At 69.7% G+C, this 228,631-nt stretch carries 211 protein-coding genes, 3 pseudogenes and 1 riboswitch (2 of these 215 only partly in view); of the genes and pseudogenes, 88 read left to right on the top strand and 126 right to left on the bottom strand.

Going from position 1 to position 228,631, the window contains the following annotated elements; translation table 11 throughout:
- Positions 1-81: the 5' end (the start) of a VanZ family protein gene (locus ACPCHZ_RS12065; protein WP_423484970.1), read on the bottom strand. Its footprint begins 396 nt before the window's first position; 81 of the gene's 477 nt are visible here — the first part of the coding sequence; its start codon is at positions 79-81; its stop codon lies beyond the left edge, outside the window.
- 113 nt (positions 82-194) lie between these two features.
- The gene (locus tag ACPCHZ_RS12070) at positions 195-1,019 is read right to left on the bottom strand and encodes an alpha/beta fold hydrolase (RefSeq protein WP_364971990.1); all 825 of its coding nucleotides are present in this window, start codon (positions 1,017-1,019) and stop codon (positions 195-197) included.
- Positions 1,020-1,061: 42 nt separating this feature from the next.
- Here ACPCHZ_RS12070 and ACPCHZ_RS12075 point away from each other — a divergent pair, with 42 nt between their 5' ends.
- Positions 1,062-1,379, top strand: a complete 318-nt coding sequence (locus ACPCHZ_RS12075; protein WP_364971992.1) for a hypothetical protein — start codon at positions 1,062-1,064, stop codon at positions 1,377-1,379.
- On the opposite strand, the gene ACPCHZ_RS12080 is transcribed toward ACPCHZ_RS12075, so the two are convergent.
- Entirely contained in the window at positions 1,380-1,916 is a 537-nt protein-coding gene (locus tag ACPCHZ_RS12080) for a nucleotidyltransferase family protein (RefSeq protein WP_423484971.1), read from the bottom strand.
- A 42-nt stretch (positions 1,917-1,958) separates the two neighbouring features.
- Between ACPCHZ_RS12080 and uraD the strand changes: the two genes are divergently transcribed.
- The 4 genes from uraD (at position 1,959) to ACPCHZ_RS12100 (ending at position 4,470) form a co-directional block, all read left to right on the top strand.
- Positions 1,959-2,456: a 2-oxo-4-hydroxy-4-carboxy-5-ureidoimidazoline decarboxylase gene (gene uraD, locus ACPCHZ_RS12085; protein WP_423485366.1), complete on the top strand. Its 498-nt coding sequence runs from the start codon at positions 1,959-1,961 to the stop codon at positions 2,454-2,456.
- A 90-nt stretch (positions 2,457-2,546) separates the two neighbouring features.
- Positions 2,547-2,867 carry a hydroxyisourate hydrolase gene (gene uraH / locus ACPCHZ_RS12090; RefSeq protein WP_423484972.1) on the top strand — a complete coding sequence of 107 codons (321 nt, stop codon included), beginning with the start codon at positions 2,547-2,549 and terminating at the stop codon, positions 2,865-2,867.
- A 3-nt stretch (positions 2,868-2,870) separates the two neighbouring features.
- Positions 2,871-3,791, top strand: a complete 921-nt coding sequence (gene pucL, locus ACPCHZ_RS12095) for a factor-independent urate hydroxylase (protein WP_423484973.1) — start codon at positions 2,871-2,873, stop codon at positions 3,789-3,791.
- 220 nt (positions 3,792-4,011) lie between these two features.
- A complete protein-coding gene (locus tag ACPCHZ_RS12100; protein WP_423484974.1) occupies positions 4,012-4,470 on the top strand; it encodes an STAS domain-containing protein in 459 nt (152 codons plus the stop codon).
- On the opposite strand, the gene ACPCHZ_RS12105 is transcribed toward ACPCHZ_RS12100, so the two are convergent.
- Positions 4,441-5,166 (bottom strand): RNA polymerase sigma factor SigF, encoded by a 726-nt coding sequence (locus ACPCHZ_RS12105; protein WP_423484975.1) that lies wholly within the window; start codon positions 5,164-5,166, stop codon positions 4,441-4,443. The two genes, ACPCHZ_RS12100 and ACPCHZ_RS12105, sit on opposite strands and share 30 nt — an antisense overlap.
- A gap of 62 nt (positions 5,167-5,228) precedes the next feature.
- On the bottom strand, positions 5,229-5,666 hold the full coding sequence (locus tag ACPCHZ_RS12110; protein ID WP_423485367.1) for an ATP-binding protein: 438 nt from the start codon (positions 5,664-5,666) through the stop codon (positions 5,229-5,231).
- A 239-nt stretch (positions 5,667-5,905) separates the two neighbouring features.
- Between ACPCHZ_RS12110 and ACPCHZ_RS12115 the strand changes: the two genes are divergently transcribed.
- Positions 5,906-6,925 (top strand): DNA topoisomerase IB, encoded by a 1,020-nt coding sequence (locus ACPCHZ_RS12115; RefSeq protein ID WP_423484976.1) that lies wholly within the window; start codon positions 5,906-5,908, stop codon positions 6,923-6,925.
- Here the strand turns inward: ACPCHZ_RS12115 and ACPCHZ_RS12120 are convergent.
- The 11 genes from ACPCHZ_RS12120 to ACPCHZ_RS12170 form a co-directional block, all read right to left on the bottom strand.
- Positions 6,919-8,217 (bottom strand): UDP-glucose dehydrogenase family protein, encoded by a 1,299-nt coding sequence (locus ACPCHZ_RS12120; RefSeq protein ID WP_423484977.1) that lies wholly within the window; start codon positions 8,215-8,217, stop codon positions 6,919-6,921. The two genes, ACPCHZ_RS12115 and ACPCHZ_RS12120, sit on opposite strands and share 7 nt — an antisense overlap.
- Positions 8,214-9,167, bottom strand: a complete 954-nt coding sequence (locus tag ACPCHZ_RS12125; protein ID WP_423484978.1) for a glycosyltransferase family 9 protein — start codon at positions 9,165-9,167, stop codon at positions 8,214-8,216. The genes ACPCHZ_RS12120 and ACPCHZ_RS12125 overlap by 4 nt, the downstream gene beginning before the upstream one ends.
- Positions 9,158-9,847, bottom strand: coding sequence for an SDR family oxidoreductase (locus ACPCHZ_RS12130; RefSeq protein WP_364972003.1), 690 nt, complete (start codon positions 9,845-9,847; stop codon positions 9,158-9,160). Before ACPCHZ_RS12130 ends, ACPCHZ_RS12125 begins: the two co-directional genes overlap by 10 nt.
- Positions 9,848-9,861: 14 nt before the next feature.
- Positions 9,862-11,250 (bottom strand): D-glycero-beta-D-manno-heptose 1-phosphate adenylyltransferase, encoded by a 1,389-nt coding sequence (gene rfaE2, locus ACPCHZ_RS12135; protein WP_423484979.1) that lies wholly within the window; start codon positions 11,248-11,250, stop codon positions 9,862-9,864.
- Positions 11,243-11,812: a D-sedoheptulose-7-phosphate isomerase gene (locus ACPCHZ_RS12140; protein WP_423484980.1), complete on the bottom strand. Its 570-nt coding sequence runs from the start codon at positions 11,810-11,812 to the stop codon at positions 11,243-11,245. Before ACPCHZ_RS12140 ends, rfaE2 begins: the two co-directional genes overlap by 8 nt.
- Positions 11,809-12,825, bottom strand: coding sequence for a glycosyltransferase family 9 protein (locus tag ACPCHZ_RS12145; RefSeq protein ID WP_423484981.1), 1,017 nt, complete (start codon positions 12,823-12,825; stop codon positions 11,809-11,811). Before ACPCHZ_RS12145 ends, ACPCHZ_RS12140 begins: the two co-directional genes overlap by 4 nt.
- Entirely contained in the window at positions 12,822-14,318 is a 1,497-nt protein-coding gene (locus ACPCHZ_RS12150; RefSeq protein WP_423484982.1) for an HAD-IIIA family hydrolase, read from the bottom strand. The genes ACPCHZ_RS12145 and ACPCHZ_RS12150 overlap by 4 nt, the downstream gene beginning before the upstream one ends.
- Positions 14,315-15,970 (bottom strand): carbamoyltransferase, encoded by a 1,656-nt coding sequence (locus tag ACPCHZ_RS12155; RefSeq protein WP_423484983.1) that lies wholly within the window; start codon positions 15,968-15,970, stop codon positions 14,315-14,317. Before ACPCHZ_RS12155 ends, ACPCHZ_RS12150 begins: the two co-directional genes overlap by 4 nt.
- Positions 15,971-15,978: 8 nt before the next feature.
- The gene (locus ACPCHZ_RS12160; RefSeq protein ID WP_423485368.1) at positions 15,979-16,971 is read right to left on the bottom strand and encodes an NAD-dependent epimerase/dehydratase family protein; all 993 of its coding nucleotides are present in this window, start codon (positions 16,969-16,971) and stop codon (positions 15,979-15,981) included.
- A 102-nt stretch (positions 16,972-17,073) separates the two neighbouring features.
- Positions 17,074-18,306, bottom strand: coding sequence for a glycosyltransferase (locus tag ACPCHZ_RS12165; protein ID WP_423484984.1), 1,233 nt, complete (start codon positions 18,304-18,306; stop codon positions 17,074-17,076).
- Between the two features lie 19 nt (positions 18,307-18,325).
- A complete protein-coding gene (locus tag ACPCHZ_RS12170; RefSeq protein ID WP_423484985.1) occupies positions 18,326-19,291 on the bottom strand; it encodes a glycosyltransferase in 966 nt (321 codons plus the stop codon).
- Positions 19,292-19,430: 139 nt separating this feature from the next.
- Between ACPCHZ_RS12170 and ACPCHZ_RS12175 the strand changes: the two genes are divergently transcribed.
- The gene (locus ACPCHZ_RS12175) at positions 19,431-20,309 is read left to right on the top strand and encodes an SDR family oxidoreductase (RefSeq protein WP_423484986.1); all 879 of its coding nucleotides are present in this window, start codon (positions 19,431-19,433) and stop codon (positions 20,307-20,309) included.
- A gap of 128 nt (positions 20,310-20,437) precedes the next feature.
- Positions 20,438-20,674: a CsbD family protein gene (locus ACPCHZ_RS12180; protein WP_269893937.1), complete on the top strand. Its 237-nt coding sequence runs from the start codon at positions 20,438-20,440 to the stop codon at positions 20,672-20,674.
- Positions 20,675-20,735: 61 nt separating this feature from the next.
- Here ACPCHZ_RS12180 and usfY read toward each other — a convergent pair whose 3' ends face one another.
- Genes usfY through ACPCHZ_RS12195 form a run of 3 tightly spaced genes read right to left on the bottom strand, consistent with a single transcriptional unit; the run spans position 20,736 to position 22,172 of the window.
- A complete protein-coding gene (gene usfY / locus ACPCHZ_RS12185; RefSeq protein ID WP_364972020.1) occupies positions 20,736-21,044 on the bottom strand; it encodes a protein UsfY in 309 nt (102 codons plus the stop codon).
- A 54-nt stretch (positions 21,045-21,098) separates the two neighbouring features.
- Positions 21,099-21,464, bottom strand: coding sequence for a hypothetical protein (locus ACPCHZ_RS12190; RefSeq protein ID WP_364972023.1), 366 nt, complete (start codon positions 21,462-21,464; stop codon positions 21,099-21,101).
- Positions 21,465-21,500: 36 nt separating this feature from the next.
- Positions 21,501-22,172 carry a PAS and ANTAR domain-containing protein gene (locus ACPCHZ_RS12195; RefSeq protein ID WP_364972026.1) on the bottom strand — a complete coding sequence of 224 codons (672 nt, stop codon included), beginning with the start codon at positions 22,170-22,172 and terminating at the stop codon, positions 21,501-21,503.
- A 130-nt stretch (positions 22,173-22,302) separates the two neighbouring features.
- Between ACPCHZ_RS12195 and ACPCHZ_RS12200 the strand changes: the two genes are divergently transcribed.
- Together ACPCHZ_RS12200 and ACPCHZ_RS12205 are read left to right on the top strand one after the other, a co-directional pair.
- Positions 22,303-23,136, top strand: a complete 834-nt coding sequence (locus tag ACPCHZ_RS12200) for an FAD binding domain-containing protein (protein WP_423484987.1) — start codon at positions 22,303-22,305, stop codon at positions 23,134-23,136.
- A complete protein-coding gene (locus tag ACPCHZ_RS12205) occupies positions 23,133-25,844 on the top strand; it encodes a molybdopterin-dependent oxidoreductase (RefSeq protein WP_423484988.1) in 2,712 nt (903 codons plus the stop codon). The genes ACPCHZ_RS12200 and ACPCHZ_RS12205 overlap by 4 nt, the downstream gene beginning before the upstream one ends.
- A 17-nt stretch (positions 25,845-25,861) precedes the next feature.
- Here the strand turns inward: ACPCHZ_RS12205 and ACPCHZ_RS12210 are convergent, their stop codons facing one another.
- Positions 25,862-26,143: a hypothetical protein gene (locus tag ACPCHZ_RS12210; protein ID WP_423484989.1), complete on the bottom strand. Its 282-nt coding sequence runs from the start codon at positions 26,141-26,143 to the stop codon at positions 25,862-25,864.
- Positions 26,144-26,307: 164 nt separating this feature from the next.
- Between ACPCHZ_RS12210 and ACPCHZ_RS12215 the strand changes: the two genes are divergently transcribed.
- A complete protein-coding gene (locus ACPCHZ_RS12215; RefSeq protein ID WP_423484990.1) occupies positions 26,308-26,850 on the top strand; it encodes a restriction endonuclease in 543 nt (180 codons plus the stop codon).
- Here the strand turns inward: ACPCHZ_RS12215 and lat are convergent.
- Positions 26,828-28,168, bottom strand: coding sequence for an L-lysine 6-transaminase (gene lat, locus ACPCHZ_RS12220; protein WP_423484991.1), 1,341 nt, complete (start codon positions 28,166-28,168; stop codon positions 26,828-26,830). The genes ACPCHZ_RS12215 and lat overlap by 23 nt on opposite strands.
- 104 nt (positions 28,169-28,272) lie before the next feature.
- On the opposite strand from lat, the gene ACPCHZ_RS12225 reads away from it, so the two are divergent.
- Together ACPCHZ_RS12225 and ACPCHZ_RS12230 are read left to right on the top strand one after the other, a co-directional pair.
- Positions 28,273-32,598, top strand: coding sequence for a cation-translocating P-type ATPase (locus ACPCHZ_RS12225; protein ID WP_423484992.1), 4,326 nt, complete (start codon positions 28,273-28,275; stop codon positions 32,596-32,598).
- 88 nt (positions 32,599-32,686) lie between these two features.
- Complete coding sequence (locus ACPCHZ_RS12230; RefSeq protein WP_423484993.1) at positions 32,687-32,935, top strand: hypothetical protein; 249 nt, start codon at positions 32,687-32,689, stop codon at positions 32,933-32,935.
- 9 nt (positions 32,936-32,944) lie between these two features.
- Here ACPCHZ_RS12230 and ACPCHZ_RS12235 read toward each other — a convergent pair whose 3' ends face one another.
- A complete protein-coding gene (locus ACPCHZ_RS12235; protein ID WP_364972041.1) occupies positions 32,945-33,424 on the bottom strand; it encodes an Lrp/AsnC family transcriptional regulator in 480 nt (159 codons plus the stop codon).
- Positions 33,425-33,466: 42 nt separating this feature from the next.
- On the opposite strand from ACPCHZ_RS12235, the gene ACPCHZ_RS12240 reads away from it, so the two are divergent.
- Positions 33,467-35,023, top strand: coding sequence for an aldehyde dehydrogenase family protein (locus tag ACPCHZ_RS12240; protein WP_423484994.1), 1,557 nt, complete (start codon positions 33,467-33,469; stop codon positions 35,021-35,023).
- Between the two features lie 22 nt (positions 35,024-35,045).
- On the opposite strand, the pseudogene ACPCHZ_RS12245 reads toward ACPCHZ_RS12240, so the two are convergent.
- Together ACPCHZ_RS12245 and ACPCHZ_RS12250 are read right to left on the bottom strand one after the other, a co-directional pair.
- A pseudogene (locus ACPCHZ_RS12245) lies at positions 35,046-35,135 on the bottom strand (hypothetical protein); the annotation flags it as partial.
- A 30-nt stretch (positions 35,136-35,165) separates the two neighbouring features.
- Positions 35,166-35,588 (bottom strand): annotated as a pseudogene (locus tag ACPCHZ_RS12250) (hypothetical protein); the annotation flags it as partial.
- 74 nt (positions 35,589-35,662) lie between these two features.
- On the opposite strand from ACPCHZ_RS12250, the gene ACPCHZ_RS12255 reads away from it, so the two are divergent.
- Positions 35,663-36,463, top strand: coding sequence for an SDR family oxidoreductase (locus ACPCHZ_RS12255; RefSeq protein ID WP_423484995.1), 801 nt, complete (start codon positions 35,663-35,665; stop codon positions 36,461-36,463).
- Here ACPCHZ_RS12255 and ACPCHZ_RS12260 read toward each other — a convergent pair.
- Positions 36,460-37,827: a cytochrome P450 gene (locus tag ACPCHZ_RS12260; RefSeq protein ID WP_423484996.1), complete on the bottom strand. Its 1,368-nt coding sequence runs from the start codon at positions 37,825-37,827 to the stop codon at positions 36,460-36,462. The genes ACPCHZ_RS12255 and ACPCHZ_RS12260 overlap by 4 nt on opposite strands.
- 295 nt (positions 37,828-38,122) lie before the next feature.
- Here ACPCHZ_RS12260 and ACPCHZ_RS12265 point away from each other — a divergent pair, with 295 nt between their 5' ends.
- The 4 genes from ACPCHZ_RS12265 (at position 38,123) to ACPCHZ_RS12280 (ending at position 46,463) form a co-directional block, all read left to right on the top strand.
- Entirely contained in the window at positions 38,123-39,364 is a 1,242-nt protein-coding gene (locus ACPCHZ_RS12265; protein WP_423484997.1) for a sensor domain-containing phosphodiesterase, read from the top strand.
- A 146-nt stretch (positions 39,365-39,510) separates the two neighbouring features.
- Complete coding sequence (locus ACPCHZ_RS12270; protein WP_423484998.1) at positions 39,511-40,599, top strand: diguanylate cyclase; 1,089 nt, start codon at positions 39,511-39,513, stop codon at positions 40,597-40,599.
- Between the two features lie 77 nt (positions 40,600-40,676).
- On the top strand, positions 40,677-41,840 hold the full coding sequence (locus ACPCHZ_RS12275; RefSeq protein ID WP_423484999.1) for an NAD(P)/FAD-dependent oxidoreductase: 1,164 nt from the start codon (positions 40,677-40,679) through the stop codon (positions 41,838-41,840).
- Positions 41,841-41,885: 45 nt separating this feature from the next.
- Positions 41,886-46,463, top strand: coding sequence for an ATP-dependent helicase (locus ACPCHZ_RS12280; RefSeq protein ID WP_423485000.1), 4,578 nt, complete (start codon positions 41,886-41,888; stop codon positions 46,461-46,463).
- A gap of 5 nt (positions 46,464-46,468) precedes the next feature.
- On the opposite strand, the gene ACPCHZ_RS12285 is transcribed toward ACPCHZ_RS12280, so the two are convergent.
- Entirely contained in the window at positions 46,469-47,869 is a 1,401-nt protein-coding gene (locus ACPCHZ_RS12285; protein WP_423485001.1) for a PE-PPE domain-containing protein, read from the bottom strand.
- A 275-nt stretch (positions 47,870-48,144) separates the two neighbouring features.
- Here ACPCHZ_RS12285 and nei2 point away from each other — a divergent pair, with 275 nt between their 5' ends.
- On the top strand, positions 48,145-48,918 hold the full coding sequence (gene nei2, locus ACPCHZ_RS12290) for an endonuclease VIII Nei2 (RefSeq protein WP_423485002.1): 774 nt from the start codon (positions 48,145-48,147) through the stop codon (positions 48,916-48,918).
- Positions 48,919-48,988: 70 nt separating this feature from the next.
- On the opposite strand, the gene ACPCHZ_RS12295 is transcribed toward nei2, so the two are convergent.
- Together ACPCHZ_RS12295 and ACPCHZ_RS12300 are read right to left on the bottom strand one after the other, a co-directional pair.
- The gene (locus ACPCHZ_RS12295; RefSeq protein WP_423485003.1) at positions 48,989-50,134 is read right to left on the bottom strand and encodes a fatty acid desaturase family protein; all 1,146 of its coding nucleotides are present in this window, start codon (positions 50,132-50,134) and stop codon (positions 48,989-48,991) included.
- A gap of 15 nt (positions 50,135-50,149) precedes the next feature.
- Entirely contained in the window at positions 50,150-51,217 is a 1,068-nt protein-coding gene (locus ACPCHZ_RS12300; protein ID WP_423485004.1) for a ferredoxin reductase, read from the bottom strand.
- 70 nt (positions 51,218-51,287) lie between these two features.
- Here ACPCHZ_RS12300 and ACPCHZ_RS12305 point away from each other — a divergent pair, with 70 nt between their 5' ends.
- Positions 51,288-51,968, top strand: a complete 681-nt coding sequence (locus tag ACPCHZ_RS12305; RefSeq protein ID WP_364972071.1) for a TetR family transcriptional regulator — start codon at positions 51,288-51,290, stop codon at positions 51,966-51,968.
- A 34-nt stretch (positions 51,969-52,002) separates the two neighbouring features.
- Positions 52,003-52,788 (top strand): enoyl-CoA hydratase/isomerase family protein, encoded by a 786-nt coding sequence (locus ACPCHZ_RS12310; protein WP_423485005.1) that lies wholly within the window; start codon positions 52,003-52,005, stop codon positions 52,786-52,788.
- A 4-nt stretch (positions 52,789-52,792) separates the two neighbouring features.
- Here the strand turns inward: ACPCHZ_RS12310 and ACPCHZ_RS12315 are convergent, their stop codons facing one another.
- The 3 genes from ACPCHZ_RS12315 to ACPCHZ_RS12325 are packed head-to-tail and all read right to left on the bottom strand — an operon-like array spanning position 52,793 to position 54,575.
- Positions 52,793-53,383: a hypothetical protein gene (locus tag ACPCHZ_RS12315; protein WP_423485006.1), complete on the bottom strand. Its 591-nt coding sequence runs from the start codon at positions 53,381-53,383 to the stop codon at positions 52,793-52,795.
- A gap of 5 nt (positions 53,384-53,388) precedes the next feature.
- The gene (locus tag ACPCHZ_RS12320) at positions 53,389-54,159 is read right to left on the bottom strand and encodes an SDR family NAD(P)-dependent oxidoreductase (RefSeq protein ID WP_423485007.1); all 771 of its coding nucleotides are present in this window, start codon (positions 54,157-54,159) and stop codon (positions 53,389-53,391) included.
- A gap of 44 nt (positions 54,160-54,203) precedes the next feature.
- Positions 54,204-54,575, bottom strand: coding sequence for an RNA-binding protein (locus ACPCHZ_RS12325; RefSeq protein WP_423485008.1), 372 nt, complete (start codon positions 54,573-54,575; stop codon positions 54,204-54,206).
- A gap of 744 nt (positions 54,576-55,319) precedes the next feature.
- On the opposite strand from ACPCHZ_RS12325, the gene ACPCHZ_RS12330 reads away from it, so the two are divergent.
- Complete coding sequence (locus tag ACPCHZ_RS12330) at positions 55,320-59,318, top strand: Ig-like domain-containing protein (protein WP_423485009.1); 3,999 nt, start codon at positions 55,320-55,322, stop codon at positions 59,316-59,318.
- A gap of 61 nt (positions 59,319-59,379) precedes the next feature.
- Here ACPCHZ_RS12330 and ACPCHZ_RS12335 read toward each other — a convergent pair whose 3' ends face one another.
- Genes ACPCHZ_RS12335 through ACPCHZ_RS12350 form a run of 4 tightly spaced genes read right to left on the bottom strand, consistent with a single transcriptional unit; the run spans position 59,380 to position 64,228 of the window.
- Positions 59,380-60,153, bottom strand: a complete 774-nt coding sequence (locus ACPCHZ_RS12335) for an MOSC domain-containing protein (protein ID WP_423485010.1) — start codon at positions 60,151-60,153, stop codon at positions 59,380-59,382.
- Complete coding sequence (locus tag ACPCHZ_RS12340) at positions 60,150-61,016, bottom strand: pseudouridine synthase (RefSeq protein WP_423485011.1); 867 nt, start codon at positions 61,014-61,016, stop codon at positions 60,150-60,152. The genes ACPCHZ_RS12335 and ACPCHZ_RS12340 overlap by 4 nt, the downstream gene beginning before the upstream one ends.
- The gene (locus ACPCHZ_RS12345; RefSeq protein WP_364972092.1) at positions 61,013-62,752 is read right to left on the bottom strand and encodes a glycerol-3-phosphate dehydrogenase/oxidase; all 1,740 of its coding nucleotides are present in this window, start codon (positions 62,750-62,752) and stop codon (positions 61,013-61,015) included. Before ACPCHZ_RS12345 ends, ACPCHZ_RS12340 begins: the two co-directional genes overlap by 4 nt.
- Positions 62,753-62,812: 60 nt before the next feature.
- Positions 62,813-64,228 (bottom strand): NAD(P)H-quinone dehydrogenase, encoded by a 1,416-nt coding sequence (locus tag ACPCHZ_RS12350; RefSeq protein ID WP_423485012.1) that lies wholly within the window; start codon positions 64,226-64,228, stop codon positions 62,813-62,815.
- Between the two features lie 131 nt (positions 64,229-64,359).
- Here ACPCHZ_RS12350 and ACPCHZ_RS12355 point away from each other — a divergent pair, with 131 nt between their 5' ends.
- A complete protein-coding gene (locus tag ACPCHZ_RS12355) occupies positions 64,360-64,842 on the top strand; it encodes a gamma-glutamylcyclotransferase (RefSeq protein ID WP_364972097.1) in 483 nt (160 codons plus the stop codon).
- Here the strand turns inward: ACPCHZ_RS12355 and ACPCHZ_RS12360 are convergent.
- The 3 genes from ACPCHZ_RS12360 to ACPCHZ_RS12370 are packed head-to-tail and all read right to left on the bottom strand — an operon-like array spanning position 64,839 to position 68,184.
- Positions 64,839-65,777: a hypothetical protein gene (locus ACPCHZ_RS12360; protein ID WP_423485013.1), complete on the bottom strand. Its 939-nt coding sequence runs from the start codon at positions 65,775-65,777 to the stop codon at positions 64,839-64,841. The genes ACPCHZ_RS12355 and ACPCHZ_RS12360 overlap by 4 nt on opposite strands.
- Before the next feature lie 59 nt (positions 65,778-65,836).
- Complete coding sequence (locus tag ACPCHZ_RS12365) at positions 65,837-67,006, bottom strand: amidohydrolase (protein WP_423485014.1); 1,170 nt, start codon at positions 67,004-67,006, stop codon at positions 65,837-65,839.
- Complete coding sequence (locus ACPCHZ_RS12370; protein ID WP_423485015.1) at positions 67,003-68,184, bottom strand: M20 family metallopeptidase; 1,182 nt, start codon at positions 68,182-68,184, stop codon at positions 67,003-67,005. The genes ACPCHZ_RS12365 and ACPCHZ_RS12370 overlap by 4 nt, the downstream gene beginning before the upstream one ends.
- 79 nt (positions 68,185-68,263) lie before the next feature.
- Between ACPCHZ_RS12370 and ACPCHZ_RS12375 the strand changes: the two genes are divergently transcribed.
- Entirely contained in the window at positions 68,264-69,058 is a 795-nt protein-coding gene (locus ACPCHZ_RS12375; RefSeq protein ID WP_423485016.1) for a purine-nucleoside phosphorylase, read from the top strand.
- On the opposite strand, the gene ACPCHZ_RS12380 is transcribed toward ACPCHZ_RS12375, so the two are convergent.
- Entirely contained in the window at positions 69,004-70,131 is a 1,128-nt protein-coding gene (locus ACPCHZ_RS12380) for an AbrB family transcriptional regulator (protein ID WP_423485017.1), read from the bottom strand. The genes ACPCHZ_RS12375 and ACPCHZ_RS12380 overlap by 55 nt on opposite strands.
- Positions 70,132-70,245: 114 nt before the next feature.
- Between ACPCHZ_RS12380 and ACPCHZ_RS12385 the strand changes: the two genes are divergently transcribed.
- Positions 70,246-70,707, top strand: a complete 462-nt coding sequence (locus ACPCHZ_RS12385; protein ID WP_423485018.1) for a MarR family winged helix-turn-helix transcriptional regulator — start codon at positions 70,246-70,248, stop codon at positions 70,705-70,707.
- Positions 70,704-72,347 (top strand): phospho-sugar mutase, encoded by a 1,644-nt coding sequence (locus tag ACPCHZ_RS12390; protein ID WP_423485019.1) that lies wholly within the window; start codon positions 70,704-70,706, stop codon positions 72,345-72,347. Before ACPCHZ_RS12385 ends, ACPCHZ_RS12390 begins: the two co-directional genes overlap by 4 nt.
- 4 nt (positions 72,348-72,351) lie before the next feature.
- Here ACPCHZ_RS12390 and upp read toward each other — a convergent pair whose 3' ends face one another.
- Complete coding sequence (gene upp / locus ACPCHZ_RS12395) at positions 72,352-72,975, bottom strand: uracil phosphoribosyltransferase (RefSeq protein WP_264016313.1); 624 nt, start codon at positions 72,973-72,975, stop codon at positions 72,352-72,354.
- A gap of 52 nt (positions 72,976-73,027) precedes the next feature.
- Between upp and ACPCHZ_RS12400 the strand changes: the two genes are divergently transcribed.
- Both ACPCHZ_RS12400 and ACPCHZ_RS12405 read left to right on the top strand, forming a co-directional pair.
- Entirely contained in the window at positions 73,028-73,354 is a 327-nt protein-coding gene (locus ACPCHZ_RS12400) for a hypothetical protein (protein ID WP_423485020.1), read from the top strand.
- A 2-nt stretch (positions 73,355-73,356) separates the two neighbouring features.
- A complete protein-coding gene (locus tag ACPCHZ_RS12405; RefSeq protein WP_423485021.1) occupies positions 73,357-74,442 on the top strand; it encodes a C40 family peptidase in 1,086 nt (361 codons plus the stop codon).
- A gap of 38 nt (positions 74,443-74,480) precedes the next feature.
- On the opposite strand, the gene ACPCHZ_RS12410 is transcribed toward ACPCHZ_RS12405, so the two are convergent.
- The 3 genes from ACPCHZ_RS12410 to ACPCHZ_RS12420 form a co-directional block, all read right to left on the bottom strand.
- Positions 74,481-76,061, bottom strand: a complete 1,581-nt coding sequence (locus tag ACPCHZ_RS12410) for a GTPase (RefSeq protein ID WP_423485022.1) — start codon at positions 76,059-76,061, stop codon at positions 74,481-74,483.
- Positions 76,058-77,725 (bottom strand): ABC transporter, encoded by a 1,668-nt coding sequence (locus tag ACPCHZ_RS12415; RefSeq protein WP_423485023.1) that lies wholly within the window; start codon positions 77,723-77,725, stop codon positions 76,058-76,060. The genes ACPCHZ_RS12410 and ACPCHZ_RS12415 overlap by 4 nt, the downstream gene beginning before the upstream one ends.
- Positions 77,726-77,792: 67 nt before the next feature.
- Complete coding sequence (locus tag ACPCHZ_RS12420; RefSeq protein ID WP_423485024.1) at positions 77,793-78,242, bottom strand: SRPBCC family protein; 450 nt, start codon at positions 78,240-78,242, stop codon at positions 77,793-77,795.
- A gap of 76 nt (positions 78,243-78,318) precedes the next feature.
- On the opposite strand from ACPCHZ_RS12420, the gene ACPCHZ_RS12425 reads away from it, so the two are divergent.
- The 3 genes from ACPCHZ_RS12425 to ACPCHZ_RS12435 are packed head-to-tail and all read left to right on the top strand — an operon-like array spanning position 78,319 to position 80,650.
- The gene (locus ACPCHZ_RS12425; protein WP_423485025.1) at positions 78,319-78,462 is read left to right on the top strand and encodes a hypothetical protein; all 144 of its coding nucleotides are present in this window, start codon (positions 78,319-78,321) and stop codon (positions 78,460-78,462) included.
- A 50-nt stretch (positions 78,463-78,512) separates the two neighbouring features.
- Complete coding sequence (locus ACPCHZ_RS12430; protein WP_423485026.1) at positions 78,513-79,781, top strand: primosomal protein; 1,269 nt, start codon at positions 78,513-78,515, stop codon at positions 79,779-79,781.
- Between the two features lie 44 nt (positions 79,782-79,825).
- Entirely contained in the window at positions 79,826-80,650 is an 825-nt protein-coding gene (locus ACPCHZ_RS12435) for an alpha/beta fold hydrolase (protein WP_423485027.1), read from the top strand.
- A gap of 55 nt (positions 80,651-80,705) precedes the next feature.
- Here ACPCHZ_RS12435 and ACPCHZ_RS12440 read toward each other — a convergent pair whose 3' ends face one another.
- From ACPCHZ_RS12440 to ACPCHZ_RS12450, 3 genes are read right to left on the bottom strand one after another with little or no spacing between them, the layout of a single operon-like run.
- Positions 80,706-81,806 (bottom strand): adenosine deaminase, encoded by a 1,101-nt coding sequence (locus tag ACPCHZ_RS12440; protein ID WP_423485028.1) that lies wholly within the window; start codon positions 81,804-81,806, stop codon positions 80,706-80,708.
- A 19-nt stretch (positions 81,807-81,825) separates the two neighbouring features.
- Positions 81,826-83,124, bottom strand: a complete 1,299-nt coding sequence (locus ACPCHZ_RS12445; protein ID WP_423485029.1) for a thymidine phosphorylase — start codon at positions 83,122-83,124, stop codon at positions 81,826-81,828.
- Positions 83,121-83,528, bottom strand: coding sequence for a cytidine deaminase (locus ACPCHZ_RS12450; RefSeq protein WP_423485030.1), 408 nt, complete (start codon positions 83,526-83,528; stop codon positions 83,121-83,123). Before ACPCHZ_RS12450 ends, ACPCHZ_RS12445 begins: the two co-directional genes overlap by 4 nt.
- A 217-nt stretch (positions 83,529-83,745) precedes the next feature.
- Between ACPCHZ_RS12450 and sdhC the strand changes: the two genes are divergently transcribed.
- From sdhC to ACPCHZ_RS12470, 4 genes are read left to right on the top strand one after another with little or no spacing between them, the layout of a single operon-like run.
- Positions 83,746-84,174, top strand: coding sequence for a succinate dehydrogenase, cytochrome b556 subunit (gene sdhC / locus ACPCHZ_RS12455; protein ID WP_364972145.1), 429 nt, complete (start codon positions 83,746-83,748; stop codon positions 84,172-84,174).
- Positions 84,175-84,227: 53 nt separating this feature from the next.
- The gene (locus ACPCHZ_RS12460) at positions 84,228-84,647 is read left to right on the top strand and encodes a succinate dehydrogenase hydrophobic membrane anchor subunit (protein WP_423485369.1); all 420 of its coding nucleotides are present in this window, start codon (positions 84,228-84,230) and stop codon (positions 84,645-84,647) included.
- Positions 84,648-84,661: 14 nt separating this feature from the next.
- A complete protein-coding gene (gene sdhA, locus ACPCHZ_RS12465; protein ID WP_423485031.1) occupies positions 84,662-86,416 on the top strand; it encodes a succinate dehydrogenase flavoprotein subunit in 1,755 nt (584 codons plus the stop codon).
- Positions 86,416-87,192: a succinate dehydrogenase iron-sulfur subunit gene (locus ACPCHZ_RS12470; RefSeq protein WP_364972151.1), complete on the top strand. Its 777-nt coding sequence runs from the start codon at positions 86,416-86,418 to the stop codon at positions 87,190-87,192. The genes sdhA and ACPCHZ_RS12470 overlap by 1 nt, the downstream gene beginning before the upstream one ends.
- A 78-nt stretch (positions 87,193-87,270) precedes the next feature.
- Here ACPCHZ_RS12470 and ACPCHZ_RS12475 read toward each other — a convergent pair whose 3' ends face one another.
- Positions 87,271-88,407 carry an AI-2E family transporter gene (locus ACPCHZ_RS12475; RefSeq protein ID WP_423485032.1) on the bottom strand — a complete coding sequence of 379 codons (1,137 nt, stop codon included), beginning with the start codon at positions 88,405-88,407 and terminating at the stop codon, positions 87,271-87,273.
- Positions 88,408-88,495: 88 nt separating this feature from the next.
- On the opposite strand from ACPCHZ_RS12475, the gene ACPCHZ_RS12480 reads away from it, so the two are divergent.
- Positions 88,496-89,104, top strand: a complete 609-nt coding sequence (locus ACPCHZ_RS12480; protein ID WP_423485033.1) for a carboxymuconolactone decarboxylase family protein — start codon at positions 88,496-88,498, stop codon at positions 89,102-89,104.
- Here ACPCHZ_RS12480 and ACPCHZ_RS12485 read toward each other — a convergent pair whose 3' ends face one another.
- Together ACPCHZ_RS12485 and ACPCHZ_RS12490 are read right to left on the bottom strand one after the other, a co-directional pair.
- Positions 89,105-90,016, bottom strand: coding sequence for a sigma-70 family RNA polymerase sigma factor (locus tag ACPCHZ_RS12485; RefSeq protein ID WP_423485034.1), 912 nt, complete (start codon positions 90,014-90,016; stop codon positions 89,105-89,107).
- Positions 90,017-90,290: 274 nt separating this feature from the next.
- Positions 90,291-90,776 (bottom strand): ArsI/CadI family heavy metal resistance metalloenzyme, encoded by a 486-nt coding sequence (locus ACPCHZ_RS12490; protein WP_423485035.1) that lies wholly within the window; start codon positions 90,774-90,776, stop codon positions 90,291-90,293.
- Positions 90,777-90,876: 100 nt separating this feature from the next.
- Here ACPCHZ_RS12490 and ACPCHZ_RS12495 point away from each other — a divergent pair, with 100 nt between their 5' ends.
- The 3 genes from ACPCHZ_RS12495 to ACPCHZ_RS12505 all read left to right on the top strand — a co-directional run bounded on the left by ACPCHZ_RS12495 (position 90,877) and on the right by ACPCHZ_RS12505 (position 93,809).
- Positions 90,877-91,236, top strand: a complete 360-nt coding sequence (locus tag ACPCHZ_RS12495) for an Rv2640c family ArsR-like transcriptional regulator (RefSeq protein ID WP_423485036.1) — start codon at positions 90,877-90,879, stop codon at positions 91,234-91,236.
- A 148-nt stretch (positions 91,237-91,384) separates the two neighbouring features.
- On the top strand, positions 91,385-92,923 hold the full coding sequence (locus ACPCHZ_RS12500; protein WP_423485037.1) for an APC family permease: 1,539 nt from the start codon (positions 91,385-91,387) through the stop codon (positions 92,921-92,923).
- A gap of 28 nt (positions 92,924-92,951) precedes the next feature.
- The gene (locus tag ACPCHZ_RS12505) at positions 92,952-93,809 is read left to right on the top strand and encodes a universal stress protein (protein ID WP_423485038.1); all 858 of its coding nucleotides are present in this window, start codon (positions 92,952-92,954) and stop codon (positions 93,807-93,809) included.
- A gap of 6 nt (positions 93,810-93,815) precedes the next feature.
- Here the strand turns inward: ACPCHZ_RS12505 and ACPCHZ_RS12510 are convergent, their stop codons facing one another.
- On the bottom strand, positions 93,816-95,303 hold the full coding sequence (locus ACPCHZ_RS12510; RefSeq protein ID WP_423485039.1) for a gamma-aminobutyraldehyde dehydrogenase: 1,488 nt from the start codon (positions 95,301-95,303) through the stop codon (positions 93,816-93,818).
- Positions 95,304-95,425: 122 nt separating this feature from the next.
- Between ACPCHZ_RS12510 and ACPCHZ_RS12515 the strand changes: the two genes are divergently transcribed.
- The 4 genes from ACPCHZ_RS12515 (at position 95,426) to ACPCHZ_RS12530 (ending at position 99,731) form a co-directional block, all read left to right on the top strand.
- Positions 95,426-95,944 (top strand): Lrp/AsnC family transcriptional regulator, encoded by a 519-nt coding sequence (locus ACPCHZ_RS12515; RefSeq protein ID WP_364972172.1) that lies wholly within the window; start codon positions 95,426-95,428, stop codon positions 95,942-95,944.
- The gene (locus ACPCHZ_RS12520) at positions 95,941-97,326 is read left to right on the top strand and encodes an aspartate aminotransferase family protein (RefSeq protein WP_423485040.1); all 1,386 of its coding nucleotides are present in this window, start codon (positions 95,941-95,943) and stop codon (positions 97,324-97,326) included. The genes ACPCHZ_RS12515 and ACPCHZ_RS12520 overlap by 4 nt, the downstream gene beginning before the upstream one ends.
- Before the next feature lie 11 nt (positions 97,327-97,337).
- On the top strand, positions 97,338-98,345 hold the full coding sequence (locus ACPCHZ_RS12525; RefSeq protein WP_423485041.1) for an SMP-30/gluconolactonase/LRE family protein: 1,008 nt from the start codon (positions 97,338-97,340) through the stop codon (positions 98,343-98,345).
- Positions 98,346-98,492: 147 nt separating this feature from the next.
- A complete protein-coding gene (locus ACPCHZ_RS12530; RefSeq protein WP_423485042.1) occupies positions 98,493-99,731 on the top strand; it encodes a D-alanyl-D-alanine carboxypeptidase family protein in 1,239 nt (412 codons plus the stop codon).
- Positions 99,732-99,734: 3 nt separating this feature from the next.
- On the opposite strand, the gene ACPCHZ_RS12535 is transcribed toward ACPCHZ_RS12530, so the two are convergent.
- Together ACPCHZ_RS12535 and ACPCHZ_RS12540 are read right to left on the bottom strand one after the other, a co-directional pair.
- The gene (locus ACPCHZ_RS12535; protein ID WP_364972182.1) at positions 99,735-100,976 is read right to left on the bottom strand and encodes an agmatinase family protein; all 1,242 of its coding nucleotides are present in this window, start codon (positions 100,974-100,976) and stop codon (positions 99,735-99,737) included.
- Between the two features lie 179 nt (positions 100,977-101,155).
- Positions 101,156-102,688, bottom strand: coding sequence for an amino acid permease (locus tag ACPCHZ_RS12540; RefSeq protein ID WP_423485043.1), 1,533 nt, complete (start codon positions 102,686-102,688; stop codon positions 101,156-101,158).
- A gap of 125 nt (positions 102,689-102,813) precedes the next feature.
- Between ACPCHZ_RS12540 and ACPCHZ_RS12545 the strand changes: the two genes are divergently transcribed.
- The 3 genes from ACPCHZ_RS12545 to ACPCHZ_RS12555 are packed head-to-tail and all read left to right on the top strand — an operon-like array spanning position 102,814 to position 105,423.
- A complete protein-coding gene (locus ACPCHZ_RS12545) occupies positions 102,814-103,854 on the top strand; it encodes a putative nucleotidyltransferase substrate binding domain-containing protein (protein ID WP_423485044.1) in 1,041 nt (346 codons plus the stop codon).
- A 16-nt stretch (positions 103,855-103,870) separates the two neighbouring features.
- Positions 103,871-104,674, top strand: coding sequence for a Fic family protein (locus ACPCHZ_RS12550; RefSeq protein WP_423485045.1), 804 nt, complete (start codon positions 103,871-103,873; stop codon positions 104,672-104,674).
- Between the two features lie 53 nt (positions 104,675-104,727).
- Complete coding sequence (locus ACPCHZ_RS12555) at positions 104,728-105,423, top strand: TetR/AcrR family transcriptional regulator (protein ID WP_423485046.1); 696 nt, start codon at positions 104,728-104,730, stop codon at positions 105,421-105,423.
- 13 nt (positions 105,424-105,436) lie between these two features.
- Here the strand turns inward: ACPCHZ_RS12555 and ACPCHZ_RS12560 are convergent, their stop codons facing one another.
- The 4 genes from ACPCHZ_RS12560 to ACPCHZ_RS12575 form a co-directional block, all read right to left on the bottom strand.
- Positions 105,437-106,309, bottom strand: a complete 873-nt coding sequence (locus tag ACPCHZ_RS12560; RefSeq protein WP_423485370.1) for an NAD(P)H-dependent flavin oxidoreductase — start codon at positions 106,307-106,309, stop codon at positions 105,437-105,439.
- A 28-nt stretch (positions 106,310-106,337) separates the two neighbouring features.
- Positions 106,338-107,360, bottom strand: a complete 1,023-nt coding sequence (gene yhjD, locus ACPCHZ_RS12565) for an inner membrane protein YhjD (protein WP_423485047.1) — start codon at positions 107,358-107,360, stop codon at positions 106,338-106,340.
- Between the two features lie 20 nt (positions 107,361-107,380).
- A complete protein-coding gene (gene trpS, locus ACPCHZ_RS12570; RefSeq protein WP_423485371.1) occupies positions 107,381-108,397 on the bottom strand; it encodes a tryptophan--tRNA ligase in 1,017 nt (338 codons plus the stop codon).
- A 64-nt stretch (positions 108,398-108,461) separates the two neighbouring features.
- Positions 108,462-109,259, bottom strand: coding sequence for an exodeoxyribonuclease III (locus tag ACPCHZ_RS12575; protein WP_423485372.1), 798 nt, complete (start codon positions 109,257-109,259; stop codon positions 108,462-108,464).
- Positions 109,260-109,329: 70 nt separating this feature from the next.
- Between ACPCHZ_RS12575 and ACPCHZ_RS12580 the strand changes: the two genes are divergently transcribed.
- The 4 genes from ACPCHZ_RS12580 (at position 109,330) to ACPCHZ_RS12595 (ending at position 113,583) form a co-directional block, all read left to right on the top strand.
- On the top strand, positions 109,330-110,157 hold the full coding sequence (locus tag ACPCHZ_RS12580; RefSeq protein ID WP_423485048.1) for an alpha/beta fold hydrolase: 828 nt from the start codon (positions 109,330-109,332) through the stop codon (positions 110,155-110,157).
- Between the two features lie 83 nt (positions 110,158-110,240).
- Positions 110,241-110,376, top strand: a riboswitch (SAM riboswitch).
- 44 nt (positions 110,377-110,420) lie between these two features.
- The gene (locus ACPCHZ_RS12585; RefSeq protein WP_423485049.1) at positions 110,421-111,737 is read left to right on the top strand and encodes a bifunctional o-acetylhomoserine/o-acetylserine sulfhydrylase; all 1,317 of its coding nucleotides are present in this window, start codon (positions 110,421-110,423) and stop codon (positions 111,735-111,737) included.
- A complete protein-coding gene (gene metX / locus ACPCHZ_RS12590; protein ID WP_423485050.1) occupies positions 111,734-112,855 on the top strand; it encodes a homoserine O-acetyltransferase MetX in 1,122 nt (373 codons plus the stop codon). Before ACPCHZ_RS12585 ends, metX begins: the two co-directional genes overlap by 4 nt.
- Positions 112,852-113,583: a class I SAM-dependent methyltransferase gene (locus tag ACPCHZ_RS12595; RefSeq protein WP_423485051.1), complete on the top strand. Its 732-nt coding sequence runs from the start codon at positions 112,852-112,854 to the stop codon at positions 113,581-113,583. Before metX ends, ACPCHZ_RS12595 begins: the two co-directional genes overlap by 4 nt.
- A gap of 14 nt (positions 113,584-113,597) precedes the next feature.
- On the opposite strand, the gene ACPCHZ_RS12600 is transcribed toward ACPCHZ_RS12595, so the two are convergent.
- From ACPCHZ_RS12600 to ACPCHZ_RS12615, 4 genes are read right to left on the bottom strand one after another with little or no spacing between them, the layout of a single operon-like run.
- A complete protein-coding gene (locus ACPCHZ_RS12600) occupies positions 113,598-115,118 on the bottom strand; it encodes an FAD-dependent monooxygenase (protein WP_423485052.1) in 1,521 nt (506 codons plus the stop codon).
- Positions 115,115-115,747 (bottom strand): TetR family transcriptional regulator, encoded by a 633-nt coding sequence (locus ACPCHZ_RS12605; RefSeq protein ID WP_423485053.1) that lies wholly within the window; start codon positions 115,745-115,747, stop codon positions 115,115-115,117. Before ACPCHZ_RS12605 ends, ACPCHZ_RS12600 begins: the two co-directional genes overlap by 4 nt.
- A gap of 54 nt (positions 115,748-115,801) precedes the next feature.
- Complete coding sequence (locus tag ACPCHZ_RS12610) at positions 115,802-116,095, bottom strand: DUF3017 domain-containing protein (RefSeq protein WP_423485054.1); 294 nt, start codon at positions 116,093-116,095, stop codon at positions 115,802-115,804.
- Positions 116,092-116,943: a bifunctional methylenetetrahydrofolate dehydrogenase/methenyltetrahydrofolate cyclohydrolase gene (locus ACPCHZ_RS12615; RefSeq protein WP_423485055.1), complete on the bottom strand. Its 852-nt coding sequence runs from the start codon at positions 116,941-116,943 to the stop codon at positions 116,092-116,094. Before ACPCHZ_RS12615 ends, ACPCHZ_RS12610 begins: the two co-directional genes overlap by 4 nt.
- Positions 116,944-116,982: 39 nt before the next feature.
- On the opposite strand from ACPCHZ_RS12615, the gene ACPCHZ_RS12620 reads away from it, so the two are divergent.
- Positions 116,983-118,170, top strand: coding sequence for an NADH:flavin oxidoreductase (locus ACPCHZ_RS12620; RefSeq protein ID WP_423485056.1), 1,188 nt, complete (start codon positions 116,983-116,985; stop codon positions 118,168-118,170).
- 3 nt (positions 118,171-118,173) lie between these two features.
- Here ACPCHZ_RS12620 and ACPCHZ_RS12625 read toward each other — a convergent pair whose 3' ends face one another.
- Positions 118,174-118,737, bottom strand: a complete 564-nt coding sequence (locus ACPCHZ_RS12625) for a TetR/AcrR family transcriptional regulator (RefSeq protein ID WP_423485057.1) — start codon at positions 118,735-118,737, stop codon at positions 118,174-118,176.
- 50 nt (positions 118,738-118,787) lie between these two features.
- Here ACPCHZ_RS12625 and ACPCHZ_RS12630 point away from each other — a divergent pair, with 50 nt between their 5' ends.
- From ACPCHZ_RS12630 to ACPCHZ_RS12645, 4 genes are all read left to right on the top strand, one after another.
- Positions 118,788-119,186 (top strand): nuclear transport factor 2 family protein, encoded by a 399-nt coding sequence (locus ACPCHZ_RS12630; protein WP_423485058.1) that lies wholly within the window; start codon positions 118,788-118,790, stop codon positions 119,184-119,186.
- 140 nt (positions 119,187-119,326) lie between these two features.
- Positions 119,327-121,933 (top strand): ATP-binding cassette domain-containing protein, encoded by a 2,607-nt coding sequence (locus ACPCHZ_RS12635; protein ID WP_423485059.1) that lies wholly within the window; start codon positions 119,327-119,329, stop codon positions 121,931-121,933.
- Positions 121,906-122,484, top strand: a complete 579-nt coding sequence (locus ACPCHZ_RS12640) for a rhomboid-like protein (protein ID WP_423485060.1) — start codon at positions 121,906-121,908, stop codon at positions 122,482-122,484. Before ACPCHZ_RS12635 ends, ACPCHZ_RS12640 begins: the two co-directional genes overlap by 28 nt.
- 83 nt (positions 122,485-122,567) lie before the next feature.
- Entirely contained in the window at positions 122,568-124,142 is a 1,575-nt protein-coding gene (locus ACPCHZ_RS12645) for a DUF222 domain-containing protein (RefSeq protein ID WP_423485061.1), read from the top strand.
- A 67-nt stretch (positions 124,143-124,209) separates the two neighbouring features.
- Here ACPCHZ_RS12645 and ACPCHZ_RS12650 read toward each other — a convergent pair whose 3' ends face one another.
- The 6 genes from ACPCHZ_RS12650 to ACPCHZ_RS12675 are packed head-to-tail and all read right to left on the bottom strand — an operon-like array spanning position 124,210 to position 129,414.
- A complete protein-coding gene (locus ACPCHZ_RS12650) occupies positions 124,210-124,560 on the bottom strand; it encodes a nuclear transport factor 2 family protein (RefSeq protein ID WP_423485062.1) in 351 nt (116 codons plus the stop codon).
- A gap of 9 nt (positions 124,561-124,569) precedes the next feature.
- Entirely contained in the window at positions 124,570-125,130 is a 561-nt protein-coding gene (locus ACPCHZ_RS12655; protein ID WP_364972231.1) for a pentapeptide repeat-containing protein, read from the bottom strand.
- A 3-nt stretch (positions 125,131-125,133) separates the two neighbouring features.
- Positions 125,134-125,745: an ATP/GTP-binding protein gene (locus tag ACPCHZ_RS12660; RefSeq protein WP_308214654.1), complete on the bottom strand. Its 612-nt coding sequence runs from the start codon at positions 125,743-125,745 to the stop codon at positions 125,134-125,136.
- Positions 125,726-126,136: a DUF742 domain-containing protein gene (locus ACPCHZ_RS12665; protein ID WP_364972233.1), complete on the bottom strand. Its 411-nt coding sequence runs from the start codon at positions 126,134-126,136 to the stop codon at positions 125,726-125,728. The genes ACPCHZ_RS12660 and ACPCHZ_RS12665 overlap by 20 nt, the downstream gene beginning before the upstream one ends.
- Before the next feature lie 6 nt (positions 126,137-126,142).
- Complete coding sequence (locus ACPCHZ_RS12670) at positions 126,143-126,595, bottom strand: roadblock/LC7 domain-containing protein (RefSeq protein ID WP_423485063.1); 453 nt, start codon at positions 126,593-126,595, stop codon at positions 126,143-126,145.
- Positions 126,592-129,414: an ATP-binding protein gene (locus ACPCHZ_RS12675; protein ID WP_423485064.1), complete on the bottom strand. Its 2,823-nt coding sequence runs from the start codon at positions 129,412-129,414 to the stop codon at positions 126,592-126,594. Before ACPCHZ_RS12675 ends, ACPCHZ_RS12670 begins: the two co-directional genes overlap by 4 nt.
- A 204-nt stretch (positions 129,415-129,618) precedes the next feature.
- On the opposite strand from ACPCHZ_RS12675, the gene ACPCHZ_RS12680 reads away from it, so the two are divergent.
- A complete protein-coding gene (locus ACPCHZ_RS12680) occupies positions 129,619-130,083 on the top strand; it encodes a tRNA (cytidine(34)-2'-O)-methyltransferase (protein ID WP_423485065.1) in 465 nt (154 codons plus the stop codon).
- A 6-nt stretch (positions 130,084-130,089) separates the two neighbouring features.
- Here the strand turns inward: ACPCHZ_RS12680 and ACPCHZ_RS12685 are convergent, their stop codons facing one another.
- Positions 130,090-130,731, bottom strand: coding sequence for a nitroreductase family protein (locus tag ACPCHZ_RS12685; RefSeq protein WP_423485066.1), 642 nt, complete (start codon positions 130,729-130,731; stop codon positions 130,090-130,092).
- Positions 130,732-130,755: 24 nt separating this feature from the next.
- On the opposite strand from ACPCHZ_RS12685, the gene ACPCHZ_RS12690 reads away from it, so the two are divergent.
- Positions 130,756-131,169, top strand: coding sequence for a TIGR03667 family PPOX class F420-dependent oxidoreductase (locus ACPCHZ_RS12690; RefSeq protein ID WP_364972246.1), 414 nt, complete (start codon positions 130,756-130,758; stop codon positions 131,167-131,169).
- Complete coding sequence (locus tag ACPCHZ_RS12695; protein WP_423485067.1) at positions 131,145-131,780, top strand: class I SAM-dependent methyltransferase; 636 nt, start codon at positions 131,145-131,147, stop codon at positions 131,778-131,780. Before ACPCHZ_RS12690 ends, ACPCHZ_RS12695 begins: the two co-directional genes overlap by 25 nt.
- Here ACPCHZ_RS12695 and ACPCHZ_RS12700 read toward each other — a convergent pair.
- The 6 genes from ACPCHZ_RS12700 to ACPCHZ_RS12725 are packed head-to-tail and all read right to left on the bottom strand — an operon-like array spanning position 131,770 to position 137,611.
- Complete coding sequence (locus ACPCHZ_RS12700; RefSeq protein WP_423485068.1) at positions 131,770-132,549, bottom strand: TauD/TfdA dioxygenase family protein; 780 nt, start codon at positions 132,547-132,549, stop codon at positions 131,770-131,772. The two genes, ACPCHZ_RS12695 and ACPCHZ_RS12700, sit on opposite strands and share 11 nt — an antisense overlap.
- Positions 132,537-133,574, bottom strand: a complete 1,038-nt coding sequence (locus ACPCHZ_RS12705; RefSeq protein WP_423485069.1) for a D-alanine--D-alanine ligase family protein — start codon at positions 133,572-133,574, stop codon at positions 132,537-132,539. The genes ACPCHZ_RS12700 and ACPCHZ_RS12705 overlap by 13 nt, the downstream gene beginning before the upstream one ends.
- Complete coding sequence (locus tag ACPCHZ_RS12710) at positions 133,574-134,878, bottom strand: ATP-grasp domain-containing protein (protein ID WP_423485070.1); 1,305 nt, start codon at positions 134,876-134,878, stop codon at positions 133,574-133,576. The genes ACPCHZ_RS12705 and ACPCHZ_RS12710 overlap by 1 nt, the downstream gene beginning before the upstream one ends.
- On the bottom strand, positions 134,875-135,720 hold the full coding sequence (locus tag ACPCHZ_RS12715) for an O-methyltransferase (protein WP_423485071.1): 846 nt from the start codon (positions 135,718-135,720) through the stop codon (positions 134,875-134,877). The genes ACPCHZ_RS12710 and ACPCHZ_RS12715 overlap by 4 nt, the downstream gene beginning before the upstream one ends.
- A complete protein-coding gene (locus ACPCHZ_RS12720) occupies positions 135,717-136,934 on the bottom strand; it encodes a sedoheptulose 7-phosphate cyclase (RefSeq protein WP_423485072.1) in 1,218 nt (405 codons plus the stop codon). The genes ACPCHZ_RS12715 and ACPCHZ_RS12720 overlap by 4 nt, the downstream gene beginning before the upstream one ends.
- On the bottom strand, positions 136,931-137,611 hold the full coding sequence (locus ACPCHZ_RS12725) for an HAD-IA family hydrolase (RefSeq protein ID WP_423485073.1): 681 nt from the start codon (positions 137,609-137,611) through the stop codon (positions 136,931-136,933). The genes ACPCHZ_RS12720 and ACPCHZ_RS12725 overlap by 4 nt, the downstream gene beginning before the upstream one ends.
- Positions 137,612-137,772: 161 nt before the next feature.
- On the opposite strand from ACPCHZ_RS12725, the gene ACPCHZ_RS12730 reads away from it, so the two are divergent.
- On the top strand, positions 137,773-138,387 hold the full coding sequence (locus ACPCHZ_RS12730) for a TetR/AcrR family transcriptional regulator (protein WP_423485074.1): 615 nt from the start codon (positions 137,773-137,775) through the stop codon (positions 138,385-138,387).
- Positions 138,388-138,399: 12 nt separating this feature from the next.
- Here ACPCHZ_RS12730 and ACPCHZ_RS12735 read toward each other — a convergent pair whose 3' ends face one another.
- A complete protein-coding gene (locus tag ACPCHZ_RS12735) occupies positions 138,400-141,693 on the bottom strand; it encodes an error-prone DNA polymerase (RefSeq protein ID WP_423485075.1) in 3,294 nt (1,097 codons plus the stop codon).
- A 117-nt stretch (positions 141,694-141,810) separates the two neighbouring features.
- Between ACPCHZ_RS12735 and ACPCHZ_RS12740 the strand changes: the two genes are divergently transcribed.
- Complete coding sequence (locus ACPCHZ_RS12740; RefSeq protein WP_364972271.1) at positions 141,811-142,587, top strand: DUF4239 domain-containing protein; 777 nt, start codon at positions 141,811-141,813, stop codon at positions 142,585-142,587.
- Between the two features lie 23 nt (positions 142,588-142,610).
- Here ACPCHZ_RS12740 and ACPCHZ_RS12745 read toward each other — a convergent pair whose 3' ends face one another.
- The 3 genes from ACPCHZ_RS12745 to ACPCHZ_RS12755 all read right to left on the bottom strand — a co-directional run bounded on the left by ACPCHZ_RS12745 (position 142,611) and on the right by ACPCHZ_RS12755 (position 146,009).
- Positions 142,611-144,149, bottom strand: a complete 1,539-nt coding sequence (locus ACPCHZ_RS12745; protein ID WP_423485076.1) for an APC family permease — start codon at positions 144,147-144,149, stop codon at positions 142,611-142,613.
- The gene (locus tag ACPCHZ_RS12750) at positions 144,146-145,033 is read right to left on the bottom strand and encodes a universal stress protein (protein ID WP_423485077.1); all 888 of its coding nucleotides are present in this window, start codon (positions 145,031-145,033) and stop codon (positions 144,146-144,148) included. The genes ACPCHZ_RS12745 and ACPCHZ_RS12750 overlap by 4 nt, the downstream gene beginning before the upstream one ends.
- Positions 145,034-145,139: 106 nt before the next feature.
- Positions 145,140-146,009 (bottom strand): MaoC/PaaZ C-terminal domain-containing protein, encoded by an 870-nt coding sequence (locus tag ACPCHZ_RS12755; RefSeq protein WP_423485078.1) that lies wholly within the window; start codon positions 146,007-146,009, stop codon positions 145,140-145,142.
- A gap of 82 nt (positions 146,010-146,091) precedes the next feature.
- Here ACPCHZ_RS12755 and ACPCHZ_RS12760 point away from each other — a divergent pair, with 82 nt between their 5' ends.
- Genes ACPCHZ_RS12760 through ACPCHZ_RS12770 form a run of 3 tightly spaced genes read left to right on the top strand, consistent with a single transcriptional unit; the run spans position 146,092 to position 149,644 of the window.
- The gene (locus ACPCHZ_RS12760; protein ID WP_423485079.1) at positions 146,092-146,517 is read left to right on the top strand and encodes a MarR family winged helix-turn-helix transcriptional regulator; all 426 of its coding nucleotides are present in this window, start codon (positions 146,092-146,094) and stop codon (positions 146,515-146,517) included.
- A gap of 32 nt (positions 146,518-146,549) precedes the next feature.
- Positions 146,550-148,547 carry an SDR family oxidoreductase gene (locus ACPCHZ_RS12765; RefSeq protein WP_423485080.1) on the top strand — a complete coding sequence of 666 codons (1,998 nt, stop codon included), beginning with the start codon at positions 146,550-146,552 and terminating at the stop codon, positions 148,545-148,547.
- A gap of 20 nt (positions 148,548-148,567) precedes the next feature.
- Positions 148,568-149,644, top strand: a complete 1,077-nt coding sequence (locus tag ACPCHZ_RS12770; RefSeq protein ID WP_423485081.1) for a nucleoside hydrolase — start codon at positions 148,568-148,570, stop codon at positions 149,642-149,644.
- Between the two features lie 18 nt (positions 149,645-149,662).
- On the opposite strand, the gene ACPCHZ_RS12775 is transcribed toward ACPCHZ_RS12770, so the two are convergent.
- Positions 149,663-151,198, bottom strand: coding sequence for a DNA polymerase Y family protein (locus ACPCHZ_RS12775; RefSeq protein ID WP_423485373.1), 1,536 nt, complete (start codon positions 151,196-151,198; stop codon positions 149,663-149,665).
- 36 nt (positions 151,199-151,234) lie between these two features.
- The gene (locus ACPCHZ_RS12780; protein WP_423485082.1) at positions 151,235-151,933 is read right to left on the bottom strand and encodes a hypothetical protein; all 699 of its coding nucleotides are present in this window, start codon (positions 151,931-151,933) and stop codon (positions 151,235-151,237) included.
- Between the two features lie 159 nt (positions 151,934-152,092).
- Here ACPCHZ_RS12780 and ACPCHZ_RS12785 point away from each other — a divergent pair, with 159 nt between their 5' ends.
- On the top strand, positions 152,093-152,731 hold the full coding sequence (locus tag ACPCHZ_RS12785; protein ID WP_423485083.1) for an SOUL family heme-binding protein: 639 nt from the start codon (positions 152,093-152,095) through the stop codon (positions 152,729-152,731).
- Positions 152,732-152,734: 3 nt separating this feature from the next.
- On the opposite strand, the gene guaA is transcribed toward ACPCHZ_RS12785, so the two are convergent.
- Both guaA and ACPCHZ_RS12795 read right to left on the bottom strand, forming a co-directional pair.
- A complete protein-coding gene (guaA, locus tag ACPCHZ_RS12790; RefSeq protein ID WP_423485084.1) occupies positions 152,735-154,306 on the bottom strand; it encodes a glutamine-hydrolyzing GMP synthase in 1,572 nt (523 codons plus the stop codon).
- Between the two features lie 62 nt (positions 154,307-154,368).
- A complete protein-coding gene (locus ACPCHZ_RS12795; RefSeq protein ID WP_423485085.1) occupies positions 154,369-154,728 on the bottom strand; it encodes a DUF732 domain-containing protein in 360 nt (119 codons plus the stop codon).
- Positions 154,729-154,875: 147 nt separating this feature from the next.
- On the opposite strand from ACPCHZ_RS12795, the gene ACPCHZ_RS12800 reads away from it, so the two are divergent.
- Genes ACPCHZ_RS12800 through ACPCHZ_RS12810 form a run of 3 tightly spaced genes read left to right on the top strand, consistent with a single transcriptional unit; the run spans position 154,876 to position 158,868 of the window.
- On the top strand, positions 154,876-155,667 hold the full coding sequence (locus ACPCHZ_RS12800) for a beta-phosphoglucomutase family hydrolase (protein WP_423485086.1): 792 nt from the start codon (positions 154,876-154,878) through the stop codon (positions 155,665-155,667).
- On the top strand, positions 155,664-158,027 hold the full coding sequence (locus ACPCHZ_RS12805; RefSeq protein ID WP_423485087.1) for a glycoside hydrolase family 65 protein: 2,364 nt from the start codon (positions 155,664-155,666) through the stop codon (positions 158,025-158,027). Before ACPCHZ_RS12800 ends, ACPCHZ_RS12805 begins: the two co-directional genes overlap by 4 nt.
- A 52-nt stretch (positions 158,028-158,079) precedes the next feature.
- The gene (locus tag ACPCHZ_RS12810) at positions 158,080-158,868 is read left to right on the top strand and encodes a class I SAM-dependent methyltransferase (protein ID WP_423485088.1); all 789 of its coding nucleotides are present in this window, start codon (positions 158,080-158,082) and stop codon (positions 158,866-158,868) included.
- 12 nt (positions 158,869-158,880) lie between these two features.
- Here ACPCHZ_RS12810 and ACPCHZ_RS12815 read toward each other — a convergent pair whose 3' ends face one another.
- The 3 genes from ACPCHZ_RS12815 to guaB all read right to left on the bottom strand — a co-directional run bounded on the left by ACPCHZ_RS12815 (position 158,881) and on the right by guaB (position 163,433).
- Positions 158,881-160,647: a GMC oxidoreductase gene (locus ACPCHZ_RS12815; RefSeq protein ID WP_423485089.1), complete on the bottom strand. Its 1,767-nt coding sequence runs from the start codon at positions 160,645-160,647 to the stop codon at positions 158,881-158,883.
- 84 nt (positions 160,648-160,731) lie between these two features.
- On the bottom strand, positions 160,732-161,859 hold the full coding sequence (locus tag ACPCHZ_RS12820; protein WP_364973697.1) for a GuaB3 family IMP dehydrogenase-related protein: 1,128 nt from the start codon (positions 161,857-161,859) through the stop codon (positions 160,732-160,734).
- Between the two features lie 14 nt (positions 161,860-161,873).
- Positions 161,874-163,433 carry an IMP dehydrogenase gene (gene guaB, locus ACPCHZ_RS12825; RefSeq protein ID WP_423485090.1) on the bottom strand — a complete coding sequence of 520 codons (1,560 nt, stop codon included), beginning with the start codon at positions 163,431-163,433 and terminating at the stop codon, positions 161,874-161,876.
- Between the two features lie 136 nt (positions 163,434-163,569).
- Between guaB and ACPCHZ_RS12830 the strand changes: the two genes are divergently transcribed.
- Positions 163,570-163,974 (top strand): DUF5319 domain-containing protein, encoded by a 405-nt coding sequence (locus ACPCHZ_RS12830; RefSeq protein WP_085192450.1) that lies wholly within the window; start codon positions 163,570-163,572, stop codon positions 163,972-163,974.
- Between the two features lie 9 nt (positions 163,975-163,983).
- On the opposite strand, the gene ACPCHZ_RS12835 is transcribed toward ACPCHZ_RS12830, so the two are convergent.
- The 3 genes from ACPCHZ_RS12835 to ACPCHZ_RS12845 all read right to left on the bottom strand — a co-directional run bounded on the left by ACPCHZ_RS12835 (position 163,984) and on the right by ACPCHZ_RS12845 (position 166,627).
- Positions 163,984-165,174 carry an anti-sigma-D factor RsdA gene (locus ACPCHZ_RS12835; RefSeq protein WP_423485374.1) on the bottom strand — a complete coding sequence of 397 codons (1,191 nt, stop codon included), beginning with the start codon at positions 165,172-165,174 and terminating at the stop codon, positions 163,984-163,986.
- A complete protein-coding gene (locus ACPCHZ_RS12840) occupies positions 165,167-165,745 on the bottom strand; it encodes a sigma-70 family RNA polymerase sigma factor (protein ID WP_364973699.1) in 579 nt (192 codons plus the stop codon). The genes ACPCHZ_RS12835 and ACPCHZ_RS12840 overlap by 8 nt, the downstream gene beginning before the upstream one ends.
- A 90-nt stretch (positions 165,746-165,835) precedes the next feature.
- Positions 165,836-166,627, bottom strand: coding sequence for a hypothetical protein (locus tag ACPCHZ_RS12845; RefSeq protein WP_423485091.1), 792 nt, complete (start codon positions 166,625-166,627; stop codon positions 165,836-165,838).
- A gap of 420 nt (positions 166,628-167,047) precedes the next feature.
- On the opposite strand from ACPCHZ_RS12845, the gene ACPCHZ_RS12850 reads away from it, so the two are divergent.
- The 6 genes from ACPCHZ_RS12850 to ACPCHZ_RS12875 all read left to right on the top strand — a co-directional run bounded on the left by ACPCHZ_RS12850 (position 167,048) and on the right by ACPCHZ_RS12875 (position 172,242).
- Positions 167,048-167,338: a WhiB family transcriptional regulator gene (locus ACPCHZ_RS12850; RefSeq protein WP_269893819.1), complete on the top strand. Its 291-nt coding sequence runs from the start codon at positions 167,048-167,050 to the stop codon at positions 167,336-167,338.
- A 190-nt stretch (positions 167,339-167,528) separates the two neighbouring features.
- Positions 167,529-168,368 (top strand): SH3-like domain-containing protein, encoded by an 840-nt coding sequence (locus ACPCHZ_RS12855; RefSeq protein WP_423485092.1) that lies wholly within the window; start codon positions 167,529-167,531, stop codon positions 168,366-168,368.
- 28 nt (positions 168,369-168,396) lie between these two features.
- Positions 168,397-169,107: a thiocyanate hydrolase subunit gamma gene (gene scnC, locus ACPCHZ_RS12860; RefSeq protein WP_264011199.1), complete on the top strand. Its 711-nt coding sequence runs from the start codon at positions 168,397-168,399 to the stop codon at positions 169,105-169,107.
- Positions 169,108-169,206: 99 nt separating this feature from the next.
- The gene (locus ACPCHZ_RS12865) at positions 169,207-169,488 is read left to right on the top strand and encodes a thiocyanate hydrolase (RefSeq protein WP_423485375.1); all 282 of its coding nucleotides are present in this window, start codon (positions 169,207-169,209) and stop codon (positions 169,486-169,488) included.
- A 38-nt stretch (positions 169,489-169,526) separates the two neighbouring features.
- Entirely contained in the window at positions 169,527-171,308 is a 1,782-nt protein-coding gene (locus ACPCHZ_RS12870; RefSeq protein ID WP_423485093.1) for a penicillin-binding transpeptidase domain-containing protein, read from the top strand.
- Between the two features lie 205 nt (positions 171,309-171,513).
- Positions 171,514-172,242: a PAS and ANTAR domain-containing protein gene (locus tag ACPCHZ_RS12875; RefSeq protein WP_423485094.1), complete on the top strand. Its 729-nt coding sequence runs from the start codon at positions 171,514-171,516 to the stop codon at positions 172,240-172,242.
- A gap of 31 nt (positions 172,243-172,273) precedes the next feature.
- Here the strand turns inward: ACPCHZ_RS12875 and ACPCHZ_RS12880 are convergent, their stop codons facing one another.
- The 3 genes from ACPCHZ_RS12880 to ACPCHZ_RS12890 form a co-directional block, all read right to left on the bottom strand.
- Entirely contained in the window at positions 172,274-173,113 is an 840-nt protein-coding gene (locus ACPCHZ_RS12880) for a DUF4349 domain-containing protein (protein WP_423485095.1), read from the bottom strand.
- 71 nt (positions 173,114-173,184) lie between these two features.
- Positions 173,185-173,868: an HD domain-containing protein gene (locus ACPCHZ_RS12885; RefSeq protein ID WP_423485096.1), complete on the bottom strand. Its 684-nt coding sequence runs from the start codon at positions 173,866-173,868 to the stop codon at positions 173,185-173,187.
- An 84-nt stretch (positions 173,869-173,952) separates the two neighbouring features.
- Complete coding sequence (locus ACPCHZ_RS12890) at positions 173,953-174,588, bottom strand: pyridoxamine 5'-phosphate oxidase family protein (protein ID WP_423485097.1); 636 nt, start codon at positions 174,586-174,588, stop codon at positions 173,953-173,955.
- 666 nt (positions 174,589-175,254) lie between these two features.
- Between ACPCHZ_RS12890 and ACPCHZ_RS12895 the strand changes: the two genes are divergently transcribed.
- The gene (locus ACPCHZ_RS12895; protein ID WP_423485098.1) at positions 175,255-175,764 is read left to right on the top strand and encodes a nuclear transport factor 2 family protein; all 510 of its coding nucleotides are present in this window, start codon (positions 175,255-175,257) and stop codon (positions 175,762-175,764) included.
- On the opposite strand, the pseudogene pknB reads toward ACPCHZ_RS12895, so the two are convergent.
- The 16 genes and pseudogenes from pknB to ACPCHZ_RS12975 form a co-directional block, all read right to left on the bottom strand.
- Positions 175,748-177,275, bottom strand: a pseudogene (gene pknB / locus ACPCHZ_RS12900) (Stk1 family PASTA domain-containing Ser/Thr kinase); the annotation flags it as partial. The gene ACPCHZ_RS12895 and the pseudogene pknB overlap by 17 nt on opposite strands.
- 156 nt (positions 177,276-177,431) lie before the next feature.
- Positions 177,432-178,049, bottom strand: a complete 618-nt coding sequence (locus ACPCHZ_RS12905) for a GNAT family N-acetyltransferase (protein WP_423485099.1) — start codon at positions 178,047-178,049, stop codon at positions 177,432-177,434.
- A 182-nt stretch (positions 178,050-178,231) separates the two neighbouring features.
- Positions 178,232-179,485, bottom strand: a complete 1,254-nt coding sequence (locus tag ACPCHZ_RS12910; protein WP_423485100.1) for a hypothetical protein — start codon at positions 179,483-179,485, stop codon at positions 178,232-178,234.
- 171 nt (positions 179,486-179,656) lie between these two features.
- Positions 179,657-180,538, bottom strand: a complete 882-nt coding sequence (locus ACPCHZ_RS12915; RefSeq protein ID WP_423485101.1) for an SDR family oxidoreductase — start codon at positions 180,536-180,538, stop codon at positions 179,657-179,659.
- Positions 180,539-180,717: 179 nt separating this feature from the next.
- On the bottom strand, positions 180,718-182,337 hold the full coding sequence (groL, locus tag ACPCHZ_RS12920; RefSeq protein ID WP_364972349.1) for a chaperonin GroEL: 1,620 nt from the start codon (positions 182,335-182,337) through the stop codon (positions 180,718-180,720).
- Between the two features lie 120 nt (positions 182,338-182,457).
- Entirely contained in the window at positions 182,458-182,760 is a 303-nt protein-coding gene (gene groES, locus ACPCHZ_RS12925; protein WP_045384501.1) for a co-chaperone GroES, read from the bottom strand.
- Between the two features lie 179 nt (positions 182,761-182,939).
- Positions 182,940-183,932, bottom strand: a complete 993-nt coding sequence (locus ACPCHZ_RS12930) for an alpha/beta fold hydrolase (protein ID WP_423485102.1) — start codon at positions 183,930-183,932, stop codon at positions 182,940-182,942.
- A gap of 80 nt (positions 183,933-184,012) precedes the next feature.
- Positions 184,013-185,038, bottom strand: coding sequence for a tRNA (adenosine(37)-N6)-threonylcarbamoyltransferase complex transferase subunit TsaD (gene tsaD, locus ACPCHZ_RS12935; RefSeq protein ID WP_423485103.1), 1,026 nt, complete (start codon positions 185,036-185,038; stop codon positions 184,013-184,015).
- The gene (gene rimI / locus ACPCHZ_RS12940; RefSeq protein WP_364972358.1) at positions 185,035-185,487 is read right to left on the bottom strand and encodes a ribosomal protein S18-alanine N-acetyltransferase; all 453 of its coding nucleotides are present in this window, start codon (positions 185,485-185,487) and stop codon (positions 185,035-185,037) included. The genes tsaD and rimI overlap by 4 nt, the downstream gene beginning before the upstream one ends.
- A complete protein-coding gene (tsaB, locus tag ACPCHZ_RS12945) occupies positions 185,484-186,119 on the bottom strand; it encodes a tRNA (adenosine(37)-N6)-threonylcarbamoyltransferase complex dimerization subunit type 1 TsaB (protein ID WP_423485104.1) in 636 nt (211 codons plus the stop codon). The genes rimI and tsaB overlap by 4 nt, the downstream gene beginning before the upstream one ends.
- The gene (gene tsaE, locus ACPCHZ_RS12950) at positions 186,116-186,583 is read right to left on the bottom strand and encodes a tRNA (adenosine(37)-N6)-threonylcarbamoyltransferase complex ATPase subunit type 1 TsaE (protein WP_423485105.1); all 468 of its coding nucleotides are present in this window, start codon (positions 186,581-186,583) and stop codon (positions 186,116-186,118) included. Before tsaE ends, tsaB begins: the two co-directional genes overlap by 4 nt.
- Positions 186,576-187,694, bottom strand: coding sequence for an alpha/beta fold hydrolase (locus tag ACPCHZ_RS12955; RefSeq protein WP_364972367.1), 1,119 nt, complete (start codon positions 187,692-187,694; stop codon positions 186,576-186,578). Before ACPCHZ_RS12955 ends, tsaE begins: the two co-directional genes overlap by 8 nt.
- On the bottom strand, positions 187,691-188,857 hold the full coding sequence (gene alr / locus ACPCHZ_RS12960; protein WP_423485106.1) for an alanine racemase: 1,167 nt from the start codon (positions 188,855-188,857) through the stop codon (positions 187,691-187,693). Before alr ends, ACPCHZ_RS12955 begins: the two co-directional genes overlap by 4 nt.
- 55 nt (positions 188,858-188,912) lie before the next feature.
- The gene (locus ACPCHZ_RS12965; protein ID WP_423485107.1) at positions 188,913-190,295 is read right to left on the bottom strand and encodes a glutamate decarboxylase; all 1,383 of its coding nucleotides are present in this window, start codon (positions 190,293-190,295) and stop codon (positions 188,913-188,915) included.
- 16 nt (positions 190,296-190,311) lie between these two features.
- Positions 190,312-191,733: an NAD(P)H-hydrate dehydratase gene (locus ACPCHZ_RS12970; protein ID WP_423485108.1), complete on the bottom strand. Its 1,422-nt coding sequence runs from the start codon at positions 191,731-191,733 to the stop codon at positions 190,312-190,314.
- Between the two features lie 10 nt (positions 191,734-191,743).
- A complete protein-coding gene (locus tag ACPCHZ_RS12975; RefSeq protein ID WP_423485109.1) occupies positions 191,744-192,181 on the bottom strand; it encodes a VOC family protein in 438 nt (145 codons plus the stop codon).
- A gap of 108 nt (positions 192,182-192,289) precedes the next feature.
- On the opposite strand from ACPCHZ_RS12975, the gene ACPCHZ_RS12980 reads away from it, so the two are divergent.
- Complete coding sequence (locus tag ACPCHZ_RS12980) at positions 192,290-192,751, top strand: MarR family transcriptional regulator (RefSeq protein WP_423485110.1); 462 nt, start codon at positions 192,290-192,292, stop codon at positions 192,749-192,751.
- A 16-nt stretch (positions 192,752-192,767) separates the two neighbouring features.
- Here ACPCHZ_RS12980 and ACPCHZ_RS12985 read toward each other — a convergent pair whose 3' ends face one another.
- Together ACPCHZ_RS12985 and glmS are read right to left on the bottom strand one after the other, a co-directional pair.
- Positions 192,768-193,652, bottom strand: coding sequence for an alpha/beta fold hydrolase (locus tag ACPCHZ_RS12985; RefSeq protein ID WP_423485111.1), 885 nt, complete (start codon positions 193,650-193,652; stop codon positions 192,768-192,770).
- 5 nt (positions 193,653-193,657) lie between these two features.
- On the bottom strand, positions 193,658-195,523 hold the full coding sequence (gene glmS / locus ACPCHZ_RS12990) for a glutamine--fructose-6-phosphate transaminase (isomerizing) (protein ID WP_423485112.1): 1,866 nt from the start codon (positions 195,521-195,523) through the stop codon (positions 193,658-193,660).
- 282 nt (positions 195,524-195,805) lie between these two features.
- Here glmS and ACPCHZ_RS12995 point away from each other — a divergent pair, with 282 nt between their 5' ends.
- From ACPCHZ_RS12995 to ACPCHZ_RS13010, 4 genes are all read left to right on the top strand, one after another.
- Entirely contained in the window at positions 195,806-196,804 is a 999-nt protein-coding gene (locus ACPCHZ_RS12995; RefSeq protein WP_423485113.1) for an alpha/beta hydrolase, read from the top strand.
- Between the two features lie 39 nt (positions 196,805-196,843).
- On the top strand, positions 196,844-197,689 hold the full coding sequence (locus ACPCHZ_RS13000) for a dienelactone hydrolase family protein (RefSeq protein ID WP_423485114.1): 846 nt from the start codon (positions 196,844-196,846) through the stop codon (positions 197,687-197,689).
- A gap of 44 nt (positions 197,690-197,733) precedes the next feature.
- Positions 197,734-198,774 (top strand): LLM class F420-dependent oxidoreductase, encoded by a 1,041-nt coding sequence (locus ACPCHZ_RS13005; protein WP_423485115.1) that lies wholly within the window; start codon positions 197,734-197,736, stop codon positions 198,772-198,774.
- Between the two features lie 214 nt (positions 198,775-198,988).
- Positions 198,989-200,416 (top strand): DEAD/DEAH box helicase, encoded by a 1,428-nt coding sequence (locus tag ACPCHZ_RS13010; protein ID WP_423485116.1) that lies wholly within the window; start codon positions 198,989-198,991, stop codon positions 200,414-200,416.
- Positions 200,417-200,500: 84 nt separating this feature from the next.
- On the opposite strand, the gene ACPCHZ_RS13015 is transcribed toward ACPCHZ_RS13010, so the two are convergent.
- The 12 genes from ACPCHZ_RS13015 to eccCa all read right to left on the bottom strand — a co-directional run bounded on the left by ACPCHZ_RS13015 (position 200,501) and on the right by eccCa (position 213,371).
- Positions 200,501-201,445, bottom strand: coding sequence for a hypothetical protein (locus ACPCHZ_RS13015; protein WP_423485117.1), 945 nt, complete (start codon positions 201,443-201,445; stop codon positions 200,501-200,503).
- 60 nt (positions 201,446-201,505) lie between these two features.
- Positions 201,506-202,984, bottom strand: a complete 1,479-nt coding sequence (locus ACPCHZ_RS13020; protein WP_423485118.1) for a hypothetical protein — start codon at positions 202,982-202,984, stop codon at positions 201,506-201,508.
- A gap of 3 nt (positions 202,985-202,987) precedes the next feature.
- Positions 202,988-203,293, bottom strand: a complete 306-nt coding sequence (locus tag ACPCHZ_RS13025; RefSeq protein WP_423485119.1) for a type VII secretion target — start codon at positions 203,291-203,293, stop codon at positions 202,988-202,990.
- A 39-nt stretch (positions 203,294-203,332) separates the two neighbouring features.
- Positions 203,333-204,673, bottom strand: coding sequence for a phosphoglucosamine mutase (gene glmM / locus ACPCHZ_RS13030; protein WP_423485120.1), 1,341 nt, complete (start codon positions 204,671-204,673; stop codon positions 203,333-203,335).
- A 146-nt stretch (positions 204,674-204,819) separates the two neighbouring features.
- Complete coding sequence (locus ACPCHZ_RS13035) at positions 204,820-205,194, bottom strand: hypothetical protein (protein WP_423485121.1); 375 nt, start codon at positions 205,192-205,194, stop codon at positions 204,820-204,822.
- 381 nt (positions 205,195-205,575) lie between these two features.
- Entirely contained in the window at positions 205,576-205,995 is a 420-nt protein-coding gene (locus ACPCHZ_RS13040) for a hypothetical protein (RefSeq protein ID WP_423485122.1), read from the bottom strand.
- 308 nt (positions 205,996-206,303) lie between these two features.
- Entirely contained in the window at positions 206,304-206,750 is a 447-nt protein-coding gene (gene rpsI, locus ACPCHZ_RS13045) for a 30S ribosomal protein S9 (protein WP_423485376.1), read from the bottom strand.
- A gap of 53 nt (positions 206,751-206,803) precedes the next feature.
- The gene (rplM, locus tag ACPCHZ_RS13050; protein ID WP_364972415.1) at positions 206,804-207,247 is read right to left on the bottom strand and encodes a 50S ribosomal protein L13; all 444 of its coding nucleotides are present in this window, start codon (positions 207,245-207,247) and stop codon (positions 206,804-206,806) included.
- 434 nt (positions 207,248-207,681) lie between these two features.
- On the bottom strand, positions 207,682-207,978 hold the full coding sequence (locus tag ACPCHZ_RS13055) for a WXG100 family type VII secretion target (protein ID WP_423485123.1): 297 nt from the start codon (positions 207,976-207,978) through the stop codon (positions 207,682-207,684).
- Between the two features lie 16 nt (positions 207,979-207,994).
- Entirely contained in the window at positions 207,995-208,318 is a 324-nt protein-coding gene (locus tag ACPCHZ_RS13060) for a WXG100 family type VII secretion target (protein ID WP_423485124.1), read from the bottom strand.
- Between the two features lie 74 nt (positions 208,319-208,392).
- Positions 208,393-209,565, bottom strand: coding sequence for a type VII secretion-associated protein (locus ACPCHZ_RS13065; protein WP_423485125.1), 1,173 nt, complete (start codon positions 209,563-209,565; stop codon positions 208,393-208,395).
- A complete protein-coding gene (eccCa, locus tag ACPCHZ_RS13070) occupies positions 209,562-213,371 on the bottom strand; it encodes a type VII secretion protein EccCa (protein WP_423485126.1) in 3,810 nt (1,269 codons plus the stop codon). The genes ACPCHZ_RS13065 and eccCa overlap by 4 nt, the downstream gene beginning before the upstream one ends.
- Positions 213,372-213,501: 130 nt before the next feature.
- Here eccCa and eccD point away from each other — a divergent pair, with 130 nt between their 5' ends.
- Both eccD and mycP read left to right on the top strand, forming a co-directional pair.
- On the top strand, positions 213,502-214,827 hold the full coding sequence (gene eccD / locus ACPCHZ_RS13075; protein WP_423485377.1) for a type VII secretion integral membrane protein EccD: 1,326 nt from the start codon (positions 213,502-213,504) through the stop codon (positions 214,825-214,827).
- Positions 214,812-216,176 carry a type VII secretion-associated serine protease mycosin gene (gene mycP / locus ACPCHZ_RS13080; protein ID WP_423485127.1) on the top strand — a complete coding sequence of 455 codons (1,365 nt, stop codon included), beginning with the start codon at positions 214,812-214,814 and terminating at the stop codon, positions 216,174-216,176. Before eccD ends, mycP begins: the two co-directional genes overlap by 16 nt.
- Here mycP and eccB read toward each other — a convergent pair.
- The 3 genes from eccB to ACPCHZ_RS13095 form a co-directional block, all read right to left on the bottom strand.
- Positions 216,135-217,541: a type VII secretion protein EccB gene (eccB, locus tag ACPCHZ_RS13085; RefSeq protein ID WP_423485128.1), complete on the bottom strand. Its 1,407-nt coding sequence runs from the start codon at positions 217,539-217,541 to the stop codon at positions 216,135-216,137. The genes mycP and eccB overlap by 42 nt on opposite strands.
- Positions 217,542-217,608: 67 nt before the next feature.
- A complete protein-coding gene (locus ACPCHZ_RS13090; RefSeq protein ID WP_423485129.1) occupies positions 217,609-218,661 on the bottom strand; it encodes a polyprenyl synthetase family protein in 1,053 nt (350 codons plus the stop codon).
- Positions 218,658-219,362 carry a hypothetical protein gene (locus ACPCHZ_RS13095; RefSeq protein ID WP_423485130.1) on the bottom strand — a complete coding sequence of 235 codons (705 nt, stop codon included), beginning with the start codon at positions 219,360-219,362 and terminating at the stop codon, positions 218,658-218,660. The genes ACPCHZ_RS13090 and ACPCHZ_RS13095 overlap by 4 nt, the downstream gene beginning before the upstream one ends.
- 83 nt (positions 219,363-219,445) lie before the next feature.
- On the opposite strand from ACPCHZ_RS13095, the gene ACPCHZ_RS13100 reads away from it, so the two are divergent.
- The 4 genes from ACPCHZ_RS13100 to ACPCHZ_RS13115 are packed head-to-tail and all read left to right on the top strand — an operon-like array spanning position 219,446 to position 226,666.
- Positions 219,446-220,936, top strand: coding sequence for a hypothetical protein (locus ACPCHZ_RS13100; RefSeq protein ID WP_423485131.1), 1,491 nt, complete (start codon positions 219,446-219,448; stop codon positions 220,934-220,936).
- Positions 220,933-221,436: a hypothetical protein gene (locus ACPCHZ_RS13105; RefSeq protein ID WP_423485132.1), complete on the top strand. Its 504-nt coding sequence runs from the start codon at positions 220,933-220,935 to the stop codon at positions 221,434-221,436. The genes ACPCHZ_RS13100 and ACPCHZ_RS13105 overlap by 4 nt, the downstream gene beginning before the upstream one ends.
- Positions 221,433-224,618: an ATP-binding protein gene (locus tag ACPCHZ_RS13110; RefSeq protein WP_423485133.1), complete on the top strand. Its 3,186-nt coding sequence runs from the start codon at positions 221,433-221,435 to the stop codon at positions 224,616-224,618. The genes ACPCHZ_RS13105 and ACPCHZ_RS13110 overlap by 4 nt, the downstream gene beginning before the upstream one ends.
- 38 nt (positions 224,619-224,656) lie before the next feature.
- Positions 224,657-226,666, top strand: a complete 2,010-nt coding sequence (locus ACPCHZ_RS13115; protein ID WP_423485134.1) for an FAD-dependent oxidoreductase — start codon at positions 224,657-224,659, stop codon at positions 226,664-226,666.
- Between the two features lie 16 nt (positions 226,667-226,682).
- Here ACPCHZ_RS13115 and ACPCHZ_RS13120 read toward each other — a convergent pair whose 3' ends face one another.
- Positions 226,683-227,933: a saccharopine dehydrogenase family protein gene (locus ACPCHZ_RS13120; RefSeq protein ID WP_423485135.1), complete on the bottom strand. Its 1,251-nt coding sequence runs from the start codon at positions 227,931-227,933 to the stop codon at positions 226,683-226,685.
- 20 nt (positions 227,934-227,953) lie between these two features.
- Positions 227,954-228,508 (bottom strand): CGNR zinc finger domain-containing protein, encoded by a 555-nt coding sequence (locus ACPCHZ_RS13125; protein ID WP_423485378.1) that lies wholly within the window; start codon positions 228,506-228,508, stop codon positions 227,954-227,956.
- 77 nt (positions 228,509-228,585) lie between these two features.
- Here ACPCHZ_RS13125 and ACPCHZ_RS13130 point away from each other — a divergent pair, with 77 nt between their 5' ends.
- On the top strand, positions 228,586-228,631 hold the 5' end (the start) of the coding sequence (locus ACPCHZ_RS13130) for an EamA family transporter (protein ID WP_423485136.1). The gene runs 1,001 nt beyond the window's last position; only the first 46 of its 1,047 coding nucleotides appear in the window; it begins with the start codon at positions 228,586-228,588; its stop codon lies off the right edge, out of view.

The raw sequence follows: 228,631 nt of genomic DNA on the forward strand, positions 1-228,631 counted from the left end.
ACCCACGTAGGCCGCCGTCCACAACGTCAGAACACGACGGCGGCGCGCCCTGCTCGCGGCGCGTGTCTGGGTGTCGGGCATGCGTCCTCACGGTTTGTCGTTCGACGGGCGCCGCTGCCTCGCAAGACCGTCTCAACGGTACAGAAGTGGTGCGCCCCGCACCGTCCTCGCCGAAGAGGGACGCCGAGTGGCCGTCAGGACCGGATGAACTCCAACAGGTCGGCGTTGATGGTGTCGGCCTGCGTGGTGGGCATGCCGTGCGGGAAGCCCTCGTAGGTCTTCAGCGTCGCGTTCGCGAGCAGTTCGGCTGAGCGCGGCCCGGAGTTCTCGTACGGCACGATCTGGTCGTCGTCGCCGTGCATGACCAGCACGGGCAGCTGGATCTTCTTCAGATCTTCGGTGAAGTCGGTCTGCGAGAACGCGACGATCCCGTCGTAGTGGGCCTTCGCGCCGCCCATCATGCCCTGGCGCCACCAGTTGGCGATGATCGCCTCGCTCGGCTCGACCCCGTCCCGGTTGAACCCGTAGAACGGGCCGGACGGCAGCGCGCGGTAGAACTCGGATCGGTTGGCCGCGAGCTGCGCCTGCAGGTCGTCGAAGACGTCCTTGGGCAGGCCGCCGGGGTTGGCATCGGTCTTCACCATGAGCGGTGGCACGGCGCTGATCAGGACGGCCTTGGCCGCGCGGTCCTCGCCGTGGCGGGCCAGATAGTGCACCACCTCTCCCCCGCCTGTCGAATGACCGACGTGCACGGCGTCGCGCAGGTCGAGGTGATCGACAACGGCCTTCAGGTCGTCGGCGTAGTGGTCCATGTCGTGGCCGTCGCCGGTCTGCGTCGAGCGGCCGTGGCCGCGACGATCGTGCGCCACGACGCGGTAGCCCTGCGCCAGGAAGAACAGCAGCTGGGTGTCCCAGTCGTCCGACGACAGCGGCCACCCGTGACTGAACACGATGGGCTGGCCCGACCCCCAGTCCTTGAAGTGAATGTCGACACCGTCATTGCTCGTGATGAAGGGCATCGGCTCATGCTACGCAGCGGACGCGAACGTTACAGTGCGCGGATGGAACCGATCGAGATCAACGCCGGCAGTTGGTATCTGCGCGCACTGCGCGCCGACGATCGCATCGACGACCGGCCGTCCCTGGCGGACCTGGGCGAGACGGATCGGGACTACGTCGCACGCGCCGCGGCCGGCTGGGCGTCCGACGTCCGCTACACCTGGGCGGTGGCCGAGCCCACCACCGGCGAACTGCTCGCGGAGGTCGCGCTGACGCCGGGCACCGGATCGGTGTCGCTGCGCGCCCGGCCCGGACATGCCGAGGCGGCAGAGCGCGCGGCCGAGGCGGTGCGGCGCTTCGCCGACTCGCTCGACGGCTGATCAGCTCTCGTCGATGTCGCGGCCGGTGGCCAGGTCGGCGCAGTCCACCGTCACCACGTCGGGACGGGAACGCAGGAACGGCCCGGCCCCGCGGTCGCCACTGAGGCTCTGCAGCAGCTGCGGCCAGTGCCGCCGGTGCACCACCACAGGGTGACCGGGACGGCTGCCGTACACCGCACGCGCCAGCCCGGCCGGCGACTCCTGTGCCGCCGCCAGCACCCGCCGCACCACGTCGGCCCCGATGTCGGGGGTGTCGACGGTGTGCAGCACCGCCAGGTCGGCCGACCCGATCGCCTCGATACCGGCCCGCACCGACGCGCTCATGCCGTCCGCCCAGTCGGAAGCGATCACGGCCCGCGCGGGCGGGGGCACCTCGACCAGCGCCGCACCGAGCACCACCACCACGTCGGCGCATCCGCCTTCGGCCAGCGCCGCCACCGCCGTCTCGAGCCATTGCCCCTGCGCGGCAGCGGCTTTCGGCATCCCATAGCGGGTACCCGCGCCGGCGGCCAGCAGCACTCCCGCGGCATTCGACATGCGAACAGTGTGGACCTGGCCGATCCTGGAGCGGTGGCACCCCTGCCGAGCGCCGGGCTGGCCGACTTCAACCGTCTGCCCGGACCACAACGCGTGCGACTGCTGACCGGCGTCTGCGCCTCACCGCTGTGGGCGCAGCGGGTGGCCGCCGGTGCGCCGTACGCCGACGTCGACACGCTGCTCGACGTCGCCGACCGGGTGCTCGCCGAGTTGAGCGAGGCCGAGATCGACGCGGCGCTGGCCGGCCATCCCCGCATCGGCGGACAGGTCGACAACGCCGCATCGGCGCGCGAACAGGCCGGCGTGATGACCGCGGGCGACGACGTCCGTGCGGAGCTCACCGCGAAGAACCGGGCCTACGAGCGCCGGTTCGGGCACGTGTACCTGGTGTGCGCCAGCGGCCGGTCGGCCGAGGACCTGCTCGCCACGCTCACCGGCCGGTTGGCCAACGATGCGGGCACCGAGCGGCGGGTGCTGCGCGAGGAGCTCGCGAAGATCAACCGGCTGAGGTTGCGGCAACTGGTCGGCGATCCGTCGTGACCGCTCGAGAGCCCGCGAGTGTGCGCCTTTGCGCGGTTATCGTCGGCGTGTCGCGCGCAGACACGCACGCTCGGCAGAAGGGTTGAGCGCATGAGCCTGTCCACCCACGTCCTCGACGCGTCCACCGGCAGGCCCGCGGCGGGTGTGCCGGTCACCCTCACCGACGCCGGCGGCACGCTGCTGGCGTCGGAGAACACCGACGACGACGGCCGCATCGCCGGCCTGGCCGACCGCCTCGAACCGGGCGTCTACCGGTTGCGCTTCGACACCGCAACGTATTTCACCGCCGCAGAGGTCACCGGCTTCTACCCCGAGATCGTGGTGGCCTTCGAGGTCACCGACGCCGCGGCCAAGTATCACGTGCCGGTGCTGCTGTCGCCGTACGCCTATTCGACCTACCGAGGGAGTTGAGCCGTGTCCGGCATCATCCTGGGCAAGAACCAGTACGGCAAAGCCGAGAACCGGGTCGTGCGCATCTACCGCGACTCCCCGCGTCACGAGATCCACGACGTCAACGTCTCGACCTGCCTGCGGGGCGACTTCAGCGCCGCCCATCTGGCCGGCGATCAGTCCGACGTGCTGCCCACCGACACCCAGAAGCAGACCGTGTACGCCTTCGCCAAGGAGAAGGGCCTCACCTCGATCGAGGACTACGGGCTGGACCTCGCGCGCCACTTCGTCGGCGACATCGCGCCCGTGCAGGGCGCCCGTATCGAGATCGAGCAGTACTCGTGGCGGCGCGTGGTGGTCGACGGCCGCGAACACGACCACACCTGGGTGCGCGCCGGCGAGGAGGTGCGCACGGCCGCGGTCACGGTCGCCGCCGATGGCGACGGGGCCGGGGGCGGCGAGTGGGTGGTCGGGGGCTTCAAGGACCTCGTCCTGCTCAAGTCGACGGGCTCGGAGTTCGCGGGATTCCTCACCGACCCGTACACGGTGCTCGAGCCGACCCACGACCGCGTGATGGCCACCTCGCTGGTGGCTCAGTGGCGGTTCGCCACGGTGACCGGAATCGACTGGGACGGCGTCTATGCCGGCGTCAAGGCCGACATGGTGACCCAGTTCGCCAACGTCCGGTCGCTGGCGCTGCAGCAGACGCTCTACGAGATGGGCCGCGCCGTCCTCGAGCACCACCCCGAGATCGTCGAGGTGCGGATGTCCGCCCCCAACAAGCACCATTTCGCCTACGACCTGGCGCCCTTCGGCCTGTCCAACGACAACGAGGTGTTCCACGCCGACGACCGGCCCTACGGCCTGATCCAAGCCACCGTCACCCGGGACGACGCACCGCCCGCCGGGCCGGCCTGGGACCCGCAGCGCGGCTGGTTGAGCTGAGACATCGGGACCGCTGAGACATCGCTGAGCATTCGGTGAATCGATTGTCGAATGCGCGAGTACCGGCGTAGGGTCATCTCAGGTTGAGTTCACAGCCAGCTGGATACGTCATCGGCGCGGCCGAACCTCGACCGTGACGCCGAAGGCTTTGAGGACGCAGGGCCTGAACGATTGACGTGACTCAGCGCGAACCGCGCACACCCCACCAAAGGGAGTCACGATGTCATCTTCACTTTCTCCATCATCACCGCCGACCTCGCCGTCAGACGCAGACCGGGCCGACGAACACACCCGCAGCGGCGGAGCCACGTTCAGCACCGGGTGGCCGGAGCCGTCGTGCGTGTTGATCACCGCACGAGGTGACCTCGACGCGGCCAACGCGAACGACTTCGTCGACTGGGCGATGCAGCACGCCGCTCACGCAAAGCGCATGGTGCTCGACCTGTCGGGAATCGAATTCTTCGGCACCGCAGCGTTTTCGGCGCTACACACGTTCAACGTGCGGTGTGCAGGCGCCCGCGCCGAGTGGGTGCTGGTGCCCGGCTCGGCCGTGCTGCGGCTGCTGCGGATCTGCGACCCTGACGCGATGTTCCCGCTGTGCGACGACGTCGACACGGCGATGGCCGCACTGCGGGGCGAGTCGCAGCGGTTACTGAAGCTGGTCGCGGAGCCGCGCTAGCGACTTCGCGAGCAGCCGCGACACATGCATCTGTGAGATGCCGACCCGCTCGGCGATCTGGGTCTGGGTGAGCGACTCGAAGAACCGCAGCAGCAGCACGGTGCGTTCGCGCTCCGGCAATGCGGCCAGCAGCGGCCGCAGCGCCTCGCGGTTCTCGATCTGATCGAGTCCCAGATCCACGTCGCCGAGCGTGTCGGCGATCGCAGGCGCGTCCTCGTTACCGCTGTTGCCACCGCTGTCGATGGACAGGGTGTTGTAGGAGCTGCCCGCGACCAGACCCTCGACCACCTCGTCGCGGTCCATCCCGAGTTCCTCGGCCAGTTCGGACGCGGTCGGGGCACGGCCCAGCCGCTGGGACAGCTCGGCGGTCGCGGCGCCCAGCCGCAGGTGCAGCTCCTTGAGTCGCCGCGGCACCTTCACCGACCAGCTGTTGTCCCGGAAGTGCCGGCGCACCTCGCCCATGATGGTCGGCACGGCGAACGACACGAAGTCCGAGCCGGCGTCGACGTCGAACCGGATGACCGCGTTCACCAGACCGACCCGGGCCACCTGGACGAGGTCGTCGCGCGGCTCGCCGCGGCCGTCGAAGCGGCGGGCGATGTGGTCGGCCAGCGGCAGGCACCGCTCGACGATGCGGTCGCGGTGGCGCTGGAACTGCGCGGAACCCTCCGGCAGGCCCTGGAGTTCGCGGAACATCGCTGCCACATCCGCGTATTCAGAGTTCGAGCGAGACGACGAACCCTTCGACGAGGATCGAGTCACCGCAGTGAGCTCGCTCTCCTCGTGGTCATCGAGATCCCGAAGATCTGTCCGTCCGCCGCTTCATTGCCGTTCCGCTGGAAGGTCTGCACATCGTCGGTCAGCGAGCTCAGGACGTGCCAGCTGAAACTGCCCTGGGCGAGCACGTCGGTGGTCTGGCACGTGGTCGAGGCGTCGACGACGACCTCGGTGTCGCGCGGGTGGACGGCGACCACCAGCGTCGAGTCGGGCACCGCGGAGCGGATCAGCCGGGTACAGGCCTCGTCGACCGCCAGCCGCAGGTCGGCGACGGCGTCGAAGTCGAGGTCCTCGAACGTGCCGACGGCGGCGACCAGGGTGCGCAGCACGGCCAAGTTCTCCAGCTTGGCGACCACCCGCAGTTCGACCGACCGGTCGGCGCTGAGGTGCCCGTCGTCTGGATTGTCCGAATCCACCATCTGACCTCCCGGCAACATCGAAGCGAGATTACCCCAGGACGAATCCCAGCTAACCACCGGCGGCCCGGGATCCCACGAAAACACACGTGTGACCGGTGATTCGACCGGGTAACTGCAACGCATGCAAGCCGCCGTCCGGGACCTGAGATGACACCGACACACTGTGCGCCGACCCTGTCCTCACCATGGTCCACGACCAGTACCCCGACGTCGGCCCGCGCCAAACACAGGATCCCCCCATGCGTCTTCGCCGCAGCGTAGTCACCGGGCCCGGACTGCACCGGGTGCGCCGGGGCAAGGGCTTCTCCTACACCGACTCCGAGGGCAGGCCCGTCACCGACAAGAAGACGCTGGAACGCATCAACGACCTCGTCATCCCGCCGGCGTGGAAGAAGGTGTGGATCTCACCGCACGCGAACGGTCACATCCAGGCGCTCGGGGTCGATGTGGCGGGGCGCAAGCAGTACCTCTACCACCAGCAGTGGCAGGAGGAGCGCAACGAGGAGAAGTTCGACCGGGTCCTGGAGATGTCCAAGGGGCTGCCGGACATGCGCAGGCAGATCGCGGCCGACCTGCGCGGCCGCGGCCTGGAGCGCGACCGGGTGCTGGCGCTGGCCCTGCATCTGCTCGATCTCGGGTACTTCCGCGCCGGTGGTGAGCAGTACGCCCTGGAGAACAACTCGTTCGGCATCGCCACGCTGCTGTGCGAGCACGTCACCGTGCAGCGCGACGCGGTCGCGTTCGACTTCCCGGCCAAGAGCGGGGTGCGCCGGACGCGGGTGATCGACGACCCCGAGGTGGTGCGGTCGGTGCGCGCGCTGATGCGCAGGCCCGAGCGCACTGACCGGCTGCTGGTGTGCCGGAATACCTCGGGCTGGCGCGACATCCACGCCGACGACCTCAACGCCCGGTTCAAGGAACTCGTGGGCCCCGAGTTCAGCGTGAAGGACATGCGCACCTGGCACGGCACCGTGCTGGCGGCGGCGGCGTTCGTCGACGCCGACCCACCGGTCGATCCGAAGGTGATCAAGCGGGTGGAATCGGCGGTGATGAAAGAGGTCTCGGAGGAGCTCGGCAACACCCCGGCCGTGGCGCGGACGTCCTACGTCGACCCGCGGGTGGTGAAGGCCTACGAGGGCGGCACCACCATCGCGCCTGCCGTGCGGCGCGCCGACCGCACCCGCCGTGCCGACGAGAAACAGGCCATCATCGAGCGCGCGACCGCGCTGATGATCCGCAAGGTCGCCAAAAGTCAGTAGCCCGAGGGCGTTCCGTTGCCGAGGTAGATCAGACCGGCCGCGATGGGGCCCGCGGGGTCGAGTAGGTTGCGGGTGTCGACGACGACCGCCCCCGGCGCCTGCTCGGCTATCTGCGCCCAGTCCAGCTCGCAGAACTCCGGCCACTCGGTGAGCACCACGATCGCGTCGGCATCCTTGGCCGCCAGGTACGGGTCGTCCACGGCCACCACCGACGCCCGGCGCAGCGCGGTCTGGTCCAGGTTCGCCAGCCGCGGGTCGTAACCGCAGACCTGGGCGCCCCTTTGGCTCAGCTGCTCGCAGATGGTCAGCGCCGGCGAGTCGCGGATGTCGCTGGTGCCCGCCTTGAAAGTCAGCCCCAGCGCCGTCACCCTGGCCGCCGGCAGCGGCACGCCCATCGCACGGGTCAGCGCGGCGGCGAGGTGATCGGCGTGCGCGGCGTTGGTCTCGCGCGCCGAAGCCACCTCGCGCAGTTCGACATTGCGCAGGCGTCCGGTGTGCAACAGCGCCGCAGTGTCCTTCGGCAGGCAGGAACCACCCCAACCGGGGCCGGGGCGCAGGAAGTGCTGACCGATCCGCACGTCGGCGCCCATGCAGCGGGTGACGTCGCCGATGTCGGCACCCACTTCGGGGCACAACCGGGCCAGGGAGTTGATGTAGGAGATCTTCACGGCCAGAAAAGCATTGCTGGCGTACTTGGCCAGCTCCGCGCTCTCGGGAGTCATCCGCAGGATCGGCCCCGGGCCACGGCTGTACACCTGCTCCATCAGGTCCGCCGCGTCCGCGTCGTCGGCGCCGACGACGATCCGGTCCGGATTGCGAAAGTCGTAGACGGCGTGGCTCTCCCGCAGGAACTCAGGGTTGGACACCGCGCGGATGCCGGTGCCGGCGAGCCGTTGCGCCGCCCGCCGCGTGGTGCCCACGGGCACCGTCGACTTCATCGCCAGCACCGCGCCCGGTCGCAGCACCTCGGCGAGCGCATCGACCGCCGCGTCGACCGCACCGAGGTCCGCCGAGCCGTCCGGCCTGCTCGGTGTGGGCACGCAGACGAACACCACGTCGCGGTCGGCCAGGTCGGTGAAGTCGGCGCTGAAGTGCAACCGGCCCGCGGCGAGTCCCTGCTCGAGCAGTTCCGGCAGGCCGGGTTCGTCGAGCAGGGCCACCCCCCGCGACAGCTCCCGCACCCGCACCGCGTCCACGTCGACGCACACCGTGTCGAGTCGTTCGGCCAGGCAGACGGCAGTGGTCAGGCCGACGTAACCGGCGCCGACGACGCCCGTGCGCAGCGCCGTCATGCGCGTACCCGCAGCAGCGAGTCGACCGCGTCGAGCACCTGCGTCTCGGTCAGCCGCAACAGTCCGGAATGGGGTTCGTCGGCGTGCGGGTCACCGGTCTCCCCGGCCCACAGCGCGACGTGCGGTCCGCCGTCGCGCGGACCCCAGCGGTCCGGCGGCGTCGGCCCGAACAGCAGCACCGACGGCGCACCGGTGGCCGTCGCGATGTGCCCCACGCCGGTGTCGTTGCACACCAGCAGCCGACAGTCGTTGACGAGCGCCACCATGCCGAGCAGGCCGAGTGTTCCTGCCAGCACCGACGTGTCGGGCAGGCCGGCCTGCCGCGCCACCGAGCGGGCGAGGTCCAGCTCGTTGCAGTCGCCGGTGATCACCACCTCGTGCGCGGCGTCGTGCAACGCCGCCGCGACCGCGGCGAACCGCTCAGCCGGCCAGCGCCGTGCCGCCGCCGCCGCACCCGGATGGATCACCACCACGCCGGAGCGGTCCGGGTAGCCGTGCGGCCGGGCGATACGCAGATCCTCGGCGTCGCACGGTATTCCGGCCCACTCCAGCAGCCCGCACCAGCGGTCGACCTCGTGCACGTCGGCACGCCACGCCGGACCCTGCAGACCGTCGTAGGCGTCGTGCCGGTGCGTCAGCAGGGTTCGGGGCCGCATCGCGAGCAGGTCTTCGATGCTCTGCGGTCCGCTGCCGTGCAGGTTGACCGCGAGTGCAGGCGGGGTGCGCCACGGATGCAACCGGCCGAGACCCGGCGTCGGCTCCACCGCGTTGACCGCACCCGAGAGCTTGGCCAGGCCGCAGAACCGTTCCGGGGTGGCGAGCACGATGTGGGCGTCGGGGTAAGCCCGCCGCAGTCCGCGCAGCGCCGGTATCCCGGTGAGCAGGTCGCCCAGTCCCAGCGCACGAAGGACCAGGATGGTGTCCTGCGTCGCCGGGGCCGTCACGGCCATGAGGATTCCGTCGACGCGGCGACCACCAACTCCCGGATCTCGCAGCCCTGCGGTTGCGAGAGCGCGAAGACCACCGTCTCGGCCACGTGTTCGGGACGGTTGAGCTTGGCATCCGCCGGCGGCTTGTACTGCTCGTCGCGGTCGTCGAAGAAGGCGGTGTGCATACCACCGGGGATCAACGTGGTGACGCCCACCTCGCCGGCGAGTTCGGCGGCCAACGCCCTGCTGAACCCGATCACACCGAACTTCGACGCGCAGTACGCGGTGGCGTCGCTGACGGCCTTGATGCCCAGCGTCGAGGCGCAGGTGACGATCCGGCCGCCGGTGGCGCGCAGGTAGGGCAGCGCGGATCGGATGACGGCAGCGGTGCCGAGCAGGTTCACGTGCACGACGCGTTCCCAGTCCTTGGCCGAGACGTCGCCGAGCTTGCCGCACTTGTCGGTTCCGCCGGCGGTGAACACGCCGTCGATCCGGCCGTCGACCGAGTCGGCCAGGCTGCGCACGGCGGCGTCCACCGCCTCGGTGTCGGCGAGGTCGGCGTGGGCGAAGGCGACGTCGCCTGCGGGAGTGTTGATGTCGATCACCAGCGGTGTGCCGCCGTGCCGGACGACGGCCTCCACGGTGGCCGCGCCGAGGCCCGATGCGCCACCGGTGATGATGATGTTGCCGAGTTCGCTCATGGGTGTTCCCTTGCTCAGGATCGCGCCGCGGCGATCAGGTTGGACGAGGAGTAGCCGGCGACGGTCGGCAGCAGCACCACCTCACCGCCGTGTCTGCGCACGACGCCGGCCTCCGGCAGGTCGTTCTCGGTGTAGTCGCCGCCCTTGACCCACACGTCGGGCCGCAGCCGCTCGAGGGCCCGCTCCGGTGAGTGCTCGTCGAAGATCACCACGGCGTCGACACAGGCCAGCGCCGACAGCACCCGGGCCCGGTCCTGCTCGGCCATCACCGGGCGGCGCTGCCCCTTCAGCTCCCGGACCGACGAGTCCGAGTTGAGCAGCACCACCAGCGCATCGCCGAGTTGGCGGGCCTGGTGCAGCAGCCGGACGTGGCCGGTGTGCAGCAGGTCGAAGCATCCGCCGGTGGCCACCAGCGTGCCGCCACGGCGGCGCAGCCTGTCGCGCACCTCGTCGAGGTCGCCGGTCAGGGCGTTCGAATGGCCGGTGCCGGTGTGGTTCCCGCCGACGGGCGCCGCGCTCGACACTCCGACCGCGCCGCCGGTGGCCACGAACCGGCTTGCCGCCTCGACCGCGGTCGCAACGGCTGTGGGCACGACGTCACCGGCGCCGAGTGCGACGGTGGCCGCGATGGCGAACCGGTCGCCGGCACCGCAGGTGTCGCGGCGGCCGGTGGTCGCACCGGATGCGGCGGGCACCGGCACGTGCGTGCTGCCCGACTCGGTGGCCAGCACGGCGCCACCGGCGCCGAGGGTCACGCAGACCGCACCGGCCCGCCACCGCTGCCGCAGCCGCTCGGCGGAGTGCGCATCGCTGTCACCGCGTTCGGAGAAACGTTCCGCCTCGGCCTGATTGGGGGTGACCAGCCAGCAGCCCTGGGTCGGTGCGGCGCCGCGCGGGTGCGGATCCCAGACCACCGGAGTGCGTTCGGCGACGCGCGTCAGCAGTTCCCGCATGCCGGGGTGGGCGGTCACCCCGCGCCCGTAGTCGGCGACGCAGATCGACCGGGCGCGGTCGAGCACCTCGGCCACCTCTGCGGGCAGGTCACCGCCTGCGGCCGCGCCGTCACCGTGGTCCAGGCGCAGCATCGACTGGCCGCCGGCCCGGATCCTGGTCTTGCACACGGTGCTACCCGTCATGGGCAGGGCGACCACCCGGACCCCGGCCGCGTCGAGCAGGCCGGTGAGTGCGCGTCCGTCGGCGTCGTCGGCGACCGGCGTCACCAACACCACGTCGCGATCCACCCGGGCCGCCAGCACGGCGGCGAGACCGGCGCCGCCGGGGCGGTGCCACACCCGCTCGGCGTCGACCACCGGTACCGGCGCCTCCGGGCTGAGCCTGGTTGCGCTGCCCTCGATGTCGACGTCGAGCATCGAGTCGCCCACGATCACCACCGGTTCAGTCATGGTTGCTCCCCAGCAGTTCGGCGTCCAGCGCGATGCACAGTCCGTGCACCAGCATCAGGTGGATCTCCTGGACGGTGGCGGTGGTGCCCGCCTCGACGCAGATCGCGTCGTCGCACATGGCGGCCAGTGGATTGGGTGCGGGACCCGCCAGCGCCCAGGTGGTGAGCCCGTTCTCGTGGGCCGCCTTGACGGCGGCGAGGACGTTGGGACTGGTGCCGCTGGTGGACAACGCCACCAGGACGTCACCTGGCCTGCCGTGCGCCCGCACGCCGCGGGCGAACATCTCGTCGATGCCGTAGTCGTTGACGATCGCGGTGAGCGCCGACGTGTCGGCATGCAACGATATGGCCGACAACGGGATTCGCTCGTCCTTGAAGCGGCCGACGATCTCGGCGGTGAGGTGCTGCGCCTCCGCGGCGCTGCCTCCGTTACCGCATGCCAGCAACCGGCCGCCGGCGGTGAGCACGCCGGCCAGGTGGCGGCCCCACGCAGTGACACGTGGCGCCTCGACCCCGATGCGGTCCACGGCATCGGCCAGCGCGGAGATGTGTGTCTCGATCACGGCGTACCTCCCAGTCTGTCGACGGCGGCCAGCAGGTCGGCATCGGCGATGCCGTCCAGACAGGGGTGCCCGGGCACGGGACACGTCCTGGCCCGGGTCAGCCGGCACGGCGCCTGCTGATCGCCGAGCCGGATCACGTTGCGGCCGTAAGGGCTCCACTGCGATGCGGGCACGACCGGCGCGAAGAGTGACACCACAGGAGCGCCGACGGCGGCGGCCAGGTGCGCAGGCCCGGTGTTGGGTGTGACCACGACCGAGGCGTGCGCATACACCGCGCCGAGGGTGGCCAGTGTGGTGCTCCCGCCGAGGTCGGTGGCGCCGGCGACGGCCACCGCAGCGGTGAGTTCACGCTCCCCGGGGTCTCCGGTGACCACGACACGATGACCGGCGGCCCGCAGCGCCGCCACCATGCCTGCGCTGCGTTTCGCCGACGGCCGGCGGGCAGGCACGGCGGCGCCGGGATGGAACACCACGAACGGCCCGTCGTCGACGACGGCGGCGAGGTCGCCGGGCAACTCCGTCTGCCGGACCATGAGGGCGCCGTCGTCCCCGGCGGGCAGTTCGCAGCCGCCCGCGCGGGCCAGCGACAGCGCCCGTTCCGGTTCCGGAATGCCCGCGGGCACATGGTGGCGCAGGTCGAGCAGGGTCCCCGGGTAGTCCTCGCAGATCGCGCCGACCCACGGCACGGCCGCCATCCGGCAGATCAGCGCCAGCGGCAGCGGCGACTGGTGAAACGACGTGAACACGAACACCCGGTCCGGGCGGATGTCGCGCAGCTGCTTCACCAGCGACTCGACGTGATCGGACGTCAGTCCCGGCGAGTCGAAGTCCACCCACGGCGCCTGCCATTCGACGATCTCGTCGAGGCCGGGCAGCAGTTCGGCGGCCGCCCGTCCGCGCGGACCGCAGAGCATCGTCACCGCGTCGTGTGCCGCGGCCACCGCGCGCACCGCGGGACCGGTGATCAGCACGTCGCCGGCGCTGTCCAGCCTGGCCACCAGCGCGGTGCTCATCGGCAGTCCCGGAGGACGAGGTCGACGGCGTCGACGAGGGTGGGCGCCACCCGGGCCCGCGAGCGGGCCTCGACGACCTCGTGGGGCAGGGTGCGCTGCGTCGGCACCAGCACTGCGTCGGCATCCGCGGACAGAGCCGCCGCCACGTCACCGCCGGTGTCGCCGATCATCACGCACCGCGCGGGATCCACGCCCAGCGCCTCGGCCGCCGCGCGCACCATGCCGGGTGCCGGCTTGCGGCAGCCGCAGCCGTCGTCGGCGTCGTGGACACAGACCTGCCACGAGTGGAACGGCCCGAGCTCGGCGTCCACCCTGGCGTTGACGGCGTCCAGCTCTTCCGTGCTGATCAGCCCCTTGGCCACCCCGGACTGATTGGTGACGACGGCGAGCAGCAGTCCCTTGTCGCGCAACCGGTCCAGCGCGGCCGCCGCACCGGGCATCGGCCGCACCCCGGCGGGATCGTTGAGGTACGGGCCGTCCTTGATGATCGTGTCATCGCGGTCCAGCAGCACCGCCAGCGGCGGATCCCGGCGCGCCCCGCGGAACGTCCACTCGCCGCGCAGCCGGTGCCCCACGGCGACCGGCGGAATCAGTATGCTGGTCAACGCCATTCGGCCGGCTTCCGGCAGAGTGCGCGGTCCGGCCGAGAAGCGGCGGATCGCGAACTCGGCGGTCAGCGCGGCCCACGCGGCACCGGCCCACCGCGCCGTGCGCCACCGGCGGCCGAGCAGCGCGCCGGTCGCACCCACCAGTGCGGCCGTCGTCGCGGCGTGCAGCGGCAGCCGTCCACGGCCCTCCCCCACGGCTACCCGCCAGGTCCGGCCGTGCTTGCGGCGCATCAAGGCGTTGTCGCGATTGCCGATCTGTGCGCGCACGCTGCTCATCAGGGTCGCCTGCGCCACCGGATGGGTGGACCGCCTGCTGCCGACGACGATGGTGTCGCCGCGCTGGGTGATGCGCAGCGCCAGGTCCGAGTCCTCGCGGTAGGCCCGCGGAAAGCGGTCGTCGAACCCACCGACGGCGACGAGCGCGGACCGCAGGTAGGCCATGTCGGCGGTGATCCAGCGGGCGTCCGCCAGTCGCTGCGTGCGCTTCTCGTCGTCGGTGGCGCGACGGCCCGGCGTCGCGGGCACCTCGATCACGGCCTGCGAGCCCGCGGCGCCCTCGCCGTCCGCGGCGGCCAGGTCCTCGGCGAGGCGCTCGAACCAGTCGGATTGGGGCAGCACGTCGTCGTCGACGAAGCAGATCCAGCGCGCCCTGGTGCCGCGCCAGCCCACGTTGCGGGCGGCAGCGGGACCGCGGCCGCCGCTGCGCAGCACCGTCACCGGCAGTGCGGCGTCGAAATGCAACGCCGGATGCGGGTCCGGCCGGTCGTCCACCACCACGATGTCGGTGGGCTTCGCACCGGTCTGCCCGTCGAGTTCGGCCAGCAGCCGGTGCACCGACGGCCGGCCGATCGTCGGGATCACGACGGCGAAGTCGTCGCTCCTCACCGCGGTCTCCGCACCAGGAAGGGCCCGATCGCCAGCACGTCGATCGGCGAGCTGCCGAAGCACTCGAGGGCGTCGCGCGGACTGTCGACCATCGGCCTGCCCGCGGTGTTGAAGCTGGTGTTGACGACCACCGGTACCCCGGTGCGCTCGGCGAACCGGCTGATGGTGGCGTGCAGCACCGGCTGATCGCGGTCCACGGTCTGGATGCGGGCGGTGCCGTCGACGTGCGTGACGGCCGGAATCCGGTCACGCCACTGCTCGGCGACGTCGTGGACGAACAGCATGTACGGGCTGGGAATCGGCCCGCCGGAGAAGATCTCGGCCGCACGCTCGGTGAGCACCATCGGTGCGACGGGACGGAACTGCTCGCGGCCCTTGACGTTGTTGAGCCGTTCCAGGTTGTCGATGCGGCGCGGGTCGGCGAGCAGCGAGCGCGATCCCAGCGCCCGCGGCCCGAACTCCGAGCGGCCCTGAAACCAGCCGATCAGCAGGTCGTCCGCCAGGGCGTCACCCACCGCCGCAGCGACATCGGCGGGCCGCTCGAACGGCACCGCCGCCTCGCGGAGCACGGCCTCGATCTCGTCATCGGACCAGCCCCGGCCCAGCGCCGCCGACGGCATCGGTGCGATCGGCTCACCCGCCTCGCCGGCCAGTGACAGCGCCGCGCCCAGCGCGGTGCCCGCGTCCCCCGCGGCCGGCTGCACCCAGACGTTGCGAAACCCGCTGCGCTGAAAGATCTTCGAGTTCGCCACGCAGTTCAGCGCAACACCGCCGGCGAGGCAGAGGCTGTCGCTGTCCGTGCGGGCCCGCAGCCAGCCGGTCAGCTCGAGCAACACCTCCTCCACGACGGTCTGCACGCTGCACGCCAGGTCGGCGTGCTCGGGCTCGGGCCGGGCCAGTGCATGGCCCTTGCCCGCGCCCGCCTGGCGTCGAGGCGTGAACGAGTCCCAGTCGACGGGTTCGGTGCGGAATCCGCCGTCTCCGGTGGCGTAGACCAGTTCTCGGAACCGGTCGGCGAAGCGCGGCGTCCCGTAGGACGCTATGGCCATCACCTTGTACTCGTCGCTGGACCGGGTGAAGCCGAGGTGCTCGGTGAGCTCCTCGTAGAACAGACCGAGCGAATGCGGCAGCGCCTGTGTGGCCAGCACATCGATCTTCTGGTCGCGGTAGCTGCCGGCCAGCATCGACGTCCGCTCGCCACGACCGTCGACCACCAGCACCGCGCAGTCCGGGTACGGCGACGCCAGTGCGCTCGAGGCGGCGTGGGCGACGTGGTGGCGTACGTAGCGCACGATCCCCGGATCCAGACCGGGCAGCGCGCTCTGCAGGAAGCGCGGCGCCCGCTCGGCGTAGAGGGTGCGAAGGTATTCCCAGTCGCGGTCCAGACCGGCGAGATCCGTTGTGCTCTCGTCCATCAGGCGGGGGTCGTAGGAGTACCCGACGGCGTCGAGGTCGGCAGGGGTGAGCCCGGCCTGCTGCAGGCACCAGCGCGCCGACTGCACCGGCAGCTCCCAGGTCGAGAACGGCACCGCCTGCTTGCCGTGCTTGCGTCGGGAGAAGCGTTCCTCCTCGGCGGCCGCGACGATCTGTCCGTCCACCACCAGGGCCGCTGCGGGATCGTGGAACACCGCGTTGATTCCAAGGATACGCACGAGCTCCTCTAGACTCTCGAACCTGACTGCAGGACAACGGATCCGTCGATGGCATCTGTTTTCTGCCGACGGAACCACTCGACGGTGCGGGCCAGGCCGTCCCGGTGGCCCACCTGCGGTCGCCAGCCCAGCCTGTCCTCGGCGGCGGTGATGTCAGGGCATCGCCGCTGCGGGTCGTCCTCGACGGCGGGCAGGAAGTGGATCTGCGATTCGTCACCGGCGAGGTCGCGGATGAGTTCGGCGATGTGCAGCACCGACAGTTCATGGGAGTTGCCGATGTTGAACGGGCCTGCGTGGTCCGAACGGGCGAGTGCGATCAGTCCGGCCACGGTGTCGTCGACGTAGCACAGCGAGCGGGTCTGACAGCCGCTGCCGGTGACCGTGATCGGTTCGCCGGCCAGTGACTGGCGGCAGAACGTCGGCACCATCCTGCCGTCGTCAGGACGCATGCGCGGTCCGTAGGTGTTGAAGATGCGTGCCACCCCGACGTCTGATCCGCGGTCACGCCGGTAGGCGAACGTCAACGCCTCGGCGAACCGCTTCGCCTCGTCGTAGACGCTGCGGGGACCGATCGGATTGACGTTCCCCCAGTAGGTTTCGGCTTGAGGATGCTCGAGGGGGTCGCCGTAGACCTCGCTGGTCGAGGCGAGCACCAGCCGCGCCCCGCACCGCCCGGCGAAGTCCAGCGCGTTCGCCGTTCCGATCGCGCCGGTGCGCAGTGTGTGCACCGGCAGCCGCAGGTAGTCGGCGGGCGACGCCGGGGAGGCGAGATGGAACACCGTGTCGACGGCCGCGGCCGGCACGGTCAGCGGCTCGTTGATGTCTGCCTGCACGAACCGGTAACCGGGCCGGTCCAGCAGCAGCTTTTCCGCATCGTGTGCGCTCGTCGACAGGTCGTCGACGCAAGTGACCTCGGTCCCCTCGGCCAGCAGGCGTTCGCAGAGATGGCCGCCGACGAAACCGGCTCCACCGAGCACCACGACCCTCTTCAGTTCACGCATCATGCGCAGGTACCCCCGGTTTGATCTTGGAAACGCCGTTTGCACCCGGCCGCCCGCCCACGTCGAAGAGTCGCTGGCGATGCTGGAAGGCGGCCGAGGCGGTCATCCGGACGACACGCTCGAGGTGGTCGGAACGGTGACCGGCATCGCAGGCGCCGGGATGAGCCGATCGTAGATGCGCAGGGTGTCGCCGGCGATGCGGTCCCAGGAGTAGCGCGCCCTGGCCCGGTCGCGTCCCGCTGCGCCGAAACTCTGCCGCAGGAAATCGTCGTGCAGAAGGTGATTCACCGCATCGGCCACCTCGCCGGGACGCTTGGGCTGCACCAGCCGGCCGGTGACGTCGTGCACGATCGTGTCGAGCATCCCGCCCACCGCCGAGGCCACCACCGGGATGCCGCAGGCCATCGCCTCGAGCGGCACGATGCCGAATGGCTCGTACCACGGGGTGCACGCCACCACGTCGGCCGACCGCAGCAGGGCAGGCATGGCCTCACGTGCCACGGCGCCGTGGAAGTGCACCCGATCGGCGACCCCGAGTTCGACGGCGAGCTGACGCAGTCGACGCGCCTCGGGATCGGCGTCGAGGCCGGCCACATCCGGGCCGCCGACGATCACCAGTTCGGTGTCCGCGATCGCAGGCAGCGCACGCACCACCACGTCGAATCCCTTGCGCGGGACGAACCTGCCGACACTGACGATGCGGTGCTTCGCGCCCTTCTCGGCGCGGGGCCCATCCGGGGTGAACAGGTCGAGGTCCACACCGCAGGGCACCACCGAGATGCGGGACCGCGCCCGGCCCAGCCGCATCAGTTCGAATACCTCGTCGGTACAGGTGGCGGCCACCCAGGTGGCGGTACGCGCCACCATCGCCTCGAGCTTGAGCCGATCCTGCGGGCTGGTGTCCTTGACACCCTGGTGTCTGCGCTTGACCACCCCGAGCGCGTGGAAGGTCTGCACGGCGGGCAGATCGAGGTGGCGGGCGGCCAGCTGGGTGGCGATGCCCGACATCCAGAAATGGGCGTGCACCACGTCGGGCCGGTCGGCCGACCACTGCTCGTCGAGGTACTGCGCGAACGGGCCCATGTGGGCCAGCAACTCGTCCTTGGGCAGCCGTTCCGGCGGACCGGCGGGCACGTGCACGACGGTGTAGCCCTGCGGCGTCTCGACCCGTTCCGGCAGATGCGGGTCGTCGCGACGGGTGTAGACGGTCACCTCGTGCCCGCGGCGGAACAGCGCCGCCGACAACGCCGCGACGTGGACGTTCTGACCGCCTGCATCCACGCCGCCGAGCGCGGCCAGCGGGCTGGCATGTTCGGAAACCATCGCGATCTTCATCGCAGGTCCTCCTTCGAGATCACGCACAGACCTCGTCGACCAGGGCATCCCAGTCGGCGAGGAAGCGATCGAGCGCGAAGTGCGCCGCCGCGAAATCACGGGCCGCCTTACCCGCCGCGGTGGCCGCGGGCAGATCGGTGACGAAGCCCTCCAACGCGTACGCCAGCGTCTTGACGTCCGCACTCACCACTCCCGCCTCGGCAGGCACCACCAGTGGCGCCATCGTCGAGGCCACCGCCACCACCGGCATGCCGAGGTACATCGCCTCCACCAGCGACAACCCCAGCGACGTCCAGCGGGCGGTGTGCACGTAGACCCGACGGCGTGCGACCTCGGGCAGGAGCGTCGCGGTGGGCACGTCGCCCATGCCGCGGACGCCGGGCCACCGCTTGTCGTCCAGCGCGCAGGTGTCGATGCCCCACACGTCGACGGGCGCGTGCGCGCCGAGTTCGGGCAGCAGGTCCGCGCCCACCGTGCGCCACCGCCGCAGCGGTTCGTTGATCATCGTCGCCGCGGCGGGGATCTCCCCGCTGTACAGCGCGCCGAGATCGGCGATGCCGTGGTCGATGACCCGCGTCGGGGCGCGGCCGCTGTCCCACATCAGCTGGTTGAAGTCGGTGACGTGGACGACGGGGATGTCGGAGCGGTCGGCCATCGGGTGCACGCTGTCGACCGCCGAGGGCCGCGGCGCGTTGTGCTCGACGTACACCGCGGGTACGTCGACGCCCGGCTGGCGGCCCAACCAGCGCGCCGCGAGGTCGACTTCCTCCGGCCGCTGCAGGACCACCAGGTCGACGTCGCGGTCACCCAGCTCGTCGAGCGGAACTTCCTGCGCACGCGGCCAATTGCGGCCGAGCAGGCCCTTGCCGTCGGCGTCCTTGGCGGGGCTGACGGGTATCAGGTAGCGGTGCGGACCGGCCACCAGCGATTGGGTCCACGATCCGTGCACGTGCCAGACGAGCAGCACACGCGCACGGTCGGTCATGCGGCGACGGTTATCCGACCCCTCAGGGCCATAAACGTCGAACGTTAGAGATTTCGCAAAGCGACCGGGCCGGGTTCGCAAAGTGGATTTCATCGGCGCGACAGGTCGTTTCGACCAGCTGGGGACGGATACCCGACGCATGGACATCGACGCCCCGACGCGAGGAGAACACGTGACTGAACCCGAAGGCGTCATCGCCTATCCCGGCCGGACGGCGGACATGGACCGGGCGCCGCGCGACGAGATGCGCGACTACGTCGGCCGCGACCTGCTCGCCGGCAAGCGGGCGCTGATCACCGGAGGCGATTCCGGCATCGGCCGCGCCGTCGCTGCAGCGTTCGCCAAGGAGGGCGCGGACGTCGCCATCGCCTATCTCGACGAGGACGACGACGCCCGCCATACGGTGTCGCTGGTGGAGGCGGCGGGCCGGCGAAGCGTGCTGCTGCCCGGCGATCTCGGTGACGCCCAGCACTGTCGGGATGTGGTGTCCCGCACCGTCGATGAGTTCGGCGGCCTCGACATCCTGGTGAACAACGTCGCGTATCAAAATCCCACCGAGGACTTCACCGATATCAGCGACGAGCAGTGGCGGCGCACCTTCTCGGTCAACATCGACAGTTATTTCCGGGTGACCAAGGCGGCGCTCGCGCATTTGCCCGACGGCGGCGCCGTCATCAACACCGGATCGATCAACGGCCTGCGCGGCAACAAGACACTGATCGACTACTCGGCGACCAAGGGCGCGATCCTCGCGCTCACCTACTCGCTCGCACAGTCGTTGGCGGATCGCAGGATTCGAGTCAACTGTGTGGCGCCCGGTCCGGTGTGGACACCGCTGATCCCGGCCACGATGGATGCCGAGAAGACCGAATCCTTCGGTGAACAGACGCCATTCGGCCGGGCGGCGCAACCCGACGAGATCGCGCCGTCGTACGTGTTCTTCGCGTCCGGCACGATGTCGTCGTACTACAGCGGCGAGGTGCTCGCCCCGATCGGTGGCGAGACGCTTCCGGGCTGACGCAGTGGTCAGCGCCCGCACAGCCGACCAGCAGGCGCGACGGGTTTACCCGCAGCGGTCCTCGGGAACACTGCGTCCGTGGGGACGTGCCCCGTCGTGAACACTCACGATCAAGTCGGAAGGTGAGTATGACCGAGAAGAACAGTGGTCCCGAAGAAGGCATCAAGGGCGTCGTCGAGGACGTGAAGGGTAAGGCCAAGGAAACGGTCGGTACCGTCACCGGACGTGACGACATGGTCCGCGAGGGCAAGGCCCAGCAGGACAAGGCGGACGCACAGCAGGACGCCGCGAAGAAGGAAGCCGAAGCAGAGTCGGCCCGCGCAGGCGCCAAGACAGCCGAAGAACGGCAGAAGTCCGAGCAGTAGAACGGACACACGAAAGAGGCCCAGCCGATCGGCTGGGCCTCTTTTGTGCGTGCGGTCAGCCCTAGCTGCTGGGGGTCTGCCGCGAGGTGTCGGGGTGCTCGGCATGCCAGCGCTCCTCGATCCCCCGCACCCGGCGGTGCTCGACGAGGAACCAGACGCCGGAGACGACGAACACGACCGCCGAGATGGAGCCCAGGATCACGCCGACGTCACCATGGCCGCTGGCGGTCGCGGCCAGCGCCCCCACGAACGCGGCCATCGCGATGCCGAGCAGGATGAGTGCCGGCAGGTTCTTGGTGTCCTTCATCGTCTCGCCGGCATGCGGACGGGTGGTCCGTGCGTGGTCGACGGGGTCCTCAGGGCTCTTCATGGTGACTCCTTCAATCGAATGCGGTGACGGCACGCGAGGTGGCGGGCCGTTTCGTCAGCCGAACACCGGTCCGGCAAGGGCCGGCGTGCTGGTGGTGAGCACGAGCAGCATCAGCGTGAGCAGGACCCACCCGGCGCCCTGCCAGGCCCACGACGCCTCGTTGCGCCGCCAGCTCTGATATGTGCGCACGAATGCTCGCAGCCCGCCGAGCAGCAGGATGGCCGGCGCGCCCATGGCGAGCATGGTGCGTTGCGGGGCTCCGCAGGCCAGGGCGTCGGCCACCGAGCCGCTGCAGGTGCTCACCCAGACGGCGGCGACGGCCAGAAACCCTGCTGCGGCCACCGCGACGACGAGCGCGAAGCGCAGGGCGTCACGAACACCGGCCTCAGCCGAACGCAGCTCGTTGGGGTTCTGCAACACGCCGGGGATATTCCCTGACCAGCGACGGGATAAACCTCAGGACCGCACGCGCAGGTGTGCCGTCAGCAACAATCGGTCGTATTCACCGCGCGCCGGCAGCGTCTCGTCGTACTGCAGCGCGAGGAAGTCCTCGGCGATCTGCTCCGACAGCGTCCGCAGCTTGACGTTGGTCTCCTGGGAACGCCACTTCAGCAGCTCGAACGCCGACTCGGCGGTGATCCGGTAGACCACCATGAGCATGCCCTTGGTCTGTTCGATCGCGCCGCGGGCCTCGGCGATCTCCGCCACCGCTTCGGTGATGCCCTCGTTGTGTGACGGGGTGACGTCGACGTAGAAGCCGTGGGTGCCGATCACCGCACCGAACTCGCCGTGCAGGTGGTCGCCCACCACCACGACGTGATGCACCTCCCCGTGCGTGTCGATGATGCGGTGCCGCGTACTGAACGCGCCCGCGGTCCGCCGGATCTCGTCGAGGGTGGCCGCAACCTCCCGGTAGTCGTCGGGGTGCTTGTGCGACAGCACGAGCGCGGTGGTCGGCTCCGCGGTGCCGGGCTCGTAACCGTGCATCCGCTCGACCTGGGGCGACCATTCCCAACGTTCGTCGTCGAAGTAGAACCGGAACCAGCCGACCCGCTGCGACTGCCCGCTCGCGAAAGCGTGCTCGAGTGGGGCCATCCTCCCGTCGCCGTCGGCCAGCTGATCGGTCATGACCTGCAGATTATCGCTCGGTGTGGACCGGGAAATTCGTTCCGACAGCCAGAATGCGCATCGTTTTGTGGATATGGATCACTTGCCCGGTCGGCATGCGGACGGTGTGGTGCGTGACTACCGTCGATGAGTGGACCTCAACACCGTCGGGGTGGTCGACTTCCCCACCGACCGCGATGGGCTGTGGCCGCTCGGCCTCGGCGATGCGGTTTTGGCCGGCGGTACCTGGTTGTTCTCCGAACCGCAGCCCCAGGTGCGCCGCCTGGTCGACGTGACGGCACTGGGCTGGCCGTCGATCACCGTGGGTGACACGGGTGTCGAGCTCGCGGCGACGTGCACGGTCGCCGAGGTGTCGGCGCTGAGCGCGCGGCTGGCGGCGGACAGGCCGGACTGGTCTGCGGCGCCGTTGCTGCACCAGTGCTGCAGCGCGCTGCTGGCGTCGTTCAAGATCTGGGGCGCGGCGACAATCGGTGGCAACATCTGCCTCGGCCTGCCCGCCGGCGCGATTATCTCGCTGGCCACCGCGCTCGACGGTGTGGCGACGGTGTGGCGCGCAGGCGGCCACGACTACCGCATCTCCGTCGGCGAACTGGTGATCGGTGCAGGCAGCACGGCGCTGGCCGTCGGCGACGTGCTCAGGTCGGTGCATCTGCCCGCCGCGGCGCTGCGTGCCCGCACTGCCTTCCGCAAACTCGCCGCCGCGCCGCTGGGCCGCTCCGGCGTGGTGGTGATCGGCCGCCGCGATGCCGGCCCCGACGGTGGGGCGTTCGTGCTGTCGGTCACCGCCGCCACCGTGCGCCCGTACGTGTTCCGGTTCGACGATGTGCCTGATCCCGACTCGCTGAGGACGGCGCACGCCGGCATTCCGGACACGGCGTGGACCCGCGACGCGCACGGCGATCCGGACTGGCGGCGCGCGATGGCGCTCCTGCTGGCCGGTCAGGTCTGCGCGGAGCTGGCATGAGGTTCGAAATCAACGGCGACGCGCTGGAGGCCGACCCCCGGCCGGGCCAGTGTCTGCGGACGCTGCTGCGGGAGCACGGCCGCGTCGAGGTCAAGAAGGGCTGCGACGCCGGGGACTGCGGAGCCTGCTCGGTGCTGCTCGACGGCGCGCCGGTGCACTCCTGCGTGGTGCCGGCGTTCCGGGCCGCGGGCAGGCGCGTGACCACGGTGGCGGGTCTCGGCACCCCCGGTGACCTGCACCCGATGCAGCGCCGCTTCGTCGAGGCGGCCGGATTCCAGTGCGGCTTCTGCACCGCGGGGATGGTCACCACCGCCGCCGCCCTCACCGAGGAGCAGATGGCGGACCTGCCGCAGCATCTGAAGGGCAACCTGTGCCGGTGCACCGGCTACCGCGCGATCACCGACGCCCTGGTGGGTCGTGTCAACACCGACAAGTCGGCAGGCCACGGTGACACCGGCCGGTCGATCGGTGCGCCTGCGGCCATCGGGGTCGTCACCGGCACCGAGCGCTACACCATGGATGTCACCCCGGCGGGACTGCTGCACATCGCGGTGCTGACGAGCCCGGTGCCGCACGCCCGCATCGAGGCGATCGACACCACCGCGGCCGCGGCGCTGCCTGGCGTGCACCTGGTGCTCACCCACCGCGACAGTCCGCCGGTCGCGTTCTCCACCGCCCGCCACGAGAACCGACTCGACGACCCCGACGACACCCGGGTGCTCGACGACACCGTCCGCTTCGTCGGCCAGCGGGTCGCCGCGGTGGTGGCCGACAGCCCCGGGATCGCCGAGCAGGCCTGCCGGCTGATCGCCGTGGAGTACCGGGAGCTGCCCGCCGTGTTCGATCCGGACGAGGCCAGGACTGCGGGCGCGCCGCTGGTGCACGGGGACAAGGGCGCCGATTCGCGTATCGCCGACCCGGCGCGCAACACCGTCGCGGAATTTCACGGCGGCGCAGGCGACGTCGAGGCCGGCGTGGCCGAGGCGCTCGCCGGTGGCGGCGCGGTGGTGCGCGGCCGGTGGACGACGCAACGCGTGCAGCACGCGCACCTGGAGACCCACGGCTGCACCGGGTGGACCGACGACCGGGGCCGGCTGGTGATCAGAACCAGTTCGCAGGTGCCGTTCCTGGTGCGCGACGAACTGTGCCGCGTCTTCGGGTTGGCCCGCGAGCAGGTGCACGTGGTCACCGGCAGGGTGGGCGGCGGATTCGGTGGCAAGCAGGAGATGCTCGTCGAGGACCTGGTGGCGCTGGCGGTGCTCCGGCTGGGCAGGCCGGTGCGCTTCGAGTTCAGCAGGACCGACGAATTCACCATGGCGCCCTGCCGGCATCCTTTCCGGATCGAGGCGACGGTCGCAGCGCGAGCCGACGGCGTGCTCACGGCCCTGGCCGTCGACGTGCTCAGCGACGCAGGCGCCTACGGCAACCACAGCATCGGCGTGCTGTTCCACGGGTGCAGCGAGTCGGTGGCCGTGTACCGCTGCGCGAACAAGAGAGTCGACGCCCAGGCCGTCTACACCAACAACCTGCCGTCGGGGGCGTTCCGCGGATACGGCCTGGGACAGCTGATCTTCGCCATCGAGTCGGCGCTCGACGAGCTGGCTCAGCGGCTCGGCGTCGACCCGTTCGACCTGCGCCGGCGCAACGTGGTGGTGCCCGGGGACCCCTTCGTCGACGCGACCTCCGCGCACGACGACCTGACGTTCGGCAGCTACGGACTCGACCAGTGCCTCGACCTCGCGCAGGCCGCGCTGGCGGCGGGCAACGGAGTGGCGCCGCCTCCGGGCGCCCAGTGGCGGGTCGGCGAGGGCATGGCGGTGGCGATGATCGCCACCATCCCACCGCGGGGCCACTTCGCCGAGGCGGCGCTGAGCGTGGACACCGACGGGATGTACACGTTGAGCGTGGGCACCGCCGAGTTCGGCAACGGCACGTCCACCGTGCACACCCAGTTGGTGGCCGACGAGATGAACACCACCGCCGACCGGGTGCGGTTGCGCCAGTCCGACACCGACAGCACCCGTTACGACACCGGCGCATTCGGTTCGGCCGGGACGGTGGTGGCCGGCCGCGCGGTGCTCGACGCGTGCCGCGAGCTGCGGGCCGCGGTGCTGGCCGATGCGGCCGACCGCACCGGCGCCGACGTGTCGGCGTGCACGCTCACCGCGTCGGGTGTGCAGTGCGGCGAGCGCTTCGTGTCCTTCGCCGGCCTCGGCGGCAACACCGCCGGCTACGGCAGGCACGACGGCACGCCACGGTCGGTGGCGTTCAACGTGCAGGCGTTCCGGGTGGCGGTCGACGTCGAGACCGGGCGGGTGCGGATCCTGCAGTCGATCCAGACGGCCGACGCCGGCGTCGTGCTCAACCCCGAGCAGTGCCGCGGGCAGGTGGAAGGCGGTGTGGCACAGGCCATCGGCTCCGCACTGTACGAGGAGATGCACGTCGGCCCGGACGGGACGGTGCTCACCAGGGAGCTGCGCAACTACCACATCCCTCAGCTGGCCGACGTGCCGGTGACCGAGGTCTACTTCGCCGACACCTACGACGTGCTCGGTCCGCGGGGCGCCAAGTCGATGAGCGAGTCACCGTACAACCCGGTGGCCCCGGCGCTGGCCAATGCGATCGCCAGGGCCTGCGGCGTACGGCCGCACCAGCTGCCGATGACCCCGGCCCGGGTGTGGCGGGCGCTCCACGAGGGCGGCGGCTAGCAGTAGTCGGCCGCGCCTCAATGTGGGCTCGGCGACGGCGCTTCGTTGGCGATCTTGACCCGGAAATAGCCGTACAGGGCAGCGATCACAGCGCCGGCGAGAACGCTTGCTCCGCCGGGGTAAACGGCGAACAGCAGCAGCCCGATGCCGAGCGGAAGTAGCAGGTCGATGACTGTCCGGAGGTAGATGGCGAGTCCGATACCGCCGAACAGGAAACCCACCAGGCAGGCGACATTCGCATCTCGCCGTTGGGCGGGGGCGGGCAGTTGTCTCATCACGTTCTCGATTGCAGTGACCATCGCAGACTCCTTCAATATGGGCCCGACATGTTTGCCGCGCCATCGATGAACACCGTGACCGTAGGGCCGTCGCGAGAACGGAGCGCGAGTAGTCGACTACCTGAATCAGCGTGGCAGCGCGCATCGCCGAGGTAGTTGTCGGCGTCCGCTTCTACGATTGCGCCGTGGCGCGCGTCAAGTGGTTCGTGCTGCTCGCCGCCGTCGCGGGCGTGGCCTCCTTTCTGTGGGGCCTCGATCCGGTGTGGTGCCTCGCCGCAGGAGTTGCCGCACCTGTGGTCGCGGTGGCCGCCGCGCACTTCCTGCGCGGCGCGATCGCCGGGGTGGGCACACCGGGGCCGCGGGAGGATCCGGCGGCGGCGATGTCGGGCACCGAGTTCGAGGACCACATCGCGCGGATCGCAAGGTCCTGTGGGATGCCGGTGATCATGACCGCGATCACCGGCGACTGGGGCGTCGACATCATCGTCGGACACCGGCCCAACCGGCTGGCCATCCAGTGCAAGCGCCAGGCGAGGCCGGTGGGCACCGCCGCCGTTCAGGAGGTGGTGGCCGGCGCACCCATGCAGGACTGCGTCCGGACGATGGTGGTCACCAACCACGACTTCACGCCTGCCGCACGGCGACTCGCCGAACGGCACGGCTGCGAACTGGTCGGCCGCGACGAGCTGCCCCGGCTGCGCTCCATCATCCGGCGCGCGACGAGCTGAGCGCGGTGCGCACCGCCGCGAGCGCGGCGTCGATCTCGTCGCGCGTCACGGTCAACGGCGGCCGGAACCGCACGGAGTCGGCTCCGCTGGCGAGCATGATCACCCGCAGCTCCCACAGCCGCGCGATCAGCGCGTCGCGCTGCGCGGCCGACGGGAGGCTGAACGCGCACATCAATCCGCGGCCGCGGACGTCGCCGACCAGCCCCGGGAAGTCGGCGGCCAACCGGTCGAGTCCGTCGCAGAGATACCTGCCGGCCTTGCCTGCGCGTGCCATCAGGTCGTCGGACTCGATCACCTCGAGGATGCGGCGGGCGCGCACCATGTCGGTGAGGTTGCCGCCCCACGTCGAGTTGATCCGCGAGCCGACCCGGAACACGTTGTCGGCGACCTCGTCGACCCGACGGCCGGCCATCACTCCGCACACCTGGGTCTTCTTGCCGAAGGCCACCACATCCGGTGCCACGCCCAGTTGCTGGTAGGCCCAAGCGGTTCCGGTCATCCCGCAACCGGTCTGCACCTCGTCGAAGATCAGCAGCGCGTCGTGCTCGTCGCACAGATCGCGCATCGCCGCGAAGAACTGCGGCCGGAAGTGCCGGTCACCGCCCTCCCCCTGAATGGGTTCGGCGAGGAAACACGCGACGTCGTGCGGATGCGCGTCGAAGGCGGCGCGGGCCTGCTGCAGCGACTCGGCCTCGAGCGCGGTCATGGCGTCGTCGTCCAGACCCGGTCGCAGACACGGTGCGTCGATTCGCGGCCAGTCGAACTTCGGGAACCGCGCCACCTTGTTCGGGTCGGTGTTCGTCAGCGACAACGTGTATCCGCTGCGACCGTGGAACGCCCCGCGCAGGTGCAGCACCCGCGTCCCGAGCGCCGGGTCGATCCCGTGCGCCTCGTTGTGCCTGCTCTTCCAGTCGAAGGCCACCTTCAAGGCGTTCTCGACGGCCAGTGCCCCGCCGTCGACGAAGAACAGGTGCGGCAGCGCCGGATCGCCGAGCACCCGGGCGAACGTGTCGACGAAGCGGGCCATCGGGACGGTGTACACGTCGGAGTTGCTCGGCTTGTTCACGGCGGCCGCCGCGAGTTCGGCGCGGAACGCGTCGTCGTCGGCCAGGGCCGGGTGGTTCATCCCCAGCGCCGACGACGCGAAGAACGTGAACATGTCGAGATACCGGTCCCCGTTGCGGGCGTCGACCAGGCACGCCCCGCGGGAACGCTCTAGGTCGAGGACGAAGTCCAGACCGTCGGTGAGCAGGCTGCGGCCGAGCACGTCACGGACGTCGTCGGCTGCGAGGCCGGGGCGCATCATCAAGTCGGTCATGCGGGCATCGTATCGTAATATTTCCGTCCCTTTGCACCGGTAACCGCAAGTCTTCCTATTGACGCGCGCGTGTGGCGCATGGAATGAGCGGGTACCGACAGTGGATGCTCAAACCTCCCGGCTACGGACTGCTGACCGCTCCGCTCCGCGCCGCCGAGACGTTGAGTCGCACCGCCGCCGCCGTGGCCCTCGAGGCCGTCGGCGGCCCGCCCGCCCGTCGCTGCCAGGGCCGCGGCGGCCGCTGCTGGGTCGAGGTGCGAGGACTCGGCGGGCCACACGGCAAGGCCGTTGCCGCAGAGGTCGTCCGGGCGGTCAAGGGCATGACCGGCGTGCGGTCGGCGTCGCTCAACACGACCGTCTCGCGCATTGTGGTGAGCATCGACGAGGACGGACCGTCGCTGCCCGCGCTGTTGCGTGCCGTCGACGCGGCCGAGCGGGCCGCGGACTCCGGCACGCGCCGCAGCCGGCCGGTGAACCTGCCCGGCGACGATGCGGTGCTGGCCGCGCGCACAGCGGGGGCCGCGGTCGCGCTGGCGAGCCTCGGCCTTTCGGTGACCGGCACCGCGCTGCGGCTGCGCGGGCTCCCCGACGTGGTGTCCGCCCTTCCGACCCTCGCCGACCACATGCCGCGGCTGCGCAAGCAGGTCGAAGGCCGACTCGGCCCCGACGGCACCGACCTGTTCTTCGCCACCGTCCACGCCGCCGCCGCGGCCCTTGCCGTCTCGCCGGTGTCGGCCGCCGCGGAGTCCGCCCAACGCACGATGCTGGCCGCCGAGGCGTGGAACGACCGGTTGGCCTGGCGCCGACACGAGCCGCGACTGGCCCGGCACGCAGGTCACGACCGCCCGCCGACGAGCCGCGTCGCACCGGGCGAAGGCCGCGCCGACCACTACGCCGACCGGTCCGCCGTCGTGGGCACCGCAGCGGGCGTGGCGCTGGGTCTGCTGTCCGGCAGCCTCGCGACCGCAGGCGAGGCCGCGGTGGTGGCCGCGCCCAAGGCCGTGCGCACGACGAGGGAGGCATTCGCCTGCGCCCTGAGCCGCGGACTCACCGCGCGCCACGGCGGACTGGTGCTTCATCCGCGGGCGCTGCGCACCCTGGATCGGATCGACACCGTGGTCGTCGATCCGCGCGCACTGCACACCGACGAGCTCATGGTCAGCCGGGTGCGGGGCGTCACCGACGCCGACCGTGGCCGCGCGTGGGACGCCGCGCGCCGGGCCCTGGCCGGCGGAAGGCTCGACGCCGGATGGCATCCTGTCGCCGACATACCGGACGCAGGCGACGACGGCGAGGTGCTCGTCAGTCATGTCCGTGATCCGCACGCGGCGGCGGTGGTGGCCGAGGCACGCCGGTCCAGGCCGCGGGTGGTGTCCATCGCCGACGACGGATTGCGCTCCCTGGCACAGGGTTTCGATCATCTGCAGCCGGTGGAGGAGTCGATCGACGATGCACTCGCCGATGCCGTGTCGGCGGCCAAGGCCGACGGCGCCACCGTCGCTCTGCTCACCATCGCCGACATGACGACACCCCACGGCGCGGACGTCACCGTCGGCGTGCTGCGCGACGGGAAGCCGCCGGTGTGGAGCGCCGACCTCCTCGTCGACGACCTCACCGGGGTGTGGCGGCTGCTGCACGCGCTGCCCGCCGCCCGCGATGCCAGCGACAAGGGCGTTCGACTGTCACTGTCGGGCTCGTCGCTGGGTGCGCTGATGCTGATCCCCGGCGTACCCGGCCGTGGCCCGGTCTCGGTCCATGCCAGCGCGATGGCCGGGCTGCTGTCGGGCTACGCCGCAGGCAACCGGGTGATGTCGGACGCGCTGCCCAACCCCGAACCGGGCCACGACTGGCATGCGCTGCCCGTCGACGAGGTGCGCGAGCTACTGCCCCAGCCCACCGACTCCGATGCCGGCGAGGGCTCAGGCATCCCGGTGCCGAAGCCACTACGTGCCGCGGCCACCGGAACATGGCGGCTGGCAGCAGATTTCGTCGGCGCGATGCGCACCAACCTGTCCGATCCGCTGACACCGATCCTGCTGACCGGCGCGATGGCGAGCGCCTTGCTCGGCTCCCCCTTCGACGCCGCCCTCGTCAGCAGCGTGCTGCTGGGCAACGCGGCGCTGTCGGCCGAACAGCAGGTGCACGCCGAGCGCGTGCTGCGCCGTCTGCTCGCCGTGCAGGACCCGCCGGCGCGCCGCCGCACCGCAGACGGCGCCGAGGAGGAGGTGCCCGCCAAGCGGCTGCAGCCCGGCGACATCATCGAGATCCGTTCCGGCGAAGTCGTTCCCGCCGATGCCAGGGTCATCGAGGCCATCAATGTCGAAGTCGACGAGTCGTCGCTGACCGGGGAGTCCCTGCCGGTGACCAAGCAGACCGGTGCGACGCCCGGGGCGCCGCTGGCCGAGCGTGCGGGCATGCTGTTCGGCGGTTCGACCGTGGTCGCGGGCACGGCCGTCGGCATCGTCACCGCGGTCGGGTCCGCGTCGGAGATGCAACGCGCCATGGCGATGGCGCCGTCGACATCGCGTGAGATCGGGCTGCAGGCCCAGCTGCGCCACATCACCGGCCGCGCGCTGCCCTGGAGCCTCGGCGGCGGCGCCCTGGTTGCGGTGTTGAGCATGCTCCGCCGCACGCCGCTGCGGGAGTCGGTGTCCAGCGCGGTCGGAGTGGTGGTCGCCGCCGTCCCCGAGGGGCTGCCGCTGGTCGCGACGCTGGCACAGCTGGCCGCCGCACGCAGGCTCTCCGGAGAGTCGGTGCTCATCCGCAACCCGCACTCGATCGAGGCGATGGCTCGGGTGAAGGTGGTGTGCTTCGACAAGACCGGCACCCTCAGTGAGAACCGGTTGCAGGTCAAGGCCCTTCGCGCCGTCGAGGGACGCACCGAGGACGACGTGCTCGCCGGCGCGGCGGCCACCATCGTCGTCAAGAACGGTCAGCGCACAGAACACGCCACCGACGACGCCATCCTGCGTGCGGCGGGTGTGGACGGCAGTGCCGTGCCCGACGCGGTGCTCCCCTTCCAGTCCGGCCGTCCGTTCGCCGCGGCGCTCACCGGCACCCGGCTGACCATCAAGGGTGCGCCCGAGCGGATCCTGTCCGGACTCGCCACCGACGACGCGGAGATGTCGCGGCTGCTCGACGAGATGACCGCCGACGGGCTGCGCGTGCTCGCCGTCGCCGAGTGCGACCTGAGCGACGACGAGGCCCGCGCGGCGGCCGCGGATCCCGACACGTTAGAGCGCGTGTGCGGCTGCAACCTGCGGCCGCTCGGTGTGGTCGGCCTGGCGGACACCCTGCGGCCCGCGGCCCGCGAACTGCTGGCGCAGCTCGACCAGCGTGACATCGGCGTGCGCCTGCTCACCGGTGACCACCCCGTCACCGCGGCGGTGGTGGCCAACGACCTCGGACTCGACGTCGACCCGGACGACGTCGTGACCGGCGACGCGTGGGAGAACATGTCGGCCGAGGAGCGCGCCGACGCGGTGGCACACCGCGTGGTGTTCGCCCGGATGTCGCCGGAACACAAGATCGACGTGGTGCAGGCGCTCGAGCGCATCGACCTGGTGACCGCGATGGTCGGCGACGGCGCGAACGACGCCGCGGCGATCCGGGCGGCCAGTGTGGGCGTCGGGGTGGCGTCCCGGGGCAGCGATCCGGCCCGCACCGCCGCGGACGTGATGCTGCTCGACGGGCACATCGAGGCGCTGCTCGACGCCATCGACGAGGGCAACCAGCTGTGGCGGCGCGTGCAGTCGGCGGTGTCGGTGTTGTTGGGCGGCAACGCCGGTGAGGTGTGCTTCGCGCTGATCAGTTCCCTTCTCACCGGCCGATCGGTGCTCAACGCCCGGCAGATGCTGCTGGTCAACATGCTCACCGATGCGCTCCCGGCCGCCGCACTGGCGGTCAGTCAACAGACCGAGAACGGGCGGGCCGACCGCGACGAGGACGCGATGTGGCGTGCCATCGCCATCCGCGGCGCGGCCACCACCGGCGGCGCCACCGCGGCGTGGCTGATGGCCAGGGTCACCGGGACCCAGCGCCGCGCCGCGACCGCCGCCCTGATCGGGCTGGTGTCCACGCAGATGTTGCAGACCCTGATCGATTCGCGCGCACCGCTGGTGGTGGCCACGAATGTCGGTACGTTCGCGGTGATGATCGGGGTGATCAGCGTGCCGGGGATCAGTCACCTGTTCGGCTGCACACCGGTCGGCCCGGTCGCGTGGGGTCAGGCTTTCACGGCCGCACTGGCGGCCACGGCGGCGTCCGCGGTGGCTCCCGGCGTGCTCGCCCGCGTCACCGGCGTCGGCTCAGTCGTCCTCGATGACGACCACGCCGGCACGCACGAGCAGGGCGTAGAGGTCGCACAGCGGAGGGGTGAGGACCCGGACCGCGCCGCCGAGGAGCGCGTCCTGTCCGAGGCCGGCAAGTAGGTTGCCCATGACTTCGCAAGGTAGAGGCCGCGATCGCCGCTCCGGTGAGGGACACGCCACACACCGGACAACGGAAGGTGACGAACAGGTGACCGAGAATCGGGATTCCCATCGGGAGACCGCCCGCCGCGTCGCAGGCGCGAACCGCTTCGCGCTCCAGCTGCCGGTGCTCGGCCGGGTGCCGTTCCCGCGCCCCGACCAGTTGGCCTTCTACGGCGCCCTGGCGGCGCTGGTGGCGGTGGAACTCGTGGAGTGGCCGGTGGCGGTGGCGATCGGCGCGGGCCATGCGCTGATCACCGGCCGACCTGCGGATAAATCAGACGATCAGGCCACGTGACAGGAATAATTACGGCACGCTTTGCCGTCCGTCGTAAAATGTCTGTAAGATGATCGTGCTTCGAGTGCGAACGTTCGCCGCGGTGCGGATCTCCTGGAGCAGGTCTTCGAGCGCCCGCGCCGAGCCGACCCGCACCAGCAGCATGTAGCTCTCGTCGCCGGCCACCGAATGGCAGGACTCGATGGCCGCTATGTGCTCGAGCCGGGTGGGCGCATCATCGGGTTGGGACGGATCGAGAGGGGTGATGGCGACGAACGCGGACAGTTGGTGGCCGACCGCCTCCGGGTTCAGCCGGGCCTGGTACCCGGTGACGACGCCACGGGACTCGAGCCTGCGCACGCGTGACTGCACGGCGGAGACCGACAGGCCCGCGCTCGCCGCGAGATGGGCCAGCGTGGCCCGCCCGTCGGCCACCAGCTCGCGGGCCAGGATCCGGTCGATCTCGTCGAGCGGCGCCGACCGGTGCGGATGTTCGTCGGCATCGACCATGGCCGCACTGTATCGCTCCACACCCCGGGAAGAAGGGACATCATGACCACCACGACCACCACGGCGCCGCTGCCGACCGCCGCCGAACTGCGCGGCCGGGTGGCGGACGCGTTGCGCGCCATCGGCTCCCGCGTCGAGCTCGGCGAAGCCGGTGGACCCGGCATGCCGGCGAGCACGCCGATCACCGGCGAGGTGCTCGGCACCGTCACCGAGACCACGGGCCCGGAGACCGACGTGGCCATCGCCGAGGCGGCGCAGGCGTTCACGGTGTGGCGCACCACGCCTGCCCCGGTGCGCGGCGCCCTGGTGGCGCGGCTCGGTGAACTCCTCGTCGAGCACAAGTCCGACCTCGCCGCCCTGGTCACCCTGGAAGCGGGCAAGATCCGCTCGGAGGCCCTGGGCGAGGTGCAGGAGATGATCGACATCTGCCAGTTCGCGGTGGGATTGTCGCGCCAGCTCTACGGCCGCACCATCGCCTCGGAGCGGCCCGGCCACCGGCTGATGGAGACGTGGCACCCGCTCGGAGTGGTCGGCGTGGTCACCGCATTCAACTTTCCCGTCGCCGTGTGGGCGTGGAACACCGCCGTGGCGCTGGTGTGCGGCGACACCGTCGTGTGGAAGCCGTCCGAGCTGACCCCGCTGACGGCCGTCGCGTGCCAGGCCCTGATCGAGCGCGCCGCCGACGACGTCGGCGCGCCCCCTGCGGTCAGCCGGCTGGTGCTGGGCGGCCGCGAGGTCGGCGAGCGGCTCATCGACGATCCTCGGGTCGCCCTGGTCTCGGCGACCGGCTCGGTGCGCATGGGCCGCGAGGTCGGACCGCGGGTCGCCCAACGGTTCGGCAAGGTGCTGCTGGAGCTCGGCGGCAACAACGCCGCGATCGTGACGCCGTCGGCCGACCTGGATCTCGCCGTCCGCGCGATCGTGTTCTCGGCGGCCGGGACGGCGGGCCAGCGGTGCACGACGATGCGCAGACTGATCGTGCACCGGTCGGTGGCCGACGAGCTCGTCGACCGCATCGTCGCCGCGTATCGCCAGTTGCCGGTGGGCGATCCGGGTGCCGACGGCACTTTGGTGGGGCCGCTGATCCACGAAACCGCGTACCGGGACATGGTCGGAGCCCTCGAGCAGGCCCGCGCCGACGGCGGCGAGGTGTTCGGCGGTGAGCGGTGCATGTTCGACGGCGACTCGGGCGACACCTCGTTCTACGTCACGCCAGCCGTGGTGCGGATGCCCGCGCAGACCGATCTGGTGCACAACGAGACCTTCGCGCCGATCCTCTACGTACTCACCTACGACGGGCTCGATGAGGCGATCGAGTTGAACAATGCTGTGCCACAGGGGCTTTCGTCGGCCATCTTCACCCTCGACGTGCGGGAGGCCGAGCGGTTCCTGGCCGCCGACGGCTCGGACTGCGGCATCGCCAACGTCAACATCGGCACCTCGGGCGCCGAGATCGGCGGGGCGTTCGGCGGCGAGAAGCAGACGGGCGGCGGCCGCGAATCCGGGTCGGACTCCTGGAAGGCCTACATGCGCCGGGCCACCAACACGGTCAACTACTCGTCGGAGCTGCCGCTCGCCCAGGGTGTGCACTTCGGCTGACCATGGGGTGGGGCTAACTGCGCTTCTTCGCGGGTGCCTTCTTGGCGGCAGTCTTCTTCGCGGGGGCCTTCTTCGCGGGGGCCTTCTTCGCGGTCGCCTTCTTCGCGGGGGCCTTCTTGGTGGCGGTCTTCTTCGCGGCAGTCTTCTTCGCGGGAGTCTTCCTGGCGGCGGTCTTCTTCGCGGCCGGTGCGGTCCTCGCCGGTGCGGCAGTCTGCTTGACCGGAGCCGGGTCGGGCACCGGCGCGAGCACACGAACCGCGGGAGCCGGCGACGGCGGCGGCGCACTCCCCCGCCGGCCAATCCGGCGTGCCACCAGCGCAGCACCACCGACGGTCACCAGCACCGGCCACTCGACCAGCCCGGCGGCGCCGACTGCGCCGAACGTCAGCAACGCTGCGGGTGTGGAGTGGGAGCCGTCTTTGAGCCCGTTGCGGATTCCGGCGGCGGTACCGGTGACGCCGCCCACGATGCCGTTGATCGCGGCGCCGCTCACCGCGCCGGCCGCGGCCGTGGCAGCATTCGCCGTCCCGGCGACGAACCGCGCCGCGCTGCGGACGATGTCCATGCTGATCACCTGCCTCATCGTTGAAGACGAGGAGTACCCGCATCGCGAGACCGGTAACCGACCAGACTGGTGGCATGCAGATCCAAGACAGCGTCGTCATCGTCACCGGGGCGGGGTCCGGCATCGGCCGGGCGCTGGTCGCCGAATTCGCCGCACACGGGGCCGCCGTCGTGGCCGGCGACATCGACGCAGCAGCCGTGCAGGCCACCGCCGCCCAGGTCGGTGGGCGCGTCGTCGCGATGCGGGCGGACGCCGCGGACACCGATGACATCGCCGCGTTGATCGCCAAGGCCGACAACGAGTTCGGCCCGGTGGACTGCTATGTCGCCAACGCCGGCATCATCGGGGCGTCCGGTCTCGGCGACGAGCAGGCCTGGGACCGGATCCTCGACATCAACCTGCGTGCCCACATCCGCGCCGCGACCGCGCTGATCCCCGAGTGGGTGCAGCGCGGTGGAGGGCACTTCGTTGCGGTGGCGTCGGCGGCGGGGTTGCTCACCCAGCTCGGCGCGGCCGGCTATGCGGTGAGCAAGCATGCCGCCGTGGGGTTCGCCGAGTGGCTCGCCATCACCCACGGCGACGACGGCGTCGGGGTCACCTGTGTCTGCCCGATGGGCGTGGACACCGCGCTGCTGCGGGCGATCCGGGCGTCGGGCGACACCGCGGTGCGCCTGAGCGCGGACTCCGTCGTCAACGCGGGCAACGTCGTCGAACCCGCCGATGTCGCGAGGCTGACGGTCCAGGCGGTGCGCGACGGCACGTTCCGGGTGCTGCCGCATCCGGAGGTCGCGGGGATGGTGGCGGGGAAGGCGGCCGACCACGACCGCTGGATCACCGGGATGCGGCGCTATCAACGCTCGCTGCTCAACGACTAGCGGCGGTGTAGTTCGAGCCGGAACCCGCGCGGCATCATGGTCAGCCGCTCGGCGACCTGCAGCTCGTAGTCGGGTTCGGGAATGAGGTCGTAGCGCCGGATCAACGCGGCCAGCATCAACACGCCCTCGTGCAGCGCGAACTGCCTTCCGATGCATGACCGCTCCCCGGTGCCGAAGGGTTTGTACAGCCCGCCGGGCCGGGCCCGGACCCGCTCGGGTGCGAACCGGTCCGGGTCGAATGCGTCCGGGTCGGGACCCCACCGGGGGTCACGGTGCAGGGTCGCGGTCAGGGCGAGCGCCCAGTCACCGGCCTCCATCGGGTGCACGCCGCCGAGCACGGTGTCGGCGCGGGCGGCGCGGTAGTAGCCGGGCACCGTCGGCTGCAGCCGCAAGGATTCGTCGAGCACGCGGCGCACGTGGCGCAACTTGGCGATCCGGTCGAAGTCCGGGCGGTCGTCCTCGCCCCACACCTCGGCCACCTCGGCGCGCGCCCTGGCCGCCACCTCCGGGTGCTGCGCGAGATAGTACAACGCGAAGGACATTGCCCCCGATGTTGTTTCGTGTCCGGCGATCAGGAAGTTGAGCAACTGGTAGCGGATGTTGGCGGCATCCAGGTCGGAGCCGAGCATCGTGTCGAGCAGGTCGTCGTGGCGGCCCAGGCCCACCGCTCGGCGTTCGGCGACGATCTCGTCGGCCAGGGCGTGCAGATAGGCCGCGTGGCGGCGAACTCGGCGCTCGGCGATGCGGGTGACGGCGTCGGGCAGGAAGGTCTCCTTTAGCACGCCCACGTAGTCCGAGCCTTTGAGCGCCGCGATCATGTGGTCGACGAACGGGTGGGTCTGCTCGGTGGCGAAGCAGCCGAAGGAGTATCCCGCCGCGCAGCGGCCGATGGTCTCGAGGGTGGCACGGGTGGTGTCCGCCGAGACGTCGACGGTCCTGCCGTCGCGCGCCCGGTCGTCCCAGCGGGCGGTCAATTCGGCGGTGACGTCGAGCATCACGGAGTGGTAGCGCCGCATGGCGGCCTGGCTGAACGCCGGCATCAGCAGGTCATGGGCCCGGCGCCAGTTCGGCTCGTCGTTGTATGCGGTGAACAGCCCGTCGCCACCGATCACCCGCAGCGCCTCGATGTCGGGCCCGATGTGCTTGCAGAATCGCGACTCGTCGTTGAGGTCGGCCACCACGTCGGCGGCGGCCGCGACCACCCAGCGCGCGCCGAGGAAGGTGAACTCGAAGATCGGCCCCAGTCGCGCCATGTCGACCGCCGACTGGCTCGGGGTGTCGGCATGGAAGCCGAACACGTCACCGAGCAGGGGGACCCGCCACGGCGGGTGCGGAAGCGCCGGGTTACGCCTGTGACTTCTCATGGTTTCGGTGTCCCACCGCAGATCGTTGACGGGCGAGCGACGCCCAGCGTCTCACGTGACGTTCGCAACCATGTGTCTCACCTTCGCCCGCGCCTCGGCGTTCGCCGTGCCTTCCACGTCCCGACCGTGAACAGACCCGCATCCAGCGTCGGTATCGGGCTCCGTCTGGCACTATCAGCAATCAAATGCATCGATCAGCCACCGAGGGCAGGAGCGGCGTGCGCAGGTACGTGGTCCGTTGCGCGAGCACCTCGTGAGGCGCGCCGAGACCGCATCGCCGCCGTCGCGCCGGGAGTTGGACGCCGCAGCGGCCGGCGAGGGGCTCGAGGCGGTGTTCCAGCCCATCGTTTCGCTGCCCGGCGGGGAACGAGTCGGGTTCGAGGCCCTGGCACGGTGGGATCATCTCGGCGCCGGTGACGCCGGCGACGTCTTCGCCCACGCCGCGCGAACCGGCCGGGCGGGTGCGCTGGAACGCAAGTGCATAGAGACGGCCGTCATCGGCGCGCTGGACGCCGGCCTGCCACCGGGCAGCGCCGTGTTCATCAACTGCGAGGCGACAACGCCCTATCTCAGCCCTGCCGACAGCCGGATACTGGCGCACGGCGCCGAGCGCTTCCAGATCGTCTTCGAAGTGACCGAACGCAGCCTGCTCACCCATCCACCCGCACTGCTGCGGAAGGTGGTGGCGATGCGCCGGGACGGGTTCGCCTTCGCGCTCGATGATGTCGGCGCGGATCTGAGCTCGCTGGCCCTGCTCGACGTGCTGGCACCTGATGTCATCAAACTCGATCTCGCGCTCGTGCAGTCTCAACCGCACTACCGACAGGCACGGACCTGGGCGGCGGTGCTGGCGCACCATGAGCACGCAGGCGCGCAGGTGCTGGCCGAAGGAATCGAGACAGCCGAGCACCTCCATCGCGCTCTGGCGCTTGGCGCGACGCTCGGGCAGGGCTTCCGGTTCGGGCATCCCAGCCCGTTGAGCCCCGGGGCCGGCACCGGTGTGCTGCCGCCGGCGATCAGGACACAGTCTCCATGCGTGGATCCGGGATCCCCGTTCGCGGCGGTGGGAGGCAATCCGGTTCTGCGTCGACAACGCAGGGACACCGTCCTCGCTCTGTCGTTGTCCCTCGAACAACAGGCGCTGGAAGCGCCCGATCCCCCGATGGTGCTCGCAGCGCTGCAAGACGCACGATTCTTCACCGGGGACACCCTTACCCGCTACCGACGTCTCGCGACACACAGTCCGCTGGTCGCCGTGTTCGGCTGCGGCCTCGCCGAAGACCTCGGCTGTGGCATCAGAGGGGTGCGGTTCGCGCCGGGGGACTCTCTCGAGCGCCAGTGGATCGTCCTCGCGTTGGGGGCGAACATCGCCGCCGCCCTGGTGTCTCTCGAAGTCACCGATCCCGAGCGCGCGAGCAACGGCACCGAGCGACGTTTCGATGTGGCGCTCACCAACGACCGGACACTCGTGACCAAGGTCGCGCGTCAGCTCCTCACCCGCATGCTGACACCTCCGGCGCCAGAGCGTTCGTGTTGACGATGGTGCGGCCCACCAGCCGCTAACATCCCCGTAAATTAGTTGCTGTGCCACCGCGTGCGGTTCGCCGCCGGGCGGCACAGCGCAGGTCGGTGGTGAGTGCCGCTCATGGGGGTTCAGGGTTGCTGGCGTCGTCGAGAACTACCGTGTTCGGCCGCCTCGTGCGCGAGTGGTGGTGTGAACCGATCGATTACACCGCACAGGTGCAGTACTTCAAACGGGCGATGTCCGGAGCCGTCCAGCTCCTGATCGGACTCGGCACCGGGTTCGACGCGGTGATCTCGGCGGTGATCCTGTTGCCGTCCGCGGACACCGTCGCGTCGCGGGTCGCCGTGGCGGTGTTCGTCGCGCTACAAGCCTTCTGGGCGTGGGTGTGGGTGTGCCGGGAGTGGCCGTCGCGGCGGATGTCGCTCGCATTCGTCGTATCCGCCGACATCGCGATCACCGTGATGGTGCTGCTCGATGCGAACTGGGTGCTCGGCTCGTTCGGGTTCAGCTTCTTCACCATGCTGTCGGTCTACTTGATCTTCTTCGACGGACCGAAAGCGCTTGCGGGACACATTCTGTGGATCCTGGCGACCGTGGCGGCCTTCGCCGTGCAGGTCGGAGCACAAGCGCAGATCGACGTCACGGGGTTCACCGTGAAGACGGTCGTCTCGGTGGCGCTGGTGGTCGGGACGCCGCTGGGGATACAGGCCGCGATCTGGGCGCTGCGCAACGACGCCAACGAGTCCGTCACCGATCCGCTGACCGGTCTCCTCAACCGGCGCGGGCTGCACCTCCAGGTCGAAGACCTCGTGCGCGACGCCGCCACGACGGGCAGCGAGGTGACCGTGATGGTCGTCGACCTGGATCGCTTCAAAGCGATCAACGACAGATTCGGTCACACGGTCGGCGATACCGTCCTGGTGCGCAGCGCGCGCCGGATCAAGTCCGCGGTTCGGGGCAGCGCGCTGGTGGCGCGCCTCGGCGGCGAGGAGTTCGTCATCGTCGACCTCGCGGACCCGAACAGCAGGACCCAGCAGGACTTCGATCGCGTCCGTGACGCGATCGCCGCACCGACCGAGCACGCGATCACGGCAAGCGTCGGCATCGCCAGCACCGCCGTCACCGACCCCGCTGCGAGGACCGTCGACGCTGTGGCGTTGCTCGACGCCATGATCGAGCGAGCCGACCGTGCGATGTTCGACGCCAAACGCAACGGCGGCAATGCCACGGTGCAGCTGCACCGGTGAGGCGTCCGCGCACCAGTCGCTCACCCTGACGCGACCCGGCCGGAGTGAACGCACACACGACGGGGTAGTCGGGCGGGATGACTTCTCCAGGACTGATCGTCATCGGCAGCGGGCCGGCCGGTGTGAGCGCCGCTGAAGCGTTCCGGCAACGAGATTCACGCTCGCCGGTCACCATCTTCACCGAGGACGCGGCGCTGCCCTATCAGCGGCCGCCGCTGAGCAAGGAATTCCTGCGCGGGGAGGCCGAAGCCGGCGAGGCGGACCTGCACCCCGACGACTGGTTCGCCGAGCACGACGTGCGCATCGTGCGGAGTTCGAAGGTGGAGGCCGTCGACGTCGCGGGCCGCACCGTGCGGGTGGACGGGACGACCCACCCCTACCGGTCGCTGGTGATCGGCAGCGGCGCCCGCCCGGTCGCGCCGTCGTTCCCCGGTGGTGACACCGCGCTGCTGCTGCGCTCGATGGCCGACGCACAGCGCCTGCGCGAGACCGCGGAGCGCTCCACGTCGGCGGTGGTGATCGGCGCAGGCTTCATCGGCTGTGAGGCGGCCGCCTCACTGGCGATGCGGGGCATCTCCGCGACCCTCGTCGCGCCCAGCGCCGCGCCGCAGGCCAAACGTCTCGGGGAACGGGCGGGCGCCCGGATCGTCGACATGCTCGCCGCGGCGGGCGCCCGCTACGTGGGCAGCGTCAAGGTCGAGGCCGTCGAGGACGGCGCCGTCCGCCTCGACGACGGCACCTCGATCTCCGCGGATCTGATCCTGGCGGCCACCGGCGTCCAGCCGCAGTCGACGCTCGCCGAATCCGCCGGACTTGCCGTCGACGACGGGCGCATCCTGGTCGACGGCGGTATGCGGACATCGGCCGACGGCGTGTTCGCCGCCGGCGACGTGGCGTGGGCACACAATTCCGCGGCGGGCCGTCGCATCGCGGTCGAGCACTGGCAGGACGCGGTCGACCAGGGCACAGTCGCGGGCGCCAACGCCGCGGGCGCCGCCGATGAGTGGTCCTCGGTCCCGGGATTCTGGACGACGATCGGCGAGGCGACGCTGAAGTACCACGCGTGGGGCGACGGCCACGACGAGGCACATTTCGTCGAACACGAGGACGGCTTCACGGTCTGGTACGAGCGCGGCGGCGCGGTCGTCGGCGTACTGACCCACAACGCCGACGACGACTACGACCGCGGCGAGGAACTGGTCGAGAAGGGCCGGCCGCTGCCCGCCGACGTGCGCGGCTGATCTCGTCGGGGAGGACTTGTCGGTGGGTGCGGGCACCATGGTGGGGTGGCTGTCCAGACCGATCCGCTCTCCCGCTTCAGTGCGCTGACGCGGGAGTGGTTCGCGGGCACCTTCCCGGCGCCCACCGACGCGCAGACCCAGGCCTGGCAGGCCATCGCCGACGGGCACAACACGCTGGTCATCGCGCCCACCGGCTCCGGCAAGACGCTCGCGGCGTTCCTGTGGGCCATCGACCGGCTGGCCGAAGCCGAGCCGCGGCCCGCCACGGCGGGCACCCGGGTGCTCTACGTATCGCCGCTCAAGGCGCTGGCCGTCGACGTCGAGCGCAACCTGCGCACCCCGCTGACCGGCATCGCCCGCATCGCCGAGCGGCACGGCATGCCCGCGCCCGACATCAGCGTGGGCGTGCGCTCCGGTGACACCACGCCCGCCCAGCGCCGCGAACTGATCACCCGCCCGCCCGACATCCTGATCACCACACCCGAGTCGCTGTTCCTGATGCTCACCTCGGCCGCCCGCGACACGCTGGCCGAGGTGCAGACGGTGATCGTCGACGAGGTGCACGCCGTCGCGGCCACCAAGCGCGGCGCCCACCTGGCGGTGTCACTGGAGCGGCTGGACCAGTTGTTGGACCGCCCCGCGCAGCGGATCGGGCTGTCGGCGACGGTGCGGCCGGCCGAGGAGGTCGCCAGGTTCCTGTCCGGCCAGGCTCCGGCCACGGTCGTCGCGCCGCCCGCGACCAAGACGTTCGATCTTGCGGTGCAGGTCCCGGTTCCCGACATGGCCGACCTCGAGAACAACACCATCTGGCCCGATGTCGAGGAGCAGATCGTCGACCTGATCGAGGCGCACCGGTCGTCGATCGTCTTCGCCAACTCGCGTCGGCTCGCCGAACGACTGACCTCGCGGCTCAACGAGATCCACGCCGAACGCGCCGGCGTCGACCTCGGCAACGAACCCAACGGCAAGGTCGGTGGCGGCGCACCCGCCCAGGTGATGGCCAGCGGGGTGTCGATGGGCGCGGATCTGCTGCTCGCCAAGGCCCACCACGGGTCGGTGAGCAAGGAGCAGCGGGCGATCGTCGAGGACGATCTCAAGAGCGGGCGGCTCAAGGCCGTGGTCGCGACCTCGAGCCTCGAACTGGGCATCGACATGGGCTCGGTCGACCTGGTGATCCAGGTGGAGTCGCCGCCGTCGGTGGCCAGCGGCCTGCAGCGCATCGGCCGCGCCGGACACCAGGTCGGCGAGATCTCCCAGGGCGTGCTGTTCCCGAAGCACCGCACCGACCTGATCGGCTGCGCGGTCACCGTGCAGCGGATGCTGGCCGGGGCGATCGAGACCATGCGGGTACCGGCGAATCCGCTGGACGTACTGGCACAGCAGACGGTGGCGGCCGCCGCGCTCGAGCCGCTCGACGCCGACCGCTGGTTCGAGGCCGTCCGGCGCAGCGCGCCGTTCGCGACGCTGCCGCGCAGCGCGTTCGAGGCCACGCTGGACCTGTTGTCGGGCAAATACCCGTCCACCGAGTTCGCCGAGCTCCGTCCGCGGCTGGTCTACGACCGCGACACCGGCACGCTGACCGCACGGCCGGGCGCGCAACGGCTGGCGGTCACCTCCGGTGGCGCCATCCCCGACCGCGGATTGTTCACCGTCTACCTCGCGACCGACTCCGAGAAGCCGTCGAGAGTAGGCGAACTCGACGAAGAGATGGTCTACGAGTCGCGGCCGGGCGACGTCATCTCACTGGGCGCCACGAGCTGGCGGATCACCGAGATCACCCACGACCGGGTGTTGGTCGTCCCGGCGCCCGGGCAGCCCGCGCGGCTGCCATTCTGGCGGGGCGACGGCGTCGGCCGGCCCGCCGAGCTCGGCGCCGCGGTCGGCGCGTTCACCGGCGAACTCTCCGGGATGCAGGCCGACGACTACGTACAGCGTTGCCATGCAATGGGTTTCAACGACTATGCCACGGACAACCTGCGGCGCTTGCTCGACGACCAGCGTGAGGCCACCGGCGTGGTGCCCACCGACACCACGTTCGTGGTGGAGCGGTTCCGCGACGAGCTCGGCGACTGGCGGGTGATCCTGCACTCCCCCTACGGCCTGCGGGTGCACGGCCCGCTGGCGCTGGCGGTCGGGCGACGGCTGCGTGAGCGCTACGGCATCGACGAGAAGCCCACGGCCTCCGACGACGGCATCATCGTGCGGCTGCCCGACACCGATGTCACCTCCGGGGAAGCGATTTCGTTCGCGGACCTTTTCGTGTTCGACGCCGACGAGATCGAGCCGATCGTCACCGCCGAGGTGGGCGGCTCGGCACTGTTCGCCTCGCGTTTCCGTGAATGCGCGGCCCGCGCCCTGCTGCTGCCGCGCCGCCATCCCGGCAAGCGGTCGCCGCTGTGGCATCAGCGCCAGCGGGCGGCACAGCTACTCGACGTGGCCCGCAAATACCCCGACTTCCCCATCGTGCTGGAGGCGGTGCGCGAGGTCCTGCAGGACGTGTACGACGTGCCCGCCCTGATCGAGCTGATGCATCGGGTGGCCCAGCGCCGGCTGCGGATCGTCGAGGTCGAGACCGCCACACCGTCACCGTTCGCGGCGTCGCTGTTGTTCGGCTACGTCGGCGCGTTCATGTACGAGGGCGACAGCCCGTTGGCCGAGCGGCGTGCCGCCGCACTGTCATTGGACAGCGTGCTGCTCGCCGAACTGCTCGGCCGGGTGGAGCTGCGCGAGCTGCTCGACGCCGACGTCATCGCCGCCACCATCCGCCAGTTGCAGCACCTCGCCGAGGACCGGCGCGCCCGCGATGCCGAAGGGGTGGCCGACCTGCTGCGGCTGTTGGGGCCACTGACCGAGGCCGAGGTCGCCGAGCGTGCGACCACCGACGACGTCGCCGGCTGGCTCGACGGACTGCTGGCGGCCAAGCGTGCGCTGCGGGTGAACTTCGCCGACCGGACCTGGTGGGTCACCGTCGAGGACATCGGTCTGCTGCGCGACGGGATCGGCGTGGCGGTGCCCGTCGGGGTGCCCGCGACGTTCCTGGCCAACGTGGCCGATCCGCTCGGCGAGCTGCTCGGCCGCTACGCCCGCACCAACGGACCGTTCACCACCGGGGAGGCCGCGGCGCGCTTCGGCCTCGGCGTCCGGGTCGCCGCCGACGTGCTGGGCCGGATGGCGGTCGACGGGAAGCTGGTGCGCGGCGAGTTCACCAATGTGGCGTCGCCCGGCGCCGTGGGCGGCGAACAGTGGTGTGACGCCGATGTTCTGAAGATCCTGCGCCGCCGCTCGCTCGCTGCGCTGCGGGCGCAGGTCGAGCCGGTCAGCACCGCCGCCTACGCGCGCTTCCTGCCGGCGTGGCAACAGGTCGGGTCCGCGCACAGCTCGGGGATCGACGGCCTGGCGACCGTGATCGATCAGCTCGCCGGGGCGCCGATACCGGCGTCGGCCATCGAGCCGCTGGTGTTCGGCCAGCGGGTGCGCGACTACCAGCCGGCCATGCTCGACGAGCTGCTGGCGTCAGGCGAGGTGACCTGGTCGGGGGTGGGTCCGATCGGCAGCGGCGACGGCTGGATCGCGTTCCACCCGGCCGACTCCGCGCCGCTGACTCTGACCGCCCCGATGGAGATCGAGTTCACCGACACGCACCGGGCGATCATGGAGACTCTGGGCGGCGGCGGCGCATACTTCTTCCGCCAGCTCACCGGCGACGACGGCGAGTCGGTGAAACAGGCTCTGTGGGAACTGATCTGGTCCGGATGGGTCACCGGTGACACGTTCGCCCCGGTGCGCGCGAAGCTGACCGGTCCCAGGCGTTCGGGCGGTCGGCGGGCAGGCGCCCCGGCACACCGGCAGCGGCAGCGGGCGCCGCGGTTGAGCCGCTACAGCGTGGCGCACGCGCAGGTGCGCACGTCGGACCCGACGGTGGCCGGGCGGTGGTCGGCACTGCCCGCGGCCGAACCGGACTCCACGATGCGCGCGCACCTGCTGGCCGACATGATGCTCAGCCGGCACGGGGTGCTGACCAAGGGTGCGGCCGCCGCGGAGGGCGTGCCCGGCGGATTCGCGATGCTCTACAAGGTGCTGACGGCCTTCGAGGATGCCGGCCGGTGCCAGCGCGGCTATTTCGTCGAGTCGCTGGGCGGCGCGCAGTTCGCGGTGGCGTCCACCGTCGACCGGCTGCGGACCTATCTCGACGGCGTGGACCGGGAGCGGCCGGAGTACCACGCGGTGGTGCTCGCCGCGGCGGACCCCGCCAACCCGTACGGCGCGGCGCTGCCGTGGCCCACCCGCAAGTCGGCCGACGGCGACGGACGGGAGGACCCCACCCACCGGCCCGGCCGCAAGGCCGGCGCGCTCGTCGCCCTGGTGGACGGGGAGCTGACGTGGTTTCTCGAGCGCGGCGGACGGTCGCTGCTCAGCTTCACCCGGGACGCCGACGCCCACCACGCGGCGGGCGCCGCGCTGGCCGAACTGGTGGCCGCCGGCCGGGTGCCGTCGCTACTCGTCGAAAAGGTGGACGGGGTGGCGGTTCTCGACCCCGGCGCCGGTGGGCAGCACGCCGCGGTGCAGCAGGCGCTGACCGATGCGGGGTTCAGCCGCACGCCGCGCGGCTTGCGATTGCGCTAGCTGTTTCAGGACGCGGGAGCAGACGAGGTATCGGTGCCGCTGCCGGAACCCGAGCGCTCTGCGCTCTCGGAGTCGGCATCGCCCTGCGAGTGCGCGCCGCGGGTACCCGGCGTCGTGCGGGTGAGAGATTCGACGGCCTTGCGCACCGAACGGAGGCCGTCGCCAGGCTTGTAGCCGCCGGACGTCGACTTAGACGTGGACGCAGACTTCGAGTCCGGCGTGACGCGGTTGACGCGCCACGACTTCTTCGGCGGCGCCGGCTCGGCGGCTGTCTTCGCGACGGGGTCGGAGTCGGCGGTCACGGTCGCGGGCACCGGCGGCGTGTTGGCGGTCGTTCGTGCGTTGTCGGTGTTCTGCGAGATCGTCGAGGGCGAGCCCAGCGAACCCAGCTTCTGGACGGTCTGAACCGCGCCCGTAGCGACCGATTGCGCGTCGCCTGCCCACTGGTCGGGGCTCGGCAGCAGCTTGAAGCGCACCGGCTGGCTCGGCGCGGTCTCGCCGTCCGGGGTGCGGTCGTAGCCGGTCTCGATGACCGCCCGCAGGAACGGGTCGAGCGCCTCGATGACGTCATCGGGCACGCCCAGGGACCGCAGCGGCTCCGTCAGCGGCAATTGTCCGACCGCGTTGGGAAGCAGGATGTCGGTGACGTTGCCGTCGGTGGAGACGACAGCGCCGGCCGGCGGGTTCTCCGGGTCGATGTCGACGTCCTGGTAGTAACCGCTGTGGAGGTAGACGTACCCGAGGATGGCGTTCGCATCGGCGACCGGGTTCAGGAAGTAGACGGGCGCGTCAGCGACACCGTCGTACTGCTTGGTGACCTGGATGATCTTCGTCTCGCCGGACGTCGTGCCCTCACCGAAGGTCGCGCCGACAAGCGGCAGCGTGAAGGCGGGGAACCGGGTGAGCAGGCCGCCGTCGTTGCGCCGCGGGTTGGCGGCGAGGATCACGACCACGTTCCTCGGGTCGTAGCCCGATTCTTCGTCGGCTTCCAAGTCCTTGATGGCCCGCACCACGGCGCTGGCGCCCTGCGAGTAGCCGACGACGTACAGGGTTTCGGCGCCCTCGTCGGCGAGGATCTCGGCCTTGAGCTTGTCGACGGCTTCCTGCTCCGACTCGTCGAACGTCGGTGCGCCCAGCCCATGGCTGAGGATGCTCACAATTCCCAAAGAGCCGGGGTAGTCGACGAACACGTTGTTCGGGTCGTTGTCGTACTGACCGGCGAAGCTCCTCGCCATCCGCTCGGAGGCCGAGCCGGGCAGCTCGTCTCTGTCGGTCAGGAACGGCGACACCGTGCCGTCGACGAAGATCGAGTGATCGGCCGCCAGTCCCACCTCGGCGATGGTCGGGTTCGTCGCGTACACAGCGGCCAGCGCCCCGGCCACCGGAAGCGCGAGCCCGGTTGTCACGACCGGCGCGAGCTTCATCCGTCGCGACAGTTTGCGATGTTTCCCCACAGCGAACCCCACCAAGCTCCCAGCCCCACCTGGCGGTCGCTCAGGTCCGCACGAAGTGTAGCCGTCTCTACAGCGACAACGCAGCCCGGCGCGGCCATCTGTCACAAACGGTCACGACCGCCGACACGTTCGGTTGAGACTTCAAGGAATCTTTGCGGAAGCCGACCGCGCGAAGCGCCCGGTAGTTTCGACATGACCGTCCACCGCGACCGAGGAGCAGTGCAGCGATGCCCGAGGGGGACACCGTCTACCGCACCGCCACCGCCCTGCGCGAGGGACTGATCGGCAAGACGGTGACCCGCTGCGACGTCCGGGTGCCGCGCTACGCCGCGGTCGACCTCACCGGCGACGTCGTCGACGAAGTGCTCACCCGGGGCAAGCACCTGTTCATCCGCATCGGCGCGGCGAGCATCCACTCACACCTGAAGATGGACGGAAGCTGGAAGGTCACCCCGGCGTCCCGGCCCAGCCGCGCCGGCCATCGCATCCGGATCATCCTCGAGGCCGGCGAGGGCGCAGACGCCGTACAGGCCGCGGGCATCGACCTGGGGGTGCTCGAGGTGCTCGAACGAGCCGGCGACACCGATGCCGTCGCGCACCTCGGGCCGGACCTGCTCGGTGACGACTGGGAGCCGCGGATCGCGGCGGCCAACCTGGCAGCCGACCCCAGCCGGCCGCTGTCGGAGGCGCTGCTCGATCAGCGGGTGATGGCGGGCGTGGGCAACGTCTACGCGAACGAGATCTGCTTCGTCTTCGGGCATCTGCCGACCACACCCGTCGGCGAGGTCAAGGATCCGCTCCGGGTGGTGCAGAGGTCGCGGGACATGTTGTGGCTCAACCGGGACCGGTGGAATCGCACCACCACCGGCGATACCCGGCCCGGCCGCGATGTCTGGGTCTACGGCAGGTGGGGAAAGCCGTGTCGCCGCTGCGGCACACCCATCAGGCGTGACGACAGCGGCGACCGGATCAGCTACTGGTGCCCGAACTGTCAGCGTTGACCGGGCACCGCGAGACTACGGTTGTTGACGGAAATCGCGGGAAACGCGTCAACAACCGTAGTCTCGGCGGTCATTTCGGCAGGGCGAGTCGGACGATCTTGCGCACCACGGTCGCGAACTGGCGCGGTAGCGGACCGCTGTTGTACGGAACGCCGTAGCGGCGGCAGATGTCCTGCACCTGTGTCGAGATCTCGGCATGGCGGAAGGCCGGGATGTCGGGGAACAGGTGGTGCTCGATCTGGAACGACAGGTTGCCGCTCAGCAGGTGGAACAGCTTGCCGCCGGTGAGGTTCGCCGAACCGAGGACCTGGCGGAAGTACCACTGGCCGCGGGTTTCGGCCTTGGTCTCCTCGATGCTGAACTCCTGGACGTCCTCAGGGAAGTGGCCGCAGAAGATGATCATGTACGACCACACATTGCGCATCAGGTTGGCGGTCAGGTTGCCGGTGAACACCCAGGGGGCGAACGGGCCGGCCAGCAGCGGGAATGCCACGTAGTCCTTGAGGGTCTGACGCTTGGTCTTCGCCCAGATACCCTTCAACACCTCACGCTTGTCGGCGATCGAGATCTCACCGGACGTGATGCGCTCGGTCTCCATCTCGTGCAGCGCGACACCGTACTGGAACAGCACCATCAGCAGGAACGCGTAGACCGGGTTGCCCAGGAAGTACGGCTTCCACCGCTGATCCTCGCTCATTCGCAGGATGCCGTAGCCGATGTCGCGGTCCATGCCGACGATGTTGGTGTAGGTGTGGTGCATGTAGTTGTGCGAGTGCCGCCACTGGTCGGCCGGGCAGGCGGTGTCCCACTCGAACTTCTTGCCCGACAACGCCGGATCGCCGGTCCAGTCGTACTGGCCGTGCATGATGTTGTGGCCGATCTCCATGTTGTCGATGATCTTCGACAGGCCGAGCATCGCGGTGCCGGCCAGCCAGAACGGCGGGAAGATGCCACCGAACAGCAGTGCCCGGCCGCCGACCTCGAGGGTGCGCTGCGCCTTGATGACGCGGCGGATGTAGGTGGTGTCGCGCTCGCCGAGGTCGGCGATCACGCGCTCACGCAGTGCGTCCAGCTCGCGGCCGAAGGCCTCGGTCTGTTCGGGCGTCAGCCGGATGGTGCGTCCGGCGACGGTCTTCTCCAGAGTTCTCTGCGCGGGATTCGCTGCGGGAGTTTCGGTTTCGGGTGTGGTGATCTCGGGAGTGGTCGTGATGGTCATGACTTTTCTCCTTTCTTAGAGCGCGAGGTCGACGTCACCGACGGGGACGGACACGCAGATCTGCACGTCCTCCTCGTCGGTGCCCGACACCGCGCCGGTGATCAGGTTCTTGACCGCGCCGCGGGTCTTGCGGCGGGTACAGCTGTGGCAGATGCCCATCCGGCATCCGCTCTCCGGGGTGAGTCCGGCCGACTCGGCCTGTTCGAGCAGCGGCCGTCCGTCGTCGGTGACCTCGACCCGACTGTCGGCGAAGGCGACTCGGCCGCCGGTCGCCCCACCCGACAGGTCGAAGACCGGCGGCACGAAGCTCTCCGCCAGCGCGTTCGGGAAGTGTCGGCGCACCGCCTCGACGAGTGCCGGCGGCCCGCACACGTAGACCGCGTCGGGTTCGGGCATCGCGGCGGCGATGTGCTCGACGCCGAACCGGCCGTTGAGGTCACTGCCGGCCGTGTCGCGGGTGAAGCCGTGCAGCACGCGCACCCCGGACATGGCCCGCAGTTCGTCGCGGTAGCAGGCCTCAGCGGCGCTGCGGGCGTAGTGGACGAAGGCGATCTTGCGGTCGGACCCCTCGGCACGCATGGTGCGCAGCAGCGACATCACCGGGGTGATGCCGCTGCCGCCGGAGACGAACAGCACGCGCCGCGGCCGCGCAGCGGGCAGCGTGAACTCGCCGCCGACCGAGTCGAGACCGACGATCATCCCGGGCCGGGCGTGGTGGAACAGGTGCGTCGACACCAGGCCGCCGTCGTGGCGGCCGATGGTCAGCTCGATGTGGCGGGCGCCCTCGGCGCTGGCCGGTGAATAGCAGCGGGTGCGGCGACGGCCGTCGATCTCCACCGACAGGTTGATGTGCTGCCCCGCCCGGAATCCATGGAAGGCCTGGTTCGGCTCCAGGGTCAGGGTCACGCTGCGCGGCGTCTGGCGCGCCACGGCGATCACCTTCGCCCTGGCGTCGCCCATGGTCCAGGTCGGTGTGACCAGTTCGGTGTAGCGGTCGACGCCGTGCGGCCCCGTGAGCAGGTCGACCAGCGGCGAGGCGAGCACCCTGTCTCGAAAGCCTCGCGTCAAAGTTTCAGTGAACATGTGTACACCGTGCAGCAGTACGGTAGGGTTCGTCAATGATATGAGCGCAGATAGTGGTGGGGTTCACACAGTGAACAGTCGTTCGCCGAAGTCACATACAGGCAGGTCAGGAAAGTCCCGCTCACGGGATGCCCTGACGCGCGAGGAGCGTAAGGAGGCCACCCGCCGGGCCATCGTCGCCGCGTCCCTGGCACTCCTGGAGAACCGCAGCTTCAGCGCGCTGAGCCTGCGGGAGGTCACCCGCGCCGCCGGCATCGCGCCGACCGCGTTCTACCGGCACTTCGAGTCCATGGACGCTCTCGGCCTCGTCCTCATCGACGAGTCGTTTCGGTCTCTTCGCGACATGCTTCGCGGCGCCCGCGCAGGCAAGCTCGACCCGAACCGGGTGATCGAGTCCTCGGTCGAGATCCTTGTCGCCGGCGTCAACGCCCGCCGAGAGCACTGGCGCTTCATCGGTCGCGAGCGGTCCAGCGGGGTGAGCGTCCTGCGCTACGCGATCCGCACCGAGATCCGCCTCATCACCTCGGAGCTGGCGATCGACCTCGCCCGCTTCCCCGGCCTGACCGGCTGGAGCAGCGAGGACCTGAACATCTTGGCGAGCCTGTTCGTCAACGCAATGATCTCGATCGCCGAAGCCATAGAAGACACGGCGGATGCCTCCGGTCCCGCACTCGACGAGATCAAGCGGACCGCGATCAAGCAGCTGCGGATGATCGTCATCGGGATCGCCGGCTGGCGCAGCGCGGACTGACCGCTCAGCGCGTCAGACGGTTAGCGTGTCGGCCATGACCACCCTGGACCTGTCCCACCCGCGGCCCGACGTCACCGTCATCACCCTGAACCGGCCCGAGAAGCTGAACGCGCTGTCCTACGAACTCGTCGAGGATCTGCACGGCGCGATCGACGGCATCGTGGCCGACAACGACTGCCGGGTGGTGGTGCTCACCGGCGCGGGCCGCGGGTTCTGCTCGGGCCTGGACCTGACGGCGCCGAATCCACCGGAAGCCGCAGGCGGAACGGAATTCCCGCGCTCGGGGATGCGCTGGCAGGAGCGGATCGCCGAACTCACCACGCGGCTGCACCGGTTGCGCCAACCGGTGATCGCCGCGGTCAACGGGCCGGCCTACGGCGGCGGATTCGCGATCGCGCTGGCCGCCGACATCCGCATCGCCGCCGAATCCGCCCGGTTCTGCACGCAGTTCATCAAACTCGGCCTCGGCGGCTGTGACATCGGGGTCAGCTACACCCTGCCTCGAATCGTCGGCGCCGGGCCCGCCTTCGACCTGATCCTGACCGCCCGCGACGTCGACGCCGCCGAGGCGTTGCGCCTCGGCATCGTCTCCCGGCTGTCACAGGACGGATCGGTGCTCGACGATGCGCTCGCGATGGCCGAAACTCTGTGCAGCTACGGCAAGTTCGGTCTCGAGTCGACCAAGCAGGTGCTGTGGGCGAACCTGGACGCCGGCTGCCTCGAGACGGCGCTGCAGGTGGAGAATCGCAGTCAGATCCTGGCATCCACCAGCGGCGAGATGGCAGCGGCCAGTGAGGCGTTCCGACACCGGCGCCGGTGACCGGTCATTCGAGGAGCCAGAGGACGAGCGCGATGAGGACGGGGACGGCGCACAGGCCGTACAACGCATACCGTGGCAGCCGCTCCCACCGCGGCGAGACGACCATCAGCAGGATCGCGCCCAGACACCCGAGGACCAGCAGCGCCGCCTTCACCAGGGACATCCCGAAGTACACCGTCGCCACCCCGATGCCGACGAGGATGCCGGGCAGCAGCACCAGCGGCACCTGACGGTTCGGGATCCCCAGCGGTAGCGGCGCCAGCGACGTCGACCCGGGCAGGTCGAGATCCGGCCGGTGGTGCCGAAGCCAGTCGCCGATCGCTCCGGCCGTCCACTGTCGGTCGAATTCGTGCGGGAAGATGACGCCGCCATTGCGGCCCAGAATCGCCCACGCGCGGGCCGTCGACCACCGCGGCGACATCGGCAACAACTCGATGCCCTCGATGCCGCGCCAGGAGACCTCGGTGACCTCTCCGCGCCGCGCCAGCAGCAGACCGCCGGGGTGCAACGTCAGGCGCTGGGTGGCTTCGCCGCGACGGATCCGGGTGCTGTCCGATCCGTCCAGCTCGACCGGCTCCTCGAAGGGTTCGTCCACGATGTCTAGCGGGGAGTTCCGCCGCCGTCCACGATGATCGCCTGGCCGGTCAGATAACTGCCCGCATCGGAGACGAGAAGCAGGGCGGCACCGACCATCTCGTCCGGTGAGGCGAGCCGCTTCTGCAGTGTCGCATTCGCCATGCCGTCGATCACCTCGGTCGGGTTGTTGCGCATCATGTCGGTGTCGACGGGGCCGGGCGCCAGTGCGTTGACCCGGATGCCGAAGGGTGCGTATGCGGCGGCCATCGACCGCGTGAACGACAGCAGCGCCGCCTTGCCCGCGGCGTACATGGACACCCCGGGCGCGAAGTTGAACGCGCCCACCGACACGGTGTTCAGCACCGCCGCCGCGGGGCTGGCCTTGAGGTGCGGCAGCGCCTGCTGCACCAGGAACACCGGTCCGCGCAGGTTCACCTCGAACGACTTGGTCCACGCCTCCGGCGTCATCTCGCCCAACGGTTGGGCGAGCGCGTTGGCCGCGTTGTTGACCACGACGTCGATGCCACCGAACTCGTCGGCGGCGCGGATGACCAGTGCCTCGAGGGAAGCGAGGTCACCCAGGTGGGTGGGCACGCCGATGGCGCGGCCACCGAGGCCGCGCAGGTGCGCCGCAGCCTGCTCGCAGGCGTCGGCTTTGCGGCTGGCCACCACGACGTCGGCGCCTGCGAGGGCGAATCCTTCGGCAAGTGCGAGCCCGATGCCGCGGCTGCCGCCGGTGACGACGACGGTGCGGCCGGTGAGGTCGAAGAGACGGTCGAACGCTGCGCGATCCACGGCGTCAGTGAATCACGCGCCGTCCGTCCGGCCACGAGAAGCGGTCAGATGCAGCCGCTCACGCTGATGCGTCGTCCGACGTTGGCGCACACGTCGACGTTCGGCCGCGGGGGCGGCGGCACCCACACCGGCGGCGGTGGCGGCGGCGGCGGAGGTGGGGGCGGCGGAGGCGGTGGCGGGGCACCAGGAGGCGGTGGCGGTGGCGGTGGGGGCGGTGGCGGTGGCGGCGGTGGCGGGGGTGGCGCCAGCGCGTCGTTGAGGTAGTACAGCGGGTCGGCGCAGGTGCTCACGTCGACGTGGCGACCGCCGACCGAACCGCACAGCGTGGCATCGGCGACGGGCGTGATCGGGGTGACGAGACCACCGACGGACAGCAGCGCGGTCACGGCAACGGCGAGGCGCCTGGAGGTGTGCACGTGAATATGGTGCGTCACCGCGCGGTTCGCCACATCCGTTCGGCCGAACCGGAGTCGAATGTAAGAGGCATGGCCTACTCGTGAGGTGCGTGTGCCTCGCCGTAAACCATCGCATCACAGCCTTCGACGGGTTTGCGACACGCGACAGTCTTCGCCCTTTCAATCAATCATTCGTTTGCTCGATACCCATGATCCGGATGGTGATCTTGAGTCGTGACATTCGTCCACTTGGCGGCCAAGCACTCGGATGCGATGGACAGCAAACCTGAGAGCAAGCTGAACGAATTTTTCTCCGTCTATATCGATCTTGAGGCCCTGTCACCGCGACGAGAGCGCGCCGGCCGAAACAAGTTCGCTTAGTTGTTCTCAGGCAGCATATTTGACCACCGATACGCACGCCGACGAGTCCACGCCGTCACCGCTATGACTTCGTTGTATTGACGTGCGCATTCTCAAATACCGAGCAACGGCAACATGGTTGCATAGTGAATCATTCCCTTTAAGACGGCGAAGTCGACAGGCGGTTCCCTTCGAAAACGGTTCGTAAACCCAATCGCGCGCGTTTCCTGAAAATGGTTCCGATCGTGTCATTGGCGAACCTATAGTTTGCTGAACCCATCGTGGGGGGCCTCGAGTCGAGGATCAGGGAGTAGGGGAACCGGGATGGCTGCTGCCCAAAATCGCCAGGTACGTCGGCGTCAGCGTCGTGATGACAAGTCAGCGCGCAGCTGTCAGCAGAACTCGTTGCTCGCAAGCACCGGACTCGAGCGGATTCCCGCCTCCGCCGCGATGCCCGGCTACGCGCGGTTCATCGGCCGCGTTGGGGCCTTGGCGGTCGCGCTCGGCGTGGGTGCGGCCGTGGCGACCGGTTACGGCGTGCCGGTTGCCCACGCGGATGACACGACGCAGTCGTCGAACGACAACAAGGGCGACGGGGATTCCGGCCAGGACAACGACAACACCAACGACAACGACAACGACAACGACAACGACAACGAGGACCAGGGCGACGACGACGGTGACGACAACGAAACTGTCGGCGACAAAGAAACTCTCGGCGACGACGAGGAAGGCGACGACAGTCAAACCACGCTGTCCGAGGACGACCTCAAGACGGACGACGGCATAGGCAACGATGAGCAGCAAGAGCAGGGCGGCGGCAACCTCCTGCTCCAGGGTGATCCGATCGGCGGAACTCCTGCGCCGGCGGAAATCCCCGTAACCCCCCCGCCCCCAGTTGACGTCACGCCCCCGGCGCCGCTGGCCGATCCGCCGCCGACCGTCCCGGTCCCGGAGGTGCCGAAGGCGCCCGTCGACGTGATCCAGCCTGCGGTGGGCGATCCCATTGCTGATGCGGACCAGCACGTTCCCGTACCCGGCGGAGGTGCACCTCTCATCGCCGACACCGGCCCGAGTGGAGCCGACCAACTACTCGAGGGTGCCACCCCGGTCGAGTTCTCGGTCGAGGAGCTCGACGGTGGCGCCAACAGACTGACCACCTTCAACGTTGAGGATTCGCAGGGTTTCTCGGCCGCCCTGATCGCGCCCGAACCGAACATCATCGAACCCGAGCAACCGGATCTCTGGGCCGGCCTGGCGACGATCCCCGGTGTGGCCGCGCGGTTGGCGTACACCGTGGCGGCGGCGTTCCTGTCGCCGTTCGTGGTGGGCGGGCCCACTGCGCCCGTACAGCCTCCGGTGTTGTGGGCGGTGCTCGCATGGGTCCGTCGGGAGTTCCAGCGCACGCTCTTCAACGAAACGCCCACCGCCATGAACGACCCGGCCGTCACCACGAGCGAAGACGTCGCCGTGACGATCTCGGCGCTGACCAACGATTTCGACACCGACGAGGACCCGCTGACTGTCACCGACTACACGCAGCCGGAGCACGGGACCGTCACATACAACGCGGCGACCAAGCAGTTCACCTACACCCCGGACGAGAATTTCCACGGCACAGACACGTTCCAGTACGCAGTCTCCGACGATGCCGGCCTGCCCCATTGGCACGGCATCCTGGGCGGACTCTTCAATGTCGGCCACCAGGACACGGCCACTGTCACCGTGACGGTCACCTCGGTGAACGACGTCCCGGTCGCGGGTGGCGGCACTCTGGCCACCAACGAAGACACCCCGCTCTCGACGACGTTGTCCGGCAGCGATGCTGATGGAGACGCGCTCACGTATGCGATCGTGACGCCGCCGACGCACGGCACGATCACGAACTTCAACTCGTCCACCGGGGCGTACACCTATAACCCCAACCAGGACCTCGACACCGGCGAAAGCCGTGTCGACACGTTCACATATACGGTGTCCGACGCCACCTCGACGTCTCAGCAGGCCACGGTGTCCATCACGGTCACAGGTGCCAATGATCTCCCCGTCGCGGTCGACGACGACTTCGAGACCGACGAGAACACAACGCTCACGTTCACCTTGGACGATTTGCTCGAGAACGACGTCGACGTCGACGTCGAGCCGCTGACCCCGTACTACAACGCCGTGCTGACGCCGCCGACCCATGGCTCCCTGACAGTCTCGGGCAACACGTTCACCTATGTTCCCAACGCCCAGAGCCTGGACGACGGTGAGGAAGTCGTCGACACCTTCACCTATCTGGTGCACGACGGCACCGGAGCCAGCAACATCGCCACCGTCTCGATCACCGTGACCGGTGTCAACGACGCTCCGGTCGCGGTGGACGATGTCGCGACCACCGACGAGAACACCCCCGTCGGTGGCAACGTGCTGACCAACGACACCGACGTCGACGATGATCCGCTGAGCGTGGCCAACCCCGGCAATCAGACCGGGACTTACGGCCACATCACCATCAATGCCGACGGCTCGTACACCTACACGCCCGGCCAGGGCGGCCAGGTCGTCGGGCCCAACGGCGGCACGGTCGTGCTGACCGATTCCGATCAGGTCACCCAGGGCAGGTACGACAGCTCCTTCTACGTCGATGGGAACAAGCCCTACGCCGCCTTCACCTTCGTCCCGAGCACCACCGGCACGTACGTGTTCGAGCAGGCAACGATTCCGAGCGGCAGCGACACGACGTTGTTCGTCTACAGCGGAACCTTCGATCCCGCCTCGGAGAACACCAATCTGATCGCGCAGGACGATGACTCCGGCCCCGGCCTCACTCCTCGGGTGACCGCCAACCTCGTGGCGGGTCAGACGTACACCATCGTCAACTCCACCTTCGGGTCGGGTGGCAACCTCGGCGCACCCCTGATCTTCTCGAGTAACGGCCCCGGCGTCTTCGGCGGCGTGCCGATCGACCCCGACACACTCGACGACGACGAAACCGCCACCGACACGTTCACGTACACCGTCACCGACGGTGACGCCAACGACACCGGGACGGTCACCGTCACGATCAACGGGGTCAACGATGCCCCGGTGGCAGTCGACGACAATGCGGGATCCGTTGCCGAGGACTCGACGACGCCACTGACGTACAACGTGGTGGCCAACGACACCGACATCGACGACGAGCCGTTGACGGTGCAATCAGCCACCGATGGCCAGTACGGCACGGTCACGTTCACGGGAGGCACGGTCACCTACACCCCGAGCGCAACCAACGCCACGGTGCAGGCCCTCGGCGCCGGCGATCCGCTCACCGACTCGTTCACCTACGTTGTCACGGATGGGGACGCCACCGACACGGCGACCGTCACCGTCACCATCATCGGTGCCAACGATGCACCGGTGGCAACCAATCTCGACGTCGACACCGTGGTACAGGGCGGTTCGACGGTGACCTCCACAGTGGCGAACAACGTGTCCGATCCCGATGGTGATGCCCTCACGGCGACCCTCGTCACCGGCCCGACGCACGGCACCGTCGAGTTCTTCGACGACGGGCACTTCATCTATCACGCGCCCACCGGTTACGACGGCTCCGCCAGCTTCACCTACAAGGTCAACGACGGCACCGCGGACAGCAATATCGCCACGGTCACCATCACCAACATCGTCAATCCGAACCTGGCACCGGATGCGGTCAACGACACCGCGGTCGTCGCCGCAGGGCAGACAACCAACGTGAACGTGCTCGTCAACGACACCGATCCTGATGCTACGGACGTGGTTTCCGTCGTCAGCGCCTCCAACGGTGCGCATGGAACAACGTCGGTCAATGCCGACGGGACGATTGCCTACACACCCGCCGCCGGTTACCTGGGGTCGGACTCCTTCACATACACAGTCAGCGATGGACGCGGGGGCACTGACACCGCCACCGTCAACCTCGAAGTGTCCGCGGTGTTCGACGAGCCTGTGGTGGTCGAACTCAATTGGGGTACCGCTCCTCGCGATCTGGATTCACACCTCACCGGACCGTCGGCGGCTGAGGATGGATCGCGCTTCCACGTCTACTACAGCGCCAAGACAACGGACGGAAACGCCGACGGAGTAGTCGACGCGAATCTCGCGTTCGACGATACAGACGGCGTGGGTCCGGAAATCACGACGATCAGCACCCTCACGCCGGGCGAGTACCACTTCTACGTCCACAACTTCACGGGGTCGCCTGCGATTGGGACCTCGCAGGCAACAGTCACCGTGCACACCGAAGCCGGAGATCAGACCTTCACCATCAATCCGGCAGCCACCGAGCGCTATTGGTCAGTGTTCAAGCTGACGATCTCCCCCGCGGGGGCCGTCACCATCACCCCGATCAACACCTACAGCAACACTCCGCCGGTGCTGCCTGCCACCAACATGTGATCCGCAAGTCGAACAGCCCAAAGGCGGGGATTCGCACAGCGATTCCCCGCCTTTGGTCATGTCAAAGTGCCCGCGCGTCCAGCGCCGCCGCGATCGCCCCGCGCCGCGGCGGCACGTGCTCGACGCGTACGGCGTCGCCGACCCGGACCACCCCCGTGCGCACGACGTCGGCGTACGCCCCGACCGACGGCGAGTCACCACGCACCGGCACGTCGCGCTGGCGGTCGCGGGTGATCGTGCGCAGGATCCGCTGATCGCGGGCCAGTCCGGGCTGGCCGCGGGTGGTGACGATGCACCGCGGCGTCGGCATCACCACATGCAGCAGCACCTCGGCGCCGATGTGCAGGTCGCAGCCGAGCCAGCCGTCCTCGGCGTCGGGTTCAGCGTCGACGAGCAGATTGGGCCGGAACCGGCGGGCATCCCAGTCACCGTCGGGATGCCGCTCGGCCAGCCAGCGCAGGGTGCCCGTCGCGGCGAGATGCACCGGTGCCAGATCAACCAGCACACCAGGGTTTTCGATCGCCAGGCGTACCTCGAAGCCGAGCAGCTCGGACACCCGTCGAGTCAGTGCGGCGTCGTCGTCCCCTATCACCGCGCCGTCACCGAACTCGACCTCGATCGGCGGCACCGGATCGTCGGTCGTCGGCTCCCGTAGATACCGGGCGTGACAATTCAGCAGCGCGCCATGCTGTTTGGCGCTGATCCGGTCACCGGACTCGACCGCGAAGAAAGCCCGCACCCGGTCACCGAGCACTCCCCCGTCGACGAACGTCAGGTGGTCGGGCTGCTCACCCCACATCGACTTGACCGGGTGGCGCCAGAGCCGTTCGATCACGCCCACAGTGTCCGTCCCGTCGTGAAGCACCGGGTCGCGCCGGTGAGTGGGTCCTCGAATTCGAGGCGCTGCGCCAGGAGCTGCAGTGGCCGGCCGAAGTCGTCGGCGGCCACGTCGAGCACCCGGGGATACAGCGGGTCGTTCGTGATCGGCACACCGAGCGAGTTCATGTGCACGCGCAGCTGATGCGTGCGGCCGGTGCGCGGCGTCAGGCGATACCTGTCGTCGCCGAGATGCTCGACCACCGTCTCGGCATTCACGTCACCCGGCTCCTCGTAGGCCTGCAAGCGACTGCGCTGCTTGATGATTCGGCTGCGCAGCACGGTCGGCAGGGCGACGGTCGGCGTTCCGGCGGCCCGCGCCAGGTAGGTCTTGCGCACCGCGCCGCGGGCGAACATGGTCTGGTAGGCCCCCCGCACGTCAGGGCGCACGGTGAACAGCAACACCCCCGCTGTCAGCCGGTCCAACCGGTGCGCCGGCGACAGGTCCGGCAGCGAAAGCGATCGGCGCAGCCGCACCAGCGCGGTCTGCGCGACATGACCACCGCGCGGCATGGTGGACAGGAAGTGCGGCTTGTCGACCACGACGATGTCATCGTCGCGGTGCAGCACCGGCATGTCGAACGGCACCTCCACCTCGTCGGGCAGGTCGCGGTACAGGTAGACGAACGAATTCGGCGGCAGCACAGTGCCCGCCGTCACCACACTGCCGTCAGCCGCCAGCACCTCACCGCCGAGCACCTTCTCGGCCGCGGCCTCACCGAACCGCGAAGCCAGTTCGACGAGCACGGCACCGCCGCGCAGCCTGACCCGGGCCGGCCCGAGGCCGTCGCGCACCGGCAGCGGCGCCGCCCGCCGCGTCACTTCAGCGGAACCGGTTCGAGGATCTCGGCACGCGCCTCGGGAGCGGCGGCCCGCAGTGCGTCCGCGGCCTCGTCGTCGTCCTGCGACTGGGACAGCACCTCGGCCTCCACCCGGGCCAGGTAGGTGTCGACCTCGCGGTCGATGTCCTCGGCGCTCCAACCGAGCACGGGCGCAACGATTTCGGCGACCTCACGGGCGCAGTCGACACCACGGTGGGGGTACTCGATCGAGATCCGCATCCTGCGGGCCATGATGTCCTCGAGGTGCAGCGCACCCTCGGCGGCCACGGCGTAGGCCGCCTCCACCTTCAGGTAGACCGGAGCCTCGGTGATCGGGGTCAGCAGCTCGGGATCCCCGTCGGCAAGGGCGAGGACGTCACCGATCAGCGAGCCGTAGCGGTCCAGCAGGTGGCGCACCCGGTAGGGATGCAGGCCGTACCGCGCGCCGACGCTCTGGGTCTGGTTGATCAGCGCGAAGTACCCGTCGGCGCCCATCAGCGGCACCTTCTCGGTGATCGACGGCGCCACCCGGGCCGGGATGAACTCGGCGGCCGCGTCGATCGCGTCCTCCCCCATCACCCGGTAGGTGGTGTACTTGCCGCCGGCGATGGCCACCAGGCCCGGGGCCGCAACGGCGACCGCGTGCTCGCGGGACAGCTTGGAGGTCTCCTCGCTCTCGCCGGCCAGCAGAGGGCGCAGTCCCGCGTAGACGCCGTCGATGTCGTCGTGGGTGAGCGGAGTGGCCAGCACCGTGTTGACCGTTTCGAGGATGTAGTCGATATCGGCCTTGGTGGCGGCCGGATGCGCCAGGTCGAGGTTCCAGTCGGTGTCGGTGGTGCCGATGATCCAGTGCGTGCCCCACGGGATGACGAACAACACCGATTTCTCGGTGCGCAGGATGATCGCGACCTCGCTGACGACACGGTCGCGGGGCACCACGACATGCACGCCTTTGGAGGCCCGGACCCGGAACCGGCCGCGCTCCTTGGACAGCGCCTGGATCTCGTCGGTCCACACGCCGGTGGCGTTGACCACGACGTGGCCGCGCACATCGGCGACCTCACCGTCCTCGGAATCACGGACACGCACCCCGATGACGCGGTCGCCCTCACGCAGCAGCGACACCACTTGAGTCGAGGTGCGCACCACCGCGCCGTAGTGCGCGGCGGTGCGGGCCACCGTCATCGTGTGGCGGGCGTCGTCGACGACGGTGTCGTAGTAGCGGATGCCGCCGATCAGCGAGCTGCGCTTGAGCCCGGGCGCCAACCGCAACGCTCCCGACTTCGTCAGGTGTTTCTGCGCGGGGACGGATTTCGCGCCGCCGAGCTGGTCGTAGAGGAAGATGCCCGCGGCCACGTAGGGCCGCTCCCACCAGCGGTTGGTCAGCGGGAACAGGAACGGCATCGGCTTCACCAGGTGCGGCGCCAGGGTGGTCAGCGACAGCTCACGCTCGTGCAGTGCCTCGCGCACCAGCCCGAACTCGAGCTGTTCGAGGTAGCGCAGACCACCGTGGAACATCTTGCTGCTGCGACTCGAGGTGCCGGAGGCGAAGTCGCGTGCCTCGACCAGCGCCACCTTGAGGCCACGGGTGGCGGCGTCCAGGGCGGCGCCCGCCCCCACCACGCCGCCGCCGATCACCACCACATCGAACTGCTCGGTGCCCAGCCGCTGCCATGCGTCAGCGCGATATACAGGGCCCAGGAAGGTCTGTCCGCTGCCTGCGATCGGGTCGCCCACTGGAGATCCTCGCCTAGTTACTCGTCGGTACGGTTTGCTCGTACCCCAGGTTACGTGCGGTCAGTCCAGATCGTCGTGTCTCATCAGGCGGCGGCCGGCCTCGGTGATCGATCCCGACAGCGATGGATACACCGAGAAGGTCTGCGCGAGGTCTTCGACGTCGTTGCCGTTCTGCACCGCCAGCGCGATCGGCACGATCAACTCCGAGGCGATGGGCGCCACCACCACGCCGCCGATCACCACGCCGGTCGCCGGTCGGCAGAAGATCTTGACGAAGCCGCGGCGCAGGCTCGACATCTTCGCCCGCGCGTTGGTGTTGAGCGGCAGCATCACGGTGCGCGCGGGCACCGAGCCGTCGTCGATCTTGGACTGCGGGACGCCGACGGCGGCGATCTCCGGCCGGGTGAACACCGCGGCGGCCACCGTGCGCAGCCGGATCGGTTCCAGGCCCTCCCCCAGCGCGTGGTACATCGCGATGCGGCCCTGCATGGCCGCCACCGAGGCGAGCAGCATCAGGCCGGTGCAGTCACCGGCGGCGTAGATGCCCGGCACCGACGTGCGGGACACCCGGTCGACGTTCAGGTAGCCGCCCCCGCCCAGCTCGATGCCGACCCGCTCGAGGCCGAGTCCGGTGGTGTTGGGCACCGAGCCGACCGTCATCAGCGCATGGCTGCCCTCCACGGTGCGTCCGTCGGTCATCGTGACCAGCACCCCGGTGTCGGTGCGGGTGACCGACTCCGCCCGGGCGTTCTTGACGAGCGTCACGCCGCGTTCGAGCAGGGCGTCCTCCAGCACCGCCGCGGCGTCGGAGTCTTCGTGCGGCAGGATCTGGTCGCGGCTCGCCACCACGGTGACCTTGACCCCGAGTTCGGTGTAGGCGTTGACGAACTCCGCGCCGGTCACCCCCGACCCCACCACGATCAGGTGTTCGGGCAGCGCGTCCAGGTCGTAGAGCTGGCGCCAGTTGAGGATGCGGTCGCCGTCGGGCTCGGCGTCCTTCAGGACGCGCGGCCTGGCGCCGGTGGCGATCAGCACGACGTCGGCCTTGAGTTCGCTCTCGGTGCCGTCGTGCGCGGTGACCTTGACGGTGTGTGCGGCCATTCCCGGCATGTCGTCGACCAGTTCGCCGTGGCCTGCGATCAGCCGGACGCCCTCGTTGCGGAGGCGTTCGGCGATGTCGGCGGACTGCGCTGCCGCCAGAGTCTTCACCCGCTCGTTGATGCGCGGCAGTGAGATCTTCGCGTTGTCGAAGTCCAGCGCGTAGCCGAGGTCGGGCGCGCGGCGGAGTTCGGTGCGCACGCCGGTGGAGGCGATGAAGGTCTTCGACGGCACGCAGTCCCACAGCACACACGCCCCACCCAGCCCGTCGGTGTCGACGATGGTGACGTCGACGTCGTCTGGACCGCGTGCGGCCGCCACGAGCGCTGCCTCATATCCGGCGGGCCCGCCGCCGATGATCACGATGCGGGTTGCCACCGCTCCAACCTATCGTCCGCCGCCTCCCGCGGCCGGGTGGATCGCATCCGCAGCGGTCCCCGCGCTGCCCGCGGTTGTGAGATTCGCCGCCGGTCCTGTTCGCGGGCGGGATCGGATTATGCTCTCCTACCGTGCCGCTCTACGCCGCTTACGGCTCCAACATGCATCCCGAGCAGATGATGGAGCGCGCACCGCATTCGCCGATGGCGGGCACCGGTTGGCTGCACGGCTGGCGACTGACCTTCGGCGGGGCGGACATCGGCTGGGAGGGTGCCCTGGCGACCGTCGTCGAGGATCCGCTGTCGAAGGTGTTCGTCGTCCTCTACGACATGACCAAGGAGGACGAGGACACCCTCGACCGCTGGGAGGGCTCCGAGCTCGGCATCCACAAGAAGATCCGCTGCCGGGTGCACCGGCTGTCCTCGGACACCGACACCGATCCGGTGCTGGCCTGGCTGTATGTCGTTGATGCGTGGGAGGGCGGCCTGCCGTCCGCGCGCTACCTGGGGGTGATGGCCGACGCCGCGGAGATCGCGGGCGCCCCGGCCGAATACGTCCACGACCTGCGGACCCGGCCGTCGAGCAACATCGGCCCCGGGTCCAGCTCGAGCTAGGCCGTCAGGAGCTCGACGCGGTCGGCCCGCAGCCGGTCCAGCCGGGCGGTCGCCTCGTCGATGCGCGCGGCCACGCGCTGCTGGATGCGGTGCACCCCGGCGATCGCCTCGGTCACCTTCTCCTTCGCCTCGATGATGCGGTCACGCACGGCCAGGTCGGTGAAGAAGTTGTCGAACCAGACGTCGAAGACCCTGGTCAACTCGTCGAGTTCGACGAGCCGGACGCCGGCCATGTGCACGTCGGACAGTTCGGCGGTGAACGCACGCAACGCGGAGTCGGCCGCCCGCAGCAGCGCCGCCACCTCGTCGAGCCGGTCGTTCTTGACCATGCTGGCGACCATGCCGCCGTCGAACCAGGTGTCGTAGGCCGACCAGAACCCCGCGTCGTCGAGCGTCTCGGCCGCCGCCCGCAGATGCTCCAGCGCGGCCTCACCGGTGTCGAGCGCCTGCCCGAGCTCGCCGAGTTCGGCCGCGGTGCCGCCCTGCTCGCGGGCGATCTCCACCAGCCTGGCCGCCTGCGGGTCGTGCTGCTGGCGCAGCCGTCGCTCCTTATCGGCCAACGCGCGGTCGAACCGCGCGTGCACGTCGCCGAGGCGGGCGCGCCGCCGCTCGAGGTGTTCGACCACCGTCCGGTCGGCATCGGCGCGGGCCTGACGGGCGCGGAACTCGTAGTCGGCGGCCTGGTGTTCGGCCGCCTCGCGGGCGAGATCGTCGTCGTGAGATCCCTTGAGGTGCGCGAGGATCGATGTGAGTGACATCTTGTCCATGCGGGCGACGTCGGCCTGCTCGTCGGTCAGCCGTGCGCGTGCCTCCGCCGCCGCGGACGCCGACGCATCGGCCTGCTGCTGCGCGGCCTCCAGCTTGCGGCCCAACGACCGGTGTTCGGCGAGCGCGGCCGCCGCAGAGGCCAGTTTGTCGTCGTGCGAAGACGTCATGGTGGCAGCCTAAGGCCGCTCAGGAGGGGCGCTTCGCACCAATTCCCCTGCCGCGCGGCTCAGATCAGGCCGGCCTCCTCGATGATGTTGACCAGCACCCGCACGCCGACGCCCAGCGCCCGCTCGTCGAGGTCGAAGTTCGGCTGGTGCAGATCGAGCTGCGGGCCGCGGCCGCTCCACACACCGAGTCGGGCCATCGCGCCCGGCACTTCCTCCAGATACCAGGAGAAGTCCTCCCCGCCACCGGACTGGCGGGTGTCGGCCAGCGCGTCCGGCCCGGTCGCCTCGATGGCGTGGGTCAGGATGCGGGTGGCGACCACGTCGTTCACCACCGGCGGCACGCCGCGCCGGTACTGCACCGTGTGTTCCAGGTTCAGCGGCGCCAGCAGTGAGGTGACCGCTTCGGTCACAATGGATTCCAGCGTCAGCCAGGTCTCCCGGCTCGCGGTGCGGATGGTGCCGGCCAGTACGCCGGTCTGCGGGATGGCGTTCGCGGCCATCCCGGCGTTCGCCGCGCCCCACACCATCACCGTGCTGTTGCGCGGATCGATGCGGCGCGACAGCACCCCGGGCACCCCGGTGATCAGCGTGCCCATTCCGTACACCAGGTCACCGGTCAGGTGTGGGCGCGAGGTGTGCCCGCCGTGCGACTGCAGGGTGATCTCGATCTGGTCGGCCGCCGACGTGATGGGTCCCGGCCGCACCGCGACCTTGCCGACGGCCAGCCGCGGGTCGCAGTGCAGGGCGAAGATCCGCGACACCCCGTTCAGCGCCCCGGCGGCGATCGCATCGATGGCGCCCCCGGGCATCAGTTCCTCGGCGGCCTGGAAGATCAGCCGCACGCCGACCGGCAGATCCGGCACCGACGCCAGCGCGAGCGCCGCGCCGAGCAGCACCGCGGTGTGGGCATCGTGGCCGCAGGCGTGCGCGACGTTCGGCACCAGCGAGGTGTACGGCGCGCCGGTGCGTTCGGCCATCGGCAGCGCGTCCATGTCCGCGCGCAACGCGATCCGCGGGCCGACCTCCGGGCCGAAGTCGCACGTCAGCCCGGTGCCACCGGGGAGCAACTTCGGCTTGAGGCCCGCGTCGGCCAGCGCGGTGGCGACGAACTGGGTGGTCTCGAACTCCTGGCGGCCGAGTTCGGGGTGGGCGTGGATGTGCCGCCGCCAGGCCACCAGGTCGCCGTAGTGGGTGGCCAGCCAACGGTCGGCGGCGTCCTGCAGCGTCATCGCACCCGCCTCGCCTGGCGGTCGAGCACGCGGTCCCGCTGCTCGCGCGACTCGGCCAGCGCGACCACCGTGCGGGCCAGCATGGTCGCGCCCTCGACGACCGCGGTGTCGGCACTGGGTCCTGCGGCGGCCGCGGTGAACGCGGGCTGGTGGATCGAGGCGCCGCCGGCGTCGATGCCGATGACCGGATGGATGCCCGGCAGCACCTGGGTGACGTTGCCCATGTCGGTACTGCCCAGCGGCACGGACGCCTCCAGCTCCTGTGCCAGCGGTTCGCGGCCCAGCCGGCGCATCTCGGCGCGGAAGGTCTCGGCCAGCCAGCGGTCGGGGGTGAGCTCGGCGTACGGGGGCGCGGTCTCGGCGACCTCGTGGCGGCAGCCGGTGGCAACGGCACCAGCGGCGAAGCAGCCGGCCATCCGGCCCTCCAATTCTTCGAGCGCCGGGGAGTCGACGGCGCGCATGGTGTAGCGGAGTTCGGCGTGCGCGGGGATGACGTTGGTCGCCTGGCCGCCGTCGGTGACGATGCCGTGCACCATCTGACCGGGCGAGAGCTGTTGGCGCAGAAGCCCGATCGCCACCTGCGCGACGGTGACCGCGTCGGCGGCGTTGATGCCCAGATGCGGCGCGACAGCAGCATGGGACTCACGGCCGGTGTAGGTGACCGACACCTCCGACAGCGCGAGCGATCGTGCCGCGGCGATGTCGACCGGTCCGGGGTGCAGCATCACGGCCGTCGCGACGTCGTCGAACGCACCGGCGGCCAGCAGCAGCGCCTTGCCGCCGCCGGCCTCCTCGGCCGGTGTGCCGATCAGTGCCACCGTGAGCCCGAGTTCATCGGCGACCTCGGCCAGCGCGAGCGCCGTACCGACCGCCGATGCGGCGATGATGTTGTGTCCGCAGGCGTGGCCGATGCCGGGCAACGCGTCGTACTCCGCGCAGATCCCCACCACCAGCGGACCGCTGCCGAAGTCGGCGCGAAACGCCGTGTCGAGACCGCCGAGGGGCGTGGTGACCTCGAAGCCGCGCTCGGCGACCAGGGCCGCCGTCTTGGCGCAGCTGCGATGCTCGGCGAAGGCGAGCTCGGGCTCGGCATGGATGGCGTGTGACAGCTCGACCAGGTCGCCGCGGCGGCGTTGCACGACGTCCTCGACGCGTGACGACGCGGTGGCGGTGGGCATTTCCGCAGTATCTCACTTGAGCTTTGCCCGCGCCGCGGGCGTCGTCGCGGCGCGGGAACGGCAGCTAAGCTCGCCTACCGTGACTTCACCGGACGCGGCCGCAGCCGCCGCGGCGGCCGCGATCGCCGAACGCACCGGTGTCGACGCCCACGACGTCGCGGTCGTGCTCGGGTCGGGCTGGGCGCCCGCGGCCGATGCGCTGGGCGACCCGGTGGCGACGGTGCCGATGGCCGAACTGCCCGGATTCACGCCGCCGAGCGCGCAAGGCCATCGCGGCCAGGTGCTCTCGATGCAGATCGGCGGTCGACGGGTGCTGGTGCTGGTCGGGCGGATCCACGCCTACGAGGGACACGACCTGCGCCACGTCGTGCACCCGGTGCGGACCGCATGCGCCGCGGGCGCCGCGACGGTGGTGCTGACCAACGCGGCGGGCGGTCTCCGGCCGGAATACACCGTGGGGCAGCCCGTGCTGATCAGCGACCATCTCAATCTGACCGCCAGGTCGCCGCTGGTCGGCGCACAGTTCGTCGACCTGGTGGATGCGTATTCACCACGGTTGCGTGCGGTCGCCCGCGAGATCGAGCCGTCGCTGACCGAGGGCGTGTACGCCGGGTTGCCCGGGCCGCACTACGAGACGCCCGCCGAGATCCGGATGCTGCGCACCCTCGGCGCCGACCTGGTCGGCATGTCGACCGTGCACGAGACGATCGCGGCGAGAGGGTGCGGCGCCGAGGTGCTGGCCGTCTCGCTGGTGACGAACCTGGCCGCCGGCATGACCGGGGCACCGCTGAGCCATGAGGAGGTGCTCGCCGCGGGGCGTCAGTCCGCCACGCGGATGGGTTCCCTGCTCGCGGGAGTCATCTCGCGGCTCTGATCGTCGCCGCTGTCCCGGCGGCCGAGTCGCCGACCGAGGCGCACCATCGCGCGGGCGAGCAGCGGCGCCGCGAACAACATGAGCAGCACCCGCAGCACCTGGGCGGCGATGATGAACGTGACGTTGGAGCCGGTCTCGACAGCGGTGGCGAGCACCGCGTAGACGCCGCCCGGACTGGTGGCGAGGTAGCCCTCGAGCGGGGTGAGCGACGTGAAGTGCGCCAGCAGGACGCCGAGACCGGCGGTGCCGACGCCGAGGGCGACGATGAGGCCGACGGCCGTGGGCAGGATCCGGGCGATCGCGCGCAGCGACTCGGTGGTGAAGGCCAGGCCCGCCTGCCAGCCGATCAGCATGTAGGCGACCTGGACGAGCACCACGGGCACCGACAGCCCGAACGACAGCCCGGAGAGCTGCAACGCGACGGTCAGCCCCAGCGGGCCGAGCAGTCCGGCGCCCGGTAGGTGCAGGAGCCTGCCGCCGACGGCGCCGACCACGACGAGCGCGGCCATCATGGCGAGACTGAGATACCAGGGCGCGGTGTCGGCAGGCACGATCGAGGCCGGATGGGACCGGTCGGCCTGGTAGACGAGGGTCACGACCACCGGCATCGAGGCGGTGACCATGGCGACGCGCAGGTACTGCACCACCGACACCACCCGGTCGTCGCCGCCGAGTTCGCGCGCGATGGCGACGAGTCCGGAGGCGCCGCCTGCGACCAGTGCCAGGCTGCCGGTCAGAGGGCTGACGTTGCGGTGCAGTCCGAGCACAGCTCCGGCGATGAGGCTGAGCACCAGGGTGGCCACCACGACCGCGAGCACGATCGGCCAGTCCGCGCCCAGCGTGGCGGCCGCGTCGTGCTGGACCATGGTCCCGATGTAGACGCCGAGGATGCCCTGCGCGGCCACACCGGCCCGGCGCGGGATGCGGGCGGGAGCCAGCGAGGCCAGTGCGAGCACGATCCCGACGACGAGGGCGGCGAACAGCGCGGCGGAGGGCACGTTGATGAGCGTCAGCGGCACCGTCACGCCGACCGTCGCCGCCACCAGGAGCAGCCACTTCAGCGCCCGCCGCATCGCACCTCCTTGTATTCACGCACCGTTCGACATCAAGTATGTCCTTGGTAATACATGATCGCAACACAGCTGCAGTACTCAAATTTCAGCAAAGAACCAAGGTATAACTTGGCTATGGCCAGAATCGATGCCTCCGACACCGCCGCCACCGAACTGCGCGAGGCGATCATGGGCGTGGCCCGCCAGCTGCGCCGGCACCGCCCGGATCACGGGCTCACCCTCAGCCAGATGGAAGTGCTCGGCGAGGTCAGCCGGTCCGGGGTGACCACCCCCGCCGAACTCGGGGCCCGGATGCAGGTCAGGGCGCAATCGCTCACCGACGGCATCAACGAACTGGTCGGCCGTGCGCTGATCGCTCGCAGGCCCGACGACCGGGACCGGCGGCGCCAGTTGATCGAGCTCACCCCGGCGGGAACGGCACTGCTCGAGGCCGACCGCGCGGAGCGCGACGCGTGGTTGCAGGCGACCATGCGCGACGTCCTGTCGGATCTGGAATTCGACCTGCTCATGCTCGTCGCACCAGTGCTCAGGAAGCTGGCTTACACCGACGGTAAATTGGGCACACTTGGCCCATGACTCAGTCGGTGACCTCGACGACCGTGCAAAAGTGGATCGCGCACGACCCCGACCCCGAGACCGCGGCGGAGTTGTCGGCGTGTAGCGAAGAGGAACTCGACGAACGCTTCAGGCGGTCGTTGACCTTCGGCACGGCGGGTCTGCGAGGCCCGCTGCGCGGCGGGCCGAACGGCATGAACCTCGCCGTCGTGCTGCGCACCACCTGGGGTGTGGCACAGGTCCTCGAGCGGCGCGGGCTGGGCGGCACCCAGGTGGTCGTCGGCCGCGATGCGCGCCACAAGTCCGACGAGTTCGCCCTCGCGGCAGCCGAGGTGCTCACTGCCCGGGGCTTCGAGGTGATGCTGATGCTGGCCGCGGTGCCCACCCCGATCGTGGCGTTCATGGTGCGACACATGCACGCCACCGCCGGCATCCAGATCACCGCGTCGCACAATCCGCCGGGCGACAACGGCTACAAGGTGTACTTCGAGCACGGTCTGCAGATCAATTCACCCATCGACGAGGAGATCGAGAGCGCGATCGCCGAGGCGCCGCCCGCAGACGAGATCCCGCGTGCCAAGGTCGAAACCGGTGGGATGGAGGAGATCCGGCACTACATCGCCCGTGCGGCGAACGTCCGCCACACCACCGACGACGTGCGGGTGGCTCTGACGCCGCTGCACGGGGTGGGCGGCGACTACGCGCTCGACGCACTGGTGCGGGCCGGGATCACCGACATCCACGTGGTGGAGAACCAGTTCCAGCCCGATCCCGACTTCCCGACGGTGGAGTCACCCAATCCGGAGGCACCCGGGGCCACCGACGCCCTGCTGGAACTCGCGGCGGACAAGGACGCCGACGTCGCCATCGCGCTGGACCCCGATGCCGACCGCTGCGCCGTCGGCGTCCCGACATCCGATGGCTGGCGCATGCTGTCCGGCGACGAAACCGGTTGGCTGCTCGGCGATTACATCCTCACGCAGATCGATCCCGGGCCAGTGTCGGAGGACGTGCTGGTGGCGAGTTCGGTGGTGTCGTCGCGGATGCTGGCCCGGATCGCCGAGGCTCACGGCGTCCAGCACCTGGAGACGCTGACCGGGTTCAAGTGGTTGGCGCGCGCCGACGATCAGATACCGGGGTCGACCCTGGTCTACGCCTACGAGGAGGCGATCGGCCACTGCGTCGACCCGTCGGCGGTGCGCGACAAGGACGGCATCAGTGCGATGGTGCTCGCGTGCGACCTGGTCGCCGCGCTCAAGGCGCAGGGCCGCACCGTGCAGGATGCGCTGGACGCACTCGCGCGCCGGCACGGGGTGCACACAACCGCCGCGGTGTCGCGGCCGGTGGCCGACACCGACGAAGCCGCCGACGTGCTGACCCGCCTGCGCGACACCCCGCCGGACCGGTTGTGCGGCCACGAGGTGACCGTCACCGACCTGCTGCAGGCGGACGGCCACCAGCGCACCGATGCGCTGGTCTTCACCGGCGGCGACGCCGAGAACTCCGTTCGGGTGGTCGTCCGGCCGTCGGGCACCGAGCCGAAGGTGAAGTCCTACATCGAGGTTCGGGTGTCGTGCCACGACGACGAAGACCTGGAGGCCGCCCGCGGCCGGGCCAGGGAACTGCAGGACGAACTGAGCGCCGTCGCCGGACGGTGGTGAGACCTCAGCGCGGCCCGAACTGGCGGTCGCCGGCGTCCCCGAGTCCGGGCACGATGTAGGCCACGTTGTTCAGTCCCTCGTCGACGGCGGCGGTGTACAGCCGCAGGTCAGGTGCCACCCGCTCGAGCGCGGTCAGCCCCTCCGGCGCAGCCACCACGCAGATCGCGGTGATGTCGACGGCATCGCGGGCCTGCAGCAGGCCGAGGGTGTGCGCCATCGAACCGCCGGTCGCCAGCATCGGATCGAGCACGAAAACCGGCCACCGGCTGAGGTCGTCGGGCAGCGACTCGAGGTAGGGCGCAGGCTCGTGGGTGTCCTCGTTGCGCGCGACACCGACGAATCCCACCCGCGCCTCGGGGATCAGCGCGTGCGCCTGGTCGACCATCCCGAGCCCTGCGCGAAGCACCGGAACCAGCAGCGGTGGATTCGCCAGCCGGTGACCCGTGGTGTCGGCGAGCGGGGTGCGCACCGCGATCGCCTCGGTCTCCGCGTCGCGGGTCGCCTCGTACACCAGCATCAGGGTCAGGTCGCGCAGCGCGGCACGGAACCCGGCGTTGTCGGTGCGCTCGTCACGCATCGTGGTGAGCCGCGCCGCGGCCAGGGGGTGGTCGACGACTCGGACGTCCATCACCGAACCCTATCGGCGATCGCGGCGCCGGGACCGGTGGAACCGGCGGACGGTGCCGGCCGTCGTAATCCGCATGCACGCCGACACCCTGCTCGCCGACACCGGGTCGATCCGCGCCTTCGGTCGCGCCGCCGACGTCCAGGCCGCCGAATTGCTTGCCGCGGCCGCCACCCTCGCGGCCGCTCCGGCGCCGACGGGACTCGGACCGGTCGCCGCGAGTTTCCTGGCCGCCCTCGCCGAGGCGATGTCCGCCGGGTCGCGTGAGATCGCCGCGCTCGGCGAGCGGGTGTCGGCCGGCGCCGCGGCGGCCGACGTGTCGGCGATGAATTACGACGCGGGCGCGCAGCGCGGCGCCGATCGACTGGTCAGGGCGGTCTGACCATGCCGAGCGCGCTGGTCGCGGCGCTGTCGGCGCCGATTCGTGACGTGCGATCGATGGTCGGGCCGGGCTGGTCGGGCGGCGAGCCCACGGCGGTGCTGGACGGCGTGCGCAATGCGCTGACGGGTGTGTCGGCCTCCGTGGGCGGGGCCGCACACGACGTCGCCGGAGTGTGGCGCGGCGCCGGAGCCGACGGGGCGACAGCCTTCACGGCGTCGGTCGTCGCGGCCACCGATGCGCTCGCCGCCCACGCCGAACGCATCGGCCATGCCGCCCTTGACGCGGGTGCGGCGGTCGCCGACGCGCGGGCGCGGCTGGATGCGATCGTGGCCGGGTTCGAGGCCCGTGCCGCCGCACTCGAACCGCATCTCGACGATCCGGGCGTCGCCGAGGAGTTGGTGGCCGAGGCGAGGCGGTCGTTGCGGGAGGCGATCGCGGTGGTCGAGGACCTCCGCGCGCAGCTCGACGCGCGGGCCGCCGACGTGACGGCGCCGTCGGGAGCGCCCGCGCCGACCAGTCCGGCGGGGTTCTCGGCGCCATCGCTTCCGGGGATGGGTGCCGGATTGGGTGGCGGACCGGGTGCGGGTGGCGGCTTGCCGGAGCTGGGGTCCGGGGCCGGGGCGGGTGTGGCGGCGCTGGCGTCGGCGCGCCGCCCGTCCGCCGCGCCGACGCCGGACGCGCGAACCTTCGGCGACGGGGCGGCGGTGCGGTTGCCCGACGGCAGTACCGCGACGGCGCCGAACAAGGTGGCCGCGGACGCGGTGCGCCACGCGCTGACCCAGCTCGGCGTCCCCTATGACTGGGGCGGGACGACGCCGGGGGTCGGCCTGGACTGCAGCGGCCTCACCCAGTGGGCCTACAGCCAGGCGGGGTTGGACATCCCCCGGTTGGCCCAGGAGCAGGACATCGGCGCCGCCGTCGACGCCGGGTCACTGCTGCCCGGCGACCTGGCGGTCTGGGACGGCCACGTGGCGATGGTGGTCGGTGACGGCACGATGATCGAGGCGGGTGACCCGGTGCAGCTGTCGGCGATCCGAACCACCAACGCGGGTCAGGGTTTCCAGGGCTTCTGGCGCCCGACGGGGTGAGCGTCTTCGTCATGCCATCGCGTCGGCGAACGAAGCCGTCAACGGTTGAGCCGGTGCACCGCCGCGGACAGCTCGCCGTACAGAGACAGCTCTGCCCGCAGCGGAGAGAGGACGAACTCCTCGCCCACCGCCTCGACCCGTCGGCCCAATTCGGCGGTCGCGCGCCGCCTGCGACGGGCCGCCCCAACGGCCACGAAAGGTCTGATCAGTACTCGGAGCACCAATCCCGACGCGAGTCCTCCGACGAGCAGCACTGTCGGCCACGCGAACGGCCCGAGTGAGGGCGCGTCGAGACCGATCTGCAGGTACGCGAGCACTGCGAGCAGCCCGAGCCACACGCCGCCCGCGACTGCAGCGGCGAGTAGCGCCCACTGGATCGCCCCGACCAGACGCCACCACCGTGGTGGCCGATTCGTCCCGAGGTCCGCACCGCCGACCGCCCGGTCCAGTGCATCGGGCACCGCCCCGGCTCGTGACTTCGCCGCTTCGAGCAGCATTCGCGGCCATGGCGCCGGTAGCCCGCTCGACGCGGTGTCGGCAAGCGAGCGGACCGCGCTGTCCACCCCCGCCCGCGATGCCGCAGAAGCCGAGGGCAACGAAGTCCGGCGAAGGACTTCGTCCCCAACCCTGGACTGACCTATTCCCAATCGGCGCAACGGATCTGGTCGCAGGTGGTGTATCCACCGCAGCGGCGGCCAGCCAACCGCCGCGAGACCACGCCGCTCATAGGCACGGCCGACGGCACCGACTACGGCGGGAACCCCTGCGGCCCCGGCGAGGGTGCTCTGCAGCCGTCGCTCCGCGTCACGCAGGGCCGGCACCGATCGGGGCGGCGGCACCATTGGCGCGAGCCGTGCTGCCGTCGTGTCCAGATCCGCGCTCACCCGCGCCGTTCGTGCCTTGTGGTTCGCCACGGTCGCGACGAGGAATTCTCGCAACGGCGCGGCCCCATCCGGTGTCACCGCTGACGTCGCGAGCACCCGCACGCCGCCCAGCCCATCCTCGGCCAGCAGGCGGTCGAGGTCGCGCACACAAGCAGCCACGTCGGCGGCGGGCAGGCGGTCCGACTGGTTGAGGGCTACCACCATCACGTCACGGTGTGCGGCCAGCGGGCGCAGGTAATCGTCGTGCAGAACTGCGTCGGCGTACTTCTGCGGGTCCAATACCCAGATGAAAGCGTCGACGAGGCGGACCAGCCGATCCACTTCGGCTCGATGTGACACTTCGGTGGAGTCATGGTCGGGCAGGTCGAGCAGCACCAACCCAGAGAGCTCCGGAGCAGCTGACGCGTCGCCGTGCTGCCGGGACTGGATCTCCAGCCAGTCCAGTAGTTCCGTGGCGCCGTCGGGGCCGAAGACAACAGCTTGGGTGGCGGAAGTGGTCGGCCGCCGAACACCGACCTCGGCAAGCGAGGCCCCGGCGACGACGTTGAACAGCGAGGACTTTCCGCTCCCGGTCGCTCCGGCCAGCGCGATGACGGTGTACTCACCCGACAATCGCAGCCGACTGCCCGCCCGCTGGTCCAGGTCGCGCAGATCCCTCAGGACGTCGTCGGGCAGCCGGCCGGCCCCGAGGGCTACCACCGACGACAGCGCCGCCAGCCGATCGACGAGCGTCACTGCAGCACCGTCGCGACGCGATCGGCGGCCGCTCGCAGTTCGTCACCCGACACCAGTGCCGACGCGGCACCCAGCACGTCGCCATATCGGGCGGCGTCTTGGCGCAGGAGGCCGTCGACTCGAGCCAGTAGTTCGTCACGGGCCTGTCGGGCCAGTCCGCGGACGGCCTGCTCACCGAAGATCGCCTCGAGCACCTTCTGGCTGGCCACTGTGGTGCCTCCGGCCACCGCGATCTCGGCGCCGGTCAGTCCAGCCGTCTGGCTGAAGACCGCGAGCATGACGACCAGACCGGCACCGTTGACGCCGTACGACGCCAATCGCGCCCCCGACCGCTTCGACGCGCCTTCGGTACGGACCAGTTCGAGCACGTATTCCTGCCAGTCGCGGACCAGCCGTTCGACGGCCTCACCAAGCCCGGGGGCCGGCCGGGCCAGCTCGTCGGTCAGTAGCGGTGCACCGGCCTGGTGCCGCGCCCAGCAGCCGTAGGACAACTCAGCAGCCTCCTCGACTGCGGCCCGGATCACGGTCGCGATGCCGGTCTCCAACGCCTCGCCGAGCTCCTCGATCGGAGTGGACCGCCCGGTGACCGCCGCCACCACCCGGTCCCGGACCCGCCCCACCCGCGACTCCAACTTGCGCAGGAACTCGCCCGTGCCGACCACGTCCTGCCAGCGAGCCAGCACCTCGCCGCGCAGCAGCGCGCCGTCGCGAACCGCCTCGTCCACCCTCGCGAGCGCGCTGCTGTACGCCGACGACACGCACGACTCCAGCTGCGTGCGCACCGCGAACTGTCCGTCCGCCGCGTCGGCCAGTGCGTATGTCCGTGGCGGCAGGCTGCGCAGCGCACCGTCGAGCGTGTAGCGCACCACCGCCGCCCGCTGTTCCGAGTCGGCCGTCAAGCTGGCCAGCCACGAGCCGATGGGTGCGGTCGCCTTGTCGCGCAACCGCCCGGCGCGTAAGCCCTGCTCGGCGATCACGAACAGGGGCGCCTCGCGCAAACCGTTTGCCGCCAGCATGTCCGACAGGTGCGCAGCCACATCCCTGATCGCCTCCTGCGGGCAACGATTGAGCACTATGGCGATTGCGGTGCCACGGTCGCGGGCGGTGTGGAGCATCTGCCACGGCACCGCGTCGGCGTAGCGGGCGGCGGTCGTCAGAAAGATCCAGAGATCGGCGGCAGCCAGCAGTGTGGCCGCGAGCTCGCGGTTGGTGCTCACGACGCTGTCGATGTCAGGGGCGTCGAGCAGCGCGAGGCCGGGGCCGATTCCCGGGTGCGGCGCGAGGCGCAGGCCGTCCGGCCCGGACGACCGCGGCAATTGCGGCAGGATCCGGTCATCGGTGAACCAGGCCAGGTCTGACGGGTGACACACGATCACTGGGCCTCGGGTGGTTGGCCGCAGCACACCGGCCTGGCTCACGTCGTCGCCGACCAGCGAGTTGATCAGCGTCGACTTCCCGGCGCCTGTGGAGCCGCCGACCACCGCCAACAGCGGGGCGTCGATGGTGCGCAGCCGGGGGATCAGGTAGTCGGCCAGCTGCCCGGCCAGCTCCCGGCGGTCAGTTTCCGCCGGCCATGCCGACGGCGCCGGCAGCGGAAACGTCGTCCGCCCCAGCACTGCGCCCAGAGCAGCCACCGCGTCGATGAGGTCGACGGCTCCCGTCATCGCTTCAGCCTGCCCTAGGACGTCGCGAAGGCGGGTTGGTTCGCGCCGAAAGGTCCGCCGCCGGCGGTCAGGCCTCGACGACGACCTTGATGCGTTCCAGGGTGGTGCGCATGTCGCGGAGATTGCGGAGCTTGCGCGGATACCCGAGGAACTCGATCGGCCGCAGCAACGGCGACTCGATCGTCCGGAACGACTCGGTCACGTCGGTCCCGTCGCCGTTCGGCGCGAAGGCGTAGTGCCAGTTGTTGACCGCCCGGTCACCGGCAAGCACGGCGAAGCCGAACTCACGACCCGCTTCGCACGCTGTCACCCGGCAGGTCGCCCAGTAGACGGGGCCGATCTCGTTGCGCTTGACGTGGCCACGGAACCGGGCACCCGCCGCCGGACCGCGGGCACCGTCGAGCCATTCGGCTTCGAACACCTCGGGCGAGAACCGCCCGGTGTTGCGGACATCGGCCACCAGAGTCCAGATGTCCATCGCGGGAGCGTTCATGTGGACAGTCACAGCTCCGCGCATCCGCCGAGACTAGCCCGGCCTGCGGGGGTCGGCGGCGGGGACGGAACCTGACGGTTGCCATTGCCGTCTGAACGACATGGACGACTTCGAGGCGACGATGGCCCGGGCGCGGGCGCAGGCCGCGATGCTCGACGGTGCCGCCGAGGCGCTCAGCGACGCCGCGCGGGCCGGGGACGCGACCCGCCTGCTCGAGGCATTGCGCGCCGACCTGGAGCGCTAACCCGGCACGAGCCTCACGACCCGCCAGGGCACGTCGTTAGGCTGTGCCGCATGGCTGCTGACATCGTGCCGGTTCGGCTCGGGCTGACCAAGGGTGATCTGTACACACTGTGGGCTCCTCGCTGGCGGGATGCCGGCGACGAATGGGAGGCGTTCCTCGGTGCGGGCGACGACCTCTACGCCTTCGAGTCGGTGGCCGACCTGGTCGCATTCGTGCGCACGAATACCGAGAACGACCTGACCGACCACCCGGCCTGGACGAAGCTCACCGAGGCGAACGCGCACCGGTTCACACCCGCCGACGACCGCACGCACGACATCGTCGGCGTGCCCGAGGTCGTCGCCGACAAGCCGACCGAGGAGTCGGTGAAGGCGCTGCACGCCACGCTGGCGCTGGTGTCGTCCATCGGCTCGGTGTGTGACATGCCCGCGGTCACCAAGTTCTTCAACGGCAACCCGGTGGTGGGCTCCCTCGGCGGCGGCGCCGAGGCGTTCAGCGGCCGGGCCGGGCGCAAGCGGTGGGGCGAGATCGAGGCGGCGGTGGGGCGCGGCTGGGACGGCGTCCTCGACGCGATCGACGAGATCGTCACCATCCCCGACGTCGACTCCGCGGCCGCCGAGAAGGCCGGGGCCGAGCTGCTCGAGCCCGCGCCCGAGGTGGAGGACGAGGACGCCGCGGCGTCGGTCGAGACCGCAGAGGACGACGACGAGGCCGAGGTGGTCGAGAGCGACGCGCCCGAAGACCAGGCAGGCGGCCTGGTGCTCGGCAGCGACGACGACTTCTGGCTGAAGGTCGGCATCGACCCGGTCCGCATGATGACCCGGTCGGGCACGTTCTTCACGCTGCGCTGTTACCTCGACGACGAGCCGGTGTTCCTCGGCCGCAACGGCCGGATCAGCGTGTTCGGCTCCGAGCGGTCGCTGGCCCGCTACCTGGCCGACGAGCACGACCACGACCTGTCCGATCTGGCCACCTACGACGACATCCGCACCGCCGCCACCGACGGCTCGCTGGAGGTCGCGGTCAGCGACGAGAACGTCTACGTGCTGAGCGGCATCGCCGACGACATCTCCGACGGACCCGACAGCCTGGACCGCGAACAGCTCGAGCTGGCCGTCGAACTGCTGCGCGACGTCAGCCAGTACGCGGAGGACACCACCGTCGAGGAGAAGCTCGGGCCGGGTCAGCCGCTCGGCAAGGTGATCGCCTTCGCGCTCGACCCCGACTCCGCTGACCGCCCGAAGCCGCCGTACGCGAAGGCCGTAGCGCAGTGGGAGGAGCTGGAGAGCTTCGTCGAGTCGCGGCTGCGCGAGGAGTAGCGGTCCGGCGATGACTTCCCGGGACGACGCCGGTCGATAGTGGCATGACCCGATCGATTTCAACGCACACCATCGACGTCCCCGGCGCCCGCCTGTACTACGAGGTGCGCGGCGAAGGTCCGCTGCTATTGGTCATCGGCTCGCCGATGGCATCGGCGGAGTTCGCTGCCGTCGCCGACGCGCTGGCGGACGATCACACCGTCGTCACGTATGACCCGCGGGGTTATGCCGCCAGCACGGTCGACGACCCGGACGCGCCGTGCAGTGTCGAACAGCGCGCCGACGACGTGGCGGCAGTGCTCGACGACCTCGGCGCCCAGACCGCCGACCTGTTCGGCTCCAGCGGCGGAGCGGTCACCGGCTTGGCATTAGCCGCCCGTCGTCCCGGCCGGATCGGCACCCTGGTCGCCCACGAGCCGCCCGTCATCGAACTGCTGTCCGACGCCGAGGAGCAGCGTGCCGGTGCGCGGGCGGTCATCGACACGTTCCATCGCGAGGGCTTCACCGCTGGTTGGGCACACTTCATGCGCAACGCCGGGTTCGAGGTGTCGGTGGACGATGCGCCGCAGCTTCCGGAGGGGCAGTCACCCGACGAGGCCCGTCAGATGGCGAGGTTCTTCGACATCGATCTCCTGCCGACATCGCTGTACCTGCCGGACATCGAGGCGCTCACCTCCGGCTCGACCCGCGTCATCCTCGGGGTCGGCGTCGAATCCGGCGCCCTGATCACCCACCGGACGTCCCTCGCGCTGGCGGAGCGGCTTGGTGCGCCGGTCGCGCAGTTCCCCGGTGACCACGGCGGTTTCATGGGCGCGCCGGCGGAGTTCGCCGATGCGCTGCGCGAGGTGCTGACGTCGTCGCGAGTGTGACCCTCACGACGTCTGAGCGCCGATTCCGTCGTGACGTTCACACTCGGCGCGCGGCTCAGCCGACGAGGACCGCGTAGCGCGGCTTGATGACGTCGTCGATGAGCGCCAGTCGTTCGTCGAACGCGATGAACGACGACTTCATCGCATTGATGGTGAATCGCTCGAGATCGCTCCAGCCGTAACCGAACGCCTCGACCAGTCGCAGCATCTCGTCGCTCATCGTGGTGTCGCTCATCAGCCGGTTGTCGGTGTTGACGGTCACCCGGAACCGTGACCGGGCCAGCAGGTCGAACGGGTGCTCGGCGATGCTGTTGACGGCACCGGTCTGCACGTTGGAGCTCGGACACAGTTCGAGTGGAATTCGCTTGTCGCGCAACAGCCCCGCCAATCGTCCCAGCCGCACCGACCCGTCGTCGGCCACGGTGATGTCGTCGACGATCCGTACCCCGTGGCCGAGCCGGTCGGCGCCGCAGAAGGCGATGGCCTCGTGGATGGAGGGCAGTCCGAACGCCTCCCCCGCGTGAATCGTGAAGCGCGCGTTGTTGCCTCGCATGTATTCGAACGCGTCGAGATGACGGGTGGGCGGGTAGCCGGCCTCGGCGCCCGCGATGTCGAAACCCACGACTCCCCTGTCGCGGAAGCGGATCGCGAGCTCGGCGATCTCACGGGACCGGGCGGCGTGGCGCATCGCGGTGACCAGACACCGCACGGTGATCGACCGGCCCTCGGCGGCGGCCGCCTTCTCGCCGTCGGCGAAGCCGGCCAGCACCGCGTCGACGACGGCGTCGAGCGACAACCCACCGTCGATGTGCAGTTCGGGTGCGAACCGGATCTCGGCGTACACCACGTTGTCGCCGGCCAGGTCCTCGACGCACTCGAAGGCGACGCGGTGCAGCGCCTCCGGTGTCTGCATCACCCCGACCGTGTGGGCGAACGGCTCGAGGTAGCGCACCAGTGATCCGCTGTGCGCGGCGGTCCGGAAGAAGTCAGCCAGGTCGTCGACGTTGTCGGCGGGCAGGTCCGCGTAGCCGTACTGCCCAGCGAGCTCCAGCACGGTGGCGGGCCGGAGACCGCCGTCGAGATGGTCGTGCAACAGCGCCTTGGGTGCCTGCCGGATGTTGTCGATCGTCAACGGCAGCGGTCCGGTCGTCGTCATGGCTCCATCTTCCGCCCGGTCAGGTGATTCGGTCGAGGATCAGTGGGCGGTGCGGCGGTGCGGCGTCGCCGACGGCCCAGCCGCCGTCCAGTTCGGCCAGGGCGGGCCCGAGCCGCTCCGGGGTGTCGGTGTACAGCGTGAACAACGCCTCGCCCGCCGACACCGGCTCGCCGGGCCTGCGGTGGATGTGGACGCCGGCGCCGAACTGCACCTGCTCCCCCGGCGCGGAACGGCCCGCCCCGAGGCGCCACACCGCCAGGCCCACCGCCATCGCGTCGATGCGGCCCATCGTGCCGCCGCGCGATGCCGTGACGGTCTCGGTGTGTGCGCCCAGCGGCAGCGACGCCGACAGGTCCCCGCCCTGCGCGGACACCAGGTCGCGGAACCGGTCCATCGCGGTGCCGTCGCGCAGGGTGTCGGCGGGGTCGACGCCGTCCAGTCCGGCCGCGTCGAGCATCTCGGCGGCCAGCGCGAGCGTCAGTTCCACGACGTCGTCGGGGCCGCCGCCGGCGAGCACCTCGAGCGACTCGGCGACCTCGACGGCGTTGCCCACGGCGCGGCCCAGCGGCACGTCCATGTCGGTCAGCAGCGCGCGGGTGGCCAGCCCGTGCGCGGCGCCAAGGTCGACCATCGTGCGGGCCAGCGCACGCGCCTCGTCCTCGGACGGCAGGAAGGCACCGGAACCCACCTTCGTGTCCAGTACGAGCGCCCGGGCGCCCTCGGCGATCTTCTTGCTCATCACCGAACTGGCGATCAGCGGCAGCGACTCCGTGGTGCCCGTCACGTCGCGCAGCGCGTAGATCTTGCGGTCGGCCGGTGCGAGGTCGCCGGCGGCGAAGATCGCGGCGCCCAGGTCGCAGAGTTGTTGACGGATCTGCTGTTTGGACAGTTCGGCGGAGAAGCCGGGGATCGCCTCGAGCTTGTCCAGGGTGCCGCCGGTGTGGCCGAGCCCGCGGCCGGCTGCCTGCGGGACGGCCCCGCCGCAGGCCATCACGACGGGCACCAGCGGGATGGTGATCTTGTCGCCCACCCCGCCGGTGGAATGCTTGTCCACCAACGCCAATGGCCTGCCGTCACGGCGCAGGCCGGTGAAGTCGAACCGCTCGCCCGAGGCCACCATGGCCGCCGTCCACCTGGCGATCTCGGCGTCGGTCATCCCCCGCAGGAAGATCGCCATCAGCAGGGCGGCCATCTGACCGTCGTCCACACGGCCGCGGGTGTAGCCGTCGATCACCCAGTCGATCGCCGCGTCGGACAGCACGCCGCCGTCCCGCTTGGTCCGGATGACCGTCGGAGCGTCGAATGTGAACTGGGTCACGGGGTTTCCCGGCGGGCCAGGTCGTCGGGGCCGAACGCGTCGGGCAGCAGCTCCCCGAGCGGTCGCGGGCCGCGGGGGTGGTCGATCAGCAGGCCCGGTCCGCCGTGCTCGAGCAGCACCTGGCGGCAGCGCCCACAGGGCATCAGCACCTCGCCGTCCGGGCCCACACACGACAGCGCCACAAGCCGTCCGCCGCCGCTGGAATGGAGGTCGCAGACCACAGCGCACTCGGCACAGAGACCCAGGCCATATGAGACATTCTCCACATTGCATCCGGCCACCAACCGGTGATCGTCGACCAGCGCCGCCGCGCCGACACGGAACCGCGAGTACGGCGCGTAGGCATGCGCCGAGACAGCAATCGCCTTGCGGCGCAACATGTCCCAATCGATCTCAGCGGTCATGCCGGGCCGTCCGAGCCGTTTCTGAATCCATTCCGAACACCTCGTCCCGTAACCCGAAGTCCCAGATAGGGCACCCTAATTTCGCCCTCCTGATCGGGGCATACGGCTACACGCTAGTTCGTTCGTCAGTACAAAGGGGATTAGAGTCGCCCCGAGGTTTGGGGCCCGGATTTCAGGGCCGAGCCCCAGGCGTCCACCGATGGCGTTGGAGGGTCACATGAGTACCGCGACATCACCCGATACGGACATAGCCGCGCCGCGGTCACAGCCGGCGAAACGCCGAACCCTGTACCGCGGCGACCCGGGCATGTGGTCGTGGGTGCTGCACCGCATATCGGGCGCGACGATCTTCTTCTTCCTGTTCGTCCACGTGCTCGACACCGCGCTGGTGCGCGTCAGCCCGCAGGCCTACAACGAGATCATCGAGACCTACAAGTCGCCGATCATCGGCCTGATGGAGATCGGCCTGGTGGCCGCGGTGCTCTATCACGCGCTCAACGGCATCCGGGTGATCTTGATCGACTTCTGGGCGAAGGGCCCGCGCTACCAGCGGCAGATGCTGTGGGTGGTGGCCGGCGTCTTCCTCACCGTGCTGATCGCCTCGCTGGGCGTCATCGGCATGCACATGGCGGAGCGATTCCTGTGACCGGCGAGAACCCCTACGACCACATCAGCGACCGTGGCGGCATCGCCCCGGTGATGCAGCGCAGCCACGACCGGCCTGCCGGGCTGGACAACCCGCGCGCACCGCGCCGCGCCGGTGGCATGCCCAACTTCGAGAAGTACACCTGGCTGTTCATGCGGTTCTCCGGAATCGTGCTGGTGTTCCTCGCGCTGGGCCACCTCTTCATCATGTTGATGTGGGAGGACGGCGTATACCGCATCGACTTCAACTACGTCGCCGACCGCTGGTCGTCGCCGTTCTGGCAGACCTGGGACCTGCTGCTGCTGTGGCTGGCGCAGCTGCACGGCGGCAACGGCATGCGCACGATCATCGCCGACTACGCCCGCAAGGACTCCACCCGGTTCTGGCTGAACACCGTGCTCGCACTGTCGATCCTGTTCACGCTGGTGCTCGGCACCTATGTGCTGGTGACGTTCGACGCGAACATCTCATGATCGGGAGCTTCTGAATGATCCAGGAACATCGCTACGACGTCGTCATCGTCGGGGCAGGCGGCGCGGGCATGCGCGCGGCGGTCGAGGCCGGTCCGCGCGCCCGCACGGCGGTGCTGACCAAGCTCTACCCGACGCGCAGCCACACCGGCGCCGCACAGGGCGGTATGTGCGCCGCGCTGGCCAACGTCGAGGACGACAACTGGGAGTGGCACACCTTCGACACCGTCAAGGGCGGCGACTACCTCGCCGACCAGGACGCCGTCGAGATCATGTGCAAGGAAGCCATCGACGCGGTGCTCGACCTCGAGAAGATGGGGATGCCCTTCAACCGCACCCCCGAGGGCCGCATCGATCAGCGCCGGTTCGGCGGCCACACCCGCGACCACGGCAAGGCGCCCGTGCGGCGGGCCTGTTATGCCGCTGACCGCACCGGCCACATGATCCTGCAGACCCTCTATCAGAACTGCGTCAAGCACGACGTCGAGTTCTTCAACGAGTTCTACGCACTCGACATCTCGCTGACCGAGACGCCCGGCGGGCCGGTGGCCACGGCGGTCATCGCCTACGAGCTGGCAACCGGTGACATCCACATCTTCCACGCCAAGGCGATCGTGTTCGCGACCGGCGGTTCGGGCCGGATGTACAAGACCACGTCGAATGCGCACACGCTGACCGGCGACGGGCTGGGCATCGTCTTTCGTAAGGGACTTCCCTTGGAGGACATGGAGTTCCACCAGTTCCATCCGACCGGCCTGGCCGGGCTGGGCATCCTGATCTCCGAAGCGGTGCGCGGCGAGGGCGGGCGACTGCTCAACGGCGAGGGTGAGCGCTTCATGGAGCGCTACGCCCCGACGATCGTCGACCTCGCACCCCGCGACATCGTCGCGCGGTCGATGGTGCTCGAGGTGCTCGAGGGCCGCGGCGCCGGGCCGAATAAGGACTACGTCTACATCGACGTGCGCCACCTCGGCGCCGACGTGCTCGAGGCCAAGCTGCCCGACATCACCGAGTTCGCCCGCACCTACCTCGGGGTGGATCCGGTGACCGAACTGGTGCCGGTCTACCCGACCTGTCACTACGTGATGGGCGGCATCCCGACCAACATCAACGGCCAGGTGCTGCGCGACAACACCAGCGTCGTCCCCGGCCTCTACGCGGCAGGCGAGTGTGCGTGCGTCTCGGTGCACGGCGCCAACCGGCTGGGCACCAACTCGCTGCTGGACATCAACGTGTTCGGCCGCCGCGCCGGCATTGCCGCGGCCAACTACGCCGCGGGCCACGACTTCGTGGAGATGCCGGAGAAGCCTGCCGACATGGTCGTCGGCTGGGTCGGCGACATCCTCTCCGAGCACGGCAACGAGCGCGTCGCCGACATCCGCGGGGCCCTGCAGCAGTCGATGGACAACAACGCCGCGGTCTTCCGCACGGAGGAGACCCTCAAGCAGGCGCTCACCGACATCCACACGCTCAAGGAGCGTTACGCACGAATCTCGGTGCAGGACAAGGGCACACGCTACAACAGTGATCTGCTGGAGGCGATCGAGCTGGGCTTCCTGCTGGAGCTGGCCGAGGTCACCGTGGTCGGCGCGCTCAACCGCAAGGAGTCGCGCGGCGGCCACGCCCGCGAGGACTACCCGAACCGCGACGACACCAATTACATGCGCCACACGATGGCGTACAAGCAGGGGGCGGATCTGCTGAGTGACATCCGGCTGGATTACAAGCCGGTGGTGCAGACCCGCTACGAGCCGATGGAGCGGAAGTACTGATGAGCGCGCCCGCAATCGAGAAGAACGACGCCACCACACCTCCCGTGCCGGAGGGCTCGGTGATGGTGACGCTCAAGATCGCCCGATTCAACCCGGAGAACCCGGACGCCGCAGGCTGGCAGAGCTTCCGGGTGCCCTGCCTGCCGAGCGACCGGCTGCTCAATCTGCTGCACTACGTCAAGTGGTATCTCGACGGCACGTTGACGTTCCGGCGGTCGTGCGCGCACGGCGTCTGCGGCAGCGACGCCATGCGGATCAACGGCGTGAACCGGCTGGCGTGCAAGGTGCTGATGCGCGACATGCTGCCCAAGAAGGCGTCCAAGCAGCTGACGATCACCATCGAGCCGATCCGCGGTTTGCCCGTGGAGAAGGACCTGGTGGTCGACATGGAGCCGTTCTTCGACGCCTACCGCGCCGTCAAGCCGTTCCTGGTGACCAGCGGCAACCCGCCGACCCGCGAGCGCATCCAGAGCCAGACCGACCGTGCCCGCTACGACGACACCACCAAGTGCATCCTGTGCGCCTGCTGCACCACCAGCTGCCCGGTGTTCTGGACCGAGGGCTCGTATTTCGGACCGGCGGCGATCGTCAACGCGCACCGCTTCATCTTCGACAGCCGTGACGAGGCGGCGGCCGAGCGGCTGGACATCCTCAACGAGAAGGACGGCGTGTGGCGCTGCCGCACCACGTTCAATTGCACGGAGTCCTGCCCGCGTGGCATCCAGGTGACCCAGGCGATCCAAGAGGTCAAGCGCGCGCTGATGTTCGCCCGCTAGGCATCTCCGCCGAGCGTGAGCTCGTGTGGCAATACCGGCCGAATTCTCGCGCACGAGCTCACGTTCGGCGCTCGAAAGTCAGGACTCAGCGCCTTCCGGCTCGGGTTCGGGCTGCGGTTCGGGCGGGTCCTCGCCGGCCTGCCTGCCCACCTGTTCGCCGTAGTAACGGATGATCACCGCCACCGTGGCGGCCACCGGCACGGCCAGGAACGCGCCGACCACCCCGAACGTCGAAGCGCCCAGCGTCACCGCCAGCAGCACGATCACCGCGTGCAGCTTCATCGACTTCGACTGCAACCACGGCTGCAGCACGTTGCCCTCGAACTGCTGCACGGCCAGGATGATGCCCAGCACGATGAGCGCATCGACCGGTCCGTTGGAGACCAGCGCGATGAGCACGGCGAGGCCACCGGCGACGAAGGCGCCGACGATCGGCACGAAGCCGCCGATGAACGTGATGATCGCCAGCGCATAGGCCAGCGGAACGCCGACGATCACCAGCCCGATCCCGATGAGCACCGCGTCGACGAGGCTCACCAGCGCCTGGGTCCGGATGAATCCGCCGAGGCTCGTCCAGACCCGTTCCAGGATCTCCGCCAGATGGGGTGCGGCCGGCTTGCCGACGATGCCCCGCAGCCATGGGATGAAACGTGGCCCGTCCTTGAGCAGGAAGAATGTCACCACGAGCGTGGTGAACACGGTCACCAGGGCCGACGTGGCGGCGCCGACGCCGGTGAACACGCCCGACGCAATCTGCGCGCTACTCGAGTTCAGCCGGTCGGTGACGGCGGCGACAGCCGAGTTGAGTTGCGCCTCACTGATGTTCAGCGGCGGTCCACCGAGCCAGTCCTGTATTTTCACCACGCCGGCCGAGGCCTGCTCGGCCAGCTCCGTGGACTGCTCGACGATCGCCGGGGCCACCGCGGCGACCACACCGGCGATCACGCCCATGGCGATCAGCAGGACCACCGCGACCGCCGCCGCCGGGGGCACTCCCCTGTTCCGCAGCAAGCGCACCGGTGGCCACAGCACGGTGCACACGATCAGGGCCAGTAAGACGGGGAGAAGAACCACCCATGTCTTGCCGACCACCCACGCCAGACCCCACAGCGCCGCGGCCACGGCGACGAGCTGAATCGCGACCACCGCGGTCGATCGCAGGTGCTCGCGGTAGATCGACCCACGGCTTGGCAGCGCCGTCGCGTTGTCAGTCACCCCTGACTTCTACCCGCCAACGGCCGATCCGAGTACTCGATGGCCGAATTCCCTGTCACACTCCGGCGGGCTGTCTCGTCTGATGGGTATGACCACGAATCATTCGACATCACGCATCGAACCCGTCACCCCCGAGCGCGCGTCACTGCTGACCAAGCTGATGTACCGGACGGCCAGGCGCCGCTTCGGCGAGGTGCCCGAGCCCTTCGCCGTCGCCGCCCACCACCCGCGGCTGATGCTGGCCAACCTCGTCCACGAGGGCATGCTGCAGTCCGGATCGAAGAAGCTGCCTTCCAGCGTCCGCGAACTGGCCGTGTTCTGGGCGGCGCGCACCGTGGGCTGCTCGTGGTGTGTGGACTTCGGGGCCATGCTGCAGCGCCTCGACGGACTCGACGTCGACCGGCTCAAGGAGATCGACGACTACGCGACGTCCCCGCGCTACACCGACGACGAGCGAGCCGCGATCGCGTACGCCGACGCGATGACCACCGATCCGCACACCATCACCGACGAGCAGGTGGCCGATCTGCGGCAACGCTTCGGCGACGACGGGGTGATCGAATTGACCTACCAGATCGGGGTGGAGAACATGCGCGCCCGCATGTACTCGGCGCTGGGGATCACCGAGCAGGGCTTCAGCTCCGGTGACGCGTGCCGGGTGCCGTGGGCGACGGAGAGCACTACACCGGATCAGTAGTCACTGGGATCGAAGCGGAGAGCCGGTGAACTTGTCGGGGTTCGCGACATCCCAGATGGCGCAGACCTTCCCGTCGCGGACGGTGACCGCCTGGATGTGGGGCGCCATCTCCGGCCATTCACCGTCGGCGGCCAGACCCGCGGTGTAGAGCCCGATCTCACCGTTGACGAGTGCGACCTGCCCCGCCTCGAAGAACCGCGGACCGTAGCGGCGGGCCAGCCCGAAGATGAACCGGGCGACCTTGTCGGCGCCGTGGATGACGCGGGCGGCGGTGGGCGCCTTGCGGTTCGAGTCGCCGGTGAAGGTGACGTCGGGATGCAGCAGCTCGACGACGGCGGCCATGTCACCCGACGCCATGGCCGCCATCAACTTCCCCACCACCTCGTCGTGGGACGGGTCGCGGGCCGGTGCCTGCGCATCGGCGACGATTCGCCGTGCCCGCGAGCCGAGTTGGCGAGCCGAGGCCTCGGTGGTCCCGAGCACCGCGGCGATCTCACCGAACGGCAGCGAGAATCCGTCGTGCAGCACGAAAGCGACGCGCTGGTCGGGTGTCAGCCGTTCCAGCACCACCATCGCCGCGAATCGCGCGTCCTCGGCGGCGACCACCGCGGCGAGCGGGTCGCTGTCGCCGACGCCGGTCACGACCGGTTCCGGCAGCCATTCGCCGACGTAGGTCTCCCGCCGCCGGGCTGCCGAGCGCAGGCGGTCGAGGCCGATGCGGCTGACCACCGTCGTCAGCCAGGCGCGTGGGTCGGCGATGCGGGCGCGGCCGTCGCCCAGCGCATCCCATCGCAGCCACGCGTCCTGCACCGCGTCCTCGGCGTCGGCCACGGAGCCGGTCAACCGGTAGGCCACCGAGAGCAGGTGCGGGCGTGCCTGCTCGAAGTCCAGGGTGCGCTCGGCGGTGGTCACGACCCAAGGGTAGGTCGGCGGGCCGCGGTCGGGTAGTGGACTACTCACGCCAGGTGCAACGGCAGACGCGATGCTTCGACCCATGGCGGCGAACGACGATGGACGGTTCTGCGATCGTGTGCTTCGGACCGGTGGTCGGGTGGGTGACGCTCCGGATACCGGACCGACGGACCGGATGTGTTTCGCCGTCGTGCGTCGCGACTCTCACCGCCGCGGTCGGCGAGGCCGCGGCGGTGGAGATCTCCGACGGTGAGCGGCCCGGGTCTACTCGGGCTCAGCAGCAGGATTCGGCGCTGGCCGGCTCTGCCGCCCCGGACTCAGCGGAGCCGCCGCAGCACACCCCGCCCTGCGCCTCGCCCGACTCGTCGAGCTGTTGCGGGCTGGTGCCGAAGGTGTCGGAGTCGGCCAGCACGGTGTAGACCTCCCACTGCTCCCCGGCCGGTCCGGTCACCCAGACCTTGTCCTGGGTTGCGAAGCAACACGTGGTGCCGATCTCCTCGTCGGTGAACAGACCCTCGTGGGTCAGCCGGGCGATCTCGGCGTGCACCTGCTCGCTCGACGCGACCTCCACGCCGAGGTGGTTGATGGTGCCGCCCTTGCCGGGGTTCTCCAGCAGCACCAGCTTCAGTGCCGGCTCGGTGACCGCGAAGTTGGCGTAGCCCGGCTTCACCTTCGCCGGGGTGGTGCCGAACAACTTGGAGTAGAACGTGATCGCCTCGTCGAGGTCGTCGACGTTGAGGGCCAATTGGACACGGGACATGATGAACCTCCATTACGGATGAGACATATATCGAACTGACGCGTCGGACTCAGAATGCCACCTTTTTGATATATGTCAAGACAGATGGCATGATGGCCGCATGCCCAAGGCGCTGCCCGTCATCGACATGTCGGCCCCGGTGTGCTGCGCCCCGGTGGCGGCAGGCCCGATCAGCGACGAGGACGCCCTCGCCGTCGCGATGCGACTCAAGGCGATCGCGGACCCGATGCGGGTGAAGATCATGTCGCACCTGTTCAGCTCCGATGCCGGCGAGCAGACGAGCGGCAGCCTCGCCGCCGTTCTCGACCTCAGCGAATCCACCGTCAGTCACCACCTCGGCCAATTACGCAAAGCGGGTCTGGTCGAGTCCGACCGACGCGGCATGAACGTCTTTCATCGAGTCAAACCCGAAGCGCTGCAAGCACTCTGCGTCGTGCTCGATCCCTCCTGCTGCACGTAGCGGAAATCCGCGGCGCAACGAGGCCTGCACAGTCGATTCACGCGAGACAACGTGGCTTAGGCAACCGATTCCGTCGCTGTGTTACTCGGAAGAAAACTAATCCGTTGTATCGACCCGCGTACACCACCGGAACCGTATATTTTCCGGCATGGCAATCAAGGAACCGCCGACCTCGGCTGTCGGCGACAAGGGGCTGCAGGCGGGGGCCCTTGGCCTGGTCGGCAACATCGTCATCGGCCTCGGCGCCGTCGCACCGGCGTACAGCCTGGCCGCGACGCTCGGGTTCGTGGTGCTGGCGGTCGGCGACAAGGCGCCTGCGATGTTCGTGCTGGCGTTCATCCCGATGCTGTTGGTCGCCTTCGCCTACAAGGAGTTGTCCCAGGACACGCCTGACTGCGGCACGACCTTCACCTGGGGCACCAAGGCGTTCGGCCCGTGGATCGGCTGGATCGGCGGGTGGGGTCTGGCGGTGTCGGCGATCATCGTGCTGGCCAACGTCGCCGAGGTGGCGGCCATCTACCTGTACCGCTTCCTCGGCACCCTCACCGGCGGCGCGGAGGACAACTTCTTCAACACCCTTGCGGACAGCCTGACCGCCAAGGTGCTGCTCGGCTGCTTCTTCATCCTCGCCATGACGGCGGTGAGTGCCAGGGGAATCGTTCTCTCCGAACGCATTCAGAACGTGCTGATCGGAATCCAGTTCGTCGTGCTGGTGGGTGTCAGCGTCGTCGCACTGGTCCGGGTGTTCGCCGGCAACGCGGGCGAGCAAGCCATCAGCCCGTCGCTGTCGTGGCTGTGGCCGGGCGGTCTGGACTCGTCGTCCATCGCCGCGGCGGTCATCCTGTGCATCTTCATCTACTGGGGCTGGGACGCCTGCCTGGCCGTGGGCGAGGAAACCAAGGACCCGGGCCGGACGCCGGGCATCGCCGCGGTGATCACCACGCTGATCCTGGTGTGCACCTACGTGCTCGTCGCCTTCGCCGTGCAGTCCTTCGCCGGGTTCGGCACCGAGGGCATCGGCCTGAAGAACGAGGAGAACGCCGACGACGTGCTGACCATCCTCGGCGATCCGGTGGCAGGGATCGTGGTGTCCGCGCTGTTGATGCTCACCGTGTCGATCTCGGCACTGTCCTCGACGCAGACCACGATCCTGCCGACGGCGCGCGGGACCCTGTCGATGGCGGTGTACGAGGCCATTCCGCAGCGCTTCGCCCGGGTGCATCCCCGGTACATGACCCCGGCGTTCGGCACCATGGTGATGGGCGTCGCGGCACTGTGCTTCTACCTCGTGCTGTCGTTCGTCAGCCAGAACGCACTGCAGGACTCCGTCGCGTCCCTTGGCCTTGCGGTCGCGTTCTACTACGGCATCACCGCCTACGCCTGCGTCTGGTACTTCCGGCGGACGCTGTTCACTTCGGCCCGGAACCTGTTCTTCCGCGGCATCTTCCCGCTGCTCGGCGCCGCGGCGATGACGTGGGCGTTCGTCAAGAGTGCGATCGACATGGTCGCCGAGGACTACGGCGAGACCGCGTACGGCGGTGTGGGTGGCGTGTTCGTCCTCGGCGTCGGCATGCTGGCTCTCGGGGTGCCCCTGATGCTGGCGTGTTTCGCATTCGGCACCAAGCGGTTCTTCCGCGGTGAGACGCTGACCGCGAGCACCGAAGTCAAGGTTCCCGACACCTTCTGATGTCGTCGCCTCGAGAGAAGGACCAGTCATGCATCTGACAGTCGGATATCTGGCCACACCCACCGGCGACGACGGTGTCGCCCTTGCCAGCGCACTCGCCAGGACCTTCGACGCCACCGTGGACGTGGTGCTGGTGGTCCGCGAGGAGATGCCCGACGGCAGTCCGGGCCGCAGCGAGTACCAGCGGTTGCTCGTCGAGCGCGGCGAGGAGTGGGTGTCGCGCGCGGTGGATGCGTTGGCCGCCAAGGGTGTCAGCGCCGGATCGGCGGTCACCGTCGGCGAGTCGTTCGCCCAGTCGCTGCTGCAGTTCGCCGAGCAGAAGTCCTCAGACCTCATCGTGGTAGGCGGCGCGCGCGACGGGTTCTTCGGCGGCCACACCATCGGCCCGGTCACCGGTGCGCTGCTGCATTCCTCGCCGATTCCGGTGGCGCTCGCACCGCGGGGTTACGCCGAGGATCCCGACGACGACATCGCCGCCATCACCGCGGCGGTACCCACCCGGCCCGGCGACGACAACCCGCTGCCGTTCGCCCTCACCCTGGCCAGCGCCGCCGGCCTGCCGATCCGCATGTTGTCGCTGGTGTCGGCGGAGAATCTCGCCGAGGCCGAGAGCGTCAAGGAGGTGCGGCAGTTCCAGATCGCCGCCGCCGAGGAGAACCTCGCCGTCGCGGCGCGCGCCCTGCCCGACGCACCCGAGATCGAATCCCTCGTCGCCGAGGGCATGACCCTGGAGTCCGCGCTCAAGAAGCTCAGGTGGGACGACGGCGCCCTGCTCGTCGTCGGTTCCAGCCGGTTCGCCGCACCGAGGCGGATCTTCCTGGGGTCCACGGCCGCCCGCATCCTGGCCGGCGTCGACGTCCCTGTGATCGTGGTGCCCCGCGAGTGACGGTGGTCAGCGCCGCGTGAAGATCGTGCGGTGCCAATCCTTTTCGGCAACCCCGGTGATGTCGCTCATCACGTGCTTGACGGTGAGGTACTCCTCGAGCGAGTAGTCGCTCATGTCCTTGCCGAACCCCGATGCGCCGACGCCACCGTGCGGCATCTCGCTGATGATCGGGATGTGGTCGTTGATCCACACGCAGCCGGCCTGAATTTCGCGTGACGCCCGCTGGGCGCGGTACACGTCGCGGGTCCACGCCGAGGCGGCGAGCCCGTAGTCGGTGTCGTTGGCCTGCCGCAGCGCGTCGTCGTCGTCGGTGAACGGCCGCACGGTGAGCACCGGCCCGAAGATCTCGTCGCGGTACACCTCGGAGTCCTCGGCCACGTCGGCGATCAGCGTCGGGGCGTAGAACGAACCCGGCAGGTCCGGTGAGGTGCCACCGGTGACGATCCGCCCGCCCTGGCCGGGAGCCCGCTCGACCATGCCGGCCACCTTCGCGCGGTGTGCCATCGAGATCAGCGGACCGAGGTCGGTGTCGGGGTCGTGCGGGTCGCCGACGACGATCTTGCTCATCACCTCGGCGACCCCGGCGACGAAGTCGTCGTAGAGGTCGCGCGCCACGATCGCCCGGGTCGCGGCCGTGCAGTCCTGGCCGGTGTTGATCAGCGAGCCGGCCACCGCACCCTGGATCGCGGCGTCGAGGTCGGCGTCGTCGAACACCACGAACGGCGCCTTGCCGCCCAGTTCGAGCTGGGTGCGGTGGCCGTACGCGGCGGCGGCGGCCATCACCTTGCGGCCGACCGGCGTTGACCCGGTGAACGTCACCAGGTCGACGTCGCGGTGACCCGCCAGCGCGGTGCCGACGTCGTGTCCCGCACCGGTGACGACGTTGAGCACACCCGCGGGCAATCCGGCCTCGGTGGCCAGCCGGGCCAGCGTCAGCGTGGTCAGCGGGGTGATCTCAGCGGGCTTGATCACCACCGCGCACCCGGCGGCGAGCGCGGGCAGCACCTTCCACACCGCCATCTGCAGCGGATAGTTCCACGGCGTGATGGTGGCGACGACGCCGATGGCCTCGCGCCGGATGCTTGAGGTGTGGTCGCCGGAGTACTCCGCGGTCGCCTTGCCCTCGAGATGTCGCGCCGCGCCCGCGAAGAAGTCGATGTTGTCGACGCTGCCCGGGACGTCGAACTCGGCGGCCAACCGCACCGGCTTGCCGGTCTGACTCACCTCCTCGGCGACGAGGTCGTCGGCGTGCTCGTCGGCCAGCTTCGCCAGCCGGGCGAGCACCGCCGACCGGTCGGCGGGGGTGGCGGTGGCCCAGCCGGTCAGCGCGCGACGGGCGGAGGCGACGGCCGTGTCGACGTCGCCGGGGGTGGCCAGCGCGTACTCGGCGACGACCCGGCCGCTCGCCGGATCGATGACCCGGTGGCCGTCGCCGCCGGTCGCCACCGCCGCCCCGTCGATCCAGCTGCCTGCCACGTTCGTCGCCACGGTCATGCGCCAACGCTATCCGACGGCCCCGCGCGTGGCTACGCAATCCAGCCGCCGTGCAGGCTCGAAACAATCGATTTCATACGTCTGGTTGCCTGCAACGACGGATTCCGTGCACAATCACTGGCATGACCAATCCGGATGGTCAACCCGTCACCCCACCCGTCGGCTTGCGCGTCAACCCGTCGCGGCCCGGCGCGTTCCAGCTCGACGAGCTGTCCAAGGCCATCATCGAGAAGCTGCAGCAGGACGGCAGGCGCTCTTATGCCGGAATCGGCAAGGCCGTCGGCCTGTCCGAGGCCGCCGTGCGCCAGCGGGTTCAGCGCATGGTCGACGCCGGCGTCATGCAGATCGTCGCCGTCACCGATCCGATGCAGCTGGGCTTCGCCCGCCAGGCGATGATCGGCATCCGCTGCACCGGCGACACCACCAAGATCGCCGACAAGCTCGCGGGCATGGCACAGGTCGACTACGTCGTGCTCACCGCCGGATCCTTCGACGCCATCGTCGAGGTGGTCTGCGAGGACGACGACGACCTGCTCGACCTGCTCAACACCCAGATCCGCGCACTGCCGGGAGTGATATCCACCGAAACGCTTGTCTACTTGAAACTTGTTAAGCAGCAATACAATTGGGGTACACGATGACAACAACCGATATCACCGAACCAGTGACCACCGATCTGGCCGCGAAGGCCAGCAGGCACCTGTGGGGGCACTTCGCCCGCCACGGCGAAAACATCTCCCCGCCGATCATCACCCGCGGCGAGGGCACCACGATCTGGGACGACAAGGGCCGCAGCTACATCGACGGCCTGTCCGGGCTTTTCGTGGTCCAGGTTGGCCACGGCCGCGCCGAACTGGCCGAGGCCGCCGCCAAGCAGGCCGAGAAGCTGGCGTTCTTCCCGCTGTGGTCCTACGCCACTCCCCCCGCGATCGAACTCGCCGAGCGACTGGCCAACTACGCACCCGGCGACCTCAACCGCGTCTTCTTCACCACCGGTGGCGGCGAGGCCGTCGAGAGTGCGTGGAAGCTGGCCAAGCAGTACTTCAAGCTGGTCGGCAAACCCGGTAAGCACAAGGTGGTTTCGCGTGCGGTGGCCTACCACGGCACCCCGCAGGGCGCGCTGGCCATCACCGGTGTCCCGGCCTTCAAGGCGCCGTTCGAACCGCTCACCCCCGGCGGGTTCCGCGCGCCGAACACCAACTTCTACCGCGCTCCGGCGAACTACGCGCACGACGAGAAGGCGTTCGGCCAGTACTGCGCCGACCGCATCGCCGAGGCCATCGAGTTCGAGGGCCCCGACACCGTCGCGGCGGTGTTCCTCGAACCCGTGCAGAACGCCGGCGGCTGCTTCCCGCCGCCGCCGGGCTACTTCGAGCGGGTCCGCGAGATCTGCGACCGCTACGACGTACTGCTGGTCTCCGACGAGGTGATCTGCGCGTACGGCCGGATCGGCTCGATGTTCGCCTGCGACGACTTCAACTACGTGCCGGACATCATCACCTGCGCCAAGGGCCTGACCTCCGGCTACTCGCCGATCGGCGCGATGATCGCCAGCGACCGGCTGTTCGAGCCGTTCAACGACGGCAAGACCGCCTTCGCCCACGGTTACACGTTCGGCGGTCACCCGGTCTCGGCCGCCGTCGCGATGGCCAACCTGGACATCTTCGAGCGTGAAGGCCTCAACGCCCGGGTCAAGGAGAACGCACCGGCGTTCCGCGCCACGCTCGAGCGGCTCTACGACCTGCCGATCGTCGGCGACGTCCGCGGCGAGGGCTACTTCTACGGCATCGAACTCGTCAAGGACAAGGCGACCAAGGAGACCTTCAACGACGAGGAGTCCGAGCGCCTGCTGCGCGGCTTCCTGACGCCTGCGCTGTTCGAGGCGGGCCTGTACTGCCGCGCCGACGACCGTGGCGACCCGGTGGTGCAGCTGGCGCCGCCGCTGATCAGCGGACAGGCCGAATTCGACGCGATCTACGACATCCTGCACAGCGTGTTGGGTGAGGCGAGCCGGCGACTCTAGGAGGTAGGCGGGTGTCGCCGGAACGGAAGCCGCCGATCGACCCGGTGCGGTGGCAGCCGCCGCCGGTGACACCGCTGCCCGAATTACCCGCTCCCGCAGTGACCGTCGTCCCGGTACCCGGCCACGCCCCCGAGGACGTGGTCGTCGACGCCGACGGCGCGGTGTGGACCGGGGTGGACGACGGCCGGATCCTGCGGATCGATCCCGACGGCCGGGCCGACGTGGTCGCCGACACCGGTGGCCGGCCGCTGGGGCTCGCGATCGCGCGCGACGGCGGAGTGCTCGTCTGCGACAGCCCGCGCGGCCTCCTCACGCTCGACCCGGGCAGCGGAGTGCTGCAGCCGCTGGTCGAGCACATCGACGGCCGGCACCTGCAGTTCTGCTCGAACGTCACTGAAACAGCGGACGGCACAATCTATTTCACCGAGTCGACCAGCGCGTTCACCTATCAGCACTTCAAGGGCGCGGTGCTCGAGGCGCGTGGGCGCGGCGGACTGTTCCGGCGGTCCACCGACGGGACGGTCAGCACCGTGCTCGACGGGTTGTATTTCACCAACGGTGTCACCCCGACCGCTGACGGATCGGCGCTGGTGTTCGCCGAGACGCTGGCCCGCCGGCTGTCCAAGTACTGGCTCACCGGTCCGCAGGCGGGTCAGGTGACGCCATTGGTGACGGGCCTGCCCGGACACCCCGACAATCTGTCCACCGGTGCCGACGGCCGGATCTGGTGCGCGATGGTCTCGCCGCTCAACACCACCGCCGAGTGGCTGGCGCCCCGCCCGCCGATCCTGCGCCGACTCCTCTGGCGGCTGCCCGAGCGGTTCGCTCCCCAGCTCGAGCCCGAGGTGTGGGCGGTGGCGTTCGATCCGGACGACGGCAGACCCGTCGCCGGGCTGCGTACCGGCCATCCCGACTTCGGCATGGTGACGGGTCTGGTCGAGGCCGGTGACCGGCTCTGGCTGGGCTGCATCGGGTCGGCCGCCGTCGCGCACGTCCCGCTCGGTCAGCTGTCGCTCTGACGGCGCCGAAGCAGCGGTCAGATCGCAATTTCGCCGGAATTTGCGATCTCACCGCAGTTTCGGCACGCCGGCTGAGTCACTTCATTCACTTCCGTCACAGCGTGGCTCCGCACAATGCGGTCGCCGGTCGCCTAATCTGCGCAGACGATGGCAAAGTCACGCATCCTCTGTACCCGCGCCGCAGGGCTGCTGGCCGTCGCGGCGGTGGCCGCGGCGCCCGCACTGCTCGGCGCGCCCGCCGCAGGCGCCCAGCCGGACGCGGCGCCCATCACGTGTCCGTACCGGGCGACCACCCCGCCCGCCATCGACGCGTCCGAAGAGCCCAAGCCCGGTCAGGCGCCGCCCGCCCCGCTGGCGGTCCCGGACAAGACTCCCGGCGGAGACGGGCTGTCGGGCTGTGGCGTCATCACCGCGAGCGGCACTCCGCCGCTGCCGAACGACATCTCGGCCGAGGCATGGGTGGTCGCCGACCTCGACAGCGGCGACGTCATCGCCGCGAAGGACCCGCACGGCAGACACCGGCCCGCCAGCGTCATCAAGGTGCTGACCGCGATGGCCGCCATCGACCAGCTCAACCTCAACAAGACCGTGCCGGGCACCGCCGACGACGCCGCGGCCGAGGGCACCCGGGTGGGCGTCGGCGAGGGCGGCGTGTACACGATCAACGACCTGCTGCACGGCCTGCTCATGCACTCCGGCAACGACGCCGCGTACGCGCTGGCCCGCCAGCTGGGCGGCTGGGACGCGGCGCTGCGCAAGATCAACGTGCTCGCCGATCAGCTCGGCGGCCGCGACACCCGGGTGGCCACACCGTCCGGTCTGGACGCACCGGGGATGAGTACGTCGGCCTACGACCTCGGGTTGTTCTACCGCTACGCCTGGCAGAACCCGACGTTCACCGACATAGTCGCCACCCGCAGCTTCCAGTTCCCGGGCCGCGACGGCACCCCCTACGAGGTGGTCAACGACAACCAGCTGCTGGTCAACTACCCGGGCGCGATGGGCGGCAAGACCGGCTTCACCGACGACGCGGGACAGACGTTCGTCGGCGCCGCCGAGCGGGACGGCCGCAGGCTGGTCGCGGTGCTGATGCGCGGCACCCGCCAGCCGATCGCGCCCTGGCAGCAGGCCGCGCACCTGCTGGACTACGGATTCTCCGTGCCCGAGGGCACCAAGGTCGGCACCCTCGTCGAGCCCGATCCCTCGCTGCGGACCCCGCAGGCCCAGGAGGTCAAGGCGGACGCCGCCGCGGCAGCGCAGGCCGCCGCGGTGCTGCCGCCGGCCGACGCGATGCCCGTGCGGGTGGGCGTCGGGGTGGTCGGGGCGATCATCGTGTTCGGCCTCATCATGGCCGCCCGCTCGCTGAATCGCCGAGTGGCGCAATAGGCCTCAGAGATCGGTCTGCGGGCCCCAGGCGTGCCGGTCCTTCTTGGCCGCCCGCTTACCGAGTTTGCCCTCGGCCACCAGCATCGCGAGGCTGTCGAGCACGATCCGCGAGCTGATCAGCGCGGTCTGTTCGGCCCAGTCGTAGGGCGGTGCGCACTCCACCACCTCCAGGCCGGCGAGACCCTCGGCGGAGATCATCCTGATCAGATTGATCGCCTCCCGCGGCAGCAGACCACCCGGTTCCGGCCAGCCGGTGCCCGGTACGAAACCGGCGTCGATGACGTCGATGTCGAAGGACAGGTACACCGCCTTGGCGCCCTTCCACGCCGTCTCGAGTGCGAGTTCGACGACCTTCTCCAGCCCGACCCGCTCGATGTCACCGATCGAGATGACGGTGGTGCCGCGTTCGCGGCCGACCTTCACCCCGGCTCGCGGCGCCTGCCAGCCGCCGATGCCCACCTGCACGAGATTGGTCGCCGGCGCGTTCTTGATGTTCGTCGCGTGGAACCACGGCGTCGTGTGCATGCGCTCGTCGAGATCGGTCTCCTGGGTGTCGACGTGGCGGTCGAAGTGGATGATGCCGATGTTGCCGTCGACGTGCGGCGCGATCCCGCGGATGGTGGGGTATCCGATCGAGTGGTCTCCGCCCAGCACCACGGGGAACACCCCGCGGCTGTAGACGTGTGAGATCGCCTGGCTGATCTGGTCGAACGACTTCTCCAGGTTGCCCGGAATGGTGAAGACGTCGCCGATGTCCACCATGTTGAGCTGTTCGCGCAGATCGATGCCGAGTTCGTAGCAGTACGTGCCGAACAGGTTGGTCGAGCGGCGGATTCCCTGCGGGCCGAAGCGGGCGCCCGGCCGGTAGGTGGCGCCGGAGTCCAGGGGTGCGCCGAAGATCGCGACCTCGGCGTCGCTGACGTCGTTCACGTCCTCGAGATAGGGGCAGTTCAAGAACGTGCCACGCTCTCCCGCGAAGTGCGGCAGTTCACCGCGGGAGAAGGTTGGGATGCTCCGGTCCACCAGGGTCGGCGAACCCTGCAGACCGAACGCGAGGCCGCGCTGGATCTCCTCGTCGTGCCGGAACAAGGAGATGCGCGCTTCGGCTTCCTGGGCCCAGCGGCCCTGGCTTGCGGCGAATCCGTCGCTGTGCGAATGGGTGTGCGGCGCGCCGCCGTTCCGGTGCCGGTGAGCGGGTCCGCCCGTCTCGTGGGTGTGCGCTTCGGGGTCGTCCTGCTCAGCCACGGTGTGGACTCCTTCTCACGAGGTTTCCCATCGACAGTTCAGCCGGGTCGTCGATAGGCAGACGGCGATTCGTCGAGAGCGCTCACGCTACCGCCTTTCGGTCCCGGGATCGGGGACCTCCGCGGAATGTGTTGCGCGCGAACCGATGTACGGCAGGATGACGAGACGGGCGGTGCGCCCTACTTCTTCTCCCCGACCAGTGCGTCGGCGGGGGTGGGTGCGCCCTCACGGTCCTTGACGACGCGGTAGGCCACGTACCCGACCACGAGGGTCAGCACGACGAAGATCAGCGCGAAGTACTGCAGGAACAGCGAGTCGCCCGCCGGGTTGTAGACCTCCTGGCGTGGCCAGCCGATGTTCACCACCAGCAAGGCGCCCATCACGACCGCGATCAGGTTCACCGGGATGCCCCACCTGCCGAGGTCCATGATCGGCTTGCCGTAGGACAGGCTGGTGCCGCGAAGGCGGTGGATCAAGGCCGGCACGGTCACCATCAGATAGGCCAGGTAGACGATCACCACCGACACCGAGGCGATCGCGGCGAAGACACTGGACTGGCCGAGGTTCACCAGCAGCACCAGGATCGCCAGGGTGCTGACCGCGATCCCGGTGATCACCGGGGTGCCGGTCCGCTTGTTGACCTTGGCCAGGAATTTGCCGAACGGCAGCCGGTTGTCACGGGCCATCGAGAACATCACCCGCGACGCCGAGGCCTGGATGGCCAGCGTGGCCGAGAAGATGGCCACCGCGACCAGGGCCAGCAGGGTCTTGCCCAGCCAGGTGTCGAGCTGACTCTCGATCACCCAGGCCATGCCGCCGCCGGCCAGGTCGTCACCGAGCGTGGGAGCCGACATCAGTGCGGCGAGGATCATCAGTCCGCCGCCGAGGAACGACACCAGCAATGCGTTGACGATCGCCTTCGGCGCCGTTCGGCGCGGATCCCTGGTCTCCTCGGAGAGCTCGGCGGCACTGTCGAAGCCGTACATCACGTACGCGGCCATCAGCATCGACGCCAAGAAGGCGGGCAGATAGCTCACGCCGCTGCCGTGGCCCCCGGTGTCCGCCACGGCCTGTACCGGGTTGCGTTCGGCGGTCAGGAACATCGCGCCGACGATCAGCACCACACCGATGATCTCCAGCGTCACCCCGGTGACGGTGATGCGTGCCATGAACCGCACACCGGCGGCGCTGATGATGGTGCACAGCACGATGGTGACGGCCCCGAGCAGGATCCCGTTGGTCGCGCCGTCGACCGACAGCGGGTCCATGTCCGACCCCACCACCTGGAATCCGCTCCAGATCGGGGGCAGCACGGTCTGCATCGCGATGGCCAGCGCCGCGATCGACACGATGTAGCCGACCAGCATGAACCATCCCGCGAACCAGCCGACGGCATCACCGGCCAGCCGTCGCGACCACTGGTAGATCGCGCCGGCGACGGGGAACTTCCCGGAGAGCTCGGCGAAGATCAGGCAGACGCAGAACTGGCAGAGGAACACGATCGGCCAGGTGAAGAAGAACGCCGGGCCGCCGAGGGCGAAGCCGAGCGGGAAGAACGCGAACACCGTGGTCAGGATCGAGACGAAGGAGAAGCCGGACGCGAACGCGGCGTAACCGCCGATGCCCCGGTGCAGCTCCTGCGTGTAGCCCAGCTCCTCCAGCGTCGACGCGTCCTCCTTCGAGGAGATCGAAGGATCGGAGGTGGCAGTCATGACGCGCCACCCGGGTGCCGCCGACTATCTGTCATGCGACAGAAATTAGGTCAGGTTCGTTTTCCAGGCGTTTCGTGAATGTCACGGCTGTGTGACCAGGTGGCCGCAGGGTGACAATCGTCGGCATGGCATCGGTGTTCTCGGACGGGCATGACGTAGAGCGCGCGCTCGGCCGGATCGGTGCGGCCGCCGACGAGGCGGAACTGCGCGACGCCATCGAGCGCGCACTGCAGGTCATCGCCGCCGAGCGGCGCGTGCGCGTGCCCGAGCTGGCCGCTGCATGGTCCGCGGTTCTCCTTCACGGCGTGGCAGGCGCCCTCCGGCTGACAGCCGGCCCGTCGACATGGACCTGGTTCGCTTCCGGCAGCGCGGCCCGTGGCGAGGCGGTGCCGTACTCGGACGTCGAGACGATGGTCGCGCTCGCCGATTCGGTCGATGACGACGACAAGGCCGTTGCGCTGGCACGCGCCGCCGACGTGCATGCGTTGCTCGAGCGCTGCGGCATCCACGGCGACGCGAACGGGGTGATGGCCAGCAGACCCCGCTTCTGTCGTCGCGCCGCCAGTTGGTCCGCCGGGATCGAACACTGGTCGGCCGAACCCCACCGGGACCGCGGTGTCGTGATGACCGGCCTGATGGCGGATTCCACCGGGCTGCCCGGTTCGGCGACACTGCCGGGCGACGCGCTGCGGGCGCAGGTCGTGGCGGCCGCCGAGGGCAGCTACCCGGTGCGTCAGGCGATGCTGCAGGACGCCACGGCCGTGCGCGCCGCCGTCCCGTCGCGGCTGCGGGTGTTCGCAAGGAACGCCGACAGCGTGGACGTCAAGATGGCGGCGATCGACCCGGTCGTGAAGATCGCCCGGTGGGCCGCCCTCTCGGCGGGTTCCGGCGCGTTGTCGACACAGCTCCGGCTGGACGACGCGGCGTCGGCCGGCGTGCTCGAGTCCGGCGACGCGGCCACGCTGAAGGACTGTTTCGACTGGCTGCTGGGGTTCCGCTGGCGCACGCGGGCAGCCGGTTTCGTCGCAGGCCGCGCCGTCGGGGACGTGGTGTCGCTGTCCGAACTGGCCCCGCAGGAACGGGCCGCGTTGCGCAGCGTCGCGCGCGAGGTGGGCGGGGTCAGCCGGAAGCTGACCTATCTCGCATCGACGTCGGCGTTCCGCTGACCGGTCGCGGATCCGCATGTCCAGCCCACAACCGGCACCCGACGTCGCTGCGACGATCGCGGCCCACCGCCTGGAAGGGTGGCAACCGGTCGACGAGCACGTCGCGGCGCTGCACGCGCTGGCCCGCGGGGACGTGTCGTTCACCGACTACCTCGCGCGGTTCCGCGACCGGTACCCGCCGCCGCAGCCCGACGTCCGCAGATTCCGCCTACGGCGCGCGGTGCCCTACTTCATTCCCGGGACCACGGTGTTGCGCAACGAGTTCGGTGTCACCTCGGCCGAGACGCTCGACGACCTGGAGTTCGTGGCCACCGCGGGCCGGATGGTCCTGTGGTTGCGCCCGCCACCCGACCACCCACACGTCGACGACCTCGACGCGCGGGTGATACACCGGTACCTGTTCCGGGACGTCTACTCCTGGGCCGGCGAATACCGCACGACGGAACTGCGGCGCGGTGAACAACACTTCGCGTGGCGGTCCTCGATCGCAGGGCGCATGGAAGCCGTGCATGACGCGGCGCGTGAGGCAGCGGCGGCCTGCGACGGCGCCGACGCCTCGCGGCTGGCCTACGCACTGGCCCGAATCTACGCCGACTACAACCAGATTCACCCGTTCCGTGAGGGCAACGGACGAACCGGCGCCGCCCTGCTGCAGATCGTGGCCCGGCGCTGCGGACGGAGCCTCGACCTGGGTCGCATCACCCGCGACGAGTGGTACGCGGCCGCGAAGGACAGCATGCCGTTCCGCCGCGACGGCCGGGCCAGCCACCGACCGTTTCTCTACCTGCTCGGACCCGCACTGGACGACGGCCGGCGGTGACGTCGGCGCGGTGACGTGGTGCACATCCGGCCGCCATGGTCCACGATGGGGTAATGCCGCTCGCCCGGGGACGACCCCGCCACCGCGACCAACGGCGCCCCGGCACCACGCCCCGCGACGAGATCCTCGACGCCGCAGGCGAGTTGTTCACCACCCTCGGCTACACGGGCACGTCCACCCGGTCGATCGCGGAATCCGTCGGAATCCGGCAGGCGTCGCTGTACCACTACTTCAAGACCAAGGACGAGATCCTGTGCGCGCTACTGGACCAGACCGTCGGTCCGACACTGTCGTTCATCGCCACCGTCGGCGACCTCGAACCCGGCTTGAGCACAACGGAGCACCTGCACGTCCTGGCGACGTTCGACGGTGAGAAACTCCTCGCCAACCGGTGGAACCTGGGCGCGCTGTATCTGCTGCCCGAGCTGCGCGACGCCCGGGTCGAGTCCTTCTGGTCGGACCGCGAGCGGCTGCGCCTGCACTACCTCGCGCTGAGCCGGTCCGTCATCGAGCAGACCGGTGTCGACGAGGCGGCCGCCGACCTCCCGTTCCGACTGGTGGAATCACTGGTCAACGTGTGGTCGATGCCCGCGGGCGCCCAGCGTGAGCAACTGCCCCTGCACGTGGCCGACGCGTGCATGCGCGTCCTCGGCATCGCCGAGGACGACACTTCCGCGTTACGTGCGCGCACCGGGAAGGTGTTGCGGCACAACGTTCCTGAACTCGTCCGGGCCGCCGGCCGCTCCTGACACCGACCCGCCTCTAATCCGACCAGGTGCGCAGCAGCGTCTCCGCGCCCGAGCACAGTTGCTCGATCAGCGTGGCGGCACCGGGCGCGGCCGTCACCATGCCCACCCCCTGTCCGGCGTTGACGGGGACGGGCCTGCCGTCGGCGCCGCGCAGGACCCGCTCCGGGATCGTCGACGGCCAGGCATATCCGTGTGCCCGGTCGAACTCGTCGGTCACCACGGTCGCGTCGCCGGTGGCGGCAATCAGCGCGGCGCGCGCCTGCGGCGGCGTCAACGCCTCGGCGCACGTCGCGAACACCGTGCCGATCCACGCCCCTGACGCCCCTGCCGCCAGCACCGCGGCCAGTCCCCGTGCCGACGCGATGCCGCCCGCGGCCAGCACCGGCACGTCGACCCGGTCGAGTACTTCGGTCAGCAGCGGCAGTGTCCCCACCCGGGGTTCGCCGTGGCCACCGCCTTCGGCGCCCCGGGCCACCAGCACGTCGACGCCTGCGTCGACCGCGCGCAGCGCCGCGTCGACGGTGCCCACCTGGGTCGCGACCCACACACCGGCAGCGTGCGCGGCCGCCACCCACGCCCAGTCGTCACCGAAGCTGACCGACAGCACGGCGGGACGGGCGGCCAGCGCCACCTCGAAGAGCCGTGGCTGCGCGGCCATCACCCAGTGCACAAGGCCGATGCCGTACGGCAGGCCGAGATCTGCCACCTCCCGCAGTTCCGCGCTCAACTCCTCCGGCGAGGCCGAACTGCCCATACCGATCATGCCGAGCCCGCCCGCGCGGGACACCGCGGCGGCCAGCCTCCCGCCGGCCGCACCGCCCATCGGGGCGTTCACGACGGGCACCCGCAGATTCGTCGCGCGCGACCATGGCGTTGTCAGCCACACGGGTGGTGACACCGATCCGGGGCGGCGGTCACCGACGCCGACGCAGGCGTGAAAGTCCGGCTGCGCCAAGGGCTCCCACCGCTGCGGCGGCGAGGGCACCGGTGACTCCGACGCCTTCGCGGATCTGCACCCGGGTGGTGATCTGGGCCGGGTCGGGCGGGCTCACCGGCGCGATGGCGAGGTTGTCGGTCGACGTGGCGGCCCATGCGGTGGAGAACAGGATCAGCCGCGCCGTGATGTAGGCGAACACCATCAGCCCGAGCACCGGCCCGAACGTCGCACCGGCGGGACCCGTCAAAACGGACTTGAGGTAGAGCGACGCGACCTGCTTGAAGACCTCGAAGCCGATCGCCGCGAGCAGGCCGGCGCGGACGCTGCTGCGGAAGGTGAGCTTGTCCCTGGGCAGCCTGGCGATCATCCAGGTGAACAACAACCACGAGATGCCCAGCGCCACGAGCATCGACACCACGCGCAGACCGACGTCCAGCCCGGGGATGCCCTCGATGCCGAGCCAGGCGAGCACCCGCGCGATCAGTCTCCGATCGCCCAGTGCGGTCAATGCCACGGTGACCACGATGGCCACGAACGCCGAGAGCAACGCGAGCAGGTCCGACACCTTGGTGCCGATGAAGTTGCCCTGCTCGCCGTGCTGTTGCCACATCGCGCTCAAGGCCTCGCGCAGGTTGGCCATCCACCCGATACCGGCCCACGCGGCGGTGGCCAGGCCGATGAGGCCCAGCGAGGTGCGCGACTCGATCGCCGTGTTCATCAGCTCGACCAGTTGCTGACCGAGACTGCCGGACACCGTCTGCCTGATCCGGTCCTGGATGCCGGCGAGCACGTCGGGCTGCCGGGACAGCACGAAGCCGGCGATGGAGAAGCCGAGCATCAGCAGCGGGAACAGCGCGAAGACCGTGAAATAGGTGATGCCCGCGGCGAAGAAGTTGCCCTTCGACTCCTGATACCGATCCTGTGCCCGCATCACGTGGTCGAACCAGCCGTAGCGCGCGCGCAACCGGTCGAGGATGCCGGGCTTGGCCTCGTCGGTCATGCCAGCCTCCCGTGTGCGCCTCAGCGCGGTCGCTTGAGGAAACCCAGACGGTCGTATACCCGCTCGAGCGTCGCCGCAGACACTTCCCTGGCCCGCTCGGCACCGGCGGCGAGCACCGCCTCGAGTTCGGTCGTGTCACCGAGCAATTCGTCGACCCGGTCGCGGATGGGGGTGACGTACTCGACCACCGCCTCGGCGGTGTCCTTCTTCAGGTCGCCGTAGCCGCGGCCCTGGTACTGCTCGACGAGTTCGTCGATGTCGGAGCCCGTGACCGCCGACTGGATGGTCAGCAGGTTGGACACCCCGGCTTTGGCCTCGCGGTCGAACCGGATCTCACGCTCGCTGTCGGTGACCGCCGACCGGATCCGCTTGGCCGTCACCTTCGGGTCGTCCAGCAGGCTGATCAGTCCGGCGGCGGTGGACGCCGACTTGCTCATCTTCGCCGTCGGCTCCTGCAGGTCGTAGATCTTGGCGGTGGTCTTGGCGATCAGCACGTCCGGGATGACGAAGGTGTCGGAGAACTGTGCGTTGAACCGCTGCGCCACGTCGCGTGCGAGCTCGAGATGCTGGCGCTGGTCCTCCCCCACCGGCACCAGGTCGGTGTCGTAGAGCAGCACGTCGGCGGCCATCAGCACCGGATAGGTGAACAGGCCCACCGTGGTGGCGTCGGAGCCCTGCTTCTGCGATTTGTCCTTGAACTGCGTCATCCGCGAAGCCTGCCCGAAGCCGGTGAAACACCCGAGCACCCATGCCAATTCGGTGTGCGCAGGCACGTGGCTCTGCACGAAGATGGTGCTGCGCGCCGGGTCGATCCCCAGCGCCAGGTACTGCGCAGCGGTCACCAACGTGCGCCGCCGCAACGTCTCGGAATCCTGCGGGACCGTGATCGCGTGCAGGTCGACCACGCAGAAGAACGCATCGAAGTCGTCCTGCATGCCGACCCAGTGCTTGACCGCACCCAGCGCGTTACCCAGGTGCAGGGAGTCCGAGGTGGGCTGCACGCCCGAGAAGACCACGCGGGGCTGCCGGGGCGGCATCTCGACAGGAGAGTTCATGATGACCCGATCTTTTCATGGCCGGCCAACGACTTTTCGCCGCCTGTCAGGTGTACTCGACGGTCACCGGCGCGTGGTCGGACCACCGCAGCGCATAGGCGTCGGCCCGCTCGACCCGGGCCGACCGCGCCCTGGCCGCCAGCGGGCGGGCGGCCAGCTGGTAGTCGATCCGCCACCCGGCGTCGTTGTCGAACGCCCGCCCCCGCCAGGACCACCACGAGTACGGGCCGGGCACATCGGGGTGCAGCACGCGCACCACGTCCACCCAGCCGGAATCGAGCAGGTCGGTCAGCCATTGCCGCTCGGCGGGCAGGAAGCCGGATTTCTTGACGTTGCCGCGCCAGTTCTTGATGTCGTTCTCGGTGTGGGCGATGTTCCAGTCCCCGCACACCACAGCCTCCCGGCCGTCAGCGCCCAGCGCGGCCATTCGCTGCGCGAGCGTGGCCATGAACCGCTCCTTCTCCATCTGCCGTTCGGTGCCCGCCTCGCCGGTCTGGACGTAGACGCTGGCCACGGTCACCCCAGCCGTGTCGACCTCGATGTAGCGGCCGTGCTCGCCGAACTCGTCGGATTCCATCCGCCGCACGGCGGTGATCGGGTGCCGGGACAGCACCGCGACGCCGCTGCGGCCCTTGATGTGCGGGCTCGCCGCGGCCAGCTGCCAGCCGTCGGCCAGGGCGGGGGCCAGCGCGCTTGCCATCTGGTCGTCGTCGGCGCGGGTCTCCTGAAGGCAGACCACATCGGCGGCGGAGCCGGCCAGCCAGGCGAGCAGGCCCAGGTTCTCGGGCGAGCGCTGCCGGACCGCGGCACGGATGCCGTTGACGTTGACGGTGCTCACGATCAGCCGGGTCACGGCGCCAGACCCTAACGGACGATATTGCGGTACCCGCGGTATCACCTTTAGTGTCGGCAGCATGACCGAACGCGCACCTATCCACCTGGGCACCGGCGAGCCGATGCTGCTGCTGCACCCGTTCATGATGTCGCAGAACGTGTGGAAGGGCGTTGCCCCGCGGATCGCCGACACCGGCCGCTACGAGGTGTTCGCGCCCACCATGCTCGGCCACAACGGCGTGCCGCGCGGGCCGTTCTTCCTGGACAGCGCCTCGCTGGCGGACGACGTCGAGCGCAGGATGGACGCACTGGGCTGGGGCACCGCGCACGTCGTCGGCAATTCGCTGGGCGGCTGGGTGGCGTTCGAGCTGGAGCGACGCGGCCGCGCCCGCACGCTCACCGGCATCGCGCCAGCGGGCGGGTGGCGGCACTTCACCCCGGCGAAGTTCGAGATCGTCGGCAAGTTCCTGGCCGGCCTGCCGCTGTGGGTGGCCACGCTGGTGCTGGGTCAGCACGTGCTGAAACTCCCGGTCACCCGCTATCTGACCCACCTGCCGGTGAGCGGGACGCCCGACGGCCTGTCCGACGAGGACCTCGCCGAGATCATCGACGACGTCGCGCACTGCCCGGCGTACTACCAGCTGCTGGTCAAGTCGCTGACGCTGCCCGGCCTGCTGGAGATCGCCGAGGGCAAGACCCCGACGCATCTGGTGATCTGCGAGAAGGACCGGGTGCTGCCGCATCCCCGGTTCACCCGTCACTTCACCGAGCACCTGCCCGAGAGCACCGAGGTGACCCACCTCGACGGCGTCGGGCACATCCCGATGTTCGAGGCACCCGATCGCATCGCCGAGGTCATCCTCGGCTTCGTCGACGGCCACGTCGGCAGGCAGCGCGCCACCGGCTAGTTCGTTCTGCTTCTCGCGCGTCCGCGCCGCCTGCCCCCGGCCATGGTGGCAGCCGCGGCGCGGCGTGCGTTAAGCTGCTGATCGGTCATGAGCGCCAGCGTCAAGCCCCGGCTTGCTGGCCGGCAACCCTCCAACCGCGGTGGGGTGCCCCGGGAGACGACCAGGTTGAGTAGCCGACTGGTTTTTCGAACACAGTCGGCCACACGGCAAGCGCGGGTCCGCAGGTACGGGCCCCCCGACAGACAGGGAGACCTGGAACCGCCATGAGCACACCCGAAATCACCGAGGACCCGACGGCGCACTGGTCGTTCGAGACCAAGCAGGTCCACGCCGGACAGACGCCCGACAGCGCCACCAGCGCACGGGCGCTGCCGATCTATCAGACCACGTCGTACACGTTCCGCGACACCGACCACGCGGCGGCGCTGTTCGGGCTCGCAGAGACCGGCAACATCTACACCCGCATCATGAACCCCACGCAGGACGTCGTCGAGCAGCGCATCGCTGCCTTGGAGGGCGGTGTGGCGGCACTGTTCCTGTCCTCCGGCCAGGCGGCCGAGACGTTCGCGATCCTCAACATCGCCAACGCGGGCGACCACATCGTGTCCAGCCCACGCCTGTACGGCGGCACCTACAACCTCTTCCACTACACGCTGCCCAAGCTCGGCATCGACGTCAGCTTCGTGGCTGACCCCGACGACCTGGAGTCGTGGCGGGCGGCGGTGCGGCCGAACACCAAGGCCTTCTTCGCCGAGACCATCTCCAACCCGCAGATCGACATCCTCGACACCCCCGGCGTATCGGGTGTCGCCCACGACGCCGGCGTGCCGCTGATCGTCGACAACACCATCGCCACGCCCTACCTGATCCAGCCGATCAGCCAGGGCGCCGACATCGTGGTGCATTCGGCCACCAAGTACCTGGGCGGGCACGGCAACGCGATCGCCGGTGTGATCGTCGACTCCGGCACGTTCGACTGGACCAACGGCAACTTCCCCGGCTTCACCACCCCGGACCCCAGCTACCACGGCGTCGTCTTCGCCGAACTGGGCCCGCCGGCCTACGCGCTCAAGGCGCGTGTGCAACTGCTGCGCGACCTCGGGTCCGCGGCCGCCCCGTTCAACGCCTTCCTGATCGCGCAGGGCCTGGAGACGCTGAGCCTGCGTGTGGAACGCCATGTCGCCAACGCCCAGAAGGTGGCCGAACACCTGGTCGGGCACGCCGACGTGCTGTCGGTGAACTACGCCGGGCTGCCCACCTCGCCGTGGTACGACCTCGGGAAGCGTCTGGCGCCCAAGGGAACCGGTGCCGTGCTTGCCTTCGAGCTGGCCGGTGGCGTCGACGCGGGCAAGGCCTTCGTCAACGCCCTGACGCTGCACAGTCATGTCGCCAACATCGGCGACGTCCGCTCGCTGGTGATCCACCCGGCATCGACGACCCACGCCCAGCTGTCACCCGAGGAGCAACTCGCCTCCGGCGTCACCCCCGGCCTGGTGCGCCTGGCCGTCGGCATCGAGGGAATCGACGACATCCTTGCCGATCTCGAGCAGGGCTTCGCCGCGGCGAAGGCGGCCAAGTGACAATCTCTGACGTGAACACCGCGACGCTGCCCGCCGAAGGCGATGTCGGCGTGGTCGAGATCGGTCCACTGACGCTGGAGAGCGGCGGCGTGATCGACGACGTGAAGATCGCCGTGCAGCGCTGGGGCGAGCTCTCGCCGAACCGCGACAACGTCGTGATGGTGCTGCACGCGCTCACCGGCGATTCGCACATCACCGGCCCCGCCGGACCGGGGCATCCGACCGCCGGCTGGTGGGACGGCGTGGCCGGCCCGGGCGCCCCGATCGACACCGACCGCTGGTGCGCGATCTCGACGAACGTGCTCGGTGGCTGCCAAGGGTCGACCGGACCGTCGACGACCGCCCCCGACGGCCGGCCGTGGGGGTCGCGGTTCCCCGCGATCACCGTGCGCGACCAGGTGGCGGCCGACGTCGCGGCGCTGGCTGCCCTCGGCATCACCGAGGTGGCCGCGGTGGTGGGCGGCTCCATGGGCGGCGCGCGTGCGCTGGAGTGGGCGGTCGGCCATCCCGACAGCGTGCGGGCGGCCCTGGTGCTGGCGGTCGGCGCCCGCGCCACCGCCGACCAGATCGGCACGCAGAGCACCCAGGTCGCGGCCATCACCTCCGACCCGGACTGGCAGGGCGGCGACTACCACCACACCGGGCGCACCCCCCACACCGGGATGGAGATCGCCCGCCGGTTCGCGCACCTCACGTACCGCGGCGAACAGGAGCTCGACGAGCGGTTCGGCAACGACGCCCAGGGCAGCGAGGACCCGACCACCGGGGGCCGGTTCGCCATCCAGAGCTACCTCGAATACCAGGGCGCGAAGCTGGTCGAGCGGTTCGACCCCGGCACGTACGTGACGCTGACCGACGCGCTGTCCAGCCACGACGTCGGCCGTGGCCGCGGCGGCGTGGCCGCCGCGCTGCGGAGCTGCCGGGTGCCGGTGGTGGTCGGCGGCATCCCTTCTGACCGGCTGTACCCGTTGCGGCTGCAGCAGGAGCTCGCCGAACTGCTGCCGGGCTGCGCGGGGCTGAACATCGTCGAATCCCGCTTCGGCCATGACGGCTTCCTGGTGGAGACCGAGGCCGTCGGCGCACTGATCCGCCGCACCCTGGACCTGGCGGCGCGGTGAGCGAACACGCCGACGACCGTTCGCTGTCGTTCGGCGCGGAGGCGGCGGCCTACGAGCGCGGCCGGCCGTCCTACCCGCCGGAGGCGATCGACTGGCTGCTGCCGTCGGGGGCGCGCGACGTCCTCGACCTCGGCGCGGGCACCGGCAAGCTCACCACGCGGCTGGTGCAGCGCGGCCTCGGCGTGGTGGCCGTCGACCCGATCCCGGAGATGCTCGAGGTGCTCTCCACCGCGCTGCCGGACACCCCGGCCCTGCTCGGCACCGCCGAGGAGATCCCGCTGCCCGACGACAGCGTCGACGCCGTGCTCGTGGCGCAGGCTTGGCACTGGTTCGATCCCCAGCGCGCGGTCAAGGAGGTCGTCCGGGTACTGCGGCCCGGCGGGCGTCTCGGGCTGGTGTGGAACACCGCGGACGAACGGCTGGGCTGGGTCAAGGATCTGGGCCGGATCACCGGCCACGAGGAGGACCCGTTCAACGACAGGGTCACGCTGCCCGAGCCGTTCACCGGCGTCGAGCGTCGCCGGGTCGAGTGGACGAACTATCTCACCCCCCAGGCCCTCATCGACCTGGTCGCCTCGCGCAGTTACTGCATCACCTCGCCCGCGGAGGTGCGCACCCGCACGCTCGAACAGGTGCGTGAACTGCTGGCCACCCATCCGGCGCTGGCCAACACCAGTGGGCTGGCACTGCCGTACGTGACGGTGTGCATCAGGGCGACGTTGGGCTGACTCGGCGACAGCCGCTAGCCGGCGCCGAACCACCTGGTCAGCGACTGCTGCAACCGCGCCTGGTCGGAAGCCCCGAAATCGTCCACCGCACAGGCCACGTAGCCGTCGGGCCGGAGGAGGAGCACCGCAGGCCCATCGGTCACCGGGCCGGAGACTGTGTCCACCCTGTCCGCCCACGGCGCCGCGACGGTCGACGCGGCACCGCCGGACGCGTCGATGAGGGCACCCCGAGCGCCGTGCAGCAGATCGGTGACCCGTCGCCCGTCGTCGAGCACGAGATCGGGCACCATGAACCCGCTCAGCGGATGGTCGTCGCCGATGTCGTAGCGGACGTCCGAACCCGCGAGGGTGCGCGCGAGGTGACGCGCCACCTCGGGCTGACCCGCCAATTCGCCGAAGAGTTCGCGCAGCGCGCTGACTTCCGGGCCCGGCGCCGCGAGCGCGAGCTGAGCCAGCGAGTGCATCATCACCCGCTCGCCAACCGGACGACGCTCGGATTCGTAGGTGTCGAGGAGCCCGTCGGGCGCCCACCCGTTCACCACCGCCGCGAGCTTCCAGCCGAGGTTGACGGCGTCCTGCATACCGAGGTTCAGACCCGGCCCACCCATCGGTGAGTGCACGTGCGCGGCGTCACCGACCAGCAGGATACGTCCCGCTCGATAACGTTCCGCCAGCCGGGAATTGATGCCGTCGACACGGCGCAACGCGTGCGCATCCGGTGTGCTCGGCGCCTCGATCGCCACATCGACACCGAGCACGCGACCGACACTGTCCTGCAGTTCACCGAGCGTCATTGCAGCGTCGCTGCTGCCCGGCGTCCAGCCGTACTCGATGGTGCCGAGCATCGGCCGGTCCGGCTCGAGCGGGAAGACCACCACGGTGCCGTGCTCGAATCTGCTGACGCCGAATGCGAGTGTCCCGAAACCCTCGATGTCGTAGCCGCGGCCGGGCACGAGTTCAGCGTCGGGCAGGTGGACGTGGGCGATCCTGCTGACGATAGGTGAGGTGTGGCCGGGGAACCCGATGCCCGCGGCCTTGCGCACCATGCTGCGGCCGCCGTCGGCGCCGACCAGGAATGCGGCGTCCATCCGGTGCTGCCGGTCCTGCGAGGCGACGGTCAGCGCCACGCCGTCATCGTGCGTGTCCACCGCGGTGAGCTCACTCCCCCAGCGGATGTCCACACCCAGGTCACGCGCCCGCTTCTCCAGGAGGCGGACCAGCCGCGGCTGCGGGAGGATGAGCGCGTACATCGGATTGTCCTCGAGGCCGAGGAAACTCAGCGACATCCCGGCGAACATCCAGCCGTGGGCCGGTTGCGGTGGCCCGTCGTCCCCGCCGAACGCGTGGTAGAGACCCCGCATGTCGAGCTGCCGGATCACCTGTCCGACAAGGCCGTTGGCCTTGGGTTCAGCGCTCGGTCCGGGCAGTGCGTCGAGCACGACCGGCTGTACGCCCGCAAGCGCCAACTCACAGGCCAGCAGCAGGCCGTTCGGGCCGGCGCCGGAGATGGCGACGTCCACGCGTTCGTCGGTCACGACGCCCTCCCGGTGAATCCACTCGGCTCAGGCAGTCCCGCCGCCACGTCGGCGAACGCTGTGCGCAGCAGATCGGGCAGGGCGACCGGGGGTTCGGCCCGCACGTAGGTCTCCATGGCGGCGTCGCCGACGGCGCGGATGACCGCCGCCACCAGTCGCGGGTACATGTCCTTCTCGGGGTCGGTGCCGGTCCGCTCGGCGATCGCCGCGAGCCACTCGTCGAACAGCTCCCTGTTGGTCGCGTCCCGGATCTCGGGGCTCAGCAACAGCTTCCGGACCTCGGCGAGTTCCCGGCGGTCGGGAATCCTGCTCTCCTCGCTGTCGGTTTCACGGAAGTCGGCCTCGAGCGGACTCAGCACGGCCTCGGTGATCGAGGTCCACAGCGGCTCGTCGGCGGGGCGCCGCCGCAGCTCGTCGATGCTGTGTCGCAACCGTTCGGTCTGGCGGTAGGCCAGCGCCTCGTACTTACCGGTGAAATAGTTGTTGAACGTCCGCAACGACACGCCCGCCAGCTCGGCGATCGCCTCGCGGGTGACGGCATCGAAGCCGCGTTCGAGCGCGAGTGCGAGTGCGGCGTCACTGAGCGCGCGGCGGGTGTCCGTCTTCTTGCGTTCCCGTAGTCCGGCCATGCGAGCCACCCTACGCTTTATTGCCCAATAGGCAAGATTGCCCATTGGGCAACTTCAGCTGGTGCCCAACGGATCGATCGTCCACGCGACGTAGAACATGGTCGCGCTGACCGTCGCAGTGGTGATGAAATCCGTTGTGCGAGAGCGCACCACGAGAAGGCCGGCCCTGTCGTCGGAGAGGGCCAGTCGCAGGGCCGCCGCGACGCCCACCCCGATGGCCATCACCAGCGCACCGCGCCGCCAGTACCCGGCGACGACCAGGCCGAAGGCGGCGATGAGGATCAGGCCGACCGCCAGGATCGGCCACTGCCCCGCAAAGACCTTGCGGGCGAACTCCTTCGGGGTCATCGCCCCTTTTCGGCCCGCTCGACGACGTTGGTCAGCAGGAACGCACGGGTCAGCGGTCCGACGCCGCCGGGATTCGGCGACACGTGACCCGCCACCTCCCACACGTCGGGCGCGACGTCGCCGACCAGCTTCCCGGCGTCGTCCCGGCTGACACCCACGTCGATCACCGCCGCGCCCGGCCGCACCATCTCGGCGGTCACCATGTGCGGCACGCCCGCGGCGGCCACGATGATGTCGGCCTCCAGGGTGAACTGCGGCAGGTGCCGGGTGGCGGTGTGGCACAGCGTCACCGTCGCATTCTCCGACCGCCGCGTCAGCAGCAGACCCAGCGGGCGGCCGACCGTGACGCCGCGACCGATGACCACGACGTGCGCGCCGGCGATCTCCACCTCGAAGCGGCGCAGCAGATGCACGATGCCGCGCGGAGTGCAGGGCAGCGGCGCCGGCTCGTTGAGGACGAGGCGCCCGAGGTTGGTCGGATGCAGCCCGTCGGCGTCCTTGTCCGGGTCGATGCGCTCCAGTGCGGCGTTCTCGTCGAGGTGCTTGGGCAGCGGCAACTGCACGATGTAGCCGGTGCACTCCGGGTTGGCGTTGAGCTCGTCGATGGTCTCGTCGAGGGTGGCCTGGCTGATGTCGGCGGGCAGGTCACGCCGGATCGAGTTGATGCCCACCTTGGCGCAGTCCGCATGCTTGCCGCGCACGTAGGCCTGCGACCCGGGGTCGTCGCCGACGAGCACCGTGCCCAGCCCCGGCGTGCGGCCGGCCTCGGTCAGCGCCGCGACCCGGTCCTTGAGGTCGACGAAGATCTCGTCGCGCGTGGCCTTGCCGTCCAACGTGATCGCACCCACACAGTCCAGTCTCGCATGCGCTGTGACAGGCTCAACGTCATGGACACTCAGCCCAATGTGTTCACTCCGGCCAGACTCGGCCCCGTGACGCTGCGCAACCGCATCATCAAGGCGGCGACATTCGAGGCGTCCACACCGGACGCCCTGGTCACCGACGACCTGATCAAGTACCACCGGCTGCCCGCGGCGGGCGGCGTCGGCATGACCACCGTCGCGTACTGCGCGGTGACCCCCGGCGGACGCACCGACGGCTGGCAGATCTGGATGCGGCCGGAGGCGGTGCCCGGCCTGCGACGGCTCACCGACGCCGTGCACGCCGAGGGCGCAGCCATCAGCGCCCAGATCGGGCACGCAGGACCGGTCGCCAACGCCCGCACGAACAAGGCCAAGGCGCTGGCCCCGATGCGGTTCTTCAACCCCCTGTCGATGCGGTTCGCCAGGAAGGCCACCCGCGACGACATCGAGGCGGTGACCAGGGCGCACGCCAACGCGGCGCGGTTGGCGATCGAATCCGGGTTCGATGCCGTCGAGGTGCACCTCGGCCACAACTACCTGGCCAGTTCGTTCCTGAGCCCTCTGCTCAACCACCGCAAGGACGAGTACGGCGGGTCGCTGGAGAACCGGGCCAAGGTCGCGCGCGGCCTGGTGCGTGCCGTGCGCGACGCGGTGGGCAACCAGATCGCGGTGACGGCGAAGCTCAACATGACCGACGGGGTTCGCGCGGGGATCCCGATGGAGGAGTCTCTGCAGACCGCCAAGTGGCTGGAAGAGGACGGCGGACTCGATGCCATCGAGCTGACCGCGGGCAGCTCACTGGTGAACCCGCTGTACCTGTTCCACGGCGATGCGCCGGTGAAGGAGTTCGCCGGTGCCTTCAAGCCGCCGCTGAGCTGGGGCATCCGGATGACCGGCAAGAAGTTCCTGCGTGAGTACCCGTACCGCGAGGCGTTCCTGCTGGACAAGGCCCGGCAGTTCCGCGCCGAGCTGACGATGCCGCTGATCCTGCTGGGCGGCATCACCAACCGCGAGACGATGGACCTCGCGATGGCCGAGGGGTTCGACTTCGTGGCGATGGGCCGCGCGCTGCTGGCCGAGCCGGATCTGATCAACCGGATCCAGGCCGACGCCCTGGTCCGCTCCGCCTGTACGCACTGCAACAAGTGCATGGCGACCATCTACAGCCACACCCACTGCGTCGTCACCGGCGCGCCCGACGCCTTGGTCTGACACTCAGTCCGCGGGCACCAGCGCCCGTGCGCAGTCCTCGACGATGCCATCGGCCGCGGCGGGAATGCGGCTGCGCGCCGCCAGGTGCCGGCGCACCACGGCCGACGGGATGTCGACCAGTGCGGCGGTGACCCGGTCGACCGGGCCGCCGATGTCGCGAAGCTGACGGGTCATGTTGCGGTGCAGCAGCGTTCGCCTCTCTTCGAGGTCGGCCGGCCACTCGTTGCGGCAGAACGCGTCGGCGCCGGCCAGCAGTACCTGCGCCTCGTTCGCGTGGTCTCGACACCACTGCACGGTGTGGAGCGCACCGGCCGCGACCCGGTCCTGCCGGTCGCCGGAACGCTCGAGCACCGCGATCAATCCGTTCTGGAACCGCTCCTCGGTGCGCATCCACAGTTTGCCGCACAGTGCGGCACGCGACGGAAACCGGTGGTACATCGACCCGCTCGGAGCCCCGACCGCGCGGGCGACCGACGACACCGTGACCGCGGCCGCGCCGTCGGACGCGGCGATCGCGGCGGCCGCGTCGAGCAGCGAGTCGACGGTGAATCGGGCTGGCCGCGGCATGGCGCACAGTTTATAGTAGAGATATCTCTCTAATACGGAAGGAACCCCCGATGAGCGATCCCACCGGTGTGGCCCGGCAGTTCTACGCGGCGATGGCCGACGGCGACGGCAAGGCCCTGTTCGACGTCCTCGCCGAGAATTTCACCGCCGACGTCAGCGCAGGCATGCCGCACGGCGTCGGCGGTGAACACCACGGCGCCGCCGAGACCGTCACCGAGGTGTGGGCCCGCATCGACTCCCTCTACGACGTCGAAGTCGCGCCGTCGGAGTACCTGCCGGTCGACGACCACCGGGTGGTCGTGCTCGGCGCCTACCGGGGCACGGCGCGCGACGGCGGATCGATGGTCGACGCGGCGTTCGCCCACGTGATCACCGTGCACGGCGAGAAGATGACGGCCCTGCGCCAGATCACCGACACCGCGCGGTGGGGCGTGCCGCTGCCGGCCTGACGCAAGCCGTGCTTACCCGCCGCAGCAAAGCGCGGAGCGCTCCCCCATGATTCACCGTCGTCCAGGTCGGTCATCGTCACACGCCGCGCTGCGCGGTAGCGGCGGCAATTCCGGTGACGGTACCGATAGAGTTGATCGCGATGAGCCGACCAGCACCGCCTGCGCTGACCGTTCGTTACGAGGGCTCCACCCGCACGTTCGCGCCGGGCAACGACGTCGTCATCGGCCGCGACCTGCGCGCCGACGTGCGAATCGCCCACCCCTTGATCTCCCGCGCCCACCTGGTGCTGCGGTTCGACCAGGGCCGGTGGGTGGCGATCGACAACGGCAGCCTCAACGGCATGTTCGCCAACGGCCGCCGCGTTCCGTCCGTCGACATCCGCGACGGCCAGACCCTCAACATCGGCAACCCCGACGGCCCGCAGGTGTCGTTCGAGGTCGGCCGCCACCAGGGTTCGGTGGGCAGCCCGCCGCCGACCACCGCGGTCCCCGTCGCGCGCCCCAACACCGGCTGGAACACCCCGCCACCGCACACCGCTCCCGGGCGCCCGCACATCGCGACGCCGCCCACCTCACGGCCGCAGCAGCGCTACCCGAGCGGCCCGCAGCAGGGGTATCCGCCCTCGTCGCAGCAGCGGTACCCGACCGGTCCGGCGTCGCATCAGACCCGGCCGCCGATGTCGCAGCCGATCTCGCAGCAGTCCAGTGAGCCGGTCACCCGCATGGGGCCCACCGCGGCCCCGCGGTCCAGCGACGGCGGCAACCTCGCCACCAGCATGCTCAAGATCCTGCGGCCCGGACGGTCGCCGGAGACGCCTGCCGGCGCAGTGAAGATCGGTCGCGCGACCGACAACGACATCGTCATCCCCGACGTGCTGGCCGGGCGTCACCACGCCTCGCTCGTGTCGACCGCGCAGGGCACCCAGATCGTCGACAACCGCAGCATCAACGGCACCTTCGTCAACGGGTCGCGGGTCGATTCGGCATTCCTCCAAGAGGGCGACACCGTCACGATCGGCAACGTCGACCTGGTGTTCAGCGGCGGCACCCTCGTCCGGCGCACCGAGACCGCGGCCGCGACGGCCACCGGCGGCCTCGACGTGCACGGCGTCACGTGGACGATCGAGAACAACAAGACGCTGCTGGACAACATCTCGCTGACGGCGCGGCCGGGCACGCTCACCGCGGTGATCGGGCCGTCGGGCGCAGGCAAGTCGACCTTCGCCCGGCTGGTGGCCGGCTACACCCATCCGTCCAGCGGAACGGTCACGTTCGAGGGCCACAACGTGCACGCCGAGTACGCGTCGCTGCGGTCCCGCATCGGGATGGTGCCGCAGGACGACGTCGTGCACGGGCAGCTGACCGTGCGTCAGGCACTGATGTACGCCGCCGAGCTGAGACTGCCGCCGGACACCACCAAGGACGACCGCGAACAGGTCGTCATGCAGGTGCTCGAGGAACTCGAGATGACCAAGCATCTCGAGACCCGGGTCGACAAGCTCTCCGGCGGACAGCGCAAGCGGGCGTCGGTGGCGCTCGAGCTGCTGACCGGCCCGTCGCTGCTGATCCTCGACGAGCCGACCTCGGGTCTGGACCCGGCACTCGACCGCCAGGTCATGACGATGCTGCGCCAGCTGGCCGACGCGGGTCGCGTCGTGCTGGTGGTCACGCACTCCCTGACCTACCTCGACGTCTGCGACCAGGTGCTGCTGCTGGCGCCGGGCGGCAAGACCGCCTTCTGCGGGCCGCCGTCGCAGATCGGCGCAGCGATGGGGACGACCAACTGGGCCGACATCTTCAGCACGGTCGCCGGCGACCCCGACGCGGCGCAACAGCGTTGGCTCGAACTCAACGGCCCGCCGCCCGCCCAGCCGCCGGCCGATCAACCGGCCGATCTCGGCGAGCCGTCGAAAACCAGTCTGCGAAGGCAGTTCTCGACTATCGCGCGGCGCCAGATCCGGCTCATCGTGTCCGACCGCGGCTACTTCATCTTCCTGGCGCTGTTGCCGTTCATCATGGGCACGCTGTCGCTCTCGGTGCCGGGCACCGTCGGCTTCGGTGTCCCGAACCCGATGGGCGACGCGCCCAACGAGCCGGGCCAGGTCCTGGTGCTGCTCAACGTCGGCGCGATCTTCATGGGCACGGCGCTGACCATCCGCGACCTCATCGGCGAGCGCGCGATCTTCCTGCGCGAGCAGGCAGTCGGCCTGTCCACCACCGCGTACCTGCTGGCGAAGGTCTGCGTGTACTCGGTGTTCGCGATCATCCAGTCCGCGATCGTCACCGGTATCACCATCGCGGGCAAGGGGTTCGGCGAGGGAGCGGTCGAGAGCGGTTCGGTGCTCGGGAATCCGTCGCTCGAACTCTTCTTCGGGATGGCCGCCACGACGGTGACCGCGGCGATGGTCGGTCTCGCGTTGTCGGCGCTGGCCAAGACCAGTGAACAGATCATGCCGCTGCTGGTGATCGCGATCATGTCGCAGCTGGTGTTCTCCGGCGGCATGATCCCCGTGACAGGCCGCGTCGGCCTCGACCAGATGTCCTGGATCACCCCGGCCCGCTGGGGATTCGCCGCATCGGCGTCGACAGTGGACCTGATCAGGCTGGTGCCGGGACCGTTGACGCCGAAGGACTCACACTGGGAACACACCGCAGGCACCTGGCTTTTCGACATGGGGATGCTCGCGGCCCTCAGCATCGGCTACCTGACGTTCGTGCGGTGGAAGATCCGGCTGAAGGGCGCCTGAGCGCTCCTTTGACCTACGGGTGGCTGGCCGTCCTGTTGGTCACGACACGGCTGCAGCGGGCGGCGGGACGGAAGCGGTCGCGGCTGCTTCGCCAGCAGTCGACGAATCTGCACCATCTGTCGCGGGAACCGCTGCGGGTGCTCGTCGCCAGCCTCTTCTGGCTCGACGGGCGACGCTGGTGGCCCTATGTGCCCGTGTATGCGGCGGTGCTGGCGCCGGCCGAGCGGCGGATGGGCTCGGGGCGATGGCTGTTGGTCGGCCTGACCGCACACGTGGTCGGGACCGTGGCCGGACAGGGATATCTGCGCCGGTCGATCCGCGCCGGGCAGGCGCCGCCGCGGCTGGCGAATGCGCGCGATGTCGGGGTCAGTTATTTCGTGCTGGGTGTCGCGGGCGCCGCGTCGCGGTACCTGCCGCAGCAGTATCGGACGGGCGCGCAGGCGCTGGGTGCCGGTGCGCTCGTCGTCGACGTCGTCGTCCAGCCGACCTACACCGAGGTGGGGCACCTGACGGCTTTTCTCACGGGGTTGGGTCTGACTCGCCTGACGTGATAGCTATTTCGACGCGCACACAGTTATCCACAAGGCGTCTTCGTTGCTTTCGCATGTCACACCCCTCTGCGATAATCGAATGTATGTTCGATCCGGCGCAGGCAAGCTTCGACCAGGTGCTGGCCGTCGAGCGCCCGGAGTCCGTTGAAGCGCGCGAACTGATCTCCGCCGTAGTTTCGGCGGCGCGCCGGGAGAACCAGCAGGCCGCCGCGCGGTTGACCGCGATCGGCGAGCTGTATGCGGTGCGGTTCGCCGAGCGTGATGAGCTCAGCGACCAGTGGGCCGTGGACACCGAATCCGCGGTGGCCGTCGAGATCGGCGCGGCACTCAACATCGCCTACGAGCGGGCCAAGGATCAGGTCAGCCTCGCCCGCGGACTGCGCGAACGCCTACCGTTGGTCGCGGCGATGTTCCGCGCCGGTGCGCTGACCCTCGACATCGTCGACACCCTGCTGCACCGCACCACGTTGATCACCGACCCCGCTGTCTTGACCCATGTCGATGCCACCTTGGCCGGTGCGGCGGCCCGGTTGATGAGGCTGAGCTACGGCCAGGTCTGCGGGTACGTCGACCGGATCATCGCCACACACGATCGGGATGCGGTGCGGCGTCGCCAGAAAGCCGCCGACGAGCGTGAGGTGTGGGTCATCGACGGCCTCGACGGGATGAGCAGTTTCGGCGGCACCATGCCCACCGCCGGGGCCCGGGTGTTCGACAACCGCCTCGACGCGCTCGCCGACACCGTCTGCCCGGCCGACCCGCGCACCAAGAAGCAGCGCCGCGTCGACGCCATCGAAGCCCTCTCCAACGGCGCCGACCACCTGCCATGCCAATGCGGCAACCCCGACTGCCCCAACAAGAACGCGATCGCCGCCCCCTTCGTCATCCACACCATCACCGGCCCCAACGACCCCGGCGGGGCTGCCGCCGAAGCGGACACCCTGGCCGACACGTCGGTCGACACCACCGCCTCCGAGGCCGACACCGACGTCGTCGACGAGTCGGTGGCGAGCCTGGTGCACAACGACGGCCTCCTGCCGCCCGAACAGCTCACCGGCCTGGCCGAGCACGCCACCACCCGGCCGCTCATCCACCCCGGCGACGCCGCCCCCGAACCGCGCTACACCCCTTCACGCAACCTGGCGGAGTTCGTGCGGTGCCGCGACATGGGCTGCCGATTCCCCGGCTGCGACGTGGCGGCCTTCAGCACCGACATCGACCACACCATCCCCTACAGCCAAGGCGGACCGACCCAGGCGTCGAACCTCAAATGCCTGTGCCGCCTGCACCATTTGATCAAAACGTTTTGGGGCTGGCACGACCAACAACAGTGCGACGGCACCGTCATTTGGACCAGCCCCGCCGGCCAGACCTACACCACCAGACCGGGTTCGGCGCTGCTCTTTCCGCACCTGTGCACCCCCACCGCCGCCGCCATCATCACACCCCGACCCGACGACCACAGCGGTGAACGCACCGCGATGATGCCCAAACGCCAACGCACCCGAGCCCAGAACAAAGCCGCCCGCATCGCCGCCGAACGCCAAGCCAATCGCGAACACCGCGAAGCCCGCCGCCGCGCCCGCCAACACGCACTCGACAAACTCTTCGCCCCCCAGCCACCACCCCAACCCGGCGACGAACCCCCACCCTTCTAACCACACCACGGCCCAACACCGCCGACACCACCACACGTCGGCGGTATCCGCCTGCGCGAGTCAGGTTTCAGTGCACGTCCGGGTGCACCGCGCGCAACTGCGCACTGTCCCAGTAGCCGCGCTGGTGCTCGATCAGCCCGTCGCGGACTCGGAAGAACCCGCAGCCGCGGAAGCCGTCCGGGTCGATCCACTCCAGCGCGGCCCAGTCACCGTCGACGACCAGGTTGATCGGTGTGCACGTCAACGGGCCGGCCGCGAACGTCTCACGATGGAACTGCTCGATCGCCGCCCGGCCGACGACGGGCTCCAGCGCGATCTGATGGTTGACCGCGTCCTCCGCGTACAGCGCCGAAAGAGCCTGCGCGTCACCGGCGTTGAACAAGTCCACCCAGTGCTCGATGGTCTCCCGCGTCGTCACCGGCCCCACCTACTCCGCGTTGACGTCGAGCCCGTGCGCGGCGGCATACGACAGCGCCTGCTCGATGTCGATCTTCGCGCCGCGCACCGCGGCAGTGGTCCAGAACGTCGGGTCCATCCGTGCGCCACGCAGATCCGCCTCGCCGAACTTGGCCCCGTTGCAACGCGCACCGGTGAGGTCGGCCCGGCGCAGCACCGCCTTGCGCAGGTCGGCGCCCACCAGCCCGGCCTCCCGGAGCCGGCAGTCCGACAGGTCGACCCCGCGTAGGTCGCAACCGCCCAGCACCGCCAGGGTCATGTCCACCTCGACCAGCACGAGCGGGCGCAGCCGGCACTCGGTGAACTCCGACCCGAGCAGGCTGCAATGTTTGAACGTGCTGTGCCACAACGTGGTCCGCCGAAACCGGCAGTTCCGGAACGCCGTCCCGACATGCTCTGACTCACTCATGTCGACACCGCTGAAGTCGCAGCCGTCGAACACCACCCGATCGGTGCGCAGCCGGCTCAGGTCCTCGTCGCGGAAGTCGCGGCCGACGAACTCCTCCTCGACCCAGACCGTGTCACCGCTCACCCGTCAGCCGGGCAGCGCACTGAGGCTGTCGAGGGCGTACTCGGTGACGGCGATCAGAGCTGCCTTCGCCGAATGCCGGTCGCGGGCATCCACACTGACCACCGGGATGCGGTCGGGCAGTGCGAGCGCCTTGCGCACCGCCGCCGCGGGGTGCTTCGGCGCATTGTCGAACTCGTTGACCGCGATGAGGAACGGCAGCCTGCGTGCCTCGAAGAAGTCGACCGCGGCGAAGCTGTCCTGCAGGCGCCGCACGTCGACGAGGATGATCGCGCCGATCGCCCCACGCACCAGGTCGTCCCACATGAACCAGAACCGGCGCTGCCCCGGCGTGCCGAACAGATACAGCACCAGGTCATCGCCGAGCGTGATGCGGCCGAAGTCCATCGCCACCGTGGTGGTCCGCTTGTCCGGAGTGGCGTCGAGACCGTCCAGTCCGGCCGACGCGTTGGTCACCAGGGCCTCGGTCCGCAACGGCATGATCTCTGACACCGCACCCACGAACGTCGTCTTGCCGGCACCGAATCCACCGGAGATGACGATCTTGGTCGAGGATGAGCGCTCGCGCGAAGACGCTGTCCCCGCGGCGTCGCGTCGATCAGAGTGCCCTGAGGCCACGCAGCGTCCTTCCTATCAATTCGCGACGTTCGTCGTAGCTCGCCGAGTCGTCGAGGGTGACGTGCACCCGTAGATAACCTTGCGTCACCAGGTCGCCGATCAGCACGCGCGCCACGCCGAGCGGAACGGACAACTTGGCCGCGACCTCGGCGACCGAGGGGCTGTCCACACACATCGCCACGATCCGGCCGCGGATGTCACTTGCCGGCCAGCGCGGCGCCTTGCCGGACCTCAACGTCTCCACCGGCGCCTCCATCGGCAGGTGGACCCGAGAGTCCGTACGACCCGCGGTCAGAGTGTACGGCCGCACCAGGCTCGGCGCGGGCCCGGCGTCAGCTACCGGATCCGGTTCCCAACCGGTCGATTCGCCTCTGCCGCTCGGAATTTCCATCGCCGATCACGAGTGCTGCGGAGTCCGTCGAGCCGACTGCACCACGGTGCCGACCCGCTCTACCAATACCGCCATCTCGTAGCCGATCTGGCCGATGTCACACGACCGCGTGGCCAGCGTCGCGAGATTCGATCCGTCGCCGACCCGCATCAGCAACAGGTAGCCGTTCTCCATCTCGACCACCGACTGCAGCACGTGGCCGCCGTCGAACAGCTGTGCCGCCCCGGTGGCCAGGCTCGCCAGCCCCGAGGCGACGGCTGCGAGCTGGTCGGCCCGCTCGCCGGGCATGTGCTCGCTGGCCGCCATCAGCAGGCCGTCGGCCGACACCAGCACCGCATGCGACACACCCGACACCTCGCGGGCGAACTTCGAGACCAGCCAGTCGAGCGACTCACGAGGGGACGGCCGCGTGAACGAGTCCCTGGGGTTCGCGGTGCTCCTACTGTCCGGAAACGTCATTCGAAATCTGATCCTCTGGTCTCACGGGCGTGCGTGCGGCCGGCGTGCACACCGCCGAAGTGGTTGCTGATGCTCGCGCGGACAGCGTCCGGATCGCGCAGCGGAAGCGACTCCGACCCATTGCCGGCGTCGACCGCCGATGCTACCTCGTCGTCCTGGTCGACGCTGCGATGCGCTCCGCCGTTGCGGTGCCCGCCGTTGACCGGCTCCACCCCGCCCGGCACCAGCCGGGCGCCCGGCTGACGCACCGGCAGGCCCTCGTCGGTGTGCGCGACGACGGGCGCTTCGTCGGCCGCCTCAGCCGCTGACCAGCCGTGATCCCAGACCGACTCCCAGTTGAGGTCGCTGCTGTTGGCGATCTCGTGGGGATCGATCAGCCACTCCGACAGCATCTTCTGATAGATCGCGTCGTCGGATCCGGCGGTCCCGGACTCTTCGCCCGCCGGCTCGCCCGGCAGGTCGGCCGGACCGCGGACCGGCTCGACGGCGGCCGCGGGCACAGCCTCCCGCACCGGCCGCTCCTCCTGCGGCGACTCGACCGGCTCCGGCCGGTGCACGCCGTTGCTGGCCACCTGGGCCCGCGAGGCGAAGAACGCCGAAGTGTTCGTCGGACCCTGCGGCTCGGCCGGCGTCTGGGCCGGCATCGAGTCCTCCGGCCACTCGTCGACGGGCTGCAGGTCGGGTTCGTCGACCGGCGGTGGCGCGGGAACGCCTGAAATGCCGCTGGCACCGGGACTGCGCTGCGGCAACAGCGACATCGGAACGTCGGCGTAGCCGTTGCGGTACGCGGCCGGCTCTTCCCGCGACCCGTCGCCGTACCCGGCACCGTTCGCGTACACATGGCCGAGCGGCTGCACCGCCGGGTACTCGGTGAAGCCCGCGTGGGCATCCCCGGCCGCGTACGGCTCGGAGTGCGGCTCGGGCGCCACGGCGTCACTGCGCGCGATCAGGTCGACCGGCACGTACACCCCCGCGGTGGTGCCCGAGTTCGGCTCCTCGGCGACCGTGGCGCGCAGCCGGACCACCAGGCCGTGCTGGGTGGCCAGCCGGCCCACCACGAACAGGCCCATGTGCCGGGCGGTGTACGGGTCGACCTCACCGCCGGACTGCAGGCGGGCGTTGGCCACCCGAAGGTCGGGCTCGGTCATGCCCAGTCCGATGTCGCTGACCTCGATCACCAGTCCGCCGTTGCCCGCGTGCACCGCCGACACCCGCACCTGCGAGATCGGCGGTGAATAGCGCAGCGCGTTGTCGAGCAGCTCGGCGAGCAGATGGATCAGGTCACCGGCCACCGGACCGGCGATCTCGCTGTCGGGCACCGTCGCGGTGATCACCCTGGCGTAGTCCTCGACCTCCGAGGCGGCGGCGTTGATGATCTCCGCCACCGGCACCGGCGCGGCCTGGTCACGCGGGATCTTCGCGCCGGAGAGCACCAGCAGGTTGGCGCCGTTACGGCGCATCCGGGCCGCGAGGTGGTCGAGCCGGAACAGGCTCTCCAGCCGCTCGGGATCGTCCTCGTTGCGCTCGAGCCGGTCGATGAGTGACAGCTGCTGGTCCACCAGCGACCGGCTGCGCCGCGACAGCGTCTCGAACATGTCGCCGACCTGCAGCTGCAACCGGGCCTGCTCGCCGGCCAGGAACACCGCCTGCTCGTGCAGTTCGTCGACGGCGTGGGCGACCTGGCCCACCTCCTCGGTGGTGTGCACCGGGATGGGTGCGACCGGGCCCGGCTCACCGCCGGCCCGCACCCGCTCGATCTCCGCGGCCAGATCCTCGTGGGCGACCTTGAGGGCGCTGTCACGCAGTCGGCGCAGCGGCCGCACCAGCGAGCGTGCCACCAGCAACACCACCACCAGCGCGATGACGATCGCGACGGCCACCAGGACGGCGTCCCGGATCGCGGCGCTGCGCTGGGCGGCGGCCTCTTCGTTCACGGCCGCGGGAATGCTCGCGGTCAGGTCGGCGATCATCTTGCCCGCGATGCCGTCGGTCACCTGCTGGGACTGGAGCAGTTCGGGGCTGCCCACCAGCACCACGCCCGGGGTGGCCAGCATCGACATCCGCTTGAACATCTCGCTGCGCAGTGTGGCGGCATCCTGGGACGCCGGTCCGAGCAGCGCGGCCATCCCGGTGACCGTCGACGGTTCGGTGCCCGCCAGCGTGGTCATCGACACCCGCAGTTCGGGCTCGGGCACGTCACCGCCGCGGGTCACGAGCATGTGCTGCAACGCCATCTGTCCGCGGGCGCCGATGGCCCGCGACAGCGCCTGCGCCTCCACCTGTACGTCGGCGGTGTCCGCGCGCGCCGACCCGGTGACGGCGGTCTCCGAGGTGAGCAGCAACGCCCCGTAGGCCAGCACCCTGCCCCGGAGGTCGATGGTGTTGGCCATCACCTTGTTGATCAGTTCCTGGCCGATGGTGAGCAGGTTGTTGACGGCCGACTCGACGTCGTCCACGACGTCGGTGTTCTCCAGCCGCTCGCGCAGATCGGCCTTGCGGGAGTCGAAGTCGGCCAGCGGTTGCTGAGTCGGGGCGCCCTCGGTGGCGGCCACCATCGCGTCCTCGAACGCGGCCATGTAGTCGCTGATCGCCGGGATCATGTCCGCCCGTTCGGAGGCCAGGCGCAATTCGGACGCCTCGGTCACACCGGCATTGATCCGCAGTCCGCCGAATCCGCCGGCCAGCAGCAGCGGCACCAGCACGATCGCGAAGACCTTCCAGCGCACCGGCCAATTCGTCGGCGACCACGGCGACGGACGCTTGGCCGGCGCGGCGGGGCCGCCGGCGGCGCGCGCGCTCAGTGATGGATCGTGATTCATAGGTTTCCTGCTGTTTCGCCGTATGCGGGCGGCGCGGTTCTACGCCTCGGTGCGCCTGGCAATTGCACGAGTATGACAGCCACTCGCGGGCGATTCCACAATTCTTACTGAACAGACAGAGTTCACAACGGTCCTTCAGTGTCGGCTCGTGGTAGGCGAGCAAACCATTTCGGCCACCGGCGATTCAGCTGCGATCATCGTCGGATGTTCCGGGTGATGTTCTACTCACCGCGGATCGCGCCGAACACCGGCAACGCGATCCGGATGGTGGCGGCGACGGGTTGCGAACTGCACCTCGTCGAACCGTTGGGGTTCGACCTGACCGAACCGAAACTGCGCCGCGCCGGGCTGGACTACCACGACCTCGCGTCGGTCACCGTGCACCCGGATCTCTCCGCGGCATGGGACGCCCTGACCCCGAAGGCCGTGTACGCGTTCACCGCGCACGCGCACACGCCGTTCGCCGACATCGACTACCGCCCCGGCGATGTGCTGATGTTCGGCCCGGAACCGACCGGCCTGGACGACGAGACGCTGGCCGATCCGCACATCACCGCGACCGTCCGCATTCCGATGCTCGACGGCAGGCGGTCACTGAACCTGTCCAACGCCGCCGCGGTGGCGGTGTACGAGGCATGGCGCCAGCAGGGATTCACCGGCGCCGTGTAGCGGCGCCTACCAGGTGTCCCAGTGCGTGAGCTGCTCGGCGGGCAGCCGCTTGGCGGGCTTGAAGTCGGTACCCTTGGTGTAGGCGATCGGGAACAGCCCGCCCTGGGAGTACTTGTCGAAGGGGATGCCCAGCAGGTCGGCGGCCTGCTTCTCGCCGTCGCCCATCAGGTGCAGCGAGGTCCACGCCGATCCGAGGCCGCGGGACCGCAGCGCCAGCATGAAACTCCACACCGCTGGCATCAGCGATCCCCAGAACCCGGCGCTCATCGACGCCGGTGCGCCGTCGGGCCTGCCCTCCAGGCACGGGATGAGCATCACCGGCACCTCGTGCAGGTGTTCGTTGAGGAACTTCGCCGAATCCATCACCTTCGGCCCGCGTTCGTCGCGGCTGTCACCGTAGGCGGGCTTCGGGGCGTTGAGGTACGGCGTCGCGTTCGTGCGGTAGATGTTGGCGATCGCCTTCTTCTTCTCCGCGTCCTCGACGAACACCCACTGCCAACCCTGCGCGTTCGACCCGGTCGGCGCCTGCAACGCGATCTCCAGACACTCCATCAACACGTCCCGCGGCACCGGCTTGTCGAAGTCCAGGCGCTTGCGCACCGAACGGGTGGTGGTCAGGACTTCGTCGGCAGACAGGTTCAGGTTCATTTCCGCGAGACTACATTCGCTTCCATGGCAGTCGACTTGACTCAAGAGGTTTCCGGCAGGCTCGAATCAGACCACTTCGGGTGGCTCACCACGGTGGCGAAATCGGGGCAGCCGGTGCCCCGGCTGGTGTGGTTCTACTTCGACGGCACCGACATCGTCGTCTACACCCAGGGGCAGGCGGCGAAGGTGCGGCACGTCGAGAACCACCCGCAGGTCAGCCTGAACCTCGACTCCGACGGCAGCGGCGGGGGCATCATCGTGATCGGCGGCGAGGCCACCGTCGACGCCACCGACGCCGACCCACGCGAGGATGCGCCTTACTGGGCCAAGTACTCCGCCGACGCGGAGAAGATCGGCATCGCCGACGCGATGGCCTCCTACGGCACCCGGCTAAGAATCCGCATCCACAAGGTGTGGACCACGCCGACCGCGGGGTGACCGTGCACAACGCATCTGATTTCGAGCGGCCCGTCAGCACCTGGCAGGACATCCCGGGCTGGTTCACATGGCGCGGCGGCCAGGAGGAAGCGGTGGCCCACTTCGGTGACGGCAGCCGCTTCGTCGAGGTGGGCTGCTACCTGGGCAAGAGTCTGTGCTCACTGGCCGAGGTGGTGCGCGCGAGCGGTCGCGCAATCGCCGTGACCGGTGTGGACACCGGCCGGGGCAGCGGTCCGGAGGGTGTCAGCGCGGTCAACGCTCACGGCCCCGCGGTGGAGTTCGGCGGCGGCACTTTCGCCGGACTGCTGCACCGCAACCTGATCGCCTGCGGGGCAGCAGATCTGGTACAGCTGCTGATCACCGACTCGCTGGCGGCCGCCGCGCTGTTCGCCGACGAGTCACTGGCCTGGGTGCACCTCGACGCCCGGCACGACTACGACAGCGTGCGGGCCGACATCGCGGCGTGGCTGCCCAAGGTGCGTCCCGGCGGATGGCTGTCCGGCGACGACTACAACCGGGACTGGTTCCCCGGCGTGGTCGACGCGGTCGGCGACACGCTGCCCGGCGCCGAGGTGTGGTGGTCGACGCAGTGGCGGTGGCTCAAACCCTGACGTCGTCGGCGACCATGCCGCGGTGCATCACCCGGTCACCGTCGACGCCGTCGTGGTCCGCGCGGTGCATCACGCATCGGTTGTCCCACATCACCACGTCGCCGGGGCGCCACTGGTGGCGCAGCACGTTGTCCTCGCGGGTGGAGTGTGCGACGAGCATCGAGACCACCCGGGCTGCCCGGTCCGGGGACAGTCCGCTCACCGCCGCACACCGCTTCGGCGTCGACAGGTACAGCGCGGTGCGGCCCGTCAACGGATGCGTCAGCGCGACCGGGTGAGAAGCCGAGGTCTCGTCGTCGTCGCCGAGCTCGAGGCCGGTGACGACGTGGGTGATGGTGCGGCCCCGCAGATCCCCGCGGACGTGCGCGGGCAGCGTCTCCCACGCCCGGTACTGGTTGGTGAACAGGGTGTGACCCCCGTGTCGCGGCACGTCGACGGCGCGCAGCGCGGTGTAGGCGGGAGGACGGCGCACGTAGGTGGTGTCGACGTGGAAGTTCGACCGCGGCGGGGTCGTCCGCCCGACATTGCTGATGACGTTCAGGTCGGCGTATCCGGGCACCGGCGTCTCCCCGGCCGTGAACATCAGCTCGCCGAAAGCCCGTAGAAACGCCAGGAATTCGGTGTCGCCGACACACTGCCCGGACATGATGACCACGCCATGGCGGGCGAGCACCTGCCGCAACCGGCGGACGGTCGCGTCGTCCAGCGCCCCGACCCGCAGGCCTTCGACCCGCGCGCCGACCGGCGCCAACTGCCTCACCTGGAACACGACGCCGATCCGATCTCGGCCTGCCGCAACACGTGCGCGAACAGATCGGCGACCTCGCAGCCGTCGGCCGCGGCCATCATGGCGATCACGCTCGACCCGGCGAACGAGCAGTACAGGCCGGCCTCGAGGAACCACGGCTCGCCGTCGGGGTCGATGCGGAAGTCGAAGAGGCCGTAGTGCCGGCATCCCAACGCCCGGTAGCAGGCCCTGGCCGCGGCCCAGACTCGTTGCGTCACAGGGTCGTCGGTCGGGACGATCCACGCCCGGCTGACGTCCTTCGCCACCAGGAACAGCCGACCGTCGGCGCCGCGGGCCAGCTTGTCCCCCGCTGTGCGGATCGGCTTGCTCGACGGATCCACCGCGTACTCCTCGAGCGGCAGACACCACAGGTCGCCGTCGCGCTCCACCACTCCGCAGCGCACTTCGCGGCCCAGCTCGACGTAGGACTCGACGAGGACGCCGGAACCATGCACCGTCGCGGCGTCCACCGCGGCGCCCAGCTCGGCGCCGTCACGCACCAGGCTGACTCCCGCCGAATTGTCCGCGGCGGCGGGCTTCACCACCACCGGCAGCGGGATCCGCAGCTCGTCGCCGGGCCGCAGCGTCTGCCCGTCGGGCACCGAAACCCCGGTGGCGGCGACGACCGCCCTCGCCGTCGCCTTGTCGGCGGTCATCGCCATCACCTCGGGCCGGTTCCCCAGGTAGGGCAGCCCGAGCAGGTCGAGCAGTGCCCGGAACGTCGTCATGCCGGGGCGGCAGAACATCTGCGGCACCACCACGTCGACGGGCATGGCGCAGAGCCGGTCGACGGCTGCCGCGGTGCTGTAGCACTGTGCCGCAGCGATACTCTCGGTCTCCAGGGTGGCGGGGAAACACCACGTGCCGCCCGGTGCGACATGGGCGATCTGGTGGCGGTACCGGTGTGGGGCGTCGAGTGCGGCGAGGCAGTCGCGGGCGTACAGCCGGGACAGGTCGGCGTGGAACTCGTCGACGGGCGAGCCGACGAGGTGCAGCACCGAGATCATCAGTCGCCTCCTGCCTCGACGAGCTTGCCGATGTTGAAGTCGATCCGGGTCCATCCCCGGCCGCTGCGCAGGTTGGCCAGCAGCAGCGAGGGGATCTGCAGATGGTGAACCATGAGGTAGGGCAGCGGATCCCACGAAGAGAAGATCGCGTCGCGGCCCTGCAGCATGGTCGCAGGCCGACCGGCCCGGGTCAGCAGACGCCACAGCTCGTGGTAGGTCCAGTAGGTCGCCCGCGCATCGGCGGCCGGGGTGATCTCGACGTGCTGGTTGTCGAGATAGGCGCCGGCGACCCGGGGATCGTCGCCGAACACGGTGATCGCCGAATGCGTCCGCGGGTTGCATTCGATGGCGTACGGCGTGCCGTCCGCTGCCTCGATGAAGTCGAACGACACCTGGCCGGTCAACTCCAGGCTCTTGACGAGATGTTCGACCCAGTGCCGGATCCTCGGCTTGTCGACGTGCGCGTAGTTCACCTGGAACGCCGACGACTCGCAACAGCAGTAGACCCGGATCGCGCCGTCGCGCACGGTGGCGTGGGTGCAGTACTCGCGGCCGGGGATGAATTCCTGCAGGATCCACGGGTCGTCGCCGGAGATGGCCAGTGAGCGGGCGTATGCCGCGTTGCGCTCGGGTGTCTCACGGGTCAGCGGGGTCAGGTCGGTCCGGCCGACCGGGTGATAGGCGATCCGCTTGAGGACATAGGTCTTGCCCTCGGGGAAGTCGAACTCCTCGACCTGCCGCGCGTCGGTGATGCGATGGGTGTCGGGCACGCTCAGGCCCAGAAATACTGCGAGTCGGGAGAATTCGGACTTGTCGTCGAGGGCGGCGACGATGTCGGCCTGACCGTGCACCACGTCGCAGACGCCGTCGAGCAGTGTCCGTGCCCGCGCGTCGGGCACGCTGGCCGCCGGGCTCGACACCGGCACGACGACGTCGACCCCTTCCCGGCGCACCACGTCGAGCAGCGCCTCGGCGTAGCCGGGGTCCGACGGGTCCGGAACACAGTGGAACGCGTCGACGGCCTTCGAGAAGCGGTGGCCGGTCCAGCGGTACTTCGCCGACTCCACCAGCACCACCCGGTGCCCGGCGAGGTGGAAGGACCTCGCCAGCTGCAGCGCCTTGGTCATCTTGCCGCCCGTGAGCAGAACGGTCCGCACCACAACGGGTCCCGGTGACCGGGCCGGCGGCGGGCGGCGGCGCGCCAGCGCCAGCCCGACGACGGCGAGGTCGATCGGCAGCGTGGCGCACAGCGCGGCCAGTGCCGCCACCGTGCGTCCCGTGTGCGACCGCGCTGTCGCCGTCACCAATCGTCCACCAGGACGTCGGCGCGGCGGATGAGGGTGAGTCCGTCGCGGACGGGGAGCAGCACCTGCTCGACGCGCGGGTCGGCGGTCACGGCGGCGTTGAAGGACGCGATCGCCGCGCCGTTGGCCGTCGGCTCACCGCTGACCGCGTAGGGCTGACCCTGCATCAGCGTGTTGTCGACGGCGATCACCGCGCCGGGCGCCAGCAGGTCCGTGTCGAGCAGGACCTCGAGGTAGCTCAGGTATCCGGCTTTGTCGGCGTCGATGAACACCAGGTCGAACGCCTGCAGCTGATCGTGGCGGGCGCGTTCGGCGAGCATGCCCAACGTCTCCATCGCCGGCGCCACGGCGACGGTGATCTTCTTGCCCGACGGGGACGCGGCGAAGCACTGCCGCGCGAACTTCGCTGCGTGGGGGTCGATCTCGCAGGCGACGAGCACGCCGTCGGCGGGCAGCGCCTCGGCCATGGCCAGCGCCGAGTAGCCGGTGAACATCCCGATCTCGAGCACCCGGGTGGCACGGGTCATGTGCACCAGGAACTTCAGCGCCTGACCCTCGACGTGGCCGGAGAGCATCTCGGCCTCGAGCCCGTCGGTCCAGTATGCCCCCTGGGTGCGGCGGGCGAGTTCGGCCAGCGCGGGCGACTCGGGGGTGGTACACCGGTCGAGGTAGGAATCCAGCCCGGCGGCGAGATCACGGGCGCGGGCCAGCCTCGTCAGCGTCTCGGCGTCGACGTCGGGTGTGGTCTGCAGCCGTCGCCAGACCTCGTCGAGCTCCGCGGCCAGGATGGTGGACGGCGTCACCGCCCGGGGCAGACGCCGCTGCTCGGACTGCACGCTCATGACACCACCTCCGCAGCGGTGAACATCTCGATCCCGTCACCGCCGCGGTCGAGCTCGATGCACAGCTTCTTGTGCAGTGTCAGCGTGTCGGACAGTTCTTCGACGGAGACGTCGTTGAGGAAGCGGCAGCGCCCGATCGGGTCGGGGATCGCCGCCCGCAGGGTGCCGTCGCGGGTCTTGAGGATGGAGTTCGTCGCCTGCTCCAGCAGTTCCGGGGTCAGGTGGTCGCTGTCCAGCGCGAGGCCCAGCCCGCTCATCACCGCCAGCACGCGGTCGCGGTCGGCGGTCGAGAGGTGGCCGCGCCGCTCGGCGAGGGTGACCGACAGCGCCATGTCGATGTTGATGGCGTGTCCGTGGAAGAACGGCACCGGTGGTGACAGCTCGAGTGTCGGGCTCCAGGTGTGGCCGAAGGCGATCACCCGGTCCAGGTCGATCTCGTGCAGGTTGGGCGCTTCGAGCTCCAACATGGTCGCGATGGCCTGATAGGTCAGCCGGTCGCCGACCCGGCGGAGTTCCGGTGTGCCGTCGAGGTGGCCGAATCTGGTGGAAAGCAGTGCCGGCCCGTGCTCCTCGAGCATCTGGAAGATGTCGGCGTTGCCGACCACCGCGATCTTGATGAGTTCGGCCATGCCGTTGCGCACCTGGTCGGCCGGCAGCGTCTTCAGGAACGAGAAGTCGAGGAACACCCGCTGGCTGGCGTGATAGGCGCCCAGCCGGTTCTTGTGCTTGCCGTAGTTGACCGCGACCTTGATGGAGACGCTGGCGTCGATCAGACCGATCAGCGTGGTGGGGATGCGGATGTACGGGGTGTTGCGCCGGTAACTGGCGCACGCAAATCCGGCGACGTCGGTGGTGAGCCCGCCGCCGACTACCAGTACCGGTTCCGTGCGGACCAGTCCGAACGCGTCGAACTCGCCGACGATGCGCTCGAAGGTCTCCAGCGACTTGGCCGTCTCCCGGATCTGCACCGGAACCACCGTCAGTGCGATGCCGTGGTGTTCGAAGTAGTGACCGATCGCCTCGCGGTAGAGCGCGTAGACGGTCTCGTCGATCACCATCAGGGCGCGGCCGTAGGGCAGGTAGCACTCGGCAAGGTCGGGGCGGTCGACGTCGAACACGCCGTCGACGTAGAGCAGATCGTATTCGATCTTCTCGTAACCCTCGACGTGGAAGGCCTTCTCCGTGGCCGAAACCCGGGCAGTCATGTCGCTCATTCCGCGAACCCCTCGCTCACGGCCAGCGAGACGACCCGGCGCTGGTCGAGATGATCGACCGTCTCGGCCGCGGACCCGAAGTCGGCGCCCTCGGTGTTCTCGTTCGGGAAGGCGATGCACGTCACCCCGGCGGCCGTCGCGGCCTTCACCCCGCCGGCGTTGTCCTCGATCGCGACCGACTTGGCGGCGTCCTCGCCGAGTTGCTCGAGTGCCCAGACATAGCACGCACCATCGGGTTTCGGGGTGTCGACCGCATCGCTGTCGACGATCAGATCGAACGGATCTGCGCCGAGGTGCGGTTCGAGCGCGGACAGCAGCGCGGTGAGGTTGGCCCGCGACGTGGTGGTGACGAAGCCGAGCTTGACGCCCTTGGCCTTGGCGGCGTCGATGACGTCGGCCACTCCGGGCCTCGGCTCCAGACCGGAGTCGGCTACCAGTCGCTGGAAGATCTCCGACTTGGTGGCGTGCACGGCGGCGGCGTCGACCTCGTCGCCGACGGCCTTGGCGTACTCGTCGATCCGGTCGGCCCCGCCGTTGGAGCCGAGCAACTCGCGGTAGTCCTCCTGCGACCAGTTCCAGTCGAGTCCGTGGTCGGCGAATGCATCGTTGAAGGCCCGGCGTTGCAGCTCCGAGGTGTCAGCAACCGTACTGATGGAGCCGAAGAGGATGGCGGCCATGAGAGATCCTTCCTGGTCGGCGGCGAAACGCTCAGCTCGAGCACGCCGCGCACATTGGGGAGACAGCTATCGGCGTCGCGGACGCCCGCTTCTCGACACCCCGCGATGACAACCAATCTGACCGTTCACTACTGAACAGTTCGTCCATTACTTCACACTTGATGCACTATTGGAAGAGTTGTCCATCAGATAATTTCTGTCGGATCCATGACGCGGATGAGGGAGGTGATCGCACGGGCATCGAGGACGCACGCATCGGCCGCACCCGCGCCGACGTCTCCCGCGCGGCACTCGACGTGCTGATCGGCGAAGGCTGGGAGCAGGTGACCCATGCCCGGGTGGCCGAAGCCGCCGGCTACTCCAAGTCGACGCTGTACACCCACTGGCCGTCGCGCTACGACCTCATCGCCATGGCGATCGACTCGCTCGGGGACATGCCCCACCACGAGCCCACCGGCGAACTGCGGGCCGACATCGTCGGCGAGCTGACGGTGTTCCGGCAAGCCATCCGCGAACTGCGGCTGGACCAGATCCTGGCCGGGATGGCGCAGTCGGCGTCGGTCGATGACGTAGCGGCCCTGCGCGACCGGGTCAACTCGGCGGGCCAGCGCAATCTGCGGGACATGCTGGCTCAGCGATTCGACGGCGCCGACCTCGAGGCGACCGTGTCGATGCTCACCGGTGTCGTCGCCTGCCCGTCGCTGATGTTCGGCCACCTCCCCGAGGACCGGGTGATCGCCGCAGCCGTGGACATCGTGCTGGGGCACAAGAGCTAGCGGCTCAGCGGCTCAGCGGAAGTCCCTCGACTTCGACACCACCCGCAGATCGAGCTTCTCCAACCGGTCGGCCACCACGGTCACCGCGCCGGTGGCGTTCTGCACGATGCCGCGGATCACCATCGCCGGCGCGGTCTGCGCCAGCCGGCGGTGCCGCGCCCACACCCCCGGCGCGCACAGCACGTTGATCATGCCGGTCTCGTCCTCGAGGTTGACGAACGTCACGCCCTGCGCCGTCGCAGGCCGCTGCCGGTGGGTCACCGCACCCGCGACCAGCACCCGGCTGCCGTCCCGCACGCCGAGCAGCTTGTCGGCCGGCACGACCCCCATCGCGTCGAGATGCTCACGCAGGTACTGGGTGGGATAGCTGTCCGGGGACACGCCCGTCGCCCACACGTCGGCCGCCGTCAACTCCAGCTCACTAATCCCCGGCAGCGACGGCACATGCGACGACGAGCCGACACCCGGCAGCCGGTCGGGCCGTTCGGTGGCGGCCGCGCCAGCCGCCCACAGACCCTCGCGGCGGGTGACGCCGAAGCAGCCCAGCGCCCCCGCCGTGGCCAGCGCCTCGGTCTGCGGCACCGACAGTTGCACCCGGCCGGTCAGATCGAGCAGATCGGTGAAGGGGCCGTTGACCTTCCGCTCGTCGACGATCTTCTCGGCGAGCTCGTCGCCGATGTGGCGGACGCTGCCGAGGCCCAGCCTGACGTCGAGCCCGTGGTTCTCACACGTGGCGTGCGCCAGGCTGGCGTTGACATCGGGGCCGTGCACGGTGACACCGTGCCGCCGGGCATCGGCCACCAGTGACTGCGGCGAGTAGAACCCCATCGGCTGGGCGCGGAGCAGCGCGGCGCAGAACGCGGCCGGATGGTGCAGCTTGAACCACGAGGAGTAGAACACCAGCGACGCGAACGACAGCGAATGACTCTCCGGGAAACCGAAGTTGGCGAATGCCTCGAGCTTCTCGTAGATCCGGTCGGCCACGTCACCGGTGATGCCGTGCCGGTTGCGCATCCCGTCGTAGAAACGGCCACGCAGCCGGCGCATCTTCTCGGTGGAGCGCTTCGAGCCCATCGCCCGGCGCAGCTGGTCGGCTTCCGCGGCGGTGAAGCCCGCGCAGTCGACGGCCAGCTGCATCAGCTGCTCCTGGAACAGCGGCACTCCCAGCGTCTTCCGCAGAGCGGACTCCATCGACGGGTGGTCGTAGGTGACCGGCTCCTCGCCGTTGCGCCGCTTGATGTACGGGTGCACGGACCCGCCCTGGATCGGCCCGGGCCGGATCAGCGCAACCTCGACCACCAGGTCGTAGAACAGCCGCGGCTTGAGCCGGGGCAGGGTGGCCATCTGCGCACGTGACTCCACCTGGAACACGCCGACCGAGTCGGCCCGCTGCAGCATCTCGTACACGGCGGGCTCGGAGAGGTCGAGCTGGGCCAGGTCGACGTCGATGCCCTTGTGCTCGGCGACCAGGTCGATGCAGTAGTGCAGCGCCGAGAGCATCCCCAGCCCGAGCATGTCGAACTTCACCAGACCGATTGCGGCACAATCGTCTTTGTCCCACTGCAACACGCTGCGGTTCTCCATGCGGGCCCACTCCACCGGGCACACGTCGGCGATCGGCCGGTCACAGATCACCATGCCGCCCGAGTGGATGCCCATGTGCCGCGGCAGGTTGGAGATCTGCTGGGCCAGGTCGATCACCTGCTCGGGGATGCCCTCGACGTGCTTGGTGTCCGCGAGTTTTCCCCACTGCCCGAACTGCTTGCTCCAGGCGTCCTGCTGCCCCTGGGAGAAGCCGAGCGCGCGGGCCATGTCACGCACGGCGCTGCGCCCGCGGTAGGTGATGACGTTGGCGACCTGGGCGGCGTAGTCGCGGCCGTAGCGCTGGTAGACGTACTGGATGGCCTGCTCGCGCAGATCGGACTCGATGTCGATGTCGATGTCGGGCGGCCCGTCCCGCGCCGGGGACAGGAACCGCTCGAACAGCAACTCGTTGGCGACCGGGTCGACGTTGGTGACGCCGAGGGCATAACAGACCGCGGAGTTGGCCGCCGAGCCCCGCCCCTGGGCCAGGATGCCGTTCTCCCGGCAGAACCGGGTGATGTCGTGCACCACCAGGAAATAGCCCGGGAAGGACAGCTCTTCGATGACCCTCAGCTCGTGTTCGATCTGGTGATAGGCCAGCGGCGCCCGCTCCGGCGGCCCGTACCGGTCGCGGGCGCCGGTCATCACCAGATGCCGCAGCCAGCTGTCCTCGGTGTGCCCCGGTGGGACGTCGAAGGGCGGCAGCTGCGGGGCGATCAGCGTCAGCCCGAACGCGCACTGCTCGCCGAGGTCGGCGGCGGCCAGGACCGCCTCCGGGCAGTGCGCGAACAGCCGCGCCATCTCCTCACCCGACCGCAGGTGCGATCCGCCCAGCGGCGCCAGCCAACCCGCCGCGTCATCGATCGAGTTGCGGGCCCGGATCGCCCCCATCGCCATGGCCAGCCGCCCCCGCGACGGCGCAGCGAAGTGCGCCGCGGTGGTGGCCACCACGCCCAGACCGTAGCGCGGTGCCAGCTCGAGCAGCGCGGCGTTGCGTTCATCGTCGTGAGGATGGCCGTGGTCGGTGAGCTCGACACTGACCCGGTCGCGGCCGAACCGGTCCACCAGGTCTGCCAGCGCCGCTCCGGCGGCTTCCGGGCCGCCCTGCGACAATGCCTGTCGCACATGGCCTTTGCGACAGCCGGTGAGGATGTGCCAGTGACCGCCCGCCGCCTCGGTGAGCATGTCGTAGTCGTAGCGCGGCTTGCCCTTCTCCCCGCCCGCGAGGTGGGCCCTGGCGATCTCGCGCGACAACCGGCGATAGCCTTCGGGTCCGCGGGCCAGCACCAGCAGATGGGGGCCGGGCGGGTCGGGCACCTCGGTGCGGGCGGTGTTGCCCAGCGACAGCTCGGCGCCGAACACGGTCTGCACGCCGAGTTCATGGGCTGCCTCGGCGAAGCGCACCACCCCGTAGAGCCCGTCGTGGTCGGTCAGCGCGATGGCGCGCAGATCCAGCCGGGCGGCCTCCTCGACGAGCTCCTCGGGCGTGCTGGCGCCGTCGAGGAAGCTGTACGCCGAGTGCGCGTGCAGTTCGGCGTACGGCACCGACGAGGCGAGCCGGTTCTCCCCCACCGGCTCGTAGGCGCCGCGCCTGCTGGACCAGGCCGGACTGTCACCGCCGTCGCCGGTGGGTTCGGCCAGGGGCGCGCCGGCGCGGCGGGGCTTGCTGTTGAGCACCCGCTCCATCTCCGGCCAGTTCGACGGCCCGTCGTTCCACGCCATCCTGCCAGTGTATCGAACGCGCGTTCGAACGACTCGGTTACGCTGCCCGCCTGACCACTCGCCGACGCTGCGGTGTGTTTGCCGTCGCTCGGCCGACGTCCGTGGTCATAATCGTGTGTGATCTGGCTGCTGCAGATTCCTGCGCCGATTCTCGGTCTGCTGTGGGTCGCCGCCGTCGTCGGATTCTCCGTCGGCGGCCTTCTCGTGTTCCGCAAGGCCGTTTCCCACACCAGACTCGAGAACGCGAATGCGGTGTCCAGCACGGTGTTCCAGCTCGCCGGCGTCCTCTATGCCGTGCTCGTCGCGTTCGTCGTGGTGGTGGTGTGGGAGCAGTTCGGTGACGCCGAGGACGCGAGTGGCCTCGAGGCCAGTGCGATCGCCGATCTACTCCGCGACTCGGCAGCTCTGCCGGCGGAGTCCCGCGTCGCGGTGCAGCAGAGCCTGATCGCCTACACCCGGGACGTGATCGACGACGAGTTCCCGCGGATGCGCCGCGGCGAGACCATCGAGGAGCAGTCCGACGAACTGGCCGACGTCTGGGAGACCTACCTGACGGTGCAGCCGGAGAGCCGCAACGAGATCGCCTTCTTCGATCACGCGATCGTCCGGTTGAACGACCTCAGCGCCAACCGCAAGATGCGGGTGTCGACCGGCGAGGCGTCGGTCCCCGGCGAACTCTGGGTTCTCCTGCTGGGTGGCGGCGGCGTGGTGATGGCGTTCACCTTCCTGTTCGGCACCCGCGATCTCCTGGTTCACGCACTGGCGGTGGGGCTGACGGCGGCCCTGCTGGGATTCGTCATGTACCTCATCTTCGCCCTCGAGCACCCGTACGTCGGCGCACTCTCGGTGGAGCCCGCCCCGTACGTGACGGTGCTGCAGGTGTGGTCGGAGTAGTCGCCGACCAGGCGCGTGCCGCCCTAACCGACCCGGGTGTCCACCGGCGCCGGGGTGTCGCGTCGCAGCGTCTCCCCCCGGAAGAACCCCGGGCTGCGCACCCGCCAGACCAGCATCAGCACGGCGCCGAGCAGCAGGATGCCGAAGCCCATGTAGAAGACCAGGCCGATACCGCCGATCGACGTGCCGCTGCCGTTCTCGGGATTCATGCTCTCCCGCACCGAGATCACGAACACCGCGGCGAGCACCAGTCCGCCGAGCAACGGGAACAGGAACTTGAACACCGCGTTGTGCAGGTTGGCGAACAACTCGCGGCGGAAATACCACACGCACGCGAACGCGGTGATGCCGTAGTACCAGCAGATCATGATGCCCAGCGCCGCAATGGTATCCAGCAGCACACTCTCGGAGAGCAGGCTGACCACGGTGTAGAACACGCCGGTGACCACACCGGCGACGACGGTGCTGAACACCGGCACCAGGAACCGCGGGTGCACCGATGCGAATCGGTCCGGGAACGCGCGGTAGGCGCCCATCGCGAGCATCGCGCGCGCCGCGGGCAGGAACGTCGTCTGCAGGCTGGCCACCGACGAGGCGAAGATCGCCAGGAACAGCAGGGGTCCGGCCCAGGTGCCCAGCACCGGGTCGGCGAGCGCACCGAACACGTTGTCGGCGTTCTCCTCGTTGCCCAGTCCGAGGCCGTCGGCGCCGACGCCGGCGTACATCATCACCGCGACGGCGACGAGCAGGTAGGTCAACAAAATCGACAGCACGCACACCAGCCCGGCCCGGCCCGGCACCTTCGTCGGGTCCTTGGACTCCTCGCCCAGCGTCAGGCAGGTGTCCCAGCCCCAGAACGCGAAGATCGACCCCGTCACGCCGATCACGAAGGCGCTCAACGCCAATCCGGTGAACGGGTTGAACCAGTCCAGGTCGAACGCCAGGCCGGCCGGCGCGTCACCGACGCCCACATGCCAGAGCGCCGCGACCGCGAACGCCAGCAGCACCACCATCTGGAAGCCGACGAGGATGTACTGGACGCGCTGGCTGGTGGTGATGCCGCGGCTGGCGATGTACGTGGCGACCGCGATGAACGCCAGGGTGGTGAGGATGTTGACCACGGTGTTGTCCGCGAGGTCGGCGATCTCCGGCCGGTTGAGGATCCTGGCGAAGAACAGATAGAAGAACTCGACCGCGATCGCGGCGAGGTTGGACAGCACGATGATCGACGCCGCCACCATCCCCCAGCCGCACACCCACCCCACGTAGGGGCCGAACGCCTTGGTGGACCACGTGAACGACGCACCGCAGTCCGGCGCGCGGGAGTTCAGTTCGCGGTAGGCGTAGGCGGTCAGGAACATCGGGATGAACCCGGCGATGAAGATGGCGGGCATCTTCAGCCCGACCGCGGCGACGATCAGCCCGATGCTGGCCGTCAGCGTGTACCCGGGTGCGACACAGGAGATGCCGAGCACGGCTCCCGAGAGTGTGCCGACCTTGCCCGCGGCCAGGCCCTTCGACTTCAGACCGGTGTCGCCGTCGTGCGGGGTCACCTCCGTCATGGGAGGTCCTCGTCACCGAGCTGGTCGCGGGGCACGACGACCATCGGCACGTCGAGGACGCGCAGCATCTTGGCCGCCGTGGAACCGAGGAAGAGCCGCTTCGGTGCGCTGAGGCGGCTCGAACCCACCATGATGAGGTCACCGTCGCGCCATTCCAGCTTGCTGACGGCGCTCTCCACCGACGGCCCGTCGACCACCGTCGACGTCACTGGAAAGCCTTCCGGGAGCTCGCTTTTCGCCGTGTCCAGCGTCCGCGCGGCATGGTCGAGCGCTCGCCTGTGCACGGCGTCGGCGTCACCGCGCAGGGTGCCGAAGGTGGGGTCGAGTGCCACCAGCGACACCAGGCGCAGCGGCGTGCCCGCCGCCATGCTGAACCGAACCGCGTTGTCCAGCAACAGATCGGCGCCCTCGCGCTCACCGATGGCGCAGGTCACCTCGCGGACCCGCTCGATCCCGGACAGACGCGCTCCGCGCGGGGCGACGGCCACCGGCACCGGCGACGAGTGCAGCAGTTCGTTCACCACCGAGCCCAGGGAGAAGCTGCCGGCCAGGCCGCCACCCGATCCGCCCACCACGAGCGCGTCCGCCTCGAGCCGGCCCGCCTCCCGGATGAGCCCGTCGGCGTACGAGGCGGAGAAGCTGACGTGGCCCTGGGTCACAACGTCATCGGGCACCGCCCCGAGCGCGCGGTCGAGCCACTCCGTGGCCTGCTCGGCGAGCAGGTCCTCGTAGCCACCGGTCGTCACCATCGCAGGCACGCCGCGATCGGGTGGCATCACGATGCAGGCGTGCACCTCGGCGCCGAGTGTGCGGCCCAACCGCACACCGAGCGCCAGGGCGTCACCGCCCCCGGGCGTTGCGAGAAAACCGACCACCAGTCTCACGACCACCACCGCCCGTTCGCGTCTCGTCCGACCGTCGTGATGATCCTGTCAACCGGGGCAACGGTTGGCGACGGCTTCGGCGAAATACGCGCGCCGGGACGCCCGCTCAGTCGGTGTACTCGGCGGTGCCGTCCTCGAGAACCAGCCTGCTGTCCGCGCCGTCCGGGCCTGCGGCCTCGGTGCGGAACACCGCCCGGCCGGGGTCCGTGCGCCAGATCGAGGTCGTCAGCGTCTCGCCGGGGAACACCGGGGAGGTGAAGCGGGCGCCGACGGCGGTGATCTTGGTGGCGTCGCCGCCGCCGAGCGCGGCCACCAGCGCCCGGCCCGCCACGCCGTAGGTGCACAGGCCGTGCAGGATCGGCCGCGGGAAACCGGCGAGTTCCTTGGCGAACCACGGATCGCTGTGCAGAGGATTGCGGTCGCCGGTGAGCCGGTAGAGCAGCGCCTGGTCCTCGCGGGTCGGCAGGGCGATCTGCGCGTCGGGCGCGCGGTCGGGGATCTGTGGCGCGGCCGGGCGCTCGCCGGGTTGGCCGCCGAATCCGCCCTCGCCGCGGATGACGGCGGTGGACACCGTTTCCGCGACCACCTGGCCGGTGTCCGGGTCGGTGCCGGTGCCCTTGAACACCAGGATCGCGTTCTTGCCCTCACCCTTGTCCTGGATGTCGGCCACCTCGGAGACGACGCTGAGCTTGCCGGCCGGCGGCAGCGGTGCGAACAGCCGGATCTGCTGGGACCCGTGCAGCAGCATGCCGAAGTTGAAGGACCCGACTTCGCCGACCGCTCCCCACGCGGGGCTCGCGATGACGGCGTAGGTGGGGAGCACCTGCTGCTCGAGGTCGTGGCTGTTCTCGGTGGTGAACGCCAGATCGGCGGTGCCCGCACCCACCCCGAGCGCGTACAGCAGGGTTTCGCGGTCGGTCCACTCGAGCAGTTGCGGTGCGGACTTCTTCCCCACGGCGGTCGGGTCGATCGGCATGGACACTCCCTTCTCGGCTGAGACGGACCATACCGGTACCGCAAAGACGATTAGCAGATCGAATAGTGGCTATGGAAGGGGAATGGTCGACCCGAGCGGGCACTTGGCGATGAGTGCGGTGCTCCGGCTGCACCGATCGATGACGGCGGCGGTGGACCAGCAGCTGAAGTCGGGCTTCGCACTGCGGCTCATCGACTACGAGATCCTCAAGGAGTTGCAGCAGGCCGACGGGGTGCGGTTGCTGGGCGAGGTGGCCCGGCGGCTGTCGGTGCACGCCACGACGGTGAGCATCGCCTGCGACCGCCTCGCCGAGCGCGGTCTGCTGACACGGCAGCGCCACCCCACCGACCGGCGCGCCACGCTGGTCACGATCACCGGTGAGGGCCGGGCGGTCGCGGAGGGGGCGACGGCGGCGCTGTGCAGCGTCGGTTTCGGTGTCACCGCCGACGACGCGCGCACTCTGACCGAGGCGTTGACGAGTCTGTACGGCAGCGTCACACCTTATTGACCTTTGCCGGGCCAGGGGTGACCATGGCCCTCATGCGCTATGTCGTTACCGGCGGTACCGGGTTCATTGGACGCCGGGTCGTGTCCGAGATCGTCGCCCGCAGCACCGCCGCCCAGGTGTGGGTGCTGGTCCGCCGCGAGTCGCTGTCCCGCTTCGAACGCCTCGCCGGCCCGTGGGGTGAACAGGTCCGACCGCTGGTCGGTGACCTGACCGCGGCCGGCCTCGACCTGACCGACGAGGCCGTCGCCGAGCTCGGCGACGTCGACCACGTGGTGCACTGCGCCGCGGTGTACGACATCACCGCCGACGACGCCGCCCAGCGGGCCGCCAACGTCGGGGGCACCCGCGCGGTGATCGAGTTGGCCCGCCGCCTCGACGCCACCCTGCACCACGTGTCGTCGATCGCGGTGGCGGGCACCTACCGCGGACAGTTCACCGAGGACGATTTCGACGTCGCGCAGGAACTCCCGACGCCGTATCACCAGACCAAGTTCGAGGCCGAACTGCTGGTGCGGTCCGCTTCCGGCCTGCGCTACCGGGTGTACCGGCCCGCCGTGGTGGTCGGCGACTCGCGGACCGGCGAGATGGACAAGATCGACGGCCCCTACTACTTCTTCGGTCTGCTGGCGAAGCTGTCGCGGCTGCCCGGTTTCACCCCGATCGCGCTGCCCGACACCGGTCGCACCAACATCGTCCCGGTCGACTATGTGGCGCGGGCGCTGACGGAGCTGATGCATGCCGAGGGCCGCGACGGCCAGACGTTCCACCTGACCGCACCGGGGACCATCGGACTGCGCGGCATCTACCGGGGCGTGGCGAAGGCCGCGGGCCTGCCGCCGCTGCGCGGCACGCTGCCGCGGGTGACGGCCGCGCCGGTGCTCGGCGCGACCGGGCGGCTGAAGGTCTGGCGGAACATGGCGGCCACCCAACTCGGCGTGCCCGCCGAGATCCTGGACGTCGTCGACCTCGTCCCCACCTTCACCGCCGACAACACCGTGGAAGCGTTGCGCGGCACCGGCATCGAGGTGCCTGCCTTCTCCTCGTACGCCCCGCGGCTGTGGCGGTACTGGGCCGAGCACCTCGATCCCGACCGGGCCCGCCGCGACGATCCGGCAGGCCCGCTGGTGGGCAGGCATGTCGTCATCACCGGGGCCTCCAGCGGGATCGGCCGCGCCGCCGCCCTCGCGGTCGCCGCGCGCGGGGCGACGGTGTTCGCGCTCGCGCGCAACGCCGAGGCGCTCGACGACCTGGTCGCCGAGATCCGCGCCGCGGGCGGTCAGGCGCATGCCTTCACCTGCGACGTCGCCGATTCGGCGTCCGTGGACGCCACCGTGAAGGACATCCTCGGCCGGTTCGACCACGTCGACTACCTGGTGAACAACGCCGGCCGCTCGATCCGCCGGTCGGTGGCCAACTCCACCGAGAGGCTGCACGACTACGAGCGGGTGATGGCCGTCAACTACTTCGGCGCGGTGCGCATGGTGCTCGCGCTGCTCCCGCACTGGCAGGAACGCCGGTTCGGCCACGTGGTCAACGTGTCCAGCGCGGGCGTGCAGGCCGCGAGCCCGAAGTACAGCGCCTACGTGCCCAGCAAGGCCGCGCTCGACGCGTTCGCCGACGTGGTGTCCACCGAGACGTTGTCCGATCACGTCACGTTCACCACGATCCACATGCCGCTGGTGAAGACCCCGATGATTGCGCCGTCGCGCAAGCTCAACCCGATGCCGCCGATCACCGCCGACCACGCCGCCGCGATGATCGTGCGGGCACTGATCGACAAGCCCGCGCGCATCGACACCCCGGTCGGCACCCTCGCCGACATCGGGATGTACTTCGCGCCCAGGCTATCCCGCCGGGTGCTGCATCAGATCTACCTGGGCTATCCGGATTCGGCCGCCGCCAGGGGCGTCGACGCCGACACCACCAGCGCGCGCCGGCCGGCGCGTCCGTCCCGCCCGACTGCGTCTCCGATCCGGATGCCGCGACCGGTCAAGCGCATGGTGCGACTCGTTCCCGGCGTGCACTGGTAACGCCGCGTATCCTCTCCGAGATGCCGATCCACGGCGGTGATTCCGCTGCGCCACAGCCGGTGTTCGTCGATGTCGACACCGGCGTCGATGACGCGATGGCGTTGGCGTATCTGTTCGCCAGCGCCGATGCAGAGCTGATCGGTATCGCCTCCACCGGCGGAAACGTTGACGTGCACCAGGTTTGCCACAACAACCTCGGCCTGCTCGAGGTGTGCCGGGTGGCGGACGTTCCGGTGTCCTGCGGCGCCGACGCCCCGCTGAACACGCCGATGCGCACCGCCGGCGACACCCACGGCCCGGAGGGCCTGGGCTATGCGCAACTGCCGCCGACCGACCGGAAGCTGACCGCACACGACGCCGCCGAGGCCTGGGTGCGCGCCGCACATGCCCACCCGGGTGAACTGGTCGGGCTGGTCACCGGGCCACTGACCAACCTCGCGCTCGCGCTGCGGGCGGAGCCGTCGCTGCCCCGGTTGCTGCGCCGGCTGGTGATCATGGGCGGCGCGTTCGACTACCGCGGCAACACCACTGCGGTGGCCGAGTGGAACGTCAGCGTCGACCCCGAAGCGGCGGCCGAGGTGTTCGGCGGCTGGGGTGCGGCGTGGGGTTCCGGAGACGAGCAGGGGGCGCCCGGCCATCTGCCGATCGTGTTGGGGCTCAACCTCACCGAGAACATCGCAATGACCCCGGCACTGCTGAGCCGGCTGGCGGCCGCCGCGGATTCGCCGACCGCGCCGATGAGTGTGCTCGACGACCGCGGCACCCGGTCGGTGGCCGCCAATCCGTTGATCCGGGTGCTCGAGGACGCGATGCGGTTCTACTTCGAGTTCCACTTCGACGACGGCGAGGGGTATCTGGCGCACCTGCACGATCCGCTGGCGGCAGCGGTGGCCCTCGACCCGGAACTGGTGCGGTACCGGCAGACCACGGTCGACGTCGAGTTGACCGGCTCACTGACCCGCGGGATGACCGTGGCGGACTGGCACGGCAGGTGGGGACGCAGCCCCAACGCGCTCGTCGGCGTCGAGGTGGATCCCGCGGTGTTCTTCGACCGGTTCATCGCCCGGGTCGGCGAATTCGCCCGTCGCCTGGGCTGATCCGGTGATCATGGCCGACTATTCATAGACCCCCTCGACGTACCACCGCCGTTGGCGGTAGCACAGCAGCAGCGCCTTCTCCGGTTCGCCGCCGATCAGCACCTGCGCCCGCGCGGTGCGCCCCTTGGCGCGATCCTGATCCCACCACCGTTCGTCGACCGGCCACGGCCCCGCCCACCAGCTCAGGGAACCGCGGAACCCCCCGCCGTCCAGCCGGGCCGGATCACCGGAGAACATTCCCCGGTGGGTCACCCGCACCGGATCGCCCTGGCCGTCCAGCAATTCGACCGGATCGTCGAGCAGCACCGTGGGCGACGGCTCGGGCAGCCGGCCGGGCCATGGCTGGTTCGGGTCGGCAGCCGGGACCGGTTCGTCGCCGAACGGGGTGAGCGTGATCCGCTCGGCGGGTCCGCGGCCGCCGCTGAGCACCGGCACCTGCACCGCCTCCGGACCGAGCAGACCCTGCACCCGGACCAGGGCGCGGCGGGCCCGCAACCGGTCCTCCTCACCGACGCCGCCCCAGAGCGGTAGCTGCAACGCCTCGGCCGAGATCACCTCCACCGGGCGCAGCCGCAGCACCGTGACCGCTGCGGTCGGCCGGTCGTTGGAGTTGCGCCGGTTCAGCCAACCGTCGAGCTGCCAGCGCACCCGGTCGGCGGTGGCATCCTCGGTCAGCGGTTCGGCACATCGCCACACCCGTTCCAGCTCTTCGCCGTTGGCGGTGATGGCATGGATGGCCAGCCGGGTGCAGCCGACCCCGGCCGCCTCCAGGCTGCGGTGCAGGTCGCCGGCCAGCGACCGGCCGGCGAAGGCGGCGGCGTCCACCCGGTCGATCGGCGGGTCGCAGTCCATCACGGCGTCGAGTTCCGGCGGGGGTTCGCGCCCCGACGGGCCACGGGCCGGCTCGCCGCGGGCGAACCGGTGCGCGGACACGGCGTCGGCGCCGAACCGGGACGCCACATCGCTGCGGGACAGCTCCGCGAACTGGCCGACGGTACGGATACCCATGCGCCACAACAGATCCGCCAGTTCATCGCGCCCGGGCGCGGCAAGGCTCGGTTCGGTGGCCAGCTGCCGGATGGACAGTGTCGACAGGAAGCCGGCATCGCCGCCGGGTTCGACGATCCGGCCGGCACGGGCGGCGAAGACCGCGGTGGCCAGCTGGTCGGCGATACCCACCTGACACTCGGCGCCCGCCGCGGCCACCGCGTCGACCAGCCGCTCGGCGGCGGCCTGTTCGGAGCCGAAGTAGCGGGCCGCCCCACGGACCGAGAGCACCAGCAGGCCCGGCCGTAGCACCTCCGACCGGGGCACCAGGTCGTCAACGGCGGCCGTCACGTTCTCGAAATACCGGGCGTCGCGTGCCGGATCGGCGGGCGCCACGTGGAGTTCCGGACAGCGGGCCTGCGACTCACGGCGGCGCAGACCGCGCCGCACCCCGACCGCCCTCGCCGATGCCGAACACGCGATCACCCGGTTGGCCAGCGTGACCGCCACCGGGGCCGTCGGGGCCAGCCCGGCCGCGGCCGTGGCGGCGACCGCGGGCCAGTCCATGCACCAGACGGCCAGCACCCGGGAGGGCACGGCGCCTCACTCCCCCACCGCGCGCAGGGCGCCGACGGACCGCCCGCACGCCCGCATGGCCAACTGCACCCGGCTGATGCGCCCACAGCCGGGCACCGGCCTGCCGGACCGGCCTGCGCCGCTCACCTCGTAGCCGCACACCCGGGCCTCCAACCGGGCCGAGGCCCCCTGCCACTCGCCGTCGGTGACCAGCAGGGTGCAGCCCTTCTGGCGTGCGCGGGCCACCACCGCCCTGGCCCGGCCCGCGGTCACCGAACGCCCGCCCAGCCCGAGCACCACCAGGTCCATGCCGTCCATCAGCACCGCGGCCACCTCGACCGGGTCGGCCCCCGGATCGGGGATGACGGCCAGCCGGCTCAGGTCCGCCCCCATCTCCACGGCGGCCAGCAGGCCCACGTCGGGCTGACCCACGATGGCCGCGTGCCCGCCTGCGGCCGTCACCGCCGCCACCATGCTCAGCGGCAGCGACCGGGCGCCCGTCGCCACCGCCACCGTGCCGCGCGGCAACGAGGTGGGCAGCAGTCCGGCCAGCGAATCAGGCAACGGCAGCAAAGATTCCGACTCGGTGAGCGGGTCGGCCGACGGGGCCACGCCACGACGCCCCGAACCGACTTTCCCGCTGACCGCCGCCATCTGCTTGCGCAGGTGTTCTACCTGTTCAGTATGGTTGAGGCGGCGCAGATCAAGACTCGTCGCGGCTGTCACAGCAGCACCTCCAGCACCATCCGATTCACCCGTTGTTCGAATGTATGTTCGATGCCCTGAGTAAACACCTCGCCTCTGACACCGTCAAGCGGCGGAGCCCCTCGTCAAGCGTTTCCACTGCGCGGCGATCCGCCGCGCCACCGGCGCCGAATCATCCACATGACGCCCTTGCACACGCTGGTGAAGCTGCCTGTCCAGATCGCCGAATCGGCCGGTTCGATCGTGGGTCTGCGGTTCGGCACGGAGGAACCACACCACCGGGTCACCGACCGGATCGGCGACGTGGAGATCCGGGTGTACGGTCCCCGGGTCGCCGCCGAGACCGTCGTCGCCGCCGACGACGACGCCGCGCGCAGCATCGGATTCCGCCGGCTGGCCCGCTACATCTTCGGCGGCAATCACAGCGGGACCTCGATCGCGATGACCGCACCGGTCGCCCAGTCCGAAGCCGAGGGTGAGCAGATCGCGATGACCGCACCGGTCGCCCAGTCGGGTTCGGGCACCGGCTCGACGATCCGGTTCTTCATGCCGTCGAAGTACAGCATCGAGACGCTGCCCCAACCCGACAGTGCGGCGGTCCGCCTGGTGACGGTGCCCGCGGAGACCGTCGCGGTGCTGCGGTACAGCGGCGACCGCAGCCCAGCCGTCGTCGCACGCAAGGGCGCGGAGCTGCTGGAGGTGCTCGCCGCGAGCGACTACCAGGCCGAGGGCGAGCCCGTGGCCTGGTTCTACGACCCCCCGTTCACGCTGCCCTTCCGGCGCCGCAACGAGGCCGTCGTCGCCGTCACGACCCGCTGACGGCTACTCCCACTCGATGGTGCCCGGCGGCTTGCTCGTGACGTCGAGCACGACGCGGTTGACGGCGGGCACCTCGTTGGTGATGCGCGTGGAGATGCGCTCGAGCACCTCGTAGGGCACCCGGGTCCAGTCGGCCGTCATCGCGTCCTCACTGGACACCGGGCGCAGCACGATGGGATGGCCGTAGGTGCGGCCGTCGCCCTGCACGCCCACCGACCGGACGTCGGCGAGCAGCACCACCGGGCACTGCCAGATCTGGTTGTCCAGACCGGCGGCGGTGAGCTCCTCCCTGGCGATCGCGTCGGCGCTGCGCAACGTGTCGAGCCGGGCGGCGGTCACCTCGCCGACGATGCGGATGCCCAGGCCCGGTCCGGGGAACGGCTGGCGGGCGACGATGTCCTCGGGCAGCCCGAGCTCGCGGCCGACCGCGCGCACCTCGTCCTTGAACAGCAGCCGCAGCGGCTCGACCAGCCGGAACTTCAGGTCGTCGGGCAGGCCGCCGACATTGTGGTGGCTCTTGATGTTCGCGGTGCCCGACCCGCCGCCGGACTCGACGACGTCGGGATAGAGCGTGCCCTGCACCAGGAAGTCGACGTCACCGCCCTTGTCCTGCACCAATTCGCGCACCGCGCCCTCGAACGCGCGGATGAACTCGCGACCGATGATCTTGCGCTTGCCCTCCGGGTTCGTCACCCCGGACAGCGCCTGCAGGAACCGGTCTGCGACGTCGACGGTGACCAGGTTGGCACCGGTGGCGGCGACGAAGTCACGCTGGACCTGGGCCCGCTCACCGGACCGCAGCAGACCGTGGTCGACGAACACGCAGGTGAGCCGGTCGCCGATGGCGCGCTGCACGAGTGCTGCCGCCACGGCGGAGTCCACCCCGCCGGACAGGCCGCAGATCGCCCGGCCGTCGCCGATCTGGGCGCGCACCTGCTCGACCAGCGCGTCGGCGATGTTGGCAGGCGTCCACTTGGCGCCGATCCCGGCGAAGTCGTGCAGGAAGCGGCTGAGCACCTGCTGGCCGTGCGGCGAGTGCAGCACCTCGGGGTGGTACTGCACACCGGCCAGCCGGCGGGCGCGGTTCTCGAACGCGGCGACCGGGGCGCCGCTGCTGGTGGCGACCACATCGAAACCCTCAGGCGCCGCGGTGACCGCGTCACCGTGGCTCATCCACACCGGCTGCGTGCCGGGCAGATCCGAATGCAGTTCGCCGCCAGCGACTTTCAGCTCGGTGCGGCCGTACTCGCTGGTGCCCGTGCGCGCGACGGTGCCGCCGAGCGCCTGCGCCATCGCCTGGAACCCGTAGCAGATGCCGAACACCGGGACATCGAGATCGAACAGCGCCGGATCGAGTTGGGGCGCCCCCTCGGCGTACACGCTGGCCGGACCGCCGGACAGCACGATCGCCTGCGGATCGCGGGCCTTGATGTCCTCGACGCTGGCGGTGTGGGGCACGACCTCGGAGTACACCCGCGCCTCACGCACGCGACGGGCGATGAGCTGGGCGTACTGCGCGCCGAAGTCGACCACCAGAACGGGCCGCGGGCCCGAGGGATCGGCGGGAGTATTCACTGGCCCAGTCTAGTGGGGGGCTGTATCAGCTGCCCGGGTCGTCGAGCGTGGTCCCGGCCGAGCTAGGCGTAGGCCACCCCGGACGCCGTCTCCGTCCCCGAGCCCGGCAGTGCATGCCACGGGCAGTACGCCAGGTAGGAGCTGATCGTCAGCACCACTGCGTGGTCCCGGTCGAGCTGTGGCTGGTCGGACATCACGTTGTCGATGACCGTGAGATGGGGCACGCCCTGGTCGAGCGACGTGCAGATGCCGTGGGCGTACTCGAGCATCGCCCTGAAGTCGGTGAAGGCCACGCCGTCCCGGCTCAGTTGTTCGAGGAACTCCCCGTCACTGGGTGTCGCGCCCGCCGGGGCCGCCAGCAGCAGCGCCGGCAACAACGCCGCGGCGGGGATCGCCGTGCGCATCCGCCTCAGCAGCCTCATCGACATGTCCTTCTCGCCCGACGCCCCTTCCGAAACTACCCCCGGGGTCCACGGCGCAAACCCAGAAACCCAACACACGCAGGGCTTTCACCCCGGCGTCTGAGTCGCCGCCCACGTCCGACGCATGCCGTTCGACGAAAGTGGGCATTGAAGGGGTACTGCGCGTTCGACGACCCGACGAAAGCGAGGTGGCCAGTGCTTGGTCTACCCGACGAGGTACGCACCTGCCTGTTCGACCTCGACGGTGTCCTCACCGACACGGCGAGCGTGCACAAGAAGGCATGGCAGGCGATGTTCGACGACTTCCTGCGACAGCGGGCGGACAGCACAGGTGAGCAGTTCGTGCCGTTCGACGTCGACCAGGACTACCTGGAGTACGTCGACGGCAAGCGGCGTGACGACGGGGTGCGCTCCTTCCTTTCCAGCCGCGGCATCGAGCTGCCCGATGGCGACCCGGACGACCCGCCGGACGCCGAGACCGTCGCCGGGCTGGGCAACCGGAAGAACGACCTCTTCCAGGAGACGCTGCGCACCGACGGCATCGAGGTGTTCGACGGCTCCCGCCGGTACCTCGAAGCCGTCGCCGCCGCAGGACTCGGTGTCGGGGTGGTGTCGTCGAGCGCCAATACCCGCGACGTGCTCGAGGTCACCGGCCTTGCCCGATTCGTCCAGCACCGAGTCGACGGAGTCACGCTGCGCGAGGAGAACATCCCGGGTAAGCCGGCGCCCGACTCCTTCCTGCGGGCGGCTCAGCTGTTCGGTGTGGCGCCACCCGCGGCGGCCGTGTTCGAGGACGCGCTGTCCGGGGTCGCCGCGGGCCGCGCCGGGTACTTCGGATACGTGGTGGGCGTCGACCGGGTGGGGCAGGCCGACGAGTTGCGCCGCAACGGCGCCGACATCGTCGTCACCGACCTGGCCGATCTGCTGGACGAGTCGTGATCTCCCACGACGCCTTCCCCGTCGAGCCGTGGCAGGTCCGGGAGACCGAGCTCGACTTCGACCTCCTCGACGAGTCTGAGTCGTTGTTCGCACTGTCCAACGGCCACATCGGTTTACGCGGCAATCTCGACGAGGGCGAACCGCACGGAATGCCCGGCACCTACCTCAACTCGTTCTACGAGATCCGGCCACTGCCGTACGCCGAAGCGGGCTACGGCTATCCGGAGGCGGGTCAGACGGTCGTCGACGTCACCAACGGCAAGATCATGCGGCTGCTGGTCGACGACGAGCCGTTCGACGTCCGATACGGCGAGCTGATCGACCACGAGCGCGTTCTCGATCTTCGCGCAGGCACGCTGACGCGGTGCGCGCACTGGCGCTCGCCGGCGGGCAGGCAGGTCAAGGTGCGGTCCACCCGGCTGGTGTCGCTGGTGCAGCGCGGTGTCGCGGCCATCGAATACATCGTCGAGGCGATGGACGAATTCGTCCGCGTCACAGTGCAATCCGAGCTGGTCGCCAACGAGGACCAGCCGCAGACGTCGGACGATCCGCGGGTGGCAGCGGCGCTGAAGACCCCGCTCGAGGCGATCACGCACGAGAACACCGACGCGTCGGCGGTGCTGGTGCACCGCACCCGCGGCAGCGCGCTGATGATGGCGGCCGCCATGGACCACGAGGTCGACGTGCCCGGCCGGGTCGAGGTGCACACCGACTCCCGCGACGACCTGGCGCGCACCACGGTGATCTGCGGGCTGCGTCCGGGCCAGCAGTTGCGGATCGTCAAGTACCTCGCCTACGGCTGGTCCAGCCTGCGGTCCCGGCCGGCGCTGCGCGATCAGGTCGCCGCCGCGCTGACCGGCGCGCGCTACGTCGGGTGGCAGGGGCTGCTCGACGCCCAGCGCGAATACCTCGACGACTTCTGGGACTGTGCGGACGTCGAGGTCGACGGGGACCCCGACATCCAGCAGGCGGTGCGGTTCGGACTGTTCCACGTGTTGCAGGCCAGCGCCCGGGCAGAACGACGCGCGATCCCCGGAAAGGGCTTGACCGGCACCGGATATGACGGTCACGCGTTCTGGGACACCGAGGGTTTCGTGCTGCCGGTGCTGACGTACACCAAACCGGCCGCGGCCGCCGACGCGCTGCGCTGGCGGGCGTCGACGCTCGACCTGGCCAGGGAACGCGCCGCCCAACTCGACCTCCAGGGTGCCGCGTTCCCCTGGCGCACCATCCGCGGCGAGGAGTGTTCGGCGTACTGGCCTGCGGGAACCGCGGCGTGGCACGTCAACGCCGACATCGCGATGGCGTTCGACCGGTACCGCACCGTCACCGGTGACGATTCCCTGGAGGAGGAGTGCGGGCTGGCCGTGCTGGTCGACACCGCGCGGCTGTGGATCTCGATCGGCCACCACGACCGGCACGGCGTGTGGCACCTGGACGGTGTCACCGGTCCGGACGAATACACGGCCGTGGTGCGCGACAACGTGTTCACCAATCTGATGGCCGCGCACAATCTCCGGGTGGCCGCCGACGCGTGCACCCGGCGGCCGGAGGCCGCCCGCGAGATGGGAGTGACCACCGAGGAGACCGCGGCGTGGCGGGACGCGGCCGCGTCGGCGAACATCCCCTACGACGAGGAACTCGGCGTGCACCAGCAGTGCGAGGGCTTCACCACGCTGGCCGAATGGGAGTTCACCGACAACACCTCATACCCGCTGCTGCTCAACGAGCCCTACGTGCGGCTCTACCCGGCCCAGGTGATCAAGCAGGCCGACCTGGTGCTGGCGATGCAGTGGCAGAGTCACGCCTTCACCGACGAACAGAAGGCTCGCAACGTCGACTACTACGAGCGGCGCACCACCCGCGACTCCTCGCTGTCGGCGTGCACCCAGGCGGTGATGTGCGCCGAGGTGGGGCACATGGAACTCGCGCACGACTACACCTTCGAGGCGGCGCTGATCGACCTGCGCGATCTGCACCACAACACCCGCGACGGGCTGCACATGGCGTCGCTGGCCGGGGCGTGGACGGCGCTGGTGGCCGGATTCGGCGGGTTGCGCGACGACGAGGGCGTGCTGTCCCTCGACCCGCATCTGCCCGATGCGTTCTCCCGGTTGCGGTTCCGGTTGTGCTGGCGGGGTTTCCGGCTGACGGTGAACGCCGAGCACGACGAGGTGACCTACACGCTGCGCGACGGGCCCGACGGTGAGTTGACGATCCGGCACGCGGGTGAGGAACTGCAGGTCACCACCGCCGAGCCGACCACCGTCGCGGTGCGACGGCGCAAGCCGCTGCTGCCGACACCTCCGCAGCCGCCCGGTCGCGAACCGCTGCGGCGCCGCCTCACCGGCCAGGACTGACCACCGCATCGCCGGCCGGCCAACACGACTGGTCAACACCTATGCTCAGCGGATGGGAAGGCTGCTCGGGCTGCTACGGCGAGGTGACCTCGCGATCGCGTTGATCGCCGACCGGGTGGCGGGCGACCGACGGCGGGCATCCAGCCTGCGGGCCGCGCACCGCTACTGGTCGGCGCCGGGCGCCGACGATGCTTGGCAGTCGAACTCGCACTGGCGGACCGGTCTCGCGGACGACCTGTGGCAGGACGTCGGCAGACAACATCTCGACATGTACCGCGTCTTCGCCGCAGGCCTGGGCCGCACCGGCGGCCCCGGCGTGACCATCGAGTGGGGATGCGGCGGCGGAGCCAATGCCGTTTCCTTCGCTCCCCTGGCGTCACGGTTCATCGCCGCCGACATCTCCGCCGACAGCGTCGCCGAGTGCCTGACACAGGTGCGGGCGGTCTGCGACACCCCGGTGCAAGGCATCCACATCGACATCGCCGATGCGGTGGCGGCGTCCGACGGGCTCGAAGGCAGCTGCGACACGTTCCTGTGCTACTACGTCATCGAGCTCACGGCGGCGCCGAAGGACGCGCTCGACATCCTCGCCATCGCCGAACGGATGCTCACCAGCGGCGGAATCGCCGTGATCCAGGTGAAGTACCACACCGCCCAGCTCGGCACCCGCGGGCGGGGCGGTCGCGGCTACCGGCGGCACCTGGCGCAGACGACCACCTTCGCGATCGACGAGTTCTGGGAGCACGCCGCCGCGAGCGGCCTCATCCCGCGGCTCGTCACGCTGGTGCCGAGGAACGAACTCGACTCCAGGTATGCCTATTACGCGCTCACGAAGCCGTGACCGCGCGCTGAATCAGGCGCCGCGCGCCTCCGCGGTGGTCGGGTCACGCCGGTTGACGTCCTCGGAGCTGGCGTTCCAGTCCAGCGCGGCCGGCGCACCTGCGGGCACCACCGGATGCTCGGGCGCGATCGGATCGAGCCGGCGGTAGCCCTCGCCCTGAGCGGGCCGCAGGTCCTCGGCACCCTTGTTCGGCCACAGCGACGCCGCCCGCTCCGCCTGGGCGGTGATGCTCAGCGACGGGTTCACGCCGAGATTGGCGGAGATGGCCGCACCGTCCACCACGTACAGCGTCGGGTAGTTGTACACCCGGTGGTACGGGTCGATGACCCCGTGCTCGGGGCCGTCACCGATCACCGCGCCACCCAGGAAGTGCGCCGTCAGCGGGATGTTGAACAGCTCACCCCAGGTACCGCCGGCCACGCCGTCGATCTTCTTGGCGATGCGCCGGGTCACCTCGTTGCCGACCGGGATCCAGCTCGGGTTCGGCTCGCCGTGGCCCTGCTTGCTGTCGAGCATGCGGAAGCCGAGCTTCGTCTTCCTGGTGAAGGTGGTGATCGAGTTGTCGAGGTTCTGCATCACCAGCGCGATCATGGTGCGCTCGCTCCAGCGCCGCGGGTTGAGCAGCCGCAGCGTGCCCTTCGGGTCGGCGCCGGCGTTGTGGAACAGCTGCTTCCAGCGGGGCACGTCGGTGCCCTGGGGGCCGGCGCCGTCGGTCATCAGCGTCTGCAGCAGGCCCATGGCGTTGGAGCCCTTGCCGTACCGGCAGGGTTCGACGTGCGTGTCGTCCGTCGGGTGGATGGACGACGTGATGGCCACGCCGTGGGTGAGGTCGAGGTCGTCGCGGACCTGGAGCCGGCCAGCGCCGACGATCGACTCGGAGTTGGTGCGGGTGAGCAGGCCGAGCCGGTCCGACAGCTTCGGCAGTTTCCCGGTGTCGCGCATCTTGAACAGCAGCTTCTGGGTGCCGTAGGTGCCCGCCGCGACGATGACGTGCGTGGCGGTGAATGTGCGGCGCTTCCTGCGCAGCAGCCGGCCGGTGTGGGCGGTCTTGACCTCCCAGATCCCGTCGGGCCGCTGCTGGAGGCTGGTCACGGTGGTCATCGGGTGGATCTGGGTGCCCGCCGACTCCGCCAGGCCCAGGTAGTTCTTCAGCAGGGTGTTCTTGGCGCCGAAGCGGCAGCCGGTCATGCACTGGCCGCACTCGATGCACCCGGTCCGGGCCGGGCCCGCGCCGCCGAAGTACGGGTCGGGGACCGTCTTGCCGGGCGTCTTCTCGCCGTCGGGGCCGAAGAACACCCCGACCGGGGTGGGCACGAAGGTGTCCCCGACGCCCATGTCCTCGGCGACCTCTTTCATGATGCGGTCGGCGTCGGTGAACGTGGGGTTGGTGACGACGCCGAGCATGCGCTGGGCCTGCTCGTAGTGCGGCAGCAACTCGTCGCGCCAGTCGGTGATGTGCTTCCACTGCGGATCCTTGAAGAACGGCTCGCGCGGCACGTACAGCGTGTTCGCGTAGTTGAGCGAACCGCCGCCGACGCCCGCGCCCGCCAGGATCAGCACGTTGCGCAGCAGGTGGATGCGCTGGATGCCGAAGCACCCGAACTTGGGCGCCCACAGGAACTTCCGCAGGTTCCAGGAGGTCTTGGCGAACTCCTTGTCGGCGAAGCGGCGGCCGGCCTCCAGGACGCCGACGCGGTAGCCCTTCTCGGTGAGTCGCAGCGCGCTCACGCTGCCGCCGAATCCCGAGCCGATGATCAGGACGTCATAGTCAGGCTGCATCACACCAGTATGAGTTACCGCTGGGTAACTTTTCTAGACAGGTCGACCTAAGTTGTCAACGCGTCACACTTGCGCCGGCCGCGGTCAGGAACCGACGGCCAGACCGACCTTCTGGAACTCCTTGAGGTCGCAGTAGCCGGCCTTGGCCATCGCCCGCCGCAGTCCGCCAACCAGGTTCAGCGAGCCGAACGGATCGTCGGACGGGCCGTCCAGCACCTGCCGCAGCGACGGCCGCTCCCCCACCGCGACCTGCAGCAGCGCGCCGCGGGGCAGCGAGGGGTGAGCGGCCGCGGCAGGCCAGAACCAGCCGCCGCCCAACGCCTCGGCCGCCGTGGCCAAAGGAGTCCCCAGCACCGCCGCGTCCGCACCGCACGCAATGGCCTTGGCCAGGTCGCCGGAGGTGTGGATGTCGCCGTCGGCCAGCACGTGCACATAGCGGCCGCCGGTCTCGTCGAGGTACTCGCGGCGGGCGGCGGCGGCGTCGGCGATGGCGGTGGCCATCGGGACGCTGATGCCGAGCACCTCGTCGCTGGTGGTGACGCCGCTGGTGGAGCCGTACCCCACGATGACGCCGGCCGCGCCGGTGCGCATCAGGTGCAGCGCGGTGCGGTGGTCGAGCACACCGCCGGCCACCACCGGCACGTCCAGTTCGGAGATGAAGGTCTTCAGGTTCAGCGGCTCGCCGTCGGACGCCACGCGTTCGGCCGACACGATGGTGCCCTGGATGACCAGCAGGTCCAGTCCGGCCGCGATCAGCGACGGCGTCAGCGCCCTGGCGTTCTGCGGGCTGACCCGCACGGCCGTCGTCAGCCCGGCATCCCGGATCCGGGCCACCGCGGCGCCGAGCAGCTCGGGGTCGAGCGGCGCGGCGTGCAGCTGCTGCAACAGCCGGATCGCGGCGGACGGCTCGGGCTCCTTCTCCGCGGCCTCGAGCACCTGGGCGATCTTCTCCTCGACGTCGGCGTGCCTGCCGATCAGCCCCTCGCCGTTGAGGACGCCGAGGCCGCCGAGCCGGCCCAGCTCGATGGCGAAGTCGGTGGAGGCGAGCGCATCGGTGGGGTGCGACAGCACCGGCATGTCGAACCGGTAGGCGTCGAGCTGCCATGCGGTCGACACGTCCTTGGACGACCGGGTGCGCCGGGACGGCACGATGTTGATGTCGCCGAGCTCATAGGTACGGCGGGCGGTGCGGCCCATGCCGATCTCGACCATGTCGCGCATGCGCGTCAGACCCCGCGGGCGTAGTAGTTCGGCGCTTCGACGGTCATCTGGATGTCGTGCGGATGGCTCTCCTTGAGCCCCGCGGCGGTGATCTGGACGAACTGCGCCTGCTGCAGATGCTCGATGGTGGCCGACCCGGTGTATCCCATCGCCGCCCGCAGGCCGCCGGTGAGCTGGTGGATCACCGTCGACAGCGGTCCGCGGAACGGCACGCGGCCCTCGATGCCCTCGGGCACCAGCTTGTCCTCGCTCAGGGCGTCGTCCTGGAAGTAGCGGTCCTTGGAGTAGCTTTTGCGGGTCCCGCGAGTCTGCATCGCACCGAGCGAGCCCATCCCGCGGTAACTCTTGTACTGCTTGCCGTTGACGAAGATCAGGTCGCCGGGCGCCTCGGCGGTGCCGGCCAGCAGCGAACCGAGCATCGCCGTCGACGCGCCCGCGGCCAGTGCCTTGGCGATGTCGCCGGAGTACTGCAGCCCGCCGTCGGCGATCACCGGCACCCCGGACGGCGCGCAGGCGGCGACGGCCTCGAGGATCGCGGTGATCTGCGGTGCGCCGACACCGGCGACGACGCGGGTGGTGCAGATCGAACCCGGCCCTACACCCACCTTCACCGCGTCAGCCCCCGCCTGCACCAATGCTGCTGCCGCGGCCCGGGTGGCGACGTTGCCGCCGATCACGTCGACGCGGTCACCGACGGCCATCTTCACCCGGTTCACCATGTCCAGCACGCCGCGGTTGTGCGCGTGCGCGGTGTCGACGATGAGGACGTCGACACCGGCGTCGGCCAGCGTCATCGCCCTGGTCCAGGCGTCGTCGCCGACACCGACCGCCGCGCCGACCAGCAGCCGGCCGTCGGAGTCCTTGGTGGCCAGCGGGAACTGCTCGGTCTTGACGAAGTCCTTCACCGTGATCAGGCCGGTGAGCTTGCCGTGGTTGTCGACGATCGGCAGCTTCTCGATCTTGTGCCTGCGCAGCAGCCCGAGCGCGGCTTCGGCCGACACCCCCTCCTGCGCGGTGATCAGCGGCGCCTTGGTCATCACCTCCGACACCGGCTTGCTCTGGTCGACCTCGAACCGCATGTCGCGGTTGGTGATGATGCCGACGAGTGCGCCGTTGTCGTCCACCACAGGCAGCCCGGAGATCCGGAACCGCGCGCACATGGCGTCCACCTCGGCCAGCGTGTTGGCCGGCGAGCAGGTCACCGGATCGGTCACCATGCCCGCCTCGGAGCGCTTCACCGTCTCGACCTGGCCGGCCTGCTCGGCTGCGGGCAGGTTGCGGTGCAGCACGCCCATGCCCCCGGCGCGCGCCATCGCGATGGCCATCCGAGACTCGGTCACCGTGTCCATCGCGGAGCTGACGAGCGGCACCCGCAGCCGGATGCGCTTGGTCAGCCTGCTCGAGGTGTCGGCCATCGCCGGGACCACGTCGGAGGCGGCCGGCAGCAACAGGACGTCGTCGAATGTGAGCCCGAGCATCGCGACCTTGGTCGGATCGTCACCGCCGGTGGGCACCGGTACGGCGATGGGAACGCTGCTTTCAGCGATCGACATGGGCCTCGACATCCTTACTGCCTCCATCGGGGCGAAGCGTGATACTCAATCCTATCGGCTCAGCAGCCGCAACTCGCGATTCCATTCCCGGTCGCCGCGCCGGAGCAACCGCTGGCGCGATCCCAGTGGGGCTGCGTACTCTGGACGCGTGCGAGACCACTTGCCGCCGGGTTTGCCGCCTGACCCGTTCGCCGACGATCCGTGCGATCCGTCGGCTGCGCTCGATGCGCTCGAACCGGGTCAGCCGCTGGACCCGCAGGAACGCACCGCGGTGGAAGCCGATCTCGCCGATCTGGCGGTTTACGAAGCACTTCTGGCCCACAAGGGCATCCGTGGTCTCGTGGTGTGCTGCGACGAATGCCAGCAGGACCACTACCACGACTGGGACATGTTGCGCGCCAACCTGTTACAGCTGCTGGTCGACGGGACGGTGCGGCCGCACGAGCCGGCCTACGACCCGGAACCCGACGCCTATGTGACGTGGGACTACTGCCGCGGGTACGCCGACGCGTCGCTCAACGAGGCAACGTCGGAGTCCGACGGATACCGCTGACCCAGCCGGTCACTCACCCGCATCCTGCGGCGTGGCCACCTCTGGCAGTACCAACTCGGGCATCTGGAGCACCGGCGGAATCGACGCCGGCCCAGGATTCTGCGCACCACCGCCACTGAGACGCGGCTGCGGCAATTCGACCGGCTCGTCGACGGGCGGCTGCTCCGCCTGAGGCTCCTCGACCGGGGGCAGCGGCACCGGGGGCAACTGCACCGGCGGCGGCGGGACCGGTGGCGCGGGGATGACGGTGCTGGTGGGCACCTGCGGCTGGGGCGTCGGGATCGGCCGCGGGCTCGGGGTCGGCAGCGGTGCCGGCTGGGGGCTCGGGGTCGGCAGCGGTGTCGGGCTCGGCCGGGGCGACGGGGTCGGAAGCGGCAACTGTGACGACGGGGTCGGCAGCGGCGTCGACGGCGACGTGGTGCCGTCCGACGGCGATGTCGTCGGCGACGATGTGGTCGGCGATGACGTCGAACCCGGGATCTCTCCGGGACTCGTGGTCGTCGGCGTCGAGGTGGTGGCATCCGGGTCGAGGATCACCGGCAGCGGCAGGTCCGGCGGGATCTCGGGCAGCACCAACGGCGGCGCGTCCGGCGGCACGGTCGCGTTGACGTCGCGGGTGTCCACCTTCACCGACAGTTGCTGCCACTGCTCCACGAGCTCTTCCTGGCGGGTCGAGTCGTCCACCGCGGCGACCGTCGTGGTCATCGTCTGCAGTTTGTTCTGGGCGGCCGTCCAATCGCCCTGGTCGATCAGTTGCTGGACCTCGGCGAGCTGCGACTGCGCCGCCAGCACCACCTGGTCGTCGCGGGTCTGCTGCTGCTCGCCGAACAGCGCGGTGCGCAGGCCGTACAGCGGGTCGTCGGGCCCGGCGCCCGCGATCACCGCCCCGAAGCCACCGACGGCCAGGACGGCGGCCGCCACCGAGCCGAGCACGGCCATCGAGGCCCGGCTGCGCTGCCGCGACGACGCCGACCGATCCAGTGCCTGGACCGCGTCCCGGGTGGTCACCACCGAGGTGACCGGCGCCTGCCGGACCTCGTCGCGCCAGCCGGCGAGCACGTAGGCCAGTTCGGCCTCGCCTGCGTCGGTGGAGTAGACGGGCTGCTCGCCGGCGAGCGCGTCGAGGAAGCGATCGGTGCGGTTCACCTCGTTAAGCGAGGGATCACCGCCGTTGTTGGTCCATCGTCCGAAGTCAGGCATGGTCATGCCCCGTCGCCATGATCTCCTGCTTGAGCCGGGCCAGCGCGCGGTGCTGCGCGACGCGCACCGCGCCCGCAGTGCTGCCGACCGTCTCCGCGGTCTCCTCGGCGCTCATCCCGACGACGACGCGCAGGATCAGGATCTCGCGCTGCTTCTCCGGCAGCTTGGCCAGCAGGCGGTTCATCCGGGCGGACGACTCGGCGTCCATCGCCATCTGCTCCGGGCCGGCGTCGGTCGAAAAGCGTTCGGGCACGACGTCGGTCGGTTCGGAGCGGTTGCGGGCGGCCGCACGATGGGCGTCAGCAACCTTGTGGGCAGCGATACCGTACACAAAGGCCAGGAACGGACGTCCCTGATCCTTGTAGCGCGGCAGCGCCGTGATGGCGGCCAAGCACACCTCCTGAGCGATGTCATCTGCTGAGAGACCACTTCGTTCGCCCGCCCCGATCCTTGCCCGGCAGTACCGGACGATGATGGGCCGGATGATCTCCAGCACCTCCCGGAGCGCGTCCCGATCACCGGCCACTGCCTCAGCAACGACAGCATCGAGACGATCTCTCGAATTTGTCATCGTGTGCGGCTTCTCCAGCGTTACGAACGCCGACACTCTCGTCGGTGTGGCTGAACTAAACAATAACGACCGTGCCGGGGCGGCCCGGGGTCAGCGATCAGACCACACGCCGCCCCTGTGCTGCACAATATCGGCGCTGCGGTCCCGAACGGCGGCGACGCGCTCCGCCGTGAGGGTCGCGCTTCCGATATCGGCGAGCAGACAGGCCAGCGCCCACTGCAGCGGGATCAGGCCCGCGGCGTCGGCGTCGGCCAGCGCGGCGTCGGCCACCGGACGGGCGTCGTCCACGCCGCCGGCACTGCAGAGCGCGGCGGCCAGGATCACCTTCGACTTCACGGCGTGCCGGGTGGAGCCGAACGGCGCCGCCGCGGCGACCGCTCGGCGGGCGTGGTCGACGGCGGCGTCGCCATCGCCGCGCGCCATGGCCAGTTCGGCCGACACCCAGCCGAGCCGGATGAGCGGCCGAGCGGATGCGGCGGCGTCGGCCTCGGTGCGCACCTGGTTCAGCAGCCGCGCCGAAAGGGCGAACCGGCCGGTGCCCAGCGCGTCGGCTGCCAGTCCGGTGAGGGCGTCGGCGCGGGCCTCCGGGTCCCCGCCCGCGAGGACCAGTGCCCTGCCGTCCCAGTGCCGTGCATCGGCGTGGCCGCCGAGCTGGCGCAGAAACGACGCCCGCGTGCTGTGCGCGAGGGACACCAGCGGCGCACTGGGCGACCGGCACACGACGGCGAGATCGGCCAGCGCCGCGCCGTAGCGACCCTGCCCGCCCGCCGCCACAGCGCGCAGCCACCGGCCCTGGGTGTCCCCGGCGGACGGCAGCGGCCAACGGCCGGGGTCATCGCCGAAGGCGGCGCGGCGCAGGGCGCTCGCTGGAGGGGTGATCATCGCTCGGCGACGGTACCAATCACGCTGGGCGGGCCGGTGCCGGCAAATTATTGAACGATCCGGATCGGCGGCGGTTAACAGTTGATGGTGGGCGGGTTACCACCGCGTTACGGCGCTCGCCGGCGTGCCGCAACCGGAGTGCAGAACCAGCTCCGCCGATCAGCGGAAACGCGTGAAGCGCACTGGTCGAGGGTGATTCGCTATCACCTTCTGCGTTGCCCGCAGGTCGCAACAATGAACGTGACGTAAATTCTCAAGCTGCGCTTATGTCATTGAGCACACGTGCAGGCTATTGACGGAATTTCTGGAGCACCCCTACTTTGTGTGCACGAGTAGTCATCGGCGACACACGCTCGGATCGGTTTCACAACTCACGCTCTCCCGCGTTCTCCACAAGAGTGTGTAGAGAGGGGTTTACCCATGCCACAGCCGCAGCAGCTGCCAGGACCCAATGCCGACATCTGGGACTGGCAAATGCAGGGCCTTTGCCGGGGCGTCGATTCGTCGGTGTTCTTCCATCCCGACGGCGAGCGCGGCCGTGCCCGCGCTCAGCGGGAGATGCGCGCCAAGGAGATGTGCCGGAGCTGTCCGGTGATCGCACAGTGCCGTTCGCACGCGCTCGCCGTGGGCGAGCCGTACGGCATCTGGGGCGGTCTGAGCGAAGCGGAACGCGAACTGCTGCTCAAACGAGGCATCCGCCGCACGGCCTGACGAACCACGTCGACGAGGCCCCACTCCGCAAACCGGAGTGGGGCTTCGCCGTTTCCGCACAACACCTGTCTCCCGGAGGGTGAACGCGCCCGAAACGCCCACATCGCGAAGGCGCGCGCCGCTAGATTGATTCGCGACGACCCGTCCTTCGACGTCCCTCCACCCCGTCCGCGCGACGAAGGGAGCTCCCATGAGCACGGCAGCCGAACGCGCAGCTCAGCTCGAACTGGTGTCACGGTTGAAGTCCTCCTACCCCGAACTCCCCGACGCTCCCACGCCCGACCTGCTCGACCACGCCCGAATCACGGCGTACCTGAAGCCCGTTCACGACGTCGGCGGCGAGCCCTGCGCTCCCGAAGAGTTCGTGAACAAGGAATACGAGCAGTGGGAGGAGCTCACCTACGTCATCTGCGAGGTGCTCGCATGGCGCGGGATCTGGCTGTCGGAGGAACGGCGACGGATCGGCAACGTGGACGTCGGCCGCGCCGAGTACCTCGGACTGCCCTACTACGGCCGGTGGCTGCTGGCAGTCGCCCGCGTCCTGGTGGAGAAGCATCACCTGGCGCTCGGTGAGATCAGCGAGCGGATGGCCGAGGTGTCCTCGCGGTACGCCGGCGGCCTCGACGGCAAAAAGCTGGAGGCGAAGCCGAAGTCCGAGGGCGACGGCTCGCAGGTGAAACGCAACAGTCACCACAAAGACGCCGTCGGCAAGGGAGATCCGCAGAAGTACTCGGGCCTGGCCGGCGAGCCGGGATTCAAGGTGGGAGACCGCGTCGCCGTGCGCGAACTCCCGGTGATCTTCTACACCCGCACACCGGAGTACTGCCGCGGGGCGACGGGTGAGATCGCCTCGGTCGCCTACGAGAGTCCCGCCGCCGAGGACGAGACCTGGGATCGCGAGGACGCGACGCCCGAATGGTTCTACGTGGTCCAGTTCACCATGTCCGAGCTGTGGGACGGCTACACCGGGGCCGCCACCGACACGCTGCGCACCGAGCTGCCCGAGCGCTGGCTCGAATCCGCCCACTGACCGCCGGTTTTCGAGAGGGATCCCATTCATGTCTCACGACCACGACCACGACCACGACCGGACCGTCAAGCCGATGGTGGACGAGGTCACCGATTTCGAGGTGCTCGAGATCGCGCTGCGGGAGCTGTGCATCGAGAAGGGCATCTTCACCGCCGAGGAGCATCGGCGCTTCACCGAGTTCGCCGAACAGATCGGGCCCACCCCGGCGGCCCGACTGGTGGCCAGGGCGTGGCTGGACCCCGACTTCAAGCAGCTCGCCCTCACCGAACCGATGACGGCCAGCAAGGAGTGCGGCGTCGACTGGATGGAGCCGACCGGCTTCGGCACGCCGAGCGACTTCACGGCGTTCGAGATCCTGGCCGACACACCGACTCTGCACAACGTGATCGTGTGCGCGCTGTGCTCGTGCTACCCACGCCCCATCCTGGGCAACTCCCCCGAGTGGTACCGCACCCCCAATTACCGTCGCCGTCTGGTGCGGTGGCCCCGCCCGGTGCTCGCCGAATTCGGTCTGTACCTGCCCGACGACGTCGAGGTGCGGGTGCAGGACTCCAATCAGAAGCACCGGTTCATGGTGATGCCCATGCAGCCCGAGGGCACCGAGGGCTGGAGCGAGGACCAGCTGGCCGAGATCATCACCCGCGACTGCCTGATCGGAGTGGCGTTGCCCAAGGCGGGCGTCACCACGAACGTCATCACCAAGACGCGTCCTGCGACGCATCCGATTCCGGCCGAGTGAGGACCCGTCGTGTCCACCGAGCGTGACCCCCAGCCCGTCGACGAGGTCAAAAGCGCTGTGCTGCAAGAGATCGTCGAGCGAAATCAGGTGTGGCCGCGGATGGCGGCCAAGTACGGCGTGGAGAATCCGGTGCCGCCGTGGAAGACCAGCCTCGACGGCCTGTGCGACGCGCTCGACCAGGCGGCGTGCGACGCGAACGTCCCGAACTTCAAGGAACGCCGCGACGAGGAAGACGCCCTCTCGGCGAGCAGGTACGCCCATCTGCCCTACCCCGAGAACCAGTTGATGGCCCTCGCGCACTCGCTGCTGGCGCGAGGCGTGGTCGACGAGGCGACGCTGCAGCAGCGCCTCGCGAGTGTCCGGGCGCGTCTCGAAGCCTAGGCGGCACAGCGCGGCGTCGTGGTTACCCTCGTGGTGCCATGACTCGACGTTTCGCGCTCCTGCTGCTCGTGTGTGCCCTCTGGACCGGTTCCACAGCGTGTTCGCTGTTCACCGGCAGCGACCCGAAGGACGTCCTGCGGTCATTCGCCGATGCGCTGCAGCGCAAGGACTCCCCCGCCGCCGCGGCCACCACCACCGACGAGGCGGCGGCGGAGTCCGCCATCACCTCGATGTTCGACGGCATGCCGAAGGACACCACGGTGACCGTCGACGTGGGGGATGTGTCCGAGGACAACCACCAGGCGACGCTGAGCTACTCGTGGACATTCGGACCCGAGCGGAACTTCCGGTACGACGCGACGGCGACCGCGACGCAGTCCGGCGACGAGTGGCGCGTGCAATGGGCGCCGACGGTGCTGCACCCGGACCTCGCCGCGGGGATGCACTTTCAGTACAGCGACGACAAGAACTTCCTCACCCCCGTCACCGATCGCGACGGCCGGCCCCTGATGACGTGGCAGACCGTCGGCGTGGTCGACCTCCGCCGGGACGACCTCGCCTCGGCGGCCGCCCTGGCGGCGCTGCTGCAGCAGTTCGCACCGACCATCACCGACGCCACCATCGCCGACCAGTTCGCCGCCACGCAGGGCGACACCGTCACGGTGATCCGGCTCCGGGAGGCCGACCTGGCACTGGTGCGGGATCAGTTGACCCGCATTCCGGGTGTGACGGTCACCGAGCAGGGCGCGCTGCTCACCGCCGACCGCGCCCTGTCCTCGCCGGCGATCAGCGGGCTGCAGGACGTCTGGCGCACGAAGATCGACGCGGCCGCAGGCTGGTCGGTGGCCCTGGTCGACGGTCAGGGACAACCGACCTACGACCTGACATCGACACCGGCCAGGGACACGCCGCCGATCCGGACCACCCTGGACACCCGCCTGCAGTTGCTCGCGCAGGCGGCCGTCGCCGCGGAATCCCGGCCCGCCGTCCTGGTGGCGATCTCGCCCAGCACCGGTGGCATCCTGGCCGCCGCGCAGAATGCGCCCGCCGATGCTCAGGGGCCGATTGCGTTTTCGGGCACGTACCCGCCGGGCTCGACGTTCAAGACCATCACCACTGCGGCGGCGCTCGAAGCGGGCATCGCGACACCCGACAGTCCGCAGGCCTGCCCCGGTCGCGTCACGGTCGAGAACCGGACGATCCCCAACGACGACGAATTCGACCTGGGCACCGTGCCCTTGACGACGGCGTTCGCCCGCTCCTGCAACACCACCATGGCCGTGCTGTCCGACCAGCTGCCCGCCGACGCGCTGCCCGACATGGCGAAACTGTTCGGCATCGGCGTCGACTACGTCATCCCCGGCCTGACCACCATCACGGGCAACGTGCCCGACGCCGACACCCCGGCGCAGAAGGTGGAGAACGGCATCGGTCAGGGCACGGTGACCGTGAGCCCCTTCGGCCTGGCGGTCGCCGAGGCCAGTCTCGGGCACGGGTCGACGATCACCCCGACGCTCGTCGTCGGCGAGAAGACCACGGCGGACACCGAGTCGAAGCCCATCCCGCCGGCCGTCGTCGACAGCATCCGCGCGATGATGCGCCAAACCGTGGCCGACGGCACCGCGAGCGAGCTGCGTGACATCCCCGGCCTGGGCGGGAAGACGGGCACCGCGGAGTTCGGCGACAACACCAGCTCGCACGGCTGGTTCGCGGGCATCGTCGACGACATAGCGTTCGCGACCCTCGTGGTCGGCGGGGACACCTCGGCGCCCGCGATCACGGTGACCGGCGACTTCCTGCGGCCCGCCGTCGGCGGCTGAGCCACGCCGGGGTTTGATTTTCCCGTGTCAGGGCACCCTCAGTGAAGTGGCGGGTGCAACGCGGTTGCGTTGACAGGCTCGCTATGAGGTGGGTACGGGATCAACCCTCTCGTTGAGAAAGCAGCGCTCGCCCGTGCCTACCGCACCTTTCGACAATTTCTGACGCACTCGTCGATCAGCCGCGGACTTCGCATAATCTCGGTTCATGGCGAGTAAGGCGTCCAAGAAGACGAACAACGGGTTCGCCGATCAGGCGGCTGCCGATGCGGCCGAGATGGGCGTCGACGGCCAAGCCGCGAGCCGGCTCGACCGCGCCCTGATGGGCGGCCCACCACAGCGGGTCGGACGTTTCGAATACCACTACCTCACCGACACCTGGACGTGGTCGGACACCGTCGCCCGAATGCACGGCTACCAACCGGGCGAGGTGACACCCACCACCGAACTCGTACTGAGTCACAAGCACCCCGACGATCTGGCGCAGGTGCGCGCACTGCTGCAACAGACCTCGGCGCCGTTCAGCAGCAGACACCGCATCATCACCAAGGACGGGAACACGCGCAACGTCGTCGTGGTCGGGGAGGCCGTCACCGATGACGACAAGCGGATCGTGGCGACCCGCGGCTTCTACATCGACATCACCGCGAGCGTCCACGCCCAGATCCAGGAGACGATCAACGAGGAACTGGAGGTCATCGTCGCCCACCGCGAGTCGATCGACATCGCCAAGGGCATGTTGATGGCCGTCTACGACCTCACCGCCGATGCCGCGTTCGCGGTGCTGCGGTGGCGCTCGCAGGAACTGAACATCAAGCTGCACGTCGTCGCGCAGACGCTGGTCGCCACGCTGCCCACGTTGCTTCGGACGTCGGACCAGACGCGCGCACCCGTCGACCACTACCTGATGACCCTCGAGGCGCCCGCGACCGATTGACGGGAAGCCGGGCGCGATGCGACGTCCGGCCTCAAGACCGGCGCGACCGCACCGCCCGGATGAGGATGTAGCCGGCCACCGCGAGTACCGCGAGCACACCCAGCCACGGCAGCAGCAGGCCGACGAGTAGGAACAGTGTGCCGGTCACCGAAACCAATGCGTCCCAACCGCGTTCGACCTGACCGAGGAAGCCCTGGTACTGCTGCGGCGACGGCCCGCCGACCTGCTCGGCGACGAAGGTGACATCGACGGTGCTGTAATCGATCCGGTCACCGAGTTGATCACGCTGCGCCCGCAGGCTGTCCAGGTCGGCCTGGCGTTGCGACAGTGCGTTCTCGGCTGCGATGAGGGCCTCGGGATCCCTGGCGTCACGCATGATCGCCAGCAGCCGATCGACCGACGTCTGCAGAGCCTTGATCCGCGCGTCGAGATCGACCCGCTGTGAGGTCACGTCCTCCGATCGGGTTTCGGCGGTCTCCACGGTGCCCAGCGTCTTGAGTTCGCGCACCACGCCGTCCAGTTTCGGCGCGGGCACCCGCAGCACGATCGAGGTGAGCGCCCGCCCCCGGCCCGAGCCGGAATCCTCCGAACGGCTGTCGACCCGCCCGTCGGCGTCCTCGACGATGACCGCGGCCTTGTCGGCAGCCGCCGACGGGCTGGCGACGGTGATCGTCATCGACGCGGTCTTGACGACGTCGCGCTGCTCGGTCAGCTCTTGCGGCGGCGGGTTCTGGGGCGCCGGTGCGCCCGCGGCGTCCTTCATGTTCCCCGCCGCAGGTTCCGGACCGGTGCTCACGGGCGATCCCGCGCATGCCGTCAGCAGGGTCAGCGCCGCCGTCGCCACGACCGTCCGCACCAGATGCGTTCTCATGACTGGAAACCTAGCCATCCGAGCGCAGAACGCCTGCGTTTGTGCGGAATTCACAGGATCGGCAACAAGCGTCACTCCTGCGACGGTCGATCTCCCCAGCCGGAATTCGCGACCACATCGAAGAACGTCAGCGATCTGCCGTTGAAGAGTTCGTGCACGTGAGCGGGAAACGTGAAGGGCGGCGCCTTCATCGGATCGGCCTGGACGCCGCGGTCGATGGCTCGGGCGATCGCGTATCCGAGGTCGTCACGCGGCCACGCGTCATGGACACGCTCGGCGAGACCCGGGGTGAGTCGGCCCTTGTCCATACCGTCGATGTCCAGGGAGATACCGGAGAACGCCAGTGACTGCACGTCCCCGAACCGTTGCGCGAGGCCGAGACTGGTGTGCAGGGCGATGGACTGCCACACGGTGACGACCCGGTCCTCGGTGATGCCGTGGTCGCGAAGGAACCGCGCAGCGGCGTCGGCGCCGTCGACCTCGAATCGCTGATCGCCCGTCCCGTAGTCGGTGATGCCGAGGTCGTGCAGCAGGCAGGCGAGGAAGAGGGTCTCCTCGTCGACGCCCCCCGCACCGCGGCGGTCCGGGGTGGACGCGAGCTCGCGCGCGAACAGGAAGCTGCGGACGCAGTGGTTGGCGAGGAATGCTGGCGAGACGTCGAACACCAGCTCCAGTGCTGCTGAGGCGATGTCGGAGTCGGGAAGGTCCCACTGTGCGCCTCGGGTGGTCAGGGGGATGTCGTGCCGACTGGTCATGTCATCATCGTGGTCAGCGGATCCGCCCGCAGCCAGTGGCCGGAGTGTCACTCATCGCCGAGATCCGGCCACCACCGAAAACTGTCACCGAGCCGGGTGGAGCTCGGCCTTGAGGGCGGCGTTCTCCTCCTCCAGGGCCGTCAGTCGTCGGCGCAGATCCGTGAGCACGGGTTCGAGCTCCGCAGCGGTGAACCGGGGCGTGATGTGCTGGGGGCAGTTCCAGTCGAACGCGTCCACGGTGACGACGACCGCGCGCTCCACCACCGCGTCGTATTCGGCATCGGCCAGCGACCGGATCAATGCCGGATCCTCCTCGGCCGTCACGATCTTGGCGTGCCCGAAGACCTTCAACCTCCGCCGCCGGGCGTAGTCCATGGCGATGATCGCTACCCTGTCGTTTCCTCCGATGTTGCCTGTGCTGATGTACTGCAGGTTGCCGCGGAAGTCAGCCCAAGCGATGGTGCCGGAGTCCAGGACCCGCACGAATCCTTCTGGCCCACCGCGAAATTGCACGTACGGCCATCCGGTCTCACCGACCGATGCGAGATAGAACCCGTCGCGCTCGGCCAGGAATTCGGCTTCATCTTCGGTCAGCCGGTCCGGTTCGGCGGAGGCGCCTGCAGCGACGCGCTTGCGCGCGTACACCCGGTCGCTGCCGTGCTCGCGCTGCACCGCCTGCACGTCGTCGGTGAAAGCGATCGCGGGGTAACGCCTACTCATGCATCCTCCAGCCGACGTATGTCCATCACGTCAGCGTCGGTGCATGCCCAGGAATTCCCGGCCGTGCCTCTGGCCAATGTGCAACCCCCGTGCTGTGCAGTTGCTTAGCATCATCGGACGCCAGGAATGCAGGGCAGATGACGACGAGAACGGCCCACCGAGCAGAACGGATCAACGATGTTTCGCAGCAGAACTTTTGAGGAGTGGAGCTCACTCGCTCAAGGCGCAGGTTTCGCACTCGCGGCCGACATGGCGATGGCTCGTTTCCTCCCACGCAGACGCTTGGCGGTCGCGGCCGTCGGCCTGGTCGCGGCTGCCACGGTGTATCCGCTGTCGCGTCGACGGTGGGGTATCGACACCCGTGAGACGGTCACGCTCACCGCAGCGTGCGCAGTCGCAGGCGCCGCAACCCGGCTGCCCGCCCGAACCGCCCGTCGCGTAGTGGGCGTCGGCTGGGCGGCCCACGCGGTATACGACGCGGTCTTCACCCACGATGCCGCGATCACCCGCCTGCCCCCTACGTACGCCGCGGCTTGCGCCGGGGCCGATATCGCCATGGGGGCGCGGCTGATACTCGTTCGACGCTGATTGCTGCCGTGCCCATGCTGTACAGCCAGGGAGTACCGCACCCTGCCAGAGACGGCACCGCCTGGCTACGTTGCGGACATGACCACTCGACGCCGGACCAGGACAACCCTCGCCACACTGCTCGGTGCGGCCGCCGTCACGGCCGGATGTGCCGCCTCGTCCGCCGCGCCGCCGCCGGCCGATGCCGAACAGCGCAACACCCACCTCGTGCGGGAGGCTTTCACACGCGGTGTCGGGAACGCCGAAACCTTCTACGCGATCCTCGCTGACGACGTGACCTGGACGGTGGCGCGGGCGACGGCGCCGACCACGTACACCAGCCGGCAGCAGTTCCTCGACGACGGCGCCGCCCCGATCGTGGACCGGCTGACCGGACAGATCAATGCCGAGGTGCACGAATTGGTCGCCGATGACGATCAGGTGGTCGCGCGGTGGCGGGGCACGGCCACCGCACGCGACGGCGTGCCGTACGTCAACGAGTACGCATGGGTGATGACCATGGCGGACGAGCGGGTGACCCGCGTCGTCGCCTATCTGGATCTGGTCGCACTCGACGACCTGATCACGCGAGTACCGCTGCCCCGATGACGTCAGGGATCGGGAGTCACGGGACCGGAACCCAGCACGATGGTGATCTCGGTGGTGGTCGCGGTTGTTCGGTAGGCCGGGGGATTCGTGCCCACGACGCGGTCCTTCAGCTCCGGCGATGACGGTAACGACGCCTGCTGGAACCGCCCGAAACCTGCGTCCGTCAGCTCGCGGACGGCATCGGCATAGGTCATAGACCGCACCTCGGGCACCGTTACCTGCACGGCACCGGTCGAGACGTCGGGGACATCGCTTCGTCCAGGACCCGTTGACACATTGAGCGTGATCTCTTCCCCTGCGCTGACCGCGGTGTCGGCGCCGGGGTTGGTGGTGATCACGAGACCGGGCGGTACGGTGACGTCCGCGATCTCCAGGATGCGGGTCTTGAAGCCGCCGTCCTGCAGGACGGCGACCGCATCGGCCGAAGTCCTACCGTTCACATCGGGAACCGCTGCGTCGCGGGAATTGCCTGCAACGACGTTGATCCCGATCCCAGTCCCGATGGCGAGCACGGCCAGCGCTCCGACCGCGGTCAGCCAACGTCTGGTCGACCGCCCTGCGTGACCCGACTGCTGCGTCACCAACTGCTCTGTCGGCGGATTCCTGTCGGACATCCCGGCCAGCGCTGAGTCGCCGTGGGCGGCGATCCCCGCCATTGAGGCGTAGGGGGTCAGTCCACGATGCACGCGAACGAGGTCGGTGCGCATTTCTGCGGCGGTCTGATAACGATTGTCGGGGTTCTTGGCCATCGCCTTGAGCACCACGGCGTCCAGGTCGGGGGTGAGCTCACTATTGAGCGTCGACGGCGCAACCGGCTCTTCCTGAACGTGCTGGTACGCGACCGCCACGGCCGAATCCCCTGCGAACGGTGGTTCGCCGGTGGAGATTTCGTAGAGCACACACCCCAGCGAGTACACATCGGCCCTGGCGTCGACGCGAAGGCCGCGGGCCTGTTCGGGCGACAGGTACTGGGCGGTGCCGATCACCGCGCCGGTCTGAGTCACGCCCACGTCGCTGTCGGCGATCGCCTTGGCGATACCGAAGTCCACCACCTTCACCGAGCCGGCCGTGCCGATCATGATGTTGGCCGGCTTGACGTCGCGATGGATGATCCCGCGCTGGTGACTGAAGTTCAGCGCCCGGCAAGCATCAGCGATCACCTCGATGGCCTGCCGTTGGCGCATGGCCCCGTGGCTACGCACGTAATCGCGCAACGTCACACCGTCGACGTACTCCATCACGATGTAGGACAGCGTCCCGCTCGGCGTCTGCACCTCACCGGTGTCATAGACGGCCGCGATGGCAGGGTGGTTCAACGATGCCGCATTCTGCGCTTCTCGCTGGAACCGCACGCTGACGCTGGGGTCCTGAGCCAGGTCGAGACGGAGCAATTTGATCGCGACGTCACGATGCAACCGCAGATCGCGGGCCAGGTGGACTTCGGACATGCCACCCAGGCCCAGGATTTCGCCGAGTTCGTATCTGCCCGACAGGCGCCGCGGAGAAGTCATGGCGATGGCCCGATCGGTGCCGCCGGGGTGGGGTCCTCGGCCGGCGGCGCACTGCCCATGGGCAAATCCGGTGCCACCTGCCGATCGTGGCACGTTTCGGCCGCATCCGCCCTCAGAGCCGAGATGTCGGCGAACGAGCGGGTGAGACCTGGTGAGTCACCCGACCTCGAATGGACGTCGCCACATGGCATAGAGGGCCGGGGAATCCGCGACGGTCAGCTCGCGCACCAACTCGAATCCATGACGCTCGTAGATGCGCCGATTCTCGGGACACGAGGCTTCGAGATAGGCAGGCATGTGATCGCGGTCGGCCTGGCTGAGCACCGCCGCGAGTAACGCGGTGCCGATGCCTTGTCCCTGCCCGGCCGGCTCGACACCCATGAACGCCAGGTACCAGCAATCGTCCGTGGGGTGGTTGTCGTCGAGTACCGCGAACAATTGCGTCATCCGCGCCGCAGAGGCTTCGTCTCCGGCACTTTCCACGAGCTCCCGACCGAAACGCTCGGCGTCCTCCTCGGTGACCAACTGCTCACCCGGCGGCAGCCAAAGGGCCGCCCCGGAGCCGCCACCCGCCGCATATACCCCGCCGTGCGGCCAGCACGCATTGACGAAGCTCGAATAGAAGACCGACGCGCTGCGGCGTCGTTGGGCATCGTCGGGAACCAGCCACCGGTAAATGCGGTCGTCGAAGAAGGCTTTACACAAGGTGGTGACGACCTGGGCGCGCTCGCCGTCGGTTGCGGGATGAGCCGCCACCATCCCCGCTGCTGTCATGACGCCACCCACTCAGGGTCGGACTCGTTCACCGAGTTGACTACCGACAGTGAACACCTTCGAAATGGCGACCGGCCGTGTTTGGACAGTTCGCGCGCTGATGGGACGTGAGCGTTTCCCGTTACATCGGTGATCCGGCACCGTAGTAGTCAGCGGTGTCGACCCACGTCTGTCGGTGGAGCTCAGAGCCGCAGGAGCGCGGCAACCTGTTGGGCATCCTCACGGCAGTAATCGCGAAGTGCCATGAGTCCCACCCACAGTGGTACTGAGAGTTGTGAACGTGCCGAGGCGGACCGCAGTACCGCCTCGAGGTACTCGAGCAGGTCCATCACGGACGTGATCTGTCGATGCCTCAACGGCTGATGCTCGTCGAGTCCGCGGTCGACTTCGGCGTTGTTGGGAATGAGGTGCACGTAGTCGACGTCGAGCAGAGCGATCGCCACGAACTCGGGTTTTCCTCCGCGGTAAACGTTGCGGAAGAAGGCCAGGAGTTGACTTCGGAGGAACACCTTGTTGTCCGGGTCGACGCCTCGACGCAAGGACTCCTCGCAGAACTCCCGGTGCATTGCCCGCAGCACCGTAGCTCTCAGGGTGTCGCCCGGCCGGTAGTCGGCCCAATCGCACGATCCCGATCCGGTCGGTGCGAGCAGACCCCGGGCCACCATGGCTCGAGCGTTCTGCCGCCAAAAGACGAGGTGGCCGTCGCGGGTGAAACCGAGAACGCTGACCCCCAATCCGTTCGCGAACGGATACGTCCCGAGTTCGTCCAGGCGGCGGGCGTCTCCATGCTCGGTGGCCGGGTAGTTCAGGTCGAAGAACACTCGCGGCTTCTCCGACTCTGCGAGCAGGATTCGCGCCCGACACAGTTCGTTGGTGAGGAATGCCTCGTAGTAGGACGTGCGAAAGACTCTGACCGATTTTGCCGTCGTCAGCACCGGCGAACAGAACCCGAGCTTTGGTTCGTTCCGGAAATCACGGTCGATGTATTTGCGTCCGAAATATCGCAACACCGATTCGACCTCGGTGCGCTGCTCGCGCAGCCGTGCGAGCAGTGCAGTGCCGAACGCCGGATCGACCTCGAGCGGCCAGTCGGCACCGGCCGTGCGCAGGTGAGCGTTGAGGTGCCGCGAATAGAGAATCGCCGCTGAGGGCACGCTCGAGTCACAGACGAGCTGGAACCCGTCGGCCTCTTCGTCGCGAGAGGGGAGCATCTGCCGTAGATGGTTATCGCGAACCTTCGTCTGCACTTCCAACCGCGGCACCACGGCGAGGCCTCGGTACAACTGCCACGCCGACGCGCAGAGCCCCGCGATTCCGGCGACGGTGAAGAGAATGATCCTGCTCGGATCGAACACCGCCGCCGCGATCCCCAGAGCCAGACTGACAGTGCTGGCAACGAGGAGCAGACCCCGGCGTGGATTGAGTTTTGCGGCCACGAAGATCAGTCGATCCAAGCGGCCGGCAGCCGTTCTTGGCAACTTGTGAACTAGCGGCATCGGTGATCCATCGGCGCGTCCCTCCCCCGAGTCGTCGGCTCAACTTAGCGGATGCGTCGCAGCTAAGAGCGAATGCGAACGTGGCGAACGGCTTTCCGAAACGCCGAACAGCTATCCGGCGTCTTCGGGAATCCGTGTCCGCAGCACTTCCGGCTCCACGGCGCGGTGAAAGCCACGGAAGGCGTCGCTGGCCACGTTGCCACCGACTCGCATCGCGTTGGGATTGAGCGACGCACCGCCGTCGATGCGGATACAGCTACCGGTGAGGTATGCCGCCGCCGGGGATAGCAGGTAGACGATGGCAGCAGCGACCTCCGCTTCCTGACCAAAGCGCTTCAGTGGTGTCACCCCGATCGAAGCGCCGACGAGTGGACCCGCGATGTCAGGGTCGTAGGTGTCGAGGCCAGAGGACGCGACATAGCCCGGCGCTACCGCGTTAACACGCACGCCTGGTGCCCACTCGAGCGCAAGGGTCTGGGTGAGATTCAACATTCCGGCTCGCGCCGCGCCGGAGTGAGCCATCAGCGGCATACCGTCCCATACGTTCGCGAGCATGTTGACGATCGCACCGCCGCCGGCTTTCATGGCCTGCCCGTACACCTCTCGGGACACCAAGAAGCCACCGGTCAGATTCGTCGCGAGAACCGTCTCCCATCCCTTCTTGCTGATCGCCTCCGCCGGCATTGGGAATTGGCCGCCGGCGTTGTTCACCAACCCATCGATGTGGTTGTGTTCCCTGAGGATCGCCGCAACGGCTGAGCGAACAGCGTCCTCATCGCGCACATCGAAGTCGTAGACCGCGGCGTTGCCGCCATCCTCGTGAATTTCGTCGGCTGTCCGCCTCAGCTTCTCCAGCTTGCGGCCAGTTATCACCACTTCGGCGCCAAGGCTTGCCAATTCGTGAGCCACGCAACGACCGATTCCGGATCCGCCTCCGGTGACGACAACCGTCTGCCCGTCGAACAAACCTGGTCGAAAGATGGATGCGTACATGCTCCCCCCGGCTTTGCCACTGGTCTTGAGCCTGGGCGTGGGCCCGGGAACTTCCACAGTGTGACCGAAAGTCAGGAGTGCCGACGGGAAACCGCCACATGATCAGCGCTACCGCTCCGAAGAACGAAAACACCCCCGGCCCATCAGGGGCCGGGGGTGCTTCGTACTACCTGCGTGATCTAGTGCGCGTGCCCGTGGTGGCCGTGCCCGTGATCCTCGTCGTCGGCCGGCTTGTCGACGATCGCCGTCTCGGTGGTCAGGATCATGCGTGCCACCGACGCGGCATTGAGCACCGCGGACCGGGTGACCTTGACCGGGTCGACAATGCCGTCCTCGGACAGGTCGCCGTAGGTCAGCGTGGCCGCATTGAAGCCCTGTCCGTTCGGCAGACCCGACACCTTGTTGGTCACCACGGCGCCGTCGAGACCGGCGTTGGTGGCGATCCAGAACAGCGGAGCCGACAGCGCGGAGGAGAAGACCTCGACGCCGAGCGCCTCGTCGCCGGTGAGTGATCCGCGCAGGCCGTCGAGCGCCGAGCGGGCCTGAACCAGCGCCGCACCGCCGCCGGTGACCACGCCCTCCTCGACCGCCGCCTTGGCCGCCGACACGGCGTCCTCGACGGCTTCCTTGCGCTTCTTCATGTCGGTGTCGGTGGCGGCGCCGACCTTGATCACCGCGACACCGCCGGCCAGCTTGGCCAGCCGCTCCTCGAGCTTCTCGCGGTCCCATTCCGAGTCGGTGGACTCGATCTCCGACCGCAGCTGCTTGGCCCGGTCGGCGATGGCCTCCTTGCCGCCACCGCCGTCGACGATCACGGTGCTGTCCTTATCGACGACCACGCGCCGGGCCGAACCCAGTACGTCCAGGCCGGCCTCCCGCAGCACCAGGCCGACGTCGGGATTGACCACCTGCGCGCCGGTGACGATGCCGAGGTCCTCCAGGAACGCCTTGCGGCGGTCACCGAAGAACGGCGCCTTGACGGCGACGGCCTTGAGCGTCTTGCGGATGGCGTTGACCACCAGCGTCGACAGTGCCTCGCCCTCGACGTCCTCGGCGACGATCAGCAGCGGCTTGCCCGACTCGGCGACCTTCTCCAACAGCGGGAGCAGGTCGGGCAGCGAGCTGAGCTTGTCGCGGTGCAGCAGCACCAGGGCGTCCTCGAGGACCGCCTCCTGCGAATCGAAATCGGTGACGAAGTAGGCCGAAACGAAGCCCTTGTCGAAGCCGACGCCCTCGGTGACCTCGAGCTCGGTGTTCAGCGTCGAGGACTCCTCGACCGTGACGACGCCGTCGGCGCCGACGCGGGTCATCGCCTCGCCGACCAGCTCACCGATCTCCTCGTCGCGCGAGGAGACGGTGGCGACCTGAGCGATCGCCTTCTTGTCGCTGACGGGGGTGGCCGCGGCGAGCAGCGCCTCCGACACGGCGTCGGCGGCCTTGCTGATCCCGGCGCCGAGCGCGATCGGGTTGGCGCCGGCGGCCACGTTGCGCAGACCGGCCCTGATGATGGCCTGCGCCAGCACCGTCGCGGTGGTGGTGCCGTCGCCTGCGACGTCGTTGGTCTTGGTGGCCACGGACTTGACCAGCTGTGCGCCCAGGTTCTCGAACGGGTCCTCGAGGTCGATCTCGCGCGCGATCGTGACACCGTCGTTGGTGACGGTCGGGCCGCCCCAGGACTTGGCCAGCACCACATGGCGGCCGCGCGGGCCCAGTGTCACCTTGACGGCGTCGGCGAGCTTGTCGACGCCGACCTCCATCGCCCGGCGCGCAGTCTCGTTGAACTCAATCTGCTTGCTCATAGAACTGCTTCCTGCTTGAACGGATGTCGTTGAAGAAAGTGGGTGTGAGAGGAGAGACGGAACGCATGCCGCCCCGGACATCACCCTTGCGTACGGGGATCTCCGGGGCGGAACACGTCACTACTTGGAGACGACTGCCAGCACGTCGCGCGCCGACAGGATGAGGTATTCCTCGCCGTTGTACTTGATCTCGGTGCCGCCGTACTTGCTGTAGATGACGGTGTCGCCTTCCGAGACGTCCAGCGGGATACGCTTTTCGCCGTCCTCGTCCCAGCGGCCGGGGCCGACTGCGACGACGGTGCCTTCCTGAGGCTTCTCCTTGGCGGTGTCGGGGATGACCAGACCGGAAGCGGTCGTGGTCTCGGCCTCATTGGCCTGTACGAGGATCTTGTCCTCGAGTGGCTTGATGTTCACGCTCGCCACGATGGAGCCCTCCACTATTTCGGGTGTAGATCCGGGCACACCCCGGACCTGTGTGTTACCAGGTGTTCGGCATGCGCCCGGTTCTTGCGCCGTCGTCGCGGGTGCCGGCGCAGGGGTTGGCCGCCTGCCACCTAGCACTCTATACATGCGAGTGCTAGCACTCAAGGCTCGGGTAGTGCCTATCGCGAATGGAGAACGCGGCAGTCACCGAAGAATGCGGCCACCAGCGGATTGAGCAGGTCAGCCCGCTCCCACTGCAGGAAGTGGCCCGCGCCCGGCACCACGACCGGCCCGGTGCGATCGGTGAAGGCCACCTCGCAGGTGTGCAGGAAGTCAGGACCGATGACATGGTCGTCCATGCCGTAGAGGATCAGGGTCGGCACGTCGACCTTGCGGTCCAGAATCGGCGGTTCACTCATCGGCCTTCCGTGCATCAGCTGGTAACACGCCCAGCCGGCACGCATCCGCTCCTCGGTGTCGAAAGGCTCGGTCATGAAGTCGGTGTCGGCGGCGCTGAACGTGCCCGGCGACGCCCACAGCCGGTGGCCGTACATCCCGCCGATGTACCGCCTGCGTTTGGCCGGTGAATCGAGTTCTTCGGCCAGCGCATCCGGTGTCACACCCTGCAGGTGGCGGTAGTCGGCGGTCGGTCCGTCGCCGAGCGCGAGTATCGATGCGACGTCGATGCCCGCCGCCACGAAGTCGTCGAAGACGAACGGCGGCACGGTGTTGAAGTAGACGAGCTTGTCCACGAAGCCGGGATACCGGTGCACCATGTCGACGGCGATCGCACCGCCCAAGTCACCGCAGACGACGCCGCACCGCTCGTGACCGAGGACGTCGTGGACGAGCAGGTACAGGTCGCGGCTCCACGCCGCGAGGTCGTAGACGTCGTCGGCCGAGAGGTCGGAGTCGCCGAAGCCGCGCAGGTCGGGAGCGATCACCTCGTGGCCGGCCGTGGCAAGCGGACCGATGTTGCGCCACCAGATCCGCTTCGTCTCCGGATACCCGTGCACCAGCAACAACGGGTAGCCGCCGAGGCCTTCGTGCACGAACGCGAGCGACAACCCGTCGCGGTGCTCGCTCGCGGGCACGTGGCGGCGGTGGATCTCGAACGCGTCCGGCGCGGGTGTCGCCGGCTGTGCAGGTCGCAACCGCAGGTCGTAGTGCACGGCAGCGAGTCTGCCGCACCGGCCGTCAGATGTTCGCGGATCGAACAACAGGTGCGCGGCGGCTCAGCGAACCTGTTGGCTCACGTCACCTGACCCTTGACGACCGGCAGACCCGGATCGCTGGCCACGTCGAGCGGCGATGGCGCCGCGCCCGCGGCAATGAGATGCGCGGCGAACGAGGCGATCATCGCGCCGTTGTCGGTGCACAGTCGAGGGCGTGGCACACGCAGCGTCAGTCCGGCTGCGGCGCAACGCTCCTCGGCGAGCTCACGCAGCCGCGAATTGGCCGCCACCCCGCCGGCGATCAGCAGTGTCGACACCCCGAGCTCGGTCGCGGCCCGCACCGCCTTGAGTGTCAGCACATCGGCGACGGCCTCCTGGAAGCCCGCCGCGACGTCGGCCTGCGCCGCATCCGGGTGGCTCTCCACATAGCGGGCGACGCTGGTCTTGACCCCGGAGAAGCTGAACGCGTACGGGTCGTCGCGGGGGCCGGTCATCCCGCGCGGGAAGACGACCGCGTCGCGGTTTCCCTCGCGCGCCAGTTCGTCGAGCACCCTGCCACCGGGGTAGCCGAGCCCGAGCAGGCGTGCGACCTTGTCGTAGGCCTCCCCCGCCGCGTCGTCCACGGTGCTGCCCAGTTCGAGGATCGGCTCGCCGAGCGAACGGACGTGCAGCAGGTGGGTGTGCCCGCCGGAGACCAGCAGCCCGACGCACTCCGGCAGCGGGCCGTGGTCGTAGACGTCGGCGGCGAGGTGCCCGCCGAGGTGGTTGACCGCGTAGAACGGCACCTGCCAGGCGGCCGCATACGCCTTCGCCGCGGCCACCCCGACCAGTAGCGCCCCGGCGAGTCCGGGTCCGATGGTGGCCGCCACGACGTCGGGCCTGCGCACACCGGCGGTTTCCAGCGCCCGCCGCATGGTCGGGCCGAGCGCCTCGAGGTGTGCCCGGGAGGCGATCTCCGGCACCACCCCACCGAACCTGGCGTGCTCGTCGACACTGGAGGCGACCTCGTCGGCGAGCAGCCGCACGGCACCGTCGTCGGTCAGTTCGGCGACGCCGACACCGGTCTCGTCGCAGGAGCTCTCGATGGCGCAGATGATGGTCATGGCGGATCGCGCCTCATCGTATAGGCGTCGGCGCCGCTGACCCGGTAATACCGTTTGCGCAGGCCAACCACGACGAAGCCGGAGCTGGTGTACAGCCCGATCGCCGGGTCGTTGTCCGTGCGCACCTCGAGGAACACCACACCGTCGCCGGCGTGTACGAGCACCTCGTCGAGCAGGCGGCGGCCGATGCCCCGGCCCTGGTATCCGGGGTCGACACCGATGGTGTGGATCTCGTACTCGTACGGGGCTTTTCGGCCCAGCCGTGCGATTCCGGCATAGCCGACCAGCGTGTCGTCCACCCGGGCGGCGACGTAGTGGTTGTGCTTGGCGGCCAGTTCCGTGCGGAACGCCTGCGCGGGCCACGGGTCGTCGCCCGGGAACAGCAGGGACTCCAGTTCCGCGCAACGGGCAGCGTCCGTGGGTTGCAGCGGGCCGTAGACGACCGTCATCGCCGTGCCGTCGGCGGCTTCGCATCGGGCCTGCGCAAGTAAAGCGGCACCAGCGGCGCCGGCTCGGCGTCCCAGTCGCCTACGGCGCGCACCAGCCCCGCCGGCGACGGGTACACCGGCGCCAGGCGCGGCAGGTCGAACAGCGCGGCGTGTTCGGGCGAACCGGCCACGACGCCTGCGCCTGCGGGCACATCGGCCGGTGCACTGACCGCGGGGCCCTCGGTCCGCACGCCGTTGCGGTAGCGCGCCCAGTACACCTCGCGGCGACGGGCGTCGGTGACCACCAGCAGGTCCGCGGCCGCGGACGCGTCCACACCGATGGCATCCAGGCTGCACACCCCGCGCACCGGGATGCCCAGCGCGTGCGCGTATGCGGCGGCGCTCGCCATGCCGACCCGCAGCCCGGTGAACGGCCCGGGACCGCAACCGACGACGACGGCCTCCAGCGCGTCGACCGGCACGTCCGCCTCGGCCAGCGCTGCGAGCACATTCGGGGTCAGCTGTTCGGCGTGTGCGCGGGCGTCGACGGTGACCCGCTCGGCGAGCACGGTCACCTCGGCACCGGAGCGGCGCACCACACCGGCGCTGACCGCGGGCGTGGCAGTGTCGATGGTCAGGATCAGCGTGCTCACTGCGCGCTCCACCGCCAGACCGCGCTGCGGGTCTCGGTGTGCGCACTGCGTTCGAGCCGGATGTCGAGGTGGTGCTCGGAGAGCCGTTCGGCCAGACCCTCTCCCCATTCGACGACCACCACGGCGTCGTCGAGATCGGTGTCGAGGTCCAGTGAGTCGAGCTCGGCCAGCAGGTCGGCGCCAGGATGGTCGAGCAGCCGGTACATGTCGACGTGCACCATCGCCGGTGCGTCCGGCCGCCGCGCCCGGTGCACGCGGGCCAGCACGAAGGTGGGCGAGGTGACCGGCCCGTCGACGTCCATAGCCTGCGCGATCCCCTTGGCCAGCACGGTTTTTCCCGCACCCAGCGGTCCGGAGAGCACCACCACGTCCCCGGCGCGCAACTGTGCGCCCAGCCGCGCGCCCAGGGCGACAGTGTCCTCGGCGGTGGCCAGTTCCGCCGTCCCGCCCGACCGCTCAGCCATGGGGCCGTGTCCGCTCCCGTAGCCGCCGCCCCAGCGCGACGAGCTTGGAGGGGGTGGCGCGCTCGACCAGCCGCACCAACGCGTCGTCGATGGTCTCCGGCTCTTCGAGCTGCACCAGATGTCCTGCGCCGCCGACGATCACGAGCTCGGACTTGGGCAGCGCCGCGGCCATCTCCTGCGAGTACTCCATCGGGGTCAGCAGGTCACGGTCACCGCAGGCGACGAGCGTCGGGACCTTGGCCAGCGTCGCCAGTCCCGCGGTCTCGTCGTGCACCTCGAGCGCGTGCAGGAATTCGACCAGCGTGGCGATCGGGGTGTCGTGCATCATCCGCTCGGAGAACGCCACGATGCTCGGGCTGATCTTCTCGTCGCCGTAGGAGGCCGCCCGCAGCACTGGGCCGATCACGGCGCGCGCCGCGCCCCGGGTGCGGTGCACCGCGCCGGGTGCATAACGCGCCGCGAACCGCACCGCCTCCAGCGCGGGATTCTTCAGGATCTCACCCAGTGGCGACCGCGAAACCCCCTCGGCGGCAGAGGAGATCAGCGCGGCGCCGACGACGCGGGTGGGATAGCGGTGAGGGAACTGGCGGGCGTGCGACAGCACCGTCATCCCGCCCATCGAATGGCCGACCAGCACCACCGGGCCCTTCGGCGCCGTCACGGCCAGGACGGTGTCGAGATCCTGACCGAGCTGCGTGACGGTGTAGGTGTCCGGTGGCGCCGCACCGGACCGGCCGTGACCGCGCTGGTCGTAGAACACCATCCGCACCTGCGGCCCCCACTGCTCGGCCAGACGGGCCCGCTGGAAGTGGAATGCGCCCATGCGCAGACAGAATCCGTGCGCGAAGACGACGGTCAACGGCGCGTCCTGGGGCCCGGTCTCGCGGACCGCCAGCGGCACCCCGTCCGTCGTCGTCACCACCGAACTGCGGTCGGCGTCGAGGAGTTCGAAGTCCTCGTCGAGGTGAGGGTCGTCGTCGGTGACCCGCCGGGTCAGCGACCTCACCACCGTCGAACCGGCGAGCCCGCCGACGGCCGCCAGGCCCGCCGCACCGGCCAGCCACCCCGCGCCGCGCAGACGTCCGCGCCTGCGTGCCTGTTCGCCGGTCACTGGGCCGGAACCGCCTGGGATCCACCGCGGTACACCCTCGCAACCCGGCCCCGCGGACTGGTGACGATCTCATAGTTGATCGTGCCGACCAGCTCGGCCCAGTCCTGAGCCGTCGATTCCCCGGCGTCGCCCGGACCGAACAGGACGGCCCGGTCCCCCTCGGCGACGTCCACCGGACCCGGGCCGAGGTCGACGACGAACTGGTCCATGCAGATGCGGCCGACGCCGCGCCGCAGCCGTCCGTTGATCAGCACGTCGAGGCGGCCGCCGAGGCTGCGGAAGACACCGTCGGCGTAGCCGATCGGCAGCAACGCGACGGTGGTGTCGCGTTCGGCGATCCACGTGTGGCCGTAGGAGACACCGTCGCCGGCGCCGATCCTGCGGACCATGGCCACCGGGCACGTCAGCGTCATGGCCGGCCGCAGCCCCATGTCGCCGCGCTCCGGGATCGGCGTCTGCCCGTAGACGGCGATGCCTGGCCGCACCATGTCATAGGCGAGGTCCGGCCGGGTCAGCGCCGCCGGTGAATTGCACAGGTGCACCACCTCGAAGCGAACGCCGCGATCATCCGCCAGCTCGCGCATCTCGGTGAACCGCCGGGCCTGCCGGTCGTTGACCGGGTTGTCCGGTTCGTCGCCGAGCGCGAGGTGCGACATCAGCCCCCGCAATCGGATCGCGTCGTCGGCCTGCGCCCTGCGCAGCGCGTCGAGCAGTGCCGGGTACTCGGCGAGGCTGACACCGTTGCGGCTCAGTCCGGTGTCGGCCTTGACGGTGACCGTGGCGGTGTGTCCGGTGCGGCGGACCGCGTCGAGCAGTTCGTCGAGTTGGCGCACCGAGGAGACCGCGATCTGCACGTCGGCCGCCACGGCGGGGGCGAAGTCGGCGCCCGGCGCGTGCAGCCAGGCCAGCACAGGTGCGGTGACGCCGTCGCGGCGCAGCGCCAGCGCCTCGTCGAGGGTGGCCACGCCCAGTTCGGCCGCTCCTGCGGCGAGCGCCGCGCGCCCGACGGCACCGGCGCCGTGGCCGTACCCGTCGGCCTTGACAACGGCCATCACCTGCGCCGATCCGGCGCGTTCGCGCAGCACGGCGATGTTGTGGGCGATCGCGTCGAGGTCCACCACCGCCTGCGCGGTGGTGGTGAGGTCGGTCGGCGGCGCAGTCATCTCGTCACCGATTGTCCCAGAGGTCACCGGGGCGCCGCCGGGGCCGCCCGCGAGACTAGTGCGCGAAGGGCTGGATCTCGTCGAACCGGCCGTCGGGCTTGAGCGCGTCGAGGTGACCGAGCACGGTCACGATGTCGTCGTGCAGCGCCCTGGCGAGGTCGGTCGAGAAACCCTCGCGCACCACCACACGCAGCACCGAGACGTTCTCGGCGCCCTCGGGCATCGTGTAGGCGGGCACCTGCCACCCGTACCCGCGCAGGGCCTGGGAGACGTCGAATTCGGTGTAGCCAGGATCGCCCTTGAGCCGGAAGCTCACCACCGGAATGGCCGATCCGTCGGTGATCAGCTCGAAGTGCTCGCTGTCGCGCAACTGGTCGCCGAGCCACCGCGCGGTGTGCGACAGGGAATGCATCACCTGGGTGTATCCGGCCCGGCCCAGCCGGATGAAGTTGTAGTACTGCCCCACCACCTGATTGCCGGGGCGGGAGAAGTTCAGCGTGAAGGTCGGCATGTCGCCGCCGAGGTAGTTCACCCGGAACACCAACTCCTCCGGCAGGTGCTCGGCACTGCGCCACACCACGAACCCGATGCCCGGGTAGGTCAGTCCGTACTTGTGGCCGCTGACGTTGATCGACACCACCCGCGGCAGCCGGAAGTCCCACACCAGGTCCGGATGCAGGAACGGCACCACGAACCCGCCGCTGGCGGCGTCCACGTGCACGGGGATGTCGAGCTTGCGTGACCCAGCCGCGAGTTCGTCCAGTGCGGCGCAGATCTCGCCGATCGGTTCCAGCTCACCGGTGTAGGTGGTGCCCAGGATCGCCACCACACCGATGGTGTCCTCGTCGACGTGCTCCAGCACCTGGTCGGTGGTGATGACGTAGCGATCCTCGGCCATCGGCAGGTAGCGCGGTTCGATGTCGAAGTAGCGGCAGAACTTCTCCCACACCACTTGGACGTTGGCGCCCATCACCAGGTTCGGCGTGCGGCCTTTCCAGTCCTCGTTGCGCTGTCGCCACCGCCATTTCAGCGCCAGCCCCGCCAGCATCACCGCTTCGCTCGACCCGATCGTCGACACGCCGACGGCGCTGGCCGGTTCGTCGTCGCGCAGGTCCTCGGCGTGGAAGAGGTCGGCGACCATGCACACGCAGCGCTGCTCGATCGCCGCGGTCGCCGGGTACTCGTCCTTGTCGATCATGTTCTTGTCGAACGTCTCGGCCATCAGCTTCTCGGCCTCGGGGTCCATCCACGTCGTGACGAACGTCGCGAGGTTGAGCCGAGAACTGCCGTCGAGCATCAGCTCGTCGTGGATGAACCGGTACGCCGACTGCGGGTCGAGACACTCCTCGGGCATGCGCAGTGACGGCACCGGCGCCATCGCCAGCCGTCCGGTGTACGCGGGAGCGATGTGGGGGGCGGGCTTGTGCCTGCGCGACATGGCGTTTCCTCTCGAGTTACAGCTGGGCCAGTGCGGTCCGGATGTGGGCCAGGATGCGTGACGCCGATGTCGGCGCCGGATGCGGTCCGGGATCGACCGCCGAGGCGCCCGCGGCACGGGCGTGCACGAACGCCGCCGCCGCGGCGGCCTCGCCGGGCGGCAATCCCGCCGCCAGCAGCGCGCCGATCACGCCCGACAGGACGTCACCGGATCCCGCTGTGGCCGCCCATGATTCGTCGGCACGATTCAAGTACACCGACCCGCCCGGCTCCGCGATCACGGTGACGTTGCCTTTGAGCAGCACGGTGGCGCCGAATTGGTCGGCGAGCCTGCGGGTGGCGGCGATGCGGTCGTCGCCGGGCGGTGAACCGGCGAGGCGGGCGAATTCACCGGCGTGCGGGGTGAGCACCGTCGGCGCCCGCCGGTCCGCGAGCAGGTCGGGGTGAGCGGCGAGGATGGTCAGGCCGTCGGCGTCGACGATCACCGGAAGGTCCTGGTCCAGTGCGAACACCAGGGCCGCGGCGCCTGCGCTGTCGGTGCCCAGTCCGGGCCCGACGACCCAGGCCTGGACGCGGCCTGCCTCCTGGGCGCTCGGCGTGGCAATCACCTCCGGCCACAGCGCGAGTACCTGCTGGCCCGCGGTGCCGGCGTAACGCACCATGCCCGAGGTTGCGGCCACGGCGGCGCCGGTGCACAGCACGGCCGCACCGGGGTAGGTCGACGACCCGGCCAGGATGCCGGTGACTCCCTGGGTGTACTTGTCGTCGCGGGGACCGGGAATCGGCCAGCGCGCCAGCACGTCGCCCGCCTCGAAGCTCACCGCGAGAGGGGCAGTCAGGTCGAGGCCGATGTCCACCAGTTCGACTCGCCCGCAGTCGCCGAGGGCGTGCACGGGCTTGTAGCCGCCGAAGGTGACGGTGAGCGCGGCACGCACGTGGTCGCCGTCGGCGGCGCCGGTCGCGACGTCGAGCCCGCTGGGCAGATCGACCGCGACGACGGGGATGCCTGCGGCGTCGACGGCGGCGAACACCTCGGCGGCGCCGGGTCGCAGCGGGCCGCTGCCGGAGATCCCGACAACGCCGTCGATCACGAGATCGGTTGCGGGCGGGACCCGCTCGACGACCTGCCCGCCTGCGCGCCGGAACGCGGCCAGCCCCGCACGGTGCGCGCGGTCGGGGGTGAGCAGGACGGCGGTGGCCGCCACCCCGCGGCGCCGCAAAAAGGCCGCCGCCCACAGCGCATCGCCGCCGTTGTCACCCGAGCCGACGACCGCGCACACCCGCCGCCCCGCGACACCACCGGTGCGCAGCACCAGTTCGCGGGCGATCGCGGTGGCCAGCCCGTGCGCGGCGCGGCGCATCAGCGCGCCGTCGGGCAGGCGTTGCAGCAGCGGCGCTTCGGCGTCGCGGATCGCATCCGCCGAGTAGTAGTGCCGCATCACCGCAAGCCTACGGTCTGGGTGACGTACTCCTGGGCTGTTCGGGCTGATGGCACACGGCTTCGACGTTGACGCCGTCCGGGTCGAGGACGAACGCTCCGTAGTAGTCGGCGTGATACTCGGGCCGCAGCCCCGGTTCGAGCAGCGACCGGCCACCCGCGACGAGCGCTGCGTCGTGGAACGCACGCACGGTCGCCCGATCGTCTGCGGTGAAGGCCAGGTGCATGTTCGAGCCGACGGTGCCGTCGGCCACCAGCCAGAAGAACGGCTTGGGATGGCGCCCGAAGCCGTGCATCTCCAGCTGGCCGGCCGCCGGGTCGGCGGGCACTTCGAGCAGCTCGACGATGCCTAGTACGGCGAGCACGGGTTCGTAGAAGGCGAGCGAGCGGGCCACGTCGGGCACCGCGATGTTGAGGTGGTCGATGAGCGACCCGGTGAAATCGGGCATGGCGGAACCGCCGCTTCCTGCCGTAGTGTTTGATTGCGCAACACAATATCTGCGCCGTGCAAATACTTACCCGTGCAGTGAAGCACCCGAGCCGAGGGAGCGCAACCCGTGCCCGAGCGATCTGCAGGCCGATCCGCCGCCGTGCGCGACGCCATCGAGGCGATGGCCGGCTGGCAGGTCCTCGTCGCGCAATTCAACGACCTGGTGGCCCGCAGGCTCGGGGTGTCGCCCACAGAGACCCAGTGTCTCTACGTGCTGGCCAGATTCGGACCGGCCACCCCCGGCGAACTGGCCCGGCGGGTCAACCTCAGCAGCGGCGCCACCACCCGCATGCTCGACCGCCTGCTGGCGGCGGGCTACATCACCCGCTCCCCCGACCCGCATGACCGTCGCCGCGTGGTGATCGAGCCCGCGGGCGACGGCATCGCCCGCGTCGCCGCGATGTACGAGCCGCTCAACGCCGACCTCGCCGGCCTGCTCACCGACTTCGACGCCGCCGACCTTCAGCGGCTGGCCCGTTTCGCCCGCGCGGCCGAGGAGGTCACCGAGGCGCGGATCCGGGACCTCTGACCCGCACCGAGCCGAGCTAGCCGCCGTCGACCTCGTCCCAGAACCGCCCGGCCCGCGCGGCGATCTCGTCGGGAAATTCGCCGTTGATCGCATGCGAGGCCGCCGGCCACAACTCGACCTGACCGCGGCGTAGCAACTCCCGCGCCCTCGCGGCGGCCCGGGGTGCGTCGTGGATCACGCTGCGTCCGGCGATCAGCGCCAGCACCGGGATGTCCAGCGCCCGTAGCTCGTGATCGGTGAACCGCTGCGGAAGCGGCTGCCGGAGAACAAAACCGGCGGTGCCCGCCGATATCAGGGCCGCCACCGGCACACTCTCGTCGACGTCGGCGCCACCGGAGAGCCAGCGCAGCACGCGGCGGCGCAGGAACCGCGGCGTGCCGCGCAGGCCCATCGGCGCCACCGCGAGCATGGTGCGGACCGGGATCGGCGCGAACGTCGTCACCGGGTCGAGCAGGGTCAGCGACGCACCCCGCCCGGGAACGCGCACCGCGTGGTTGGTGGCCGTCCAGCCGCCGAACGAGACCCCCATCAGGTGAACCGACGACAGGCCGAGGCCGGCGAGCATGTCCTCGAACCACCGGGCCTGGTCGTCGGCGCCGCGCAGCGGGCGGGCCTGCACCGACATGCCGGGCTCGCCGAGCAGGTCGACGGCGTACACCGTGCGGTGCGCCAGCAGGCCGGGCAGATTGGCGGCCCACATCGGCGTCGACGCGTTGCGCCCGGGCAGCAGCACCACCGGCCGGCCTGGGCCACCGTCGAAGCGGTACACCCGGACGGAGCCGAAACCCGTTGCGACGTCCATCGACTCGTCATGCGGTGGCAGGTCCGCCTTGGCCCGGCGGTAGGCGCCGAGGAAGTGCGCCTGTGCGGCGGCGTCGCGGAAGCGCCCGACTCCGCCCACCGGTCCTACTCGACGGTGACGGACTTGGCGAGGTTGCGTGGCTTGTCGACGTCGTACCCGCGGGCCTGCGCCACACCGGCAGCGAAGACCTGGAGCGGGATCGTCGACAGCAACGGCTGGAAAAGCGTTGACACCGCCGGTATCTCGATCAGGTGATCGGCGTAGGGCCGCACGGTGTCGTCACCTTCCTCGGCGATCACGATCGTGATCGCGCCGCGGGCCTGGATCTCCCGGATGTTGCTCAGCAGCTTCGAGTGCAGCATCGCGGCGTTCTTCGGCGACGGCATCACCACGATCACCGGCAGGTCGTCCTCGATCAGCGCGATCGGACCGTGCTTGAGCTCGCCTGCGGCGAAGCCCTCGGCGTGCATGTACGCCAGCTCCTTGAGCTTGAGCGCGCCCTCCAGCGCCACCGGGTAGCCGACGTGGCGCCCGAGGAAGAGGATCGTCGGCGACTTCGCGAACCGTTGCGCCAGTGCGTAGACCGAGTCCATGGTGCCCAGCACCTGCTGCACGAGTTCCGGCATCGCCTCGAGCTCGTGGTACTCGCGCTCGACCTCGTCGGGGTACTTGGTGCCGCGGGCCTGCGCGAGCGCCAGCCCCACCAGGTAGTTGGCCGCGATCTGCGCCAGGAACGTCTTGGTGGACGCCACGCCGATCTCGGGCCCTGCGCGGGTGTAGAGCACCGCATCGCATTCGCGCGGGATCTGGGAGCCGTTGGTGTTGCAGACCGCGAGCACCTTGGCCTTCTGCTCCTTGGCGTGTCGCACCGCCTCGAGCGTGTCGGCGGTCTCCCCCGACTGTGAGATCGCGATCACCAGCGTGCTGCGGTCGAGAACCGGGTCGCGGTAACGGAACTCGCTGGCCAGCTCCACCTCGACGGGCAGCCGGGTCCAGTGCTCGATCGCGTACTTGGCCAGCAGCCCGGAGTGATACGCCGTGCCGCACGCCACGATGAAGACCTTGTCGATCTCACGCAACTCCTGATCGCTCAGGCGCTGCTCGTCGAGCACGATGCGGCCGTCGACGAAGTGGCCGAGCAGCGTGTCGGCCACCGCCGTCGGCTGCTCGGCGATCTCCTTGAGCATGAAGTACTCGTAGCCGCCCTTCTCGGCGGCCGACAGGTCCCAGTCGATGTGGAACTCACGGAAGTCGTCGGTGGCCTCACCGTGGAAGTCGGTGACGCGGTAGCCGTCGGCGGTGACGACCACCGCCTGGTTCTGCCCGAGTTCGACGGCGTCACGGGTGTGCTCGATGAACGCGGCGACGTCGGAGCCGACGAACATCTCGCCGTCGCCGATACCGAGGACCAGCGGGGTGGAGCGCCGGGCGGCCACGATGGTGCCGGGATCGTCCGCGCTCGCGAACACCAGCGTGAAGTGTCCTTCCAGGCGCGGGAGCACGGCCATCACCGAGCCGACGAAATCACCCGCGGTGGGGCCGTGGTGGTACTGCCAGGACACCAGGTGCACGGCGACCTCGGAGTCGGTGTCGCTGGCGAACTCCACGCCGGTGGCCTCGAGTTCGTGCCGCAGCGGCGCGAAGTTCTCGATGATGCCGTTGTGGACGACGGCGAACTTGCCCGTGGCGTCGCGGTGCGGGTGGGCGTTGCGGTCGGTCGGCCGGCCGTGGGTGGCCCAGCGGGTGTGCCCGAGGCCCGTCTGCCCCGCCAGCGTGTCGGGATCGGTGCATTGGAGGACCTCGCCGAGGTTGGCCAGCCGGCCGGCCCGCCGCTCGATCTTCATGCCGCCTTCGCCGTCGAGCAGGGCGATGCCGGCAGAGTCGTACCCGCGGTACTCCATCCGGTGCAACGCGTCGACCACGATGCCGCAGGCGGGGCGCTGCCCCACGTAGCCGACGATTCCACACATAGGGGTTCAGGATAGTGCAAGCACTGCGGTCTGCCGCCCGATGACCACCTCGCACCAGAGCTGAGCTGCAACGATGCTGTCGATGGCCGCTGGATCGGCGCTACGGCAGCGGCATTGCTGACGAAGGGGTGAATGGTCCCGGCCGGAGTTTGCCGCCACAGAAGTCTGCCGTGCGTCTTACGATCTCCAGGATTAGCAGACTCCTTGCGAACGCAAACAACGACGCGCAGCTACCCCGGGTAAGCCGGGCCCGAGAGTTGTCTCGATTACATAATTCCCGTCGTGACCCCATCGATCTTGAAAAAATTGGCCGTCGCCCCGGTGATCGCACTGGTGACGGGCGCACTCCTCGCGCCGCTCCCCGCGGCCACCGCCGAACCCGCCGCGGCGCCCGGTGGCGCGCACATCACCGGTGTCGAGCACGTCAACGAGCGATGGGACAAGGTCTCGGTCTTCTCGCCGTCGATGAACAAGGTGATCGTCAACGACGTGTTCAAGGCGCCGAAAGCCGGTGCGCCGGCGTTCTACCTGCTGCCCGGCATCGACGGCGGCGACGACATCGCCGGCGGCGGCATCGCCCCGGGCGCCAAGAGCTGGTTCGGCATGACCGACATCCAGGGCTTCTTCGCCGACCGCAACGTCAACGTCGTCTCGCCCCTGGGCGGTCAGTTCAGCTGGTGGACCAACTGGGTCAGCGATCCGGGCAAGCAGTACCAGACCTACATGACCCGGGAACTGCCGCCGCTCATCGACGCCGAGTACGACACCAACGGCCGCAACGCCGTCGGTGGCCTGTCGAGCACCGGTGGCACCGCGCTGGACTACGCCGTGCAGGCGCCGGGTGTGTTCCAGGCGGTCGGGTCCTACAGCGGTCTGCTCAACCCCGCCGACAACGTCCAGCAGGTGTCGCTGACGCTGGGCAGCGGCGGGCAGAGCGCCGAGGCCATGTGGGGCCCCCCGGGCGGACCGGAGTGGATCGCCCACGACCCGACGAAGAATGTCGCGAAGCTCAAGGGCACCGCGGTGTACGTCGCCGCCTCGGCCAGCGGCGGCGTGGGCGCCGTCGACCGGCTCCCACCGGGATTCGGACCGAACATCACCGGCGGATTCATCGAGCGCGTCGTGTTCGACAGCACCCGGATCTTCGCCGACGCGGCTGCCGCCGCAGGTGTGCCGATCACCTACATCGTCCGGCCCGACGGCTCCCACACCTGGGGTCTGTTCGAGTCGGAGATGCAGGAGTCCTGGAACACCACCATCGCTCCCGCCCTCGGCGTCTAGCCGAGTGCCGCTTCGGCGGCGGTGAGATACGGTCGGTTCGTGCCGAGCACCAAGAAGCTGTTCAAGGCGCTGACCCGCCGCGGACCGCACCGCGTCCTGCGCGGTGACCTCGCCTTCGCCGGACTTCCGGGTGTCGTCTACACCCCCGAGTCGGGCATGAACCTGCCCGCGGTGGCGTTCGGCCACGACTGGCTGGCCGGTGACTACCGCTATCACGGGACCATCGAGCACCTGGCGTCGTGGGGCATCGTCGCCGCAGTGCCTGCCACCGAGACGGGCCTGGCGCCGTCGGTGCTGAACCTGGCGTTCGACCTGGGCACCACCCTCGACATCATCAGCGGCGTGCGCTTGGGGCCGGGCCAGATCAGCGTGCACCCCACCAAGCTCGGCTTGGCCGGGCACGGTTTCGGCGGGTCGGCCGCCGTGTTCGCTGCGGCGGGCATGCCGTCGCGGGTGAAGGCCGTCGCCGCGTTGTTCCCGACGGTGACCAGTCCGCCGACCGTGCAGCCGGCGGCGTCGCTACAGGTGCCGGGCCTGATCCTGGCCGATCCGGGAGATCCGATGTCGCTGCGGTCCAACGCGGTGGAACTGGCGCGGGCGTGGCGTCCGGCCACACTGCGCGCGGTCCACAAGGTGAAGGCAGGCGGCCTCGTCGAGGGCAGGCGGTTGGCCCGCGTGGTCGGGCTGCCCGGCGCCGACAAGGGCACCCAGAAGATCGTCCGCGCCCTGCTCACCGGCTATCTGCTGCACGAGCTCACCGGCGACAAGGATTACCGCGACTTCGCCGACCCCGAGGCCGCGCTGCCCCGGGCCGACGTGCTCGATCCGTTCTCCGACGATCCGGTCGACCTGGAGAACAAGGTCGTCGCCCTGCTCAAGCCCTGACCCGCCGCACTCCCAACCAACCGGTTGGGATAGGTTCTGGAGACATGCGGACTGGCATCTTCCTGAGCTACGCCGGCGGCTTCAAGGAAGCGGTCGAGGACGTCGTCGAACTGGAGAAGGTCGGTGTCGGCATCGCGCTGGTCGCCGAGGCCTACTCCTATGACGCGATCAGCCAGCTGGGCTATCTGGCGGCCAAGACCTCGACGATCGAGCTGGGCTCCGGGGTGGTGCCGATCTACGTGCGGACACCGTCGCTGCTGGCGATGACGGCCGCCGGTCTGGACTATGTGTCCGACGGCCGGTTCCGGCTGGGCATCGGTACTTCGGGACCCCAGGTGATGGAGGGTTTCCACGGCGTGCCCTTCGACGCCCCGCTCGGCCGCACCCGCGAGGTCGTCGAGATCTGCCGCCAGGTGTGGCGCCGCGAGAACGTCGTCCACGACGGCCGGCACTACCAGATCCCGTTGCCCGCCGATCGCGGCACCGGTCTCGGAAAGCCGCTGCACCTCATCAATCACCCGGTGCGCGAACGCATTCCGATCACCATCGCCGCGCTCGGTCCGAAGAACGTGGAACTGACCGCCGAGATCGCCGAGGGCTGGCAACCGGTGTTCTTCTTCCCGGAGAAGGCCGACGACGTGTGGGGCGACGCACTGCGCAGCGGATCGGCCAAGCGCGACCCACAGCTCGGGCCGCTCGACGTGATGGTCAGCGCGAGCCTGGCCATCGGGGACGACGTCGAGGACAGGCTGGCGTGGGCCAAACCCCAACTGGCGCTCTACATCGGCGGCATGGGCGCCCGCGGGCAGAACTTCTATCACAAGCTCGCGACCCGCTACGGCTATGGCGAGATCGCCGATCACATCCAGGATCTGTTCCTGGCGGGCAAGAAGGCCGAGGCCATCGACGCCGTGCCCGACGAACTCGTGCGCAGCGTGTCGCTGGTCGGCACACGGGGTTTCGTCAAGGAGCGGTTGGCCGCCTTCGCCGAGGCCGGCGTCACGACGATGCTGGTGCACCCGTTGACCGGCGACCGTCGTGAGTCGGTGCGGTTCGTCGAGGAACTGCAGTCGCTGCTGCCCTGATCGCCGACGCATCCCGGCGCACGGTGACCAGCGCCATAGCGGCGTTTCCGGTCCCAACCGGTAGACTGCTCTCAGCGGCATCGTCTGTTCTGCCTTTTGCCGCTTCTCGATCGTCAACCGAGCGCCGCGGGAAGTCACCCGCGCCGGGCAGGACGACCACACTACTTTTTCGGAGTATTCAACCTTGTCTGTGCAAGAAACCGGTGGGTCAACCGTGCCCTCCTTCGCCGACTTCGACCTGCCCAAGGCCGTCGTCGATTCCCTCTCCGCCGCCGGCGTCGAGAGCCCCTTCCCCATCCAGTCCGCCACACTGCCGGATTCACTGGCGGGCCGCGACGTGCTGGGCCGCGGCCGGACCGGGTCCGGCAAGACCTATGCCTTCCTGCTGCCGGTCGTCACCCGGCTGGCCAACGACGCGAAGCCGAGGCGTCCCGGGAAACCGCGTGCGCTGATCCTCGCGCCCACGCGTGAACTCGTCGCCCAGATCGACGCGGCGCTCGCCCCGCTGGCCGAGGCGACCGGCCTGCGGTCTGTCGTCATCTTCGGCGGTGTCGGCCCGCAGCCGCAGATCAACAAGCTGCGCCAGGGCGTCGACATCGTGATCGCCTGCCCCGGCCGGCTCGAAGACCACGTGCGTTCGCACCACGCCGACCTGTCCGCGATCGAGATCACCGTGCTCGACGAGGCCGACCACATGGCCGACCTCGGCTTCCTGCCCCCGGTCAAGCGGCTGCTCGACAAGACGCCGCGCGACGGACAGCGGATGTTGTTCTCCGCCACACTCGACGGCGGCGTCGACGTCATCGTCAAGCGCTACCTGCACAACCCGATCGAGCACAGCGTCGACTCGGCGCAGTCACCGGTGTCGGCGATGGTGCACCACGTGCTGCACGTCGACGGCACTACCGCGCGGGTCAACGTGCTGACCGATCTGGCCGCCTCACCGGGCCGCACCATCGTCTTCGCCCGCACCAAGCACGGCGCGAAGAACTTGACACGGCAACTCAACTCGCGCGGCGTACCCGCCGTCGAACTGCACGGCAACCTGTCGCAGAACGCCCGCACGCGCAACCTCGCCGCGTTCTCCGACGGCTCCGCCACGGTGATGGTCGCCACCGACATCGCCGCCCGCGGTATCCACGTCGACGACATCACCCTGGTCGTGCACGCGGACCCGCCCGTCGAGCACAAGGCCTATCTTCACCGGTCGGGCCGTACGGCCAGGGCCGGCGCCGACGGCACCGTGGTGACGCTCATGCTGGACGCGCAGGTGTCCGACGTCCGGACGCTGACCCGCAAGGCGGGCATCAAGCCGACGATCACCCGCTTCAGCGGAGCTTCGCACCCGGTGTTGCTCGAGATCGCCCCGGGCGAGCGCAGTTTCGACGGCCCGCTGGTCGTGGCCACGCCGGTCAACGAGCAGTCCGAACCGCGTCAGCAGTCGGGCCGGCGGCGCAAGCCGAACCGCGGCGGCCAGGGCGGCGGCGGTCAGAACGGCGGCCAGAGCCGTGGCGGCCAGCGCAGCGGGCACTCCGGCGGCCAGGGCGGAGGCGGTAATCGTCGCGGCCAGTCCGGACGGACCGGCGGCGGCCGGACCACCACCGCCGCATCGTTCTCGGCCGGGATGTCCCGCAGCCGCTGATCGGCGACGAGCTTTTTGGAAGGCCCGCGGGATCACCGCGGGCCTTCTGCTTTTCACTGTGACTTCGGGTGTGGCGGGGCTGGGTCAGTACTGTTCCGCGATCGCTTGGGCGACCATCCTGATGCGGTTCATGTCCAGCGAGAGGTCGACGATGTTCATCGTCGGCACCAACCGCTCACCCGCGACCTGGAATTCGGGACCGACGACGACATCGAACACCCCACTTGCGGCGTCGCCCGCCACCCGGTGCCCGCCGATGTCGAACTGATCTGTCGAGTAGTCGAGGTGTTCCGGCCTCAGATACGTCGAGGAGGTCGTCACCATGTCGCTGTTGTCGATCGTGAACGCGCACGCGCTGACCGACGAATTCGCCACATCGACGTCGACGCGGTGCGCCGATCGCAGCCGCTCAGGCGCCGCGCACGGGTCCGCCCCCGTCAGCACGGTGGTCGGGAAGTCAGTCGAGCCCCATCCCGGGCGTTCAGCGAATTCGCGTACGGCTGTGCGTATCACCTGCTCGCCGACCGCGCAGGCGTCGGCGTCAGGCGGTGCGGATGCGTGCACGATCAGCCGCGTGCTGTCGGGATATGCGGCCAGCATGCCGCACGTCCAGCTCACGACCTCCTCGCGCGGTGGGGCGTCCGGCGCCTTCAGAGCCGAGGTGACGGCGACATCGACACCGTCGACGTCGAGATGTTCGGCCCAGGCCGGCGGTTCCGCCGGAGGGACCATCGCGACGTTCACGCCGATGTTGACCTCGACCTCGTCTTCCCCGTCGACCGTGTGGGCATCACAGCTCAGCGGCATCGTCTGACCGTCGACGGTCAGCGGCTGACCCGCGACCGCCGACGCATCACCGAAGAGCGCGCACGGGTCGACCTCGCGCAACGCGCGGATCACACTGAGTCGGTCAGCGGCCGGTGCATTCTGCGACGGCTCCGGTGAGTCCGCCGGCGCCGAATCGTCTGGCGCACATCCGGCGAGCAACGCCGCGACGACCACGGCGATTCGCAGCACGACAACCTTCACGCGCATCAGCCTAAGCAGGTTTCGGAAGGCCTCGTCGCACCAATCCTGCGGACGGTTCGCTCACTCGCCGGCCTGCGGGACCTCGTCGGCCGCGATCTCACACGGCGTGGCAGCCTGATCCGCCGGGGCGTCCTGCGGTACCGGTTCGGCCGCGGCGACCTCCCCGGCGGGTGGCGGCGGTGTCGGTGGCGGCTCAGCGGGCGGCTCCTCGGCAGGAGGCTCTTCGGCAACCGACTCCTCGGCAGGTCCGCTCGGCGTGCAAGTTTCGGCGCACTCCGGCGCCGCGGGTGTAGAGCCCGCGGCTTCGGTGGGCGCCGGTGAACCGCCGCCGCCTGCCGGATTCACCACACCGGCACCGGAGTCGGACTCGGAGTCTTCTGCCGGCTCCTCCACGGCAGCCTCTTCATCGAGCGGATTGGCGTCCTCGTCGTCGGGTGACTCGAGGTCGGGTGACTCGAGCTCGTCGAGGCCGGACAGCGCCTCACCCGACGATCCGAGCAACCCGCCGAGCATGTCGGCGAACTGCTGCCCCATCCCGGACAGCCCGGATCCGATGTCCGGCGGGCCACCCATCGCGGGCGCCGACGACGGCGCGGGCGCAGCGGCGGCAGGGTCCACTGACGACGCGGGCGGTTCGGCAGCCGACGCCGCCGGCTCCATCGCGGCGGGTGCCGCTCCGCCCGCGGCGGGTGTCAGCGACGAGGCCTGCCACGGCGCTGCGCCGGCCGCGGGAACGCTCCACGCCGGCGCACCACCGGCAGCGGGCGCCCCGCCGTCGGCTGTATCAGCGAAAGGCACACGGGCGAAACTTGTTTCGACCGCCCCGGCGGGTGCGGTGCGGACCTCCGCCGGGGCCCAGTCGGCGGGCACCTCGAACAGGCTCGCGGGTTCGGCGGCGAGCTTCGTGGTCGCCGCGTCGTAGGCGGCCACCACGTCGTCGGTACCCGCCCGCATCGCGCTGACCCATTCGTTGGCCACCTCCTCGGCGACGAACGGTTTCACCCGCAGATCGACCAGTTCACTCGACGCCACGCGGTCTCCCGCTCCGGTGAGCACCGTCCGTGCGGCCGCCTCCCACTCCACACTCTCGCTCATGTCGGCGATCGCCTGCGTGGCGTCGACCCTGGCATCGACGCTGCGCCACAGTCGGTCCCGCAGATCCGTGAGCACATCGGCCGCCGCGGCCAGTGCGGCCGTCGCCGTCGCCGACGCCTCGCCGTGCCGCCGCAGGAACTCCCGAGCCGACTGCGCACCGGACCCGGCCCAGGAGTCCGCCAGCGCGCCGGCAGTACTGTCCTGCACGTCGCGAGCCTGCTCGGCGGCCGCGACCACTGCTCGCAGCCGGGCACAGTCGGCGTCGAGTGCCCGCAGGTCCATGCCGGCCTCGCTGCCGTACCAGCCGTGCACCTGATCTGCGTGGGCGGTGAGGTCTGGGTGTTCGAAACCGAGTGCGGCGCAGGCTGACACATAGGTGTCGATGGTGTCGACCGCCGGTTGCCCGTCGGCCAGCCGGCCGGCGACGTCGAACTGGCCGGTCATCGCTCAGCCGACCCGGCGCGCCGCGGCCGCGTCGGCGTCGGCGTAGCGGTCCGCCGAAAGCCGCAGCAGCACTGCGATCTCCGTTGCCGCTGTCGACCACCGCCGCAGCGGAGCGACGACATCGTCGACGGCGGCGCGCAGCGCGTCGCCTCGCGTGGTGTGCGCCCGCCCCGCCGCGGCGCCGTCGAAGGTCAGCGCATCCAGATGAGTGCGGACTGCGGTGTCGACGAGTCGGGCCGCCGACTCGTACCGCTGCGCTGCGGTGTGCAGTGCGGCTGCGTCGACGCGAGTGGCGTCACGTTCTCCCATACCCGGGTTGGACGCCGCCGGGGCTGATCCGGTTCCGCGTCAGCGCTGTTCGCTGACCGATTCCGCGACGCGGACGGCGAGCTGACGAGCGGTGTCCTCGTCGGCGGCCTCCACCATCACCCGGACCACCTGCTCGGTTCCGGAGGGCCGCAACAGGATCCGGCCGGTGTCACCGAGCTCGGCCTCGGCCTGCGCGACGGCTGTCTGCACCGACGGGGCCTGCGCGACCGTCGCCTTGTCGGCGACCTGGACGTTGATCAGCACCTGCGGAAGTGTCTCCATCGGCGCGGCGAGGGCGGACAGGGGCGAGCGGGTCTGGGCAATCCGCGACATCAGCCGCAGGCCCGTGACGATGCCGTCCCCTGTTGTGCCGAACGACGGCAGCACAATGTGTCCCGACTGCTCACCGCCGAGGGTGTACTCGCCGGCGCGCAGTTCCTCGAGCACGTAGCGGTCGCCGACGCCGGTGGTGCGCACCTCGATGCCGGCCGCCCGCATGGCCAGGTGCAGGCCGAGGTTGCTCATCACCGTCGCGACCAGCGTGTTCGACGCCAGTTCGCCCGCTTCCTGCATGGCCAGCGCCAGCACGACCATGATGGCGTCGCCGTCGACGACGCGACCCGTGGCGTCTACTGCGAGGCACCGGTCGGCGTCACCGTCGTGGGCGAGGCCGAGGTCGGCGCCCCGCGCGACGACGGTGGCCTGCAGGGTTTCCATGTGGGTGGACCCGCACCCGTCGTTGATGTTCAGGCCGGTGGGTTCGGCGTTGATGGCGATGACGCGGGCCCCTGCGGCGCGGTAGGCCAGCGGCGCCGCCGTCGACGCCGCGCCGTGCGCGCAGTCGACCACCACGGTCAGGCCGTCGAGGCGCGTCGTGACGGCCTTGCCGACGTGGCGCAGGTAGCGCTCGAGCGCGTCCTCGGCGTCGACCACTCGGCCGATACCGGCACCGACCGGCCGCTCCCCGGGTCCGGCCTGCACGAGTTCTTCGATCCGGTCCTCGGTGGCGTCGTCGAGCTTGTGACCACCCGGCCCGAAGATCTTGATGCCGTTGTCGGGCATCGGGTTGTGCGAGGCGGAGATCATCACGCCGAAGTCGGCGTCGTAGGCGCTGGTCAGATAGGCCACCGCGGGCGTCGGCAACACACCGACGCGCAGCGCGTCGACGCCTTCGCTGGTCAGCCCGGCGATGACCGCGGCCTCCAGCATCTCGCCGCTGGCCCGCGGATCGCGGCCGACGACAGCGATGCGCCGTCGCTCCTGCCCGCCGGTGGTACCCAACCTGCGGGCTGCCGCCGAACCCAGCGCCAGCGCCAACTCGGCTGTCAGATCCCGGTTGGCGACGCCGCGCACCCCGTCGGTGCCGAAGAGTCGACCCATGCTGCACAACCTCTCACACATCGCCGTGCGAGAGCCAACCCACGCGGGTGCCGTCCGCTCCGCCGCCGAACCGATGCGGGGGCGAGACCCCGGACAGCCCACCGCCCGTGTCCAGAAGCGGACACGGGCGGTGGCTTGACGGTCAGTTACCGATTTCCACCGGCGCGCGAATTCTCGGAGTTACCCGCGCCGCCGGACTGACCCGGGGTGCCGGCGTTCTGGTCGATGGTCACGGGTCCGCCGGGAACGGTGCAGATCGTCTCGTTGGTGGTCTCGCTCCCACCGTCGATCTGCTCGGCGAGCACGTTGAGGTTCACACCGTTGAGCGCCTGCACACCGCAGATGGCGGCGGCCACGCTGGCGGCAACCCCGGCGTTCACGTTCTCGAGGATGGTGACGTCCCCCACCCCGACGTTGACGAGACCGTCCTGCAGGTTGAGCGGCTGTGCGGTCGCACTGCCCATGCCGACCGTGAACAGCAGCGAACCGCCGATCATGGCACCTGCGGCTGTGGTCTTCATGATGTTCTTCATTTCAATGGATCCCTTCAGTCGGGGAAGCGCGGTCCGGCCCCTCGACGAGCGACTGGACTCGTACCGGAGACAGGAATTGCCTGCCAACGCCGTTACGGCGCCCGAACTTCCTGACAGGGGGCTTCCTCGATCAAAGGCATGTTCAAACCAAAATCACAGAATTCTTTTTGGAAGGAAGCGTATAATAGCAGCTAACTAATTAACTGATTCGTCAATACTCTTACCGCTTCGCGCAGGTGGAGGCCCTACCTCTTCATCGGGGCTGGCTCGCCGCTCGTTACTGGCCATTACGCGACGTCCACCGTTTGAAACGACTCACCGCCCGCGTCCGGGCGGACACGGGCGGTGAGATCGGTCAGATCGCCGAAACTATCCGGTCTGGACCGGCGCGCTGTCGGGCGTCTCGACGCGCTCGGGGCCGGTCTCTGCGGTGCCACTCTCGGCGCCCTCGGGCTGCGAGGAGGCCGCGGCGTTCTGAGTCACCACGAGGTCACCGCCGGGGAGTCCCGCGCACACGGTCTGCTCGGTGCCCTCGGCGTCGACGCGGTCGGCCAGGGCGGTCACCTCGGCGACCTCCGAACCGCAGATGGCGGCGGTCTTGGTCGCGGCCTCGTCGGTGCTCACACCCTCGAGGATGGTCTGCTCGGCGACCGCGACGTTCACCAGGCCGTCCGGCGTGGAATGCGGGGGCTGCGCGTGCGCGGTGCCCAGGCCTGCGGCGATCAGCAGTCCGCCACCCATCAGGGTGCCCGCTGCGACGTTCTTCACGATGCTCTTGGCGTTCGTCATCAATCACTCCTCTCGGATTCGGTAGCACGTCGGTCTGCGACTCGCGTCGCACCAGAGGCGGGGTTCCGCCGACGCCGCATGGCGTCCGTGCTCCGGAATCGAGGCTGTCGCAGCGGCGGCACGGAACTCAAGCTCGCCGCCGCCGAACCGGGCACACCCTGATACGCCCTAAGTAACTGCTGCGCCGTCGCTCCCGCGCACAGCGCCGGCCGGCTTTACTCAGATCGCGCTGTGTGACGGCTCACAAATGCCGATCGCCGAGCATGCACGCGGCATGCTCGGCGATCGGGTTCGCGTCTGTGCGCAGATCAGCGCTTCGAGTACTGAGGCGCCTTGCGGGCCTTCTTGAGGCCGTACTTCTTGCGCTCGATGGCACGCGGGTCACGGGTGAGGAAGCCCGCCTTCTTCAGCGCCGGCCGGTCCTCGGGCTGCACGATGATCAGCGCCCGGGCGATCGCCAGACGCAGCGCGCCGGCCTGTCCGGACGGGCCGCCACCGTCGAGGTGCGCGAACACGTCGAAGCTCTCCAGCCGGTCGACGGTCACAAACGGCGCCTTGATGAGCTGCTGGTGCACCTTGTTGGGGAAGTAGTTCTCCAGGGTGCGGCCGTCCAGGTTGAACTGGCCGGTGCCCGGCACCAGGCGCACGCGGACCACGGCCTCCTTGCGGCGGCCGACGGTCTGGATGGGCCGTTCCATGTAGACCGGCTCGCGGGCCTCGGTCGCCTCGGCGGCCTCGGTCACCTCATCGGTCACGGTCGCCTCGGCGGTCACGGTGGCCTCGGCGGTCACGTCTTCGGTCGTTTCGGTCACTGGGCCACCTGCTTGATCTCGAACGGAACCGGCTGCTGCGCGGCGTGCGGATGGTTGGGACCCGCGTACACCTTGAGCTTCTTCTGCACCTGGCGGCTCAGCTTGGTGTGCGGCAGCATGCCGACGATCGCGTTCTCGACGACGCGGGTCGGGTGCTTGATCAGCAGCTCGCCAATGGTGCGCCTGCGCAGGCCGCCGGGGTAACCCGAGTGGCGGTAGGCGAACTTCTTGGTGAGCTTGTCGCCACCGATGGCGACCTTCTCGGCGTTGACGATGATGACGAAGTCGCCACCGTCGACGTTGGGCGTGAACGTCGGCTTGTGCTTGCCGCGGAGCAGCTTGGCTGCTTCGACGGCGAGCCGGCCGAGGACCACGTCGGTGGCGTCGATGACGTACCACGAATGCGTGGTGTCACCCGCCTTCGGCGTGTACGTAGGCACAGCGCTTACCTCTTCTTCTCGGGGATCCCGGTGACCCGGGTGCCGGTCAGGCGTTGGCGGTGAAGTGGTCTCGGCGACCGACAGTGACCCGAGAACTCCGTGCGTACCGCACGCCAACGGAGGAGCTTACCGGTGGGTGTCGTCGCAGGTCAAAACGCCCTTTACGGCCGCCGCGCGGCGGGCCGGCCAGGATGTCGAGGTTACCGTCGCCGCAGGTCGTCGCCGGGTCGGCTCGCGATGCCCCCACCGCGTTGACCTGCCACAACGGCCGACGCCGACCCAGCGGTTGCGGCTCCGGTTTTGCACCCAGGGCTGTGAACGCCTCGACATCACGACCCTCCGTGCAAAGACCAGTCCTGCCGCACACACAGCTGTGCGGTCCCGCCAGGCTCCCCTCCCAGCAGGACCGCACAGAGTCTGTGTGGCGTCGGCTGTCACCTCCCCCAAGCGGCAGCGGCGCTGCGATCGGTGGCCGCCATGTCGTCGGCGCCGTCGCGGACCGCGTTGCCCAGGCTGAACAGGATCTCGTTGAGCGCCGCGGCCGACTGATCCCACCGCAGCTGCTCGGCGCGGTAGGCCTCGGCGGCTTCGCGGGTCCAGATCTGTTGCAGCGGCGCGATGTGTGAGCGCAGTTCGTCGAGTGCCGCGTTCAGCCGCGCCGACGTCTGGTGGATCTCCTGACGCACCGTGTATTCGATTTCGTCGAAGTTGTAGGACAGCACCTGGTTCATGACGGTTCCCGTTCTCTCAGAGGTTCGTCGCGACGGCGTCGATGCGCTGCGAGTGACCGTCGCCGGCGTCGCGCAACGTCCGTTCGTTGTGCCGGATCGTCTCGGCGATTCGCTGCAGCGCCCCATGGAGTTTCGTCGACTCGGCATTCCACCGTTCGACGACGTCGCGGAACCGGGTCGCCGCCACACCACCCCACACCGACGGCGGCACGCTGCCCATCCTGCCGATGAAGGACTGCAGCATCGCGCGGGTCTCCTCGTTGCGCGCGTCGACCTTGCCCGCCACCGAGGTCATCAGGTCGAGGTCGGTGTTGAGCGCACCACCCATGGGTGTCGTCATGAGAATGCCTTTCCAGTGTCGTTGTGAGATATCAGGTTCGACGCACCGCGGAGCCATTCGGTTCCCGGGCATTCTCAGAAGATCGCGTGAGCGGACCGGACGGCCCGATCACAGACGGGCCCGATCGGCCGCTCGGCCTCCGACGGTTCCTGACACCCGATGCCGATCCGCACCCCGCCGTCGACGAACACCGACCAATCGATGTGCCGCCCTGGGCGGATCTCGCGATAGGACGCGACGGGTCGCCCACCCCTGTGGTCGTCGGGCACGAAGTCGGTGAAGACGCCGGGCGTTTCGCCGGCCAGCGCGGCGCGCAGGGTCTCGGCGGCCGCTTCACGTGTCGTTCCGGGCAGCACCGGCGACTGTGTGACCAGCAGTGCCGTGACCGGATCGTCCGGGGATTCCACCTGCACCCGTGCCGACCCGGGTCCGTCGGTGATCCGGTCGACGGTCCACAGCGCCGGTACCTTCACTCCGACCCGTCCCTCGACCAACAGCGTCTCGGGGTCATCGTGCTCGGGCTCGGCCGGATCGGCCCGGTCGGAGAAGGCGAGACCCAGTCCCGCGACCGCCAGGACGGCGCCGCCGAGCAGGGCGACGCCGTGGCGTCCGCGTCGATGAGGCGTGGCGACCAGGGTGCCGGTCGCCGACGGGGGCGCCCACATGTTCGCGGCGGCGGACCGCAGGGCACGTCGGTCGACGCGGAGCACGGCGACGCCGTTGGAGCGGAGCGAGTCCGCGATCGCCGAGGCGACTTCGCCCGCCCCGGGCACGCCCACCGGCGCGTCGATGACGACGGCGTTCTCGCCCCTCAGGGCGTCTGCCACCGCGCGGCCCACTCGCCGCGGATCCTCGGCGCGTGGCACGGCCGCGACGGCATCACCGATGACGACGACGAAGTCGGGACCGATCTCGGCGACGGCCGGATCGACCGCGGACACCGCTGCGCGCACCACTTCAGCGCGGGTGACGGTCACCGCGTCCGATGCCCACCACTGCGCCGCACCGAGAATCCGATGGCAGCGTCGTCGCGGCCACCATGTCGGCACGATCAACACCACCGCCTGCACCGGGCCGCCGCCGGCAGAGCGCAGGACGTCGCGCCACAGCTCATCGGTGGGCATCGGCCTCTCGTCGACGAGTGCCAGATCCGAGTCGATGAATTCCACTGCCGCCAGCGCACTTTGATCGTCTACGGGGTGGCCACCCGACACCGTGACCGGCCCGACCTCGATCACCGCAGTCACGGCGGCGTAGTCCAGCCCACCTGGACGACCTGGTTATCCGCGGCCCGTGTGAGCAGCACGGCCCGACCCGGCGGGCGGAGCGCCGGCCGCACCGACCCGAGCAGCACACCCTCGTCGGGACTGACGCTCATCAGCAGACCCATGCTGCCCAGGTCGCGCAGCTGGGCCAGCACCGGATCGAACATCGCCCGTGCCGCACCGCCCGACCGGCGCGCGACCACCACGTGCAGGCCGATGTCCGTGGCGTGCGGCAGGTAGTCGAGCAGGGGCGTCAGCGGGTTGCCCGCGGCACCTGCGACGAGGTCGTAATCGTCGACGACCAGATAGATCTCGGGCCCTGACCACCACGACCGGTCGCGCAGCTGGCGCTGCGTCACCTCGTCGCCCGGCAGCCGGCTGCGCAGCCGCTCCAGCAGCGCGGGGATGCGGGCGCTCACGGCGCCGGCGGACATCAGGTAGGCCCCGAGGTGGTCGGTGTCCACCACACCGAGAAGCGTCCTGCGGTAGTCGACGATCACGAGTTCGGCGCTGCGCACGTCGTTGGTCCGCACGATCTCGGTGCACAGGGTGCGCAGCGTCGCGGTCTTCCCGCACCCGGGCTCACCCAACACGATGAGATGCGGCTGCTCGGTGAAATCGATGCTGACAGTGGACAGTCGACGCTCGCCGACGCCGAGCACGACCCGGTCGTCTTCGGCCGATGCCGTGAGCTCGGCGAGTTCCACCCGCTCGGGCAGCAACCTGATCGGCGCCGCGGACCGGCCGGGGTGACGTGCCCGTAGGTCCCGCGCACCGGCGGCGAGCGCCTCGGCCAGGCCGGCGGGGCTCGCCACGCCGTCCAGCCGCGGCAACGCGATCGTGAAGTCCGCGCCCTGGCGGGTGAGTCCGCGACCGGGTGCACAGTCGAGAAGATCGCGCGCCCGCCTGCGGTCCATCTCGGAGTCCGCCGGATCGCCGAGCCGCAGTTCGATCCGGGTACCGAGCTGATCCTTGAGCGCGGGACGGATGTCCGCCCACCGTGCTGCGGCGAGGACGACGTGCACACCGAACGACAGGCCCTGTGCGGCGAGCGAGGTGATCGCGGCGTCGAGGCCGTCGAAGTCCTGGCGCACCGTCGTCCAACCGTCCACGACGAGGAAGACGTCACCGAACGGATCGGCGGTCACCGCCGGATCACCGGCCACACGCCTGCGCCGGAACTCCGACACGGAATCGATGCCCAACTCCCGGAACCCGACCTCGCGGGCCCGCACCAGCAGTTCGAGTTCCGCGACCGTCCGACGGACCAGATCGCCTTCGTGGCGGCCCGCCACGGCGCCGACGTGGGGCAGCGCGCGCAGTGACGCCAGCGCACCGCCGCCGAAGTCGAGGCAGTAGAGCTGGACATCTCGTGGACCGGCGGTCGCCGCCAGTGCCAGGGCCAGTGTGCGCAGGGCGGTCGACTTGCCGCTGCCCGGCCCACCGACCACCGCCACGTTGCCGTCCGCGCCGGAGAGTACGGCGGACAGCAGATCGCGGCGCTGTTCGAACGGCCGGTCCACCAGGCCGATCGGTACGGTCAGCGGTTCCGGGCCGCCGAGGGACAGCAGCTGGTCCAGAGTCGGCGATTGTGTCAAGGGCGGCAGCCACACCGGGTGTGCGGGCGCGCCATGACCGGCCAGCCGGTCCAACACGGTGTCGAGAACGCTATGTCCGGAGTCCACGTGACGCCCGGATTCGGCGGGCGGCCAGGGTACCGGCGCGGCGGTGAAGGGAACGGCGGTCGGCGGATTCGCCGCGACTCGGCGCGGTTCGGGTGCCGGCCCGGAGACGTAAGCGGTGCGGAACCGGATGAGTTCACCGGCGGCCGTCCGTAGGTACGCCCCGCCCGGTGTCGAGGGCAGGTGATGTGCGTCGGGCACTCCGAGCACGGCCCGGGACTCGCTGGCGGAGAATGTCTTCAGGCACACCCGGTAGGACAGGTGGTTGTCCAGTCCGCGTAGCCGTCCTTCGTCCAGGCGTTGACTGGCCAGCAGCAGGTGCATGCCGAGTGACCGGCCGAGCCGCCCGATCGCGACGAACAGCTCCGCGAAGTCGGGGTGTTGACTGAGGAGCTCGGAGAACTCGTCGACGACGATCAGCAGTGACGGCAGCGGAGGCAGATCGGGGCGGCGGGTCCGCGAGCAGTGGTACTCGGCGATGTCGGCGAAAGTGCCCGCGGCGCGCAGAATCTCCTGTCTGCGATTGATCTCGCCGGAGAGGGCGTCCTTCATGCGTGCCACCAGATGCGCCTCGTCGGCGAGGTTCGTGATCACCGCGGACACGTGGGCTGCACGCTCGAAGCCGAGGAACGTTGCGCCGCCCTTGAAGTCGATCAGGATGATGTTCAGCCGGTCCGGGGAATGGGAGGCGAGCATGCCCAGTGTGAGGGTACGCAGGAACTCCGACTTGCCCGAACCCGTCGCGCCGATACACAAACCGTGCGGGCCCATCCCCCGGTGCGCCGCCTCCTTGATGTCGATCAGCACAGGGTCGCCGTGCTCGCTGACACCGACCGGGACCCGCAGTTCCGTTGCCACATCGCCGGAACCCCACAGCGCTGTCGGGTCGAGGCGGGCGGGCTCACCGATGCCGACCAGGGCCGGCCAGTCGGCGGGGACGACCATCGGATCGTCGGCGTCAGTGGCCACCGGGCGGTAGGGCGCGAGTCGGCGCGCGCACGCGAGGGCTGCCGCTGCTTCCAGGCCGTCGCGCCGCATACGAGGGCCGTCGCCGAGAACGACGTCGCCGCCGTCGACGACCCACCGGGTCGACTCGCGCGTCGTCATGCCCGCGGCGTCGACCAGCAGCACCGTGACAGTCCCGCCGAGGTCGAGGTACACAGGTTCGGCGGCGGTGGGCGATGCGAGGTCGACCACGATCACCACGCGAGAGCACCCGTCGAGGAGTGCGGCCACCGCGTCGCGGGCTTCGGTCAGCGCGGTGTACGTCATCCGTGCCGGTCCGGTGCGGTCGTTGATGGCCGGATGCCCGTGATGGGGCAGCCATTTCAGCCAGTCCCAGCGGTGTCCGGTGGTGTCGTCGATGACCGCGGCGATTCTGACATGCTCCGGGCCGTGCAGTACCGCGACCTGACACAGCACGGACCGCAGCAGAGCGCGTACGGCGTCGCCCTCTCCGGCGACGCTGATCGCGTCGGTCGCGAAGAGGTCGACCGTCACGGGCATGTCGGTGACGACGCCACGAGCGCTGATGAGGCGACCCACCGCCGAGGTGGTCACGGGATCGGGCTCCGCGACGGGCCTCACGGGCGGCGCGATCAATCGGGTGGACAGCGGTTGGGTTCCCAGTCCCAGGCGGACATGGCCGAAGTCGTCGTCGGCCGGTCTCCGCTCCCACATCCGCGGGCCGCCGATCAGGGTCCAGAGCCCGTCGGGTGGCGGGTGACGCCAGTGCGACGAACGATGTTGCGCCCGAGCGGTCTCGACCGCCGCCGCGTCCAGCGCCTGGACGTACCGCAGGTAGTCGCGGCGACCCTGGTCGAGTTCAGCGGTCCGTGTCCCGCGTAGTCCGTAGGCGAGTGTGCCGACAAGCGACAGCAGCATCATCACCGGAAAGAGCAGGTACATCGGGCTGCGGGGACCCGAGGCGCCGGAGGTGAAGTAGAGCACCATCATGCCGCCGGCGGCGACCACCATCGCGACCGGTAGCAACCGCGCCAGCGGGTTGGCCGGCGTCGCCTGCGGTACCTCCGGCGGCGATTGCACGGCGATGTCACCGTCGGCGACTGCGGGCACGGGCAGCCGGCTCCCTCGGATGAATTCCATCGTCGATCAGACGACGACGGCGTCGGAACCGTTCCATCCCCAGGCGAGAATTTCGCGCGGGCCCGCCCCCGCGCCATCGGTTACGGTGACATCGCCGACGTTCACGGGGGGTGATGCGGTGTCGGATTCGATGCGCCGGGTTTCGGTGCACAGCGGTAACGAAAGTCAGCGTGGGCCAATTGATCTCGCACTGCCGTCCGCGGTGGTCATTGCTGAGTTGTTGCCGTCCATCGTCGACACGATCGGTGCGAGCGCCCTCGATGCACCGATCCGCTGGCGGCTGTCCCGCGCCGCGGGCGCGGCAATCGATCAATCGTTGACCCTGTCGGAGGTGGGCGTTCGCGACGGCGAGGTACTGTTGCTCTCCCGCCACGACCCGCCGGCGCCGACATTCGGATCGCATGACCTTCCGACGATCGTGGCCGAGGGGGTTGCCGGCGGCCCTCCCCCGCGGCTGATCGCGTCCGCGGCGGCGACCTGGACAGTGGCGGCCGGTGCTCTCGCGCTGGCGTGTGCGGGTGTGGTCGCCGGTACGGCAACACATCTCGTCACGATCGGTGCACTCGCCACCGCGGCGGGTGCGGCGGCGATCGTCGCCGATCGGACGGCTCCGAACCCGTGGTGGCGCCCAGCCATGCAGCACGTCGCGCTCGTGCTGGCGACCGTGCTGGGCTACCGGATAGTGCCCGGCGGTCCCGCCCCGGCCAACTTCCTGCTCGCCGCGTGTTCGCTGACGGTGATGGCGATCCTGCTGCTCCGGTTGTCCCTTCGCTCGTCGGTGTGGTTGACCGCGATCGCCGTCACCGGATTGCTCGGGGCGACCGCACTCGGTGCCGCGATGGTGTGGGCGCTGCCGACGGTCGTCCTCGGCACGGTCCTCACCGTGCTCGGCCTCGGCACGCTCAGTTCCGCGGCGAGGCTGTCGGTGCTGCTGGCCGGGCTGACGCCGACGGGCGAGACACCGGCCGGGGAAGGTGACGCCGACAGGCGGGCGGTACGGGGGCGGCGGCTTCTCACAGCGCTGGTGACCGGCGCATCCGTTGCGGTGCTGTGGGGCGTGCTGCTCGTTGCGGCCGGCGGCGCCGGGGCCTGGGCCGACGCGCCGTGGCAGGTCGAGGCCGGCTTGTGCGCTGCCGTCGGGTCGGCGCTGGTGCTGCGGAGCCGGTCGCACGCCGACGGCTGGTGCCGCAGCGCACTGACCGCCTGCGGCCTGGGTTGTCTGACAGCGGCATTCGTCGAGGTGTCGGTGTCGATGACGGGTCAGGCGTTCTGGGTCGCGGCGTCGACGGTGGTCGCAGGATCGATCGCGCTGTCACCGGCCGCGCGGTCGGTGGCGGGTCCGGTCGCGGCGCGCGCCGTCGACGCGCTGGAGTACGCCGCGCTCACGGCCGTGGTACCACTGGCCTGTTGGGTTGCGGGCGTGTTCGCCGCGGTCCGCGGGTGGCAGCTGCCGTGACCACGGCGGGCCGGCTGGTCGCGGCGGTCGTCGTCGGTGCCGCACCGTTGATCGCGGCTCCGGTGGCGGCGGCGGTGACCCCGCCCGCGGTCGACGAGACGCTGCTGCCCGCACCCCGCCCGCCGGCGCCTCCGGACCTGACCGAACCGCAGGGCGGCTGTCTGGATGCAGGTGACGCCCCCGCGACGGCCGGTACACCACACCAGCTCGACATGCTGGCGCTCAACGAGATTCGGCCACTGACCCGCGGCGCCGGCCAGACTGTCGCGGTCATCGACACCGGCGTGACCCGGCATCGGCTGCTGCCGCACCTGGTGCCCGGCGGAGACTATGTGTCGAGCGGCGACGGCACCGAGGACTGCGACGGCCACGGCACCATCGTCGCCGGGATCGTCGGCGCCGCGGCGTCACCCGAGCAGGCCGGAGGTGTCGCGCCCGACGCCTCGATCCTGACCATCCGGCAGTCCAGCAACCGGTTCCGGGCCGTCGACGATCCGGGCGGCTCGGGTTACGGCGACGTCGCGACGCTGGCGATGGCGGTGCGCAGCGCCGCCGACCTGGGCGCGACGGTGATCAACGTGTCCTCGGTGGCGTGCCTGTCCGCGGCGGAGGCTCCCGACGACCGCCCGCTCGGTGCGGCCCTCGCCTACGCCGTCGACGTCAAGAACGTCGTCGTCGTGGCGGCCGCGGGCAATGTCAGCGGCGCAGGCCAGTGCGCGGAGCAGAATCCCGTCGCCGATCCGGCTCGCCCGGCCGTGCCCGACTGGGAGTCGGTCCGCACCGTGGTGAGTCCGGCCTGGTACGACGATCTGGTACTGACGGTCGGCTCGGTCGACGCGTCGGGTGTGCCGTCGGGTTTCAGCCTGGCGGGGCCCTGGGTCGATGTCGCGGCACCCGGGGAGTCGGTCGTCGCCCTCGATCCTGATGGCGAGGGGCTGATCACGACCTTGCAAGCTCCGTCGGGCGGTGAGCCGATCTCGGGCACCAGCTATGCGGCGCCCGCAGTGAGTGGCGTTGCGGCACTGGTGCGGTCGCGGTGGCCGCAGTTGACCGCCCGGCAGGTGATGGCCCGTATCGAGGACACCGCCCGGCGTCCGGCGGCGGGCTGGGATCCGGTCGTGGGCCACGGCGTCGTCGACGCGGTCGCCGCCGTCACCGGCACGGCGCCGCCGGTCGCGCGCCGCGCCCAACCGATGCGGGTGGATCCACCCCCGGCTGCCGCCGACCCGGATCCTCGCCCCCGCCGTGTCGCGGCGTACGGCGCCGCGGTGTGCGTCCTGGTGGCGGCGGCCATCGCGCTCAGCGCATCAGCCGGGCGCCGGTCCCGCCACCGAGTCGTGCAGGACTGACGCGCGGTCCCTGCTCAGTTCCGGGCCGCGCGGCAACCTCGCCAGTACCGGCCAGGGCGCAGGTGTCGCGGCGGTGGGCAGGCCCAGGTGCTGCGCCGTCTGTGCGTCACGCACCCCGAACACGACGCCGAGATCGGTCACGAGGTACAGCGGCCCCGAACCGCCGCCCGAACCGTCGACACCGACGGCACACACGAACAGACTGCGCCCCGCGGGCACCTCCACCGCATCGACCGCGGGACCCTTGCCGTCGGCCTGTGCCAGTGCGACGAGCCCCGGTCCGGACTCAGCGGCGTCGGCACGCCACAGGGTGGTGCGCGCCTGCCGGGGACCGTCACCGGCCTGCCATCGCGCGCACAGAACTGGTGGGTCGGCGATGGTCACGCGCGTGGGAAACGTTCCTACGGGCAGCGTTTCGACCGCCGGGGCCGATGCCAGGGCGGTGGCGGCGATCGTCGGGATGTCCTCGCGCGGTTGGTTGACCGTGAGCCTGATCAGGTCCGCGGTGACCTCGCCGATGCGTTGCACACCGTCGGCCAGCACGACGTAGTGCTCGGCGGTCTCGGCGCGCGCCAGCCTCACCACGGTGCCGACCGGATACCCGCCGAGTACCGCGGGACCCGTCGATCCGGCCCGCGGGATCCTCGGCGCGACGATGGGAGGGTCCTCGGGGATGGCGTCGATCAGGCTGCGTGACACCTGCCGGGGCGTCCTGCCCTCCAGCCGCAACGCCCGGGTGACGGCACGGTCGCGCAGATCGACCGCGGCACGCCGGCCGGCATGCAGCAGATACGTGGTTGCTGCGCCCTCGGACGCCGGGGTGACCAGCACCGCGTCCGTGTCGTCGAAGGGCGCCGCGTCCTGCGGTGAGCCCACCCGCACGATGGTCCGGTCCGCGGAGTCGCAGACGTTCCACAGCGATTCAGCGGCAGGGACGGCCGTGCCGATCGACGTGGGCGCCCCGGCGATCCCCACTGCCGGACCGCGGCGGGCCGACGCGACAGCCTGCTCGCTGACCACCGTCGGGATGTCCGCAGCACCGGCGATGAGGCGCGCGGATGCCAGGTTCAGCACCGGGTGCACGGTGTCGTCGATCCGGACGTACAGCGCACCGGACTCTCGGACCGTCAGGATGGTCGCGCCGTCGATCGGGCCCTGCGGTCGCAGGAACGCCAGCACGGCGCATCCGGCGATCGCGATGACGGCCAGCACGGCGCCGACGGTCAACGAAAGCGACTGTGCCCGCATCGGATCATCGAGCATCCGGACGTCCCCGCGCACCAGCGCGTGCTGCATCCGGCGCGTCAGGAAGCGGTGTGCGCTGACCTGCAGCCGGGTGGTCGTTCGGTCCCGTGATTCCGCCATGACATCCCCCGAGTGGAGCCTAACGGCTTGCGGGACAATGCGATGTCACCAATTCACAGCGCAGCAGTCAGCGCCACCGCGCCCACACGTAGGGCACCAGCGCCCGTAGGAAGTCCAGGTCGGGACCCGGCTCGGCCTGGGCGAAGGCCTGCTCGAAGTACTCCTCGGCGACCAGCAGGATCCCTTCGGCGTATTCACGGGTGAAGGTGATGCTGCCGTAGTCGTCCATCAGCCGTCGTACCGCGCCGACCTGCTCGGCCGTGCGCTCGGCACGCGTGCGCCGAAGATAGTCGCGCACCAGCGACTTGTCCGCGCCGGTCGCCGACGACATCAGATGCACGAGCGGCAGCGTGCGCTTGCCCTCGTAGAGATCCCCGAGGATCTCCTTGCCGTAGGTCGCCTCGTCACCGACCAGGTTCAGCAGGTCGTCGCGGATCTGGAAGGCCGCGCCGAAGTGAAACCCGAAGCGCACCAGGGGCCGCAGGTCCGCCGTCCCACGCGACCCGACCAGTGCGCCGACCCGCAGCGGGTGAATCGTGGTGTACCAGCAAGTCTTGTGCATGATGAGGTCGAGGTAGTCGTCCGGCCCGAGATCCTCGACGTCGTCCAGCAGCCACCCGACCTCGGTGGCCTGCCCTTCCAGGGTGCGCAGCGCCATCGTGTCGAATTCCTCCCACACCTGGTCGGCCAGGTCGCGGTCGAGGCGGCCGGTGGCCCGCCGCAGCACCTGCCCGGCGACCACGGCCAGCCCGTCGCCGGCGTTGATCGCCGCAGCCATTCCGTGCATCGCCGACAGCGTCGGTCTGCCGCGGCGCATCTCACTGCCGTCGGCGATGTCGTCGTGGACCAGGAAAGCGTTGTGCAGCAACTCGATCGCGACGGCGATGCCGAGCAGGTCGTCGACCGACGCGCCGAACACCCGCCCGGCAGACAGACACAGCGCCGGCCGCAGGCCTTTGCCGGGCCGCGACGGATAGTCACGCATCGGTGCGTACAGCCACTGGACGGGTTCCCCGTCGGGCATAGCGTCGAGCATCGCGCGGCGAATCTCCTTGGCCACCTCGCGGAGCCGGGTCTCGACGCCGGCCACCAAACCGGCGCGGTCGGCGATGCTCGTCACGGCGCAGCGACGCGGACGGTGAGCACCACGGGCAGCCACAGGTCGGCTCGCCCCTCGGTCAGCAGCGTGCCGCGGTACACGCCGGCGGCGGTGCCGGGAGCCAGCGTGACGCTCAGTTCCACACCGCGCTTGGACAGCGCGGGCATCGCGGCCTCCGGCGCCGAGAACGACACCGCCTCGGCACCAACGACGGCGCCGTCGGCGGAGAGCAGGTCACTGCAGCGCAGCCGCACAGGGGCGAGGTCGGTGTCACCGCTGTTGTGCAGCCACACCGTGGCCTTTGCCGGGCCCGGCGGCGCCGCCTCGAGCGTGATTTGGCCCGTCATGTCGGCGCCGGCGAAGTCCACGGCCGGGGCGTCCGGACGTGCGGGCGAGGCGCCGGTATCGGACTGCGGAGCGGCTCCGAGCAGTAGCTGACCGGCCATCGCCCACCACGACCTGATCAACGGCTCGAGATCGGTGGCGCCGAACATGTCGGCGCGCTGCTGGTTGGACAGCGGCGCCGCCGTCGTCGGTCGCGCGCCGCTGAGCCCGGCCGTTGCGGCCCGGATGAAGCGGTCGACGAGGGTGCTGGCGGCCTTGAAGCCCTCGGCCTGGATGGCGCTCAGCGCGCGGGCGTTGGCGGAGGCGTCGAAAACCGACGCCCACGGCAGTTCGCTGCCCGATCCGTTGCCTGGTTCAGCACCGTTTTCCCCGGTCACGCGATTCCCCCACCCGTCGATTAGACCCGCCACATTGCTGGCATCACGGTATGCTAGCTGCGCAAACGGGGGCAGGAGGGACCATGGCGGAGCTGCGTGATCTTCTCGAGGTGTACGGGGCACTCGACGAGGCTGCGGCCTCGGATCCGGCCGCCAGAGCCGTTGTCGATCAGTTCCTGCCGGGGGCTTCGGCGAACACTGGTTGGTACGGCGAACTCGAACGCTTCTTCTTCAAGGACGATGCCCGGGATACGCCAGACCTCGGGGCGGCCTGCGAACGAATCGCGAATGACACTCGCAGAGCCGAGAACGCACCCACGGAGGAGGCCGGACTCGACGAGCAGGACAGAACGCGGCCGCTGACGGCTCCCCAGAAGTCTCGACTCCTCTATGGCCTGAGCGTCGCTGCGCGCGTCAGACAGGCCGCGCCGGCTTCGGCTCTGGCAGCCACTTCGGAGGACGACTTCGAAGAGGCAATGGTGAACGGTCTGGCAGCGTGTGGGCCGAAGCGGATCTCGATGGCAGACCGGACGACGGCGGCCACCGAGAACGTGTCCGACTATCTCTCCGCGATGCGGCTCGAGCTGACCGGACCCGATCAGTTCTATGGCCTACGCCGCGCCTTGGCGACGGAGGGTATCCCCGCCGGCGGACGGCTCGCAGAGGTCGAACTGGTCGACCCGGAAACCGTGTCGATACCTCTATGCGGCGCGGCAACCCGTGTCGTCGACGGCATCCGCTGCGTGGTCGTCGACACCACGATGTCCGACCCGATTGTCACGCTCGCGAACCTGAAGAGAGTCGTCAACCCCTTCAACTGGGACAAGAACTACCGCGATTTCTTCATCAGGATGGACGAGTACGAACCCAAGTTCCGTGATGACAACTGGAGACGTGTTCGCGAGAGGGTGGGATTCCGGGGATTCGAGGACACCCACATCGTCACGGGTCTCAAGTATTTCGCCACGGAGGCACCCGGGGAAGCGCGCATCGACTACGACCTCGACGATCCCACACCGGCACCGGGTTGCGACGGCAAGGTGCTCGTCGATAAGGGCTACATCAACATGCGGGCCGACAACGACGGTCGCGACGAGAATCATCCGGGCGTTCGCGTGCGGACCCGCAAGGTCGTACACATCCAGGGCTTGTCCCCGTATGCGCAGAAGCGTCTGGTCTGCCTGACCGGATACGGCACCGCGTCCAACGAATTCCTCCTGAATCCGGCCAGAGATCCTGATGCGATCCACGGCAGGCAGGAGTTCACCTTCTATGACAGGGACGACGCGGCGGAGCCGCCGGAAACCTCATCCGGCGGAGCGGATCAACCGGATACGCACGTGGTCGCGACCGCCGTCGGGCTATGGGCCGACGCCGTTCAGGATCTCACCAGCGACTACTTCGACCTCGCCGAGAAATGGCTGGGCGGACGACTGAGCCTCGGCGATGTCACGAACTACAGTCAGCACGTCACCGGCCGCATCATCAGCGCACCGCTGGAGTTCCTCGAAAAGGTGAACCAACCGCGGCATCCTCAAGGCGGACCGGGCGGAACACGAGGCGGTCGACCATGAGTACTCCCGAAAGTGCGGTGCAGCAAGTCGCGCAGATGTCGCGCTTCTGGGTGAACGAGTTCAACCGGGTCGCAGTGAACGCATCCGACTACGACAAGGCCGGCAAGTGGGGGCTGGACGGTTGGATCCGGGTCTTCCACGAACTCATCGATCTCCAGATCCGGACATTCGCCGGCGTGCTGCAGGGCGGTATCGCCGGACCATGGTGGCTGGAGTTACCCGAGAACCTGGCCCCGGTCGATCCGGTCGAGGTGCCCACTGCACGGCCCTATCCGCGGACGATCAGCGTTTCGCCGTTCGCCCGTGTCGGCCGACCCGACATCACGATTCCGCCCGCCAGCCTGAAGTTCGTGAACGTGCTGCCACCGAACGCCAAGCTCTTCGAGATCAACCTTCGTGACGACCGATTCATCGGTTCGAATTACGTGGGGAAGGTAACACTGAAGAACGCCTCGAACGGCGCGCACGACAGCACGTTCGAGGTCACCGTAGGACTGTGAGCGAGGTTCCGGAAAAGCCGTCGATCGACGAACTCCTCGACCGGGCAGTGCAGGCCGTCAACCGCGGTGACCGCGCGACGGCCGACGCACTCGCCGGTCAGGTGCTCGCCGTCGACCATGACAACGCCGACGCCGAGGAACTGCTCGCCGCCCCAGTCGACAGTGGTGACCTGCGCCGGCTCACCATGATGTTCGCCGATCTGGTGGACTCCACGGCGTTGTCGACGCGGGTGGAACCCGAGATCTACCGCACGGTCGTGGGACGATACCGCGACGAGGTGATCAAGATCGTCAACCGCTACGAGGGCCACATCGGCTCCACCAAGGGTGACGGGCTGTTCGCGGTGTTCGGCCATCCCCGGGCGCACGAGAACGACGCCCACCGCGCCGTCCAGGCCGGCCTGGACATCACCCGCGAGATCGCCTCGCTCAGTGCGCGAGTGCGACGCCGGTTCGGCTTCGACATCGACGTCCGGGTCGGCATCCACCGCGGCCTGGTGTACCTCGACGTCGCGCAGGACGACGTGTACGGCCTGGGCGCCAATCTCGCCGCGCGGCTCTGCAGTCTGGCCGAACCCGGCACCACCGCGGTGTCTGCGGCGATCGAGCGGGTGGTTCGCGACTCCTTCGAATTGGAGGAACGTCCGCCCCGTGCGGTCAAGGGCGTCGACGAGTTGATCGTGCACCACCGCGTCGTCGCCGAGCGCGACGTCGCCCGTGTGCCCCGCGGGCCGCTGATCGGACGCGAGCGTGAACTGGCGTTCCTGCAAGAGAACTGGCGCAAGGCAGTGGAGGGCACGCTCGACACCGCGGGCGTGGTGTTCTGGGGTGAGGGTGGCATCGGCAAGAGCCGGTTGGCGCGTGCGGCCGTCGACCTCGCCGAAGAATCCGACGCTGTGGTCCTCAGCCTCTACGGTTCGCCGTTCCACACCGACGTCGGCCTTCGGCCGGTGCGCAGGCTCCTGGAGCGCCGGTGCGGTATCCGGCGTGGCTCCGATCCGGCGGACAGCCTGCGCAAGCTCCGCGCCGAGATCGAGCTGCACGGAATGGATGTGGATGTCGCCGTGCCGCTGCTGGCGCCGGTGCTCGGCATCAGGCCCGACGCCGGGTATCAGCCGGCGGTTGCCAACGCCGGCCGGCTCTACGACCAGATCGCCACTGCCGTCAAGGATTACCTGCTGGCCAGCGTCGGAAGCGGACCCGGCCTGATCGTCGCCGAGGACATCCACTGGTTCGACGAGGACACCGTCGAGATCGTGCAGTCACTGCTGCGCGAGCGGCCCGGCCGGCTGTTCGTGGTCGTCACCGGCCGCAAGGTGCCGCCGCTGGGGAACGAGACTCAGTTCGAGCTGAAACCATTGAGCGGCAACGATTCCGATTCCCTGATCCGCACCCTGCATCCGGAGATGACCGACGACGCCAGGCGTGCGGTGCAGGATCGTTGCGACGGCATCCCGCTCTACATCGAGGAGGTGGTGACCAAGGTCCTCGAGCGACAGGCTGATCGCGGCGGCCCCGCCGAGGTGCCCGACACCCTCTACGAGACCCTGATCGCCCGCCTCGGGTCCGGCAGGACGTCGCTGCTGGTCGTCGAGACCGCCGCGCTGATCGGCAGCGTCATCGACAAGCGGCTCCTCCGCTCGGTGGTCGACCTGGCCGCCGACGAAGTGGACGCCGTGCTGGACGAACTGACCCGGTCCCGGGTGCTGCGACAGGACGGCGAGGACAGCTGGCGCTTTCACCACGAACTGCTTCGCGAGGTCGCCGCCGAACTCTCACCACCGACCCAGCGGCGCAGGCTGCACAGCCGCATCGCCGATGCGCTGTGGGCCTCCGCCGACGGCAATCCCGAGTGGAAACTCGTGGCGTTGCACTATCAGAACGCCGAACGCTTCGACGAGGCCGCCACGGCGTTCCAGGAGGCCGCAACCAACGCCCGCCGGCGCGGTGCGCTCACCGAGGCGCGCGCACACCTGGCCCGCGCACTGGAGAACGTCGAACGGATCGCGCCGGGGCAGGCCCGCGATCGCCACGAGGTCGCCATCCGGCTCGAGCGCGGCTGGCTCACCTCGACGGCCGAGGGGCACTCCAGTCCAGAGGCGCTCGCCGAGTTCGAGCGCTGTCTCGAGCTGATCGGGGGCGTGGCGGGCAACGAGCTCTACGCCACCCTGAGCGGCATCTGGACCAACTACGCCACCCGCGGCGATCTGCGCCGAGCCACCCAACTGGTCGAGGCGCTGCGCGGCCTCGATGACATGCCCGAGTGGTACCGGGTGGCCACCGATGTGGTGCTGGGCGTGCTGACGGTGTTCCGCGGCGAGTTGCAGACCGCCCGGCCGATACTCGAGGGCGCCGCCGCCGTGGTCGACCGCATCGGCTCGCCGCAGATCGAAGGCGCCTGGTACAGCCCGAACGATCCGCTGTCCGGCGCGCACACCTTCACCGGGTTCATCCGCATCCTCCAGGGCGATCTGACCGGTGCCGAATCAGCGTTCGTTCAGGTCGAGAGCCGTTGCGCGCAGCTGCGTTTCCCACACGGTCCCTACACCCTGTGCTACGCCAGGTCGGTGGAACTGTTCGCCCATTTCCAGTCCGGCCGGCTCGAACGGGCCGCGGCGCTCATCGAGGTGGTGGCCGAGAGCGCCGCCCGCAACGGGTTCGACGAGTGGTCGATGATCGCCGAGTGCAACCGCAGCACGCTGAGCGCCACGATCGCGCTGATCCGCGGCGAGCAGGACCCGGAGGTGATGAACGGCCACATCGCGGCGCTCACCGGCATCGTCGACCTGTGGCGCGCCCTCGACAACAAGACCTTTCTGGCCTGCTACGACGGCACGCTGGCGCAACTGCTGATGGCGACGGGACGGCTCGACGAGGGCAGGCAGCGCGTCGATCTCGCACTGCGGATGTCCGAGGACACCGGCATGCACTTCTACGACGCCGAGCTGCTGCGCATCCGCGCACACACGCACACCGACATCGATGCCCGCCACACCGGACTGCGCGCGGCCATCGACCTGGCCCGCACCCAGGGCACCACGAATTTCGAGATCCGCGCTGCGGCAGACGACTTCGAGCTGATGGGTGAGCAGTCCCGGCCCGCGCTGGTCGAGGCGCTGGGCCGGCTGCCTGCAGACGAGAAGTGGCCGTACCTGGCTCGTGCCCGAGCACTGCTGGGGTGAGGCGCTCTCCGGGACGCGTCGCCATCCTCGGCGGCGGCATGGCTGGCCTGAGTGCGGCCTGGCGGTTGAGCGAACCCGGTTGGCGGGACCGGTTCGAATCCATCACCGTCTACCAGCGCGGCTGGCGGCTGGGCGGCAAGGCCGCATCCAGCCGCGGGCCGCACGGCCGCATCGAGGAGCACGGCCTGCACGTGTGGCTGGGTTCCTACGAGAACGCGTTCGCGCTGCTGCGCGAGTGCTACACCGAACTCGACAGGGTAGCCACCGATCCCGCTGCGCCCATTCACGATTGGGATCAGGCACTGATACCGGCGGACAGCCTCGCCATGGCCGACCGGTGGGGCGACGGCTGGCTGGTGTGGCCGGGACGGTTCAGCAACAACGACGAGCTGCCGGGAGATCCCGACGCCGACGGCCGCGAACTGACGGTGGTGTCGTTCGTCCAGCGCGCCTCGGAACTGCTGCTCGACTTCACCGACTCGCTCGGCGCGTCGACCGGCCTGACGTTGACCCCCTCGGCCGATCCCGCCGCCGACCGCTCCCTGGAACTGGTGCAACGGGCGGTGCGCACCACGCTGGCCACACTGTCCGAAACCGGTGCGGCGCAACTCGTCCGCGACGGTGTGCTGCTGCGTGCGGTGAACGCGGCCCGCCGGGTGCTGGACTGCGAGAACCGGCCCGACCACAAGCGGTTCTGGCTGCTGCTGTCGCTGCTCATCGCGACCATCCGCGGGATCACCGTCGACAACCTGATCACCGACCCCCGCGGTTTCCGCGCCATCAACGACGAGGAGTACGGGGCGTGGCTGGTTCGCCACGGCGCGCATCCCGACGTGCTCGAGTTCTCCCTCGTGCGGGGGATGTACGACATGGTGTTCGGCTACGAGGACGGCGATTACGAACGGCCGTCCTTCGCCGCCGGCCTTGCGGTGATGCTGACCGGGATCGCGCTCTTCCAGTACAAGGGGGCGTTCTTCTGGAAGATGACCGCAGGGATGGGCGATGTGGTGATCGCCCCGCTGTATCAGACACTGCGCCGTCGGGGCGTGCGCTTCGAGTTCTTCCACCGGCTTGACGCACTGCACCTCGACGCCGGCCGGCACGTCGTCGACGCCGTCACGATGGGCAGGCAGGTCCGCCTCGCCGAGGGGGTCGACGAGTACGCACCGCTGATCGAGGTCAAGGGCCTGCCGGTGTTCCCCGCCGCGCCGCTGGCCGACCAGATCGACGGCGGGGCGGCCGACGACCTCGAAACCCACTTCGGCGAACGACACGACGTCGAGACCAGAGTGCTGCGCCGCGGTGTGGACTTCGACCACATCGTGCTGGCCACCTCGCTGGGCATGCTCGAGTTCGTCGCTGGCGAGCTCATCGCCGACCGCCCCGAATGGCGGGACATGACAACCCATCTGCGCACCGTGGCCACCCAGGCGTTTCAGCTCTGGCTGCGGCCCGAGGAGTCGATGCTGGGTTGGCACCGACCGGGAGTGACCACCAGCGGTTACGTCGCACCGTTCGACACCTGGGCGTCGATGCCGCAGACACTGTGGGCCGAGGACTGGCCGGGCGACGACGAACCGCGCACGGTCGCCTACTTCTGTGGCGCCTTCGACGCCGAGTGGCCGCCCGGGGACGACCATGCCGCGTACGTCGACCGGTGCCGCCTGCGTGTACTCGACTATGCGACAACATATCTCGATCGCCACGTCGGCCTCTACCTGCCGGGCAGCGTCACCGCCGACGGCTTCGCATGGCATCTGCTCAGCGGTGCGAACGGCCACCGGGGCGCCGCCGCCCTGGACACCCAGCACGTCAGCGTGAACGTCGACCCGTCCGACCGGTACGTGCAGTCGGTGCCGGGGTCGGACAAATACCGGCTGCGGCCCGATGAAAGCGGCTACGACAACCTGGTTCTGGCCGGCGACTGGACCGACTGCGGCATCAATGCCGGCTGCATCGAGGCGGCGGTGATGTCGGGCCTGCAGGCGGCCAACGCCTTACTGGGCCGCGGACGCAGGCACCGCGTCCGGGGGTTCTACCTGCCGTGACGCCGCGGCGCGGAACTCAATCCAGCGCTGTGGTCTCGAATGTCACGCCGGCGGCAGGCAACCGGTCCAGCAGCACGTCGCCGATGGCGGTGGCCGGCGTCAGCACCCCGTGGCGGTCGAGCAGCCGGTCGCGGTCGACGGCGAGTGCGAGCGCGCTCTCGCCGAGCAGCACCGAAGTCGCCGAATAGCCGGGATCGCCCTGCTGGGCCATCGTCGTCACGTACCGCCGGCCGGTGGTCGTGGTGGTGTACGTCTCGACGCGGTAGTACCCGCGCGCACCTTCGTCGTGCCCGGTGCCGGGTGCGGGGAGAAGCTTTTCGACCAGGCCGGGTGGCGCCATCCGCAGGAGGTGCCCCCCGAAGCGGGACGCGCCGGTGATGCCCATGTTGAACATGGCCGCGATGAACGGCGAGGCCGGTGAGGAACCCATGGTCAGGGTCTCGCGGTAGCGGAACCCGCGGCCGTAGGGCCAGCCGAGGAGCGCGTTGCTGCGCCGCACGCAGCGGGTGTTGTACAGCGCCATGACATAGCCACCCGCCCACAGCCCGGCGAGTTCGGGCGCCACCTCGGCACCGGGGCACAGCGGCAGGTCCGGCTGGGCGCCGAGTTCCGGCTCTGCGGATCGGTCGGGACTCAGGCTGTAGGGGTCGTCGAGCATCGTCTGCACCGCGGGATCGTCGGTGGCGATCCGCATCAGGTCGAGCATGGTGGAGATCGACCCGCTCGCATATCCGCCGGAGTACGCGCGCAGCACCAGCGTCGTGTCGCCGAGTTCGCCCACGGCGTCCTCGGTGACGCGGCGATGCAAGCCGTAGACCGTCAGATCCGAAGGGATGGAATCGAATCCGCACGAGTGCACGATGCGTGCCCCGGTGTCGCGGGCCTGCTGGTGATAACGGTCGGCGCAGGCCCGCACGAACGGAACCTCACCGGTCAGGTCGGCGTAGTCGGTGCCGGTGGCCGCGCACGCGGCGACCACCGGCAGTCCGTGCCTGGTGTACGGCCCGATCGTGCTGACGACGACGCGGGTGCGCGCGGACATCTCCTGCAGCGCCACCGGATCCGACAGCTCGGCAACGAGCAGCGGCCAGTGGCCGGCGCGCTCGCCGAGGCCGTCCCGTACCGCGCGCAACCGCTCGGGCGACCGGCCCGCCAGGGCGATGCGAACCCCCGGCGCGACCCTGGCGAGGTACCGGGCGGTGAGCTTGCCGACGAAACCGGTGGCGCCGTAGAGGACGATGTCGAGGTCGCGCTGCGCAGCGCCCATGACTGCTGACGCTACCGGCGTCACGAGTCCTTTGCGCGCCGTTCGCGATACGCGGCCACGTGCTGACGGTTGCCGCAGTTGCCGGTGTCGCAGAACATCCGGGACCGGTTGCGCGACAGATCCACCAGCACGGCTTCGCAGTCGGGTGCCGCGCACACCTTGAGCCGTCGCAGCTCGCCCCCGCGGATCAGGTCCGCGAGTGCCATCGCCATCTCCGCGCCCATCCGCTGCCACAGCGGGTCGTGCACCGATGCCAGGTGCAGATGCCACTCCGGCATCTCGGGGTGACGGGTGAGCCACGGCGCCGCCCGGGTGTCGCTGAGAAGCGCGTTGACGAGACCGACCGTGCGCTCCTCGTCGTCCGCGGCTCCCCAGACCACACCGAGCCGCTCCCGCAGCCGATGCACGTCGGCCAGCTCGGCGGCGTCACGGTCGCGGCGGCCCGTCCAGCCGAAGCCGTCGAGGTACTCGTCGAGCGAAGCCATGTCGGCGAGCTGTTCACCGTCGACGCGGTCGGTGTTGATCAGCACACACGCCGCGCGCAGGGTGAGTTCCGTGTCATGAGTGAAAATCATTTGACTCATGACTCCCTCCACCGTTAACGTCATGACCAAAGCTCATTTTACTCCTTACATGAAGTGGAGGTCGCCCGATGGCGTCCACGATGCACCCGGCACCGGCCGTCAGCGAGTTCCGGC

This window comes from Mycobacterium sp. NPDC050041 (assembly GCF_049541695.1).
Classification (GTDB): Bacteria; Actinomycetota; Actinomycetes; order Mycobacteriales; family Mycobacteriaceae; genus Mycobacterium.

Coding starts and splice junctions, on each gene's coding strand:
- ACPCHZ_RS12070 (WP_364971990.1), bottom strand. CDS start 1,019: ATGCCCTTCATCACGAGCAATGACGGTGTCGACATTCACTTCAAGGAC.
- ACPCHZ_RS12075 (WP_364971992.1), top strand. CDS start 1,062: ATGGAACCGATCGAGATCAACGCCGGCAGTTGGTATCTGCGCGCACTG.
- ACPCHZ_RS12080 (WP_423484971.1), bottom strand. CDS start 1,916: ATGTCGAATGCCGCGGGAGTGCTGCTGGCCGCCGGCGCGGGTACCCGC.
- uraH (WP_423484972.1), top strand. CDS start 2,547: ATGAGCCTGTCCACCCACGTCCTCGACGCGTCCACCGGCAGGCCCGCG.
- ACPCHZ_RS12100 (WP_423484974.1), top strand. CDS start 4,012: ATGTCATCTTCACTTTCTCCATCATCACCGCCGACCTCGCCGTCAGAC.
- ACPCHZ_RS12105 (WP_423484975.1), bottom strand. CDS start 5,166: ATGTTCCGCGAACTCCAGGGCCTGCCGGAGGGTTCCGCGCAGTTCCAG.
- ACPCHZ_RS12110 (WP_423485367.1), bottom strand. CDS start 5,666: ATGGTGGATTCGGACAATCCAGACGACGGGCACCTCAGCGCCGACCGG.
- ACPCHZ_RS12115 (WP_423484976.1), top strand. CDS start 5,906: ATGCGTCTTCGCCGCAGCGTAGTCACCGGGCCCGGACTGCACCGGGTG.
- ACPCHZ_RS12120 (WP_423484977.1), bottom strand. CDS start 8,217: ATGACGGCGCTGCGCACGGGCGTCGTCGGCGCCGGTTACGTCGGCCTG.
- ACPCHZ_RS12125 (WP_423484978.1), bottom strand. CDS start 9,167: ATGGCCGTGACGGCCCCGGCGACGCAGGACACCATCCTGGTCCTTCGT.
- ACPCHZ_RS12130 (WP_364972003.1), bottom strand. CDS start 9,847: ATGAGCGAACTCGGCAACATCATCATCACCGGTGGCGCATCGGGCCTC.
- rfaE2 (WP_423484979.1), bottom strand. CDS start 11,250: ATGACTGAACCGGTGGTGATCGTGGGCGACTCGATGCTCGACGTCGAC.
- ACPCHZ_RS12145 (WP_423484981.1), bottom strand. CDS start 12,825: ATGAGCACCGCGCTGGTGGCCAGGCTGGACAGCGCCGGCGACGTGCTG.
- ACPCHZ_RS12160 (WP_423485368.1), bottom strand. CDS start 16,971: ATGCGTGAACTGAAGAGGGTCGTGGTGCTCGGTGGAGCCGGTTTCGTC.
- ACPCHZ_RS12165 (WP_423484984.1), bottom strand. CDS start 18,306: ATGAAGATCGCGATGGTTTCCGAACATGCCAGCCCGCTGGCCGCGCTC.
- ACPCHZ_RS12170 (WP_423484985.1), bottom strand. CDS start 19,291: ATGACCGACCGTGCGCGTGTGCTGCTCGTCTGGCACGTGCACGGATCG.
- ACPCHZ_RS12175 (WP_423484986.1), top strand. CDS start 19,431: ATGGACATCGACGCCCCGACGCGAGGAGAACACGTGACTGAACCCGAA.
- ACPCHZ_RS12180 (WP_269893937.1), top strand. CDS start 20,438: ATGACCGAGAAGAACAGTGGTCCCGAAGAAGGCATCAAGGGCGTCGTC.
- usfY (WP_364972020.1), bottom strand. CDS start 21,044: ATGAAGAGCCCTGAGGACCCCGTCGACCACGCACGGACCACCCGTCCG.
- ACPCHZ_RS12195 (WP_364972026.1), bottom strand. CDS start 22,172: ATGACCGATCAGCTGGCCGACGGCGACGGGAGGATGGCCCCACTCGAG.
- ACPCHZ_RS12205 (WP_423484988.1), top strand. CDS start 23,133: ATGAGGTTCGAAATCAACGGCGACGCGCTGGAGGCCGACCCCCGGCCG.
- ACPCHZ_RS12210 (WP_423484989.1), bottom strand. CDS start 26,143: ATGGTCACTGCAATCGAGAACGTGATGAGACAACTGCCCGCCCCCGCC.
- lat (WP_423484991.1), bottom strand. CDS start 28,168: ATGACCGACTTGATGATGCGCCCCGGCCTCGCAGCCGACGACGTCCGT.
- ACPCHZ_RS12225 (WP_423484992.1), top strand. CDS start 28,273: ATGCTCAAACCTCCCGGCTACGGACTGCTGACCGCTCCGCTCCGCGCC.
- ACPCHZ_RS12235 (WP_364972041.1), bottom strand. CDS start 33,424: ATGGTCGATGCCGACGAACATCCGCACCGGTCGGCGCCGCTCGACGAG.
- ACPCHZ_RS12240 (WP_423484994.1), top strand. CDS start 33,467: ATGACCACCACGACCACCACGGCGCCGCTGCCGACCGCCGCCGAACTG.
- ACPCHZ_RS12255 (WP_423484995.1), top strand. CDS start 35,663: ATGCAGATCCAAGACAGCGTCGTCATCGTCACCGGGGCGGGGTCCGGC.
- ACPCHZ_RS12260 (WP_423484996.1), bottom strand. CDS start 37,827: ATGAGAAGTCACAGGCGTAACCCGGCGCTTCCGCACCCGCCGTGGCGG.
- ACPCHZ_RS12275 (WP_423484999.1), top strand. CDS start 40,677: ATGACTTCTCCAGGACTGATCGTCATCGGCAGCGGGCCGGCCGGTGTG.
- nei2 (WP_423485002.1), top strand. CDS start 48,145: ATGCCCGAGGGGGACACCGTCTACCGCACCGCCACCGCCCTGCGCGAG.
- ACPCHZ_RS12295 (WP_423485003.1), bottom strand. CDS start 50,134: ATGACCATCACGACCACTCCCGAGATCACCACACCCGAAACCGAAACT.
- ACPCHZ_RS12300 (WP_423485004.1), bottom strand. CDS start 51,217: ATGTTCACTGAAACTTTGACGCGAGGCTTTCGAGACAGGGTGCTCGCC.
- ACPCHZ_RS12310 (WP_423485005.1), top strand. CDS start 52,003: ATGACCACCCTGGACCTGTCCCACCCGCGGCCCGACGTCACCGTCATC.
- ACPCHZ_RS12360 (WP_423485013.1), bottom strand. CDS start 65,777: ATGACGTCTTCGCACGACGACAAACTGGCCTCTGCGGCGGCCGCGCTC.
- ACPCHZ_RS12365 (WP_423485014.1), bottom strand. CDS start 67,006: ATGACGCTGCAGGACGCCGCCGACCGTTGGCTGGCCACCCACTACGGC.
- ACPCHZ_RS12370 (WP_423485015.1), bottom strand. CDS start 68,184: ATGCCCACCGCCACCGCGTCGTCACGCGTCGAGGACGTCGTGCAACGC.
- ACPCHZ_RS12380 (WP_423485017.1), bottom strand. CDS start 70,131: ATGCGGCGGGCGCTGAAGTGGCTGCTCCTGGTGGCGGCGACGGTCGGC.
- ACPCHZ_RS12385 (WP_423485018.1), top strand. CDS start 70,246: ATGGCCAGAATCGATGCCTCCGACACCGCCGCCACCGAACTGCGCGAG.
- ACPCHZ_RS12390 (WP_423485019.1), top strand. CDS start 70,704: ATGACTCAGTCGGTGACCTCGACGACCGTGCAAAAGTGGATCGCGCAC.
- upp (WP_264016313.1), bottom strand. CDS start 72,975: ATGGACGTCCGAGTCGTCGACCACCCCCTGGCCGCGGCGCGGCTCACC.
- ACPCHZ_RS12405 (WP_423485021.1), top strand. CDS start 73,357: ATGCCGAGCGCGCTGGTCGCGGCGCTGTCGGCGCCGATTCGTGACGTG.
- ACPCHZ_RS12415 (WP_423485023.1), bottom strand. CDS start 77,725: ATGACGGGAGCCGTCGACCTCATCGACGCGGTGGCTGCTCTGGGCGCA.
- ACPCHZ_RS12420 (WP_423485024.1), bottom strand. CDS start 78,242: ATGCGCGGAGCTGTGACTGTCCACATGAACGCTCCCGCGATGGACATC.
- ACPCHZ_RS12425 (WP_423485025.1), top strand. CDS start 78,319: ATGGACGACTTCGAGGCGACGATGGCCCGGGCGCGGGCGCAGGCCGCG.
- ACPCHZ_RS12430 (WP_423485026.1), top strand. CDS start 78,513: ATGGCTGCTGACATCGTGCCGGTTCGGCTCGGGCTGACCAAGGGTGAT.
- ACPCHZ_RS12435 (WP_423485027.1), top strand. CDS start 79,826: ATGACCCGATCGATTTCAACGCACACCATCGACGTCCCCGGCGCCCGC.
- ACPCHZ_RS12440 (WP_423485028.1), bottom strand. CDS start 81,806: ATGACGACGACCGGACCGCTGCCGTTGACGATCGACAACATCCGGCAG.
- ACPCHZ_RS12450 (WP_423485030.1), bottom strand. CDS start 83,528: ATGACCGCTGAGATCGATTGGGACATGTTGCGCCGCAAGGCGATTGCT.
- sdhC (WP_364972145.1), top strand. CDS start 83,746: ATGAGTACCGCGACATCACCCGATACGGACATAGCCGCGCCGCGGTCA.
- ACPCHZ_RS12460 (WP_423485369.1), top strand. CDS start 84,228: ATGCAGCGCAGCCACGACCGGCCTGCCGGGCTGGACAACCCGCGCGCA.
- sdhA (WP_423485031.1), top strand. CDS start 84,662: ATGATCCAGGAACATCGCTACGACGTCGTCATCGTCGGGGCAGGCGGC.
- ACPCHZ_RS12470 (WP_364972151.1), top strand. CDS start 86,416: ATGAGCGCGCCCGCAATCGAGAAGAACGACGCCACCACACCTCCCGTG.
- ACPCHZ_RS12480 (WP_423485033.1), top strand. CDS start 88,496: ATGACCACGAATCATTCGACATCACGCATCGAACCCGTCACCCCCGAG.
- ACPCHZ_RS12490 (WP_423485035.1), bottom strand. CDS start 90,776: ATGTCCCGTGTCCAATTGGCCCTCAACGTCGACGACCTCGACGAGGCG.
- ACPCHZ_RS12495 (WP_423485036.1), top strand. CDS start 90,877: ATGCCCAAGGCGCTGCCCGTCATCGACATGTCGGCCCCGGTGTGCTGC.
- ACPCHZ_RS12500 (WP_423485037.1), top strand. CDS start 91,385: ATGGCAATCAAGGAACCGCCGACCTCGGCTGTCGGCGACAAGGGGCTG.
- ACPCHZ_RS12505 (WP_423485038.1), top strand. CDS start 92,952: ATGCATCTGACAGTCGGATATCTGGCCACACCCACCGGCGACGACGGT.
- ACPCHZ_RS12510 (WP_423485039.1), bottom strand. CDS start 95,303: ATGACCGTGGCGACGAACGTGGCAGGCAGCTGGATCGACGGGGCGGCG.
- ACPCHZ_RS12515 (WP_364972172.1), top strand. CDS start 95,426: ATGACCAATCCGGATGGTCAACCCGTCACCCCACCCGTCGGCTTGCGC.
- ACPCHZ_RS12520 (WP_423485040.1), top strand. CDS start 95,941: ATGACAACAACCGATATCACCGAACCAGTGACCACCGATCTGGCCGCG.
- ACPCHZ_RS12530 (WP_423485042.1), top strand. CDS start 98,493: ATGGCAAAGTCACGCATCCTCTGTACCCGCGCCGCAGGGCTGCTGGCC.
- ACPCHZ_RS12540 (WP_423485043.1), bottom strand. CDS start 102,688: ATGACTGCCACCTCCGATCCTTCGATCTCCTCGAAGGAGGACGCGTCG.
- ACPCHZ_RS12545 (WP_423485044.1), top strand. CDS start 102,814: ATGGCATCGGTGTTCTCGGACGGGCATGACGTAGAGCGCGCGCTCGGC.
- ACPCHZ_RS12550 (WP_423485045.1), top strand. CDS start 103,871: ATGTCCAGCCCACAACCGGCACCCGACGTCGCTGCGACGATCGCGGCC.
- ACPCHZ_RS12555 (WP_423485046.1), top strand. CDS start 104,728: ATGCCGCTCGCCCGGGGACGACCCCGCCACCGCGACCAACGGCGCCCC.
- yhjD (WP_423485047.1), bottom strand. CDS start 107,360: ATGACCGACGAGGCCAAGCCCGGCATCCTCGACCGGTTGCGCGCGCGC.
- trpS (WP_423485371.1), bottom strand. CDS start 108,397: ATGCCGCCCCGGCAGCCCCGCGTGGTCTTCTCGGGCGTGCAGCCCACC.
- ACPCHZ_RS12580 (WP_423485048.1), top strand. CDS start 109,330: ATGACCGAACGCGCACCTATCCACCTGGGCACCGGCGAGCCGATGCTG.
- ACPCHZ_RS12585 (WP_423485049.1), top strand. CDS start 110,421: ATGAGCACACCCGAAATCACCGAGGACCCGACGGCGCACTGGTCGTTC.
- ACPCHZ_RS12605 (WP_423485053.1), bottom strand. CDS start 115,747: ATGGCCGGACTACGGGAACGCAAGAAGACGGACACCCGCCGCGCGCTC.
- ACPCHZ_RS12610 (WP_423485054.1), bottom strand. CDS start 116,095: ATGACCCCGAAGGAGTTCGCCCGCAAGGTCTTTGCGGGGCAGTGGCCG.
- ACPCHZ_RS12620 (WP_423485056.1), top strand. CDS start 116,983: ATGGACACTCAGCCCAATGTGTTCACTCCGGCCAGACTCGGCCCCGTG.
- ACPCHZ_RS12625 (WP_423485057.1), bottom strand. CDS start 118,737: ATGCCGCGGCCAGCCCGATTCACCGTCGACTCGCTGCTCGACGCGGCC.
- ACPCHZ_RS12630 (WP_423485058.1), top strand. CDS start 118,788: ATGAGCGATCCCACCGGTGTGGCCCGGCAGTTCTACGCGGCGATGGCC.
- ACPCHZ_RS12635 (WP_423485059.1), top strand. CDS start 119,327: ATGAGCCGACCAGCACCGCCTGCGCTGACCGTTCGTTACGAGGGCTCC.
- ACPCHZ_RS12645 (WP_423485061.1), top strand. CDS start 122,568: ATGTTCGATCCGGCGCAGGCAAGCTTCGACCAGGTGCTGGCCGTCGAG.
- ACPCHZ_RS12665 (WP_364972233.1), bottom strand. CDS start 126,136: ATGGAAATTCCGAGCGGCAGAGGCGAATCGACCGGTTGGGAACCGGAT.
- ACPCHZ_RS12670 (WP_423485063.1), bottom strand. CDS start 126,595: ATGACGTTTCCGGACAGTAGGAGCACCGCGAACCCCAGGGACTCGTTC.
- ACPCHZ_RS12675 (WP_423485064.1), bottom strand. CDS start 129,414: ATGAATCACGATCCATCACTGAGCGCGCGCGCCGCCGGCGGCCCCGCC.
- ACPCHZ_RS12680 (WP_423485065.1), top strand. CDS start 129,619: ATGTTCCGGGTGATGTTCTACTCACCGCGGATCGCGCCGAACACCGGC.
- ACPCHZ_RS12685 (WP_423485066.1), bottom strand. CDS start 130,731: ATGAACCTGAACCTGTCTGCCGACGAAGTCCTGACCACCACCCGTTCG.
- ACPCHZ_RS12690 (WP_364972246.1), top strand. CDS start 130,756: ATGGCAGTCGACTTGACTCAAGAGGTTTCCGGCAGGCTCGAATCAGAC.
- ACPCHZ_RS12705 (WP_423485069.1), bottom strand. CDS start 133,574: ATGATCTCGGTGCTGCACCTCGTCGGCTCGCCCGTCGACGAGTTCCAC.
- ACPCHZ_RS12715 (WP_423485071.1), bottom strand. CDS start 135,720: ATGAGCGTGCAGTCCGAGCAGCGGCGTCTGCCCCGGGCGGTGACGCCG.
- ACPCHZ_RS12720 (WP_423485072.1), bottom strand. CDS start 136,934: ATGAGCGACATGACTGCCCGGGTTTCGGCCACGGAGAAGGCCTTCCAC.
- ACPCHZ_RS12725 (WP_423485073.1), bottom strand. CDS start 137,611: ATGGCCGCCATCCTCTTCGGCTCCATCAGTACGGTTGCTGACACCTCG.
- ACPCHZ_RS12730 (WP_423485074.1), top strand. CDS start 137,773: ATGCACTATTGGAAGAGTTGTCCATCAGATAATTTCTGTCGGATCCAT.
- ACPCHZ_RS12735 (WP_423485075.1), bottom strand. CDS start 141,693: ATGGCGTGGAACGACGGGCCGTCGAACTGGCCGGAGATGGAGCGGGTG.
- ACPCHZ_RS12745 (WP_423485076.1), bottom strand. CDS start 144,149: ATGACGGAGGTGACCCCGCACGACGGCGACACCGGTCTGAAGTCGAAG.
- ACPCHZ_RS12755 (WP_423485078.1), bottom strand. CDS start 146,009: ATGCCGATCGACCCGACCGCCGTGGGGAAGAAGTCCGCACCGCAACTG.
- ACPCHZ_RS12760 (WP_423485079.1), top strand. CDS start 146,092: ATGGTCGACCCGAGCGGGCACTTGGCGATGAGTGCGGTGCTCCGGCTG.
- ACPCHZ_RS12765 (WP_423485080.1), top strand. CDS start 146,550: ATGCGCTATGTCGTTACCGGCGGTACCGGGTTCATTGGACGCCGGGTC.
- ACPCHZ_RS12770 (WP_423485081.1), top strand. CDS start 148,568: ATGCCGATCCACGGCGGTGATTCCGCTGCGCCACAGCCGGTGTTCGTC.
- ACPCHZ_RS12775 (WP_423485373.1), bottom strand. CDS start 151,198: ATGGACTGGCCCGCGGTCGCCGCCACGGCCGCGGCCGGGCTGGCCCCG.
- ACPCHZ_RS12785 (WP_423485083.1), top strand. CDS start 152,093: ATGACGCCCTTGCACACGCTGGTGAAGCTGCCTGTCCAGATCGCCGAA.
- ACPCHZ_RS12795 (WP_423485085.1), bottom strand. CDS start 154,728: ATGAGGCTGCTGAGGCGGATGCGCACGGCGATCCCCGCCGCGGCGTTG.
- ACPCHZ_RS12810 (WP_423485088.1), top strand. CDS start 158,080: ATGGGAAGGCTGCTCGGGCTGCTACGGCGAGGTGACCTCGCGATCGCG.
- ACPCHZ_RS12815 (WP_423485089.1), bottom strand. CDS start 160,647: ATGCAGCCTGACTATGACGTCCTGATCATCGGCTCGGGATTCGGCGGC.
- ACPCHZ_RS12820 (WP_364973697.1), bottom strand. CDS start 161,859: ATGGTCGAGATCGGCATGGGCCGCACCGCCCGCCGTACCTATGAGCTC.
- guaB (WP_423485090.1), bottom strand. CDS start 163,433: ATGTCGAGGCCCATGTCGATCGCTGAAAGCAGCGTTCCCATCGCCGTA.
- ACPCHZ_RS12835 (WP_423485374.1), bottom strand. CDS start 165,174: ATGCCTGACTTCGGACGATGGACCAACAACGGCGGTGATCCCTCGCTT.
- ACPCHZ_RS12840 (WP_364973699.1), bottom strand. CDS start 165,745: ATGACAAATTCGAGAGATCGTCTCGATGCTGTCGTTGCTGAGGCAGTG.
- ACPCHZ_RS12845 (WP_423485091.1), bottom strand. CDS start 166,627: ATGATCACCCCTCCAGCGAGCGCCCTGCGCCGCGCCGCCTTCGGCGAT.
- ACPCHZ_RS12850 (WP_269893819.1), top strand. CDS start 167,048: ATGCCACAGCCGCAGCAGCTGCCAGGACCCAATGCCGACATCTGGGAC.
- ACPCHZ_RS12855 (WP_423485092.1), top strand. CDS start 167,529: ATGAGCACGGCAGCCGAACGCGCAGCTCAGCTCGAACTGGTGTCACGG.
- scnC (WP_264011199.1), top strand. CDS start 168,397: ATGTCTCACGACCACGACCACGACCACGACCGGACCGTCAAGCCGATG.
- ACPCHZ_RS12865 (WP_423485375.1), top strand. CDS start 169,207: ATGGCGGCCAAGTACGGCGTGGAGAATCCGGTGCCGCCGTGGAAGACC.
- ACPCHZ_RS12870 (WP_423485093.1), top strand. CDS start 169,527: ATGACTCGACGTTTCGCGCTCCTGCTGCTCGTGTGTGCCCTCTGGACC.
- ACPCHZ_RS12875 (WP_423485094.1), top strand. CDS start 171,514: ATGGCGAGTAAGGCGTCCAAGAAGACGAACAACGGGTTCGCCGATCAG.
- ACPCHZ_RS12880 (WP_423485095.1), bottom strand. CDS start 173,113: ATGAGAACGCATCTGGTGCGGACGGTCGTGGCGACGGCGGCGCTGACC.
- ACPCHZ_RS12885 (WP_423485096.1), bottom strand. CDS start 173,868: ATGACCAGTCGGCACGACATCCCCCTGACCACCCGAGGCGCACAGTGG.
- ACPCHZ_RS12890 (WP_423485097.1), bottom strand. CDS start 174,588: ATGAGTAGGCGTTACCCCGCGATCGCTTTCACCGACGACGTGCAGGCG.
- ACPCHZ_RS12895 (WP_423485098.1), top strand. CDS start 175,255: ATGACCACTCGACGCCGGACCAGGACAACCCTCGCCACACTGCTCGGT.
- ACPCHZ_RS12905 (WP_423485099.1), bottom strand. CDS start 178,049: ATGACAGCAGCGGGGATGGTGGCGGCTCATCCCGCAACCGACGGCGAG.
- ACPCHZ_RS12915 (WP_423485101.1), bottom strand. CDS start 180,538: ATGTACGCATCCATCTTTCGACCAGGTTTGTTCGACGGGCAGACGGTT.
- groL (WP_364972349.1), bottom strand. CDS start 182,337: ATGAGCAAGCAGATTGAGTTCAACGAGACTGCGCGCCGGGCGATGGAG.
- tsaD (WP_423485103.1), bottom strand. CDS start 185,038: ATGACCATCATCTGCGCCATCGAGAGCTCCTGCGACGAGACCGGTGTC.
- rimI (WP_364972358.1), bottom strand. CDS start 185,487: ATGACGGTCGTCTACGGCCCGCTGCAACCCACGGACGCTGCCCGTTGC.
- tsaE (WP_423485105.1), bottom strand. CDS start 186,583: ATGGCTGAGCGGTCGGGCGGGACGGCGGAACTGGCCACCGCCGAGGAC.
- alr (WP_423485106.1), bottom strand. CDS start 188,857: ATGACTGCGCCGCCGACCGACCTCACCACCACCGCGCAGGCGGTGGTG.
- ACPCHZ_RS12965 (WP_423485107.1), bottom strand. CDS start 190,295: ATGTCGCGCAGGCACAAGCCCGCCCCCCACATCGCTCCCGCGTACACC.
- ACPCHZ_RS12970 (WP_423485108.1), bottom strand. CDS start 191,733: ATGCGGCACTACTACTCGGCGGATGCGATCCGCGACGCCGAAGCGCCG.
- ACPCHZ_RS12975 (WP_423485109.1), bottom strand. CDS start 192,181: ATGCCCGATTTCACCGGGTCGCTCATCGACCACCTCAACATCGCGGTG.
- glmS (WP_423485112.1), bottom strand. CDS start 195,523: ATGTGTGGAATCGTCGGCTACGTGGGGCAGCGCCCCGCCTGCGGCATC.
- ACPCHZ_RS13005 (WP_423485115.1), top strand. CDS start 197,734: ATGCGGACTGGCATCTTCCTGAGCTACGCCGGCGGCTTCAAGGAAGCG.
- ACPCHZ_RS13020 (WP_423485118.1), bottom strand. CDS start 202,984: ATGACCGGCCAGTTCGACGTCGCCGGCCGGCTGGCCGACGGGCAACCG.
- ACPCHZ_RS13025 (WP_423485119.1), bottom strand. CDS start 203,293: ATGGGAGAACGTGACGCCACTCGCGTCGACGCAGCCGCACTGCACACC.
- glmM (WP_423485120.1), bottom strand. CDS start 204,673: ATGGGTCGACTCTTCGGCACCGACGGGGTGCGCGGCGTCGCCAACCGG.
- ACPCHZ_RS13035 (WP_423485121.1), bottom strand. CDS start 205,194: ATGAAGACCACAGCCGCAGGTGCCATGATCGGCGGTTCGCTGCTGTTC.
- ACPCHZ_RS13040 (WP_423485122.1), bottom strand. CDS start 205,995: ATGACGAACGCCAAGAGCATCGTGAAGAACGTCGCAGCGGGCACCCTG.
- ACPCHZ_RS13055 (WP_423485123.1), bottom strand. CDS start 207,978: ATGAACCAGGTGCTGTCCTACAACTTCGACGAAATCGAATACACGGTG.
- ACPCHZ_RS13060 (WP_423485124.1), bottom strand. CDS start 208,318: ATGACGACACCCATGGGTGGTGCGCTCAACACCGACCTCGACCTGATG.
- eccCa (WP_423485126.1), bottom strand. CDS start 213,371: ATGGAATTCATCCGAGGGAGCCGGCTGCCCGTGCCCGCAGTCGCCGAC.
- eccD (WP_423485377.1), top strand. CDS start 213,502: ATGCGCCGGGTTTCGGTGCACAGCGGTAACGAAAGTCAGCGTGGGCCA.
- eccB (WP_423485128.1), bottom strand. CDS start 217,541: ATGGCGGAATCACGGGACCGAACGACCACCCGGCTGCAGGTCAGCGCA.
- ACPCHZ_RS13100 (WP_423485131.1), top strand. CDS start 219,446: ATGGCGGAGCTGCGTGATCTTCTCGAGGTGTACGGGGCACTCGACGAG.
- ACPCHZ_RS13105 (WP_423485132.1), top strand. CDS start 220,933: ATGAGTACTCCCGAAAGTGCGGTGCAGCAAGTCGCGCAGATGTCGCGC.
- ACPCHZ_RS13115 (WP_423485134.1), top strand. CDS start 224,657: ATGGCTGGCCTGAGTGCGGCCTGGCGGTTGAGCGAACCCGGTTGGCGG.
- ACPCHZ_RS13120 (WP_423485135.1), bottom strand. CDS start 227,933: ATGGGCGCTGCGCAGCGCGACCTCGACATCGTCCTCTACGGCGCCACC.
- ACPCHZ_RS13125 (WP_423485378.1), bottom strand. CDS start 228,508: ATGATTTTCACTCATGACACGGAACTCACCCTGCGCGCGGCGTGTGTG.